A 223,376-nucleotide genomic window follows, 5' to 3' on the forward strand; every position below is an offset into this window, starting at 1 on the left:
ACAGCCTCCATTGGACAACAAACTAGGAGTTCCGACCATCGGATATCGCCCTAATATCCAGTGTTTATGCGGGCTGCGGGGATTATTCAGGGACGACGAAGTAAGGATATGCGGGCCGGGCGGCCCTGGCCGGAAGGGGCGGCGGTTGGCGTTACACTGCCGCGATATGACCGCCAAGTTACCCGTTTCCGACTCTCCCGCTCCCTCCTCCACCCCCGATTCGCCCTGCGTGGCGGTGTGCTCCACCCTGTTCGACGACATCTGCCGCGGATGCGGCCGTACCGCCATGGAAGTCGCCAACTGGGTGCAGATGAGTCCCGAGGAAAAACAGGCGGTGTGGCAGCGGATCCGGGCCCAGGGCTACCCGCGGCGCAAGGGCTGATCGGCGGGCCGGGCCGTGGCGCCCGCATCATGACAGTCTTCGGCCTGTCACATGCCGCAGGCTAAATAGGCGCCATCGCACCGACCCCTACGGCCCATGCGCATCGTCCTCGTCACGGATGCCTGGCATCCGCAAATCAACGGCGTCGTCCATACCTGGACGTACATGCAGAAAACGCTGACCTCCTGGGGCCACGAACTCATCGTCGTCAGCCCGGTCGGCAGCCGCACCATCCCCACCCCGACCGAACCCGACGTGCGGCTGTGCGTGGAACCGCGCCGGCACCTGTTGCGCACCCTGGCGGGCCGCGAGCCGGACACCCTGCACATCGCCACCGAAGGGCCGCTGGGCCTGGCGGCGCGGCGGCTGGCGCGGCAGCGGGGATGGCGCTACACCACTTCCTTCCACACCATGTTCCCGGACTATCTCCAGGCGCGGATGGGCATCCCGGCGAACTGGACCTGGCGCTTCATGCGCTGGTTCCACCGGCCCTCGCAGCGCGTGCTGGTTCCGACTCCCACCGTGCGCGACACGCTGGCGGCCAAGGGCCTGGGCAATCTCCACATCTGGGCGCGCGGCGTGGACACCGAGCGCTTCCGGCCCGAAGCGGGCAACGCGCTGCCCTACCCCGGCCCCATCTTCCTGAGCGTGGGCCGCCTGGCAAGGGAAAAGAACCTGGATGCCTTCCTGTCCCTGGACCTGCCGGGAACCAAGGTGGTCGTGGGCGGCGGCCCGGACGAGGCCAGGCTGCGGCGCAAGTTCCCCGGCGCGGTGTTCCTGGGCATGAAGCCGCACGGCGAACTGGCGCGCTACTACGCCGGCGCCGACGTGTTCGTCTTTCCCAGCCAGACCGATACCTTCGGCCTGGTCATGCTGGAGGCGATCGCCTGCGGCACGCCGGTGGCCGCCTATCGCAGCGAGGCACCGATGGCGGTCGTAAGCGAAGGACGCACCGGCGTCCTGCACGACAACCTGCGCGCGGCCTGCATGGGGGCGCTGGAACTGTCGGGCACCGACATCCGCCAGCACGCGCTGGAGCACAGCTGGACCGCGATCGCCTCGCGTTTGCTGGAGCTGCAGGTGCCCGCCGATCCGAACCGCGAAAAGGCCGACCTGGACTGGTACCCGCAGGGCGCGGTGTAGCGGCCCCGGGCTTCAGGCGCCGGGGGCGCCTTCCCGGAGCGCGATGTCCAGGTCCACCAGCACCGGCGCGTTGCGCGGCAGTTCGCTCACGCCGATGACGGAACGCGGATGGCGTCCGCGCTCGCCGAACAGCGCGACCAGCAGCTCGGACCCTTCATCGGCCAGTTGCGACCACCCGCCGCGTTCGCGGCCGACCTGGAAGAAGTAGTTCACGCGCAGTACCCGCTCGACGTCGGCGAGCGTGCCGCCGGCCAGGTGCTTCACCCATGCCAGGGCATGCAGCACGCACAGCCTGACGGCCTCGCGGCCCGCGGCGGCGTCCACCGATTCGCCCACGACGCCCTGCGCCAGCAGCGTATCCGCCCCGGTCTTGGGTATCTGTCCGGCTACGTGGACGGTATCGCGGTACCGGATCGCCGGCGCGTAGGAGAACAGCGTGGGCGTGGGCGGCGGCAACGCGAGCCCCAGCGCGCGCAGGCGTTCATCGGCGTCAGACATGCGCGGCCTCCTAGCGCTTGGTGGGCTGGAAGCCTACTTCCCGGGCCAGCTTCGCCCAGCGCTGGTTCTCGGCCTCGACGAAGGCGGCGAACTGGGCGGCGGATCCGCCTTTCACCGAGACTCCCTGCTCCTTCAAGGGCGCCGCGACCTCGGGCGACTTGAGCGCGCGGTTGAACGCCGCGTTCAAGGTCTCGACCACCTCGCGCGGCGTTCCCGCGGGCGCCACGATGCCCTGCCAGGAGGTGATGTCCAGCCCTTCCAGGCCGGCTTCCTTGTAGGTCGGGATCTCGGGCGCGATGTCGATGCGCGTGGGCGAGGTCACCGCCAGCGCCTGGATCTTCCCGGCGCGCGCATGCGGCAGCAGCGTGATGACGGGATCGAGCAGCAGGTCGATGTGCCCGCCCAGCAGGTCGTTGATGGCGGGCGCGCTGCCCTTGTAGGGCACGTGCGTCATCCGCGTGCCGGCCCGCGCGTTGAAAAGCTCGCCCGCCAGGTAGGTCGAGCTGGACGCCGAGCCGAAGGTCAGCGCGCCCGGCTTCTGTTTGGCCAGCCGGGTGAATGCGGCCAGGTCGGCGACCGGCAGGCCGGGCTTGGCGGCGATGATGTACGGTTGGTCCGCCAGCATGACGACGGGCGTGAAATCGCGGCTCGCGGAATAAGGCAGGTCCGAGTATTGCAGCTCGTTGATGGACATGACCGGCAGGTTCGCCACCAGCAGCGTATAGCCGTCGGGCGCCGCCCGCGCCACGTGCTCGGCGCCGATGATGCCGCTTGCGCCCGGCTTGTTGTCGACCACCACGGGCTGGCCGATGTCCTGGGCCACCTTCTGGCCCACCGTGCGCGTCACGAGATCGGCCACGCCGCCGGGGGGAAAAGGCACGACCAGGTGGATCATCTTGCCGGGAAAGGACGCCGCGTGGGCGCCCGCGGCACACGACAGCGCCAGGACGGCGGCGGCAACGCGATGCATGGACATGAAAGGTCTCCTTCTTGACGGTTCAGGCCGCGGCGACCGCGACGATTTCTATGTCGCACCCGGGCGAAGCCAGCGCGGCCTGCACCGTGGCGCGGGCCGGGGCCTGGCCGGCGGCGACCCAGGCATCCCAGACTTCGTTCATGGACGCGAACAGCGCCATGTCCCGCAGGAATATCTGGCAGGACAGCAGCCGGGACCGGTTGCTGCCCGAGCCTTCCAGCAGCCCGTCGATCATGGCCAGCACTTCGGCCGTCTGTTCGCGTATGTCGCGCCCGCGTGTCTCCCGGGGCACCTGGCCCGCCAGGTACAGGACGCCGTTGAAGACCGAGATTTCCGACATGCGCTTGCCGGGCCCGACTCTGTGGATGCTCATCACGCCGCCTCCCGCGTCTCGGCCTGCATGGGTCCGAAACCCGCCTCGAAGAAGCGCAGCCAGTTCTCGCCCAGCACCATCGCGGTGTCCCGTTCGGAGAAGCCGACGGCGCGCAGCCCGGCCTCGATCCTGGCCATGTCGCGGCTGTCCCGGAACCAGTCGGGCTGCGGCGGGAACCCCGGCTGCGCGGCCGATCCTTCGCCGTAGTCCATGCGCTTGGTGTAGCGCCCCATCCGCATCCACTGCACGACGGAGTCCGGCTGGTCCTGGCACAGGTCCGAACCTATGCCCAACGACTCCACGCCGGCCAGCTCGGCGGTGCGGGCCACCATCTCGCAGAACGCTTCCAGCCGGCAGGCGGACTTGTCCTTCAGGTGATGGGGATACAGGGAAAAGCCCAGCATGCCGCCGGACGCGGCCAGCGCCTTGATGACCGTATCCGACTTGTTGCGCAGCGCGGGCGCCCAGGCGTGCGGATTGGCGTGGCTGACGACGATGGGACGCCGCGACAGCTCGATCGCCTCCAGCGTCGAACGCTCGCCCGAGTGGCTCATGTCGATCACCAGGCCGACGCGGTTCATCTCGCGTATGACCTCGCGCCCCATGCGCGTGACGCCGCCGTCGTTCGCTTCGTAGCAGCCGCTGGCCAGCAGCGACTGGTTGTTGTAGGTGAGCTGCATGAAGCGCACGCCCAGCGTGTGCAGCACTTCCACCAGCCCGATGTCGTCCTCGATGGGCGAAGGATTCTGGCAGCCGAACACGACCGCCGTGCGCCCCTCCTCGCGTGCCCGGCGCACGTCGTCGGCGCCGCGGGCCAGGACGATGAGCTCGGGGAAAGTCTCGAACCAGCGGTTCCAGCGCTCGATGACCTGCACCATCTCACGGAAGTTCTCGTGATACGCGATGGTGACGTGCACGGCGTCCAGGCCGCCTTCCCGCCATTGGCGGAAGATTTTCTCGGACCAGTTGTTGTATTGCAGCCCGTCGATGCGAAAGGGTTGCGACCTGTCGATGCCCATTCCCGGTTCCAGCTCCTGCGTCATTGGTAGCGGAACTGTAGAGATCCGGATGAAATTCAGTCAAACTAAAAGATATTCAATAAATTCAAATTTTTCTTGAATGAAGATCGACCAACTACGGACTTTCGTGGCGGTGGTGGACACCGGGGCGCTGGTCGAGGCGGGGGACAGGGTGGGCCGCACGCCCGCCGCGGTATCGATGACCCTCAAGCAGATCGAAGCGGAACTGGGCGGAGCCCTGTTCGAAGGAGAGCGCAAGAACCGGCTGACGCCGCTGGGCCGGCACGTGCATCTCCAGGCGCAGCGGGCGCTGCATGCCTTCGATGCCGCGCTGGCCCAGATGCGCGGCTACGCGCAGGGCGGCCAGGGCATCGCCCGGATCGCCGCCGTGCCGTCGGCGGCCACCCGTCTGCTGCCGGCCGCCATTGCCCGCATGCGGGCGACCCGCCCCGGCGTGCGCATCGACCTGCGGGACATCGATTCGGCGGCAGTGATCCAGGCCGTTTCCGCCGGCGTCGTCGACTTCGGCATCGCCACGGCGCCCGCCTCCAATGCCGACCCGGACCTGAAGGCCGAACCGCTGCTGAAGGATCCCTTCGTGCTGGTCTGCCCCGCCGGGCACCGCCTGAACGCGCTGAAACGGCCGGTCCGCTGGCGCGACATCGATCCGGCCGAGTTCATCGCCAACGGCCTGTGTTCGCGCTTTTCCTCGCCCGAACTGTCGCGCCTGGTGGAACAGGCGCCGCTGAACCTGCACAACACCACGTCGCTGCTGACCTTCGTGGCCCAGGGCTTCGGCGTCACGCTGCTGCCGACCATGGCCGTCACCGCCAGCCGGACCGTCCGCCTGCTGCCCCTGGCCGACCAGGGCGCAACCCGCAGCCTCGACCTGATAACGCTGCGCGACGCCAGCCTCAGCCCGGCGTCCCAGGCCATGCTGGACCTGGTCCTGGACTGCAGCCGCACCATGGCCGCCACGATCTGAATCGCGGAATCGGGGCCGCTTGCTCAGATTTGCTCAGATAAAGATGCGATGCCCCCCTTATCCTTGCATTCTTGACTATCGGTCCATAGGCATGGACGGCAGGTCGAGAGAACTGACGTCGAAGGCAGCATTCCATGCAGGTTACCCATCCATCGCCAGCGCAGCCGGCCCTCCCTCTCTCCTTTCCCGCCCCGCCGCCCGCTTACGTCGACATGCCCGGACCCGGCGCCCGGGCCCTGGCGTTCCAGCCTGTCTCGTCGCTGCTGGATGGCACGCGCAACCTCTACCAGAGCGTCACGTCCCGCCTGCTGGCATCGCCCGACGACGACGCGCGGGACGCGCCCGGCCTTGCGCTTGTCCAGGCCGTGATGGCGGTCCTGCGTGACCACCCCTGGATCACGCTGGGCTGCTCCGTCTCGCCGGACATGCTGGCCGACGAGGCCGGCTGGGCCCCCCTGCTGGACGAACTGCGCGCCGACAACCGGCTCGCCCGGCGGCTGGTGATCGAACTGGCCCAGAGCGACGACAGGCTGGAATCGCGGCAAGCCCTCGGCCTTGCCGGCCGGCTGCGCAAACTGGGCTGCCTGCTGGCCATCGACGATTTCGGCGCGGCCGGCGGCACCGTGGACTTCCTGCTCGATGCCCGTCCCGACATCGTCAGGATCGCTCCGGCATACCTGCATCGCGCGCGCCGCCTGCACGGCGTGGGCGGCACCTCCGGCCTGATCCGCCTGTGCCGCCGGCTGGCGCCGGCGGTCGTCATCCAGGGCGTGGACGATCCCGCCGACCTGCTGCGCCTGCCGCGCGAGGCGGGCGTATGGATCCAGGGCGTCCTGGCGGGCCTTCCCGCGCTGCATGCTCCCTGGCTGCGGCCCAGCCCGTGGCGCCTGGCGGCCTGCGCGGGCGAACGTCACTGACCGGACCGCCACCATGACCGCCGCCCCCGCCCGGAACGAACCGGCCGCCCCCGCGGCCAAGGCCCGCCCCGCGCGCAAGACGCCGCGCCGCAGCGCCAAGCGCATCCCCCGCAATGACTTCGCCCTGGCCGTCGCCTCGCCCTCCCTCCCGCCCGCGCGCACCAACAAGCGCGTGCTGGTGGCCGACATGGGCAAGCGGTTCTGCGCCGACGTCTGCGACTTCCTCAGCCAGCAGGGCTGCCATGCGCGCGCCGTGCACGACCGGCGGCACCTCGTCCAGGTCCTGGCCGAATGGCAGCCGACGACGCTGTTCCTGAACGTCTCCCTGCCGAACCTCGATCTGGGAGAACTGACGCCGCTATACCCCCACTTGCCGCGGGACTTCCAGATCGTCCTCCTGCTCGAGCCCGGCGTCCCCTTCACCTTGTCCGTTCCGCCCAAGACGCCATGCCTAGCCCGTCACCTCAAGTCCCCGTGCCTGACGGATCTGCGCCACTTCCTGTGACCCGGCAGGCCACCGGCGGGGCAGGCCACGTCCGGGGCGACCGGCGCCCGCCGGCCGGATTGCGCCGCCTCCTGTCCCGTTTCGTCCGCGACTACGTCCATGGGTTGAAGCGCCACGAGCGCTATCTGATGGACCCCGTCCATGGCCGGTCGCCGTCGCTGCGGCCCGCCGCGCGGCGCTGGCCGGCCGGCAGCGGCCCCCGCTCCATGACCGCTCCCCGGGCCTTTTCCTTCCAGGGCATCGAACGCGTCCTGCCGGATTCGCGCGGCTGGCATCATCAGCCCTGGGGCCAGGACTGGATCGGCCAGCTGCACCGCTTCGACGACCTGAACGCCGCCGACGCCGAGCAGCGACGGGAGTGGCACCGGGCGCTGGTATTGAACTGGGCGGTCGCCAACGGTCCGGGCCGCGGCCCCGGATGGGAAGCGCCCAGCCTGGCGCCCCGCATCGTCAACTGGATCAAATGGGATCTGCGCGGCGGCGGGCTGGCCAGCGAGACCACCCGCCGCAGTCTCGTGGTCCAGGTCCGCTACCTGCGACACTTCTTCTCGCGCCAGTGGCGCGACGGCCCGCGCCCGGATATCGCCAAGGCGCTGATCTTCGCCGGCAGCTATTTCGCCGACGGACGCGAGTCGCGCGCCTGGCTGCGCAAGGGCATGCGGGCCCTGGGCACGCTGGCGCCAACCGACCTGTCCACCGAAGACCTGCGGGACCTGGCGCTGCTGTCCCTGGTCTACCCGGACCTGCATCCGCCGCACGGCCACCGCTGAGCTTTACGCAACCCCGGCGGGCAGCGGCGATGCGTCGGCATGCTCGATCATGGCGGCCAGCAGGAGATCGGTCAGTTCGGCGCGCCGGCTTGCCGCGCCCGGATCGTCCCAAAGATTGCGCAGCTCCAGCGGATCCTTTTCCAGGTCATAGAGTTCGCACAGCGCCCGGTCGTCCGACTGCGTGATCCGCCACTGCCCGGTCAACAGCGTGCGCAGGCGGAAGCGCCGCGGACGTCCGAACTGGAACATGACCGGCTCGTTCTCGACCAGCACGCCCGGCCGCGGCAGCGGGGCGCCGCGCTCCAGCGCCTCGCGCAGGCTCAGGCCCTGCATGCCGTTGTAGGCGGCGATGCCCGCCCGGTCGAGCACGGTCCCGGCGATGTCCAGGGTCCCGGCCGGCGCCTCGCAGACCGTTCCGCGCCGGGTTTCCGGCAGCGCGGGGTCGCTCCAGATGAAAGGCACCCTGACCACGCCCTGATAGTGCATGGGCCCCTTCAGCATCACGCCGTGGTCCCCCATCATGTCGCCGTGATCGCTGGTGAAGATGACGATCGTGTCCTCGCGCATGCCCAGGCGATCCAGCGTCGCCATCACGCGGCCGACCTGCTCGTCGATCAGGCCGATCATGCCGTAGGTCAGGGCCGTGATCTCGCGGCACTCGCGTTCCGAGACGGGGAAGGCGGTATAGCCCTCGCGCGTGCCGCCGCCGCGGCCGTAATCGTGCACGCTCCGCACCAGCGGCGAAGCGCCGGGTGCATGGAACGACGCCGGTAGCGGCACGCCGGCCGGATCGTACATATCCCAGAACCTGCCTGGCGGCGTGAAGGGATGGTGTGGATCGGGAAAAGAACACATCAGGAAAAACGGTGCCTTCGGCCCGGCTTGCGCGGCCAGGGACTCCAGCCAGCCGCAGGCCCGCTCGCCGATGTAGGACGAAGGATAGAGCGATTCCGGCAGGCGCGTGCGCCAGGCCTGGGGCGCCCCGTACCCCTGGGCGGGCAGCGCATGGTCCCGTCCGCGAAGGCTGTCCGGATCCGGATGGCGCCCGGCCAGCCAGCGGGCATAGTCGCCCTGCACCTGGTCGCCGTGCAGCGTGCACAGTTCGACGTGATCGAAGCCGTAGTAGGGCGTGTCGACGCGCCGGCGCCGCCCCGCCTTCCAGTCCGGCGTCCATTCGTTGTCGTAGCCTTCGCCCATGCGCGGCCGCTTGGTGGCGTCGCGCAGGACTTCGGCGGGCGACCGGCGTCCCTCGACGGGACGCCAGGCTCGTTTGTCGGGATGGTCGTAGCCGAAACATTGCAGGTGCGACTTGCCGATCAGCGCGGTGGCATAGCCCGCGTCCCGCAGCAGTTCCACGAAGGTGGTCTGGTCCAGCGACAGGTTGATGCCGTTGTGGACGACACCGTGCACCGACGGCAGGCGCCCCGTCATCAGCGTCGCGCGGTTCGACATGCAGGTCGTGCTGGCGGCGTAGAAACGCTCGGCGCGGACGCCCGTCGAGGCCAGCGCGTCGATGTGGGGCGTGCGCAGCACGGGATTGCCATAGCAGCCCAGGTGGTCGGCCCGGTGCTGGTCGGTGATGAAGATCAGGAAGTTGGGCGCGGACATGGCTCAATCCGCCTGGATCTTGAAGCGTTTGACGATCTCGCCGTAGCGCTCGTAGTCGTCGCGCGTGGCCTTGGCCAGCACGTCGCGGGGTCCGCCCACGACCAGTTCGCCGCGCTGCTTGAAGTGCTCCACGGCATCCGGCTCGCGCAGCGCCGCGTTGATCCGGGCGTTCAGGCGGTCGGCCAGCGCGGGCGCCATCCCCGCCGGGCCGTAGACGCCGAACCAGATGTCCACGAACACGCCCGGGAACCCCTGCTCGGCCATCGTGGGCAGGTCGGGGATCAGCCGGCTGCGGCGCTGGTCCACGACGGCGAGCGGCACCAGCCTCCCGGTCTCGATGTAGGGCTTGGCGCCGCCATAGCCGAGGTAGATGAGCTTGACCTGCCCGCCCAGCGCGTCGTCCAGCGCTGGCCCCACGCCCCGGTAAGGGGAATGCAGCAGCGACAGGCCGGCGGCGCGGTTGAACAGCTCGCCGGCGATGTGCATGGGCGACCCGTTGCCGGAGGTCGCGTAGGCCAGGGGCGGCCCGGTCCGGGCCAGCTCGGCCAGCTCGCGGGCGTTCTTCACGCCCAGGCCGGGATGCGCCAGCAGCAGCATGGGCGTGGAGGAAATCATCGCGATGGGCGTGAAGTCCCGCTGCACGTCGAAGCTGTAGCCCAGGTTCCGGGGCAGGACGTGAGGAGCCATGGCGAAGGTGTTGGCGGTGACCAGCAGGGTGTAGCCGTCGGGTTCGGCGCGGGCGACGATGCCGGTACCTATGCTGCTGCCGCCGCCGGGGCGGTTGCTGACCACCACCGGCTGCCCCCAGGCCTTGCCCAGCTTCTCGCTCAGCAGCCGCGCGATGGGGTCCACCCCGCCCCCGGGCGGAAAGGGCACGACCAGCGTCACCGGCCTGGCGGGAAACCCCTGGGCCAGCGCGGGCCGGGGCAGCAGGCCTCCACCCGCGAGCCAACAGGCGGCCAGCCCGGCCCCGGCGCGCAATCCCGCCCGCCGGCCCGGCCGCATGCCGTCCTTGCGCTTGCCATCCATATTCATCTCCCCGAAGGCGTTCGATGCAGACGCAGTCTAGGGTGGTCGATATTTATCGTGTAGTGGATAATCGCTTGAATCACTTTCAAGCTGCATTTGCAAATATGGACCACTTGCGGCTCATCGTCACGTTCGCCCGGGCGGCGGAAGCGGGCAGCTTCAGCAAGGCGGCCCGCACGCTGGGCGTGACGCCGCAGGCCGTCAGCGCCCAGATCCGGCAGCTCGAGCAGCAGGTGGGCGTGCGCCTGTTCTACCGCACCACCCGCAGCATCAACCTGACCGAGGAAGGCCGGGCCTTCCATGAGCGCTGCCGCGCCGGCATGGAAACCATCCAGGGCGGACTCGACGTCCTGCGCGACCGCACCGAGCAGATGGTGGGCACGGTCAGGCTGGCGCTGCCCTATGCCATCAGCTTTGAACTCGTCGCGCCGCTGATGGGGCGCTTCATGGACCGTTACCCCCAGGTCCGGGTCGACATGCTGACCCTGAACCAGTTGCCGGACGTGGTCGAACACGGGGTGGACGTGGGCATCATCGGCGGCGAGCTTCCCAGCAGCTCGCTGGTCGCCCGCAAGGCCGGAACCTTCAACCACGTGCTGTGCGCCTCGCCGGCCTACCTGGACGAATGGGGCGTGCCGGGCCACGTGGACGACCTGCGCGACCACCGCTGCGTGCTGCTGCGCCATCCGCGCACGGGCCGGCTCTGGCCGTGGACCTTCCAGTCGGGCGGCGACATCGTCACGCTCAATCCCGAGGGCGCCCTGTCGGTGCAGGACGCCGAAAGCCAGCACCGCGCGGTGCTGCACGGCGCGGGCATCGGCCAGATCGCCAGCTACTACGCGGCGCCGCACATTCGCGCGGGCAGGCTGCTCCCCTTGTCCATCGGCTATGTCTCGCGCCAGGTCGACGTCCATCTCTACCTGCCCCAGCGCGACCATATCCCCCTGCGCTGCCGCGCGCTGGCCGACTATCTGCTGGCCGAGCTCAAGCGCAATCCGGACCTGGCCCCCGCGACATTCTGATACCGGATGGCCGCGTCCCGCGCCCCCGCCTGTCATGCCGGCAGCGCGGGAACCCGCTACAATGCTTGCCACCTGAGGAGCGTTGCGACGACCGGCACCACGCCAGGCCGCCAGGCTCAGGTAACGGATCGGCGGCGGCCCCAGGCGGCGCCGGTCCACGGCAACGGCGCTCGCCCCACATCCTGCCCCTTGCAGGCCATGCGGCGAGCCTTCCCGGCTCACGCCGCGGCGTCAAAGGGCAAGCACTTTGGAGTCCCCATGAACGCTGTACCCAACGCCCAGACCCCCGACTACCGCATCGCCGACATCGCACTGGCCAACTGGGGCCGCCGCGAGATCAGCATCGCCGAAACCGAAATGCCCGGCCTGATGGCGATCCGCGAGGAATTCGCCGCCACCCAGCCGCTCAAGGGCGCCCGCATCGCCGGCAGCCTGCACATGACCATCCAGACCGCCGTGCTGATCGAGACGCTCAAGGCCCTCGGCGCCGACGTGCGCTGGGCCTCGTGCAACATCTTCTCGACCCAGGACCACGCCGCCGCGGCCATCGCCGCCTCGGGCACGCCGGTGTTCGCGATCAAGGGCGAGTCGCTGGCCGACTACTGGGAATACACTCACCAGATCTTCGAATGGCCGGCCGGCACCCACGCCAACATGATCCTGGACGACGGCGGCGACGCCACGCTGCTGCTGCACCTGGGCACCCGCGCCGAACAGGACGCCACCGTGCTGGCCAAGCCCGGCAGCGACGAGGAAGTCGCGCTGTTCGACTCGATCCGCAACACCCTCAAGCGCGATCCGAAGTGGTACTCCACCCGTCTCGCCCAGATCAAGGGAGTGACCGAGGAAACCACGACCGGCGTGCACCGTCTCTACCAGATGTCCAAGAAGGGCGAGCTGGCCTTCGCCGCGATCAACGTCAACGACTCGGTCACCAAGTCCAAGTTCGACAACCTGTACGGCTGCCGCGAGTCGCTGGTGGACGGCATCAAGCGCGCCACCGACGTCATGGTCGCGGGCAAGGTCGCGGTGGTGTGCGGCTACGGCGACGTGGGCAAGGGCTGCGCCCAGGCGCTGGCCGCGCTGCGGGCCCAGGTCTGGGTGACGGAAGTCGATCCCATCTGCGCGCTGCAGGCCGCCATGGAAGGCTACAAGGTCGTGACCATGGACTACGCGGCCGACAAGGCCGACATCTTCGTCACGGCCACCGGCAACTACCACGTCATCACGCACGAGCACTTGGTCGCGATGAAGGACGAGGCCATCGTCTGCAACATCGGCCACTTCGACAACGAGATCGACGTCGCCTCGCTCAAGCAATACAAGTGGGAAGAGATCAAGCCGCAGGTCGACCACATCATCCTGCCCTCCGGCAAGCGCATCATCCTGCTGGCGCAGGGCCGGCTGGTGAACCTGGGCTGCGCCACCGGCCATCCCTCGTTCGTGATGTCGTCCTCGTTCGCCAACCAGACCATCGCCCAGATCGAGCTCTGGACCCGCAACGAGAAGTACGCCAAGGGGCAGGTCTACGTGCTGCCCAAGCACCTGGACGAGAAGGTCGCGCGCCTGCACCTGAAGAAGCTGGGCGCGCAGCTCACGCAACTGCGCGCCGACCAGGCCGCCTACATCAACGTACCGGTCGAGGGCCCCTACAAGCCCGAGCACTACCGCTACTGATCGTTCCCCTTCCGGGGCCGCCGCGCCCCGGACGCCCCCTTTTCCCCTTGGCAAGGAGTTCGCGATGACCCTGTTACTCGTCTGGTTGCTCAACGCCGTGGCATTGCTGGTCGTGGCCTATCTGCTGCCCGGCATCACCGTGGCGAGCTTCGGCTCGGCGCTGATCGCGGCGCTGGTGCTGGGCCTGCTCAATTCGCTGGTCAAGCCGGTCCTGGTGCTGCTCACGCTGCCGATCACGGTCGTCACGCTGGGCCTGTTCCTGATCGTGCTGAACGCGCTGCTGTTCTGGTTCGCGGGCTCGATCCTGAAGGGCTTCCAGGTCAACGGATTCTGGTGGGCGGTCATCGGCGCGCTGCTCTACAGTCTGATCTCGGGCCTGTTGTCGGCCATCGTGCCCAACTGACCCTCTTCCTACAGGTTGCCCGCAAGTGAGTTCATCCGTCTTTCCCGACGCGGCGCCGGCTGACGCCGCGCCGGTCTTCAGCCTGGAATTCTTCCCGCCGCGCGACACCCCGGCGCAGGAAAGGCTGGTCCGCACGGCCAAGCAGTTGCAAGGCCTGCATCCCCATTTCGCCAGCGTGACCTTCGGCGCGGGCGGCTCGACCCGCGACGGCACGATGCTGGCGGTATCGATGCTGCAGAAGCTGGGCTACGAGACCGCCCCGCACCTGTCGTGCATAGGTTCGACGCCCGAGAGCCTGCGCGAGATTCTCCATACGTACCGGCAGGCCGGGATCCGGCGGCTGGTGGCCCTGCGCGGGGACATGCCGTCGGGCATGGGCGACATGGGCGAGCTGCGCTATGCGCGGGACCTGGTGGATTTCATCCGCAAGGAAACGGGTGACTGGTTCCATATCGAGGTGGCGGCGTATCCGGAGATGCATCCGCAGGCCCAGGGGCCGGAGGCGGACCTGGACCGGTTCGTGGAGAAGATGCGGGCGGGGGCGAACAGCGCGATCACGCAGTATTTCTTCAATGCGGATGCGTATTTCGATTTCGTGGACCGGGCGACGGCGAAGGGGGTGCTGGCGCCTATCGTGCCGGGGATCATGCCGATCACGAATTACACGCAGCTGGCGCGGTTCTCGGATATGTGCGGGGCGGAGATTCCGCGATGGATACGGTTGCGGCTGGCGTCGTACGGGGATGACCGGGCTTCGATCCGGGCGTTCGGGCACGATGTGGTGGTGGAGCTTTGCCAGACGTTGCTGGATGGGGGGGCGCCGGGGTTGCATTTCTATACGATGAACCAGGCGGATGCTACGCAGGCTGTTTGGGAAGAGTTGGAGCGGTGACGGTCGTTCGAGTTCTTTAGACGGTTGTTTCCGGCCTTGGGGCGCGGGGCGCTGTGAGGCGCAGCGTAGCCGGTCCCGGCTTTGCCGGGACTTCCCGGAGTTGGCGCGGTCGGCGGGGCGGGCGTGAACTCGCGCGGGGACAGTCCCCCGGACTGTCCCTACTGCCGCGCTCAGACATGCACGCCCTTGCTTCCCCGCCGACCGCGCCAACTCCGGCGGCTCCGAATGCGCCTCACAGCGCCCCGCGCCCCAAGGCCGGAAACAACCTGCGGCGTCTTATGGTGTAGCGGGTGTGGCGCCCTGGTCGGTGGTGTGGGGGCCGGGCATGCATCCTTCTTCGGTGATGATGGCGTCGAGCCGCATGTCGTGCGGCTCGGGTACGTGCACGTCGGGGGCCAGGCGGCCGCAGGCGTAGGCGATGCCCAGGGCCAGGGTCGCGTGGCCGCCCTGGCGCAGGGCGGCCAGGGTGCGGTCGTAGTAGCCGCCGCCGTAGCCGATGCGGTCGCCGTCGACGGTGTAGCCCAGGGTCGGGACCAGGACGATGTCGGGGGTGCGGGCCGGGGTGGACCGGGGTTCGGGGATGCCGTAGGCGCCGGGGGCCATCGTGGCATCGGGCGTCCAGGCGCGGAACTCCAGGGGAGCGGCCTTGGTCAAGATGACGGGTAGGGTCAGTTCCAGCCGGTCGTCGCGGGCCCAGGCCTGCAAGGCGGGGCGCAGGTCGGGTTCGTCGCCGATGGGCCAGAATGCCGACAGCACCACGCGCCTGCCGCTCCTTGGGGCGGCGGCCAGGTAGTCGTGTATCCTGCCTTGCAGGAGGCCGACGATGCGGGCGTCGGCCGCGGCGCGTTCGGTGGCGCTCATGGCCGCGCGCAGGGCGCGCAGGCGTGGACGCAGGGCGGCGGCGGTGGCCTCCCTGGGTTTACCCGATGCTATTCTTGCTGCCATGGCCTATTCAGCTCTCCTCAACAGAATTCGCATTACAGCACTTGCCGCCGTGCTGGCAAGCGCCGCCATGGGCAGCGCCTGCGCGCAGGTCTCGGCGCCCGGGTCCGACGACGCCCTGCTGGCGGCGCGGACCGCGGTGCAGACGGGCAACTGGGACATCGTCCGTTCGCTGATCCCGCGCCTGGAAGGCCATGTGCTGGCCGCCTATCCGCAGTACTGGCTGCTGCGGCAACAGCTGAACGATCCGCGCAAGCCGCTGCCCGAATCCGAGCTGAACGACTTCGTGGCCGCCCATCGCGGCACCTACCTGGCCGAGCGGCTGCGCGGCGAATGGCTGCTGGCCGCCGCCAAGCAGGCCGACTACGCCACCGTGCGCACGCTGGCCGACACCACGGTGAACACGCCGCAGGTGGACTGTGCGGTGCTACTGGCCATGCACGCGCGCGGCGAACGGGTCACGGCCCAACTGGCCATGTCCAAGTTCGAACCGGGCGACAGCTGCTGGTCGCTGTACGACCGGCTCCAGGCCGACGGCGTCATGCAGTGGGACGACTTCGCCACGCAGATGCGCAACATGCTGGAGACCAACTCGCTGGCGAATGCCCGGCGCATGGCGCGCTACGTGTTCGATCCGGCCCAGCAGAAGACGCTGAACGGCCTGTTGGACCAGCCCATGATCTGGCTGGTGCGGCAGAACACGCTGCCGCGCGACCGCGCCGGCCGCGAGCTGGTGGTGACCGCGCTGAGCCGCCTGGCGCGCAACGATCTGCAGGTGGGCTACGACTATTTCGAGCGCAGCTGGGCCAGGCAGTTGCCGGCCGACGACGCCAACTGGGTGCGCAACCAGTTCGCGCTGCAGGCCTCGTTCAAGCTCGACCCGGTCGCCGTCGCCTGGTATCGCGCGGGCGAAGGCGGCAGGCTGACCGAATACAACCAGGGCTGGCGCGCGCGCATGGTGCTGCGCCAGCAGCCCGTGGACTGGCGCACGCTGAACCGCTACATCGAGCAAATGCCGCCCGCCATGCGCGAGGACCCCACCTGGATCTACTGGCATTCGCGCGGCCTGGTCGCGCTGGGCGCCGTGCAGGAAGGCCAGGCCGGCTACCGCAGCATCGCCGGGCAATTCAACTTCTACGGCCAGCTGGCCGCCGAGGAACTGGGCATCGCCACCACCATCCCCACGTCCACGGCGCCGATCACCCCGGACGAGCTGGCCAAGGCGCAGTACAACCCGGGCCTGCAACGCGCGGTCGCGCTGTTCCGCCTGGGCTGGCGCACGGAAGCGGTGCGCGAATGGAACTACGCGCTGCGCGGCATGAACGACCGGCAACTGCTGGCCGCCGCCCAGCTCGCGCATCGCGAGAACCTGTACGACCGCGCGGTGAACACCGCCGAGCGCACGCGCGACCAGCACGACTTCAACCTGCGCTTCCTGACGCCCTTCCGCGACCAGTTGGTGGACAAGGTGCGCGAGATCGGCGTGGACGCGACCTGGGTGTATGGCCTGATCCGCCAGGAGTCGCGCTTCGTCATGGACGCCCGCTCCAGCGTGGGCGCCTCCGGCCTGATGCAGCTGATGCCGGCCACCGCCAAGTGGGTGGCGCGCCGCATCGGCATGAGCGACTACGCGCAGCACCGGGTCAACGACATGGACACCAACCTGACCCTGGGCACCAGCTACCTGCGCATCGTGCTGGACGACCTGGGCGGTTCCCCCCTGCTGGCCTCGGCCGGCTACAACGCCGGTCCCCGACGGCCCCATACCTGGCGCGCCACCCTGCCGGGCCCGGTGGAAGGCGCGATCTTCGCCGAGACCATTCCTTTCACCGAGACCCGCGACTACGTCAAGAAGGTGCTGTCCAACGCCACGTACTACGCGGCCCTGTTCACGGGACAGCCGCAATCGCTCAAGGCCCGGCTGGGAACGGTCGTCCCGCAGACGGTGGAGACCACCGCCATACCCTGAGGAAGCGCACGCCATGACCATGATCTACCCTCGCATACTCGTGCTAGGCGGTTCGGGCTTCATCGGCAGCCACCTGGTCGCCCGCCTGGCGGCCCAGGGCCGCAAGCTGCTGGTCCCGACCCGCCGCTACATGAGCGCCCGCCACCTGCTGCCGCTGCCCACGGTGGACATCGCCCTGGCCGACCTGTCCGACGACGCCACGCTGAACCGCCTGGTGCAGGGGCGCGACGCCGTCATCAACCTGGTCGGCACGCTGCACGGCGACCGCGGCACGCCCTACGGCAAGACCTTCCGCAAGCTGCACGTCGAGTTGCCGGAACGCCTGGCCCGGGCCTGCGTGGCGCATGGCGTGACCCGCATGCTGCACATGAGCGCGCTGGGCGCCGATTCCCACGGCGCCAGCATGTACCAGCGCTCCAAGGGCGACGGCGAGGCCGCCGTGCGCCGTGTGTTCGATGCCTGGCCCGAGGGCGCGCTGACCATCTTCCGGCCGTCGGTGGTGTTCGGACCCGATGATCGCTTCCTCAATACCTTCGCCGCGCTGGCGCGCTGCTTCCCGGTGCTGCCGGTGGCGGGCGCATCGGCGCGCCTGCAGCCCATCTACGTGGGCGACCTGACCGAGGCCATGGTCAACGCGCTGGGCGATCACCGTACCTACGGCAAGACCTATGCCGTGGCCGGACCGCAAGCCTATACGCTGCGGGAACTGGTCGAGAAGGCCGCCGCCTGGAGCGGCCATCCCCGCCGCGTGCTGCCGCTGCCCATGGGCCTGGGCAAGCTGCAGGCCGCCGCCATGGAAATGCTGCCCGGCGCGCCGCTGATCACGCGCGACAATCTCGATACCCTGACGCGGGACGCGGTCCTGGACGGGCCGCTGGCGCCGGAACTGGGCATCCATCCCAGCTCGCTGGAGGCGCTGGCGCCCGACTACCTCGGGCAGGGCGAACACACCCGCTTCGACATGTTCCGCATGCGCCATGGCCGACGCTGACCTCGCCCGGCCAGCGCCGGGTCCCGACCCGGCCACCGACGGACTGGCGGTCTTCGTCGTGGGCGGCGCGGTACGCGATGCGCTGCTGGGCCTGCCCGCGGGCGACCGCGACTGGGTGGTGGTGGGCGCCACGCCGGAACAGATGTCGGCCCGCGGCTTCGTACCCGTGGGCGGCGATTTTCCCGTCTTCCTGCATCCCGCCACGCGGGAGGAATACGCGCTGGCCCGCACCGAGCGCAAGTCGGGACGCGGCTACAAGGGCTTCACCTTCCACACCGGCCCCGAGGTCACGCTGGAGGACGATCTGGGCCGGCGCGACCTGACCATCAACGCCATCGCCCAGGCCCCCGATGGCCGCCTGATCGATCCCTACGGCGGCCGGGACGACCTGCGCGCCCGGCGCTTTCGCCACGTCGGCCCGGCCTTCGCCGAAGACCCCGTGCGCATCCTGCGGCTGGCCCGCTTCGCGGCGCGCTTCCACGACTTCGCGGTGGCGCCCGAGACCCTGGAACTGTGCCGCCGCATGGCGGCCGAGGGCGAGGTCGATGCCCTGGTGCCCGAACGTGTCTGGCGCGAGCTGTCGCGCGGCCTGATGCAGGAGCGGCCCTCCCGCATGCTGCAGGTGCTGGCCGACACCGACGCGCTGCCGCGTGTCGCGCCCGGCCTGGCGGTGGACGGCCGACTGCTGGCCGTGCTGGACCAGGCCGCCGATGCGGGGCTGCCGTTGGCCTCGCGCTACGCGCTGCTCTGCTCCGACAGCGCCGACCCGGCCGGATTGGGCAAGCGGCTGCGCGCCTCGAACGACTGCAACGACATGGCGCGCCTGCTGCAACTGGCCCTGGCCGAGCTGCCGCGCGCGGGCCGGGACCCCGAACGCGTGCTGGCCCTGCTGGAACGCGCGGACGCCCTGCGCAAGCCCGAGCGTTTCGAGCAACTGCTGGCGGCCGCGCAACGGCGGATGCCGGTGGACGTGGCGCAATGGACGGCGTGGCGGGACACGGTCAGGGGAGTCGATGCCGGCGCCATCGCCGCCCGGCATGCGGACCGGCCCGGCGGCATCCGCGAGGCCGTGCGGTCCGCCCGGCTGGCCGCCTTAAGCGGCACTTAAGGCAGCGTGGCTAACGTGGCACCGTTGCCACGTGGATGTCCGCCATGTCCCTCGCCCCGCCCCGACGACCCGGCCGCAGACACCGGCCCCGCTCCCCGCGACATCCGCGGCCAGTTGCGCCTGGGCGCCACCTGGCGGCTGCTCAAGCCCTACTGGGTGTCCGACGACCGCAAGGCGGCGCTCGGCCTGCTGGCGCTGGTCGTCGGCCTGAACCTGGCCCTGGTGGCCGCCAACGTCTGGCTGACCAACTGGAACCGCGTCTTCTACAACGCCCTGGAAGCGCGCGACTTCGCCGCGTTCAAGCTGCAACTGGCGCACTTCTGCGCGATCGCGGCGGCATTCATCGTCATCGCCATCATGAAGCAGTTCTACACCATGATGCTGGAGATGCGCTGGCGCACCTGGCTGACCGGCGAATGGCTGCAGCGCTGGACCTCGGGACAGGCCTACTACCGGGTGGAGCAGTCGCACGGCGCCGATAACCCCGACCAGCGCCTGGCCGAAGACCTGCGCACCCTGGCCAGCACCAGCCTGACGCTGTCGCTGGGACTGCTCAACTCGGTGGTGACGCTGCTGTCCTTCGTCACGCTGCTGTGGACCCTATCGGGGCCGCTGGTGTTCGCGCTGGGCGGCCGGACCGTCGCCATACCGGGCTACATGGTGTGGTTCGCCGTGCTGTATGCCGTGGCGGGGTCGTGGCTGACCCACAGGATAGGCAAGCCGCTGATCGGCCTGAGCTTTCGCCAGGAACAGACCGAGGCCGACTTCCGCTACGCGCTGATGCGGCTGCGCGAGAACGCCGAGGGCATCGCGCTGTATGGCGGAGAGCCCGCCGAACGCGCGGGACTGCGCGCATCCTTCGACCATATTCGCGAGAACTGGCGCTGGCTGATGATCTACACGCGCCGGCTGGTGTTCGTGAACTCCGGCTATGGGCAGGTGGCGATCGTCTTTCCGCTGATCGTGGCCGCCCCGCATTATTTCTCCGGCGCCATCACGCTGGGCGTGCTGATGCAGATCGCCTCGGCGTTCGGCCAGGTGCAGGGCGCGCTGTCGTGGTTCGTGGACGGCTATGCCTCGCTGGTGGGCTGGCAGGCCGCCGCCAACCGCCTGCTGGACTTCCAGTCCGCGCTGGGGGCGGCCGAGGCCGAGCACGCGGCGCGCGACGGCCTGCGCGGCATCGCGCTGCTCGAACGGGACCGCACGCCGGCGCCTGGCGCCATCACCGCCGCCGGACTGGTGCTGGCCCTTCCCGGCCGGAACGAGCGGCGGCCGTTGACCGAGCCGTTCTCGATGACCGTGCGGCCGGGCGAACGGTTGCTGGTGACCGGTCCGTCGGGCGCGGGCAAGAGCGTGCTGTTCCGCGCCATGGCGGGCATCTGGCCCTACGGCCGAGGCGCCATCGAACGCCCCGCCGATGCGCGCACCCTGTTCCTGCCACAGCGCAGCTACGTCCCCAGCGGCACGCTTGCCGCCGCGCTGGACTACCCCTCGCCGCCGGGCACCCACGACGACGCCACCCTGGCCGCCCTGCTGCGCGACTGCCGGCTGGAGCGGCTGGCCGGCCAGCTGCAGCGGCGCGACAACTGGGGGATGCGGCTGTCGCCGGGCGAACAACAGCGCCTGGCCTTCGCCCGCGCCATCCTGCAACGGCCCGACTTCCTGTTCCTGGACGAGGCGACCTCGGCGCTGGACGAGGAAACCGAGGCCGCCATGTATGCCCTGCTGGTCGAACGCCTGCCGCGCGCGGCCATCGTCAGCATCGCCCATCGCAGCACGGTCGCGCGCTGGCATGACCGCCATCTGCGCTACCGGCCGGTGCATGCGGCGGGCGAAGAGCCGCGCTACCTGCCGGCGCCCGCGGCGCTGCCGCATCCCGTCTAGGCGGCCGCCGCGTCCCTGGCCTGGACCGCCACCCGTTCGAACGCCGCGCGCAGCACGGCCAGCGCCGGCCTGTCGACATCTGCGCGGCGGCAGACGAAGGCGATCTGGCGACGGGGCCCGCCGCGCCCCAGCGGCAGTTCGCGGAAGCGATAGGCCTTGCGCAGCGGGTCGTAGGGCTGCGGAATGATGGAGACGCCCAGCCCCGCCGAGACCATCGCGATGATGGCGTGGCTGGACAGCAGGTCGATGCGGCTTTTCATGCGCGGATGCAGCCGGCGCACATACTGCGCGGCGATGCGGCCACCGGTGGAAGTCTTGTCGAAACGTATCCAGTCGTGGCCGCGCAGCAGTTGCTCGACCGTGTCGCCGCGCGCCTCGGGCGGAGCCACCAGCACCATGGCCTCGTGCATCAGCGTCTGCCAGTGCAGCCGGCTCGATCCGCCCGACTGCGGCCGCACCAGCACCGCGGCATCGATGGTGCCGTCCCGCAGTTCGCCCAGCAGCCGCTCCGAGCGGCCGCGGGCCAGGTGCACGTCCAGTTCGGGATAGTCCGATTGCAGCACTTTCATCGCCATGGGCAGCAAGGTGGCCTGGATGGAGTCTATGGTTCCCAGCGTGACCTTGCCGGACACCCGGGTCTGGCGCCGCGCGCGCAGGGCCTCCAGCGACTCCAGCGTGCCCTGGACCAGCGCCGCGAGTTCGTGGGCGAACGGCGTCGGACGCGCCTGGCGCGCCGCGCGGTCGAACAGAGGCTGCCCGAAATGCTGCTCCAGGTACTTGATGTGCTGGCTGACCGCGCCGGGAGTCAGGTTCACTTCCTCGGCCGCGGCCGCGAAGGTGCCCCGGCGCAGGACGGCGCAAAGGGTCTGCAGGAATTCCAGTTTCATCAGATTTCCTAAACTGACGCATCACGAAAAATCGCTTTTCGTAGTTTATCGAGTGTCTAGAATCCGTCGGATAACCATGACTGGAGACACCCGTGAAGATCGTCCCGCCCGCCCCTGTCTCGCTCCTTTGCCGTCCCGGCCGCCGCGCCGCCTGCCTGGCCGTGGCACTGGCCTGCTGCGCCGGGCCGGCGCAGGTCCTGGCCCAGGAAGCCTTCCCGTCCCGCCCGATCACGCTGATCGTGCCCAACCCGCCCGGCGGCTCCAATGACGTGTTCGCCCGTGCGATCGGCAAGCGCCTGGGCGATGCGCTGGGCCAGCCGGTGGTGGTGGACAACAAGGCCGGCGCGGGCGGCAGCGTGGGGGCGGGGTTGGCGGCGCGCGCGCAGCCGGACGGCTACACGCTGCTGTTCGTGTCGTCCACCTATACGACCAATGCGGCCATCCAGACCAGCCTGCCGTTCGATGCGGTGCACGCGTTCGCGCCGGTCGCCATGGTGGCCAAGGGGCCGATGATCCTGACGGTGAACAACGAACTGCCGGTCAAGACGCCGCAGGACCTGCTCGCGTTGGCGAAAAACCAGCCCGGCAAGCTGAACTACGCCAGCTCGGGCGTGGGCAGCATCAATCACTTCGCCACCCACCAGTACGCCCAGGTGGCGGGCGTGCAGATGACGCACGTTCCCTACAAGGGCATGGCGCCGGCCATCAACGACCTGATCGGCGGGCATATCCAGGTGCTGATCGCCAGCGGACCGTCCATCCTGCCCACCGTGAAGGCGGGCAAGGTACGCGCGCTGGGCGTGACCAGCGCCACGCCTTCGGCGGTCGCGCCCGGGCTTGCGCCGCTGGCCGCCAACGGCGCGCCGGGCTACGAATCGGGCCTGTGGTGGGGCATCCTGGCTCCCGCCGGCACGCCGGCCTCCGTCGTGGCTCGCCTGAACACCGAGATCAATCGTATCCTGGGCCTGGACGAGATCAAGGACCTGCTGCTGCGCGAAGGCGCCGAGCCCGACCCCAAGACGCCGGACGCATTCGGCGCCCAGTTGCGGGGCGACATCGAGCAATGGCGGCGCGTCGCCCGGCAGGCGAACATCAAGGCGGAGTGATGGCATCGTTGAAACAACGCGGTTACGAGCCCGACGCCGGCGGCCCGCTGTCGGACGTGCGCATCCTGGACCTGTCGCGGCTGGTGGCGGGCAATACGCTCACCCAGGTGCTGGCGGACTTCGGCGCCGACGTGGTCAAGGTGGAAAGCCCGGACGGCGACACGCTGCGCGCCTGGCGCACCCAGGACGTGGACACCAACTGGAAGCTGTACGCGCGCAACAAGAAAAGCCTGGGCCTGGACCTGCGCCAGCCGGCGGCGCGCGAGCTGCTGCTGGAGCTGGCGGAAAAGGCCGCGGTGCTGGTCGAGAGCTTCAAGCCCGGCGTGCTGGAAGCCATGGGCCTCGCACCCGACGTGCTGCTGGCGCGCAATCCGCGCCTGGTCGTGGTGCGCATCTCGGGCTGGGGCCAGACCGGCCCCTATCGCGGCCGCCCCGGCTTCGGCACCCTGGTCGAGGGCATCTCGGGCTTCGCCGCCATGAACGGTTTCGCCGACCGCGAGCCGGTGCTGCCGCCCATGTACCTGGCCGACACGGTGGCCGGGCTGTACGGCGTGGCGGGGCTGCTGATCGCGCTGCGCGAGGTCGAGGTCAACGGCGGGCAAGGGCAGGTGATCGACCTGCCCCTGCTCGACCCGCTGTTCGCGGTGCTGGGCCCGCAGGCCGCCAATTACCGCCTGACCGGACGCATCAAACCGCGCACCGGCAGCCGGTCCACCAATTCCGGTCCGCGCAACGCCTATCGCTGCAATGACGGCCTGTACGTGGGCCTGTCGGCCTCGACCCAGAAGATGGCCGAACGCCTGTTCGTCTCCATCGGCCGGCCCGACCTGGTCGAGGATCCCCGCTACCGTACCAACGCCGACCGCGTGCGCCACGCCGAGGAACTCGACGCCATCATCGGCGCCTTCATCGCACGGCGCACGCAAGCCGAGAACGTCCGCTTCTTCGAAGAGGCGCAGGTCACCATCGGCCCCATCTACGACATCTCGCAGATCGTGGACGATCCGCACTTCGTCGACCGCGAGATCCTGGCCGACTATCCCGATCCCGATATGGGCGCCTTCCCCATGCATCACGTGGTGCCGCGCATGAGCGGCACGCCCGGCGCGATCCGCACACCGGCTCCGGCCATCGGCCAGCACAACCGCGAGGTGCTGGCCGCGCTGGGCGTGGACGACGGGCGCTACCAGGCACTGGTGCGGGACGGCGCCGTGCACCAGGAAAACGAGGACCGTTGACGGTCCCGCCTTCAAGAGACCCGCCATGCGCAGCAAACTCTTCGTTCCCGGCTCCCGCCCCGAACTTTTCGCCAAGGCCCTGGCCGGCGACGCCGATGCGCTGTCCTTCGACCTGGAGGACTCGGTGCAGCCCGATCGCAAGCACGAGGCGCGCGCGGCCGTCGCTGCCTTTCTCGCGTCGTCGGCCGCCGGCACCGGCAAGCGCATGGTCGTGCGCATCAATGCCTGGAATACGCCGCATTTCGGCGCCGACCTGGACGCGGTGGCGCTGCCGGCGCTGGACCTGGTCAACCTGCCCAAGGCCGAATCCCCCCGAGCCATCCAGGCCACGGCGCAGCGGCTGGACGAGATCGAGCGCGCGCGGGGCATTGCCCGGCCGATCGGCATCCTGGTCAACATCGAGACGCCCGAGGCCCTGGCTCGGGCCGCGGAACTCGCCGGCTCCCATCCGCGCGTGGCGGGCCTGCAGGTCGGACTGGGCGACCTGTTCGAAGACCTGGGCGTCGACCGGCGCGACAGCGCCGCCGTGCACCACGTCCTGCTGGCCATACGGCTGGCCGCCGGCCGGGCCGGCGTCTGGGCCTGCGACGGCGCCTATGCCGACATCGCCGACCGCGCGGGCTACCTGGCCGAGGCGCACATGGCCCGGCGGCTGGGCTACGTGAGCAAGAGCTGCATCCACCCCAGCCAGGTGGCGATGGCCAACGAGGCGTTCCGGCCCACGGACGAGGAAGTCCGGCACGCGGCACGGGTACTGCAGGCCGAGCAGGACGCCGCGCGCGCCGGCCTGGGCGCCTTCACGGTGGACGGCCGCATGGTGGACGCGCCCTTCATCCGCCGCGCGCGCGCCATCATGGACACGGCACGCCGCCTGGGCCTGGCGACCGCCTCCTAGGGCCTGTTCACGCTAAAAGGCGCCCGCACGGGCTCTAGAGCGTATGGCTGCGGTCGCCCCGGCCGAAGCCCGACAGCGGCCGGTCCAGGCCGCGGCCCACGGCCAGCACCTTGAACAGCTCGCCCATCTCGGCCGGCGACAGCAGTTTCTGCACCGGCGCCACCGCCTGCGCATAGGCGGCCGCGTCCGCCGGATCCAAGCGCGACAGCAGCTCCATCAACCCGGCGTTCATCAGGAAGCCGGCCTGCGAGGCATAGCCCAGCACCTCCAGCCCGCCCTCGGCCGCCGCCTCGGCCATGGCGGTGAAATCGACGTGGGCGGTGATGTCCTGCACGCCCACGGCGACGAGCGGATCGGCGTGCGCCACGTGCCGCAGGTGGCACATCAGCGTGCCCTCCATGCGCTGCGGGTGGTAGTACTCGGCGCGCGAGAAGCCATAGTCGATCAGCAGCGCCGCGCCCGCCCGCAGCCACGCCCCCATGCCGCGCACGAAGGCCTCGCCCCGCGGGTTGATCTCGGACACGTAGCCCGGCAGCGGCGGCATTCTCGATGAAACGGCCTCGGCCAGGTCGGCCGGCGCGGCGCGGTCCCGCCAGACGAAGCGCGCGTTCTCGTCCAGGGCCACGCCGCGCTCCGCCAGGCCGCCTTCGGTCCAGCGGAACAGCCGCACGGGCATGGCGTCGAGCACCTCGTTGGCCACCACGCAGCCGGTAAAGGCGGCCGGCAGCACATCGAGCCATGCCACACGGTCGCCGTAGGCGGCCAGCCGGGCGCGCTGGCGATCGCGCAGGTCGGCCGAGACCTCCACGATGCGGTAGCGCGCCGCCACGCCCAGTTCGTCCAGCGCCGCCAGCATCCCCGCCGCCAAGGCGCCGGTGCCGGCGCCGAACTCCAATACCTCGATGCCGCCGCAGGCCTCGAGCACCTCGGCCACCTGGCGCGCCAAGGTCTGCGCAAACAGCGGCGTCAGCTCGGGCGCGGTCACGAAATCCCCGGACGGATGCCGTCCCCCTTCGGCCAGCTTGGCGCTGCCGGCGGCGTAGTAGCCCAGGCCGGGCGCATAAAGGGCCTGCTCCATCCATCGATCGAACGGCAGCCAGCCTCCGGCGCCGCGTATCTGCGCGGCAAGATGGTCGGCAACCAGGCGGGAATGGGCGCTGGACGCGGGGTCGAGATCGGGAAGCTTGCTCATGCCGCCATTTTCCCATGACTGCGCGCCGCAACCGGCGGACTGCCTTGCGAATACCCACTTGTAGGGATCCCGCCCCTGCGGCGGCGCTGATAGGCTGATCCGTCCCTCGTACGAACCAGATCCCATGGATAGACGTCATTTCCTGAACACCGCCGCCGCGAGCGGCATGCTGGCTTGGCTGTCCGGCTGCGGCGGCAGCGGCGCCATCGTGGCCGACCAGATCGAGTACCGCTACGGCCTCGACATGCTGCCCCAATCCCCGGCGATCGATCCCGACCTGCTGGCCGCGCCCACGCCGGGCCAGAGCTTCTCGGTATCGGTCATGATCGGCGATGCCCCGCAAGCCGGCGTGCAGGTACAGGTCTACGACGTCCGCGACATCCTGGTGGACAGCGGTACCACCGATGCCGCGGGCACATTCGTGTCCACCGCGGAAGGCCGCAATTTCCTGGTGGCCGTGGCCGACACCGCCCAGGGGCGGCTGTACGGGTTCGAATACAACTTCGGGACGAAGATCCAGCCCGTGATCGACGTCAACCTCCTGCCGACCGTCCTGGCCAGGCTTTACGAGCGCACCCGCCTGTCTCCGGCCGGCATCGATTTCGTGATGAAGAAGTTCTTCGGCGTCGACGCCTGGATCCTGCTGTCGGACCTCGGCCCGACGGGCAGCGCGCTGGACCAGGCCAGGCTCGCGCACCGCGCCCAGGCTTCGGGCCTGGGGCTGCAAGGCTACCTGGACGCGCTCGTCGACGGCATGGCCCAAGGCATCGCCGACGGCTTCGCCACGAACTACGACACGCTGTCCGGCTACGGCGCCCGGCGTTCCGCGCGATCGGCGGCCGGGGCGCCGGACGAATGCGGCGGCACGCCACGGTACGACGACCTCATCGACGAAAACATCCCCGACGAGTTGAAGGAGCTGGTCAACCGCCACTGGACCAAGGCCGCCAAGTGGGCCCTCGGCTTCGCCGTCAAGAAAGGCGCGAGCGCCATCGGCGTGCCCATCATCGGCACCGTGGGCGACCTGATCCTGGAGCAGCTTTTCCCCTCCTCCGACCCCGTCAAGGAAACCCTGGCGGAAATCAAGGCGCAGTTGCGCGACCTGTCCGCCAACATCCAGCAGATCCTGCAACGGCTGGACAAGGCAGAGTTCAATCGCAGCTTCGACGAAGTGCGCAGCGTATTCAACGCCTTCGACGCGATCTCCATCTCGATAAACCGCACCTCCGGCAACTACGAGCGCGGCGCGATTTCGCTGGAAGACTACTCGGCCGACATGCTCAGGCACTGCAACGACCTGGTGGCCCGGGACGCGCAACTGGTCGAAGCCTACAACCGCTTTGTCGGCCTGCGTTCATTCCTCGATGCCGGCGTGCTCACCCGCTGGATGGAGTACATGGGCAAGGGCCGCTATTACTCCGCCCTGGTGCAGAAGCAATACACCGACCTGCTCGATTACTTCCAGCAGTGGAACACCCTGTGCTACGCCTACCTGATCAATGCCCATGAGTCGATCGAGAAGCTCACCGGCAAGAAGGTCAACGCCGCGACCGTGCTGCGGCTGAACCAGTTGCTGGAAGCCTCCGCCATCAACCTGGAAAAGCTGCGCCCTCGGTACCTGGGCAGCCGCCGCCAGCTCATCGATCTGCGTCACGGCCTCACCTGGGTTGGCCGCTGCACGGCCACCGACCAGGTGGATGCCATGATGCCCGCGGCGCAGAGCCAGGCATTCCGGCTGCCCGGCCATCTCGACCTGCCCAGGGAGATGCGCAACACCTACGTCGATCCGTGCTCGCCCGACGACATGCCGCCCGGATGGTCGGCGGCCATCGGCGAAGACCTGATCGCCCGGTTCTCCTGGCGGCTGCCCAGCGCGGCCGAGCTCAACAGCTCGTTCGCCACCGTCATCCGCGAGCGCTACGGCAAGGCATTCAACTTCCAGACTTTCGCCGACGAGTTCAATCTATCCGACAGCACCGGCTTCTGCCGCGTGTCCCAGCCCGCCGTACCCATCGACGCCGTCGTGCTGCGAGACCCCATCGAGGGCGCGGGCCGCCGGCCCGTCGATGGCGGCAGGGGCTTTCAGCTGAGCCTGTACGACCTGGGCAAGCTGGCCTCTTACAAGCGGACGGCCTATGCGCAACCGGACAGCGGCCGGTTGCTGGGCGGCGAATACTATTTCTTCCCCGTGGCCGACATACCGCAGGAAACCCTGGCCAAATACCTTCCCTGGTCCGTCTATCAGGCGGCCGAGGACCTGAACCTGTAAACCACCCGCCTGCTCCCCCGGCCCTGGCCGGGCGGAGAGCGCGGCCAGGCGGCTCCTTGCTAAAATCCCCGTTTTGCCGCCTTTCCGGACCCGACTCGCCATGCGCGAAGCGCGCCCTTCCTCTTCCCGCCCCGTCGTCCTGGTCACCGGCGCCGCCCGCCGCATCGGCCGGGAAATCGCGCTGGCCTTCGCCCGCGCGGGCTGGGACGTGGCCGTGCACTATGCAACCTCGCGCGACGCCGCGCTGGAAACCTGCGATGCCCTGCGCGCCCTGGGCGTCCGCGCCGAGGCCCATGCCTGCGACCTGGCCGACCCGGCCGCCGCCGAAACGCTGGTCCCCGCCGTCCGGACAGGATTCGGACGCGTGGACGCGCTGGTCAACAATGCCTCCACCTTCGAATACGACGACGTCGCCTCGTTCGACACCCGGCTGCTCCAGACCCACCTGCTGCCCAACCTGGTGGCGCCCGTGATCCTGGCGCGCGCGCTGGCCGCCGACGTGGCGCGGCGCGGGCCGGATGCCCGCGGGGCGGTGATCAACCTGCTGGACCAGAAGCTCTGGAACTACAACCCGGACTTCTTCTCGTACACGCTGAGCAAGGCCGCCCTGGAAGCCGCCACGACCATGCTGGCCCAGGCGCTGGCGCCGGCGGTGCGGGTGGTGGGCGTGGCGCCGGGGCTGACCATGATCAGCCACCTGCAGACGCCCCAGCAGTTCGCGCAGACCCATGCGATGTCGCCGCTGGGCCATGCCAGCCACCCCGAGGACATTGCCCAGGCGGTCCTGTTCGCGGCGCAGAACCGCTCGATCACCGGCACGACGCTGCTGGTGGACGGCGGACAGCACCTGGTCGGCTTCGACCGCGACTTCAGCATGATGAACCCGCCGGCGGGCAACGCCGCCGGCCAGACTTGAGTGGAACCATGGGCACACGCCGCATTTTCTTCAACCGCCTGGCCATCGATGCCCAGATCGGCATACTGGACCACGAACGCGGCGCCACCCAGCCCCTGCACGTGGACGCCGAGATCGACCTCGAAGGCGTGGACATGCCGGCCCATGACGGCATCCAGGAAGTGCTGGACTATCGCCGGCTGCGCGAGTGCATCATCGACGAGTGCACGCGCACCCACGTCAACCTGATCGAAACCCTGTGCGACCGGCTGGCCGCGCGGCTGCTGGCCCAGTTCCCCGAGATCCGCGACGTGCGACTGCGCGTCGCCAAGCCCCAGGCCTTCGCCGACTGCGCGGCCGTCGGCATCGAGGTGTCGGCCACCCGGGCCCCCGGGGACGGCGCGCAGCGCCATGGAGCGCCGACATGAACGCCATCGTATCGCCCCTTCCGGATACCGCCGACGCGGGCCGCGCGCGGCTCAAGCAGGAACGCGAGCGCAACAAGCTGGAAAAACGGCTGATGCGCGAGGCCGGCCGCGCCATCGGCGACTTCAACATGATCGAGGCGGGCGACCGCGTGATGGTGTGCCTGTCGGGCGGCAAGGACTCCTACGGCATGCTCGACATCCTGCTCAAGCTGCGCGAGCGGGCACCCATCGACTTCGACATCGTCGCCGTCAACCTCGACCAGAAACAGCCCGGCTTCCCGGACGACGTGCTGCCGCGCTACCTGACCGAACTGGGCGTGCCCTTCCACATCGAGACCCAGGACACCTATTCCATCGTCACCCGCATCATTCCCGAGGGCAAGACGATGTGCTCGCTCTGTTCGCGGCTGCGGCGCGGCATCCTGTACCGCGTCGCCGACGAACTGAAGGCGACCAAGATCGCGCTGGGCCATCACCGCGACGACATACTGGCCACGTTCTTCATGAACATGTTCTACGGCGGACAGTTGAAGAGCATGCCGCCCAAGCTGGTGTCGGACGACGGCCGCCACACGGTGATCCGGCCGCTGGCCTACATCAAGGAAGACGACCTGGTCGCCTACGCGCAATGGAAGGCCTTCCCCATCATCCCGTGCAACCTGTGCGGCTCGCAGGAAAACCTCAAGCGCAAGGAAGCCGGCCGCCTGATCGACGAATGGGAACGGGCCTTCCCCGGGCGGATCGAGAACATCTTCAACGCCCTGTCGCGCGTGACGCCCTCGCACCTGCTCGACCGCGGCCTGTTCGACTTCGCCAACCTCCGGCCGACCGGCGTGCCCGACCCGGAAGGCGACACGGCCTTCGACCACGTCGATCCGCAACCCTCGTCCGCCAGCGCGTGCGGCGACGAGACCGGCGAACCCCTGGCCGAACGCACCGTGCGCTTCTTCCGCGACGGCGCCACGCATTGAACGCCACGCCGGTCCTGGAGGCCCGAGGCGTCGCCCGCCGCTTTCCCAACGGCGTGGACGCCCTGTCGCCGATCGACCTGACCGTGCGCGCGGGCGAGTTCGTGACCTTGCTGGGCCCGTCCGGCTGCGGCAAGACGACCCTGCTGCGCATCTTCGCCGGACTGGATATGCCCACCGCCGGCACCCTGCGGCGGCACGGCGACGTCGACGACCTGTCCTACGTGTTCCAGGATGCCACGCTGATGCCCTGGGCCTCGGTGGCCGCCAACGTGCGGCTGCCGCTGGACCTGGAACGCGGCCCGCGCCGTCTGCCCATGCAAGCGCGGCGCGGCCGGGTGCGCGAGGCGCTGGAACGGGTGGGGCTGGCCGATTTCGACACCGCGCGCCCCAGCGAGCTGTCCGGCGGCATGCGCATGCGCGTGTCCATCGCCCGCGCGCTGGCGACCGAGCCCAGCCTGCTGCTGATGGACGAACCCTTCGGCGCGCTGGACGACATCACCCGCCAGCACCTGGACGATGAACTGCTGGGCCTGGCCGCGCGTCAGAAGCTGACCGTGGTGTTCGTGACCCACAGCATCTTCGAGGCCGTCTACCTGTCGAGCCGCGTCATCGTCCTGTCGCGCCGGCCCGGCCGCATCGTGGCCGACATTCCCATCGAGGCCCCCACCCGCGACGCCGCCTTCCGCGTCTCGCCCGCCTTCGCCATGCAGGCCGCGCGCCTGCAGGCCGCGCTGCTGGAGGGACAGCGATGAACACCTGGCTGCGCCTGGGCGCCCCCGTCGTGGTCGCGGTGATCGTGATCGCGCTGTGGCAGGCCCTGGTGCGCGCGTTCGACGTCCCCGTCTACCTGGTGCCCGCACCGATGGACGTGGCCCAGGCCCTGGTGCGGGACTGGGACCTGCTGTCCGGCTCGCTCTGGGTCACCCTGGAGATCACCGGCCTCGCGCTGCTGGCCGCCACCGTGCTGGGCGTGCTGCTGGCCTTCCTGTTCGTGCAGAGCCGCGTCATCGAAGCCAGCCTCTTCCCCTATGCGGTGCTGCTCCAGGTCACGCCCATCGTGGCGGTCGCGCCGCTCATCATCATCTGGGTCAAGCACACCCTGGTGGCGCTGACCCTGTGCGCCACCATCGTCGCGATCTTCCCCATCATCAGCAACACGGTGCTGGGACTGCGCAGCATCGACCCCGGCCTGCTCGACTTCTTCCGCCTGAAGCGGGCCAGCCGCTGGCAGATCCTGTGGCGGCTGCGCCTGCCCTCGGCCCTGCCGGCCTTCTTCGGCGGCCTGCGCATCGCCTGCGGCCTGGCCCTGATCGGCGCCGTCGTGGCCGAATTCGTCGCCGGCACCGGCGGCTCGCAAACCGGCCTGGCCTACCAGATCCTGCAGGCCGGCTACCAGATCAACATCCCCCGCCTGTTCGCCGCGCTGCTGCTCATCACCGTGGCCGGCGTGGTGCTGTTCGCGGCGATGACGCTGTTGTCGCGCGTCGTGCTGCGGGGCTGGCACGAGATGCGGTAGCGGCCCCATCTGGCGACCCTCGCCCGTCCCCGGTACCATGCAACACCACCGCATTCCTTTACCCGGAGCCCGCCCATGCGTCCCTCCCACGCCCTAATCCCCTCCCTGCTGGCCACCCTGGTCCTGGCCTTACAGGCCCACGCCCAGGCCCCCGCGCCCGCCGACAAGCTCGTCTTCGGCTCGAACTGGTACGCCCAGGCCGAACACGGCGGCTTCTACCAGGCCCTGGCCGAAGGCACGTACAAGAAGCACGGGCTGAACGTCACCATCAAGATGGGCGGCCCGCAGATCAACGTGCTGCAACTGCTGCTGGCCGGCCAGTACGACGTCGCCATGGGCGACGACCTGCAGACCTACAAGGCCGTGGAACAAGGCCTGCCGCTGGTCACGGTGGCCACCACCTTCCAGCAGTCGCCCACCGTCCTGGTTTCCCACCCCGGCCCCAAGACCCTGGGCGACTTGAAGGGCAAGACCCTGTACATCGGCCAGGCCAGCGAAACCACCTACTGGCCCTGGCTCAAGACCAAGTACGGCTTCACCGACGCCCAGAAGAAGCCCTATACCTTCTCGGTCCAGCCCTTCCTGGTGGACAAGAACTCCGCCGTGCAGGGCTACCTGGCGTCCGAGCCCTACACCATCGAGACCCAGGGGGGCTTCAAGCCCACCGTGTTCCTGCTGGGCACCTACGGCTACCCCCCATATGCACAGACCATCGTGGCCACCAAGTCGGGGCTGGATGCGAAGAAGGACGCGATCCGCCGCTTCGTCGAGGCCAGCGCCGAGGGCTGGAAGAGCTACCTGAAGAATCCCGCCCCCGGCAACGCGCTGATCCTGAAGGACAACCCGCAGATGACGAAGGCGCTGCTGGACTACGGCGTCAAGGCGCTGCGCGACGCGCGGCTGGTCGACGGCGGGGACGCCAGGACGCAGGGCCTGCTGACCATGACCGACGCGCGCTGGAAGAAGACCTATGAATTCATGGTGCGCGAGAAGCTCTTGAGTCCCAAGGTCGATTACCGGTCGGCGTTCACGACCGACATCGTCGACCAGGTCCATGTGCTGCCCTGAGCCGCGCGGCGTTCCGGCGCGGACCGGCCATGCATAGCGACGAGCTCGACTGCTTCTACCAGGTCGCCCTGTGCGGCGGCATACGCAAGGCTTCCGAGCGGCTGGACCTCGCGCCCTCGGTCGTGAGCCGGCAGATCGGCCGCCTGGAATCGGAACTGCAGATCAAGCTGTTCGACCGCAACAGCCGCAACATGACCCTGACGCCGGCGGGCCAGGTCTACCTGAACTACGTCGAGAGCCTGCGCCAGAACCGCAAGCTGGTGCTGGAGGAACTGGACGCGCTCAAGGGACTGCGCACGGGGCATGTGAAGCTGCGCACGATAGAGGGCCATGCCGCCGAACTGGCAGCGTCCACGATCGCGACCTTCCGCCGGCAGTACCCCGGCATCACCTTCGAGCTTGCCATGGATGGCAGCGACCAGATCATGGCGGCCATCGAGGCGGGACGGGCCGACATCGGCATCGCCCTGTCGCCGCGCGCGGCCAGCGCGGTCGAATGTGCCGTCCGCCTGCCTGCGCCGCTGTGCGCGGTGGTCTGGCCCGGCCATCCCCTGGCCGGACGGGCCTCGGTATCGATGGCCGAGCTGCTGGCCTATCCGCTGGCGCTGCCGCCGCCGGACACCGGCATCCGGCACCTGCTGGACGCGGTGGCCCGCGTCGAGAAGCTGGAGCTGACGCCAGCCCTGGTCACCAGTTCGATCGCGGCGATGCAGGCCTTCGTGCGCGACCAGGGCGGCGTGGCGATCCTGCTGGGCCTGTCCCTGAGCCGGCAGGGGCCCGGCGCCGAGGTGGTCGGCGTACCCTTGTCCGACCCGCTGCTGGGCCGCACCGCGCTCGAGATCTGCGTGCTGGGCAGGCGCCGGCTGACGCCGGCGGTCAACGCCTACCTGCGCCACCTGCGCGCCCACGTCGAGGGCGGGAACAGGCCCTAATCCAGCGTCACGCCGGCGCGCTTGATGAAGCCGCTCCACTTCTCGGTGTCCTTGCGGACGAACTCGGCCAGCTCCTGCGGCGAGCTGGTCGCCAGTTCCGCGCCCTGCTCGGACAGGCGGCGCATGACTTCCGGCGACTGCAGGCTGGCCACCACGGTATCGTGCAGGACCTTGACCACCGGCTGGGGAATGCCGGCCGGCCCCATCACCGCGTACCACAGCGAAGCATCGAAGCCCTGCAGGCCCGCCTCGGCCAGCGTGGGCAGCTCGGGCAGCACCGCCGAGCGCTTGGGCGTGGTCACCCCGATGGCGCGCAGCGCGCCGCTGCGGATGTGGGGCAGCATGGTGGGCAGGCTCTCGAAGGCCATCTGCACGCGGCCGGCCAGCAGGTCCACCACCGCCGGCGCCGTGCCCTTGTACGGCACGTGCGCGGTCTGCACGCCGGCCAGCTGGTTGAACATCACGCCCGACAGGTGCTGGATGGAACCCGCGCCCACCGACGAGAAGTTCAGCTTGTTCGGGTTGGCCTTGGCGTAGGCGATGAGTTCCTTCAGGTTGTGCGCCGGCACCGAGGGATGGATGACGAGCACGTTGGCCACGGTCGCCACCAGCGTGATGGGCGTGAAGTCCTTGACCGGATCGTAGGTCAGCTTGCTGTAGATGGCCGGGGCCGTCGCATGCGTGGCGGCGCTGGCCAGCGTCAGGGTATAGCCGTCGGGCGCTGCCCGCGCGACCTGGGCGGTGCCGATGGTGCCGGTGGCGCCGGGCCGGTTCTCCACGACCACGGGCTGCCCCAGGCGGCTGGCCAGTTGCTCGGCCAGCGCGCGCGACAGGATGTCGTTGCCGCCGCCCGCGGTCCACGGCGATATCCACTGGATGGGCTTGGCCGGGTAGGCCTGGGCGCTGGCGCCTTGCCAGCCGAGCAGGCCGGCCGCCAGCAGGATGAAAGCGGATAGTTTCCTTGCAGGATTCATGATGGGTTCCTTAGTCAAACAAGCGCCCGCCGCACGAAATCCAGGCGATCCTGTCCGAAGAACAGTTCACCGTCGATGACGAAGCTCGGTACGCCGAATATCCCGTTGGCCAGCGCCTCGCGGGTATGGTCCTCGAACAGGCCGCGGCAGGACGGCCCGCCCCCCTCGGCCACCAGCGCGCGGCCGGGATAGCCGGCCTCGTCGGCGATCCGGACCAGCGTCTCCGGGTCGGAGATGTCCAGGTCGCGTACCCACACCCCGGCCAGGATGGCCTGCGCCAGCGGCCAAACGGGCAGCCCCGCGCGCTCGGCGGCCAGGACGGAACATGCCGCCAGCGACTCGTCCACGGGATGATGCCGCGGCTGGTCGTTGATCGGCATGCCCAGGTGCCGCGCCCAGCGCGTGCGCTCGACGCCGCGGTAGGCCCGGCGCGAGGGATGCAGGCCCGCCAGCGGCGCGCCGCCGGTTTCCCGGAACACGCGCAAGAGGTCGATGGGGCGATAGACGATGCGGGTGTCCGTCTCGGCGGCCAGTTCGTGCAGCCTCGGCCCGGCCAGGTAGACCCAGGGCGACAGCAGCGAGAAATAGAAGGTCAGGGTCTTCACGCGTGGCCTCCATCTTCCGGTTCGCGGGTCAGCAGCACGGCGTCGAGCGCCGCGGCGCCGCGGCCGGCCTCGAACACCCGGAAAGGATTGATGTCGATGGACGCGATGCGGTCGGCGTGCCGGTGCGCGAATACCGACAGGCGCACGATGGCGCGGACCAGCGCGTCCAGGTCGGCGCGGGGCCGGCCGCGCGCGCCGTCCAGCAGCGGAAAGGCCTTGAGCTCGCGCACCATCCGCATCGCGCCCTCCGCGTCGACCGGCGCGATGCGCAGCGATACGTCGTCCAGCAATTCGGCGTAGATGCCTCCCATCCCGACCATCACCACCGGGCCGAACACGGGATCGCGCTGCACGCCCAGGATCATTTCCACGCCGTCGGGCGCCATGGGCGCGAGCAGCATGCCGTCGATGCGCGCCCGCGGCGCGGCCTGTGCGACGCGTTCGCGCATGGCGGCCCAGGCCTCGCGCAGCCCCGCCTCGTCGGCGATATCCAGCGCCACGCCTCCCGCCTCGCTCTTGTGCACGATGTCGGGCGACAGCACCTTGAGCGCCACGGGATAGCCCAGCTCCCACGCGGCCGCGCAGGCCGCGTCCGGATCGGCCACCGTCCGCTCGGGCAGCACGGGAATCCCCACCCTGGCCAGGACTTCCTTGGCCGCATGCTCGTTGGCCGCCTCCAGCGCGGGGAAATGCGGCACGCGCGGCAGGCTGGCCAGGTCGGCCGGCCCGGGGCTGGGACGCGACAGCGCGCGCAGCGCGGACAGCGCCCGGATCGCGCGGGACGCATCCTCGATCATCAGGTACCCGTGCTCGGCCAGTTCGTCCTGCAGCGCCTGCGGCGCCAGCATGGACAACACCAGGGCCGGCTCGGGGAACTCGCGGCGCAGGTCCGCGAAGATCTCGGCCAGCGGCTGCTGCAGCGGCGGCGAATACGGCATCGCGGTCAGGAAGAACACCACCGCCTCGTAGCGCCCCTCGCGCAGCATCGTGCGCAGGAAGCGCCGGAACAGCGCCATGTCGCTCCAGATCTGCGCCGTGCCATCCACCGGATTGCGCACGGCGGCCAGCGGCAGCATGGCGCGCAGTTCATCCTGCGCCGGCTGCGGCAGCGGCGCCATGTCCAGCTTCTCGTGCTCGGCAACGTCGGCCATCAGCACGCCCACGCCCCCCGACACCGTGAACACCCCCACCCGGCCTTCGGTGATGCGCTTGCCGCTGCCCGCGGCGTAGGCAGCATCGAAGAAGGACTCGATGGAATCGGCGCGATGCACGCCGTACTGGCGGAACAGGCTGTCGAAGACGCGATCGTTGCCGGCCAGCGCGCCCGTGTGCGACTGCGCCGCCGCCCGGCCCACGTCCGAGCTGCCCGCCTTGACCATGACCACGCGCTTGCCGCGCTCGCGCGCCAGCGCCAGCGCGTGCACCAGCCGGTCGGGGCTGCGGCAGCCTTCCATGTAGCCCATGATGACGTCGGTCTCGTCGTCGCGCGCGAAGTGGGCCAGGCAGTCGGCCATCTCGACGTCGCACTCGTTGCCAGTGGTCACCCACGCGCCCAGCGGCAGCCCGCGGCGGCGGGCCATCACCAGCGCCTGGCCGCCGAACGCGCCGCTCTGGCTGACCAGCGCGGTGCGGCCCAGGCGCGGCAGTCCCAGGTCCACCATGAAGGCGAAGCTGGCGATCATGCCGATGCGGAAGTTCATCACACCCATGCAGTTCGGGCCGATGATGCGCATGCCGCTCTCGCGCGCCAGCGCCGACAGCCGGGCCTGCATGGCGGCGCCTTCGGGACCGACTTCCGCGAAGCCGGCGCTGAACACCGTCATCGCCTTCACCCCGCGGTCGGCGCAGGCCTGCGCGGCCTCCAGCACCGCCGAGGCCGGCAGCGCCACGACGGCATGGTCCACGCCCCACGGCAGTTCGGCCACGCTGCGCAGGGCCGGCAGCCCCTGCACCTCGCCGCCCCTCGGATTCACCGGCAACAGGGTCCCGCCATAGCCGTGCGCCTTCAGGAACTTGATGGGACGCCCGCCTATCTTCAGCGGATCGGCCGAGGCTCCCAGCACGGCGATCGAGGCCGGGGAGAACAACGGGTCCAGGGAGCCGGCCGCGTGCTCGCGGACGGGGGATTCAATGCGGTCCAGCATGGTGCAGGGGTCCTCCGGACAGGGCGGGAAAGCCACAGTCCTTGACGGCGATGACATCGATGAATTCGGCGCGGGGCGCCAGGCCCTCGGCCAGGCAGGCGCGCGCGGCCTGTGTCCAGGCGGCATAGGGCGGCACGGGCTCGCCCACGGCGCGCAGCCTGCGGGCGATGCGGGCGCGCGTGGCGGCATCGGGCGCATCGGCGGCCTTGGCCAGCGCGCGCTCGGCGAAGAACAGGTGCAGCAGGGCCCGGGCCTGCGGGCCCGCGGCCAGTTGCGCGAAACGCTCGCGCTCGGCCTCGCAACCCCGCTCGAAGGGCAAGGCCGCGGCGGCCAGGATCAGGTCGACGGCCTGCGGGCCGGCCTCGCGGCCGGGAAAAGCCTGCTCGGCCACGTCCAGGTAGCGCGCGCGCAGCGCGTCGGCCTGCGCGCCGTCAGGAACGGCCAGCTCGGCGGTGCGCCGCCACGGCAGGCGGCCCGACGCGATGTCGCTCGCGCGGCGCACGGCGGCGGCCACCGGATCGTCGGCCACCTCGTCCAGCAGCCCCTGGGCCAGCGCGGCCGCGGCGTCCACGCCCCGGGCCCGCGTCACCATGTCCAGGGCGGCCTCCAGGCCCACCAGGCGCGGCAGGCGCTGAGTCCCGCCGGCGCCCGGCACCAGGCCCAGGTTCAGCTCGGGCAGCATCAGCAGCGCGTCGTCGGCGCCGACTCGCGCATGGCAGGCCAGCGACAGCAGCGTGCCGCCGCCTATGCACTTGCCGCGCACCGCGGCCACGACGGGCTTGGGGAAAGTCTCGATGCGCCGCGCCAGGTCGGCCATGCGGACCGTGCCGGACGCATCGGGCCGGCCGACCTCGCGCAGGTCGCCGCCGCCCGAGAACATACGGCCCGTGCCGGCCACGACCACGCCGCGCAGGGCCCGGTCATGCTCGATGCCGGCCAGCGCCTCGGCCAGGGCGGCACGCACGTCCGCTCCGATGGCGTTGACCGGAGGATGATCGATCCACAGGATGGCGATGCCGTCCCGCAGCACGGAAGAAACGAAGGAAGAAGACACGGAACCACCCGGGAAATACCAGGCGCCCATTCTCGCGGGCGCTACCGGGGTGGACAATCACCGTGGGCGGAACAATGCGTTGCTGCGCGAGCAACGCAGCCCGGGGGCTAGGACCGCTCGATCTTCTGCACCACCTGGTCCAGGAAGTCGCCGTCGGCTTCGTTCGACAGCACCCGCACTGGCAGCCAGTCATGCGCGGGCGACAGCCAGACCTCGACCTTCTGGCCATCGTCGTGGTCGCGCTCGCGCTTCAGGTGCACCGCCTCGATGCTGCCCATGGGCGTGGACAGCTTGTCGCGGCCCACCACCCGGAAGCGCCAGTTGTCCGACTGGCTCGAACCGGCGACGCGAAAGGGCACGACCTTGCCGTCGGCGAAGGCGCCGCTGTCGGCGCGGCCGAGCGAGGCCAGTTGCAGCAGCACCGACATGCGGTCCTGCGTGCCGGGCTTGAGCGGTTCCTCGTTGCCGCTGGGCAGGCGCAGGCGGCCCGCGGCGGCGTCGAACTCGGCCGTCTTGACGCGCTTGTTGCGCGTCTCCTGGTAGCGCGCGGGCTGCAGGCCGTCGTCGCCGACCTTGCCGGTGCTTTCCCAGACGAAGCTGAAGAACAGGAAGCTGCCGCGGTTCACCAGCCGGTAGTCGCTGCCGTTGCGCTGCCATTCCAGCGTGCTGTCGACGTTGATCTTGAAGCCCTTGGCGGAGGCGTTCAGCTTGTAGGTCAAGACGGCCGAGGCGGGCGGCGAATAGCGTTCGGCCGCATGCAGCGCGGGCGCGGCGGCGGCCAACGCCAGGGCCGCGCAGGCGCGGGCGAAATGTCGGCGAGAGGGACGAAAGACGAAAGGCATGGCGAGTCCGGGCCGCGTTCGCGCGGCCCTCGATACGGTGATGCCTCTATCGTACTGGACCCGCGCGGCCAGGCTGTTAGCGACTGCTACCGGGCTGCCGCGGCCCCTGTCCGCCTCGTGTTACTGTTCGGCATCTTGTCCCCCCATCGCATTCCTTCCAGGCAGCCATGAAACTCGCTTCCTATCGCGACGGCTCGCGCGACGGCCAATTGATCGTCGTTTCCCGCGACCTGCGCACCGCCCATTTCGCCACCGAGATCGCGCCCACGCTGCAACGCGCGCTGGACGACTGGAATTTCATCGCGCCGCAGCTGCAGGACCTGTACGACGCCTTGAACGCCGGACGCGCCGTGCGGCCGTTCGAATTCTCGGCCGAGCAATGCGCGGCCCCCCTGCCACGGGCCTTCCAGTGGGCCGACGGCTCGGCCTACGTCAATCACGTCGAGCTGGTGCGCAAGGCGCGCAACGCCGAGATGCCCGAGACGTTCTGGACGGACCCGCTGATGTACCAGGGCGGCAGCGACGATTTCCTGGGCCCCACCGACGACATCGTCTGCGGCGCGGAAGCCTTCGGCATCGACTTCGAAGGCGAGGTGGCGGTCATCACCGGCGACGTCGCGATGGGCGCCACGCCCGCCGAGGCGGCGGACGCCATCCGGCTCATCATGCTGGCCAACGACGTCTCGCTGCGCAACCTGATTCCCAACGAACTGGCCAAGGGCTTCGGCTTCTTCCAGAGCAAGCCGGCCACCGCCTTCTCGCCCGTGGCCATCACGCCCGACGAGCTGGGCGCCGCCTGGCGCGACGGCATGGTGCACCTGCCGCTCACGGTGACCTGGAACGGCAAGGTCGTCGGCCGGCCGCATGCGGGCACCGACATGGTGTTCAGCTTCCCGCGCCTGATCTCGCACATCTGCAAGACGCGCAACTGCCGCGCGGGCAGCATCGTGGGCTCGGGCACCATTTCGAACAAGGATGCGTCGGTCGGCTACGCCTGCATCGCCGAGAAGCGGTGCCTGGAAGTCATCGCCGACGGTTCGGCCACCACCGAGTTCATGAAATTCGGCGACACTATACGCATCGAGATGTTCGACGAAACGGGCGCCAGCCTGTTCGGCGCCATCGACCAGGTCGTCGCCGCGCCCGAGCAGCAGTAGCGCCTTTCCCAGCGAGGAAACCGACATGGCCTCCCATACCGCCGGTTCCGGCAACCCTTTCGGCATCCCGGGCCTGCAGCTTCCCGGCAGCGACGGCAACATCGCCAACCCGGTGCTGCAAAGCATGGAAATGCTGCGCCAGGTCTGGGGCAGCCTGGGCGCCTTGCCGCAGACGGCGCCGATCTCGCCCGCTATGGGCCTGGACGACCTGGACCGCCGCATCAACGACCTGCGCGCCGTCGAAAACTGGCTGAACCTGAACCTGACCATGCTGCGCGGAACCATACAGGGCCTGGAAGTGCAGCGCGCCACCATCTCCACCCTGCGCTCGTTCGCGCAGACCGCCAGCGAGGCATACGGCGGGGGCGACGCCGACGCGCCGCCTTCGCCGCTGGAAGTCGCGCTGGGACTGCGGCCCGCGCCGGCCAAACCCGCCGCGAAGCCCGCCGGCCAGGACAAGCCCGACGCGGCCCCGAAGGCCGGGGACCAGGCACAGCAGGCCTCGGCCAAGTCCGCCGAGGCGCCCGCCGCGAATCCGTCCGCCGCGAACCCCTGGTGGAACATGCTGCAGGACCAGTTCAATCGCATGGCGACCGCCGCGGCCGCGTCCATGCCCACGCCTCCCGCTGCCGGAACCAAGGCGGACAAGGGACAGGCCGCCGCCGCGGCCAAACCCGCGGCCAAGCGCACCGGCACGGCGTCCCGGGCCCGCAAGCCCAAGGCCCGGCCATGACCGGGACCGCCCGGCCGAACGCGACAGGCACCCGCCCCGCCACGGGCAGGGCGCCGCGCGGCAACCGCGGGGCGGCGCCATGAGTTCGCAGTTCCCCTGGGCCCACGCCACGCACCCCGACTGGCGCATGTCGGCGTCGCTGTGCCTGGCGCAGATCGAACGGGCCAGCCGGGTCGGCGCGGGCGCCGGCGCGACGCTCGGCTTCCTGTACCTGACCGACCACCACGCCGCCGAGGCCGCCGACATCCTGGCCTTCCTGCGCGAACGCACCGGCGTGACGCACTGGACCGGCGCGATAGGGGTGGGCATCGCGGCCGGCACCGCCGAATACATCGACGAACCCGCCATCGCGCTGATGCTGGCGGATTTCGCTCCCGACGACTTCCAGGTCTTCTCGGGCGCCACCCCGCCGCCCGAGCGGCTGGCGCGCACGCCCGACGGCCGCCGCGCCGCCTGGACCGCGCTGGTCCATGCCGACGCCGCCACGCCCGACCTGGCCGACCTGGTCCATGACATGCGCGGCAAGCTGGCCGGGGCGACCGTCTTCGGCGGTGTCTCCAGCAGCCGCCACCCGCAAACCACCATCGCTGACAGCGTGCTGTCCGGCGGCCTGTCGGGCGTGGTGCTGTCCGAGAATGTCGCCGTCGCCAGCCGGGTCAGCCAGAGCTGCCAGCCCATCGGACCGGTCCATCGCGTTACCGAGTCAGCGGGCCGCCGGCTCAACCGCCTGGACGGCGTGCCCGCGCTGGACGTGCTGCTGCGGGACATGGGCGCGCCGGACATGTTGCAGCGGCGCGCCACGCCGGCCGGCGCCCCGACCATGCCGGCGGCGGTGCAGATGCTGCAAGGCACCTTCGTCGGCATGGGCAGCGGCGACGCCTTCATGCACGGCGATTACCAGGTGCGGCCGCTGATCGGCGTCGATCCGCACGAGCGCGCGCTGGCCCTGGGTTCCGACCTGGACGAGGCCGACCATGTCGTGTTCTGCCGCCGGGACCGGGCGGCCGCGCAGGCCGACCTGATCCGGGCATGCACCTCGCTGCGCGAACAGATCGAGTCCGAGCACGGCGGCATGGAGCGCGTGCGCGGCGCGCTGTACATCTCCTGCCTGGGCCGCACCGGCACCCTGTTCGGCGGCCCGTCGGCCGAGATGCAACTGGTCCAGCAGCAACTGGGCGACCTGCCGCTGATCGGCCTGTATGCCAACGGCGAGATCTTCAAAGACCGGCTATATTGGTATGCGGGCGTACTGGCCGTCTTCCTCTGACGGCGCACCCGCCGGGAGCCGCATCATGAAGCCATCCCACCCCCATCACGCGGCCGCCGCGCCGCATCCGCTGCGCCGTGCCGCCATCGTGCTGGCCACCGCGCTGCTGGCGGCAGCGGCCCTGGCCGCCATGCCCCGCGCCGCCCGGGCCGACACCCCTGCCGCAGCCGCCGGCGCCTGCCCCGCCCTGCTGGACGTGACCTTCCCCAGGCTGCAGGACGAATCGCCGCAGAACCTGTGCCAGTACCGCGGCAAGGTGCTCCTGGTGGTCAACACCGCGAGCTATTGCGGCTATACCTACCAGTACGAAGGACTGGAGCGCGTCTACGCCAAGTACCGCGACCGCGGGCTGGTGGTGCTGGCCTTCCCGTCCAACGACTTCGCCCAGGAGACCGGCTCCAAGGAACAGATCGCCGACCTGTGCTTCAACACCTACGGCGTCAAGTTCCCGATCTTCTCGAAGTCGGTGGTATCGGGCAAGGATGCCAACCCGCTGTTCGCCACGCTGGCCAAGGCGACCGGCCAGCAGCCCAAGTGGAACTTCCACAAATACCTCGTGGGCCGCGACGGCAAGCCCGTGGCCGCCTTCCCCAGCGCGGTCGAGCCCACTGACGCGCGCATGACCCGCGAGATCGAGAAACTGCTGGCGGGCTGACCGCGCCAGACCGCTACGACGCCGCGCCCTGCGCGGCCAGCGCCAGGCAATCCTCCGCCAGCCGGCGCAGCCGCTCGCGCGCCTTGTCGCGCTGGGCCGGCGTGGCCATGTTGAAGAGATCGGCCGTCAACTGCGCGCGCGCCCGTTCACCGTCTTCATGGCGTGCCCGCACCGGCGCCGCGGCCGGCGTCTCCAGGTCCGAGAAGAATGCCCGCAGACGCGAGGCCGTCTGCGGCGGCGACTTGCTGCGGACCGCCTCGTCCACGATACCGACGAATATCCGTTGCCGGTCCTGCCGCAGCGACAGGCGCCAGGCCGCGTCCGCGCCGCGCGCGTCCACCCATTGCTCGAGATGGGCGCGCTGTTCGGGGGACAGCCGCCCCAGCCAGAATTGATAGCGGTCCACCATCTGGTCGATGCGGCGCTTGCGCACGGCGTCCGCATCGGCATCCACATAGTCTTCGCGGAACTCGTCGTTGTTCTCGGCCAGCCGCGCCAGCAGGCGGCGGCGCTGCGCGGGACCGAACTGGACCAGTACCTCGGCGAACTCGTCGGCCACCCGGCCGCCCAGCACCTGCAGGCGGCCCGTCACCTGTTGTTGCAAAGCCAGCAGTTCGGACGCGCTGAGCGGCGCCGGGTCTACCAGCCTGCGCTCGGCCGAGCGCAGAATATCGGCGTAGCGCGGCAATTCCTCGCGCCGGTGCCAGGCCAGCACCCGGTGCAGGCGGTCGCGGGCCGGCTGGCGCAGGCCATCCGACAGGTCGAACCAGTCGTCCATGCGCCAGGCCAAAACCTTGTCCGCGCTGTTGTAGCCCAGCTTCACGCCGCTGCAGGCGGCCACCAGGCCCAGGATGACAACGATCAATACACTTCTGATCATATGTTCGTCTCGAAGCTGCCTTAAACTGCCACGCTTTCACCCATCTCCAACCGGAGTAGTGCTGCAAATGCTCAACATCGTGATCCTGGCCGCCGGCATGGGCAAGCGCATGAAGTCCGACCTGCCCAAGGTGCTCCACGGGCTGGCGGGCCGTCCCATGCTGACCCACGTGCTCGGCGCCGCGCGGGCGCTGGACCCCTCCCGCATCGTCCTGGTGGTCGGCCATGGCGCCGACACGGTCAAGCGCCATTACGAGCAGGACACGGACCTCGGATTCGTTTTACAACAACCCCAGCTGGGCACGGGGCACGCCGTGCAACAAGCGGTACCCGAACTGGCCGGCAGCGACGGCCCCGGCGACGTCACCCTGGTCCTGTACGGCGACGTGCCGCTGGTGAACAGCGACACCCTGAAACGGCTGCTGGACGCCCAGGCCTCGAAGCCCGGCGCCGTGGCCGTGCTGACGGTGGAACTGGACGACGCCACCGGCTATGGCCGCATCGTGCGCAACGGCGCCGGCTCCATCGACCGGGTGGTCGAGCACAAGGACGCCTCGCCCGAGGAACGCGCCATACGCGAAGTCAACACCGGCATCCTGGCCGCGCCCACCGCCGCGCTCAAGCGCTGGCTGGCCGCGCTCAAGAACGACAACGCCCAGGGCGAATACTACCTGACCGACATCATCGCGATGGCGGTGGCCGACGGCGTGCCCGTGCTGTCCGCCGCCCCCGACCACGACTGGGAAACACTGGGCGTGAACAGCCGCGTGCAGCAGGCCGAGCTGGAACGCATCTACCAGCGCGCCCAGGCCGAGCGCCAGCTGGAAGCAGGCGTCACGCTGGCCGACCCGGCCCGCTTCGACGTGCGCGGCAACCTCCGCTGCGGCCGCGACGTCTTCATCGACGTGGGCTGCGTCTTCGAGGGCAACGTCGAACTGGCCGATGGCGTGTCGGTCGGCCCGAATTGCGTGCTGCGCGACGTGCGCGTCGGCGCGGGCACCCGCGTGGCGGCCTTCAGCCACCTGGACGGCGCCACCGTGGGCGCCGACGCCCGCATCGGCCCCTACGCGCGGCTACGCCCCGGCACACAGCTGGGCGACCAGACGCACGTGGGCAACTTCGTCGAGATCAAGAACAGCAGCTTCGACACCGGTTCCAAGGCCAACCACCTCAGCTACGTCGGCGACGCGACCGTGGGCGCGCGGGTGAACATCGGCGCCGGCACCATCACCTGCAACTACGACGGCGTCAACAAGTCGCGCACCGTGATCGAGGACGACGTCTTCATCGGCTCGGATACCCAACTGGTCGCGCCCGTCACGGTGGGCCGTGGCGCCACGCTGGGCGCCGGCACCACGCTGACCAAGGATGCGCCCGCTGACAGGCTCACGCTCTCGCGGGCGCCGCAGGCGACGGTGGAAGGCTGGAAGCGGCCGGTCAAAAAATAAGCCTCAGATCGCCACCCGCGTATCGAACTTGCTCCGGTGCACCGAAAAAAACGTGCGGACGTTGCGCACATTGCCCTGTGCCGTGAATGCCCGGTGCGCCAGCGCGTGATAGGCGGCCATGTCGGGCACCTGCACCACCAGCACGAAGTCCGGCCCCGTCGAGACCCGGTAGCACTGGGTCACGGCGGCCTCGCGCGCCATGGCGGCCTCGAATTCGGCCAGGCGCTCGGCCGCCTGCACGTCCAGCGTGATCTCGACGATGCCGGTCAGGCCGGCGCCCACCTTCTCGGGCGAGACGATGGCCACCTGTTTCTCGATCACCCCCTGCTCGACCAGGCGCCGGACGCGGCGCAGGCAGGTCGGCGCCGACACGTGCACGCGCGCGGCCAGTTCCTGGTTGGTCAGCGTGGCGTCGTTCTGCAAAACCGACAGAATGCGCCGATCGACGTCGTCGAGGTCCACGGTCAGGCTCATGGGCGGACTGAAGTGAAATTTTCAATAACTATTATGGTATTTTTTTAATAAAAATTCTTCCACCCGTGGCGGAGAAATTTTCACAAAAAAATACCTAAAAATAGTAATTACATTTCTTCCCGAAAAGACCAGAATTGCGCCGAACCCGTTCATCAAGGACACCAGCACCATGTGTGGCATCGTCGGCGCCGTCGCCCAACGCGACATCGTTCCCGTTCTGATCGAAGGCCTGAAGCGCCTGGAGTACCGCGGCTATGATTCCTGCGGCGTGGCGGTCCACCTCGAGGGCGAACTGCGGCGTACCCGCAGCACCTCGCGCGTGGCCGAGCTCGAGTCGCTGATCGCCGGGGAAAAGGTGACCGGCTTCACCGGCATCGCCCACACCCGCTGGGCCACCCATGGCGCCCCCGCCACCAACAACGCGCACCCGCACTTCTCGGCCGACCGCAACGGCCGCAGCCGCGTCGCGCTGGTGCACAACGGCATCATCGAGAACTACGAGGAACTGCGCGCCGAACTGCAAGGCTACGGCTACGAGTTCGAAAGCCAGACCGACACCGAGGTCATCGCCCACCTGCTCAACCACCTGTACGACGGCGACCTGTTCGCCGCCATGCAGCAGACGGTCAAGCGCCTGCAGGGTGCCTACGCCATCGCCGCCTTCTGCCGCGACGAACCGCACCGCGTGGTCGGCGCCCGCCACGGCTCGCCGCTCATCGTCGGCCTGGGCGAAAACGAGAACTTCCTGGCTTCCGACGCCCTGGCCCTGACCGGCACCACCAGCAACATCATCTACCTGGAAGACGGCGACGTCGTCGACCTGCAGCTCGCGCGCGTCTGGATCATCGACGAGAACGGCCAGCCGGTCGAGCGTCCGGCCCGCGCCGTGGTCGCGCACACCGCCGCGGCCGACCTCGGCCCCTACCGGCACTACATGCAGAAGGAAATCTTCGAGCAGCCGCGCGCCATCGGCGATACCCTGCAGGACATCGAGACCGTCACGCCCGAGCTGTTCGGCGATACCGCCGCCAGCGTCTTCGACCAGATCGACTCGGTGCTGATCCTGGCTTGCGGCACCAGCTACTACGCCGGCCTGACCGCCAAGTACTGGATCGAAGCCATCGCGCAGGTGCCCGTCGCCGTCGAGATCGCCAGCGAGTACCGCTACCGCACCAGCGTGCCCAATCCGCGCAGCCTGGTCGTCACCATCTCGCAATCGGGCGAGACCGCCGACACCCTGGCCGCGCTCAAGCATGCGCAGCAGCAGGGCATGAAGCACACCCTGACCATCTGCAACGTGGCCACCAGCGCCATGGTGCGCGAATGCACGCTGAACTTCCTGACCCGCGCGGGCGTGGAGATCGGCGTCGCGTCCACCAAGGCCTTCACCACCCAGCTCGTCGGGCTGTTCCTGCTGACGCTGGCGCTGGCCAAGAGCAAGGGCCGCCTGTCCGAGGAACAGGAAGCGGACCACATCCGCTCGCTGCGCCACCTGCCGGTCGCCATCCAGGCCGTGCTGGCCCTGGAGCCGCAGATCATCTCGTGGGCCGAGGAGTTCGTGCGCAAGGAAAACGCGCTGTTCCTGGGCCGCGGCATGCACTATCCGATCGCGCTCGAAGGCGCGCTCAAGCTCAAGGAAATCAGCTACATCCACGCCGAGGCCTATCCCGCCGGCGAGCTCAAGCACGGCCCGCTGGCCCTGGTCACCGACCAGATGCCCGTGATCACCGTGGCGCCGCAGGACGCCCTGCTCAAGAAGCTGCAATCGAACATGCAGGAAGTGCGCGCGCGCGGCGGCCACCTGTACGTGTTCGCCGACGCGGGCAGCAACATCCGCTCGGAAACCGGCGTGCACGTGATCCGCATGCCCGAGCACTACGGCTGGCTCTCGCCCATCCTGCACGTGGTGCCGATGCAATTGCTGGCCTATCACACGGCCTGCGCGCGCGGCACCGACGTGGACAAGCCGCGCAACCTGGCCAAGAGCGTGACGGTGGAGTGATGCCAGTCGGCTCTGGGCGTTGCCGTCAGCGCGGCGCCCAGCACTCCAGCCGTCTCAGTACCTCCCCCTTCGGCAGCCGTTTGCGCGGGTGGTTCCAGATGCGCGAGAGTCCTTCATGGAGCATCGAGGAGTCAACGTTCCCCGACGCCTCCATCTGATCCAGCATCCACAGCAATCCATAGACGATGCAATGGCGTGCTTGGGCCTCTGTCCGTAAGAGTTTATCGCCAGAAACAAGGGCATGGCCCTGGCGTCGCGCACAACTCAGCGCGAAACAGTCCGGCAGGGACAAGCCCGGACGTTGCTTTCGGATCTGCTGCGCGAACTCGACCTCATCCGGACTCAAGGCCACGACCCCCAAGCCCAGCCTGCGCAGCAAGGGGCCATTTTCGGGCTCCAGCTCGCGAACGTAAAGCAGGTCTGGCACCACCATCGTCAAGCCACATGAAAACGCTTGCTCAAGTAGCCCACCCCTCTCCAAGTCGACCAAGACGGATGTGTCAGAAACCAGGATGATCATGGTGGGTCAGGCAGGCTGCCCCATCAATCTACGATCCAACTCACGAACGCTGATGCACAGCAACTCGGCCGCCCGAGCTTCCGATATGGCGCCTTCGGCGACAGCTCGCAAGCATAGGCGCTCCATCCGCTGCGGCACTTCCGCCTTCAGCGCGCCTGGCTCACTGGAAGCTTGGCTATTCCAGCCCAGGTCTTTGATCTGAGCCCACAAGCGCCCATAGACCGCCTTGGTGACGATTTCCAATTGCGCGCATCGCACAACCAGTGATGCGATGCTAACCTTGAACAGCTTCTTTAATTCAACCAGTTCGCCGATGGAAATGGACGTTCGATGCGATCCCAACAGCCGAAGCACCATGTCCTTGGCCATCAGGAAGGCGCCGGCGAACCGATCCGCGGCCTTTTCCTGTTCCGCATCGCTGAGCCCGCTAAAGCGCAACACCAAGTGAGCGAGCTCATGAGCGAGCGTGAATCGCTGCCGCTCCCCATTGTGCCGCTGGTTCACCACGATCACCGGCACATCCTGACTGTCGGGGCGTCGCACGAATGCCTTGGAGCCGGACACGTTCTCCGGCAATTCCAAAGCGATCACTTTGATGCCCTTGTCCTCGAGCAACTCCGACATGAACGGGATGGGGTCAATGCCAAGCTTCCAGAGCCGGCGCAATACCTCGGCCGCCCGCTCGGCGTCCTCGATGCGGCCAATTTGAAATGCTTGATCGTCGGGAGCATCCCAGGGTTGCTCCACACCGGGTAGCAACTCTTCCAGCTCCAGGTACCGCTCGACCTGATCCAACACAGTAGCTTCCACGGCACGCTCCTCCTTGGCGCCTGCATGGGGCGCTTTCCGGAAGTCCACGCCCGTCAGTTCGATTTCGCGCTCGCTCAGCAGGTACTCGGGCGAGACCTGCAGGGCTTTGGCCATCGCCAGCAAGATCGTTGAACTCGGCATCATCTCATCGCGTTCGTACTTGCCGATGGCCTGAGCCGAGACCTGCCGTTGAATAGCGGCTTCCAGTTCGCGCAGCGACAACCCGAGGGCCTCGCGCGCCCTCTTGAGTCGGTTTCCGATCATGATTTCTCCGCGCCATTGTTTACAACTTGACTATTAATATTGTCGTTTGTAAACTCATCTAAGTCAACTTCTCCGAAACGGAGGTTCGTGATGGCCAACCGGAAAAACGTTCATGTCGTCCAGCGCGATAATGGCTGGGGCGCGCTACGCGAAGGCGGGCAACGCGCAACCCAGGTGTTCGACACACAGGCCCAAGCGATCGAAACCGGTCGACAAATGGCGCGCCAAGGCCAGGGCGAACTGCTGATCCACGGCCAGAACGGGCGCATCCGTGCTCGCGACTCTTACGGCAACGACCCCTGCCCGCCGAAGGACAACAAATGATCAAGTTCGATATCAAGATGCCGAGCACGGATGACCTCATGCGAGCGGCAATGGCGGAGATTGAGAAAAACATTACCCAAAGGGCACGGCGAGCGGCGGCGCCCCATGGCGGCGTGACAGTGAAGTTCGAGCGTACGCCAAACGGAACCATTAAGGCCGTTAACTTCCAGGGCTCCGAAGCCGCCATCAAGGCGGCCCAGGCCACCTTCAAGGACTAAAGGAATAGACCCTGCGCTCATTCCTCAATCGAGCTGCAGTTTCGCCCTGGCCGCTATCGCGCCCCATTTGCGGTGGTCCTCGACGCCACGCCGCTCGGCCTCCTGAAAGGGCCGTTGGTGCGGGGTTAAGCCTGGCGGCCGGTTACTCGCGCAAGCACGGCGCGCGCTTCGCCGGCGTTTGCGCCCCGCCAGGCGACGATCTGGTCGGGCCGGATGAGGGCCAGCGGCGCTTCGTACAACGCGCGCAGCGCCGGCGACGCCAAGCGGAGGGGCTTCAGGTCGATGGCCAGCTCCCGCGCGGCGATCTCGAAACCCGTGTGCGGCGCCTCGTCCTCGCCCAGCACCAGCAGCGTCCATTCGCGGTGGAACAGGTCGAACAGCGAACGGCCGTCCTCCAGCCACATGTGCGGTGGCCGGCCGCCGGGACTGGCGGTGGGGACGTACTGGTTGGGTTCGTCCGGCGGCGGCGGCACGCCGTCGCCCACGATGATGGGCGAGCCGTCGTAGCGCCCCCCGAACGTGACGCCGGGAATGTTGAACTCCAGCCGCGCATGCTCGTCCAGGTGGCGCGCGGCCGCCATGCGTTCGGCCTCGCCCTGCGGCGTATCCGCTTCCAGCACGGCCCTGGCCTGGAACAGCCCCACCGAATCGGCGAAGCGCCTGGCAAAGCCGGTATTCCGCTCGGCCAGCGGCCTGCGCTCGGCCTCGTAGCTGTCCAGCAGCGCCGGCGGCGCCTGTCCCTTCAGCACGCTGGCGAGCTTCCACGCCAGGTTCACGGCATCCTCGACCGCCGTGTTGTAGCCCAGGCCGCCGGTGGGCGTAAACAGATGTGCCGCGTCGCCGGCGATGAACGCACGGCCGCGGCGAAAGCGCCGGGCGACCAGCGCGTGCCCGGCCAGCCAGGTGCCCATGGACAGGATCTCCATCGGCACGTCCGCTCCCACGGCTTCGGCGAAGATGCGGCGGGCATCGGCCTCGGTCCAGCTTTCCGGGGTCTCTCCGGGGTGGACCGCGGCATGGAAGGCGAATTCGGCCACGCCGTCCACCGACGCCATGAAGGCGCGCCGCTGGTGGTTGACCGCGACGTACATCCAGGCCTTGGCATGGGGCAGCCTGGACAGGAGTTCGGGCGAGCGCAGGTAGATGGCGAACATCTTGCCGCCCATGAACTCGCGCTGGATGCCCGTCACGCCGCCCCACTCAATGCCCAGTTGTCCCCTGACGAAACTGCGCGCGCCGTCGGCGCCCACCAGGAACCTCGCCTTCACCTCCACGGGGTCGCCGCCCTTCACGGGCTGCACTCGCGCGACGATGCCATCGTCCTCCTCGCGGAATTCCTTCAAGGCCCACCCGTAGCGCAGGTCGATCGACGGCCAGGCCTGGGCATGCCGCCGCAGCGCCGCCTCGACGAATTTCTGCGACACGCGGTGCGGCAGTTCGGCGGCGCTCCAGGAACCCGTCATGGTCTTGATCCGTACTGCGGCCTGGGCGGCCGTGGGCAGCTTGATGCGCGCGAGCTCGTGGCCCGCGTAGCGCGTGAAGTACGCGATGTCCGTGGGATGGTCGGCAGGCAAGCCCAGCGCCCGGATCTCGTGCGCGAAGCCCAGCCGGCGGAAGTGCTCCATGGTTCGCGCCTGGGTGGCGTTGGCCTGCGGATTGAAGGCGGTGCCCGGCTTGGCGTCCACGACCAGGCAGCGCACGCCGCGCGGCCCGAGCTCGTTCGCCAGCATCAGCCCGCACGGCCCGCCCCCGGCGACCAGCACGTCGACGTCGAGCCGGTCCAGGCCCCCGACAGTAGACTGTGCGTCGTCAAGCATCGTATGTTTCCTTTTCCGGGCGGCCCGGTTCGATATTTATTTAGGTTACCAAAGCAAATGGCCCCGCACAATCCGATTCCATCCCGTGAAAACCCTTGATAGCAACGCCTACCACTGGCGTACCCACAATCCCGGCCGCGTGCTCAACAGCGCCTTGCGCCGCTTCGAGCAGCGCGTCATGGACCTGATGACCGAGGCGGGACACGCCGAGACTCGCCGCTGGCACGTGAACCTGACCCGCCACCTGGACCTGGACGGCACGCGCATCACCGACCTGGCCCGGCGCTCGGCCATGACCAACGCGGCAATGAACGAATTGATAGGACAGTGCGAGGAACTGGGCCTGGTGGAACGCGTGGCCGATCCGGCGGACAAGCGGGCCCGCATCGTGCGCTTCACACCCACGGGACTGGCGTGGCTGGATGATTTCGGGCGGGCCGTGGCGGTGGCCCAGGAAGAGATGGTCAGGGAAGTCGGCAGCCGCAACCTGTCGGTCCTGTTGAAGGACCTGGCCGCCTACGCCGGGTCGATCGATTGAAGCGGCGCGGTATTCAGGCGGGAAGGGATTTCACCGCCTCGAATCGCATCAACGTACGCGTGCGCGCCCGCGCGTGGTCCACGACCGGCAGCGGATAGTCCCGCCCCAGCCGCAGGCCGCACGCCTTGGCATCCACCGGCCGCATCGCGGCCGGAAAATGGATGTACCGGTCGGGCACGCGCGCCAGTTCGGGCAGGTAGCGACGGATGAAGCCGCCGTCGGGATCGAACTTCTCGGACTGGGTGACCGGATTGAAGATGCGGAACCACGGCTGCGCGTCGCAGCCCGTGGACGCCGCCCATTGCCAGCCGCCGTTGTTGGCCGCCAGGTCGTAGTCGTTCAGGTGCCGGGCGAAGTGCCGCTCGCCCCGGCGCCAGTCTATGCCCAGGTCCTTGGTCAGGAACGAGGCCGCCACCATGCGCAGGCGATTGTGCATGTAGCCGGTCTGGTGCAACTGGCGCATCGCCGCATCCACCAGCGGGTAGCCCGTGCGGGCCTCGCGCCAGGCCTGCCAGAGCTCGGGCGCGTCGTCCCAGGACAGGCGATCGAAGGCGGGCTTGAAGCAGCCATGCACCACGTGCGGGTGGTGCCACAGGATCATCTGATAGAACTCGCGCCAGACCAGTTCCGACAGCCAGGCCTGCGCCCCCTCGCCGCCATGGCGGCGTGCCAGCGCGGCCAGTTGGCGGATGGACACGGTGCCGAAGCGCAGGTGAGTGGACAGGTACGAGACGCCCTTGCGCGCGGGATAGTCCCGGGTCTCGTGGTAGCGCGCCAGGCGGCGTTCGAAATCCCGCAGCAGCGCGCGGCCGCCCCGCATGCCGGTGGGCAGCGCCAGCTCGGACAGGTTGGTGGGCAGGAAACCCAGCGCCTCCAGCGCGGGCGGATGCTCGCCCGGGGGCTTGGGCGCCAGGCGGGCGGCATGGCGCTCGACCGGATAGGACGCGAGCTGGAAGCCATCCGCCCGCTGCAGCCACGCTCGCCGGTACGGCGTGAACACGCTGTAGGGCTGCCCCTGCTGCGTCAGCAGTTCATCCCTGTCCAGCACCACCTGGTCCTTGTAGTCGCTGAAGGCGATGCCGCAGTCCGCCAGCTCCCGCGCCACCCGCTGGTCGCGCGCAATGGCATCGGGCTCGTAGTCGCGATTGGCCAGGACCTCGCGCACCCCGAGTTCCCGCGCCAGCCGGACGATGCATGCCGCCGCGCCGCCGTGGCGGACGATCAGGCCGCTTCCCGCGGCTCCCGCCTCGCGCGCCAGGCGGTCCAGCGCCTCGTCCAGCTCCACCACACAGGCATGGATGAACGCCACGCGTCGATCCGCGCGGGCGGGCAGGGCATCGAGAATGTCGGTATCGAAGACGAAGGCGCAATGCACCTTCCCGTAGCGGATCAGCGCCTGATGCAGCGCCGCATGGTCGAAGCTGCGCAGGTCGCGCCGGAACCACACCAGGGCGGTCCCGGCCCGCGCGTCACTCGTCATGGACGGTGGCCCGCCTGCGGCGCGGCGCGGCGGCCTGCGCCCGCGCCTCGGTTTCACGCCGGGGCGCGCGGGCGCGCTGGCGCTCCACGCGCTCGGATACGCGGCGCGACAACTCCCGGGTGGATGGAATGCGCAGGCTGCGTTCCTCGGCCTTTTCCTCGTCCTCGGCCAGGTTGGCGATGATGCCCAGCAGCACCTTGCGCGCCACACCTATTTCGTCCGCCGTCAGCCCCCGGATGCCGATGCGGTTGACGTCCTCGGCCAGCGGGATCAGCTTGCGCTCGAGCTCGCGGCCCCGGTCCGTCAGGTACACGTACATGTTCTTCTTGTTGCCCGGCAGGTGCTTGCGCTCGACGTAGCCCAGGGCCTCCATGGCCTTGAGCGCGCTGTAGGTGGTGGGCTCCATCACGCCCGCCTCGTCGCTCAGTTCGCGCTGCGTCAGCCCGTCCTGGACCCACAGGATGCGCAGGAAGGCCCAATGTCCGAACGATACGTGATGCTCGTTCAGTCGCATCTGCAAGGCGCGGACGAAGGCGCGCGTGGCGTCCTTGACGAGGTGGGCCAGGCGGTCGTTGGGCGCCGCGCGCTGCCAATGCTCCAGGATCTTGCGGGTGTCTTCGGCGGAACTCATGGTCTTCCGGGGGGTGTGCTCGCGCAAATGATACCCGTCCGGGGGGCCTCGGAAGGGGCTTGAAAAATACTTAGGGCTTTAATATTATTCTTATAGCTCTAATAAACCAGTGTGCCCGGATGGCTGGGACACGGTTCGCGAGCAGACACGCGCCAGGAACAAGGCGCGACATCCACCCTAGGAGACCTCCATGACCCATTCCGTACACCGCCTCGTCCGAGATGCCGCCACGGCGGCCACCCGCCTGGGCCTGGTCGCGCTGCTGGGCTGTGCTCCGGCGTTGGCCAGCGCCGACGACGCGGCCGACTACCCCTCCCGCCCCGTCCGTTTCGTCGTGCCCTACGCCACCGGCGGCCTGCCCGACACGGTAGCTCGCATCATCGGCCAGCGCCTGACCGAGCACCTGGGCAAGTCCTTCGTGGTCGAGAACAAGCCCGGCGCCAACGGCGTGGTAGCCGCACAGACGCTGATGAACAGCCCGCACGATGGCTATACCTTCCTGGTCACCGACGGCTCGATGATGTCGATCAACCCGTCGCTGTACAAGGATCTCGCCTATCAGCCCAAGCGCGACTTCATGCCGGTCTCGCTGGTGGCGACCTCGCCCCTGTTCATCGCCGCCCGCCCCGACTTTCCGGCCAATACGCTGCAGGAATTCGTCGAGCTGGCCAAGAAAAGCCCCACCGGCATCACCTACGGCTCCTCGGGCGTGGGCAGCAGCCACCACCTGACGATGGAAGCCCTGAAAAGCGCGCTGAACCTGCGGCTGGACCATGTCCCGTTCCGCGGTTCGGGCCAGGCCGTGCCCGCGCTGGTGGGCAAGCAGGTGGACCTGGTGGTGGCCGCCCTGCCTTCGCTGTCGGGGTTCGCGCAAAAGGGGCAGGCCAAGATCCTGGCCACGAATTCGCTCAAGCGCTCGACGCTGGCGCCCGACGTCCCCGCCATCTCCGAGATCGTTCCCGATTTCAATTTCGCCGTCACCGTGGGCGTGCTGGCGCCTACCGGTACGCCCCAGGCCATCGTGCAAAAGCTCAGCGTCGAGATCGCCAAGGTGGTCAAGCAGCCCGAGGTCATCAAGCAATTGCAGGGGCTGGGCATCGAGCCCGTGGGCGGAACGCCGTCCGAGTATGCGCAAGCCATCGACGAGGAAGCCCGCCGCTATGCCGGCCCCATCAAGGCCGCGGGCATCAAGCCGGAAAATTGAAGGAGAAACAGCATGTTGTCGCGTGAAAAGAACGAGCGGCTGTGCCGCGTGGAGGGCGATGCCCCCATGGGCGCGCTGATGCGCCGCCACTGGCTGCCGCTGTGCCTGATCGAGGAAGTGGCCGAGCCGGACGGCGCTCCGGTGCACGCCCGGCTGCTGGGCCTGGACCTGGTCGTGTTCCGCGACACCCAGGGCCGCATCGGCGCGCTGGATGAAAAATGCCCGCACCGGCGGGTCTCGCTGGTCTATGGCCGCAACGAGGAAGGCGGGTTGCGCTGCCTGTACCACGGCTGGAAGATGGACGTGACCGGGCAGGTGCTGGACATGGCGTCCGAGCCCGAGACCAGCCCCATGGCCTCGAAGGTGCGGACCAAGGCCTACCCCACGCGCGAGTGGGGCGGCATGGTATGGGTATTCCTGGGCACGGAGGAAGACGCGCCCGAGTTCGTCCCCCCGCCCTGGGCGCCGACCCGGGACGCCAAGGTCAGCATCGCCAAGGTCATCCTGCCCTGCAACTGGGCGCAGGTCCTGGAAGGCGCGATCGACTCGGCCCACAGCTCCAGCCTGCACTCGTCGGACTTCGTGCCCGCCAAGGTCAGCGGCGCCGAAGCCACCGACAAGAACTGGCTGCGTCCGTCCACCGACAAGGCGCCGCGCCTGCAGGTCGAGCGCACGCCCTACGGTTTCCGCTACGCCGCCATCCGCCGCCCCATCTTCGATGCCGACACGCAGGACTACGTGCGCTCGACCGTGTTCGTCGCGCCGTTCACCGTGCTGGTCCCGCCCAACAATCTGTACAACGTCGCCAACGTGAACGTGCCCATGGACGACACGAACACGGCGTTCTACTTCCTGGCCTGGGGCCATCCCGCCAAGACGCCCGATACCGAGACCTGGCGCAAGTTCCTGCGGACGCAGATCGGCCCCGACGTGGACGAGCGCTACCGGCCCCACCGCAACCACGACAACCGCTTCTGGCAGGACCGCCAGGCGATGAAGGCGGGCAACTTCACCGGCATCACCGGCTTCCCCAACCAGGACATCGCCATGTGGGTGACCATGGGTCCCCTGGCCGACCGGTCCGAGGAAAGGCTGGGCACCAGCGACCTGGCCATCGTGGAGTTCCGGCGCCGGATGCTGGCCGCGCTGGACGAGTTCGCGTCGGGCGAGACGCCCATCGCCCTGGGAGAGAACGCCATCCCCAGGGAAATCTGTTCGTTCCAGGCCATCGTGCCCAAGTCGGTCGACTGGCGCGAATACAAGGTGTCGCACGTATGGGACGACGTACCCGCCCCCCAGCGACTCGACTCCAACTATGAGGTATAGCCCCCCCTACGCGCTTACGCGCGCCCCCCAGGGGGCGGCACTGGCGGACCGGCGGAGCCGGATCCGCTGTGCCCGGGGTTAGGCCACGGATTTTCGGAGGAAGTCTGATGTCGATTGCTCCATTGCGGCTGGGCGTAGCTGGGCTGGGACGCGCCTTTTCGCTGATGCTGCCGACCTTCCTGGGCGATGCGCGCATCGTGCTGGCGGCGGCTTGCGACCCTCGGGAGGCCGCGCGCGGGCAGTTCGCGCGCGACTTCGGCGCGCCGGTGCACGGCGACATCGAAGCGCTGGCGGCCGATCCGTCGCTGGACGCGATCTACGTCGCCAGCCCCCATCAGTTCCACGCCCGCCACGCCGAGATCGCCGCGGGGCATGGCAAGCACGTGCTGGTGGAAAAGCCCATGGCGCTGGCGATGGACGAATGCGACCGCATGATCGCGGCTTGCGAGCGCGCCGGCGTGCATCTGATCGTGGGGCACTGCCACAGCTTCGACACGCCCTACCTGAAGACCCGCGAACTGATCGCCAGCGGCGAGTTCGGCAAAGTGCGCATGATCCATGCGCTGAACTACACCGACTACCTGTACCGTCCGCGCCGGCCGGAGGAACTGGTGACCGCAGAGGGCGGCGGCGCCATCTTCAGCCAGGCCGCGCACCAGGTGGACATCGTGCGGCTGCTGGCCGGTTCGCCGCCCACGCGGCTGCGCGCCGCGGTCGGCAACTGGGATCCGCGCCGCGTCACCGAGGGCGCCTATTCGGCCATGCTGTGGTTCGAATCGGGCGCCTACGCCTCGCTGTCCTACAACGGCTACGCGCATTTCGATTCCGACGAATGGACGGGCTGGATAGGCGAGATGGGCAACCGCAAGTCGCCCGACGACTACGGCGCCGCGCGGCGCAAGCTGGCCGCCGTGGCCTCGCCGGAGGAAGAGGCCCGCGCCAAGGCCGCCGGCACCTATGGCGGATCGGCCTACAAACCGCCGGCCGACGACGACGAGCCCCGGTCCTATCAGCACTTCGGCCCCATCATCGTGTCCTGCGACCAGGCCGACCTGCGGCCGCTGCCCGACGGCATCGCCATCCACGCCGACAACGAGAAACGCTGGGTACCGCTGGAGCGCCCGGCCGTGCCGCGCCATGAAGTGATCGACGAACTGGTGGCCGCCGTGCGGCAAGGGCGGGCTCCCCGGCACGATGGCCGCTGGGCCCGGGCCACGCTGGAGATCTGCCTGGCCATGCTGCAGTCGTCGCGGGACGGCCAGGACGTCCCGCTGGCGCATCAACCGTCCTGGTAGTCGCCGGCCGGACGCTCCAGGAAGTCCCCCACATAGACGAGGTGCTCGAACGGCAGTTCATGCCGGCCGGCCACCTCCACCAGCGTATCGAGTGTCGCGCGCAGCACCTGCTGCCGCGCCTCGCGCCCGGCATGGCAGACGATGGCCACGGGCGTGCCGCCGGGATAGCCGGCGCGCAATTCCTCCACCACCCGGACCAGGTCGGTCCGCATCGTGAACAGCACCAGCGCGCTGCGGCTTTGCGCCAGCACCGACAGGCGGTCGCTGCCTGCATAGCCTTCGTTGGCGTTCTTGCCCAGGCTCAGGATCACCGACTGGCTCGTGGCGCCGCCCGTCACGGCGCAGCCCAGGGCGGCGTTGCCCGCGGCGAAGCTGGAGATGCCAGGCACGACCTCGGGAGCCAGATCGCGGAACGCGTCCAGGTAGCCGATCTGCGGACCGTACAGCGTCGGATCGCCCTGCGTGAGGACCGCCACGATGCCGCCCGCCGCGACGCAGGCGCGAATGGCCTGGCGGCGCGGCGCCTCTTCGGCCTCGACCTCGTCCGGCGAGGCGCGGCGTCTCGCCATGGGCGTGAACAGGCCATGGCCGGCTTCCATGAAGCGCTTGTCCGCCAGTTGTCCGGGATAGCGGGCGGGCGCGTCGGCCTGGCCCAGCACCAGGTCGGCCTCGCGCATGATGCGGTCGGCCCGCAGGGTCAGATGGTCGGGGTCTCCCGTGCCCAGGCTGACGAGATAGAGTTTGCCGGGTTGGGACGGCATCGGTTCCTCCTAGCGGCCGGTCCGCCACATGCCGTCGCGCGCCATCCTGTCCACGATCTCGCCGATCAGGCCGGCGATGGCCGATACGGCCTTGCCGGGCCCCTTGGTCTTGGCGAAGACCAGCGCGACGGTGCGCTGGAACGGCGGGTCGACGATGCGGGCGGCCTGCACCTCGCCCTTGGCGACCTCGGTCCACACCGCGTGCAGCGGCAGCACCGTGTACAGCCGCTCGCGCGCGACCAGCGAGGTCTGGAGCGGCAATGAATCGGCCTCGATCACCGGGGCCAGCGTGATGTGCTCCTGGCGCGCCATGGAATCGAGCGCGGTGCGCAGCCCGTTGGGGGCGCTGGGCAGGATGAAGGGCAGCTCGTGCAAGGTGCGGAAGGACACTTCCTCGTGCGCGGTCAGGCGATCGCCCGCGGGACCGATCAGGTAGCTGTCGACGGTGGCCAGGCACTGCTCGTGCTCGGGCAGCGTGCCACCGTAGCGGTACAGGATGCCGATGTCCACGCGCGCATCGGCCAGCCATTCCTCCACCTGGCCGATGGAGCCTTCCAGTACTTTCAGGCTGACGCCGGGATAGCGGGCCCGCACCTCGGTGAAGAGCTGTCCCACCAGATGGTGGCCGATGGACGGCAGGGTGCCCAGCGTGACGCGGCCGCTGGCGTCGCGCGCCTGCTCGCGGATCTCGTTTTCCAGCTGTTCGGCGTCGGCAAGCAGCGCGCGGACCTGGGGAAAGATGCGCTGCCCCACGTCCGACAGCTCCACGCCCCGTCCGGTGCGCACGAACAGCCGCGTGCCGCACTCGCGCTCGAGCGCGTTCAACTGCCGGCTGAGCAAGGATTGGTTGCTGTTCAGGAACAGGGCCGCGCGCGTCAGGCTGCCCAGTTCGCCGATCGCGAGAAAGGCCCGCCATTTCTGCAGGCTGGCGGTGACGTCCAGTTGGATGCTGGTGGCTTTCGGGTGCTGCATCGCAAGCGGCGCTCGTCCGGGAAAAGAAGACGAGTTTATACCCGCCCGCGCATCGCGGGACGCCCCGCCCCGCCCCGCGCCGGGCTCCTACCGCCCCTTGAACACCGGCGCCCGCTTCTCGCGGAACGCGGCCTGCGCCTCGGCGGCATCCTCGGTGGTGGCGATGATCGCCGTCATGTCCTGCTCGTAGCGATAGCCATCGCGCAGGCTCATGTCCTCGATGGTGTTCAGCGTGTGCTTGCCCATGCGCGTGGAGACGGGGCTCTTGGCGGCGATGACGCCGGCCATCTCCATGGCGGCGGGCAGCAGATCCTCCGGCGCGGTGCAGGCCTCGACGATGCCCAGCCGGTAGAGCTCGGTGGCCGGCACCCGGTACCCCGTCAGCATCATGCGCCGCAGCAGCGAATGGGGAAACAGGCGCATCGCGTGGCGGCATCCGCCCAGCAGGCCCACGTCGACCTCGGGCAGGCCCAGCGTGGCGCGCTCGGAAGCGATCAGCACGTCGGCCGAGGCCACCATGGCCAGCCCCGATCCCAGCGCCGGGCCGTTGATGGCCGCGACCACCGGCTTGGCGCACTCGCGGATGGCATGGAAACACTCGCGGGTGCGGCGCAGGTGCGCGGGCAGGTCGCCCGGCCCCTTGATGACGTCGGCCCGGCCTTTCAAGTCCGCGCCCGCGCAGAACACCTTGCCCGCCCCCGTCAGCACGACCACCCGGACGTCGGGCGTCTCGGATATCCAGTCCAGCGCCGCGGTCAGTTCGTCGTTCAACACACGGGTCAGGGCGTTGACGGGCGGGCTGTCCAGGGTCACCAGGGCGACGTGGCCGTCCACCCGCAGCTGCAATTGCTTGAATTCGTTCATGGAAAAGGTCGTGGTCGTGGGCAGGATACGCAGCGAGTCTAGGCGTGCGCGCCGCCCGCGCAAAGGCGGGCCCGGTCAAGGCTGCTATGCGCCCCGCGCCATAGCGCGCGCGGGCGCCGCGCCCGATAATGCGGCGAAGACGAGAGGAGCCCATGCCCAGAATCGACCTGCCCACGCCCGAAACCATGAGCCCGGAACAACGCCGGGTGCACGACAAAGTCATCGCCGGCAAGCGTGGCCGGCTGCGGGGGCCGCTGCGCGCCGCGCTGTACAACCCCGAGCTGGCCGACCGCTGGTCGGCGATGGGCGAACTGCTGCGCTACGACACCACCCTGCCGCCCCGGCTGTCGGAACTGGCCATTCTGGTCACCGCCCGGGCCTGCAGTTCCCCCTTCGAATGGGCCGCCCACAAGACCGAAGCCGAGAAGGCGGGCGTGGAAGACTGGATCATCGAGGCGCTGCGCGAACAGCGCATCCCCAATGAACTGGCGCCGGACGACGCGCTGGTGGTGCGCTACGCCAGCGAGCTGAACGCCCGCCGGTCGGTGTCCGACGCCACCTATGCCGCCGCGCTGGCCCGCTTCGGCGCGCGCACGGTGGTGGAACTGACCGCGCTGGTCGGCTACTACACCCTGGTGGCGATGACGCTGAACGCGCACGAGATCCCGCTGGAGCCCGGCGTCGTCGCCGCCTTTCCGCTGCCCCAGGACGACCCGGCGGTATGGGGCCAGAGGCAATGAGCGGCGCCAGACAGGCCACGCCCATCACGGGCTGGGATTGCCACAACCACCTGCTCGGCCCCTACGACCGCTTCCCGCTGGCGGCCGAGCGCAGCTATACGCCGCCCGAGGCACTGGTCGCGGACCACTCGGCCATGCTGGCCAGCCAGGGTCTGTCGCATGCGGTACTGGTGCATCCCAGCGCGTACGGGGAAGACTATTCGCTGCTGTTCCACGCGCTGTCGGAGCACGACCATCTGCGCGGCGTCATCGTGGCCCGCCCCGGTACGCCGCTGGAACTCGGCTCGCTGCGCGAACGCGGCGTGCGCGCGCTGCGCTACAGCCATCGCAGCGGCGCGGCCGGGAATTTCGCCGGCAGCGCCTCGATCGACGACTTGCGGCAGATGGCGCGCGCGGTCGCCGATGCCGGCCTGCACGTCGAACTCTGGACCGACTGCCAGGCGCTGCCCGGCATCGCGCCGCTGCTGGCGAGCCTGCCCTGCCCGGTCGTGATCGATCACATGGGCAGCTTCGACGTCGACGCGGGAACGAACGATGCCGGTTTCCAGCAACTGGTCCGGCTGCTGGGCGAAGGCAGGGCCTGGGTCAAGCTGTCGGCCTACCGCAGCTTGCTGAAGACACCGGACCTGGAACCTGGGCGCCCCTTCCATCGCGCGCTGGTCGAGGCCAATCCCGACCAGCTCGTCTGGGGCAGCGACTGGCCCCACATCCGCATCGACCCGTGGCCCGGCACGCGCCGGCTATTCGACACCTTCCTGGCCTGGACCGGCAGCGAGCCGCTGGCGCGCCGGATCCTGGTCGACAACCCGACCCGGCTCTACGCCTAGGGCGCGCCTATCCTTCCAGCACGGGCTCGGTGCGGCGAAAGGACGGCCGCGCCGCGATCTCTCCGTACCAGGCGGCCAGATGGGGCGCCCGTTCGCGCCACTGCAACGCGCCGAAGCGGAAGTCCAGGTAGCCCAGCGCGCAGCCCAGGCCGACATGGCCGATGCCGAATGGCGCCGCCGCCAGCTCGCGCGCCTCGCCTTCCAGCCTTTGCAGCGACGCCTCGGTCTTGATCCGGAAGGCCTCGATGAGCGCGTCCGAGCGCTGCGCGCCGTCGCGGTCGGCCTCGTTGCGCCAGAGGATCAGCACGTCCAGCAGGCCGTCGGCGAAAGCGTGCCAGCGCAGGGTCCGCCATTTCTCACTGCCCTTGGGCGGAAACAGCCTGCCGCCGGCGAGATCGTCCAGGTATTCGCAGATGACCGCCGAATCGAACAGGGCGGTGCCGTCGTCCAGCACCAGTGTCGGAATCTTGCTGAGCGGGTTGTCCCGCATGATCTGCGGATTGGGTCGCAACATGGCCGCGACCGACCGCACCAGCTCTACCCGGTCCTCCAGGCCAAGCTCATGCAGGCAGACCATGACCTTGCGCACATAGGGCGACTTGGGCGACCAGTGCAGCTTCATGTCCGTCCCCATCAGATGGCGCCCGCGGCGCGCAGCGCCTCGATGCCGGCGGCATCGTAGCCCAGTTCGGCCAGGATCTCGGCGCTGTGCTGGCCCAGCGTGGGCGGCGCCGCGAGCCCCGGCAGCGCGGCGTCGGCGAACCGCATGGGGCTGGCGACCTGGGGGACCCGGCCACCGCTGGGATGCTCCACGTGGCGCAACAGGCCGCGCGCGATCGTCTGCGGTTCCTCGAACACCTCGGCCACGGTGTTGATCGGGCCGCAGGGCACGCCTGCGCCATCGAGCAGCGCGAGCAGGCTCGCGCGGTCGCGGCGGGCAAGATCCTCGCGCAGCATGGCCGACAGTCGTTCGATGTTGCGCACGCGCTGGGCGTTGGTGGCATAGCGTTCGTCCGCCGCCCATTCCGCGTGGCCCAGGGCCTCGCACAGCTTGCGGAACTGGCCGTCGTTGCCGACCACCAGGATGATGTCTCCGTCCGCGCAGCGGTAGACGTCCTGCGGCTGGATGTTGGGATGGGCATTGCCGTTGCGCCGGGGCGGCTTGCCGGACACGAGATAGTTCATGGCCTGGTTGGCCAGGGTGGCCACCTGCACGTCGAACATGCCGATGTCGATGTACTCGCCCCTGCCCGTCTCGTTGCGCCGGGCCAGCGCGGCCAGCACGGCCACCGCCGTGTACATGCCGGTCATCAGGTCGACGATGGGCACGCCCACCTTCTGCGGACCGCCGCCCGGGCGGCCGTCGCGTTCGCCGGTCACGCTCATCAGGCCGCCCATCGCCTGTATCAGGAAATCGTAGGCGGGCTGGTCGCGGCGCGGCCCGGTCTGTCCGAAACCGGTGACCGAGCAATAGATCAGCCGGGGATTCAGCGCCCGCAGCGACGCCTCGTCCAGCCCATAGCGCGCCAGCGTGCCGACCTTGTAGTTCTCCAGCAGGATGTCGGCCCGCATGGCCAGTTCACGCACGATGCGCTGGCCCTCGGGCGTGTCCAGCCCCACCGTGATCGACCGCTTGCCGCGATTGACGGCGAGATAGTAGCCGGCCTCCTCGGTATCCTCGCCCCGGCCGTCCTTCAGGAAAGGCGGCCCCCAGGCGCGGGTGTCGTCGCCGCTGCCCGGGCGCTCCACCTTGATGACGTCGGCGCCCAGGTCGGCCAGGGTCTGGCTGGCCCAGGGGGCGGCCAGGATGCGGCTCAGGTCCAGGACTTTGACGTGCGACAACGGGCCCGTCGATCGATGCATACATTCCTCCGCGTGCGCGCCGATGGCCGGACGCGTCTCGTCCCGTCCGCGCCTGTCGCCGCTGTCCGGACTCTAGGGGCACGGCGGAGGCTTGCCTACTGCCTGCGCCGGCAAGACTGCAATGCGTCCATGCGCATAACGTGCGCTATATCCCGGGCGCGCAGGCAGAAATGCCGCGCGGGTACACCGCGCCGGCGGCGCCAACCGGAATAATGGACTGCATTCCACGGACATTCCCCGGAGACACCACCGATGGACGACGCGCACGGCCGGCCCCCGGCCCCCCCTGGCCGCATGAGGATAGGCGTCGCGGGCGCGGGCGCGATAGGCGGCTTCCTGGCCGCGCGCCTGGCCCTGGCGGGCAACGATGTCGGCGTGCTGGCGCGCGGCGCCACGCTGCGTGCGCTGGACGAACACGGCATACGGCTGGAGAGCGGCGGCACGCGGTCGGTCGCGCGCGTGCGTGCCAGCGACGACCCGCAGCGGCTGGGTCCGCAGGACCTGCTGATCCTGGCGGTCAAGTCGCCGTCGCTGCCCGGGCTGGCCGACCGCCTGGGCCCCATGATCGGACCGGACACCCTGGTATTGCCCGCGTTGAACGGCGTCCCGTGGTGGTTCTTCCAGTCGGGCGGCGGTCCCCTGGCCGGCCACCGACTGCGCGCCGTGGACCCGGACGGCCGGCTCGAACGCGCGATCCCCGCCGACCGCATCCTGGGTTTCGTGGTGTTTCCCTCCAGTTCCTGCCCCGAACCCGGCGTGGTCGTGCACGCCTCGGGATCGCGGCTGGTGGTGGGCGAACCGGGCGGCGGCCCCAGCCCGCGCGCGCAACGCGCGGCCGACTGCCTGGCCGGTGCCGGTTTCGACGCCTCGGCCAGCCCCGACATCCGCCGCGTCGTCTGGGAAAAACTGCTGGGCAACGCCTGCTTCAATCCGGTCAGCCTGCTGACGGGCTCGCACACCGATCTCCTGATCGACGACGAACGGGTCAACCGCCTGTTCCAGGCCATGATGCGCGAGCTCCTGGCCATGGGCGACGCGCTGGGCCTGCCGCTGGCCATCGAGCCCCCGGCGCGGCTGGCGGTCACGCGCAAGCTGGGCCACATCAAGACCTCGATGCTGCAGGACGTGGAAGCGGGCCGCGCGGTGGAACTGGACAGCATCCTGGGCGCGGCCGTCGAGATTGCCCAGGAACTGGGCGTGCCCGCGCCGCTGCTCGACACCGTCTACGCGCTGGCGCGGGTGCGCGCCGAACGGCTGGGCCTGTACGCCCCGCCGTTAACGCCCACGCCATAGCAGCTTTGCGCGGCGGCGCCTATCCGGCGGCGAAGCCGGCCAGATACCATGCCCGGACATCGACAAGACAGGCGGCCACGTCCGCCACGGAGGAGACTGCCATGCACGCCAGACGCCTTGCGGCATGCCTGATCGCGAGCTGCACCCTGGGGATCTTCACGGCACCGGCCATGGCGCAAGGCGCCTCGTGGCCCACGCGGCCGATCCGCTTCATCGTGCCCTTCCCGCCCGGTGGCCCCACCGACAACTATGTGCGCACCATCGCCGGCCCCCTGGGCGAAGCGCTCAAGCAGACCATCGTGGTCGAGAACCGCGCGGGCGCCGGCGGCTCGATCGGCACCGCGGCCGTGGCCAAGGCGGCGCCGGACGGCTACACCATGGGCCTGGGCGCCGGCGGCGCGCTGATGGTGATGCCCCACCTGATGAAGGTGCCCTACTCGGTCACGCAGGACCTGGCCTACGTCTCGAGCCTGGCGCAGGTGCCTGCCGTCATCGCGGTCAACGCCAGGTCCGGCATCACCAACATGGCGCAGTTCCTGGAGCGTGCCCGCAGCCATCCCGGCAAGATGAACTACGGCAGCGCGGGCACCGGCACCATGGTCCACCTGGCCGGCGAACGCTTCAAGCGCGCGGCGGGCATCGACATCGTCCACGTCCCCTACGCGGGCGCTGCCCCCGCCATCACCGATCTGCTGGGCGGGCAGGTCGAGTCCATGGTCTCGGACCTGACGCCCATCCTGCCCCACGTACAGGCGGGCACGGTGCGCGTGCTGGCGGTGACCACCGAGAAGCGGACCCCGCTGCTGCCCGACGCGCCGACCCTGGTCGAGCTGGGCTATCCCAAGGTGGTGCAGGCGACCGAGTACGGCGTCATCATGCCGGCCGGCACGCCGCCCGCCATCGTCAACCGCGTCCAGCGCGAACTGGCCACCATCATGGCCACCCCCGAGGTACGCAAGGCCTACGAGCAGATGGGCTCGCTTGCCGTGTCCAGCTCGCCCGAGCAATATCGCAAGAATGTCCTGGGCAGCTATGAGTTCTGGGGCCAGTTCATCAAGGAAACCGGCATTTCGCTGAATTGATCCAAACCACAGGAAACCTTGTCATGCCGACCTCAAGCGGTCAGACCATCGCCCAGAAGATCCTGGCCCGCGCCGCGGGCCGCGAGACCGTGGCGCCGGGCGAGTACGTCAACTGCGTGCCGGACCACGTGGTCACCCAGGAGATGGTCTGGCCCATGCACAAGCGCAACCTGGAGAAGATAGGCGCGACCGCGTTCGCCCGGCCCGAGAAGGCCATCATCGTCATCGACCATACGCCGGCGGCCGCCACCGGCTCGCCGCACGCCGCCACGCACCACATGCTCAGGCAGCTGACGCGCGACTTCGGCGTCGACAATTTCTACGGCCCCAATACCGGGCTGCGCCACCTGGTGCTGGTCGAACGCGGCTTTGCCCGGCCCGGGTCGCTGGTGTTCTCGGACGAAGGCAACATCGCCTCGATCGGCGCGGTGGGCGCGCTGAACATCCCCATGTCCACCGACGTGCTGGCGCCGCTGCTGAACGACCGGCACTGGGTCTGCGTACCGCGCACGGTGCGTATCGAGCTGGTGGGCAGCCTGCCGTTCGGCGTGACCGGGCGCGACCTGGTCCAGGCCATCATCCGCGACCACGAGGAACAGGGAACCTTCCTGCAATGCTGCGTCGAGTATGGCGGACCGGCGCTGGCGGGCCTCAGCCTGGACGACAGGCAGGCCATCCTCGCCTCGACCTTTCACACGGGATCGGACACCGCCATCATGGACGTCGATGCGCGCGCGCTCGACTACGTGGACGAACGCGCAGACGGCCGGCCCTACCAGGTGATGCGCAGCGACCCGGACGCGGACTACGCGGCGGTGCTGACCTACGACCTGTCGCGGCTGACGCCCATGGTGACCGTGCCGCCCACGCAGAGCGGCGCGGTCGACGTCGCGCAGGTGGCGGGCCGGCGCATCGACCAGGCCGCGGTCGGGTCCTGCGCCAACAACCGGCTGGAAGACATGCGGGCGGCGGCCGCCGTGCTGCGCGGCCGCCGGGTCGCGCGGCACGTCACGATGTACATCTCGCCCGGCAGCCAGAACGTCTATGCCGCGGCCGCGCGCGAAGGTTTGCTGGAGGTGTTCGCCGAGGCCGGCGCCACCGTGCTGTCGCCCGGCTGCAATACCTGTTGGGGCTACCTGGGCGTGCTCAGCGGCGAAGACGTCTCCATCACCACCCACCAGTTCAACTACCAGGGCCGCAACGGCAGCACCCAGGCCGCGGTCCACCTCGCCTCGCCCTACACGGTGGCGGCCTCGGCCGTGGCGGGAGAGATCACGGATCCGCGCCCGCTGCTGGCGGGCAGGCTTTGAGGAGCGGCGCGACATGAACGAGACATCCTCCGTGCGCACCCTGCGGGGCCGGGTCTGGAAATTCGGCGACCAAGTCTGCGGCGACGACGGCATCATCGAATTCGCCGCGGTGCGGGACGGCTTCGGCAAGCCGTTCGACCTGGACGCGCTCCGGCAGATGTGCTTTCGCCAGTTGCGGCCGGAGTTCCCGTCGCAAGTCCGGCCGGGCGACATCGTCGTCGGCGGCAAGAACTTCGCGCATCACAACCACGTGGAAGTCAGCGTTGCCATCAAGGCCTCGGGGATCGCGGCGGTCCTGGTGGAGTCCTGCGAATCGGGCTTCATCCGGCGCGCGCTCAGCCAGGGGCTGCCGATACTGCTCGTTCCAGGCATCACGCGGGCCGTGGCCGATGGCGACGTGATCGGCGTCACGCCGGCCACCGGGGCGATCGAACTGGCCGACGGCCGCATCATCCCGTCACCACCGTTTTCGCCGCAGATGGTGCGGATCTGGGAAAGCGGCGGGCTGGTCAACGCGCTGGCGAGCGAGTTCGCGGCGGCGCGCATCTAGGGCCTGTTCCCGCTAAAAGCAGGCCCGCACAGGCCGGGAATGGGCCCTAGGCTGGATTCTTCAGGCGCGGGTCGAACTGCACGGTCCGGCGCAGCGATTCCCGCTCGGCCATGCGGTCGGCCCAGGCCGACAGGCGCGGCCGCGTGGCGCGCCACTGCAGGTCGGCGAAGCGGAAATCCGCATGGCCGACCCCCACCGCCACGCCCAGGTGGCCGATGTCGAATTCGCGGCGATCCAGCTCGTCCACCGTGGCTTCGAGCGCATCCAGCGTGGCCAGGGTCTTGGCGTGGTACGAGGACAGGTGCGCCGGCGACTGGAGCGCCGGGTCGCGGCCGCGTTCGTTGTTCCACAGGATCAGGATGTCGGTCAGTCCGTTGCCCAGCGCGTGCCAGCGCAACGCCTCCAGCCGCTGGTCGAACCCCTGGGGAAACAACCGTCCCTTGCGGCTGTGATGGTCCAGGTATTCGCAGATGACCAGCGAGTCGTACAGGGCCACGCCCTCGTCGTTCACCAGGGTGGGAATCTTGCCCAACGGGTTGTCCCGCTCCACGTCGGCGTTCACGGTGGACAGCGAAACGATGGACAGGCGGGTTTCGATGGACGCGTCCAGTCCGGTCTCGATGGCCGCCGCCATGACCTTGCGCACGTAGGGGGAACGGGTGGACCAATGCAGCTTCATGCGCGCTTTCCGTCGAAACAGTTCGTATGGCGGCCAGTATATCCACCCGGGCATCCGGCCACCCCGCGCAAAGCAGGTGTGACGGCCGGGTGATAGCAGCGGACGGGCGGCGTCGCTATAGTCCGTGGATGCCTAGGAACGCGCGCGCCCGGGCGCGCCACAGGGGAGACAGATGGCCATCAGCTACGACCTCGTGCGATCGGTCAGCGCCCAGCTCTACGAACGCGCGCTGAAGAAAATACCCGAGGACACCAAGGAAGCGCTGCGCGCGGCCGAGCGCGGCGAGCACAACGAGGTGGCGCGCGGCACGCTGCGCATCATGCTGCAAAGCGCCGATGCCGCCGAGGCCCGCCAGCATTTCGTCTGTTCCGACTCCGGCGTGCCGGTGTACTTCGTCGGCATCGGCACCGGCGCCCGGCTGGAAGGCGATATCAAGCGGGCCTTCGCCGACGGCTTCGACGACCTGGTCGCCACCATCCAGCCGCCGCTGCTGGCCCACGTGACCAATCCGCTTACCAACGAGCGTGGCTACAAGGGCAAGGACATGCCCATCGTGACCTTCGACCTGATCGACGGCGCCGACTACGTGGACATCACCTGTTCGCCGAAGGCGCTGGGTTCGGGCCGCTGGGCCGCGCTGGAGATCTTCACCTTCCCCAGCCTGGAGACCATCGAGCGCTACGTGATGGAGGTCATCCTGAAGGCGGGGTCGCAGCACTGCCCGCCGGTGGTGATCGGCGTGGGCATAGGCGGCACCTTCGACTATGCCGCCAAGCTGGCCAAGCAGGCGACGCTGCGGCCCATCGGCACGGTCAATCCCGAGCCCGTGCTGGCTGCGATGGAAGACCGCTTGAAGGAAGCCGCCAACGCGACGGGCTTCGGCCCCATGGGTACCGGCGGCGACAGCACCGCGATGGCCGTGCACGTGGACTATGCCTCGGGCCATGGCTTCACGCCGGTGGCGGTGTGTTTCAACTGCTGGATCAACCGGCGTACCCGCGCCCGCATCCATGATTCGGGCCGCGTGGAGATCATCGAATGACCGGCCGCCATGACGAGGACGCGACATCGTGAGCACCGTACACGAGCTTGAATTGCCACTGGGCGAGGAAGCGGTCCGCGCGCTGCGCGTGGGCGACCAGGTCCGCCTGCACGGCGAGGTCGTGCTGTGCGCGGGCATGACCACGCATGAACGGCTGACCGGGCTGCTCGACCGTGGCGAAGCGCCGCCCATCGATCTGCGCGGCGCCGCGCTGCTGCACCTGGGCAGCTACAGCCGGGAAGCCGATGGCCATTTCGAGGTGCTCTACCTGAATCCCACGACGAGCACGCGCTTCAATGGCTTCATGCCGCGGTTGATACGCGGATTGGGTTTGCGGGTGGTGGGCGGCAAGGGCGGACTGGACGCTGGCAGCGTCGAGGCGATGCGCGCGGAGGGTTGCATCTACCTGTCGTTCCTGGGAGGTGGATGCACGCTTCTATCCGAGGCGATACGCGAGGTGGTAGCGGTGCACTGGAACGACCTGGTTCACCACTACCGGCTGGTGAAGCTGCGGGTGGAGGGGCTGGGCCCCGCCACCGTGGGAATCGACGCCCAGGGCAACAGCCTTTACGGCGACCTGGCGGAGACGGCCAGGGAACGGTTGCCTGAAATACTGGCCCGGCTGGATGAGCGGCGGCGTTCCGCCCGGGGTTGAGCGCTAGGGTTTGGGATTGGGCTCGGGTTCCGCGCCAGGCTGGCGCTGAAGCATGGGCCGGTGGAAGATCTCGCCCAGCGCGGCGTAGAAGGGCCCGCCCAGGCGGGCGATGGGGCGCATGGCGGCGCTGGCGACGCGGCGGCCGTCGTAGATGTCGGGAGACAGGTGGAAGGCGACGACCTGGCCGATGTACAGGGTGTTGTAGCCCTCGCCCAGGGCGATGGCCTGGTCCAGGCGGCATTCCATCTGCACGGGGGTCGAGGCGATGCGGGGCGGCTTGACGTGGTGGCTGGGCAGCAAGGGAATGCCCAGGGCCTCGGGTTCGCTGATCTCGGGCGGGTACTCGGCAGCGCTGGCGTGCATGATCTCCAGGTCGGCCTCGGTCGAGACGTTGACGACGAATTCGCCCGTCTGGACGATGTTGCGCGCAGTGTCCTTCAGGTCGCCGTCCAGCGTGGAGATGTTGACCGCCAGCATGGGCGGGCGGGTGGCGACGTAATTGTAGGAGCTGAACGGGGCGGCATTGACGCGGCCGTTCCCGTCCTGCGTGGTGATCCAGGCCACGGGGCGCGGCACCACGCAGCCGACGACGAGGCGGTAGGCGTCGGCCGGGTCCAGGCCCTGGCCGTCGACGCGTATGAATTCCTTCATGTTCTCCGGTTCCAGTCGCGGCGCGGCGAAGATGCCGCGCCCGCGGGGGTTCATTTCGCCAGCATGTCCAGGGCGCCCAGCAGTTCGGTCATCGCCGTCTTGTCCTTCTGGGCGAAGGCGGTGACTTCGGCCGGCGTCATGTTGTCGATGCTGCCATCCTGCTGCGCCAGGAAGCGCTGGTGTTCCGGCTCGGCGTTGATCGCCGTCAGCGCCGAGCTCAGTTTCTCGATGATAGCCGGGGGCGTGCCGCGCGGCGCCGCCAGCGCATACCAGGTGGAGACTTCGTTCCAGTTCTTGATGCCGGCCTCGGCCATCGTGGGCACGTCGGGCAGCAGCGAAGACCGCTTGGCACCGGTATAGGCGATGGCCTTCAGGCGGCCGTCCTTGACGAAGGGCAGCACGGGCGAGGCGCTCAGCATGCCCAGCTCGACCTGGCCGCCGATCAGGTCCTGCAGGGCCGGGGCGGCGCCCTTGTAGGGAACGTGGGTGATGTCTATGTTGGCGCGCCGGCGCAGCAGTTCGCCGGCCAGGTGGGTCGGGCCGCCGGTGCCGGCCGACGCGAAGTTGAGCTTGCCGGGCTGCTTGCGCGCGCGGTCGAGCAGGTCCTGCATGGTGTTGATGCCGAGCTTGGCGTTGGCCACCAGGACCACGGGCTGGTTGGCGACCAGGCCGACCAGGTCGAAGTCCTTCAGGCCGTCGTAGGTCGCGCGCTCGATCAGCGGACCGACCACCATGCCGGGCGAGGTGCCCATCAGCAGGGTATAGCCGTCGGGCTTGGCGCGCGCCACGTAGCCGGTGCCCACCATGGCCCCGCTGCCGGCCTTGTTCTCGACGACGACGGGCTGGCCCAGGCGGTCCTTGAGCCGGGATGCCAGCTCCCTGGCCAGCGTATCGGCGGGGCCGCCCGGCGCGTAGGGGTTGATCAGGGTGACCGGCCGGGTGGGGTAGTCGGACTGGGCGTGGGCGGCAGGCAGCAGCAGGGCCGTGGCCGCCAGGCCTCCGAGCAGGATGGCGAGTGCGCGTTTCAAGGTCGTCTCCATGGCTTATGGTTGTCCGCCATCCGGCCGCATCCGGCCATGGCGCTGCGACCCACTATAGAAGCGCGCACTTCCCCGTCCCAGGTCCGGGGAAGGCAAAGCTGATATGTACGGCGGCGCAACGGGCGCCGCGCCTACTCCGCCTGGATCCCCGCGTGCCGGATCTGCGCGCCCCATTCCTCGTACTGGGCGCGCACGAAGCGCTGGAAATCGTCTCCGGCCAGGAAGTCGGTCTCCATGCCCATGCCGCGCAGGCGTTCCTTGACCTCTGGCTTGTTCAGCGACAGCTTCAACTGCTCCTGCCACCATTGCACCACCTGGGCGGGAAGCCGCGCCGGCCCGGCCACGCCTATCCAGCCTGTCAGGTCCAGCCCGGACAGGCCCAGCTCGGCGGCGGTCGGAACGTCGGGCAGGATGGTGGAACGCTTGTTGGACACCAGCGCGATGGCGTGCAGGTTGTGCGCGCCGATCTGCGGCAGCACGGCGCCCAGGTCGGAGGAAACGAAATCCACCCGGCCGCCCAGCAGGTCGGTCACGGCCGCGGGCTGGCCCTTGTAGGGCACACTCAGCACCTCCATGCCGGCGGCGCGGCTGAAGGCGGCCGAGGCGACCTGGCCGGTGCCCGACCCGTACCCGGTGGCCAGTGATTTCGGCTTGGCGCGGCCGGCCGCGATCAGGCTCCTGGCGTCCGCGTGCCCGCCCGCGGCGCGGGTCACCACCACCACGTCGAAGCGCACCATGCGGGCCACCTGGGTGAAGTCCGCCAACGCGTCGTGCTTCTGGATGGCCTTGGACAGGAAGGGGCCCGAGGAACTGGTGGCGCTGGAACTGGGCATCATGGTGTAGCCGTCGGGCGCGGCGCGCGCCACCGCGTCCACGCCCAGCGCGCCCAGCGCCCCGGCCCGGTTCTCGACGACGATCACGGCGCCCGTGCGGGCGCGTATGTCGTCGGTCACGATGCGCGACACGTTGTCGATGGAGCTGCCGGCCGGGAAGCCGATCACGAAGCGCACGGTCCTGCCCGCCTCGGGATAGCCCTGGGCATGCGCCAGCATTCCGGCATGCAGGGCGGCGCATGCCAGGCCCAGCGCGATCACCTTCCGCATAGAAGTCTCCTCTTTCCTTGTCGTGGTTGTCGTCAGCGCGGCGTGGACCAGGTCCGGCCGCCCAGCACTTCTTCGGTGTGTTCGCCCAGGCCCGGCGCATGCCGGCGCACGTCGCCCGGGGTCGCGCCGAAATGCACAGGGATGCCGGCCTGGCGCAGGCGGCCTTCGGTGGGGTGTTCGCATTCGCGCCAGAAACCCAGCGCGGCCAGGTGCGGGTCGGCCAGCAGGTCGTCGAAGCTGTGCACAGGCGCGAAGGGAATATCGGCGGTCTCCAGCGCCGCCAGCCATTGCGCGGTGGTGCGCGTGCGCAGGGTGTCCTCGACGTAGCGGTACAGCTCGGGAAAATGCCGGCTGCGGTCGCGGGCGGTGCAATAGCGCGGATCGTCCGCCATGCCCGGGTCGCCGGCCAGCGCGAAAAAGCGCCGCCATTGGGCATCGGTATAGGGGACCACGCTCAGGTAGCCGTCACGCGTCGCGAAGGGCCGGCGATAGTCGTTCAGCAGCCGGGCATAGCCGGCCTCGCCCTCGGCCGGCACGAAACTGCGGCCGGCCAGGTGCTCCGGCGCCAGGAAGGCCACCATGCATTCGAACATGGGCACTTCTATGGACTGCCCGGTGCCGGTGCGTTCACGCGCGTACAGGGCGCAGGCGATGGCGTTGGACACGTACAGCGCGACGGTCTTGTCGGCCACGACCGAGTTGACGTAGCGCGGTGGCTCGGCGCCGCCCGCCCCCTGCAGCCACGCCAGGCCCGATGCCGCCTGGATCGTATCGTCGATGGCCGGCCGGCCCGCGTAGGGGCCGCGCTCGGAATAGCCATAGCAGACGCAATGGATGAGCCTGGGAAAGCGCGGCGCCAGCGTTTCGTGGTCCAGCCCCAGGCGCCGCAGCGCCGGCGCCCGCATGTTGGAGACGAACACGTCGGCCCCGGCGATCAGTTCCAGCAGCGCCTCGAGGCCGCGCGGGGTCTTGGCGTCGAGCACCACGCTGCGCTTGTTGCGGTTCAGGTTCAGGTGGGCATGGCTCATGCCCGCATGGCGTTGGGGCGTGACGTGCCGGAACACATCGCCCGCCGGCGGCTCGACCTTGATCACGTCGGCGCCCATGTCCCCCAGCATCTGGGTCGCCATGGGCCCCATGCCGACGGTGCTCATGTCCAGGATGCGCACCCCGTCCAGCGGACCGGCCATGTTCATTCTCCTCCCAGCAGCCGGCGCGCCAGCCGCAGGTGCGGCCGGTCGATCATCTTGCCGTCCAGGTTCAGCGTGCCCGCGCCGGGATGGGCGTCGAACGCCCGGACCACCGCCCGGGCCCACTGCAACTGGGCTTCGTCGGGTGTCAGCAGCCGGTTGATCGGCTCCACGTGGCGAGGGTGGATGGCCAGCTTGGCGACGAAACCGTCGCGTACCGCCTCGCGCGTTTCATCCGCCAGGATGTCGGGCGCGTCCAGGTCCACGCACACGGTATCCACCGCCCGCACGCCCGCTGCCGCCGCGGCCGCCAGGCACAGGGAACGCGCCAGCCGGAACGGCTCGGTGTAGCGGCCGGCCTCGCGGTTGCCGCGCGCGCCCAGGTTCGCGGCCAGGTCTTCCGCGCCCCAGGACAGCCCCCACAGCCGGGGCGTGGCGCCGGCATAGTCATGCAGGCCGAACAGCGAACGCGCGGTTTCGGTCACGATGGCCAGGACGCGTATGCCGCCCTCGGGCAATCCGGCCATGGCCTCGCAGGCGTCCAGGTAGTGGGCCGCCCGCTCCAGGTCGGCGCGCCGGGCACATTTGGGCAGCACGATGCCGAACGGCCGACCGGGCACGACGGCCGCCAGGTCGGCCAGCGCCTGGCCGCTGTCCAGCGCATTGATGCGCACCCACGCCTGCTTGGCCGCGGGCGCCTGGCCCAGCATGGCGCGCACGGCGTCCCGCGCCACGGCCTTGCGATCGGGCGCGACCGAGTCCTCCAGGTCGAGGATCAGGGCATCGGCGGGACTGGCGGCGGCCTTGTCGAACTTGCGCGGCGCATCGCCCGGAACGAACAGCATCGAGCGGACCATGGCGGTCTCCTCTAGGCCGGAGCCTTGTGCATCAGGGCGGAGCGCTTGCAGCGGGCGACGATGTCGTCGTCCTGGTTCAGCGCGAGGTGCTCGAATTCCACGATGCCGGCGTTCGGGCGCGAACGGCTTTCGCGCACCGACAGCACGCGGGTGCGCACGTGCAGCGTATCGCCGGCGAATACCGGCTTGGGGAAGGCGACCTCGCTCATGCCCAGGTTGGCCACCGTGGTGCCCAGCGTGGTGTCGTTCACCGTCATCCCTATCATCAGCCCCAGCGTGAACAGGCTGTTCACCAGCGGGCGCTTGAATTCCGTCCCGGCCGCGAAGTGCGCATCGATGTGCAGCGGCTGCACGTTCATGGTCAGCGAGCTGAACAGCACGTTGTCCATTTCCGTGACCGTGCGGGTCCAATCGTGGGCGAACTCCTGCCCCGGGGAGAACTGTTCGAAATACAGTCCGGCCATCGTCGTCTCCTGATCATTGTTCTTGTCTATGAAAAAAAGTTTATATACTTGAACATCCATATTCAAGCCTGCCCAGGCGCCGGCGCCGGGAAGTGGCCCCCTCGCATTCATGCCTATAGACTTTTGCCCATGAATACGAACGACGTGAAAAGCGCCAAGCGGGTGCTGACCATCCTGCAATTTTTCGCCCAGACCCGGGCGCCGGCCTCGCTGACGCAGATCTCGGCGGCGCTGGGGTTTCCCAAGTCCAGTTGCCTGGCGCTGCTGGATACCCTGGAAGGGGAAGGCTACGCCCACCAGACGGGCGGCCGCTACTACCTGACGCGCCGCTGGTTCAACGAGGCGCGCGCCATCGCCGAACACGACCAGTTGGCCGCCCGCGTCCGGCCGGTGCTGGAAGAACTGCGCGACAAGCTGCGCGAGACGCTGATCCTGGCCCAGCGCTCGGACAGCCAGGTGCTCTACCTGGACGTGGCCGAACCCGAGCGCATCGTCCGCTTCACCGCCCGCACCGGCGAACTCAAGCCCCTGCACGCCGCCGCCTCGGGGCGCGCGCTGCTGGCCGCGATGGCGCCGGCCGAACGCGAGGCGCTGCTCGCGCGCATGCCGCTGCCGCGCTTCACCGACCAGACGCCAACGACGCGGGACGCGCTACAAAAGATGCTGGAGGAAGGGGACCGGCGGGGCTATCACGTGAACCTGGGCGAGCACCAGGCCGACACGCTGTCGGTGGCCGCCCCGGTGGTGCTGTATGGCACGCCCTATGCACTGACCGTCGGGGCGCCGCTGGAGCGCGCGAAACCGCAGGTGCGGCAGATAGGCGGGATGCTGGTGGAAGCGGCGGCCAGGCTGGCCGCCGAGGTCGGCCGCGCCAACGCGGCGCCGGCCTGACACCGCCTACGCCGCCCCGTTCTCGTCCAGGCGCAGCGAGCGGGCCAGTTCGTTGATCCGGTCCTTGGTCTCTTCGACCAGCGAGCCGATCTCGCTGGCCGACGTGGACGAACGCATGGCGAGCTTGCGCACTTCGTCGGCCACCACCGCGAAACCACGCCCGGCGTCGCCGGCGCGGGCGGCCTCGATGGCCGCGTTCAGCGACAGCAGGTTGGTCTGCGCGGCGATCTCGTTGATGACCGCCACGATCTGGCCGATCTGCTCGCTGGAGGCCAGCACGGAATTCATGGCGCTGTGCGTGGTCTCGCGCTCGGTATGCTCGGCCTGCACGTTCTTCAGGAAGGCGGTGTAGGCGATCTTGCCCTCGAGCCGTATCTTCGACAGCGACAGGAGGCCCCATACGCGCGTGCCGTCCTTGCGCTCGATGGGCACCTCGCGGCTGGTGCCCACGATCTTGTCCTTGCCGGTCTCGCGGTTGGCCTCGACCAGCCGGTCGTGGTCGGCCTGGATGGCATGGGGCACCAGCATCTTGACGTTCCTGCCCAGGACCTCGTCGCGGCCGTAGCCCCACAGGCGTTCGGCCGCGGCGTTGAAGAAAGTGACGTTGTTCTGTTCGTCGATGGTGACCACCGCGTCCAGCGCCTGCTCCAGCGTCTGGTTCATCATCTCGCGCGCGTTGTGCTCGCCCGTGATGTCCTTGACGAAGGCCGTGTAGGTGATGCGGTCGCCCACCTTCACGCGCGACAGCGACAGGCTGGCCCACACCTTGGCGCCGTCCTTGCGCTCGAGCCTCACCTCGCGGCTGGTGCCCACGATCTTGTCCACGCCGGTGCTGCGGTTGGCGTTCACGTAGCCATCGTGGGCGGCCTGGATGGCCTGGGGCACCAGCATCTTGACGTTGCGCCCGATCACCTCCGCGCGGTCATAGCCCCACAGCCGTTCGGCGGCCGAATTGAAGAACGTGACGTTGTTCTCGGCGTCGATCGAGACCACGGCGTCGATGGCCTGCTCCAGCGTCTGGTTGATGACCTCGCGCACTTCTCGCTCGCGCGAGATGTCCTTGACGAAAGCGGTGTACAGGATACGGTCGCCGACCCGGATCTTGGACAGCGACAGCGCGCCCCAGGCCTGGGTGCCGTCCTTGCGCTCGACCTGCACCTCGCGACTGGTGCCCACGATCTTGTCCTTGCCGGTCTCGCGGTTGGCCTGGACCAGCCGGTCGTGGTCGGCCTGGATGCCGCGCGGCACCAGCATCTTGACGTTGCGCCCGATCACCTCCGCGCGGTCATAGCCCCAGAAGCGCTCGGCGGCGGCATTGAAGAAGGTGACGTTGTTCTTCTCGTCGATGGACACCACCGCGTCCAGCGCCTGCTCCAGCGTCTGGTTGATAGTCTCGCGCTCCTCGTGCTGCGCGGTGATGTCGCGCACGAAGGCGGTGTAGGTGATGTGCCGGCCGATGTTCACCCGCGACAGGGACAGGCTGACCCAGACCTTGCGGCCGTCCTTGCGGTCGATCTGCACCTTGCGGCTGGTGCCCACGATCTTGTTCTGTCCGGTCTCGCGGTGGGCGTTGACGTAGCCGTCGTGGGCCGCCTGGATGGCCTGCGGCACCAGCATCTTGACGTTGCGCCCGATCACTTCCGATCGCTCGTAGCCCCATAGCCGCTGCGCCGCGGCGTTGTAGAAGGTCACGTTGTTGTGCTGGTCGATGCTGACCACCGCATCGACGGCCTGTTCCAGCACCTGGGTGGAACGATCCGAACGGAATTCGAATACGCGCGCCAAGCGACTTGCGGTTCCCGACATGCCGACCTCCTATGAATACCAGGATCTCGGCCGCGCCCCGGGGGAATGGATCAGGGACAACCCTGAGTGCGCATAACTTCGGTCATCACGAACCTTTCTCCGCGCCGAAGGCTTCAATCCAGGCGGATGCCGAACTCGGCGACGATCGCACCCGCACGCCTGTAGTCGTCGCGCGTGCGCCGCGTGAAGTCTTCCGCCGAGCCCCCCACCGGCACTTCCCACTGCGCGCGGAATTCCTTCTGCACGTCGGGTTCGGCCAGGATGGCCGCGACCTCGCGATTGAGCCGCGCGACCACCGGCGCGGGCGTACCGGCGGGCGCCAGCATGCCGTACCAGGTCGTCACGTCCAGCCCCTTCACGCCCTGCTCCTCCAGCGTCGGCACCTGCGGCAGCAGCGGGGAACGGGTGGGCTGCACGACGCCCAGCGCCACCATCTTGCCGGCCTGGACATGGGGCCAGAGCGAGCCGGGCACGCCGTAGATCAGGTCGATGTGCCCGCCCAGCAGGTCGGTGATGGCGGGCGCCGTGCCCTTGTAGGGCACATGCGTGATCGACACGCCCGCCGCGCGGTTGAACAGTTCTCCGGCGATGTGCATGGGCGAGCCGCTGCCCGGGCTGCCATAGCTCAGGCCCGGGCGTTTCTTCGCCAGCGCAACCAGCCCCGCCGCGTCGGACACGCCCAGGCCGGGCCGCGCGGCCAGCAGCAGCATGCCCTGCGACAACTGGATGACCGGCGCGAAGGCGCGCACGACGGCTGGCGTACTTGCCTTGGGCAACAGATGGGCGGCCAGGATGTCCTGCTGCATCTCCTGGGCGTAGTCCTGCTTGGCCGCCCACTCCGCGCCTTCGTCCGGCAGGCAGGGGGCGGGCCGCGTCAAGGCATAGCCATAGGTCTGGCATACGCCCTCGCCTTCGGCGCGCATGCCCTTGGGCCGCTCGCCCGCCTGCACGGCGCGGATGCCCGCCCGCAACTGGCGGCGGAACAAGGCGATGCCGGCATCGGCGGCGGTGAGGTTCTCGTTGGCCTGGATCGCCATCCTGCCCTGCGCGACCCAGGCATCCCAGTCGCCCGGGTTGCGGTGCCGTTCCTCGTAGCTGCGCTCGCCCGTCTGGCCGAAGGTGATCGTGGCAAGGTAGTCGGCACGCGCTTTTTCGCTCCATTTGGGCGACAAATGCAGCCATCCCATGTGCATCGCGTTGAAATCGTCGTTGGGCACGATCCAGGTCGACAGGCCCAGGCCATGGCTGGAAGGCAGTTGGCGCCGGTAGCGCAGCTCGATCGCCTGCCGTCTGCCCGGCTCGCCAGCCATGTTCTCGGGAATCGCGTCGCCCAGGCGGATGCCGTCGGGCACGCGGGCGATGTTGGGCAGGATCAGCTCGTTGACGCGGCAGTAGTACAGGTCATGCACGCGCCGCACGCTGGTGGTGATCTGCCCGATGGGCGTCTCGCAGGCCTGGATGACGGGAAGATCGTAGGCGTAGTCGCCGAACTGCTGCACGTCGAACATCGAATGCAGAAAGGTCAGGTGGATGGGATCCTGCGTGTTCTCGCGCAATTGCACCCAATTGCATGGGTTATGCCAGCAGAACGGCAGATATTCTTCCTCGTCGTGGTGCATGAAGTCGTAGTCGGGAAATGGCGGCCGCTGGTCGGGCGGCCCCATGTACGCGAACACCAGGCCGCGGAATTCCCGCACCGGATAGGCGCCGTGGTACATGCGGGACGCCAGCGCACCCGGCACCTTCTCGCCCGGCACCTTCTCGCCCGGCACGTCCAGCAGCGCGCCGTCCACGCCGTAGTGCCAGCCATGGTAGGCGCAGCGCAGCCCGTGGTCCACGATCAGCGCGAACTCCAGCGAAGTGCGGCGATGGCTGCAATGGCGCTCCAGCAGACCGAGTGCGCCGGAGCGGTCGCGGAACACCACCAATTCCTCGCCCAGGATGGTGATGGGCACGGGCAGGTCCTTGATATCGGCGGCCAGCGCCACCGGCTGCCAGAAGCGGCGCAGGTACTCGCCGGCGGGCGTGCCGCGGCCGACCTCGGCCAGTTCACGGTCGGGCGTCGTGGAGGGCCGGCGGTCGTAGCCGCCGTAGGGCCGGGTTGCGTTGCGGACGTCCTGCGCCATGTCGGGCCTCGTCGGAGTGGGAATGCACGCATTGTCCCTAGCGTCCCACGGCGGGGGAAGCCGGCCACGGTCAATACAGCTGTAGGTAAATGCGATGTAATCGAGCGTACAGCGCTAGGTATGGCGATAGAGCCATGGCACACTCGACCTGTTCCGTCCGGCCTCCGGGAGCGCCATGGACCACTACAAGCAGCTCGAATCCTTCGTTTCCGTGGCGCTGCACGGAAGTTTTTCCGCCGCGGCCCGCAGCGAAGGCGTGGCCCCCAACGTCATGCGCGAGCGCATCGACGCGCTGGAGCAGCGCCTGGCGGCCCGGCTGGTGCATCGCAGCCCGCGCGGACTGTCGCTGACAGAAGCCGGCACCGGCTTCCTGGACGCCGCGCGCGCCTTGCTCGCCAACCTTGAGCAGGCCGAGGCGGCGGTCTCGGCCCGCGCCTCTGGCGCGCACGGCCATCTGCGCGTCACCGCGCCGGCGGGCTTCGGGCGCCGCCACATCGCCCCGCTGATCCCATCGCTGGTGGCGCGCCATCCCTCGCTCGACATCACGCTGGACCTGCACGACCACTACGCCAACCTGCCCACCGGCGACTTCGATTGCGCGCTCTTCATCGGCGATCCGCCCGACAGTGGCCAGGTCGCCATCCCGCTGGGCGGAACGCGGCGCGTGGTGGTCGGCAGCCCTGCCTACCTGGACCGCGCCGGCGTACCGGTCCGTCCCGCCGATCTCGCCCGCCACAACTGCCTGTGCTTCCACGGCGAAAGCCAGATGCAGGCCCGGCATTGGCAATTCCGCGTGGACGGGCGCCTGCTGCAACAGCCCGTCTCCGGTAACTTGCGCTGTTCGGACGGCTCGACGCTGCACCAATGGGCGCTGGCCGGCATGGGCCTGGCCTGGCGCGCGCTGTGGGAAGTCGAGGACGACCTGCGGCGTGGCCGGCTGCGCTCGGTGCTGGACGACTACGCGGTCGCGACCGTGGGCATCCATGCCGTGGTGCCCCAACGCCGGCACATGCCCTCGCGCGTGCGGGTGTTCATCGATCACCTGCGACAGACCTACGGCGACCCGGGTTATCCATCGGCGCCGGCGGCGCGGCTGTAGTTCAGGACGGCTGCGCGGCCCGCGCCTTGGCGTAACGGACGAACAAGGCAGGGACCTCGGGCAGGGTCCGGCCCCGCACGCCGACCAGCACCGGTTGCAGCCTGGGCGACTGTCCTGGCACGGCATGGAACTCCAGCACGCCCGCCTCCACTTCCGCCGCGAAGACACTGCGGCCGGCCAGGGTGAAGCAGCCCCCCAGCGCCAGCATCTCGCGCAGGATCTCGGCCGAACCCGCTTCCTGGAAAAGCGGCATCGCGGGGGTGACCCCCGCGTCCTGGAAAAGCAGCCTGACCGATGCTTCGTACAGCGCGCCGCGGCGCACGGAATACAGCGGCAATCCGGCCAGCACCTGCATCAGCGGCCGTCCGCCGGGCCGCACCGTCCCGGTCTTCGCCACCCAGCCCAGTTGCTCATTGAAACGGGCCTGGACCATCATGGTGCCGTCCACCGCGGCACCGGGCAGGAAGGCGCAATCGATGTCCCCTTCGTTCAGACAGGCGCGGATCTCCTCGGTGGTACCCGCACGCACGGTCAGCCGGACGCCCCGGTTCTCGCGGATGAAACCGGACAGCACCCTGGGCACCAGGCTTGCCGTGGCCGTATGGAAGGCGCCTATGCGCAATTCGGGACGGCCTCCGGCGACTTGCTGCACCGAGGCGACGGCGCTTGCCGACAGGCGCAGCAATTCGCGGCAATGCGGCAGCAGTGCCTCGCCCGCGCTGGTCAGGCCGACGCCCCGGTTGTGCCGGCGCAGCAGCGCCACGCCGATGCTGCCCTCCAGTTGGGCGATGCGGTTGGAGACGTTGGACTGCACGGTACCGAGCGACACCGCCGCCGCGGAAATGCTCTGGGCTTGCGCCACGGCCAGGAAGTAGCGGGCGGATTCAATGTCGAGCAGCGGAGCGTTCATCGGTCCAGCATAGCAGGACAACGCCTTTTGATATCCATGAAAAAGATCACTGCCATCTTTGAAGCAGAGATCCATGCCCGCGTGCCGGGTCTATCGTGGCGGCATGGAAAAAAGCTATGACGCAATCGTGATAGGCGCGGGATCCGCCGGCTGCATCGTCGCCCGCCGCCTGTCGGAGGACGGCCGCTGCCGGGTGCTGCTGCTCGAAGCGGGCCCGGACCCCGGTCCGCAGGAAACGCCGGCCATCCGCCACCCCTATCCGCTCTCGGCCTACGACGCGGCGCTGCAATGGCCCGGACTGAAAGGACAGATCGTAGGCGGCGCCGACCGCCGCATGGCCCGCGTCCCGCAGGGCCGGCTCGTGGGCGGCTCGTCGTCCATCAACGCCATGGTGGCGATGCGCGGAATCGCGGCGGACTTCGACGAATGGTGCGAAGCCGGCGCGCACGGCTGGAGCTGGCGCGACGTGGAACCCTACTTCCGCCGGCTCGAATCGGCCGATCCGCGCCAGGACTGCGACGATGCCGCCGCCATCGCCGTCGCGCGGCAGGCGGCATCGCCGCATCGGCGGCTCAGCAACGCCCTGCTCGACACCTGGGAGCAGGCGGGCTATCCGCGTATCGCGGATCCCAACACCGATTTCCGCGACGGCTGCTTCGTCCAGCCGGTCTCGACCGACCGGGGCGGCCGATGCTCCGCGAACCGAGCCTACCTGGGCACGGCCACGCGGGCCCGAGGCAACCTGGACATCCTGGCCGACACCCGCTGCCTGCGGTTGCGGATCGAACAGGGGCGCGTGTGCGGCGTCGAGGCCGAATCGGCGGGCACCCCGCGTCTCTTCCTGGCTCGCCGCGTCTTCCTGTGCGCCGGCGCATTGCAGACCCCCACCCTGCTGCTGCGTTCCGGCATCGGCGATGCCGCCGCGCTCGAAGCGCTGGGCATCCGGACGGTGGCGGATCTGCCCGGCGTCGGCCGCAACCTGCAGAACCATTGCGCCGTGCCCCTGGGCGTCATCCTGAAAGGCGGAAAGGGACTGCCGCCCGGCCTGCCGACGGCGCACGCGGCCCTGCGGCTGTCCTCGGGCGCGCATCGCTCCGGCGGCGACGTCTACCTGTCGGTCTGGGACCGCGCCGCGTGGCATGCCGCGGGCAGCCACGTGGGCGTGCTGAACGTCGTGCTGCACCGCCCCGCATCGAGCGGATCGGTCACCTTGCGCGCCGGCGACTGCCGGGTCGCGCCGGCCATCGATTTCAACATGCTCGATCACCGGTCGGACGTCGAGCGCCTGTCGATGGGCGTGCGCGCCGCGATGGAATTCCTGGAGAGCCCGCGCGTGCGCGCTATCGGCGGCGGCACCGGACTCGTCAAGCTGGGCAAGGCCGCCGCGTGGATGGGCTTTCGCACGTCCGCGACACGCCTGGCCAGCCGCGCCATGAGCGCCGCCGGCGGCCTCTGGCCCGGACTCCTGTCACCCCTGTATGCGCTGGCGGTGAAGCCGCTGCCGGATCCACTGCTGGGCGCCGCCGGTCCACAGGCCATGCAGGCGGCGCTGCGAGCGTCGATCGTGCTCCAGTACCACCATGTCGGCACCTGCGCGATGGGCCCGGCGGCCTCCCGGATGTCGGTGGCGGCGCCCGACGGCCAGGTCCATGGCGTGGCGGGGCTGACGATCGCCGACGCGTCCCTGCTGCCCGCGGTCCCGCGCGCCAACACCAATCTTCCGGTCATGATGGCCGCGGAGAAGATCTCGGCCATGTTCCTGCACCGATGAAAGAAAACACGCGCGCGAAGGGCGCGGACAAGGAGACATCATGTTGACACGACGGACCTTCCTGGGCATCGCCGCCGGCGCCGCCATCACCGTCCGGCCCGCGTTCGGGGAAACCTTTCCCGCGCGGCCGGTCAAGGCCCTGCTGGGCCTGAGCCCCGGCGGCGGCGCGGACCTGCTGGCCCGCATCCTCTTTCGCAGCATGGAGGCAGAACTTCACCAGCCCATCGTGCTGGAGAACCGGCCCGGAGCCGGCACCACGCTGGCGGCGGAGGGCACCGCCCGCGCCGAACCCGACGGCTACACGATGTACGTGGCCACGGGCAGCTATGTCACCAGCGCGGTCCTGCTGCGCGAACGCGGCGCGACGCTGCAGCGTTCGGGCCGGGGCCTGCTGGATGCGCTCGCGCCGGTCAGCCTGATGTTCACCGCGCCCTATTGCATCGCCGCGCGGCGCGGCTCGGGCCTGGACTCTATCCAGGACGTGCTGGCGCAGGCCCGGCGGCGCCCGGGCGAACTCACCTATGCCTCGTCCGGCATGGGCAGCCAGCCCCATTTCGCCGGCGAGCTGTTCCAGTCCGCCACCGGGACCAGGCTCCTGCATGTTCCCTACAAGGGCCTGGGGCCCGCCATCGTGGGCGTGCTGGGCGAACAGGTGCAGTTGGTGTTCTCGGACATGAACTCGGTCTTTCCCCGGCACCGCAGCGGCGAGATGAAGATCCTGGCGGTGACCGGCGATGCCCGGCCCGCCCTGGCGCCCGACATCCCGACGATGAAGGAATCCGGCATCGCCGGCATGGACATCGCCGCCTGGCAAGGCTATCTGGTGCCCGCACGGACGCCGGCCGCGCGCATCGACGTGCTGGCCTCGGCCATCGACCGCAGTCTGCGCGACCCGGCGGTGCGCGACCGCGTGCTCGAGAACGCCGGCGTGCCGGCGGACACGTCGCCGGCGCACTTCCGCGCCTTCCTCGAAAAGGAAACGCGGCTCTATCGCAGGCTCGCGGAATCCGCGGGCATCAAGGCGGATTACTAGCAGCATCAGGCAAGGACAGGGAGAGACAGGTGGTCAAATACGATTTTTCGGGACAGGTGGCCGTCGTGACCGGCGCGGCCAGCGGCGTGGGGCTGCGCATCGCGCAGGACCTGCTGGGCGCCGGCGCGCGAGTGTCGATGTGGGATGCCGGCGCCGAGACCCTGCGGGCGTCGGCCGCCTCCCTGGCCCGGGCCGACGGCATCGATCAGCGCACGGTGGACGTGCGGCGCCACGAGCAGGTGGAACAGGCGGCCCAGGCCGTCCTTGCCCGCTGGGGGCGGATCGACGTGCTGATCAACAATGCGGGGATCATCCGTCCGCCCGGCCCGCTGGCCTCGTCGTCGCTGGCCGACTGGGACGACGTCCTGGCCGTCAACCTGACCGGCACCTTCCACTGCTGCCGGGCCGTGATGCCCATCATGGCGCAGGCGGGATACGGGCGCGTGGTCAACGTCGGCTCGACCTCCGGCAAGGAAGGCAATCCCTACACGCCTTCCTACTCCGCGGCCAAGGCGGGCGTCATCGCGCTGACCAAGAGCCTGGGCAAGGAATTCGCCGCCAGCGGCGTGCTGGTCAACTGCGTCGCGCCCACCGTGCTGAACACGCCCATGACCCGCCGCAACATCGAGATCGCGCCGGAACGCACGCAGCGGCTGCTGGAAAAGATTCCCATGGGCCGCCTCGGCGAAGTGGAAGAACTGGCCGCCATGCTGGCCTGGCTGTCGTCGCGGGCGTGCAGCTTCAGCACGGGCGCGGTCTTCGACCTGTCCGGCGGGCGCGCCACCTATTAGTCCCCCACAGCCGCACTTGATCCGCAAATGAAAAACGCCCGTGAGGGCGTTTTTCATTCAGACCGCAACGAACGTCCATCCAACCCAGGGCACAGCGGCGCCGGGCCGCCCCAAGGCGGGTCCCCGCCCCCTCGGGGGGCTGCCGCGTAGCGGCTGGGGGCTCACCATGCTGGGGCGCGCGTCAGCGCGTAGGGGGGCCCTCTACCCCAGCTTGGCCAAAGCCGCGTTCAGCGTGGCGCTGGGACGCATGGCCTTGCTGGCCAGCTCGGCGCTGGGACGGTAGTAGCCGCCGATGTCGTTCGGCTTGCCTTGCACCGCGCCCAGCTCGGCCACGATCTTGGCTTCGTTGTCGGCCAATTCCTTGGCGACGGGCGCGAACGCGGCCTGCAGTTCCTTGTCCCCGGTCTGGGCGGCCAGGGCCTGGGCCCAGTACAGGGCCAGGTAGAAGTGGCTGCCGCGGTTGTCCAGGCCGCCGACCTTGCGGGCGGGCGACTTGTCCTCGTCCAGGAACTTGCCGGTGGCCTGGTCCAGCGTGGTGGCCAGCACCTTGGCCTTGGCGTTCTTGTACGTGTCGGCCAGGTGTTCGATGGAAGCGGCCAGGGCCAGGAACTCGCCCAGCGAATCCCAGCGCAGGAAGCCTTCTTCCAGGAACTGCTGCACGTGCTTGGGCGCCGAGCCGCCGGCACCGGTCTCGAACAGGCCGCCGCCGGCCATCAGCGGAACGATGGACAGCATCTTGGCGCTGGTGCCCAGTTCCATGATGGGGAACAGGTCGGTCAGGTAGTCGCGCAGCACGTTGCCGGTGACCGAGATGGTGTCCTGGCCCTTGCGGATGCGCTCGACCGACAGCCGGGTGGCCTCGACCGGCGACAGGATGCGGATGTCCAGGCCGCTGGTGTCGTGGTCCTTCAGGTACTTCTCGACCTTGGCGATGATCTGGGCATCGTGGGCGCGGTTCTTGTCCAGCCAGAACACGGCCGGGGCGCCGGTGGCGCGGGCGCGGCTGACGGCCAGCTTGACCCAGTCCTGGATCGGCGCGTCCTTGGTCTGGCACATGCGGAAGATGTCGCCGGCTTCGACCGGCTGCTCCAGCAGCACCTTGCCGGCTTCGTCGACCACGCGCACCGTGCCGTCGGCCGGCAGCTGGAAGGTCTTGTCGTGCGAACCGTATTCCTCGGCGGCCTGGGCCATCAGGCCGACGTTGGGCACGGTGCCCATCGTGACCGGGTCGAACGGGCCGTTCTTCTTGCAGTCCTCGATGACGACCTGGTAGACGTCGGCGTAGCAGCGATCGGGAATCACGGCCTTGGCGTCATGCAACTGGCCGTCCGGGCCCCACATCTTGCCCGACTCGCGGATCATGGCGGGCATCGAGGCGTCGATGATGACGTCGCTGGGCACGTGCAGGTTGGTGATGCCCTTGTCGGAGTTCACCATGGCCAGTTCGGGACGCCTGGCGTATTCGGCCTTGATGTCGGCTTCGATCTCGGCCTGCTTGTCGGCCGGCAGGTCCTTGATCTTGGCGTACAGGTCGCCCAGGCCGTTGTTGGGGTCGAAGCCGACCTGCTTGAGCGCGTCGGCGTGCTTGGCCAGCACATCCTTGAAGAACACGGACACCACCTGGCCGAACAGGATGGGGTCCGAGACCTTCATCATGGTGGCCTTCAGGTGCACCGAGAACAGCACGCCCTGCTTCTTGGCGTCCTCGATCTGGGCTTCGATGAAGCTGGCCAGTTTCTTCTTGCTCATGGTCGAGGCGTCGATGATCTCGCCCGCCTTGACCGCGGTCTTTTCCTTCAGCACCTTGGTCGTGCCGTCCTTGCCCACCAGCTCGATGCGGACGTTGCCGGCGTTCTCGACCACGGCGGACTTCTCGCTGCCGTAGAAGTCGCCGCTTTCCATGTGGGCGACGTGCGACTTCGAGTCGGCGCTCCAGGCGCCCATCTTGTGGGGGTGCTTGCGGGCGTAGTTCTTGACCGACAGCGGCGCGCGGCGATCGGAGTTGCCTTCGCGCAGGACCGGGTTCACGGCGCTGCCCTTGACCTTGTCGTAGCGGGCCTTGACGTCCTTGTCGGTGTCGTTCTTGACCTCGTCCGGATAGTCGGGAAGCTTGTAGCCCTTCTGCTGCAGTTCCTTGATCGCGGCCTTGAGCTGCGGGATCGAGGCGCTGATGTTGGGCAGCTTGATGATGTTGGCTTCCGGCTTGGTCGCCAGCTGGCCGAGGTAGGCCAGGTCGTCCGAGATCTTCTGCGCGTCGGTCAGGTACTCGGGGAACACGGCGATGATGCGGCCGGAAAGGGAGATGTCCCGCGTTTCGACGTCGACGCCGGCGGAACGGGTGAAAGCCTGGACGATGGGCAGCAGCGAGTACGTCGCCAGTGCAGGCGCTTCGTCAGTGAGGGTGTAGATGATCTTCGACGTGGTAGACATTCTTTATTGAATCTCACTCGATTACGGAAGTAGTGGAGATTCTCGGACAACCCCCTGGGACCGGGCATGGCACTGGCGGCCATGCAGGGGACGTCGCGCGGGCGCCCTGACACCCGCGCGCCGGCTTCGATTGCCTGAAGAATCGCGTCCTCGCGAATGCCGTGGCGGCCCGGGCCTCCCGGCCCCGGATCCGCGGCTTTCACAATGCGGAGTGAGATTTTATCACTGCCTGCCTGGTCGGCGCCCCGGGCGGCAACGACGGGAAAGCGGTCCCGTCATGCACATCCGAGCACGACGCGGACCGCCAGCGCTCGGCCACGCCGGACGCGACTCGGCGACAACCGCGCCTTTCCGGCTCGACCGGGCACGGCACTTGCGCAATCGGGTCGCCCGTGGCGGACATGCGTGCCCGCCGCCGTCCATCCACCTTCCAATCGGAGATCTTCATGCGCGCCATCCTGCTCTGGCTCCTGGGCGTTCCCATTCCCATCATCATCCTGCTCGCCCTGTTCTGGCACTAGCGCCAGCGCCGCTTCGCGGTCCACGCCTCCTTCCAACCACAAGAAAAGGCCACCTCATGGAAAACGCTACATCCGCAGGTAATTCTTACGTTTCCAGCCCCACCCTGGCACGCGCGAACGAATCCCCCGCGTCCGCGGTCTCCTGGGCCGCCATCATCGCCGGCGCCGTCATCGCCTCGGCGGTCTCCTTCATGCTGCTCGCCGGCGGCGCGGGACTGGGCTTCGTCTCGATGTCCCCGTGGTCCGGCGAAGGGGCCTCGGCCACCGCGCTGGGCATAGGCGCCATCGTCTGGATGATCCTGACCCACATCATCGCGTACGGCCTGGGCGGCTACCTGGCCGGACGGCTGCGCACGAAATGGGTCGGCATCCACACCGACGAGACCTACTTCCGCGACACCGCGCACGGCTTCCTGGTGTGGGCGCTGAGCGCCGTCGTCAGCGCCATCGTGCTCGGTTCAGCGCTGATGTCCGCCGCGGCCGGCACGGCGAAGGCCGGCGCCACCATCGCCGCGGGCACCGGCGCCGCAGCCACGGCCGCCGCCGGGCAGGCGATGCAGACGGACCAGGGCGGCATGCCGACCGGCTACGTGGCCGACCTGCTGCTGCGGAGCGAACAGCCCAACCCGGCCGGGGACCCCGGCGCGGTGCGGGCCGAGGTCGGCCGCATCGTCGCCGCCAGCGTGGCCCGCGGGGAGCTGAGCGCCGAGGACCGCGGCTACCTGGCGCGGGTCGTCTCGGCGCAGACCGGCGCCGACCAGGCCACGGCCGAGAAGCGGGTGGACGACGTCGTCACGCGTGCCCGGCAGGCGGCCCAGCAGGCCGAGCAGACCGCGCGGCAGGCGGCGGACACGGCCCGCAAGGCGGCCGCTGCGTTCGCCCTGTGGGCCTTCGCGGCCATGCTGATCGGCGCCTTCGTGGCAAGCTGGATGGCCACCGTGGGAGGCCGGAGCCGCGACGACATCGTCTAGCGGAACGGGCCGGGCCGGCCGCGGACGTCGATTTGCGCGACAATTGCGGCATCGACCACACGCGGCGCCCGCCGGCCCGCCCCAGCCCCTTCCCCCCGCAATGACAGCGCCGCGCAGCGACACTCCCTTCAGCCTCAAGCAGATCGCCGTCCCGGCATTCGGTCCATCAGTCCTCTACGGCGTCGGCAACGGCGCCATCCTCCCGATCATCGCGCTCAGCGCCCGCGAGCTCGGCGCCTCGGTGGCCCTGGCCGGATTGATCGTGTCCCTGATGGGCATAGGTTCGCTGGTCAGTAACATCCCGGCCGCCATGATCACGTCCCGCCACGGGGAACGCCGGTCCATGGCGGGCGCGGCCGCGTTCAGCGTGCTGGCGCTGCTGCTATGCATCTTCGCCACGCATGCCTGGATGCTGGCCGTGGGGGTCTTCCTGGTGGGCATGGCGGCGTCGGTCTTCATGCTGGCCCGCCAGACCTACCTGATCGATGCCGTGCCCTCCTACATGCGGGCGCGGGCACTCTCCACACTGGGCGGCACCAACCGGATAGGCGTCTTCATCGGCCCTTTCGCCGGCGCGGCCATGATTCACTTCGTGGGCATCAACGGTGCCTACTGGGTGGCCGCGGTGGCGATCTCGGGCGCCGGGCTGATCGCTCACCTCGCCCCCGAGATGGGCGGCCAGCTCCATGCCGATCCCGCGCGCGCCAAGCCGCGCGTCCAGGACATCGCGCGCGACCATGCCAAGGTGTTCCTGACCCTGGGCCTGGGCATCCTGCTGGTCAGCGCCCTGCGCTCGTCGCGCCAGGTCGTGATCCCGCTGTGGGCCGACCACCTGGGGCTCGCGCCGACCGCCGCCTCGATCATCTACGGGCTGGTCGCCGCCATCGACATGTCGGTGTTCTATCCGGCCGGCACGATCATGGACCGGCACGGCCGCCTGTGGGTGGCGCTGCCCTCCGTGCTGCTGATGGGCGGCGCGCTGATGGCCACCTCGCTGACGACCGGCGTCGTGTCCTTCCTGATCGTGTCGCTGATCCTGGGCTTCGGCAACGGCATCAGTTCGGGCATCGTCATGACACTGGGGGCCGACTCCTCGCCCGCCCATGGACGCACGGAGTTCCTGGGCATCTGGCGCCTGATCGCCGACGTGGGCAACAGCCTCGGACCGGTCATCCTGTCGGCCATCACGGCCGTGGCGTCGCTGACCATAGGGGTGGCATCGGTAGGCACGCTGGGGCTCGCAGCGGCGGCCGTCCTTTGGCGGTGGCTGCCGAAGAGGTCCCCCCCTACGCGCTGACGCGCGCCCCCCAGGGGGCGATGCGGGTGGACCGGCGGAGCCGGATCCACCGCATCCTGGGTCTAGTACTCGATTCTTGGGTTGTGGCACCGGTGCTATCGCTGGCTGCCGGCGACAGCACCGGTGCTACAACCCAAGACAGTTTCCCCAGACCCAGGAAACCGCGGATCTGGCTTTGCAGTCCGCCGGTTTCGCCCCCTCGAGGGGCCCGCGCAAGCGGGTAGGGGGTGGGCTTCCCCGACCGGCGGAGTCGGATCCTGGGTCTGCTCTTCGTTACTCGGGTTTTACGCCGGCTTCGGCGATGACTTCTTCCCAACGCTTCTTTTCGCTGCGGATGAAGTCGCGCGCCTGGGCGTGGGACTTGATCATCGGATAGGTGCCCAGTTCCGTCAGGCGGGCGACGAAGGGGCCCTGGCGCAGCGCCGCGTTGACGTCGGCGCTGGTCCGGTCGATCACGGCCTGGGGCGTGCCCTTGGGGGCGAACATGGCGAACCAGCCGGAAGCGACGGTGCCGGGTACGGCGTCCTTGGCCAGGGGAATGCCTTCCAGGCCGGGCAGCGCTTCGTCGGCCGTGACGGCGATGGCCTGGATGCGGCCGCTGCGCACCAACGGAAGCAGCGGCGCGGTGCCGTCGACGTACAGCGGGATGTCGCCCTTGATCAGCGCCTGGATGGCCTGCGTCGTACCGCTGAAACCGATCTGCCGGAACCGGGCATGGGCGTACTGGCCCATCATCTCGGAGGTCAGGTGGGGAACGGATCCGCGGCGGGGGCTGCCGATGACCACGTCGTCGGGCCTGGCGCGGGCGGCGGCCAGGATCTCGGCCACGCTCTTGTACGGCGCCTGGGCATTGGCGACGAACAGCATCGGCGTATAGGCGATGGTGGCCACCGTCTCGGCATCGCGTTCGATGTCGAAGCGGGCTTCCTTGTACATGACCGGCGTGGTCACGGCCGCCGCGGCATGAAAGAGCCCCAGCGTATAGCCGTCGGGCGCGGCCTGGGCCAGTTCCTGCATGGCGGCGATGCCGTTGCCGGCGGGGCGGTTCTCCACCACCACCTGCTGGCCCCAGGCCGCGGTCAGCCGTTCGGCCACCAGCCGCGCGATGATGTCGGGGGCGCTGCCGGCGATGGACGGCACCACCATCTTCACCATGCGGGCCGGATAGGTCTCGGCGGCAAGCGCCGGCACCGCGGCCAGGATGCCCGCCAGCGCGGCGGCGCAGGCCAGTTTGCGATCCATGTCGTGTCTCCTCCGGTACGCGCGGGCAGGCTGGGCGCCACCCGCTCCTCGACCATATTTGATATGCATTCAATTAATGTACGAATAATTGATTGAGTATCAAATAATGGTTTGTACGGAGGCAGGACGCGCGCCGCGCCATGGCGATCCTATCCCTGGCGCGGGCGCCGGGTAGAGGAAGCGCCCGCGCGCCAGGCGGCGATGCCGTCCAGCGTGATGCGCAGCCCTTCGTCGAAAGCCGTGGCCGAACTCAGGCGAGCGAACGAGCGGCTGATGGCGCGCGCGGCGGGGTAGGGATCCGCCGACTCCAGCCGCGCCCGGATGAAATCCTCGTGGTAGGCCGGCATCTGCCGCGAAGCCTCGGCCATGCTGGCGCCCACCAGGTACTGGGCGATCAGGTGGTAGGCCAGCGCCACCTGGTCGTTCGTGAAGCCGCCCTGCATGATGGCCGAGGCCATATGGTTGAAGAACACCATGCCGTAGTCGGTCTCGTCCGGCTCGACGTCCTGGAACAGGCGGTAGCGGTTGTGCGAGGCCACGTACATGCTGGCACCCGGATTGGCGATGGCCACCGCGAAGCTCAGCCGCGCGATGGTCTCGACGTCCGAGCGCCAGTCGCCAGTCAGCGCGGGCAGCTTCTCGACCCGCTGGCGGTAATAGTCGTTCAGGACGCCCGACACCAGCTTGTCGCGTCCGCCCATGTAGTAGTGGATGAGGCCCGGCGCGACGCCGAAATCGCGCGCCAGCTGCACCATCGAGATCTGGTCCAGCGGCATGCTCTTGGCCAGTTCTATCGCGCGCTGGAGTATGGCCCAGCGGCTCAGCATGGGCTCGGCGGTGATCGGCGATTCGACCTTGGGAGGCCGGCCGCGGCGGCGGGGAACGGGGGCCTGGGCGGCGGCCTTCTTGGGGGCGGGCATGGCGGGCGGGGCGGGTGGAGACGGCTCTATCGTAGAAAATTATTGCCAGGGCGGCAATTTCCGCGTCCGTCGCGCCCGCTATCCGGCCAGCGCCGCCACCCCGGCCTCCTCCATCTCGCGGACCAGTTCCGGATACTGGAGCTTCAGGCGGTCGCGATCGACCCGCCCCGTGCGGGTCATGAAGCGGTAGACGAATTCGTGCGGCGAGTCGATCCGCATCCATTCGCGCACGCGCTCGTACCAGGTGTAGGACGCTTCCGAGGCGCGGATGAGCCGCTGCTTGGCGGGCTTGCGCGACGCCACGTACAGCGCCAGCGCACCGCCGACGTCGTCCGGGCGCTGGCGCAGTGCCTCGGCCAGCGCGACGGCGTCCTCCATCGCGATGCGGGTGCCCGAACCGATGGAGAAATGCGCGCTGGCCAGCGCATCGCCCAGCAGCACGCGGTTGCCCGCATGCCAGGATCGATTGCGCACCACCGGAAACTGGCGCCAGCTGGAATGGTTGGACACCAGCCCATGCCCGCCCAGCTCCGGCGCGAACACCTGTTCGAACAGGGCTTGCCGCCCCTGCGCGTCCATCGCCTCCATGCCGAACTCGACCCAGGTCCGGTCGTCGCACTCGGCCACGAAAGTACTCATGGCCGCCGAGTACGGGTAGTAGTGCGCGACGAAGCAGCCGCCCCGCCATTCGCGGAACACCAGTGCCGGCGTCTCGAAGGCCTTGTCGACGCCATACCAGGCGAAGTGGTTGGTCAGCCGGCCGTGCGTCGTGCCGAAGGCGGCTTCGTCGGCCGCGCGCAGCGTCGAATTCACGCCGTCCGCGCCCACCACCAGGTCGGCGTCCAGCGCATGGACGTCGGCCAGCCGGTGCTCGTGGCGTACGTCCACGTCCAGGCGGCGGGCATGGTCCTGCAGGATGCGCAGCAGGTCGATGCGCGGAATCGCGCCGCCGCCCGCCCCCGGCCGGCGCACGACGATGGGCCGCTCGCGCATGACGATGGTCTGGCGGTCGTTGAAGCGCATGGCGCCCATCAGGTCCTCGACCACCTCGGGCGCGGCCTCGCGCAGCGAGGCCAGGCCGGTGTCGGCCAGCACCACGCCGAAGCCGAAGGTCGCGCCGGCCGGGTTCTGCTCGAGCACCGCGATGCGCGCATGCGGCAGGCGCTGCTTGAGCAGGATGGACAGGAACAGCCCCGACGGGCCTCCACCGACGATGATGACCTTCATGGCGACTCCGGGTCGATGGCGAGGGTGTCCATGTCGAACGCGGCGATGCGGCCCGCCAGGCCGCCCGTCAGCGCGCCGTACCAGACGGCGGGCTTGAAGCCCAGCTCCTTGCGCCGGAACCGCAGGCCGGGCGTGCCATCGATGCGGGCGTAGCCGGCCGCGCCCCGGCCCACCGCATAGCCTCGGGCGCGCGCATCGTCCAGCAGCGGGGCGAACTCGGGCACGTCCAGCACGTACACCGACGCCACGCCGGCCGGCCGGTCCACGTCGTCCAGCGCCGCCGCCTTGCGCCGCCACACGGGCTCGATGCCGTCCAGGCGCTCGCCCTGCCCCGCCTCTAGCGCCATCGCGGCCTCCAGCGTACGGGCGGCATCGTCCGCATCGGCCTGGCCGAAGGGCCGCAACTGGGTGGTGATCTCGATGGGGTAGCCGTTGGGATCGTTGAAGTAGATGGACTCGATCACCTCGTGGCGGATCTGGTAGCGCAGCGGGATGCCCGCGGCTTCCACGCGCGCGCGCCACCGCAGCAGCTCGGCCTCGTCCGGCACCCGCCACGCGGTGTGCGTCGCGCGTTCCTGGTAATGGTCGCTCACGCGCAGCTTGTCCGGACGCTGCGTGCCGATGTAGTAGAAGAACGCGATGGTGCTGCCATTGCCGCTATCGAAGAAGAAGTGCAGGAAGTCGGCATGGTCGTCCGACCCCCAGCCGCGCGCGGAGATCGCGTGCACCAGCGGCAGGCCGAGCTGGTCGCGGTAGAAGCGCACCGTCTCGGACAGTTTCCAGGTGGGGCGGGCGGTATGGTGCACGCCGTGCAATCGCAGAGGGGAAAGCGCTTCGGTAGTCATGTCGGAAGTTCCTCGTTGCTGGGCGCGGCCTGCGCCAGGATGGCGGCGATCCGTTCCCGCAGGATCTGCTTGCTGAGCTTGCCGGAGGCCGAGAGCGGGAAATCCGCCAGGACCTCGATGCGTTCGGGCCACTTGAACTTGGCCAGCCCCTCGCCATGCAGGAAGCGGCCCAGTTCCTCGACGTCCGGCGCGTGCGCCGACGGCCGGAGCGTGGCGAACAGGCAGGCCTTTTCGCCGTAGACGGGATCGGGCATGCCGACCAGCGCGCAGTTCAGGATGGCGGGATGGCGGCTGACGACGCCTTCGACTTCCTCGGCGTTGATCTTCTCGCCGCCCCGGTCGATCACGTCCTTGATGCGGCCCTGGAAGAAGTAGTAGCGCCGCCCGTCCTCGATCCGGCTGGACATCAGGTCGCCCGAACGGTAATGGCCGTCCGCCGTGAAGCGGTGCGCATCCTCGGCGGCGGACTTGTAGTAGCCCTGGATGGTGTACGGGCCGCGGAACAGCGCTTCGCCGATCTCGCCGTCGGCCACAGGCTCTTCCGTGCCGGGGCGCACGATCTTCACTTCGTCGTGCTCGGATACCGGCCGGCCCACCGAACCGTCGTTCAGATGGGGCGGATCGTCTTCGCGCGTGAACATGATCACGCCTTCGGTCATGCCGAAGATGTGCCGTGCCGGCGATCCCGTCAGCCGCGCCATGCCGCCCGCGTTCTTCGAGGTGATGAAACGCCGGCGCGCCTTCTCGCGCTCGTCCGCCAGGGCCAGTTCTGGCGCGATGCGCGTCAGGATGGGACCCGGCGCGCCGAACCACGTGGGGCGATGGTCCCGGACCAGCGCACGCAGCGTTTCCTCGCCCAGGTCGGGGGCCACCGTGATCGCGCCGCCGCACAGCAGGAAGGGGCCGAAGCAGCAGCCCATGTTGAGGTTGTGCATGTACGGCGTGGGGAAGAACAGCACGTCGTCGCGGGTGTAGCCGTTGCAGGCGGCGACGGCCCGCATGTTGTACACGTATTCGCTCTGGAAGCGGGGGATGATCTTGGGCACGCCGGTCGTGCCGCCGGACAGCTGGAATACCGCGACCTGCCATGGGTCGTGTTCGATGTCCGCCAGCATCGCCCTGGCGCGCTCCCAGGGCATGGCATCGATCAGTTGGCGCAGCCCGTGCGCGCCGGCGCGCGGCTCGCCCCGCGCCTGCACGATGTGGCGCAGCGTGGGCACGGCTTCCTGGATCTCGCGCGCGAAGGCCACGTCGTCGAACCGGGCGTCGTCGCCCTGGACGAGATGCAGGCGGGCATCGGCCAGCTTCGCCAGGTAGCTCACTTCCAGTTTGCGGAAGGCCTGCAGGGCACAGATGGGAATCAGGCCGGCCTTCAGGCAGGCCAGGAAGGCCACCAGCAATTCGGCGCAATTGCCGCTCTGCAGCAGCACGCGGTCATGGCGGGCCAGCCCCAGCGCCAGCATGGCGGCGCCCAGCCGGTCGCTGTCGCGGTCCAGGTCGCGGTAGCTCATCCTTAGCCGCGGCCCGACCAGCGCCAACCGGTCGGCATGCAGCGCGAGCGAGCGCGCGAACGCGCCAGCCAGCGTCTCGCCGCCCAGCAGTCCCAGCCGCGCGTAGCGGCGCAGGCGATCGGCATCGGGATATCGCACGCCCTCGAGCCGGACCCTTGGTTCCACGTTCATCATGTCTGCGTCCATGTCATGCTTGAGCTGGGGCCTAGGCCATTTTTTCGCGCAGCCATTCGCCGACCGCGCGCCCGGCGATACGCTGGCCGGGCTCCTCGCCCGGGGCCAGCGCCAGGCCATGGTGATTGCCGCGCACGCGCACGTGGCGCTTGTCGGCCGCCCCGATCTGCTCGTGGATCTTCCGTATGTCGGCCGGAAAGGTGCACTGGTCGCCGGTGTACTCCACCAGCAGCGTGGGCTGGGTGATGGCGCCCGCGGTCTTCTCCAGCGAAGCGTTGGACGACAGTCCCGACCAGGTGGACAGCCACGACTCGGGCGTGACCACCCGGGCGAATCCCACGCTGCCCCAGTTCGAGACCAGCGGATTCCTGCCCCACAACGATCCGGTCCTGCGGTCCGACGGATCGATGGAAATATCCCACGAGCGCAGGTCCGCGTCGGTGCGCCACACCTGGAAGACGGGCGCGTGCGCCGCGATCCGCTGCTCGGCCATCGACGCCCCGCCCGCCTTGACCTTCGCCCTGGCCTCGGCCTTGCGCCGCAGCATCTGCCGCGCGCGGGCATCGATGCGGGCGACGCGCTCGGCCTGGGCGGCACGGTAACGCTGGACGAATGCGGGATCGTAGGACGCGGCGCCCGTCTCGGCATCGTAGCCGTTGTCCCGCGAGAAGGGATCCAGCGCGGGATCGGTCTCCAGGGGATCGTCCTCCGACACCACGGAAGGATCGATGCCCGCCATCAGCAGCCTTCCCTGCCCGGGATGCGGGGACAGCAGGATCATGCCGTCGGCGCGCGGCATCTCCAGCTCGGCCAGGGCGGTGGGCCGCCCTCCCGGGGTGCGGGCGATGCGCTGCCCGGCCGGCAGCGACGACTGCTGGTTGTACAGCGTGTACAGGCCGGCGCCGCCCGAGTTGCCCAAGAGCACGATGTTCTCGTAGCCCAGCGAACGCAGGTGCGCCATGCCGGCCGCCACGTCGAACAAGGCCACCTCATGCTCGAGCCGCAGGTCGTTGCCGATGGAACGCGATCCCTGCACCCAGCAGGCGCAGCCGGCGTCCAGCACATGAGGCACCATATAGTGCGTCACCGCCATTTCCCGCGGATGCATCAGCGACACGACCGTCTTGCCCGACTCGGCCGTGGTGAACAGGAAACCCAGCGTGCGCTGGCCGTCGGCCGTGCCCAACGCATAGGGCACCACCTGGTAAGGCCGGCTCATCAGCCGTGGGTCCCACGACGCGCCTCTCATGCCGGCCGTGACGACCGGCTTGTCGGTAGTGGCCAAGGCAGTCTCCTCGAATTAAATATCACCCTATCAATTAAATTATGCTTTATTTGACATCATGTCAATTATTTCCATCGCATGGCGATTCACCTTGTTACAGGCCCCATGATGGAGCGTGTATAGACTCGTTGTTCGAGCACCACGAGGTGATGCCTTGAGCTTCTCAGCCATGGACTTGGCCCGACTCCAGGCCGAGGAAAAAGAGCCCGGGACGGGCGAGGCGGCAATGGGGTTCGGAAGCGATACGGACATCAGCTTCCGTATGTTCGTCAATGCCATCGAAGACTATGCGATCTTCATGCTGTCCCCCGACGGACGGGTGAGGACCTGGAACGCCGGCGCGGCCAAGATCAAGGGTTATGAAGCCGACGAGATCCTGGGCAAGCACTTTTCGGTCTTCTATACCGCCGAGGCCGTGGCGCGGGGCTGGCCGCGCTACGAGCTGGAAGAAGCCGCCCTGCATGGCCGCTTCGAGGACGAGGGCTGGCGCGTACGCAAGGACGGCTCGACCTTCTGGGCCAATGTCGTCATTACCGCGCTGCGGGACGAGTCCGGCACCCTCAAGGGCTACGTCAAGATCACCCGGGACCTGAGCGAACGCCGCCGCCAGACCGAGGCGCTGCGGCAGAGCGAGGAACGGTTCAGGCTGCTGCTCGAAGGCGTGGAAGGCTACGCGATCTACATGCTCGACACCGAAGGCATGATCACGAGCTGGAACACCGGCGCCACGCAGATCACCGGCTACCGGCGGGACGAAGTCATCGGCCGGCACTTCTCCATGTTCCATCCCGCCGACGACGCGTCCCCCGAGGGCCCCGACCGGGTGCTGCGCATCGCCCAGGCCGAGGGCCGCTATGAAGAGGAAGGCTGGCGCCAGCGCAAGGACGCCTCGTTGTTCTGGGCGAACGTGACCACTACCGCCGTCTACGACGAGGCCAACCAGTTGCGGGGCTACGCCAAGATCATGCGCGACATGAGCGAGCGCAAGCGCCTGGAGGAACTGGAGCTGGCCAACCGGCGCATGAGCGAGTTCCTGGCCACTCTAGGCCATGAGCTGCGCAACCCGCTCGCCCCGGTGCGCAACGCCATCGGCATCCTGCAGAAGGACCTGGACATCGACCCCACCGTGGCCCGCTGCCGCGACATGATCGATCGCCAGATCACGCACCTGTCCCGGCTGGTCGACGACCTGCTGGACATCGGCCGCCTCACCTCCGGCAAGATCGAGCTGCGCCTGGCGCCGGTGGACATGCGCACCATTATCGAACGCAGCATCGAATCGTCGCGTTTCCACACCGATGCCCGCGAACAGCGGATCGACGTGGACCTTCCCGCCGAGCCGCTGACAGTGAAGGGCGACATGACGCGGCTGGTGCAGGTGCTGCACAACCTGCTGCACAACGCCTCCAAGTTCTCGCCCCCGGGCACGGCCATCACCATACGCGCCTCCCGGCAAGGCCGGTCGGCGCTGATCGAGGTGGCCGACCAGGGCCGCGGCATGCCGGAACAGGCCCTGGATGCGGTCTTCCAGTTGTTCGTACAGGAAGACCGCGAGACCAACCCCACCGACAGCGGACTGGGCATAGGGTTGACGCTGTGCCGGTCGCTGGTACGCATGCACGGCGGCGCCATTTCCGCGTCCAGCCCCGGGCCCGGCCTCGGCAGCACGTTCACGGTCCGCCTGCCCCTGGACGAGCCGGCGCCGCCCGCGCGGGCCATGGCCACCAGCTCGCGCCGGACGTCGACCGCCAGGCGCATCCTGGTGCTGGACGACAACCGTGACTCGGCGGACAGCCTGGCCATGCTGCTGGAGATCAACGGCCACCAGGCGCGTCCGCTGTACACGGCGGAAGCCGCGCTGCGCATGGCGCCCAGCTTCCAGCCGCACATCGTCTTCATCGACCTGGCCATGCCCACCATGGACGGCTTCGCGGCGCTGCGGGCCCTGAAGGCCATCCCGCAACTGGCGCACACCGTCTTCATCGCCATGACCGGCTATGGGCAGGAAGAAGACAGGCAGCGCACGGCGCGAGCCGGCTTCGACATGCACCTGGTCAAGCCGCTGGACGTCTCTCAACTCGGACCCATTGTCGACGGGGTCGAGCCTGCCGTACCATCCGACGCTCCACCCAGTGCACCCGACGATGCAGGAACTTGCGATGAACGATGAACTTGTCTTCTACACCCACCCGATGTCCCGCGGCCGCATCGCGCGCTGGATGCTCGAAGAGGTCGGCCAGCCCTACCGTACCGAGGTGCTGGATTTCGCCACGACCATGAAGGGTCCGGAGTACCTGGCCATCAACCCCATGGGCAAGGTGCCCGCCATCCGCCACGGCGACACCGTGGTCACCGAATCCGCGGCGATCTGCGCCTACCTGGCCGATGCCTTCCCGCAGGCGCAGCTCGCCCCGCCCCCGCACAGCCCGCTGCGCGGCGCCTACTACCGCTGGCTGTTCTTCTGTGCCGGCCCCGTGGAAGCGGCGGTCACCAACCAGGCACTGGGCATCAGCGTGCCGGAAGACCGGCGGCGCATGGTGGGCTACGGCTCGCTGGCCGAGGTGCTGGACGTGCTGGAGACGGCCGTGGCCGGCGAAGGCTACGTGGCGGGCGACGGTTTCACCGCGGCCGACGTCTACGTGGGCTCGCAGCTGGCCTGGGGCATGATGTTCGGCACGATAGAGAAGCGGCCGGCCTACCAGCGCTACGTGCAGCGCCTGACCAGCCGCCCCGCGGCGGTCCGCGCCCAGCGGATCGACGACGAGCTGGGCGCGGCCATCCAGGCCGGCAAGGCCGGCTGACGGCAGCTAGCGCGCCACGTGCAGGAAATGCCGGTGGCGCTCGTACTGATCCAGGATGTCGCCGATCACGGCGTCGCGGCTCCACCCCATGATGTCGTAGTCCTGGCCGCCCTCGCGCAGGTGGACCTCGGCCCGGAAGTACTTGCGCCCTTCTTCGTCGCGCACCTCGGCGGCGGTCAGGCCGGGGCGCACGAAGGACTCCGGCCGCACGGCGTAGGAAAAATCCAGGGCCTCCTGGTGCACCACCTCCAGCGCCACCTCGCCTTCCTCGCCGTCGCGCACCCGCGCCTCGTAGCCCAGCTTCTGCAACTCCTCGACCACCGCCTCCATGGCCGGCCGCACCACGTCCGACAGGAAACGCAGCACATGGGCGCGGCGCGGCATCATGACCATGTTGCGCAGCCGCGATTCCCACGGCTCGCCGCCACCCGCCGGCCGTGAAAGCGCCAGCGACTGATGGTGGATGCGGCGCTTGGTGGCATCGAGCTTCAAGGCCTTGAACAACCCCCATACCGAGGCCAGCAGCACGATGGAGAACGGCAGCGCGCTGGCGATGGTCGCGGTCTGCAGCGCCTGCAACCCGTCGGCCAGCAGCAGCGCCACGGCCACCACGCCGGTCAGCACCGACCAGAAGATGCGCTGCCACACCGGCGTGGACTCGGCGCCGCCCGAGGCCAGCAGGTCCACCACCAGGGCCCCCGAATCGGCCGAGGTCACGAAGAACACGACCACCATCGCGATGGCCAGCATGGAGATCGCGTGGCCCCAGGGATAGTGTTCGAGGAAGGCGAAGAGCGCCAGCGAACTGTCCGCCTTGACGGTGTCGGCCAGGCTGTCCAGGTGTTCGAACAGCACGAGATGGATGGCCGAGCCGCCGAACACCGTCATCCACAGGAAGGTGAAGCCGGTGGGCACCAGCAGCACGCCCATCACGAATTCGCGTATGGTCCTGCCGCGCGAGATGCGGGCGATGAACAGGCCCACGAACGGCGACCAGGCGATCCACCAGCCCCAGTAGAACAGCGTCCAGCCGCCTATCCAGTCCGTGGGGCGGTAGGCGTACAGGTTGAAGGTCTTGGCGACGATGTCCGACAGATAGGCGCCGGTGTTCTGCAGGAAGCTCTGGAACAGGAAGATGGTCGGTCCGACGGCCAGCACGAACAGCAGCAGGATCACGGCCAGGTACAGGTTGAGCTCGGACAGGATGCGGATGCCGCGATCCAGCCCGCTGGCCACCGACAGGGTGGCCAGGCCGCATGCGATGGCGATCAGGATGATCTGGGTGGCCGTGCCGATGGGCGTGCCGAACAGATGGTGCAGGCCGCTGTTGATCTGCGCCACCCCCAGCCCGAGCGAGGTCGCGACGCCGAACACGGTGCTGATGATGGCGAAAATGTCCACCGCGTTGCCCAGCGGACCGTGGATGCGGTCGCCGATGAAGGGGTACAGCGCGGACCGCAGCGTAAGCGGCAGGTTGTGGCGGTAGCTGAAATAGGCCAGGACCAGCGCCACCACCGCGTACAGCGACCAGGCATGCAGTCCCCAGTGGAAGAAGGTGATCTTCATGGCCTCGCGGGCCGCCGCCACCGTGCCCGCCTCGCCCACCGGCGGCGCCACCAGGTGCATGACGGGCTCGGCCACGCCGAAGAACATCAGGCCTATGCCCATGCCGGCCGAGAACAGCATCGCGAACCAGGTGAAGTTCCGGTAGTCGGGTTCGCTGTGGTCGGGACCGAGCTTGATGTTGCCGTAGCGGCTCACGGCCATGAACACGACCGACAGCAGGATGATGGCCACCGCCAGGATGTAGAACCAGCTCGCGTTGGTCAGTATCCACCGCTGTATCGTGTCGAAGACGTCCCCGACGATGCGCGGGGCGGAGACGGCGCAGACCACCAGCGCCAGGATGAAAGCGGCCGCGGTGAAGAACACTGGGCGATCTATCGTTGTTTTCATGAGGACTCCCCGTTGAACATGCATGCGCGCGCCAGGAACGCGCGCGGCGGGTATCGCCTGCCCCGCATTTTTTCACCCCTGGCCCCTTCCAGGCAAACGCCGTGCGTTAACCAGTTAACCGACAGCCCCGCGGTCCCCCCGCAGAATGGCGTCATTCAAGGTGGAGACTTGCGATGACTATCCTGCGTACCGCACTGGCCGCGCTGCTGGCCCTGGCCGCGACGCCCCCGGCCGCGGCGGCCGATTTCCCGGCCCACCCCATCAATCTGATCGTTCCTTTCGCCGCGGGCGGCACCACCGACCTGCTGGCCCGCACCGTGGCCGGCGGCATGAGCCGGCAACTGGGCCAGGCGGTGGTCGTCATCAACCGCCCGGGCGCCGGCACGGTGGTGGCCGCGCAATCGGTGGCCAAGGCGCCGGCCGACGGCTATACGCTGCTGGTTGCCAGTAACGCCACCCTGGCGATCAATCCCCTGCTGATGAAGGACGTGGGCTACTCGCCCACCGACTCCTTCGACCACGTCTCGCTGCTGGGCACCGTGCCCAACGTGGTGGTCGCCCGCCCCGATGCCCCGTGGACCACCCTGGTCCAGGCGCTGGACCAGGCGCGCGAGCGCCCCAAGGGCCTGGCCTATGGCTCCATGGGCGCCGGCACCTCGAACCACATCGGCATGGAGCTGGTAGGCCTGCAACGGTCGGCCACCCTGCTGCACGTGCCCTACAAGGGCAGCGCGCCGGCGCTGGTGGACCTGATGGGCGGCAACGTCGACGTGGTGGTGGACACGCTGGCCGCCACGCTGCCGCAGGTGCGCACCGGCAAGCTCAAGGCCCTTGCCATCCTGAGCGCCAAACGATCGCCGCTAACGCCCGAGATCGGCACCGCGCAGGAACAGGGTGCGGGCGAGGTCGACCTGTATTCGTGGTTCGGCATCGTCGCGCCCGCCGGCACGCCGGCTCCGGTAGTCGAGCGCCTGAACGCCGCCGTGCGCGCAGCGCTGGCCGACCCCGGCGTCGCGGCGACCCTGAAGCAGGCCGCCATCGAGCCCGCGGGCTCGACGCCGGCCCGGTTCGCCGAGTTCGCCGCGCGCCAGCGCGAGCTGTATGCCCGTATCATCGAACGCACCCGGATCACGCTCAACTGACGCCCGCCATGCACCCCTACGTCTCGTTCATCAATCCCGACCGCCTGCCCGCCCCGAACGGCTTCACCCACGTCGCCATCGCCCCGGTGGACCGGCTGATCGTCGTCTCGGGCCAGGTGGCCTACGCGCCCGACGGCAGCATCGTCGGCAAGGGCGACCTGGCCGCCCAGACCCGGCAGGTGTTCGAGAACCTGGCGACGGCGCTCGAGGCCGCCGGTTCGGCGCTGGCCTATGCGGTCAAGCTCAACTACTTCGTGCGCGACCTGACCGAGGAAGCGGTGGCGACCATACGGCGCGTGCGCGCACCGTACCTGGACGCGGACCGGCCGCCGGCCAGCACGCTGGTGGGCGTGGCCGCGCTGGCCAAACCCGACCTGCTGCTGGAGGTCGAGTGCCTGGCGCTGCTGCCGCCTCAGTACCCGTCCGAATAAAGCCGGGCCAGCCTGGCCACGTCGGGCACGCGCAGCCCGCCGCGCCTGCGCAGCACCAGGCCCGCGCGCTCCAGGGCTGCCAGCCGCAGGCTGGCCCAGGTGCGGCTGATGCCTGCCATCTTGGCCAGGTCCGCGCGCGTCACGCCCGCTATCTCGGCGCCATGCCCGTCGTAGCCGGGATCGGCCAGCGCCAGATCATGCAGGATGCGCGCCAGTTTCGCCGTGGCCGAATCCAGTACCCTGGGGCCGGCTCGCGCGATGCTGTGGGTCGCCAGCATGGCGGCCACGCGCGCCACGTTGATGGCGAAAACAGGCACGGCTTCCATCAGCGCAAGCAGGTCTGCCCGCTCCATGGCCAGCAACGACGCCGGCTCCAGCGCCTCGCACGAGATCGCGCGGGGCTGGTCCAGCAGCGTGCTCAGCAGCCCCAGGGTCTGCCCGGACGTCCAGACGGCGGTCGTGAACTCCTCGCCCGACGGCGCCAAATGATAGGTGCGCAACCGGCCCGCCCGTATCACCCACAGGCGCGGGCTGGGATCCCCCTGCGCGAACAGGCCCTGGCCGCGCGCCAGTTCGCGTGCCGTCATGCGGTCGAGCACGGCCCGCGCCTGCGTATCGGACAGGCGCTCGAACAACAGCGAGAAGGCGGTATGGGGCAATGCCATGGCGCATTCTTCTTGCCGCCCGCGGAAAAATCAACCGCACCCGGTTCCCCGGGGATTCATTACACTGGCCGCGTAGCAGCACCCTGTCCTGTCGACCCATCGCGGAAACCACGATGCTTCAAACGTACGCGGAACGCTTGCTTGCCAATACCCTGGAAGACCTGGTCCGGCGCGGCACGCTGGATGTCACCCTGCCCGACGGCCGCCGCCTGGCCTTCGGCGACGGCACCTTGCCGCGCGCCGCCATCCGCTTCACCGACACCCGCGCCGTGCTGGCGCTGCTGATGGACCCCGACCTGCGCTTGGGCGAGCTGTTCATGGACCAGCGGCTGGTGGTCGACGAAGGCAGCATCTACGACGTGCTGGAACTGCTGCTGCGCGATGCCGACGCGGTGCGGCCCGGCGTCATGGTGCGCGTGCTGGACGCGATGCGCATGTCGATACGGCGCTTCCTGCAGAACAACCGCCCGGGCCGCGCGCGCGCCAACGTCGCCCACCACTACGACCTGGACGACCGCCTGTACTCGCTGTTCCTGGACGAGCAGCGGCAGTATTCCTGCGCCTATTTCGAGCACCCCGGGCAAGACCTGGAATCGGCCCAGCGGGCCAAGCAGCGCCACATCGCGGCCAAGCTGCTGGTCGAGCCCGGCCACCGCGTGCTCGACATCGGCTGCGGCTGGGGCGGCCTGACGCGCTACCTGGTCGAGGTCGCCGGCGCCGGGCACGCCACCGGCATCACGCTGTCCGAGGAACAACTGAAGGGCGCGCGCGAACTGGCCGCCCGCACCGCCCATCCCCAGGCCTACGACTACCGCCTGGAGGACTACCGCGCGACGCCCGGCCGCTTCGACCGTGTCGTGTCGGTGGGCATGTTCGAGCACGTGGGCGTGGGCTATCACGACGCCTTCTTCCGCAAATGCCACGAACTGCTGACGGACGACGGCGTGATGCTGTTGCATTTCATCGGCAACTCCGACGTCCCGGACTTCAACAATCCGTGGATAGAGAAGTACATCTTTCCCGGCGGCCACATCCCGTCGCTGTCGGAATTCACGCCCGCCATCGAACGCTCGGGCCTGGTCGTCACCGACATCGAGGTGCTGCGCCTGCACTACGCCAGCACGCTGCGCATCTGGCGCGAGCGCTTCCTGGCGCGCCGGGCCGAGGCCGTGGCGCTGTACGACGAACGCTTCGCCCGCATGTGGGAGTACTACCTGTCGATGTCGGAGACGGCGTTCCGCTACCAGGACATCGCCATCTTCCAGGTGCAACTGGCCAGGCGCCAGGAAAGCGTGCCGCTGACGCGGGACTACGTGGGCGAGCGGGAAGCCCGGCTGCGGGAAGCCGAGGCGCGCGCGGTCCTGCCGGGCCTCACGCCTTCAGGAACATGAAGACGCTCATCGACACGCCCACCAGCACCACGACGGCCCGCATCACGACGGCGGGCACGCGGCGCGCCAGCCGTGCGCCCGCGAATCCGCCCATCGTCGCGCCCACGGCCATCACGCCCGCCTCGCGCCATTCCACGAGCCCGCCGGCCACGTAGACCACGACGGCCACCACGGTCAGCACGCCGGACAGCAGGTTCTTGAGCCCATTGAGGGCGCTGAAATCGCCGCGCTTGGACATCCCGAGCAAAGCCAGCAGCATGATGCCCACGCCGCCGTTGAAGTAGCCGCCATAGAGGCTGACGGCAAAGAGGCCCGCCGCGGCCGCCCTGGGAGACAACATCCGCCCGCGCGCCGCCCTCAGCATGATGGGCGCGCACAGGAACAGGGCGGTGGCGAACAGCAGCAGCCAGGGCGCCACGTTCCGGAAGACGGCACCCGAGGTCCACAGCAACAGCAGCGCCCCCGCGCTCCCGCCCGCCAGCGCGATGCCCGACAGGCCCGCGAGCGAGCCGGATTCCGACCGCGCGATGTCGCGCCGCAGCGCCCAGGCGCCGGTCACATAGCCGGGCAGCAGCGCCAGCGTGCCGGTGGCGTTGGCAACCGCCGCGGGCATGCCCACGGAGACCAGGGCCGGGAGCGTGAGGAAGCTTCCCCCGCCCGCCGCGGCGTTGAGCATGCCCGCGCCGAAGGCGGCCGCCAACAGCAGCAGTTCCGACATGTATCCCCCCGGATCACCTGAGGCGCAGGCTGCGCAGCGGCGCGACGGCGCGCATGTCCACGCGCGGGTCGCGGCCGCTCGCCACGTCGGCGATGATGCGTCCGGTCAGCGCGGCCAGCGTCACGCCCAGATGGCCATGGCCGTAGGCCAGCAGGACGTGGGGCGCGGCCGGGGCCGTCCCCAGGATGGGACGGCTGTCGGGCACGGAAGGGCGCGGCCCCACCCATTTCGATACCGGTTCGGCATCCACTCCCTGGACGAAGCGTTCGAGTCCGTCGAACACCGGCGCCGCGCGCACGTGATCGGCCGGAGCATCGGCGTGCGTGAATTCCGCGACGCTCGCCATCCGGATGCCCGCCGCCATGGGCGTCAGCGCGACCTTGCGTTCCACCATCAGCACCGGCATGCGCAGCGGACTGCTGCCCGGCGCCAGCATGACGTGATAGCCGCGCTCGGCCACCAGCGGAATGTCCACGCCCAGCCCCCGCGCCAGCCGGTGGGACCAGGCGCCGGCGGCCAGCACCACGCGGTCGGCGCGCAGGCGCCCGTCCCGGGTCAGCACGCCACCGGCATCGATGCCGGTGGCCTGGGCGCGCACGATGCGCCCGCCCAGCGCCTCGACCCGGGCGGCCAGGCGCCGGGCCAGCATCAGTGTATCGGTGACGTATCCCATTCCCGGTATCGACATCGCGCCGCCGATGCGATCGGTCAGCGCGGGCTCCATGGCCCGCGCCTCGTCCACGTCGAGCGGCGTGCACGCGACCCCCAGGCTGCGCCGCAGCTCGTAGGCCCCCTGTGCCGCGCGCAGCGCCGCCTGCGACCCGAACACGTGCAGGGCGCCGGACCGGCGCACCAGGTCGTTGCCGCCGATGTCGTCCAGCACGGGCTGCCAGGCCTCCCAGGCCTGCGCCAGCATCGCGGCCGTGGCATGGGTCCCGACGCGCGCGCGCTCGGCGGTGCCCTGGGCGATGAAGCGTGCGAACCACGGGAGATGCCGGGCGGCATAGCCGGGCCGCACGATCAGCGGGCCCCGGGGATCGCGCAGCATCCGGACCGTCTGCCCCAGTATGCCGGGCGTGGCCTGCGGGAAGATGGAAGCGATGGCGATGTGGGCGGCGTTGCCGAAGCTCGCGCCCTCGCCCACGCCGCCGCGATCGATGACCGTCACGTCGTATCCGTCGCGCTGCAGGGCATGGGCGCAAGCCAGGCCCACCAGCCCCGCGCCCAGCACCACGATCGAACCGCGTACCGATGCGCTCATGCGCCGCCTCCGGGCGCCGGTTCGTTGCGTAAGCCGCCCAGGCTGTCCGCGCGCAGCGCGCGCCACAGCACGCCCGCGGCCAGCACCGTGGCGCCGCGCAGATGGCCCTGGTCCACCAGCGCCCTCGTATCGGCGGGCGTCAGCAGCAGGCGCAGCGCGCTGTCGGGTTCGTCGAAGCCGGCGATCAGGCGCAGCGCGGGAATGCCCCAGGCGGCGAAGTTCGCGTGGTCGCTATTGGACATGAGCGGCAGATGGACGCCCAGGTCGCCTCCGGCCAGCGACGCCCCCGACCGGGCGAACCCGCCCAGCCGTTCGAAGCCCGACGTCAGCGCGGTCAGGCGCGGCGATCCCGCCAGCGAGTCGAGATTGACGTTGAGCGCCATCGCCGCGCGCCGCGCTTGCGGCAGCGCCGCCAGCCACTCGCGCGAGCCGTTCAGCGCCCATTCCTCGGCGCTGAACAGGCACACGGTCAGGCCCCGGCGCATGACGTGCATCCGCGGCGCGAACGCCCGGGCCAGCGCCATGGCCGCCGCCACGCCGGTCGCATTGTCCAGGGCGCTCTCGGCCAGGGGATGGCCGTCGATGTGGGCGGACAGCACCACGCGCTCGTCCGGGTGAGCGGCCTGCCCGGCCGGCAGGTCGAGCACCAGCGTGTCGGTACGCGCCTGCGGCAGGTCTTCGCCGCCGATGCACAGGCGGACGCGCGCCCCGGGCTGCCGCAGCGCCAGCCCGGCCTCGGCCGAGATGCCCATGGCCGGGATGCCCGGCCCGCCCCCGCGTCCCGAGGATCCCGACACCGGGCCTATTCCGGCCTCGGGCTGCACGACCAGTAGCGCGGCGGCGCCCGCCTGCTGCGCCGCGGCCAGCTTGACCCGGCGATGGACCGTCCGGGTGGAAAAGGGGTATTCGTGCTGCACCATCACCGCGTGCCCGCGCACCGCGTCGCCCGCGGCGGTGATCATGTCGGGCGTTCCGCGTCCCAGGTCCAGCACGGGCAGTTCGATGCCCTCTTCCGGCGTAAACGCCGTCCCCAGCAGCGGCACGGCCTCCAGTTGCCGGCCATCGGGCAGGCGCGTCAGCACCGCATGGTCGCACCGCCACCCGGCGTAAGGCGTGGACTCGCGCGCGACCGTTCCGAAAACGCTCAATTGCTGTTCGCACCAATCCTGCGCGGCGCGTTCGCTGGCGGTACCCGCCATGCGTCCGCCATGCCGGCACAGGGCCTGGAAATCGGTCCACAACTCCTCGTCCCGCCGAAGGCGCGCGGCGACCTCGTCGAAGGCCGCCTGTTCGGCTGCCTGCGCGCCGATGTCGTCGCGCGTCATGCCAGGTGCTCGCCAAGGAAGTTCAGCGTACGCTGCTGTGCCAGGGCCGCCGATTCCGCGTGGTAGAGGTCGCGCTGATCGCAGTTGAAGCCATGCCCCGTGGCATAGAAATGCACGGCCACCTCGGGCGCGGCCCGGCCCGGCTCCATCATTTTTTCCTTGGACACCAGGTGATCGCGCTCGCCCCAATGCAGCATCATGGGGATGCGCGGCGTCGGCTCGATCACCGTTGGAATGGCGTTGCCGTAGTACGAGACCGCGCACGCGAATCCCGTGCCGCGCCCCGCCGTCACCCATGCCGCGGTGCCGCCCCAGCAGAAGCCGACGATGCCCACCTTGCCCGCCTGGGCCGCGAACGCGCCGGCGGCCTCGATGTCCTTGACCGCATCGTTCCAGTCGATCAGCTTCATCAGGGCCTGCCCCTTGCGGACGTCGTCGTCGCCGTAGCCCAGGTCCAGCCCGGGCTCCACCCGGTCGAAGACACTGGGCGCGATCGCGAGATAACCCCATCCGGCATAGCGGTCGGCCACGCTGCGTATGTGGCTGTTCACGCCGAAGATCTCGGGCAGGATGACGACGCCGGCGCGGGGCGTGCCCGCCGGCCGGGCCACGTAGCCGTCGAATTCGAAACCGTCCGCCGCGGTCAGGCGCATCCGTTCACCACTCATCTTGTATCCTCCTTGTTCTCACGAACACCTGTTGGTGCCGTCCATCAATCCACTTTGATACCGGCCCGCGTGGCCACGTCGCGCCAAGCGGCGAATTCCTTGCTCATCAGGCCGGCGAAGGCCGCCGCGTCGCGCGTCGACGGCGAGATGCCCAGCGCCGCGAAGCGTTCCACGATGGCGGGATCGCGCATGGCCGCCGTCACCGCCTTCGCGATACGGGCCGAGATGTCGGCGGGCAGCCCCGCCGGCGCGATCAGGCCCCACCAGTTCAGGACGTGCACGCCCTGCACCCCGAGGCGGTCGAAGGTGGGAATCTCGGGAAAATCCTTCAACGGCTCGGGCGAGGCGACGGCCAGCGGCCGCAGGCGGCCGCTCTTGACCAGCGGCATGCCGGAAGCGGTGCTGGTGAAGATGGCATCGACCTGCCCGGCGATCGTCTCGTTCATGGCGGGTCCCGATCCACGATACGGCACGCTCACCAGCGTGGTCTTGGTGCGCAGCTGCAGCAGTTCGGCCGCCAGGTGGCCCAGCGAGCCGGGGCCGGCGTTGGCGATGTTCACGGGGCGATCGTGCGCCTGCTTGAGGAACAACGGCAGGTCGGCCGCGCCCGAGGCCGGCACGAACAGCACCAGCGGCGCGGAGCCCACCTGGGCGATGGTGGAGAAATCCTTGGCCACGTCGTAGCCGGGCGACGTCTGGCGCACCGCGGCGTTGAGCACCAGCGCCACGTCGGCCAGCATGATCGTGTAGCCGTCCGGGGCGGATCGCGCCAGCTGCGTGGCGGCGATTGCCGTGTTGGCGCCGGCGCGGTTGATGACGACGACCGATACGCCCAGCTGCTTCTGGAGTTGCGGGGCCAGCGCCCGGACGACGATGTCCGAGGCGCCGCCGGGCGCGTAGGGCACGACGAACTCGATGGGCCTGGAGGGATAGGAATCGGCCAGGGCGGGGGCGGCAGCCACGGCGCCAGCCGCGCCCGCGATGCAAAGACGGAGAATGGAAAGGACGCGCATGTCACGGACGCCTGGAAGAATGAGAGGCGCCACATTAAGTTCCGCTCCAGGGAGGGTCAAACGAAAACTTCGGGACCCTCATTCCGCCATGGAATACCCCAAATCCAGATGCTTCTGTATGCGCATCTGCGTCGCTTCGGCTTCGGGCAGCATCCAGTCCAGGAACCGGTCCCGGGCGGCGCCATGCCCGGCGCCGGTGGGCAGCACGGCGTGATAGGCGTATCGCGTCCGCACGCATTCGCCCAGAGGCCGCACCAGGCGGCCGCTTTCGAGCTGGTCCAGTACCAGGAACAGCGGGCATATCGCCACGCCCAGCCCGGCCACCACCGCCGGGATCAGCACCGAGAACCCTTCGAACAGCAGGCCGGTGCCGGCGCGAGGCGTCCAGGCGGGCGCCGCCGCCGCGCTCCATTCCCTCCAGTCATAGCCCCGCTGCGCGCGGTGCAGCGCGGGCAGTGCCTGGACCTGCCGCAGCGTGGCGCGCGTGTCCCCCAGCAGATCGGGGCTGGCCACCAGCGCCATTTCGCGCCCCAGCAGGCGGATCGCCCGGGCATCGGGCCATCGTCCGGCGCCGACCCGGACCTCGACGTCGAAGCGCTCGGTCACCGGCGAGAAATCCGGCAGGCGCGGGCGGACCGCCAGGCGCGTGCCGGGCGCACGCTCGCGGAATCCCGGCAGGCGGGGAATGAGCCAGTACGACGCGAAGGCCGGGGACGCGGATATCTCCACCGCGGTGGCGGGCGCCTTTTCCCCGGCTACCTCCTGCGCGATCGCCCTGCCCTCCTGCAGCATGGCCAGCGCATCGCCGGCGTGCGCAAGATAGGCGTGGCCGGCGGGCGTCAGCGCCAGCAGCTTTCCCGAACGCACGAACAGCCGGCAGCCCAGTTGCTCTTCCAGCGCCTGAACCTGCTTGCTGACGGCGCTCTGGGTCAGGCACAGCGTATCGGCCGCGCGGGTGAAGCTGTTGCAGCGGGCGACTTCGATGAACGCGCGCAGGACCGGTATGGAAGGAATGTTCATGGTGTAGGACGCGAGCCGGAAAGCCGCCCCGGGGCCGTCGAACGCAGCCGCGGCGCCGCATAACATTTGCTTATCGATCGCGCCGAGAATTCGATTATGCCCCCGGACGCGAGACGACTCAGAATGGCTCCAGTCTAATCCAGAGCCATCCGGGAGCCTCCGATGCCCGACATCATCGGCGAGTACGTCGACCGCCTCGTCACGGTCGAGATGCGCAACCGCGCAATGAACCACAACATCATCGGCCCGATCTACGACCGGGCGCGCGCCGAAGGCGGCGGACGGCCGATCAGCGCGCGCGCCGCGCAGGCGCTGTTCGACCGCGTGCGGCCCGGCGACCGCGTCCTGATCGTGACCGGCGCCGGCTACGCGCCCGAGGCGCCCAACGGCGAGAGCGACGGCCCGCCCGGCGCGGCGGCCCTCGCCCATGCACTGTTCTGGGGCTTGCAGGCGGTGCCGGTGTTCGTGACCGAACCCTGCCACGCCCCACCGGTCGTGGCCAGCAGCCAGGCCGCGGGCATCATGGTGCGCGACTACGCGCTGTGCCGCGACCGCCGGATGGGCGCGGCGCTGTCCACCTCGCCCGAACGGCAGGACGAAGTACCGGACTGGGCCGCGGCGCTGCTGGACGACTGCCAGCCCCGGGCCATCGTGTCGATCGAACGCCTGGGGCCCAACGAGCACGGGCTGATCCACTATTCCACGGGCGTGCGGCCGCAGGAGTGCGTCGACCTCTCGCCGCTCTTCATGCAGGCCGCGCGGCGCGGGATCCTGTCCATCGGCATCGGCGACAACGGCAACGAGATCGGCTTTGGCCGGATCTTCGACTTCATGAAGTCCTTCCACCCCTACGGCCGGCGTTGCCAGTACGAAGGGGGAGTGGGCGTGCCCACCACGGTCGCCACCGACATCTTCCTGCCGGCCTCGATCTCCAACTGGGGCGCCTACGGCCTCTGCGCCATGCTGGCCTTCCTGTGCCGCCGGCTCGACGTCCTGCATACGCCGGCCATCGAACGCGACGTCCTGCGCGCCTGCCTGGACGCGGGTGGCTGGGAGATGCGCTATTGCACCTCGCGCTTCATCGTCGACGGCACCGAGGGCGAGAGCTCGATGGCGATCATCCAGCTTCTGCGCGACATGGTGCGCGTCAACATCGCGCCGCCCGACCGCGGGCTGTCCCACGGCACGCTCGACCGCTAGATTTCCCTACTTCGGAGAACCGACATGTCCGCTTCGTTCAGGCGCATCGCCGCCTGCCTTTCCCTCGCGCTGGGCGCGCTCGGCCCCGCCCACGCCCAGTCGCCCGCGGCCTCCTCCGGCCGGCCGCTGCGCATCGTCGTTCCCTACGCCTCGGGCGGCCTGGCCGACATCACGGCGCGGCTGTTGTCCGAGCACCTGGCCGCGCGGCTGCACCAGCCCGTGGTGGTGGAAAACAAGCCGGGCGCCAACGGCGCCATCGGCACCGCCCAGGTCGCCAAGGCCGCGCCCGACGGCAACACGCTGGTGTACGTCGTCAGCTCGCACGTCTTCGGCCGCGCCCTCATCCCCGACCTGCCGTTCGATCCCATCAAGGATTTCGCGCCCGTCACGCTGGCGACGCGCACCGCGATGGTGCTGGTGGCCTCGCCCTCGCTGCCGGTGAACAACGTGCCGGAACTGGTGGCCTACGTGCGCGCCCGGCCGAACCAGCTCGCCTTCGCCTCGGCCGGCAACGGCAGCAACGTCCACGTCTTCGGCCAGTGGTTCGCCGACCTGGCCGGGCTCAAGATGACCCACGTTCCCTACAAGGGCAGCGCGGCGGCGCACATGGACCTCATCGCGGGCCGCACGCAGATCGTGTTCGATACGCTGGGCGCGGTGCAGCCGCACGTGGCCGCGGGCAACCTCAAGATCCTGGCCGCCGGCGCCGAACGGCTCCCGAAGTATCCGGACATCCCCACGGTGGCCGAGGCCGGCTATCCCGGATTCCGCGCGGAGTCCTGGGGCGCCGTGCTGGCGCCCGCCGGCACCCCTGCCGCCCGCATCGACCAGCTCAATCGCGAGATCGTCGCGGCACTGAACCTGCCGGAGGTCCGCAAGCGCCTCGAGGACGCCGGCGCGCAGGTGGTCGGCAGCACGCCCGCCGAACTGGGCCAGACCCTGGTGGCCGAGGAGAAGAAATACGGAGATCTGATCCGCCGCATGGGGATACGGCTCGAATGACCCGGAAACCAGAAGGAGCATGTCCATGAAGGCCGTTTCCCTGTACGCGCCCTATGGCTGGAAGGCGAAGATCGGCCTGATCGTCCCATCCACCAACACCATCAACGAACCCGAGTTCTGGCGCATGGCGCCCGAGGGCGTGGGAGTGTTCACGGCCCGGGCCATGCTGCTGGGCAGCATGACCCAGGAATCCTACGTCGCCATGGCCGAAGCGACCCGGACGGCTGCGGACCAGCTGGCCACGGCCGAGGTCGACATCGTCGCCTACGGCTGCACCTCCGGGTCGTTCATGTGCCCCATGTCCGAGATCGTGGCGGACATACGCCAGCGGGCAGGCGCGCCGGCGCTGGCCGCCTCGGGGGCCGTGGTCGCCGCGCTGCGGGCGCTGGGCGTGCGCAACGTGGCCGTGGCCACGCCCTACGTGGAATTCGTCAACCGGCGCGAGCGGGAATTCCTGGAGGAGTACGGCTTCCGCGTGGCCTCGCTGCACGGCCTGGAACTGGGAGAGACGCAGGAGGAACGCCGCGGCATCGGCCGGGTCCCTCCCGAGGCCCTCTACCGGCTGGCCCGCCTGGCCGACCGCCCCGAGGCGGACGCCGTGTTCATTTCCTGCACCAACCTGGCTTCGCTGGGCGTGGTGGCGGCCCTGGAACGCGACCTGGGCAAGCCCGTCATCACCAGCAACCAGGCCTGCTTCTGGGCATGCCTGCGGCGCCTGGGGCTGAACGATGCGATCGGGGGCCATGGAAGGCTGCTCGAATCGTGCCTCGCGCCTATCGACGATTCGGCCTTCGAAGTATGATCGGCGCGTCCGAGCATCGATAACCGCATCGCCACCTTGGCACGCCCGCTGAACTTCCGCCAGCTCGAAGCATTCCGCGCCGTCATGCTGACCGGCAGCATGACGGCCGCCGGCCACGCGATGTCCATTTCGCAGCCCGCGGTCTCGCGGCTGATCCACGATCTCGAGCACGAGCTCAGGCTGGTGCTGTTCCAGCGCCAGGGCATACAGATCATTGCGACCGAAGCGGCGGTCCGGCTGTACAGCGAGGTGGAACGGCACTTCTCGGGCGCCGACCGGATCCGCGAGGCCGCGCGCGCGATCCGGCTGTCGACGGCCGGCTATCTGCACGTGGGGACGATGCCGAACCTCGCCTCGCATTGCCTGCCCGAGGCCATCGGCCTGCTGCTGCGGCACCACCCCGACGTCGTCGTTTCCGTCCATCCCGACAGCTCGATCAACCTCGTTTCCATGCTGCTCCACGCGCAGCTGGACATCGTGTTCGGCACGCTGCCGCCCGATCCGAGCGGACTGGAACACGACCCCTTTCCCTCGACCCAGGCGGTCTGCGTCATGCCTGCCGCCCATCCTCTCGCGCGCAAGAAACGGGTCACGGTCAACGATCTCGACGGCCAGGACTTCGTCGCGCTGGGCCAGGCGAGCCGCCAGCGCATCCAGCTCAACAATGCGATGCTGGCGGCCGGGGTACGGCCCAACATCCGCGTCGAGACCATGCACTCGTCCTCGGTGATCGGCTATGTGAGCCGCGGGATAGGGATCGCGGTCATCGATCCCATCGCCGTCATCGGCCACCACACGCCCAAGGTCGCCATCCGCCCCTTCACCCCTACGATATCGCTGGACTTCTCGGCCGTTTACCGCCGCAACGTGCCCCGGCCGGATGCCGCCGCCGCGCTTACCCGGGCGCTCGGGCAGGTGGTGCAGGAGAAGCTGGGGCAACTGGGCGCCGGGATCCCTGCGCGCCGCCCGCCGCGTGACGGGCAAGGATTAAAATGACGGCCCCCTCCCTAGATAGTCCCAGTCCAGATCATGTCCGAAGGCTTCACCACCCGCATCCTGCATAGCGACCGCCGCGGCTCGGTCGAGCATGGCGCCCTGCACAAACCCATGCACACCGCCTCCGCCTTCGGCTATGGCGACGCGCAAACCCTGGTCGACGTGTTCCAGGGCCGCAATCCGGGATACTCGTACGGCCGCCAGGGCAACCCCACCACCGCCGCGCTCGAGGCCAAGATCACCGAGATGGAGGACGGCATCGGCACCGTCTCCTTCTCGACCGGCATGGCCGCCATCGCCGCGGTGCTGACCACTCTGCTGCGCGAAGGCGACCACGTGGTCTCCAGCGGCTTCCTGTTCGGCAATACCAACAGCCTGTTCGCGACGATGAAGGGGCTGGGCGTGGAAATCGACTTCGTCGATGCCACCGACGCCGCCAACGTCGAGCGGGCGCTGCGCCCCAACACCCGCCTGGTGTTCGTCGAGACCATCGCCAATCCCCGCACGCAGGTGGCCGCGCTGGCCGAGATCGGCGTGCTGTGCAAGGCCCGCGGCGTGCTGTACGTGGTCGACAACACCATGACCTCGCCCTACCTGTTCCGTCCCAAGGCGGTCCAGGCCGACCTGAGCATCAACTCGCTCACCAAGTACATCTGCGGCCACGGCAACGCGCTGGGCGGCGCGGTCACGGACACCGGGCTGTTCGACTGGACCGCCTATCCCAACATCAGCCCGTCGTACCGCAACACCAAGCCGGCCATGCAGGGCCTGCAGCAGATCAAGAAGAAGGGCCTGCGCGACATGGGCGCCACCCTGGGTTCGGAGGCCGCCCACCGCATCGCGGCCGGCGCCGAGACCCTCAGCCTGCGCATGGAGCGCGCCTGCTCGACCGCCGCCGCGCTGGCCGCGCAACTGGCCGCCCATCCCAAGGTCAAGCGCGTCTATCACCCCAGCCTGCCCGACCACCCGCAGCACGAGCGCGCGCGCGCCCTCTTCAAGCGCGGCGGCGCCTTGCTGGCCTTCGAGCTGCTGGACGGAATCGATCCGGTGCATTTCCAGAACCAGTTGCGCGTGGTCATCTCGGCCACCCACCTGGGCGACAACCGCACGCTGGCCATCCCGGTGGCACAGACCATCTATTGGGAAATGGGCCCCGAGCGGCGGCGGGAGATGGACATCGCCGATTCGCTGATACGCGTTTCGGTCGGCATCGAGGATCCCGAGGACCTGCTGGGCGACTTCGCCCAGGCCTGCGACGCCGTCTAGGGCCTGGTCCCGCTAAAAGGAGGCTCGCCGGGAACGGGCCGCTGGCCCGCGGCGTCTTCGTTCACGCCGCGTATCGCCGCGATCAGCGTCGCGGCCCGGTAGGGCTTGGTCACGTGGGCCTGGAAACCGCTTGCGAGCGCCCGCCTGCGGTCATCCTCGCGCGCCAGGGCGGTCACCGCCACCGCGCGCAAGGCCGCGCCGTCCAGGCCCATGCCCTTGCGCACCGACTCGATCAACTGATAGCCATCCATGCCCGGCATGCCTATGTCGGCCACCAGCGCGGAATAGAAACCGGCCCCGCGCTCGGCCAGTTCCTCGAGCGCGGCGTAGGCCGAGGTCACGCCCGTGACCTCGGCGCCGTACTCGCGCAGCAGGTGGGTCAGGTACTCCAGCATGTCCGGCTGGTCCTCCACGGCCAGGATGAGCTGGCCCGCCAGGCTGTCGGCATGCAGCAGGTCCCCCTTCTCGCCCTGGATGTCGCCGGTCTCGGAAGCGATGAGCGGCGACCGGTACACGGGCAGGCTGACCGTGAAGCAGGCGCCGCGGTTCATGCCCTCGCTCTCGGCCCACACTTCGCCGCCGTGCATTTCCACCAGCTGCTTGACGATGGACAGGCCCAGCCCCAGGCCGCCGTAGCGCCGCGAGGTCGAACCGTCGGCCTGGCGGAAGCGGTCGAACAGGTGGGGCAGGAAATCGGGCTCGATGCCCACGCCGCTGTCGGCCACCGAGATCTCGAACCGCGTATCGGTACGGCGAGCCGCGATGCTGATCCGGCCGTTGGGCGGCGTGAACTTGATCGCGTTGGACAGCAGGTTCCAAAAGATTTGTTGCAATCGCGCGGGGTCCGCCAGGACCAGGCAAACCTCGAAGCTGTGCTGGAATTCCAGCCGTATCCCCTTGCTCTGCATGGACGGCTCGCTGGACTGCACGACCCGCGCAACCTGCTCGAAGCCATCCAGGGGTTCCAGGTCGAGCTTGATCTTGCCCAGGAAGATCGCGCTCATGTCGAGCATGTCGGAAATCAGCGTGGCCTGGGTGCGGGCGCTTTGCAATATGGTCGAGAGGCCCTTGCGCAATTGCTCGTTGTCGGGCGCCCGCTTGAGCAGCAGCTGGCTCCAGCCGATGATGACCGACAGCGGCGTGCGCAGTTCGTGCGACAGCGTGGCCAGGAATTCGTCCTTCATGCGGGTGGCGGCCTCGGCGTCGTGCCGGGCGGCGCGCTCGGCCTCCAGCAACTGCTCGCGCTGTGCTTCCATGACGTAGCGCTCGGTGATGTCGCTGAACAGCACGGCGACGGTCGCCTCGTCGGGTTCCCCCAGGCGGAACGCATAGACGTCGAACCAGCGCTCCAGCGTTTCGGCATGATGTTCGAAGCGCGCCGGCTGGCCGGTCAGCGCGACGTCGCCATAGATCTGGTACCAGTGTTCCTCGTGGTCGGGAGACAGCTCCCGCATGCGCTTGCCCAGCGCATGGCGCAGGCCGGTGTGGGCCTCGAAGGCGGGATTGATCTCAAGGAAGCGATAATCGACCGGCTTGCCGTTGTCGAAGATCATCTGCAGGACGCAGAATCCCTGGTCGATGGATTCGAACAATTGCCGGTAGCGGTCCTCGCTGCGCCGCAAGGCGTCAGCGGCGGCCTGGTCGTCCAGGCGGCGCTGGCCCCGGAACCTGTAGGACGCGATATCCCACGGCTGCATACGCGTCGTTGCTCCCATCCGCTGGTTGGCCATCGATGGCGAAGTGTACCCGTGCGCGCGTGGCCTCCTCGGGGAGCATGTGTTTCAAGGCATGACCCTTGTGAGTCCGGCGCGGCCCGGCGGCCGGGCCGCGCCGGGGATGCTAGCATCCCGCCCATCGGGCCTCGCCCCGCCCTGCGCCATCCGCCGTGAACGCTCCCACCGATACCCATTCCGTCACCCTCGATCCGCAGCAATGGACCTTCGCCGCCGGCGAGGACGAGAGCCTGTTCCAGGCCGCGCGGCGCGCCGGGATACGGCTGCCCACCATCTGCCGCAACGGCACCTGCCGGACCTGTTTTTCGCGCATGGAAAGCGGCAGCGTCCGCTATCTGGTCGAATGGCCGGGCCTGAGCGCGCAGGAAAAGCAGGAAGGCTTCATCCTGCCCTGCGTGGCGGTGGCCACCTCGCCCATCGTCATGGTGAACCCGCACGCCGAGAAGACCGCCGACGCGGCGGGCTGACGCCCACGCCCGTATCCATGAACAGCTCGGCCAGGGTCTGGCGCAGCCAGGCGTGGCCGGGATCGCGGTGGAAGCGCGCGTGCCAGTACTGATTGACCGCATAGCGCTCGATCGGAATGGGGGGCGCGTGCACGCGCAGCCCTTCCTGCCGCGCCACGATCCCGCCCAGGAGGCTCGGCACCGTGGCGACGAAGTCGGTCTGCGCGATGATTGCCGCCAGGCCCAGGTAGCTGGGCAGCCGCAGCACCACCTGCCGCTCCAGCCCGGCACGGCGGATGGCCTGCTCCACGATCAACTGGCTGGTGGTCGAGGGCGAGACGTCGACGTGGCCTTCGCGGGCGAAATCGGCACGCGTGAAGGTGCGGCCGATGCGCGGATGGCGCGGTCCCGCCACGCACACGAAGTCCTGCTCGAACAGCCGCTGGCGGTAGAAGCCGGCATCCAGCTGCGGCATGAAGCCTATGGACAGGTCGGCTTCGCCGCTTTCCATGCGCGCCGGGGTGTCGGGCCCGATACGGAAGATCTCGATGCGCACGGCGGGCGCCACGTCGCGCAGGCGGTTGACGATGCGCGGCAGCAGCACGATGTGGCTGATGTCCGTCATGCACAGGCGGAAGACGCGATCGGAGGCCGCCGGCAGGAAGACGGCAGGCTCGAGCAGCGCCTGCATCGCGGCCAGCGCGGCGGCCACGCGGCCTTCGAGTTCCAGCGCGCGCGCCGTGGGCTCCATGCCCGAGGTGGTGCGCACGAACAGCGGATCGTCGAACAGTTCGCGCAGTTTCGCCAGGAAAAAACTCATCGTCGACTGGCTCATGCCCATGCGCTCGGCAGCGGCCGAGACGCTGCCGGTGCGGCGGATCTCGTCGAACACGCGCAGCAGCTTCGTATCGATATTCTCCAATTTTCTTATTGATCCATATCGATAAATTCGATCCAGCGTATCGATACCGCTCCATGGAGTCAAGCGCACCCGCTTACTAACATGGCGCCAGATTTCACGCGAGGAGACACCATGAGTACCGGAACCCAAGCGACCGCCATCGTGGTGGGCGGCGGCATAGGCGGCCTGGCCGCCGCGCTGGCCCTGGCCAGGGAAGGCGTGTCGGTCGAACTGCTGGAGCAGAGCCCGACCATAGGCGAGATCGGCGCCGGCATCCAGCTCGGCCCCAACGCCTTCGCCGCGCTGGACGCGCTGGGCGTGGGCGAGGCCGCGCGGCGCCGCGCAGTCTTCACCGAGCGCCTGATCATGATGGACGCGGTCGACGCCACCGAGGTCGGCGGCTTCGACGTGGGCGAGGCATTCCGCGCGCGCTTCGGCAATCCCTACGCCGTCATCCACCGCGCCGACATCCATCTGTCGATCCTGGAAGCGGTACAGACCCATCCGCTGATCCGCTTCAAGACCTCCACCCGCGTGCAGGCCCTGGAACTGGGCGACGGCCAGGCCACGGTGGTGGACGACCAGGGCGGCCGCCACACGGCCGACGCGGTGGTGGGCGCCGACGGCGTGAAGTCGGTGATACGCGACACGCTGATCGGCGACGAGGCCCGGGTGACCGGCCACGTGGTCTACCGCGCCGTGGTGGACGAGGCCGACATGCCCGACGACCTCAAGATCAACGCCCCGGTGGTGTGGGCCGGCCCGAACTGCCACCTGGTGCACTATCCGCTGCGCAACGGACACCAGTACAACCTGGTGGTCACCTTCCACAGCCGCGAGCCCGAGGTCTGGGGCGTGCGCGAGGGCAGCAAGGAGGAAGTGCTGTCCTACTTCGAGGGCATCCATCCCCGTCCGCACCAGATGCTGCACCGTCCCACGTCCTGGAAGCGCTGGGCCACCGCCGACCGCGACCCGCAGCCGCGCTGGGGCCTGGGCCGCGCCACGGTGCTGGGCGACGCCGCCCATCCCATGACCCAGTACCTGGCACAGGGCGCCTGCATGGCACTGGAAGATGCCGCCACGCTGGGCGCGGCGGTGCGCCATGCCCGCGGCGACCTGGAAGCGGCGTTCCGGCTGTACGAGAACTCCCGCATCACCCGCACCGCGCGCGTGGTGCTGTCCACCCGCGCCATGGGCACGCTCTACCACGCCAAGGGCGTCGAGCGCCTGGTGCGCAACTCGCTGTGGGTGGGCCGCACCCAGGATCAGTACTACGACGCGATGCAGTGGCTGTACGGCTGGCGCGTGGAGACCTGCCTGAAACCCTTGGTGTAACCGACCGGCCGCCGATACATCAAATAATACTAATTCGCGTTATCATTCCCGGAATTTCAACATTCCGGGAATCGCGGCCTCTCCACAGGCGCGACCTTAGCCTCATGTTGCGCAAATTCGGAGTCCTGCTGCACCGCTGGTTGGGCCTGGGCGTCGCGGCCTTCCTGTTCATCGCCGGGCTGACCGGCGCCTTCATCTCGTGGGACCACGAGCTCGACGCGTGGCTGAACCCGCAGCTGTTCGAGCCCGCCACGCAGGGCGAGCCGCTGCCGGTCGAGACCCTGATCGCCAGGCTGGAAGCCGAGGATCCGCGCCTGATGGTCACCTTCAGCCCGCTGGAGGTCGAGCCCGGCCACGCCCTGCTGGTCTCCGTCACCGGCCGCATCGACCCGGCCACCGGCAAGGCCTTCCCGCTGGACTTCAACCAGGTCGCGCTGGATCCGGTCACCGGCGACGTCCAGGGCCGGCGCGAATGGGGTGCGATCTCGCTCAGCCGCGAGAACCTGCTGCCTTTCCTGTACAAGCTGCACTACACCATGCACCTGCCCGACGTGAAGGGCGTGGAACTGGGTATGTGGTTCATGGGGCTGGTCAGCATCGCCTGGTTCCTGGACTGCTTCGTCGCGCTCTACCTGTCCTTCCCCTCGTGGCGCGCCTGGCGCAAATCGTTCGCGTTCCGCGTCGGCAAGGGCGGCTACGCGCTCAATTTCGACGTGCATCGCTCCGGCGGCGTCTGGCTGTGGGCGCTGCTGCTCCTGCTGGCGGTGACCTCGATCTCGCTCAACCTGGGCAACGAGGTCGTGCGTCCGGTGGTCAACCAGATCTCGCCGCTGACGCCCACGCCGTTCGAGACCCGCCCCCTGCGCCCGCTGGACCAGCCCATCATGCCGACGCTGACCCGGACGCGGATCGTCGAGCTGGGCAGGGCCGAGGCCGGCCGCCTGGGCATCGCCGAACCGGCCGGCGCCGTGTTCTACGGCGCGCTGCAAGGCATCTATGGCGTAGGTTTCTACGAACCCGGCAACGACCACGGCGACGGCGGGCTCGGCAACAGCTGGCTCTACTTCGACGAAAAGAACGGAGCGCTGCTGGGCAAGCACATCCCGGGCACCGGCAGCGCCGGGGACGTGTTCATGCAGGCCCAGTTCCCGCTGCATTCCGGCCGCATTCTGGGCATTCCCGGACGCATCTTCGTGTCGCTGCTGGGACTGTCGGTGGCCATCCTGAGCGTGACGGGCGTCGTGATCTGGGCGAAGAAACGCAAGGGCCGGATGGCCTCGGCCAGGGCGGCGCAGGCCCGCATGCGGCCCGCCGCGGCTACGAACTTGCCTGGCCTGTCTTGACGGCCACAGGGTAGGGTCGCCGGCGGCGAAGCCCGCCACCGATGGCGGGAAAGGCGATGGACAGGACGGCCGCATCCAGGGTGACGTCCACGCCTATCACCAGCGTCGCGTCCAGCACATCCAGCAGCCGCAGCATGCGCGCCCGTTCCTTGGCGAACGAGGCGCGGACCCGCGTCGGCCCCCAGGGCTGGAGCTCGTCCAGCGAGACCGGCACGGAGGTGTGGCCGCTGGCGCCGTTGCCATGGCCGACCCGCAACTGCACGCGATCCAGGTCCAGCCGCGCGCCGACCACGATGCGCCGGTTAATGCCGGGACGGCTGGCGATGCAGGCGATGGCGGAGTCGATCAGCGCGCAGACATGGTCGGCGGAGCCGGCCACCAGCAGCGGATGGTCGGGTACATCGGCCTCCACGTACCGGACGTTGCCGTCCGGCGAGAGGTCGTAGTCCTCCACGGCTGACTGGATCACGCGCCCCAGGTCGCACAGCAGCCCCGCCGCGCGGCGCTCGGACAGCTCGCCGGTAAGTTCGGTCATGGAAGTGCTCGCAGAGACAAGCTTGGGGCGAGTCTACGGAAGAGCGATCCATCCCACTGCAAACAATGTGCAACACACTGGCCGGCGCAGCCACGCCGGCCAAGGTTTTTACCGCTAGTAGGCGCTAGCCTTCGAAAGCAGGTCCAGCGATTCCGCGTCCAGTGCCAGCGTGGCGGCAGCCTGCAGCGAATCGAGCTGGGCGGCCGAGGTGGCGCTGGCGATGGGCGCCGTGACCGCGGGCTGGTGCAGCAGCCAGGCCAGCGCCACGGCCGCCGGGGTCGAGCCATGCCGCTGGGCCACCTGGTCCAGGGCCTCCAGGATGCGCAGGCCGCGCTCGTTCAGGTACGTGCCCACCCGGCTGCCGCGCGCCTTGCCTTCGAGGTCGGCGGCGGTGCGATACTTGCCGCTCAGGAAACCGCTGGCCAGCGCGTAATAGTTGATGACGGCCACCTGATTGCGCAGCGCCACCGGCGCCAGTTCCGTCTCGAACGCCTGGCGCTCGATCAGGTTGTACTCGGGCTGCAGCGTGGCATAGGCGGCAAAACCGTTGGCACGGCTCACGTCCAGGGCCTCCTGGAAGCGGGCGGCGGTGTAGTTGGACGCACCGATCGCGCGGACCTTGCCGGCCTTCACCAGCCGGTCGAAGGCCGCCAGGCTTTCCTCCAGCGGCGTCGCCGCATCGTCGTCATGGGCCTGGTACAGATCGATGTAGTCGGTCCGCAGGCGGCGCAGCGAACCTTCCACCGCCTTTTCTATGTACGCGGCCGACAGCCCGCCCGGATTGTCCAGCGCGGGCTTGCCCACCTTGGTGGCCAGGATCACGCGATCGCGCTTGCCGCTGCGCTTGAACCAGTTGCCGATGATGGTTTCCGATTCGCCGCCCTGGTTGCCGGGTACCCAGCGCGAATAGGCGTCGGCGGTATCGATGAAGTTCATGCCCCGGTCGGCCAGCGCATCCAGGATGCCGAACGACGCGGCCTCGTCCAGGGTCCAGCCGAATACGTTGCCGCCGAAGGCAATGGGGAATACCTGCAGGCCGGTGGTGCCGAGCGGTCGATAGGTCATGGCTGCCTCGTGCGGAAGGGAAACGGAATCGAAAATAGTAGGAGATTCCGGCCTCCCGACCAAATAGCCGCCACGCATGAGCTAGTTCACGCGCCGCCCGCCTGCGTGGTGCGTTCCTTGATCAGTTGATGCCGCCTTTCCATTTCCTGCCGCAGCTCGCGCCGCAGCAGCGCCGCCTCGCAGCGCTGGCGCTCTTCCTCGTCCTGCGGTTCGAGCGGGGGCACCGGTACCGGCACGCCGTCGTCGCCCACCGCGACCATCGTGAAATAGCAGCTGTTGGCGTGGCGCACGGTCTTGCTGCGGATATCTTCCGTCACCACCTTGATGCCGATCTCCATGGACGTGCGCCCGGTGTAGTTGACCGCCGCGTAGAAGGTGACCAGTTCGCCCACGTGGATGGGCTGGCGGAACACGACCTGATCGACCGACAGCGTGACCACGTAGCGCCCGGCGTAGCGGCTGGCGCAGGCATAGGCGACCTGGTCGAGATACTTGAGGATGGTGCCGCCATGGACGTTGCCCGAGAAATTCGCCATGTCGGGCGTCATCAGGATCGTCATGGAAAGCTTGTGCTGGGAATCGTTCATGGCGAACCTTCTGCGCGAATATGAAGCAGCGCCATTGTAGCCAGCGCGGACGCGGCCCGCGCGGCGGCGTTAACATGGACCTCCGCCATCATCCGCCTCCGGGAGACGTCATCATGCCCAGCCCCACCCTCGCCCTCCTGCATCCCGGCGCCATGGGCGCGGCCATCGGCGCCTGCCTGGTCTCCACCGGCCACCGCGTGCTCTGGTGTTCCGCCGGGCGCAGCGCCGCCACGGCCGCGCGGGCGCGCCAGGCCGGTCTGGAAGACGCAGGCTCCCTGGCCGACGCCCTGCGCGCCGCCGACATCGCCATCTCGGTCTGCCCGCCGGACAACGCGCTCGACCTGGCGCGCGAGGTCGCGCGGCACCGGTACGGCGGCGTCTTCGTCGACGCCAACGCGGTCTCGCCGGCCACCCTCCGGCAGATCGAGGAAGCCGTGCGCGCCGGCGGCGCGCGCTTCGTGGACGGCGGCATCATCGGCCAGCCGCCGCGCGCGGCCGGCAGCACCCGTCTCTACCTGGCCGGCGACGGCGCTTCGGACATCGCTGCGCTGTTCGAAGGCAGCGCGCTCGAAGCCATCGCGCTGGACTCCCCCGCCGGCAGCGCTTCGGCGCTGAAGATCTGCTATGCCGCCTGGAGCAAGGGCGCCACCGCGCTGCTGGCCGGCATACGCGCGCTGGCCCGCCACGAAGGCGTCGAGCCGGCCCTGCTGGCCGAATGGCAGCGGTCCAGCCCGCAGACCCCGGCACGGTCGGAAGAGGTCGCGCAGAAGGCCGAGAAGGCCTGGCGCTGGGTGGGCGAGATGGAGGAAATCGCGTCCACTTTCCATGCCTCCGGGCTGCCTTCGGGCTTTCACCTCGCGGCCGCGGACATCTTCCGGCGGCTGGACGTCTACAAGGATGCGCCCCGGCCGCCCGCCATGGACGAGGCGCTGGACCGGCTGCGGCGCTGACCCGCCGGCTTCAGACCAGGCCGAAGGACTTGGCGCGCAGCGCCGCCTCGGCGCGCGAGGCAATGTTGAGCTTCTCGTAGATGTGCTTGACGTGGTCGCCCACGGTATGGCGCGAGATGCCCAGCGCGGTGGCGATCTCGCCCAGCCGCAGGCCACGCGCCAGCAGCACCAGCACTTCGTTCTCCCGGGCCGACAGCGGGCTGATGACCGTGGACGGCCTCAAGCGGAAATGATCCAGCAGCCGGCGCGCGATGGCGGGCGACAGCGGCGGCTGGCCCTGGGCGATGCCGGTCAGCATGGCCGCGAGCTGGGCCGGCGGATGTTCCTTCAGCACATAGCCCTGCGCGCCGGCCTGCAAGGCGGCGAACAGCTTGCTGTCCTCGCCCGTGATGCTGGACACCACCACGGTGCAGCGCGGATGCCGCAGCGTCAGGGTGGCGATGAGTTCCGTGCCATCGCCGTCGGGCAGTCCCAGGTCCACCAGGGCCAGGTCCGGCACCCGCTCGGCGATGGCCGCGCCCGCCTGCGCCAGGTCCTGGCCGCAGCGCACGCGCGCTTCCGGAAAGGCCAGCGCCACGGCCTCGCTCAGCATGGCCGCCGCTTCCGGCAGGTCTTCGACGATCAGGATGTCGTTCATGCCCGCACCTCCGCCGGCGCCGCCGGCTCCACGGACGCCACGGCTGAATTCCCGGGCCCCAGCGGCAGGCAGATCCTCAGGATACAGCCGTCCTCGCCGCGTTCGAGCCCGACCACCCCCTGGTACTCGGCCAGGCGCCGCCGCATGCCGGCCAGGCCCAGGCCGATGCTGGCCGGCCCCGCAACGGGCGCGCTGCGGCCGGAGCCGCGCATGCCATCGTCCACCATGACGATGTCCAGCCGGCCGTTGCCCGCTCGCACCTCCACCTCGATACGGGTGGGACCGCCATGCTTGAGCGCGTTGGACAGGCCCTCGCGCAGGGCGCGTTCCAGGGTGGCCTTCATCCGGGCCGGCAGGGCCGACTGCATGTCGGGCAGCGGCATGGCCGGCACGAACTCGTTCCAGACGAAATCCACGCCCGCCGCGTCGCAGCGGGTGGCCATCTCGGCGCGCCAATCGGCCAGTGCATCGGCCAGCGGCTGGCTGTGGCCCTCCAGGGCCGACAGCGTGGTGCGCAGGTCGCTCATCGCCGCGCGCGCGACATCGGCCGCCACGCCGTCGCCCGCGCGCGACGCCTGGTGGATCAGCATCAGCAGCCGCGCGCCGATGTCGTCGTGCATGTCCTGCGCGATGCGATGGCGTTCTTCGCGCACGCCCCGCTCGTAGGAATCGCGCCCCTCGCCCGCCTTCTGCACCAGGCTGGACAGCGATGCCGCCAGCTCGACGTCGTGCGGCGCGAACAGCCTGCGGCCGCGATCGGCCAGGCGCAGCACCCGCGCCTCCAGGCCGCCGCAGGACGGCACCCACAGCGCCTGCCCCGACTCCAGCAGGGTGGCCGAACGGGGGTCCTCGGCCTCGGCATGCGCAAGGCGGCGAATGTCCAGCGGATCGAACAACTGCCCGAGCAGCGCGTCCCACCGGCGCTCCTGTTCCCCTCGCGAGGGCGAGAAGGCAATGCGGATCAGCTCGGGGAAAGTGGAGTCGACCCGCGCGCCCCGGGCGCCGGTCAGCCGGCGCCACAGCCACTGTCGGAACGGGAAGTACAGCCAGCCGCACAGCAGCAGCGACACGCCCATCGAGAACGCCGGGTTCCAGCGCAGCCAGACGATCAGCGCCGCGTCCATCAGCACCACCGCCAGCGCCCCGGCCAGCCACAGCAGGATCCGGTAGGCCCAGCGGTCCAGGTCGAACAGCCGGTACCGGCGCAGGCCGAACGCGAGCCCGACGTAGATGATCAGGAAGTAGCCGAAGGCGTAGCCCTGGGAGATGGGCGGAAAGAAGCCCAGCACCTTGGATCCCGTCGTCGAGAAGACGAACAGGCCGCTGCCCACCAGCATGGACAGTGCCAGCCAGCGCAGCGCGGCCCGATCCAGCGGACGGCCCCGGCTCATTCTCCATTGCACGCCGGCCAGCGCGATCGCGCCCAGCATCTCGGACATGATGCCCATGCGGGTCCAGTTCTGGCTGGGCAGCCACTGCATCGTGTCGGCCAGCCACCAGGCCCCGTACACCACGGGCAGCGCCCACAGCGCCCCCACCGGCACCAGCCGCCTCGGATAACACAGGAACACCGCCAGCAGCGCGCACCCGAACATGAAGGCGCCGGCGTGGTTGGCGGCGGACAGCGCGTGGAACAGTTCCCCGCCCAGCGCCAGTTCGCGGCTGCTATAGACCGCCGCGGGCACCGCGAAGGCGGGGAAGGCCAGGCCGGTCAGCGCGAACATGCCCGCGCCCAGGTCCGTCGGCCGCAAGGCCCAGACCCAGCATGCGATCAGGCACCCGGCGAAGCTGACGACGAGCTGGAACCAGAACGTCGCCGGCAGCGATCCCAGCGGCCGGGTCGCGGGCGTCCAGACCTCGGCCGCGCGCGAACCATCGACCCGTGTCCACTCGGCCCGCACGGGCCCGTCCAGCAGCGCGCGGAATTTTGCCTGCCGGTCGAAGAACCTGTTCATGCGCGCGTATTCGTCGAAGAAGTCGGGCTCTTCGATCAGGTCGTCGGGCTCCACGTCCAGGCCGGTGCGCTCTCCGGGACGCGAAAGCGCCAGGCGCGACGCGCCTTCCTCCAGGCCATGGGCGGGGCCGCCGGACAGTCCGCGCGCGCGCACGCTGCCGGCTTCGTCGACAGTGAATGCGATGCCCAGCCAGGGCGTCTGCAACGCCCCCCAGGTGGCCGCCGCGGCGGCGGCCGCGCACAGCGCCAGCACCGCCAGCAGGATGCGGGCAGGCACGGCCAGGAACGAATTGATGGGCATGTCGGGATTCCAGCGGCAATCGGGACGCGAACGGGGGCGGCACGCTGATGATGAAGAAAGACCCCGGCCAGTACAAGCCATTCGTCGCCTGCCGGCAACCCCGTGTTCGCGGGATTGCCCGCCCCGCTCCACATGGGAAGAATCGCCGGACACCACCCGACCGGCCGCGAACGCGGCAGGTCTCATCCACGCCACGAAGGTATTCCATGATGAAGCTACCGTTCTTCCCGCCACGCATTGCGCGCCTTGCCGCGTGCGCCTGTCTCGCACTTGCCCTGGGCGCCTGCGGCGGCGACGGCGGCTCGTCGGGCGGCGCGAGTCCGCCGGCACCGAAGACGGACACGCTGTCGGGCACGGCGGCCACCGGCGCCGCCGTGGCCAACGCCACCGTCACCGTCGTGAACGCGGCGGGCGCCACCGCCACCGGCAAGAGCGGCGCCGATGGCCGCTACAGCATCACCATCGAATCGGCGCCGCCCTACCTGCTCAAGGTCTCGACCGGATCGGGATCGGTGCTGTACTCGTTCGCGGCGGCCGCGGGCACGGCCAACATCACGCCGCTGACCACGCTGGCGCTGCATGATGCCGGCGGCAGGAAACCGCTGGCCGCGCTGTTCGAGGGTTGGAAGACCACTCGCCTCGCAGGCGACGCGATCACAGCCGCTGCCAAGCGTGTGAACGCCAACTTCGCCGCGCTCTACACCGCCAAGGGCGTGGATCCCAAGACCTTCGATTTCTTCAGCCGCGGCTTCGCCGCCGACGGCAAGGGCTTCGATGCGGTGCTGGACGGCGTATCGATTTCGCTCAGTTGCTCCACCACGTCCTGCTCGGAAACGATCAAGGTCGGCGAAAGCGTCACCACCTATGATTTCTCGATCAGCGTGGCCGGCATCTCGTTCAGCGGCGGCGGCACGAGCAGCACCATCCCGGCCGGCTCGAAGTGGGAACTGACCGTGCGGGGCTCGGCCAACGGCGTGCCTTTCGAGCAGACCATCGGCAACATCGAATTCGGCGCCGTGCCGGCCTCGGCCGACGGTGCCCAACAGGTGGTGCAGCAGTACGGCGGCGTCTCGGGCGGCGTGTCCGGCCCCGGGGTCAGCCTGAGCTACAGCTACAGCGACCTGTCGACCAGCTACGAGGGCTGCGGAGGCTGCGGCGTCGGCAGCACCATCGTGCTCAAGAGCAAGGGCTCGGTGTCGGTCTCGGGCACCGCAAACGGCATCACGATCCCGCCCACCACGACCCGGTTCGACTACACCTATACCTACAGGCGCACCAGTTGATCCCGGTCCCGGCGGGAGCCGGGCAGGCCCAGCCCCAGGTGATCCCTGAAGGTCGGGCCTTCGTAGTCCAGGCGGAACAGGCCGCGCCGCTGCAGCACCGGCACGACCAGTTCCGCGAATGCCTCGACGGCCCCTGGCACGTAGGCGGGAAAGATGTTGAAGCCGTCCGCCGCCCGCTGGTCGAACCAGGCCTGGATGAAATCGGCGACCTCCTCGGGGTTGCCCACCACGATGGCGCCCATGGCCCCCGCCGTATCGATCAGGTCGCGATAGGAAATACGCGCCGCACCCGTCAGCGACCGGCGGGTGCGGCGGGCGGTCTCGTCGATCAGCCTGCGCCCCGCCTCGGACGCCTGCCCGTACAGCGCGGGTTCCACCACGGCGCCGGGGTCGTTGCCGCGCACGTCCACGCCCAGGGTCTCGGACAGCGCGCTCAGGTTGCGCCGGCGGCCGCGCCCCAGCCCGCCCTTGCGGACCTCGCCCGCCGCCTCTTCCGGGTCCAGCGGCAGGAAGGCGTTCAACCTGTCGTAGATCGCCACGGCTTCTTCGGTGGTGGGCGCGACTATGGGCGTGAGGCCCGGCAGGATGGCGATTTCGTCTTCGCCGCGTCCGTAGCGGGCGGCGCGCTGCTTGATGTCGGCGTAGTAGGCCTGGGCCGACGGAATGTCGGGCTGGCCGGCGAAGATGACGTCGGCCTCGCGCGCGCCCAGTTCGCGCGACCGGTCCGAGGTGCCCGCGTGCAGGATGACCGCATGGCGCTGCGGCAGCCGCGGCACGTCCAGCGGGCCGGCGATGCGGAAGTGCCGTCCGTCGTGATCCAGCGGGACGCCCGCCGGCGCCTCGACCGACGGTGCGCCGTCCCACAATGCCTTCACCACGTCGACGAACTCGTCGGCCCAGTCATAGCGCTTGCCCGTTTCCCAATGCTCGGTACGGCTGAAGTTGGCGGCGGCGATGTCATCGGCACCGGTCACGATGTTCCAGGATGCACGGCCCGCGCTGACGTGATCGAGCGATCCCATCAGGCGCGCCACGGAATAGGGGTCGTAGTAGGTGGGGTTGGCGGTGACCACGATGCCGATGCGCGACGTGGCGGCAGCCAGGCTGGCGGCCGTCGTGAACGGCTCCAGCCGCGACATCTGCGCGGGGTTGGTGCGTTGCAGCCGGGGATCCGTGGCCAGGCGGTCGCCCAGGAACAGGAAGTCGAACCGGGCCCGCTCCGCCACTTGCGTCACGTGCTGCAGGAACTCGATGTCGAACGCCGCATCCTCCTTGGAGCCGGGCAGCCGCCAGCCGGCGGCGTGGGTGCCGGTGGCCCAGAACATCAGGCCCAGGTGCAAACGGCGAGGGGGTTGGCTCATGGCGGTCATCCGTTGACGGGTTGCGGGGAAACGTGGCGATTGGCGGGACGGGCCAGGCCCAGGCGTCCGCGCAGCGTGAGCGCGGCGCCTTCGGCGGGCGGGGCGGTCGCGCCGCGCCGAACCAGCCCCGGCACCACCAGTTCGGCGAAACGCGGCCATTGGCCAGGCTCGGGCGCCGGCGCCACCGCGAATCCGTCGGCCACCCGCCGCGCCACCCATGCCTGCAAGGTGGCGGCGATCTCGCCCGGCGTGCCGATCAGCGTGACCGCATCGGCACGCGAAGGCGCGCGGGCGCGCAGCCGCTGCGCTTCGTCCGGCGTGTCGGCCACCCAGGGCACGATGGGCGCGAGCACCCGCGGCGGATTCGCGGCGCGGCCTTCGCGCACGGCCAGTGCGCGCAAGGCTTCGGCCGCCTCGCGCACGCCGGCTTCGTCCCCGGCCGCCACCACCACGATGTCGGCCTCGGCCGCCGCCCAGGGGCGCGAGGCGGCCGAGCGTTCGACATGCACCAGGGGCAACTGGCCCTGCGGCGGCCGCGCGACGTTCAGCGGTCCCTGGACCTGGAAATGCTCGCCCCGGTGCGCAATGGCGTGGATCTTGGCGCCGTCCACGAAACGGCCGCTGGCCTTGTCGCGCAGGAAAGCGTCGTCCTCCCAGCTGTCCCACAGCGCGCGCACCACGTGCAGGAACTCCCTGGCATGCCGCCCGGGATCCGCCGGCGCGGCGCGATCGCGCACGCCGAAGTTGACCGCCGCCGCGCGCGCGGGATCGTGCACCAGGTTGAGCGCCGCCCGCCCATGGGTGATGTGGTCCAGCGAAGCGGTCAGGCGGGCCAGGTTGAACGGTTCGTAGTAGGCGGCGTCGGCCGTCACGGCCAGGCCCAGGTGGCGGGTGCGCGTCGCGATGAAGGAAGCCGCCGTGAACGGGTCGAGGCGCACGCGCGGCGCGGCGCCTTCGACGCGCGGTTCGTCATCGAGCACCAGCAGGTCGAACCCGGCGCGCTCGACTTCCAGCGCCAGGCTGGTCAGCAGCGAGCCGGCGAACGCCGTCTCGATCGAGGGCTCGGCGCGGCGATGCAGATACGCCAGCAGCGGGCCGCCGGCACGCGGAAGGGATACGGATGTGGAAGACATGTGGAACCCCAGGTGAAGAGTCAGCGCGCCGAGGCCAGCGCGCGCAGCGGAGCCCGGGCCGGCGAGGCGCCTGTGTCGATCGCATGCAGGGCGTCGTAGATCGACGCCTCGAGCTTGAGCAGCGGCAGGTCGCCGCGCCGGCGCGGCCGCGGAACGGCCACGCGGAAGGTGTCGTGGATATGGCCCGGCCGGGGCGACAGCAGCACGATGCGGTCGGCCAGGAACACCGCCTCGCCCACGTCGTGCGTGACGAACACCACCGTGCGCCGGTGCGCCTGCCAGATGCGCACCAGGTCTTCCTGCAGCCGGATGCGCGTGATGTGGTCCACCGCGCCGAAGGGCTCGTCCATCAGCAGCACGCTGGGCTCGTTGGCCAGCGCGCGGGCGATGCCGGCCCGCTGGCGCATGCCGCCCGACAACTGGTGCGGGTACTTGTCGCCGAATCCCGCCAGCCCCACCAGCTCCAGATAGGCCTTGGCGGTCTGGCGCCGCAGCGCCTTGTCGCGTCCCCGGATCTCCAGGCCCAGCTGGACGTTGCGCGCCACCGTGCGCCAGGGCAGCAGCGAGGCGTCCTGGAACACCACCCCCACCGAGGGGAACGGCCCGGCGATGGGCCGGCCGTCGAACAGGGCCTGCCCGGCGGTGGGGCGCTGCAGGCCGGCCAGGATCTCCAGCAGCGTGCTCTTGCCGCAACCGCTGGGGCCCAGCAGCACCACGAACTCCCCTTCATCGATATCGAGGTCGATATCGGCCAGCGCATGCACGGGCTTCGCGCCCCCATAGACCTGGCTCAGCTTGCGGATCGAGAAAATGGACACCGGGCGACTCCTTGCGATCAGCCTTTCAGCGCCGCCGATCTATCGGGGTACTGGAACGGCTTGACGTATTCCCGCGGCACGAAGCGCAGGTCGATGTACTTCTTCGCGTCATACGGCGCCTTCTGGTTCTGCTGCTCGATCTCGATGCGCTGCGTATCCTGGATGGCGACCGGATCGACGTCGGGATTGTTGTCCCAGACGTCGTCCTCCTGCCTGAGCGCCAGTTCGACCGCGCGGGGATTGAGCTTGAGCCGCGCCTGCAGCCACGGCAGGTACTCCGGGTAGTTCGCCTTGGCGTAGGTGTAGGACTTGAAATAGGCCCGCAGCCCGCGGCGCAGCAGGTCGGGATCGTTCGCGATCAGCCGGTCGCCCGCGATCAGCACGCCGGTGTGATAAGTGGGCAGGTAGTCCCAGCCCCGGGCCAGCGTGCGGCTGGTCTTCTCCAGCTCGCCCAGCGCGGCAAAGGGCTGGTGGATGATGGTCGCGTCCACCTGGCCGGAGATCAGCGTGCCGTAGGCCTGCTGGGTCGAGCCATTGCCGAACAGCGTCACGTCGCGCCGGGGATCGAGGCCGTTGCGGACCAGGATCGTGCGCAGCACCGTATCCAGGTTCGAACCCGCATGGGCATTGCCCACGGTCTTGCCCTTCAGGCCGGCGATGCTCTGGATGCCGGGCCGGGCGATCAGGAAGTACGGTCCCTTGCTGCGAAAGCCCGACGATACGATCTTGATCGGCGCGCCCAGCGCCGCGGCGCGCAGGTAGACGCTGGTCGGCCCGAACGCGAACGACAGCTCGCCGGTCGCGACGCCGGTCACCGCATCCTGTACGTCCACGAACTCCACCTCCAGGCCCTCTTCGCGGAAGAATCCTTTCTCCACGCCAAAGGCGATGGGCTGCTGGGTGTAGCTGTTGGTGGCCACGAGCTTGAGCTTCTTCGTCGCGGCGCCCTGCGCGGACGACAATCCGGGAACGGAGGCGGAAAGGGCCGCCAGGGCGGCAAGGCGCGACAGCGTGTCGCGTCGGTTCTTGTTCATGATGGAATCCACAGGAAAGCGAAGCGGGGAAATGACGAACGGTCAGGCATGCTTCCACCGGAGCAGCACGCGCCTCTCCAGTTGCTCGACCGCGAAGATGATGAGCAGCGCGAACACTGTGATGGTGGCGACCAGCGCGAACACGGCGGCGGTGTCGTAGACACCGGTGGCCCGGTTCAGCAGGTTGCCGATGCCCGCCTTCGAGGCCACGATCTCGGCCAGCAGCGCGGCCACCACGCACATCACCGCCTCCACCCGTACCGCCGCCATGATCGAAGGGATGGCCGACGGCAGCACCACCTTGAAGATGCGCTGCGCCTGCGTCGCGCCCAGCACCCGGGCGACTTTCAGGTGGTTCTCCTGCACCTGCCGGATGCCCGCGATCGTGTTGAACACGAAGATGAAATAGCCGAACAGGAAGACGATGAAGACCTTGTGCGCATAGCCTATGCCCAGGTACAACGTCAGCAGCGGAATGATCGCGACCTTGGGGACGGCCATCAGCGCGACCAGGAACGGATTGAGGAACCGGTGCACCGCCGGCAGCAGGCCCATCACCACGCCGGTCGAGACGCCGGCCACGAACGCGATGGCCACGCCCAGCAGCGCCTCGGACAAGGTCACCAGCAGATGGCGCAGCAGGCCGTCCTGCATCACCAGGCGGGGAAAGGCCTCCAGGACCTGCGTGGGCGATGCCAGATAGATGGGCTTGACCGCGCCGCTGTCCACCAGGAACTGGATGGACAGCAGGATGGCCGCCAGCAGCAGCACCTGTCCGGCGACGATCAGCAGCGCGGCGGGCACGCGTCTGCGCGGCCGGGACTCGCGGTCCGCGAGAGGAAGCGCGGGTACGGCATGGAGATGCGATGGAATGCTGGACATGACGGCACGGCGGAGGGACATCGGAGGACCACTCTATGCCGCTGCCGGCCGGTGCCGAAGGAATTTGTCCGCATATGCAATGCCACAAATCGCATTTCCCGCGCGCCGCGCCGATTGCTAGATTGCCCGCTTCGGCACGCTTCGTCTTCGGAACCATTCATGCGCTACATCGATCTGGGCACCACCGGCCTGCGCGTCTCGCGGCTGGCATTCGGCGCCTCCAGCTACGGCTCCCGGGACTGGATGCCCTGGGCCTTGTCCGAGGACGACGCCCAGCCCCACTACCGCGCGGCGTTCGAACATGGCTTCAACCTGTTCGACACCGCCGAGTCCTATTCCAGCGGCCTGAGCGAGGAAATCCTGGGCCGCGCCATCAAACGCTACGGCACGGGCCGCGACAAGGTCGTCATCGCCACCAAGGCCGGCCTGGCCAGGGGCGACGGCGTCAACCACGGTCTGTCGCGCAAGCGCATCCGCCACGCCATCGACGACAGCCTGCAGCGCCTGGGCACCGACTACATCGACCTCTACCAGATCCACCGGCTCGATCCCCACACGCCGCTGGAGGAGGTGATGCTGGCGCTGGACGACGTGGTGCGCGCCGGCAAGGCGCTGTACATCGGCGCCAGCAGCATGCACGCGTGGCAGTTCGCGACCTTGCAGCAATTGGCCGGACGCGACGGGCTGACGCGGTTCTCGACCATGCAGAACAAGTACAACCTGCTGTACCGGGAAGAAGAGCGCGAGACCCTGCCGCTGTGCCTGCACCAGAACGTGGCGGTGCTGCCCTACAGCCCCCTGGCGCGCGGCCTGCTGGCGGGCAGCCGCAGGCAGGACACCGAACGTTCGCGCGTCGTCCGCGACTTCGTCCGCCCGGAGGACGAGAGCATCGTGGACCGCGTCATCCAGGTCGCCGCCGAGCGCGACGTCAAGCCGGCACAGATCGCGTTGGCCTGGCTGCTGCACAATCCGGCGGTCACCGCTCCCATCGTCGGCGCCACGCGCGCCGCCCACCTGGACGATGCCGTGGCCGCGCTGGACATCGTACTCAGCGCCGAGGAACTGGAACGGCTGGAAGCGCCGTACGTGCCGCAGCAGGTGCAACTGGACCGGAACGTGGCACCCGTGCCCGGCCAGACCGCGTCGCCCGATTTGCTGCGACTGTTCCGCCGCTAGCTGTTCCGGCGGCGGCGCGTGGCACGCCACTTGCTGCGGAACGCGCTTTCAGGAGACCTCCCATGAAAGATCGTCCGTCCGACACGACCGCCAAGCCCCCCACTGTCATACGCGAACGGCCGGCCGATCCCAACTGGCTGGGCGTCGGCTCCGAGGAACGGCCGCGCGAGCCGGTCGAGCCGCAGACCGGCTCGGAACCCGCCGACGTCGGCCGGAAGATGCCGGGGGAGGTCCCGTCCGCACTGGGCAAGCCGCCGTCGCGTCGGGGTCGCGATCCCGACCTGGCCTGAAGCCTCGTCAGTCTTCCTCGTCTTTCCCGCTGCGCCGCTCGTTGCCCGCCGCGCCGTCGCTGCGCACCTCCACGTCGGCCCCCTGCTGGCCGCGCTGCGCCGGCGTGAAATCGTCGGATCCGGGCAGCGTCCCGGTCCTGGCCTCTCTACCGGCTTGCGCGGTCCCCTGGTCGAACTCGGTCGTCGCCCCTTCGGGACCGGGCGGATGATCCACGTCCGGACGCGGGGCGTCGTCGGAGGAAACATGTTTCGGGCGCGGCGCGCCGGCATTGGGGTCGGGAGGGGTTTTCATGGTCGGCTCCTGTCGAGTTGCCGTGCCAGGCAGCAGCTTTCGTGCCCGGACGGCAGCGCAGGATCCGCCCCCGCCCGCTCAATCGAGAGAGATCGCATTGCGTGCGATGATTGGCCGCCAGCGGTCCAGTTCCCGCGCGATGTAGTCGCGGAACGCAGCCGGCCCGAGATGGGCCGGTTCCATGCCCTGCGCACGGTAGTAGTCGACAACCTTGGGATCGCGCAGTGCGACAGCTACGGCCGCATGGATGGCCTGCAATACGGCGGGCGGCGTAGTGGCGGGCGCCGCGAGGCCGAACCAGCCTATGGGGTCGAAGTCGACGCCCTGCTCCTTCAGCGTGGCGACCTGCGGCAGCATGGGGGTTCGACGGGGCCCCACGACCGCGACGGCGTCGATCTTGCCAGACTTGATGAAAGGCGCCACGGCGAGCGGCGGCAGCACGGCCATCTGCACGTCGTTGGCGATCAGGGCGGAGACGATCTGCGGCGAGCCGGCATAGGGTGCATGCGGAACATCGCCACCGCTCAGCGCAACCAGGTAGGCCATCGCCAAGTGACCCAGCGTGCCGTTGCCTGGCGACGCATACGCCATCCTGCGCGAAGGGTCGCGCATCGCTGCCAGCAGATCCGCGGCGCGTCCGGCATGCATCGCCGCACTGGCCACCAGCACGGTAGGCGTCTCGGCCACCATCGCCACCGGCGCCAGGTCGCGCAGCGGGTCATAGGGCATCTTCTTGTACAACAGCGCGTTGGTGGCCAGGGGCCCGGCCGGTGCCAGCACGAGCGTGTATCCATCGGGCTCGGCGCGGGCCACTGCACCCGCGCCTATCATGCCTGCCGCTCCGGCCCGGTTCTCGACCACGACCACGTGGCCCGAGACCTTCTGCACGTTCTCGAAGATCAATCTGGCCAGCGTATCCGGCACCGAACCCGGACCGTAGGGCACGATGACGCGGACATTCTTCTGCGGCCACGCCTGCGCCTCCGCGAAGCTGCTGCTCATCGCGCAGAGCGCGGCCACGAGGGCGATTGCAATTTTCATGTTGTCTCCTTCCTGTCGATGGCATGCCGTAGGCGCTCAGGTCTCGGACCGCAGCGATGACCATTCCTGCGCGGTACGGCCAAGGTTGCCAAAGCGGGCAAACGCCCATCGCATGATCTGGCTTTCCCCTTGCCATGGCGGACTGTCGCCCAGATGCAGCCAGAGGCGGTAAAGAAAGCGCCGCTGCGCGGGATCGGGATCGTCCTCGTAGGCAGTCCTGCCATGCACCACGGTGAAGTTGTTCAGCAGTTGGACGTCGCCCGGTTCGAACGCCATGTGTAGCGCCATGTCCGGACGCCTGACTACCGAGTCGAAGCAATCGAGCGCGGCCCGCTCCGCGTCCTCGAGCGGGGTACCGAGCTTGGCCGCCGCGCCTTCTATATAGGACCTGGCATAGCGGCAGCTGACCCGCGCGCCGTGCCGGACGAAGACGGGGATACGCGGCGAGGCAGGCGCCTCTTGCGGCCATTGCTCGCCCTTGCGATCGTAGGGAAACCCTCGCTCCAGCACCTCCATGTGCTCCGGATGATCGGCAAGCAGCGCGTTGTAGACCGCCGGTGTGCTAACGATGGTGCTGGCACCTCCCGACATGGCCTTGTTGACGCACAGCAGCGCGACGACGTCGGTGGGGTCGCAGTGATAGTTCAGGTCGGCGCGGCTCTGGTATCCCCGGGCGTTGCTGCGATGGGCCTCGGCCGAATAGTCGAACCGCACGCCCTTGTCGGTGACGGGGCACAACAGGTCGCCGTCGGCGTTCTGGGTCAATCCGGTACCCAGCAACGCGCCCAGCATCCAGAATGCCAACCCGGCCTTGTCTCCCAGTTCACGCACCGGCACGCCGCGCAGCAGCACGAATCCGCGGGTGCCGAGCTCCCGCTTCACCTCGCGCATCAGCATGGCAAGCGGAACCAGATGACGGGCCGCCCACTCGGGCGTCGCGCGCGCCAGGTCCTGGCCGTCGAATTCCCGAGCCGCTCGCGCCAGGCAGCCGGCCTGCTCGTCGCTCAAGCGATGCAGCCAGGATCGATCGTGCTCGAAATCCGCCGCCTTCCAGACCGCGGGCCCTTCCGCGGGAGCTCGGCAAGCCGCCGCAAGCGTGTCAGTCATGTCGTTTCACCGAAGCATCCAATGGAGCCGCAGTGTCCCATCGCCGCCAGGGCTGAGTAAATTGAATTGATGGCGGTTAGTATTAACCAAAGGTTAATCGGGGAATCCACGTGAATCTGCGCCAGATAGAAGTGTTCCGGGCCATCATGCAAACCGGGTCGGTCAAGGGCGCGGCCGAACTCCTGCACGTTTCTCCACCCGCAGTCAGCAAGTTGTTGGCCACGGCGGAACGCCGCTCGGGATTGCGCCTGTTCGAACGCGCGAAGGGACGACTCATCGCCACACCGGAGGCCACTCAGCTATACGAGCAGGTCGACCGCATGTGGGCAGGCGTCGAGCGCATCCGCGTGATGACCGAGGAACTGCGCAACCCCACGGCGGGATCGCTGCGCCTTGCCATCTCGCCCAGCCTGGGCGCGACAGTGGTGCCCCAAGCCGCCACGCAGGTATCGGAAAGCACTCCACACGCGAGGCTGCACGTCGACCTGCTCATTCCCCACCTGCTAGTGCAGGCGCTGGTGGACGGCGCCGCGGACCTGGGTCTGTCGCTCAGCCCGCAGGATCATCCCAGCCTCCAGATCCTCGGTCGCTACCCCTGCGGGCTGGTCTGCGTCATGCCTGCGGGCCACGCACTGGCGCGCAAGGAAACGGTACATGCCTCGGACCTGCGGGATCATCGCGTCATCTCCTTTCCGCAAGCGCTACTGTATGGCGTCACGCCGCAAGATCTGTACGGGCGCTACGCCGCGCAGATCCAGACCGGCATCGAGGTGCGCTCAGGGCAGACCGCCTGCTGGTTCAGCCTGGCGGGCGGCGGCGTCGCCATCGTCGATGCCACCGCGGTAGCGGGAGCCGCCTTTCCCGGCCTGGTGGTGCGCCCCTACCAATGCCGAGCCCGGCTCGAACTGCGCCTGCTGCGCCATCGGCATCGCCCCCTGTCCAAGCTGGCCGAGGCCTTCTGCGCCACCTTCGACCAGACGTGGAACCGCCTGCTGGGAGGTCGTTCCCGCTCATCTGTAGCAAAATAGCGCCCATGCGGCCGCGTGCCGCGCTTCTCGAATACCCGGATTTCCCCATGCCCGTCATCACCTGCATCGAAGACCTGCGTCAGCTCGCCAGGAAGCGCGTCCCGCGCGCCTTCTACGACTATGCCGACAGCGGCTCGTACACCGAGTGCACCTATCGCGCCAACGCCGACGACCTGGCGGCCATCAAGCTGCGCCAGCGCGTGGCGGTCAACGTCGACAACCGCTCCACCCGCAGCACCCTGCTCGGCCAGGAGGTCAGCATGCCGGTGGCGATCGCGCCGACCGGCCTGGCGGGCATGCAATGGGCCGACGGCGAGATCCTGGGCGCCCAGGCCGCCGAGCAGTTCGGCATCCCCTTCACGCTGTCCACGATGAGCATCTGCTCGATCGAGGACGTGGCCGCGGCCACCACCAAGCCCTTCTGGTTCCAGCTGTACGTGATGCGCGACCGCGAGTTCATCGCCGACCTGATCCAGCGCGCCAAGGCGGCCCGGTGCTCGGCCCTGGTGCTGACCCTGGACCTGCAGATCCTGGGCCAGCGCCACAAGGACCTGAAGAACGGCATGACCGTGCCGCTGCGCCCCACGCTGGCCAACCTGCTGGACCTGGCGAGCAAGCCCGCCTGGGCATTGCGCATGCTGGGCGCCCGGCGCCGGACATTCGGCAACCTGGCCGGCCACGTCAAGGACGCCGACGGCATCAACAGCCTGGCCCGCTGGACCGCCCGCCAGTTCGATCCCACGCTGTCCTGGAAGGACGTGGAGTGGATCAAGCAGCAGTGGGGCGGCAAGCTGATCATGAAGGGCATCCTCGACCCCGAGGATGCCCGCATCGCCGCTTCGTGCGGCGCGGACGCCATCGTGGTCAGCAACCATGGAGGCCGCCAGCTCGACGGCGCGCAGTCCTCCATCGCCGCCCTGCCCGCCATCGTCGAGGCGGTGGGCGACAGGACCGAGGTCCTGTTCGACGGCGGCGTGCGCAGCGGACAGGACGTGCTCAAGGCATTGGCCCTGGGCGCGCGCGGCGCGATGATAGGCCGCGCCTTCCTGTACGGGCTGGGCGCCATGGGCCGGCCCGGCGTCGATGCCGCGCTCGGCATCATCCAGCGCGAACTGGACGTCAGCATGGCCTTGACCGGCACGCGCACCATCGCCGAGATCGGCCCCGACATCCTGATCCGCCCCTGACGAGAACCCAACCCCACCCACCCGTCCTGGAGAATCCCATGAAGGTCCTGTTGCCCGGCCTGGCGGCCGCCCTGCTCCTGGTGTCCGGCTGCGCCACCACCGAGGAAACCAATTCGGCCATACGGGCACGCTGGATCGGCCAGTCCACCGACGCCTTCTTTTCGCAGTACGGCCCGCCGCAGCGTTCGTACAAGCTGGGCGACGGCAGTTCCGTCTACAACTGGCGCGGCGGCGAGAAAAGCATCCAGCACGCCGCGCAGTACCGCGACGTGCCGCGCGACAAGGACTCCAAGAAGACCGACCGCGTGATGGTGTCGCCGGCCCGCACCGAAGAGCTGTTCTGCGAGCTGCAGATCAATGCCAATGCCGCCGGCAGCATCACCGCCATCCAGACCACGCGTGAATCCTCCGGCGCCGGGTTCAGCTTCTCGCGCTGCGCCGAGATATTCGACAAGCGCTGATCCGGGCGGCGGCCGTCACAGCACGGGCGCGAACAGCCGCGCCACGTGCATGACCACGCGCGGCAGCAGGGGCACGGTCTCCCACTCGCCCGGCCCCACTTCCTTGGCCAACGCGAAGTCGGCCAGCAGCATGGCCTGCGCCTGGGCCGCGAATTCGGGACTGACGGTCAGCACGCTCAGCTCGAAATTGAGCCGGAACGAGCGGTTGTCCAGGTTGGCGCTGCCCACCGCGACCGTGTCGTCGTCGATCAGCATCACCTTCTGGTGCAGGAACCCCGGCTGGTATCGATAGATCCGCACGCCCGCGCGCACCGCTTCGTAGGTGTGGAACAGCGAAGCCTGGTAGACCGTGAAATGGTCGGGCCGGCAGGGCAACAGCACCCGCACGTCCACCCCGCGCAGCACCGCCAGCCGGAGCGCCGACTGCACGGCCGAATCTGGCACGAAATACGGCGAGGTCAGCCAGATGCGCCGCCGCGCCGCCTGGATGGCCTGCGTCATGAACAGCGAACCGGTCTCCTGGTGGTCGGCTGGACCGCTGGCGATGGCCAGGCAGGTCATGTCGCCCGGGGCTTCCTCCGGCATGGCCAGCTCGGGCAGGGTCTGCGTGACCCAATACCAGTCTTCGCTGAACGTGCGCTGGATCTGCGCCACGATGGGACCGGCCAGGCGGATGTGGGTGTCCCGCCACGGCGACAGGCGCGGATTGCCGCCCAGATAGTCCTCGCCCACGTTGTGGCCGCCGACGAAGGCCACCTGCCCGTCAACCACGACGATCTTGCGATGGTTGCGGAAATTCAGCTGGAAGCGGTTGCTGACCCGGCGCACCGAGAACGCATGGATCTGCACGCCACCCGCCCGCAGGGACTCGACGTAGCGGCGCGCCAGCGCGTGGCTGCCGATGCCGTCGTACAGGAAATGGACCTTGACCCCGGCCGCGGCGCGCGCCAGCAGGCGCCGGTGCAGTTCGCGCCCCAGCGAGTCGTCGCGCACGATGAAGAACTGCACGAGGACGTAGCGCCGTGCCTGGTCGATGGCCTCGAAAATCGCATCGAAGGTTTCCCGGCCGTTCTCCAGCAGGCCGACCTGGTTGCCGGCCAGGAAGCGGCGGCCCATCAGCCGGTCCAGCGCCAGGAAGCGCCGCAGCGCCGGCTCCGTCGCGGCGTCGCGGCGCGCGGCCACGGTAAGCTGCGACTGGTTGACGTCGGCCTCGGTACGCGCGCGCGCCCGCGCGCTGTTGAACCGGTGTTCGTCCACGTAGCCGGCAAAGCGGCTGCGGCCCAGGAACAGATAAGGAATCAGCGTCAGGTAGGGAACGGAGACCAGCGCCACGGCCCAGGCCACCGCGCCCTGCGAGGTGCGGGTATTCATGATCGCGTGGCACGCTGCGATGATGCCCAGCACATGGAGGGTGGCGACCTCCAGACCGATCGACAGCAGACTTTCCGCCATGTTGGCGACCTCCCGGTATCAGTCGTCGCGGTTCGGATCGAGACCGGGGAACAGCACTTCGGTGAAGCCGAACTTCGAGAAATCCTCGATGCGCGACGGGTACAGGCGTCCAATCAGGTGGTCGCATTCATGCTGCACCACCCGGGCGTGAAAACCGTCTGCCACGCGCTCGATGGGAACCCCGGCGGGGTCGATGCCGGTGTAGCGGATGGAGACGTGGCGCGGCACCGCCCCGCGCAGGCCCGGTACCGACAGGCAGCCTTCCCAGCCCTCTTCCTTCTCGTCCGACAGGGGCGTGATGACGGGATTGATGAGTATGGTGCGCGGCACCGCCGGCGCGTCGGGATAGCGCTCGCTGCTGTCGAAGCCGAAGATCACCACCTGCAGGTCGACGCCGATCTGCGGCGCGGCCAGCCCCACGCCGCCCGCGGCCTCCATCGTATCGAACATGTCCTGGATCAGCGCGTCGAGCGCCTGGGTACCGGTCTCCCGAACCGGCTTGGCGACGCGCAGCAGGCGTTCGTCGCCCATCTTCAATATTTCGCGGATCATGGAACTGCCCTGGAACGGTCCTGCCGGGCCCTTTGCCCGGGGGGTGCCTATCCGGATTGTGCCAGATCGGCACCGCCGCGAGGCCGATGGCGTCCCACGCAGGTGCCGCAGGGATGACTGCGGCACTTGCCCGCGGGTGCCGCTACTTCAATTCCTGTCCAAGCACGCCCTGCGCCGACGGCCGGGTGCTGACGCGCTCGTGCCATTGCGCCAGCAGCGGCGTGGCCGGGCGCTCGATGGGCAGCAGGAACCAGCGGTCGATGGCGCAGCCGACGGCGATGTCGCCGATGGTGAAGCGGTCGCCCGCCAGGTACTGGCGGCCGTCGGCCAGGAACTTCTCCAGCAGCAGGATCAGCTTGTTGCCGCGCGCCACGGACTCGGCGATGGCCTGGTGGTTGCGCTTGTCTTCCGGCGTGCGGATCAGGCCGATGAAGGCCGGCCCCATGGCGGGCCCGAACTCGGTGGCCTGCCAGTCCAGCCAGCGATCGCTCAGGCCGCGCTCGCGCGGGTCGGTCGGCCACAGCGTGCCGGCGCCGTACTGGGCAGCCAGGTAGCGCACGATGGAGTTCGATTCCCACAGAATGTAGCCGTTGTCATCCAGCGTGGGGATCTTGCCGTTGGGATTCAGCGCCAGGTACTCGGGCTTGTCCAGCCCGCCATAGGGGCCGCCCACGTCGATGCGCTCGAACTGCAGGCCCAGCTCGCGCGCGGCCCACACCGCCTTGGCAACATTGATGGAAGTCAGGCGGCCCCAGATGGTCATCATGGTGGAAATCTCCGTGTACGGGTGCAAGGAATGGAATAAAGGGTGCTATGCCCGCGGGTCCGGATCCGCCGCCGGGCGCAAGGCCGCCTCGGCAACGGCGTCCAGCACGCCGGGCAGCTCCGACAACACCGGCAATGACGCGAACCGCACCGCGGGATGCGCCGCGCGCGCTTCGTCCAGAAGACGCGCCAGGTCTCGCGTCACGTGCGCGCCCGCCGCCCAGAATACCGGCAGGACGGCGATCTCGGCCACCCCCTGGCTCGCCAGGACGGCGATGGCCTCGGGCAGGGTGGGCGGCATCAATTCCAGGAACGCGATCTCGACCGGCGTGCCGGGATCGCGCCCGCGCAGCACGCGGGCCAGTTCCGCCATGGGACGCGCCCATTGCGGATCCCGCGACCCGTGCGCGAACAGGACGATGCCTCGGCGCGGCGTCATGCGGACGCCCCCAGGCGCGCCGCGGCATCGAGGATGGCGTCGCGCTGGGCCGCGATCGCGGCCGGCAGCGGTTCGCGCCCCTGCTGGATGGCGCGCACCCAGGCCGCCGTCGGGGCGGCCTCGCGCGCGGGCAGGGCCGGCAGCCCGGCCTCGGCGCGTTCCGCGCCCTCGACCGCGGTGGCCTCGACGCCGTCCAGCCAGCGCGCGATGCGCTGGGGGCGACGGGTGCTGGCGACCGCCTCGCCTTCGGTGGCGCGCATCAGCAGCGCCGCCTCGCGCCGCAGCGCGAAAAGCTCGGCCAGCATGGCGCCGAATTCGGGATGGGTGTAGGCGGACAGCAGCAGGCTGGGGCCTTGCACCGGCCGCAGCAGCTTGGCCAGCGTATGCGCGACGTTGCGCACGCCCAGGATGCGGCGCAGGCCCACGACCCGGGCCAGGCCAGGACTGGCGACGGCCAGCGGCAGATAGGCCAGCCCCCGGTCGCGCAGCGCCCGCGCGGCGGCGTCGGCATCGGACGAGGCCTCGATGCCGAGTTGTTCCAGGATATCGATGGTGGGCACGCGCGCGGCGTTCGAACCCGCGCCCGCCCGGGCCGGATCGGAGGCCTGCCCGTGCAGCAGCACCGGCAGGCCGGCCTGCGCCACGGTCCAGGCCAGCAGCGGCACGAGGTTGGGCGCGTGGCGCGAACCGTTATAGGTGGGCAGGACCACCACGGGCCGCCCGGCGGGGGCCTCGACGCGCGTCATCCGCGCCTGCGCCGCATCCAGGAAGCCGGCCACCTCGGACACGGACTCGCCCTTCATGCGCAGGGCCAGCAGCACCGCGCCCAGCTCCAGCTCGGACACCCGGCCATCCAGGATGGCGCCCATCAATTCGCCGGCCTGATCGCGCGCCAGTGCGCGCGAGCCGTCCTTGCCGCGGCCGATCTCGCGTATCAGCGGTGCGCAGGCATAGGGTTCGGTCATGGGCGCTCCATTACACGCGCTTCATCAAGTCGTTGATGCGCTCGGCGGCGCGGGACAACAGCGGCAGCAGTTCGTCCTGCATCTGCCGCGCCGTCACCAGGTGCGCCTGGCCGCTCAGGTTCAGGGCCGCCACCGTGCGGCCGCTGCGATCGCGGATGGGCGCGGCGATGGCGACCAGCCCCGTTTCCAGTTCCCGGTCCACCAGCGACCAGCCCTGCTCGCGCACCTTCAGGATGGCGGCCTTGAGCTGCGCCGGATCGGTCACCGTCAACGGCGTATGGGCCCGCAGGTCGGACCTGGCCAGCGCGGCGTCGATCTCGGCGTCGGCCAGGCCGGCCAGCAGCACGCGCCCCATGGCCGAGCAGTAGGCGGGCAGGCGGCTGCCTATCCCGAGGTTGATGGACATGATGCGCCCGGTCGGAATGCGCAGCACGTAGACGATGTCGGTCCCGTCCAGCACGGTGGCCGAGCAGGACTGGTGCGCCTCGTTGGTCAGTTGCTCCATGATGGGCTCGGCCAGGTCCCAGAACGGCATGGAGGTCAGGTAGGCGAAGCCCAGCTCAAGGATGCGGGGCGTGAGCCGGAACTGCCGGCCTTCCGCGGCCACGTAGCCCAGCTGCACCAGCGTCAGCAGGATGCGGCGCGCGCCCGCCCGCGTCAACCCGGCGGCCTCGGCCACCTCGGTCAGGGTCATGGCGGGCCGTTCGGCGTTGAAGGCCCGGATGACGGCCAGTCCGCGCGCGAAGGACTGCACGTAGGCATCGCTGGGCTTGACCGCGTCGCTTTTGGCGCCCGCGGACGCGCGGGCAGTCCCCGGGCTGCCCGCGTCGATGCCGGCCGGCTTGCCGCCGGCCGAAGGGTGTTGCGTCATGCAGCCCTGGCGATCAGATCAGTTCGAAAGCCATGGCCGTGGCTTCGCCCCCGCCTATGCACAGCGAGGCCACGCCGCGCCTGGCCTTGCGCTGGCGCATCGCCCCCAGCAGGGTGGCGATCAGCCGCGCGCCGCTGGCGCCGATGGGGTGGCCCAGGGCGGTGGCGCCGCCATGCACGTTGACCTTCTCGTGCGGCAGCTTGTGCTCGGCCATCGCGGCCATGGTCACCACGGCAAAGGCTTCGTTGATCTCGTACAGGTCGACGTCGCCCGGCTTCCAGCCGGTCTTGGCGAACAGCGTGGCCAGCGCGCCCACCGGCGCGGTGGTGAACCATTGCGGCTCCTGCGAATGCTGCGCGTGGGCGACCACGCGGGCCAGCGGCGTGACGCCCAGCTTTTCGGCGGTGGAAGCGCGCATCAGGACCAGGGCGGCGGCGCCGTCCGAGATCGACGAGGAGTTGGCGGCGGTAACGGTGCCGTCCTTCTTGAACGCCGGCTTGAGGGTGGGGATCTTCTCGGGCATGGCCTTGTAGGGGGCCTCGTCGCGCGCGATGATCTTCTCGCCCTTGCGGTCGGCCACGGTGACCGGCGCGATTTCCCATTCGAAGCTGCCGTCCTCGCTGGCGGCCTTGGCGCGGCGCAGCGACTCCAGCGAATAGGCGTCCTGCTGCTCGCGGGTGAAGCTGTACTTGGCGGCGCAGTCCTCGGCGAACACGCCCATGGCGCGGCCCTTGTCATAGGCGTCTTCCAGGCCGTCCATCGCCATGTGGTCGTACATGGTGGCGTGGCCGTAGCGATAGCCTTGCCGCGCCTTGGGCAGCAGGTAGGGGGCATTGCTCATGCTTTCCATGCCGCCCGCCAGCGCGACCTGGACGCTGCCGGCCAGCAGCAGGTCGTGCGCCAGCATCGTGGCCTTCATGCCCGACCCGCAGATCTTGTTGATGGTGGAACAACTGGTGCCGAGCGGCAGGCCCGCGCCCAGCGCGGCCTGGCGGGCCGGAGCCTGGCCCTGGCCGGCTTGCAGCACGTTGCCCATCAGCACTTCCTGTATCTGTTCGGGTTTCAGGCCCGAACGCTCGATCGCCGCCTTGATGGCGATTGCGCCCAACTGGTTGGCGGAAAGCCCTGAAAGCTCGCCCAACATGGCGCCCATGGGGGTACGGGCGGCCGATACGATAACAACGGGATCCGACATCTTCGACTCCTGACTCTGAAAAGCGGCGGGCGCCACGGGCAAGGGCGGCGGCTGCGTTCCGGGAATGCATCCGCCGGCACCTAGGTACACTAGCTGTAATTTACCAACAAGTGGCCTGCCCATTTTAGACCTGCCCAAGCAGCGCCGCACGAACCGGCCAGGCCCCCCCGATCCGTCATGAATCCTCTCGAACACGAACTGAAGTACCCGCTGGGCGACACCCTGCCCGCGGCCGGCACGGCCATCGAGGTCGCGCCCGGCATCCGCTGGATCCGCATGCCCCTTCCCTTCGCGCTGGATCACATCAACCTGTGGCTGCTGCGCGATCGCTTCGAGGGACGGGATGGCTGGACCATCGTCGACTGCGGCATCGCCCGCGACGAGGTCAAGGCGCTCTGGGAACAGGTCTTCGCCACCCAGCTCGACGGGCTGCCCGTGGTGCGGGTCATCGTCACCCACATGCACCCCGACCACATCGGCCTGGCCCACTGGCTGACCGAGAAATGGGGCGTTCCGCTGCAGATGAGCGCCACCGACTTCCTGACCGCCCACCTGTTCGTCGAAGGCCAGGCCATCTCGGGCGGCGAACGCATGGCGGCGCACTTCGCCCGCAACGGCATGACCGACCAGGCCTCGCTGGACGGCGTGCGCGCCCGCACCCGCTACTACCCGCAACTGGTGCCGCGGGTCCCCGCCCATTTCAACCGCATCATGGACCGCGACGTGCTGCGCATCGGCGGCCACGAGTGGCATGCCATCGCCGGCTACGGGCACGCGCCCGAGCACATCTCGCTGTATTGCAAGGAACTGAACATCGTCATTTCCGGCGACATGGTGCTGCCGCGCATCTCCACCAACGTCAGCGTCACGGACATCGACCCCGAAAGCAATCCGCTGCAGCTCTACCTGGATTCGCTTGGCGGCTATGCCCACGTGCCGGCGGACGCGCTGGTGCTGCCCTCGCATGGCCGGCCCTTCGTCGGCATCCATACCCGCATCGCGCAGCAGCACGCCCACCACGCCGACCACCTGGCGCGCGTCAAGGAGGCCTGTACCGGCAAGGCCGCCTCGGCCTACGACATCGTGCCCGTGCTGTTCAAGCGCAAGCTGGACCTGCACCAGATGACCTTCGCGCTGGGCGAGGCCATCGCCCACCTGCACATGCTGTATTACCAGGGCGCGGTCGCCCGCGAGATCGGCGCCGACGACATCGTCCGCTACCGGGTCCCCGCCTGACCTTCCGCGCGGCCCCCGGCCGCGCGCATTCCACTGCTATGCTTGGCGCCCCGGCCGCCGCCGCGCGGGGCGGCTTCCCTGGGCCTGTCGACGCAGGAGTCCGAGATGAAGAACGTCTACAAGTATTTTTTCCGTGGCCTGATCACCATCCTGCCGCTGGCGTTGACGCTGTACCTGCTGTATGTGTGCGTGGCATGGATGGAAGCCCTCGCGCTGGCGGTGCTCCACCCCTTCGTCGGCAGCTTCTACTTTCCCGGCATGGGCCTGATCCTGGGCATGCTGGGCATCGTCGCGGTCGGGATGCTGGTGTCCAAGCACCGGGTGCGCCGCATGCTTTCTTACGTGGAATGGCCGTTCACCAGCATCCCGGTGGTCAAAAGCATCTATTCCTCGCTCAAGAGCTTCGCCGACTACTTCACCCCCAGCACCAGCCAGGGCGGGCAGCAGGTCGTCATCCTGCGCATGCCGGGCCAGGAGATCGAACTGGTGGGACTGGTCACCCGGCGCAGCACGGCCGGCCTGCCCGAGGGCTTCCTGCCCGGCGAACGGGTGGCCGTGTACCTGCCCATGGGATACATGATCGGCGGCTACACGGTGTTCGTGCCCCTTTCGTGGGTCACGCCCATCGACATGACGGTGGAAGAGGCGATGCGCTCGTCGCTGATCGCCTGGATGGCGCGCACGCCGCAGGCGGCGCCCGCCCCCTCGCAAGAATGACGGGATCGGGCGGCAAACCTCGCGGGGAATCCGCCGCCCCTCCCATCCCTCAAGGTGCCGTGCAGTAGCGGCGCGTCACCGCCGCAGGCGCCGGCTCGGTGCTGGACCACGCTCCGATACGGTTGACGGTAACCCGGCAGCTTGCGTCCACGGTCAGCTTGAACACGGTCCACCACCGGGTCGAACCGGCGACTTCCCCTGAAGTCGGACCGAATACCGACAGCGAACCCTTGTTGTTCAGTTCCACCCGCACCGGCGATCCGGTCATGCCTGGCTCATAGGTACCCGAGTAGTTGTAGAGCGCGTAGGTGTAGGTTCCCACCATCAGCTTGCGGATGGTGACGACCTCGGGGCCGAAGCCGGTGGTGTCGTCCACGTCCAGGTTGACGAAAGGATCGGTCCCCAGGCTGCCCTTGTTGGAGAAGTAGATCTCGGTGCCATCCGGCGTGAACAGGTGCGAATCCACGTCCGCGGGCTTGGCGCCCCAGGTCAGCTTGATACTGATGGCATCGGTCAGCGTCGTCAGCGACAGGCATTCGGTCAGGGTGGTGTCCGTGGCGAACGGCCCCACCGACACGGTATTGGACAGCTTGACGCCCTGTTGCGCGAACAGTGTTGCCTTGCCGCCCTTCTTCATCGCGATGCGGAACTTGCCCTGGGCATCGGTGCGTATCGACGACGAGCTGGAGTAATCGATGCCGTCCGAAGTCACCAGGATGTTCGCCAGCGACGATGCGCCCGCGTCATCGGCCACGCAGCCGTTCACGTAGACCGTGTTCATCAACTGATCGGCATTCCAGTACGTGAAGTGGCTGACGGTGCCCTCGTAGTATTGATCGGCGCCCGAACCCGCCAACGCGGCCGAGCCTTCCTGCTTCCAGAAGCCGGTCGCCTCGTCGAAGTAGAACAGCGGGATCGTGGCGGGGTTGCTGGCGCTGCGGGTGGCGACCGGAATGCGGATGGTCGCGGTCTTGCCGGGCGCCAGGTTCAGGCGCTCGCCCGCGGTGTTCTGCAGGGTCACGTTGATCGCGCCCCAGCTTTCCATGACACCGGTGCCACCGCCCGCGGTCGCGACCAGGTACTGGCCGGGCATGGCGTTGACGTTCAGGGCCGGGTTCACCGCGCTCAGCGCGACCGAGACCGGGCCCGTGGCGGGCGAACCGTCGGGGCGGACCAGGCCGTTGGCGGGCAGCGAGACGGAGGCCGGGGTGTTGGGCGCGGTCACGGTGATGGCCGTGGCGGCGTCGCCGCCGCCCGTCACGTCCACCGGCTGCAGTTCGACGGTGGCGATGTCGGTGGTCTGGTTGGCAACCACGGCGGCGGTGGGCAGGCCCTCGCCATAGCCGGTGGCGTTGACGCGGATCACTGTGCGGCTCGCGGGTGCGACGCCGGCCAGTTCGAACTCGCCCTGGGCATTGGACGTGGCGCTGGCCGAGCCGTTGCTGAGGCGGGCGTTCTGGATGGCCTCGCCGGTCTGGCCGTTGATGACCTTTCCCTTTACCTTGCCGGTCACCGTGACCGGCGGCTCGGGGTTGGTAGGCGGTTCAGGATCGGTCGGCTGCGGACTGGACGACGAGCCGTCGCCGCCGCCGCACGCGGCCAGCACCAGCGAGGCGCCAAGGGCCGCCAGCAGGGCCGGCAGCCGGGACTTGCCGACGCGCGCGCGGCCACCCGCCGGGCTCTCGCCCAGCGTAGCATCGTGTTTCATGATTTCCCCTGTTTGGAATCCGCCTGGCCTGACGGTCGGTCAGGCCAGTTTTTGTTGTAAGCGTTTACTAGCGGCGGAAGTCTACAGAGGGAATGTGAGATGTACTCACTACGTTAACAATACATACATCTCTTGCAAATACTCAGATTTGCGGAGAAACGGAGCCCTCTACGACGACTGGTTGCTTGCGAACTTTGGGGCAGGTGCTGCGCAAGCCATCAATATGTTCCTCAAGCCCGGCAGGGATTGGCCTCCACATTGGATCGAGCACGAAATCAATACCCTCCCGGCGCGCCTGCTTTGCAGCGGGAACGAAGTCTGCATCCCCTGCGATGAGGACGATTTGGTCCACCTGCCGCTTGAACACCAATGATGAGACGTCTACGCCTATTCTCATATCGACTCCCTTTTGACGGGTGTCGAGCATGACGTCATCCTCCGTCAGCTCTTCGAACTTGAGCCGGGCGTTCAGCAGATCCCTGACCTTGGCTGGCTTGATCGCCCACTGAACATCGGAAGAAAGATGTCCTAGCCTCAGGGCAGTCTTGCGATGCTTCTTGAGGGTGTCATGCAACTCCAACCGGAACTTGGCTTCTCGGGATTTCCCGAAATCGATAGCTTGTTTCGTGATGGGGTTGTGCACTCCGCGGCACGCTTGGCGTGAAACCCGTTATGAGGTTCGATGGAACGAAAACGTTTTATGAAATAGCCTCCATCGACCAATATCGCGGTCGGCATTTTTTTGTCCCCCCCAAGACGCAAAAACGCCCATGGGATCGGCGCGTCCTGCATGGAGGGGACGGCTTACTGCCATGGGCGACATGCAACAAGTCTACTTGTTGACCGAAGGGGGGGTCAATTACGCATTCGGACTTCGCTGCCCCATCACCGGCTCCACGGCAGCGGCGCCGCGTTCATCCCCCAGTAGTAGCTCTTCTGGTTGGTGTATTCCAGGATGCCCAGCCGGCCCTTTTCCCGTCCCGTGCCGCTCATCTTCACGCCGCCGAACGGCGTGCTAACCGAGAACAGCTTGTAGGTGTTGATCCAGACGGTGCCCGTCTGCAGCGCGGCGCCGATGCGCCAGGCGGTCTTGTAATCGTTCGTCCAGATGCCCGAGGCCAGGCCGAACACGCTGTCGTTGCACTGGGCGATCAGGTCGGCCTCGTCGGTCCACGGCAGCAGCGCCAGCACCGGGCCGAAGATTTCCTCCTGGCACATGCGGGCCTGGTTGGGCAGGCCTTCGATCACGGTGGGCAGGTAGTAGCTGCCGCGGTCGTAGCCGGCGCCCGTGGGCCGCTGGCCGCCGGCCAGCACCTTGCCGCCCTCGTCCACGCCCAGTTGCACGTAGCGCTCCACCGACTCGCGGTGGGCCTGGCTGACCAGCGGTCCCATCTGGGTCCGCTCGCTGGCCGGATCGCCCACGCGCAGCGCCCGCACGCCCGCCAGCAGGCGTTCCTTGAAGGCTTCGTACACGCTGGCATGCACGAAGGCGCGCGAGCCCGCGATGCACGATTCGCCCGACGAACTGAAGATGCCGTACAGCACGCCGGCCACGGCGTGGTCCAGGTCGGCGTCGGCGCAGACGATGGTGGGCGACTTGCCGCCCAGCTCCAGCGACGTCGGCATCAGGCGCTCGGCCGCCAGCCGGGCGATGCCCAGGCCCACGGTGGTGCCGCCGGTGAAGGCGATGCGGCGGATCAGCGGATGGCGCACCAGCGCGTCGCCGACCACCGAACCCTTGCCGGGCACCACGCTCAGGATGCCGTCCGGCACGCCTGCCTGCTGCGCGATGCGGGCCAGTTCGATGGCCATGCGCGGCGTGATTTCGGCCGGCTTGAACACGACCGCGCAGCCGGCCGCCAGGGCGGGCGCCAGCTTCTGCGCCTCGCTGGCGATGGGCGAGTTCCACGGGGTGATGGCGCCCACCACGCCCAGCGGCTCGTGCACGCTCATGCTGACGTAGTCGCCGCGCGACGGGGTAATGGTGTCTTCCATCGTCTCGCAGGCCGCGGCGAAGAACTGGAAGGTGCCCGCCGCGCTGGCCACCAGCGCGCGCGTCTCGTTGATGGGCTTGCCGTTGTCCAGGCGCTGGAGCTGCGCCAGTTCCTCGGCCCGGGCGCGGATGCCGGCGGCGATGCGGGTCAGGATGGCGCCGCGCTCGTGCGGCTTCAGGCCCGCCCAATCGGGGCGCAGGCGCGCGGCCTCGGCGGCGCGCACGGCCTGGTCCACGTCGTCGGCGGTGGCCGCGTGCAGCGTGGCGACCTGGCTGCCGTCGGCGGGGTATTCGGTCACGTACCGGGGGCCCGAGGCATCGCGCCAGGAGCCGGCGATCAGGGTCTGGATATGTTCGGTCATGTCAGTCTTCCATGAAAGGCAAGCGTGGCGGCGGGCTAGAAGGCCTGGGTATAGATCGCGAGCGCGTCGTCGCGGGTCAGGTCGCGGGGGTTGTTCATCAGCAGGCGGTCCACGGTCATCGCCGCTTCGGCCAGGGCCGGCAGGTCGGACTCGCCCACGCCCACCTCGCGCAACCGCTGCGGGATGGGCGATGCCGCCACGTGGGCCTGCATGGCCGCGATGAAGGCAAGCGCCGCCTCGGCATCGGCCGCGTCGCGCAGGCCGGGGTCCAGCGCGCGCGCCAGTTCGGCATACGCGCCTTCGGCCACGGGCAGGTTGAAGCGCAGGATGGGGACCATGACCAGCGAGTTGGCCAGTCCGTGCGGCACGTGGAAGTGGCTGCCCAGCGGATGGGCCAGCGCATGGATGGCGGCCACCGGGGCGTTGGCGAAGGCCATGCCGGCCAGCAGCGAGCCAAGCAGCATGGCTTCCCGGTTGTCCAGGTCGCCGCCCTGCCGGACGGCGCCGTCCAGGTGGCCGTGCAGCAGTTGCAGCGCGCGCACGGCCAGCATGTCCGACATGGGATTCTTCTTGTGCCGGGTCGTGTAGGCCTCGATGGCGTGGACCATGGCGTCGATGCCGGTCATCGCGGTGGGCCCGGGCGGCAGCGCCGCCGTCAGCGCGGCATCCAGCACCGCCACGTCGGGGAACAGCAGGGAGCTGATCACGCCGCGCTTCTGGTGGTCGGGCGTGGACACCACCGACGTGGGCGTGACTTCGGACCCGGTGCCCGCGGTGGTCGGCACCTGGATCAGCGGCAGGCGCGGCCCGCGGGCGCGCTGCGGGCCATAGATGTCGGCCAGCGGCTGCGGGTTGGCGGCCAGCAGGGCCACCAGCTTGGCGGTGTCGAGCGAACTGCCGCCGCCCAGGCCGATCACGCAGTCGGCGCGGTCGTCGCGGGCGGCCTGCGCCGCCTCCAGCACCACGTGCTCGGGCGGGTCCGCCTGGACGCGGTCGTATACGGTCACGTGCACGCCGGCGGCGCGCAGAGCGGCGGCGGGCGCATCGATCAGCCCGGCCGCGACCAGTCCGGGATCGGTGACGAGGAACGCGCGGCGCTGGTCGCCGGCCTGGAGGATCCGGGCCAGCCGGAGGGCGGCCCCGCGCTCGCAGACGATGCGAGGCGTGGTTTCGAAATGGAAGCTGGGCATGGACATCGGCTCCGTCCGGGCCGCGCGGGGCGGCCGGGGTGAGCACGGCCCTCACCCCATGCGCGGTGATGCGGAAAGCAGGAAAAAAGGACGGCCGGCGCGCGGCGCGCCGGCCAGGACGCGGATCAGTACGCCGAGATCTTGGTCTTGGCGATCAGGTCGCCGAAGTTCTTGTACTCGGTGCGCAACGCGTTGCCGAGTTCCTCGGGCGTGGTGGCCACGCTCTCGAAGCCCATGGCCTGGATGCGCTCGACCGAGTCGGGCTTCTTCAGGCTCTTGTTGATCTCGGCGTTCAGGCGCTTGATCACGTCGGCCGGCGTGCCGGCCGGGGCGAACACGCCGTGCCAGCCGCTGACCTTCTCCAGCTCGGGCAGGCCGGCTTCGCGGAAGGTCGGCACGTCGGGCAGGGCCGAGGCGCGCTTGGGTCCGATCACCGCCAGGGCCTTGAGCTTGCCCGACTTGACGTGGACGGCGCTGCCCGAATCGAAGGTGAAGTCCACCTGGCCCGCCAGCAGGTCCTGGATGGAAGGCGCCAGGCCCTTGTAGGGCACGTGGGTCGCGTCGGTGTGGGTTTCCAGGTTCAGCAGCGCGCCGGCCACGTGCGGGAACGAGCCGTTGCCGGTGGATGAATAGTTCAGCTTGCCGGGGTTGGCCTTCATCTTCTCGACCAGGCCCTTGACGTCCGAGACGCCCACCTTGGGATTGACCAGCAGCGCCATGTTCAGGCCCGCCGTCATCGCCACCGGGGCGAAATCCTTGATCGGGTCGAACGGCACGTTCTGCATCACGTACGGGCCCAGCGCCAGCGTGCTCGAGGCCAGCATCAGCAAGGTGTAGCCGTCCGCGGGCGCGCGGCGCACGTAGTCGGCGGCGATGTTGCCATTCGCGCCCGGCCGGTTCTCGACCACGAACTGCTTGCCCATCGATTCGCCCAGGTCCTTGGCGACCATGCGCGCGATCGCGTCGATGGTGCCGCCGGCCGGCACGGACACCACGATGGTCACGGGCTTGGACGGGAAGGTATCGGCCATCGCGGCCACGGGAACCAGGGCCGACACGACCACGAGGGAAAACAGCTTGCGCATCATCACATCGATCTCGTAAAGGGTGGGACAGCGGCGGCCGGACCGCCCGGTGCGGCGTCTGCGGCTCGTCCATGCGAAAAATTGTAGGCAGCCAGGCTGTGTGACAATGGCATTTCTGGTTAACCAGAGGTTAACGATTCGCCACACGCCCGTTGCCGGGTCCATGCCAGGTTCCGCCATGTCACGCCTGCTGAACAGCCGCCATTTCCAGATCTTCGCCACGCTCATGCGCAGCCGCGGCATGAGCGAAGCCGCCCTGCGGCTGGGTATTTCCAAGGCGGCGGTCAGCAAGACCCTGCGGCTGATGGAGCGGGAAACCGGCGTCGCGCTATTCACGCTGGCGCACGGGCGGCTCGAGCCCACGGCCGCGGCGCGCCGCCTGCTGCCGCGCGCCGAACAGGCGGCCAAGCACCTGGAATGGGCGCTGGACGAGGCCTACGCGCTGGACCAGGGGTCGGTGCGCACCGTCGTCGTCGCGGCCCACGCGCCGCCGCTGATCGCCATCCTGCCCAGCGCCATCCAGCGCTTCAAGGAAAGCCATCCCGACGTCAACGTGCACCTGCGCGTGGAAGGCCCGCCCAAGGTGCTGGAGTCGGTGGCCCACCACGAGGTGGACCTGGGCGTGACCAACCCGCCGGCGCCCAACACGGCCAGCAGCGTCGACCTGTGCCAGCGCCACACCATATCGGAGGACCTGCTGGTGGCGGCGCTGCATCGGCGCCATCCGCTGGTGGCCAAGTCCGTGGTGCGCCCGGAAGACCTGGTCGGCGCCACCGTCATCGCCCTGCCCGAGGAGTCGCCCACTTCCATCCTGGTGCGCGCCACCTTGCAGGAAGCGGGCGTCAGCATACCCAAGACCATCTTCGCCAGCACGTCCATGGGCGTGTGCGCGCTGGTGCAGCAGGACGTGGGCATCGGCCTGATCAATCCCATGCTGCTGTCCACCGGCATCTTTCCCGACGTCGTGACCCGGCCGTTCCGGCCTCGCATCGAGCTGTGGACCGAAATCTACTATTCGTCCATCCGGCCGCTCAGCCCCGAGGCCCGGGCGCTGGCCACCTATATCGAGGAAGCGGCCTCGGCGCTGCGCGGGCACGCGCCGCTGGGCAAGCCCGCGCCGGGCTGAAAGGCCGCCCTCAACCGCAGCGTATCGCCGTCACGACCTCGCGGCGGTTGACCTCGACGTTCACCCGGAACGGATTGAATTCCATGGTGATGGCCTGCCCGGGGCGCAGCACGCGCGCGCTGCCGGCGCCCGAGGCCTTGCGGGCTTCCTCGACCAGCACCGAGCTGAGCTGCTGGCCGACCAGGGTCTGGGCCGCGTCGGCCTGGCATTGTCCCTGCGGCGCTTGCGCCGCGGGCTGGGTATCGGCGACGGGCACGGGGGCGGCGCAGCCGGCGGCGAAGGCCAGCGTGGCAAGGGCTAAGGCGCTCCGGATCATGGGTTCTCCTTGTGGGCGTTCATCGATAGAACAGCGTGGGCGGCATCCCGAAATGCCGGCGGAACATCGCTGCGAAGGCGCTCTGGCTCTGGTAGCCGTGGTCGAGCGCGACGTCGACCACTTTATCACCCCGGGCCAGGCGCTCCAGCGCGGCCAGCAGGCGCACCTGCTGGCGCCAGTAGCCGAAGCGCATGCCCGTCTGCTGCTGGAACAGCCGGTGCAGCGTGCGGGCCGACATGCCCGCGCCGCCGGCCCAGGCATCGACCGTGCGGCCGTCGTCCGGCGCCGCGATCAGCCGCTCGCACACCGCGCGCAGGCGCGGGTCCGACGGCAGCGGCAGATGCAGCGGCAGCACCGGCAGCGCCCGCAGCTCGTGCAACAGCAACTGCCTCAGGCAACCGGCGCGCGACGCCGGCCCCCCGCCCGGCGGCAGGTCGATGGCGGCCAGGATCAGCTCGCGCAGCAGCGGCGGAATGGCCAGCACGCAACTGCCCTGCGGCAACTGCGCGCCGGCGTCGGCCGCGACGAACACGGTCCGCATCTTCACGTCGCCGCTCATGCGCACCTGGTGCGCGATCCCGGCTTCCAGCCACACGCCGCGCGTGGGCGGCACGACCCAGCGGCCGCCCTGGGCGTCGATGCACATCACGCCTTCGATGGCGTAGAGCAGCTGGCTGTAGGCATGGCTGTGCGGAGCGATCATGTGGCCGTGCGGATAATCCGCGGCGATGGCGGTGACGGGCACCCCGGCCAGGGCCGTATCCCGCAAATGCGCATCGACATCCATGATCTGTCACTTTTAAGATAACTTTCTTCATATTAGCGTGAGACAGCCGACCAGCAAGCGCGGAGCATAGGGGTCCACTCTTTCCGGAGCCCTTTCGATGTCCCCCGCCGCGTATCTCTTCCCCTTCCTGGCCATCGTCTTCTGGGCCGGCAACGTGATCGTGTCCAAGATGGCGGCCTCGGCCATCTCGCCCACCGCCATCACGTTCTACCGGCTGGTGCTGGCCATCGCGCTGCTGAGTCCCTTCCTCGCGCGCCCCATCTGGCGCAACCGCGACGCGATCCGGCGCCACTGGTGGCAACTGGCCATAGGCGGCCTGTTGTCCATGGCCCTGTTCCAGGCCCTGTCCTACCGCGCCGCCGAAAGCACCACGGCCACCAACATGGCCATCGTCACCGCGCTGATCCCGCTGCTGACGGCGATCCTGAGCGCCGCCCTGCTGGGCGAGCCCGTCACCGTGGGCATGGCGGCCGGCGGCCTGCTGTCGTTCGGTGGCATCCTGTACCTGGTCGGCCACGGCGACATCGGCGCGGTACTGGCCCAGGGCGCCCACCTGGGCGACGTGCTGATGCTGTTCGCCGCGCTGGCCTATTCCCTGTACGGCGTGCTGCTCAAGCGCTGGCGCATGGCCATTCCCGCCTGGCAATCGACTTACATGCAGGCGGCCTTCGCGCTGGTGTTCATGTTCCCGCTGTTCCTGGCCCTGCCCGCCGGCACCGCCACGCTGGACGCCAGGACCGTGCCGCTGATCGCCTACGCCGGCATCTTCTCGTCCATCATCCTGACCTTCTTCTGGATACAGGGCGTCAAGCTGCTGGGCCCCAACCGCTGCGCGATCTTCATCAACCTGCTCCCGGTGCTGACCGCGGGCCTGGCCATCGCCCTGCTGGACGAACCCATGCGCGCCTACCACGTGATCGGCGGCGGCATCAGCCTGGCCGGCGTGCTGATCGCGCAGACCGTGCAGCGCCCGCTGTTCGCGGCGCGGGCATCGCTGGCGCGGTAACGCCCCCGCGCTGTCGGGTCAGGTCTCGCCGTCCGGCGCCCGCACCAGCCGCAGCAACGTGATTTCCGACGGCACGCCGAAGCGCATGGGAGGCCCCCAGTAGCCCGTGCCGCGGTTCACGTACACCCACATGCCGTCCTGGCGATGCAGTCCCGTCACGAACGGCTGTTGCAGCGGCACGAAGAAATTCCAGGGCAGGAACTGCCCGCCGTGCGTATGGCCCGACAACTGGAGATCGAAGCCCGCCTGGGCGGCCAGGGCGGCGCTGCGCGGCTGGTGAGCCAGCACCACGCGGGCGCCGGCACCGGCCGGCGCGCCGTCCATCGCGCGTTGCGGATCGCTGCGATGCGCCGGGTCGAACTGGTGGGCGCTGTAGTCGGTAATGCCGGCCACCACCAGTTCCTGGCCCGCGTGCCGCAGCACCGCGTGTTCGTTCAGCAGCACCCGCATGCCCATCCCGCGCAGGGCGTCGATCCACGCGTGCGCGCCCGAGTAGTACTCGTGGTTGCCGGTCACGAAGAAGGTTCCGTGGCGCGAGGCCAGTTCCGCCAGGGGCCGCGCGTGGGGCGCGAGGTCGGCCACACTGCCGTCGACCAGGTCGCCGGTGATTGCCACCATGTCCGGCCGCAGCCGGTTGACCGCGTCGACGATGCGCCGCACGTAGGGCGCGCGAATGGTGGGGCCGACGTGGATGTCGCTGATCTGCGCAATGGTGAATCCTTCCAGCTCGGCGGGCAGCGCCCGCAGCGGGATGTCGATCCGGACCACGCGCGCCACGCGGCGGGCGCCGACGAAGCCAGCCACCGACATCAGCAGCGAAGCCGCCACCACGAACAGGGCCGACGGTACCGCCAGCGCGGCGTGTCCGTCACCGGTCCCGAACCACGCCATGGCGGAAGCGCCAGCCAGCACGAGATCTCGCAGCAGCGTCAGCACGAACAGCGACGAGAACAGGCCCATGCACAGCAGCCCCAGCCAGATCGCGCCCAGCAGCAGGGGCCCGGCCGAGCGCCGCCGCGCGAGCATGCTGGTTGGGATCAGGATGGCGGACGCCGCCAGCACGGCCGCCAGCGCCGGAGCCAGGCCCGGCACCACGCCCAGGTCGGGCACGAGGCGCAGCCCGACATAGGCATGCACCAGGCCGATCAGGCCAAAGAAGTAGAACCTGTGCAGGGCGCGCCGCTGGCTCACTGGTGGCTCTCCTGTCGCTGCGCGACATCCTTGCTAGGACGAGGCGGCACGCCCGCGTGTCACGCCGCCGTTCCGCGCCGCGCCGGCGAGGCGAAACGGTACACGGCCAGCGTGCTGCGCCAGCCCGGCAGCCACGAGATTTCGCGGGCGTCGGCGAAGGTCGCGCGGGCCAGGATGCGCAGTCCGAGCTTGGCGGCCAGCGCCTCGAAGTCCTTCAGCGTGCACAGGTGGATGTTGGGCGTGTTGTACCACTGGTAGGGCATCTGCCCGGTCACGGGCATGTGTCCGCGCAGGATGGACAGGCCGTGGGTCCAGTGGCCGAAATTGGGGAAGGAGACGATGCCCTCGCTTCCCACGCGCGCCATCTCGAGCAGGATGCGCTCGGTGTTGTGCACGGCTTGCAGCGTCTGCGACAGCACCACCGTATCGAAGCGGCCGTCCTCGAACAGCGCCAGTCCGTCCTCCAGGTTCTGCTGGATGACGTTGACGCCCTTGCGCGCGCATTCGATCACGTGCTGGTCGCTGATCTCGACGCCGACGATGCTGGCCTGTTGCGCATCGCGCAGGTGGACCAGCAGCGTGCCGTCGCCGCAGCCCAGGTCCAGCACGCGCGAGCCATCGGCGATCCAGCCGGCGATGCGGGCCAGGTCGGGACGCAGGGGGGCGGCGTTGCGGTTCATCGCGCGCCTCCCGCCGCACCCAGGCCCAGCTGGCGGGCCACGCGGTCGAAATATCCCCGCACCACCGCGTGGTAGCGGACATCGTCCAGCAGGAAGGCATCGTGGCCGTGCGGCGCCTCGATCTCGGCGTAGGTGACCGGACGGCCGTTGCGCAGCAGCGCCTGCACGATCTCGCGCGAACACGAGGGGGGGAAACGCCAGTCCGTCGTGAACGACGTCAGCAGGAACTCCGCCTGCGCCGGCGCGAGCGACCGCGCCAGGTCGCCGCCGGCCTGCTTGGCCGGATCGAAATAATCCAGCGCCCGCGTGATCAGCAGATAGGTATTGGCATCGAAGTACTTCGAGAACTTCTCGCCCTGGTAGCGCAGGTAGGACTCCACCTCGAATTCCACGTCGTAGCCATAGCGGAACGCGCCGTCGGCCCCGGGCGAACGCTGCGCCCGCCCGAATTTCTCGGCCATGTCGTCGCCCGACAGATAGGTGATGTGGCCGATCATGCGCGCCACCGACAGGCCGTTGCGCGGCACCGTGCCATGGGCATAGAAGTCGCCGCCGTGGAACTCGGGGTCGGTGATGATGGCGCGCCGCGCCACTTCGTTGAACGCGATGTTCTGCGCCGACAGCCGCGGCGTGCTAGCGATGACCACGCAATGCGCCACGCGCTCTGGATAGGTGATGGCCCAGCTGAGCGCCTGCATGCCGCCCAGCGACCCGCCCATGACCGCGGCGAAGCGGGCGATGCCCAGCCTGTCGGCCACGCGCGCCTGCGCATGGACCCAGTCTTCGACCGTGACCACGGGGAACGAGGCGCCGTACGGGCGGCCGGTGCGGGGATCGATGCTGGCGGGCCCGGTGGATCCGAAGCAGGACCCCAGGTTGTTGATCCCGATCACGAAGAAGCGATCGGTGTCCAGCGGCTTGCCCGGCCCCACCATGTTGTCCCACCAGCCGACGTCGGACGGATCGTCCGCCGAGACGCCGGCCACGTGGTGCGAGGCGTTCAGCGCATGACAGACCAGCACCGCGTTGGAGCGGTCGGCGTTCAGGCGGCCGTAGGTCTCGATCATCAGCGAATACGGGCCGAAGGCCGTGCCGCTGGCCAGTTGCAGCGGCTCGTCGAACGTCATGGCCTGCGCCTGGACGACGCCGACGGAATCGGGACCGATGGGAGGAGATGCGGGAGTGTCGAGAAAGGCGGTCAACGCCTCTTCGAGATGCGAATCGGAAGACACGATGGACGGAGCTCTTTAGCTGGATTTATCAGGCGCCCGCAAGCGGACCAGGCAAATCGGCGCCAATGAAAAGTACGGGAATTGTAGCACCGGGCCATGGACGGGCGCCCTCCCGCGGGAACACCCGTCGCTTGCCCGGCGCCGCGCGCCAGGGCGTCACCCCGCCCTGGTCGACCCTTGCGCGGTCTTCAATAGCCCGGCCCACAGCCGCTGCTCGGCCTGCGCGGTGCGCGCCAGGTCGGCGGGCGGCCCGGGACGAGCCGTCAGGCCCACGGCCGCCAGTTCCCCTTTGACGTCGTCGCGGGCAAGCAGGGATTGCAGCAAGGCGTTGTAGCGCTGCACGATCGGCGCCGCCATGCCCTTGGGCCCCCACAGCGCGTACCAGGGATCGACGTCGTAGCCGGCCACGCCCTGCTCGTCCAGCGTGGGCAGGTCCATATAGGGCTGCTGCCGCTGCCGGCGTGTGCCGCCCAACACCTTGATGCGCCCGCTCGCGGCATGGTTCATCGCCACCTGTACCGGCAGGAACATCACCTCCACCTGCCCCGACAGCACGTCGGTGGTCGCGCCCGCCGAACCCTTGTAGGGAATGTGCTGGAGCTGGATGCCCGTCTTCGCCATCAGCAGTTCCATGCACAGGTGATGGTGGGTGCCCAGTCCAGGCGACGCGTAGCGCAGCGCGCCCGGACGGGCCTTGGCGTAGGCCACCAGTTGCGCCACGTCGGCGACCGGCAGCGCCTGGTTCACCACCAGCGCGAAATTGCCGGAACCCACCAGCCCGACGGGCGTGAAATCCGCCAGGACATCGAACGGCAGCTTGTCGTAGAAATAAGGCAGTGTCAGGGTGGTCGACACATTGCTCATCAAGGTATGGCCATCCGGCGGCGCCTTGGCCACCGCCTCCATGCCTATCATGCCCGAGGCGCCCACCCGGTTCTCGACCACGAAGGCGACACCAAGCTCGCGGTTCATGCGCGGAGCCAGGATGCGCGCCACCGAGTCGGGCGTGGTACCCGGCGTCTGCGGCACCAGGATACGCACCAGCCTGTCGTCAAGCTGGCCTGGCTGGCCCGCGCCCGCGCGGCCCAGCCAGGCGGCACCGGCCACGGCCAGCACCCGGCCGAGCGCCGCGCGCCTGCCGGGGCGAACCGGCAGGTCGCCGGCCGCGTCGCATGGGGATTCGATGTTCGTGTCTTTCATGTCTCCTCCTTATGTCCGGGCCTGCGCCCGGTTCGATGCGTGGGTTTGCATTTATCATCTACCGCTGCGGCGAAGCGCTTTCCTGCGCGCCGCCCTCCCGTAACGATTGCCCCGATCCGCCATGCCCGCCGACCCGCCCGCCACCAGCCTGGAAAAAATGCTGTCCATCCTCGACCTGATCGAGGACAGCGACGCCGGACAGAGCTACGACGATCTCTCCGACAAACTGGGGCTCGCGCGCTCGACGCTGTACCGCTACCTAAAGGTGCTGACGGAAGCCGGCCTGCTGACCTCCTTGCCGGACGTGGGCTACACGCTGGGGCCAAGGATTTCCGAACTCGACTACAAGATGCGGATGCGCGACCCGCTGATCATCGCCAGCCGCCCGATCATGATCGAGCTGGTCAAGGCCGTGCCGGGCATCGCCCTGCTATGCCGCAGGTACCGGGACAAGGTCCTGTGCGTGCACCAGGAATCGAATACCGACGCCTTCAACAGCAGCTACGAACGCGGCTACGCGCGGCCCCTGCTGCGCGGATCGGCCTCCCGCATCATCCTTGCCTACACCCCGGCGCGAACCGTCGGCCGGCTTTATGAAGCCGATCCGGCCGCGTTCGCCCAGGCCGGCCTGGGCGACTCGCTCGAAGCCGTCAAGGCCACTCTGGCCGCCATCCGCCAACGCGGCTGGGACTCCACCAGCGGACAGGTCACCCATGGCGTCACCGGCGTTGCCGCGCCCATCCTGGATAGCCGCGGCAGCGTCGTGGGCAGCCTGAGCGTCACCATAGGCAAGGCCCGCCTGGACGAACGGGAAACCGCCGCCGCGGCCGACCGCATCGCGTTCTGCGCCGGCATCGTCAGCAAGACCATCGCCAGCGATACGCCGCGCGCCCGCGACCAAGCCCTGCGCACCGCACACGCGCGGACGCCGCCCGACCCGATGCGCGAGGACGACTGACACCGCCGGCTCACCAGGCCGCGGGTTCGATCGCCCCCAGGTTGGGCAGGTTGGTGGGCTTGGGCCCGTTCCAGATGTCCGTGGTGCGATAGCTCTTGTCCAACTGGCGCGGCTGCCGCGGCCCCGTTTCCGGAAACTCCTCCATTCCCAGCGTGAACTCGACGGTGAAGCCGTCCGGATCCGCGAAATACTGGAAGACGCTGCCCGAGGCCTTGTGCCGGCCAGGCGAAGGCGCCACGATGGCGCCTTCATCCAGCAAGCGGTTGCGCCCCGCCATCAGATCGTCGAGACTGTCCACCGAATACGCCGAATGGAAGAACGCCGGCGCCTTGCCCTGCTGGATGGCGAACGAGTGGTGGAAAGGATTCGGGAAGCAACGCATGAACGCGAAGTACGGGTCGCCGTCGTCTTCATGACGGAAATCCGATACCCGGAAGTTCATCACTTCGATATAGAAACGCAGGCTCTGCGCAAAATCGGGCACGCGAATCACCGCGTGGCTCAGGCGCAGCAGCTTCATGGGGTGCGGCGTGAAGGCCTCGGTCCGCTGGCGCATGCCTGCCAGCAGGTCCAGGGTGATGCCATTGGGATCCACCAGCCGGATGCCTTCTTCCACGCGCAGGTCGGCGCACTCGCCGGCGCCCAGGCGCCGATGCCGCACGCCGGCCCGTTCCAGCACCTCGCGCGCCACCGGCACTTGCGCCGCCGACTCCAGCTCGAAGGCGATGCGCTTGAGGCTGGGCTGCGCCGCCGCATGCAGCGACAGGTTGTAGTGGTCGGCATCGCAGGACAGGAATGCGGTATCGGCGGTACGCTCGACCAGGTCCAGGCCGACCATGTCACGGTAAAAGGCCGCCGAACGGTCCAGGTCCGACACGTTCAACGCCAGATGGCTCAGTTTCTTGAATCTCAGCACGATTCACCTCGTCACGTTCACGGTTCCAGGCGCAGGAACGCATGGTCCACGTCCACCTCGCGCACCATGCCTTGCGCCACGGCGGCTTCGCAGAAGACGCGCAGCGCCGGCTCGCTGTGCTTCCAGCCGTACTCGTTCCAGTGCTCGCCCAGCGCGGCGCGGGTACGGTCCTGCTCCAGGTCGCCCAGCGGCAGGAACTGCGCCGCCTCGTGCGCCACTTCCTGCGCGGCGTGATGCAGCGCCCGCGTGTACAACTCGACCAGCGCCCCGGCCAGCCCGGGCCGCTCGCGCAGCAGCGCGGCGCGCACCGCGATCACGTGCGTCACCGGCACCACCCCGGTCTGCCGCGCCAGCGCCAGGGCTTCCCCCGCCGGATCGGGCGACAAGTAGCGCAATCCCGTCATGTCCAGCGGCCGGCGCGCGAAGATGAAGCAATCGGCGTCGCCCGAACGCAGCACGTCGGCCGGCCCGCGGCCCTTGAGCGACCAGTCGATTTGCACGCCCTCGGGATAGGACATGCCTGCCAGTCGGTCATCGGCCAGCGGACACCACACCACCCCGGCCGTATCCACGCCGTGCATGCCCAGGTACCAGCGGTGCCACAGGGCGGCGGTCAGCCAGTACTGCGGCACCGCGACGCGCCTGCCGGCCAGCGACTTGTGGCCGGACAGCTCCGAGCCCTCGCGGCAGAAGGCGTACTGCGACACCAGCTTGCGCGCGAAGACGGGCAGCCCCACCAGCGAGTCGTCCCGCTCGCGGGCCTTGACGAAGGTCGCCAACGACATCTCCGCCACGTCCAGTTCGCCGCGCAGCGCCTTCATCGTGCATTCGTCTATGGTGCGCGTCGCGCTGACGCGGTAAGCCAGGCCCGGCACGTCGATCAGCCCGGACAGCAGCGGCTGGGTATGAAAGGACGGCGTGGCGCCGATATGGACCGCTGCCGGTTGTGCCATGTTCGTCATGGGTATGTCTTCCTCCTGTTGATCGCTTTACGCGCGCGCCGCTTCGACCCGCCCGCGCCAGTATTCCCAGGCGCGGGCGAATCCCTCGCCCGGCAGCCCGTCGCGCAGCCGCGCGCATATCTTGTCGACCTCGCCTTCGGTCAGGAAGGTGATCGGCCCCAGGTGGCTTGCCTGCAACTGCAGATTGGCGTTCACCTCCAGGTAGACGGCGGTATAGACCGCTTCCTTGATCGAGCCGCCCACCACCGTGCAGCCATGCCCGCGCATCAGTGCGCTACGGTTCCGCGCCAGCACGGTGGCCAGGTCCCGGCCCATCTCCATGTCGCTGACCAGCAGCGTGGTGTCGCCGAACCTGTCCTGGGCATCCCAGGTCGGAATGTCGAAACCGATGGTCGCGCAGCTATGCACCACGGGACGCAGGGGCGCGCCGGTCACGGCGAAGGGCACCACGCTGCGGCTGTGGTTGTGCACCACCGACTGCACGTCGGGACGAGCTTCGTAGATCGCGCCGTGTATGAAGCGCTCGAGGTAGGGCTTGCGGCCGCGCGCATCGACGGGCTCGCCCTGGAGGGTGAACTCCATGATGTCGGCCAGCTCGACCCGCTCGGGCGGACGCGCGCGCGACAAGAAGTAGCGGTCCGGATCGTCGGGGTGGCGCACGCTGATGTGCCCGAACGCATCGACCACGCCTTCCGACGCGAGTATGTGGTTGGCCGTGACCAGCTCTTCCAGCAGTGCTTGCGGCATCGCCATTCGGACTTCCTTGCTAGAGAATGAAACTGACGGATCCCAGCGAGCCGAGCTCGTGGGCATCGATCACGATGCGCCGCTGCCTGATCTTCAGGCCGTCGGCGGTGATGCGCAGCTGATAGGTCAGCCCGCCGACGTACTCGCGTATGCGTTCGTGCCGGCGGTAGCGGTGGCAGATGAAGTTGGCGGCCACGGTGGCCAGGTCGCCCTCCTGCCCCAGCACGCGCACGTTGCTGATGCTGCGGCGCAGGCGCGACCTGGGCGCCTCGGCATGGCAGTTCGGATCCAGCACGCGTATGACGCGCTGGCGGATGCGCTCGGCATCGTCCGCGATGATGAACAGCGTATTGCGCGGATCGCCGTCCGGCTTGTCGTTGGGCGGAATGAGATAGGTGGCGTCCGGGGTCAACAGTTCCAGCCATTCCTTGAGCCGCCACTCGTCAAGCAACGCCGCCTCGAAGTACAGGAAATCCTCGGCCTCGGCCCGGGTCAGGCGGCCGGCTGCGCTCTGTTGCATCACGCGTTCTCCTGCATCATGCGGTTCCAATGGCGCCAGAAAGTGCGCAGGTGGTGTTCATCGCTGTTGAGCTGCTCCGACTCGGGCTTGCCCATGCCTCGCGACATCTCCGACCATTCATCGCTGCGCCAGTTGGCCATGCCCTGCTGCACCAGCTCCAACGCCTCCACGTCATCGGGCGTGGCGAATCCGCCCGGACCGTAGAACGTCAGGAAAGCGTCCAGGCGGCGGGCCCGGGCCGACTCGTCCTCTTCGACCGGCCCCAGCGCCCAGGCCGTCACCTCCATGCGCTCCGGGCCGTCGGGGAAGAAGGTGCGGATGGTGACCGACGAACCGTCGTTGATGACCAGGTTGGGGAAGATGACCAGGTTGCGATTGGTGTTGGCCACGCGCTCGGCGCGCTCCGGGCCCAGCCGCTCCACCAGTTCCTGGCGGATGGCGTCGATCTCGTCGCGTGCCGCCTCGCCGTACAGCGGTATCCAGTGCGCCACCGGACGGCCGCGGAAATTGACGTTGTCGGTGGTGAAGTGGCCATTGCCCAGGCTGATGGCATAACCCTTGGTCGGCAAGACCTGGCCGGCTTCGCGCGGGGGCCGCTCGATGGTCACGCCCGAATTCGCCATGAAATTCAGCCAGGTCGAGTGCGTGGTCGGCAGGTGGTAGTCGTCCACGCTGTTCTCGACCATCAGCTTCCAGTTGGCCGCCACCGCGTATTCCTGCGTGCCGGAGATCACCTGCATGGTGCCCGACGGCGACTGGTCCACCACCAGGTCGATGTACTCGGTGGCCCGGCCCAGGTAGGCCTGCAGGGCAGGCGCGTCGGGATCCAGGCACATGAACCAGAAATCGCGGTATTGCTCGAAGCGCGGCGGCCGTTTCAGGCCATATTCGTTGCGGTCGAACGAGCCTGTGTAGGCGTCCTCGCCGGGAATGCGCGCCAGGCTGCCATCCAGGCCGTAGCTCCAGCCGTGGTAGACGCAGAAAAACCGCCGGGCGTTGCCCTCGCGCTTGGTGGCCACCACCGCCCCGCGATGCCGGCAGGTATTGAAGAAGCAGCCGATGGCGCCTTCCGCGTCGCGGGCAAAGATGACCGGCCTGCCCGCGACCTTGCGCGTCACGAAGTCGCCCGGCTTGGCGAGTTCGGACCCATGGCCGACATAGATCCAGCACTTGGCGAAGACCTTGTCCATTTCCTCGGCCAGCACGGCCGGCGACACATGCACGGCCCGATGCAGCAAGAAGCGCTGGTTCACGGGATCGTCAATGATGTAGCTCATCTTTATTCCAACCATTAGGGACGACATTTAACTCATCGTTAAATCTATAATCCCATATATTGGGAATAAAAATCCAGCATCTTGTGGATTTCCCTAGGAAAAATCCGTTTACCAAGCGTTATTTATGAGAAATCATTAGGATTAGAATCCCGCTATTTGGGCTTATCTGAATAACAAATATCCCATATTAAGGGACTTTTAATCCACGAGGAGATAGTGATGCCTGCAATCGCCCCCCTGCTGCCGAAACGGCAAGCTCTCGCCTGGCTGGCCGCCGCATGCACGGCCGTGGCCGGTTCCGGACCGGCCTCGGCCGGCGAAACGGATGGCGCCTATCCCGAGCGCACCGTCACCCTGGTCGTACCCTTCACGCCCGGCACCAGCGCCGACATCATCGCCCGCGTCATCGGCCCCAGGCTGGCCGAACGCTGGAAGGTCGCGGTAGTCACCGAAAACCGCCCGGGCGCGGGCGGCAATATCGGAGCGGAGCTGGTGGCGCGCGCCGCACCCGATGGCTACACCCTGCTCATGACGGCTACCGCCTTCGGCACCACGCCGGTCATCAACAGGCACACGCCGTTCGACCCCATCAAGTCTTTCCGCCCGATCGGCCTGGCCGCGACCAGCGCCATGGCCCTGGTCGCCCCGGGCAAGTTGCCGGCGCAGTCGGTGCAAGACCTGATCCAGCTCGCGCGCGCCCAGCCCGGCAAACTCAACTACGCCTCCCCCGGCACCGGCACCGCGCAGCACCTGGCCATGGAACTCCTCAAGCAGAGCGCCCAGCTGGACATGGTCCACATCCCCTACAAGGGCACGGCAGGCGCCCTCACGGACATCATGGGCGGGCACGCCCAGGCCATGGTGACGAGCCTGGGCGCGGCCACGCCTTTCCTGCAGAGCGGGCAATTGAAGGCGCTGGCCGTGATGAGCAAGAACCGGGTGCCGGAACTGCCCGGTACCTCCACGGTGGTGGAACAGGGACACCCGGAATTGGTGGTGGACACCTGGTATGGACTACTGGCGCCCGCCAATACGCCAGATGCGATCATCGGCAAGTGGAACAAGGACCTGAACGCGCTGCTGCGCGATCCGGACGTCATTGCCAGCCTCAAGAACCAGGGCCTGGTGGCAACGGGCGGCACCCCGCAGGAACTGGGAGCGCTGATCCAGAGCGAACTCGCGCGCTGGGCCAAGGTCGTGGCCGCGGCAAAGATCGCCGCGGATTGAAGGCGCCCGGCGGGAACGCTCCGGCCTTACAACAGGCCCTGCAGGATGGCCTGGGCCACGGCCGCCTGCTTGTTGTTGACCTGGAGCTTGGCAAAGGCATTGCCCAGGTGGAAGTTCACGGTCCGTTCGCTCACGCCCAAGATCTGGGCGGTCTCGCCACCGGTCTTGCCCATCGAGGCCCAATGCAGGCACTCCTGCTCGCGCGCGGAAAGCCGGATGGGAAGCGCGGGCTGATCCTGGTCCGGCAGGCGCAGATACGCATCCACCAGCAACGAAGCGGCGTGATGGCACAGGTCGGCCAATTGCGCATGCGTCTCGAGCCGGCTCGCCGCCGCGGGGGAATCGAACAGCAGCGCCAGGCAGGCTACCGTATCGCCGGGATGCAGGCCCTCGGCCACCAGGAACAGCGCGCCGTGCGCACCCAGGCGCCGCAACTCGTCGTGGGCGGATGAAGTTTCGCCGTCGTCCAGCGCGCGCCAGACCATGCGCACCTGACCGGATCGCCAGCCGGACGGCGCGACCAGCGGCGGAAGCTCCGGTCGGAAGCCTTCCCACCAACCCGGCGCATCCTCATACCGCAGCCGCAACACATTGCCGTCGCTGGTGCACTGGACGATGCACAGCGCGTAATGGGCGGCGCCAAGTTCCCAGGAAAACTCGCGGACGACCTTGCCGATGGCGGCGGGACAGGAGGCTTCAATCAACGGGCGCAGTGCCCGCAACGCGCGGGTACTGGGTCTCATGCTCTTCGATGCTGCGTGCTGCGCAATGCCAAAGATGAAGGGACGGGCTTCGTCATTTCACCAGAATGTCATTTTTGTAACATTCTATGACGAACTCACTGGTTTGTGAATAACTTTCTGAATGCGAAAGTGTCCGGAGAGGCGCGTCCTTATTGGTTCAGCAAAGACAGGTCCATTTCCGACGCGCGATTCAGGACCGCGGCGACCTTGGTCCGCAGCGCATTCGAATGGGCATGCAGGATCTCGCGCTTGACGTCCAGCAACTGCTGCGGATGCATCGAGAACTGCGTCAGGCCCAGGCCCAGCAACAGCCGCGTCAACTCGGTATCGCCCGCCATTTCGCCGCACACCGATACCGACTTGCCGGCGCGCGACCCCGCGTTGATGGTGTTGGCCACCAGGCGCAGCACCGCGGGATGCAGCGAGTCGTACAGCCCGGCCACGTCGGGATCCGCCCGGTCGATGGCCAGCGTGTACTGGATCAGGTCATTGGTGCCGATGGACAGGAAGTCGAAGGCCTCGACGAAAGGCTCGATGGCGATCGCCACCGCCGGGATCTCGACCATCGCGCCCACCTGGATGTTCTGGCCATAGGCCTGGCCGCGGACGTCGAGCTCCTGCCTGGCCGCCGCGATGGCGGCATAGGAAGCGCGCGCCTCGCGCAGGTGGGCCACCATGGGGATCAGTATCCGCACCGGGCCATGGGCCGAGGCGCGAAGAATGGCGCGCAGCTGCGTGGCGAACAGTTCGGGATGGGCCAGGCAGTAGCGGATCGCGCGCAGGCCCAGCGCCGGGTTGGTGGCCACGGTGGCCTCGCCGTCCAGCGTCTTGTCGGCGCCGATGTCCAGGGTGCGGATGGTGACGGGGCGCCCCGCCATCGTGCGCACCACCGAGGCATAGGCCTCGTACTGCTCGTCCTCGCCGGGCAGGCCGTCGCGCCCCATGAACAGGAATTCGCTGCGGAACAGGCCGATGCCCTCGGCCCCCGCGTCCAACGCCGCCTGCGCCTCTTCGGGCAGTTCGATGTTGGCCAGCATGGACACGACCACGCCGTCCAGCGTGATGGCCGGCACGTCGCGCAGCGTCGCCAGCGTGGCCCGCTCGCGCGCATAGTCGGCCTGGCGGGCACGGTACTCGGCCACGACGCGCGGCGGCGGGTTGACCAGCAGCACGCCGGCCTCGCCATCGACGATGACCATGTCGCCGTCGCGCAGCAGCGTGCGCGCCACGCCCAGCGCCACCACGGCGGGCACGCCCATGCTGCGGGCGACGATGGCCGTGTGCGAGGTCGCGCCGCCCAGGTCGGTGGTGAAGGCCGCGAAGCGCGCGCCGCGCAGCTTGAGCATGTCGGCGGGGGCGATGTCGTGCGCGACGACGATCAGCGGATCGCCATGGTCGTCGATGGCCGAGCCCTTCAAGCCGCGCGGCCGCCCGTTCGCCTCGGCCAGCGCGTGCAGGATGCGCTCGATCACCTGGCGCACGTCGCCGCCCCGCTCGCGCATGTACTCGTCGTCCATCTGCGCGAACTGTTCGGCCAGGGCCTGGCCCTGCGCGGTCAGCGCCCACTCGGCGTTGTAGTGGCGGGAACGGATGATCTCCAGCGGCTCGAGCGAGATCATCGCGTCGGCCAGGATCATGCTGTGCACCTGGAGGATGGCCCCCAGTTCGCGGGGCACGTCGGGGGGGAGATGGTCGGCCAGCTGGGCCAGCTCGTCGGAAGCGGCGCGAATGGCGGCGGCCAGGCGCGCGCACTCGGCCTCCACTTCCTCTTCATCGATACGATAGTGCGATACCTCTAGAGCGGCCGCGCCGATGACCACGGCGCGGCCGATGGCATAGCCGCGCGACACCCCCAGTCCGTGCAAGGCCAGCATCGAGGTCTCCATAGGCTACTCGGCCTCGCCGAACTTCTGCTCGAACAGCGCCCGGATCTGGTCCAGGGCCTCCTGGGCGTCCTCGCCCTCGGCATCGACGGTCACCTTGGTGCCGATGCCGGCCGCCAGCATCATGACGCCCATGATGCTCTTGGCATTGACGCGGCGCGTGCCGCGCGCGATGTGGATCTCGCTACGGAACCGGCTGGCGAGCTGCGTGAGCTTGGCGGATGCCCGCGCATGCAGGCCCAGCTTGTTGATAACGGCGATGTCGATGCTCGGCATGGTCAATGGTCTTCAGGTTCGCCGTCGACGCGCAAGACGCCTTGCGTGCCGCCGGCCAGGGCGCGCTGCGCCAGATCATCAAGGGAAAGGTGGCGGTAGGGCAAGGTGCGCAGCAACATCGGTATGTTGACGCCCGCCAGCACGGTGGTGGGCGTTCCCAGCCGCGACGCCTCGCGCGCCGCCCGGTCGGTCTGGTTGGCGGGCGTGGCGCCCACCACGTCGGTCAGCACCAGCACGCCTTCGCCGGCCGCCGCGGATTCGATGCGCTCGAGCACCGCGCGGAACATCTGGTCGGGATCCTCGTCGTTGCCGGCATCGTAGGCCAGCACGCCCGACAACTCGCCGAAGATGTGCGATGCGCAGGAAAGGAGCGACGAAGCCAGCGGTTCGTGCGCGACGATGACGACGCCGGTCATGCCGATCTCGCTTCCGGCTTCGCGGCGACGGCGTCCTCGAGGGCCCGCGCGAACATCGCGCCGACGTCGAAGCCGGTCTGCTCGGTGATTTCACAGAACGTGGTGGGGCTGGTCACGTTGATCTCGGTGACGTAGTCGCCGATCACGTCCAGGCCCACCAGCAGCAGCCCCCGCGCGGCGAGCTTCGGCCCCAGCTCGCGGGCGATGGCCAGGTCGCGCCCGGACAGCGGCTGCGCCACGCCCCGGCCGCCGGCGGCCAGGTTGCCGCGGGTCTCGCCCGCCTGCGGAATGCGCGCCAGGCAATACGGCACGGGCTCGCCGCCGATCAGCAGCACCCGCTTGTCGCCCTGCAGGATCTCGGGAATGTAGCGCTGCGCCATGATGCTGCGCTGGCCGTTGTCGGTCAGCGTCTCGAGGATGGCGTTCAGGTTCGCCTCCCGCGGCGCCAGCCGGAAGATCCCGGTGCCGCCCATGCCGTCCAGCGGCTTGACGATGACGTCGTGGTATTCGTTGTGGAAGGCCCGCAGGCGCGCCATGTCGCGCGTCACCAGCGTCGGCACCGTCAGGTGCGGGAACTCGGCGATCGCCAGCTTCTCGGGGTGGTTGCGGATCGCGGCGCCGGAATTGAACACGCGCGCGCCCTGGGCCTCGGCCCGCTCCAGCAGGTGGGTGGAATACACGTATTCCATGTCGAACGGCGGGTCTTTGCGCATCAACACCGCGTCGAAGGCGGTCAGCGGCTGGTCGCCCTCGGGGCCTTCCTTCCACCAGGCATGCTCGTGCAGGTCGGCGTCCGGAACCAGCTCGACGGGCCGGGAAGCGGTGCGCACCGCGCCGTCGATGACGTAGAGATCGCCCTGCATCGCCACGCTCAGCCGGTGGCCGCGGGCCACGAGGGCCCGCATCATCGCCACGGAGGTGTCCTTGTAGGCCTTTAGCGCGGGAAGCGGGTCAACAATGAAAAGTACGTGCATGATGGCCTTGAATGCCCGCCGGACGCGGGCGCGGAAAGGAATACTGATTCTAGCAAGCCGGCGCGGGCGCCGCCGAACCGTCCGCGTACCGGAAGGGCGCGGGCTGGCGCGAGCGGTCGTACACCGGCCGCCCCGCCACGTAGGTGGCGCGGACGGCGCGGTCGTCGCCCAGCGTCATCAGCACGAACAGCCGCTCCATCAGGTCGGCGCAATAGCGCATCCGGAAATCCATCAGGGGCGTGGACTTCAGGTCCAGCACCACCAGGTCGGCCTCGTAGCCCGGCTCGATCGCTCCCAGGCGGTCGTCCAGATAAAGCGCATGCGCGCCACCCCGAGTCGCCAGGTAGAACGCATGGGCGGCGGTCAGCCGCGTCTGGTTCAGGGCCGCCACCTTGTAAGCCTCGTTCAGCGTCTGCAACTGCGAGAAGGCCGTGCCGCCGCCTATGTCCGTGCCCAGCCCCACCCGCACCGGCCGGTCGGCCCGCTTGGCGTCGAACACCCGGAACAGCCCGCTGCCCAGGAACAGGTTGGACGTCGGACAGTGCGACAGCGCCGCCCCGGCCCGGTGGCAGGCGCACAACTCGTCTTCCGAGACGTGCACCGCGTGCGCGAAGATCGCGCGCGGCCCCGCCAGCCCGACCCGGCGGTAGACCTCGAAATAATCGCAGCAGTCCGGGAACAGCTCCGCGATCCAGCCCACCTCGCCCAGGTTCTCGCTCAGATGGGTCTGCATGTAGGTCCCGGGATGCTCGCGCCACAGGCGAGCGGCCGATTCCAGCTGCGCCTGGGACGAGGTCGCCGCGAAGCGCGGGGTGATGCAATACAGCTGCCGCCCCTTGCCGTGCCACTTGCGGATCAGGTTCCGGGAGTCCTCGTACCCGCTTTGCACCGTATCCCGCAGCGCCTCCGGCGCGTTGCGGTCCATCAGCACCTTGCCGGCGATCATGCGCGTGTCGAAGCGCTGCGAGGCCTGGAAGAACGCGTCCACCGACCCCGGATGCACCGTGCAGTACACCGCCGCCGTCGTCGTGCCCGCCCGCAGCAGCTCGCGCAGGAACAGTTCGCTGACCATCCCGGCGTGCGCCGGGTCGGCGAACTGCTGCTCGGTCACGAAGGTGTACTTGTTCAGCCACTCCAGCAGCTGCTCGCCGAAGGCGCCGATCATCTGGGTCTGCGGGTAATGGATGTGGGTGTCGACGAAGCCCGGCAAGATCAGGGCGTCCGGATAGTGCGCCACCGGCATGGAGCCTTCGACCGAGGCGCGCAGCCGGTCGTAGGGGCCGGCTTCCGCGATCCGGCCGTCCTCGATCACTACCAGCGCATCGGGCAGGTGGGTGTACGAGGCGTGCGGATCCGACAGGAAAGGATCGGCATGGAAACTCAGCGTGGCGCCGCGCAGGGCGTGACGGCCGGGGCCGAAGCGGGAGTCGGGGGCGTCAGGGCCCGGGCGGGAGCGGGTCATAGGCATCCTCGGGTTCGTCGGCGGGCAGGTCCTCGGACGTCGGCGCGGCGGGCCGCTCGCCTATCTGCTGCCGCCACATCGCATAATAAAGTCCCTTGCCTTCCAGCAGCCGCGCGTGGCTGCCCTGCTCCACGATACGCCCTTTTTCCAGCACGAAGATGGTGTCGGCCTGCATCACGGTCGACAGCCGGTGCGCGATCAGGATCGTGATCTGCGTGCGGCGCGCGCAGATGCGCCGCACCGTCTCGTTGATCTGTTCCTCGGTCAGCGAATCCAGCGCCGAGGTCGCCTCGTCGAAGATCAGGAGCCGGGGCTGGCGGATCAGCGCGCGGGCGATCGACAGGCGCTGCTTCTCGCCGCCCGACAGCTTCATCCCCATCTCGCCTATGGTCGTATCCAGCCCGTCCGGCGACTTCGTCAACAGATAGGCGCAGGACGCCTGTTCCATCGCCGTCACCATTTCCTCGTCGGTGGCGTCGGGCTTGACCAGGCGCAGGTTCTCGCGGATCGTGCCCGCGAACATGTGCGCCTCTTGCGTCACGAATCCGATCTGCCGCCGGACGCGGTTGAAGCGCAGCGCCGTCGTGGGCTGGCCGTTGTACGACACCGTCCCGCTGGCCGGCGGATACAGCCCCACCAACAGCTTCACCAGGGTCGACTTGCCCGAACCCGACGGCCCCACGAACGCGATCGTGTCACCCAGTTCCGCGTCGAACGACACGTCTTCCAGCGCGTAGTCCGGCGCCCCCTTGTGGCGAAAACAGACCTGCTCGAAACGCACGTCCCGCACCGGGCCCACGTCCACCGCGCCGGGTGGCCGCCGTTCCACCGGCTTCTTCATCAGCGCGCCGAAGTTCAGCAGCGAGGCATCCACCTCGCGATAGGCCAGGATGATGTTGCCCAGCTCCTGCAGCGGCGCGAAGATCGCTACCGAGATGAACTGCATCGCGATCAGTTCGCCCGGGCTCAGCACCTCGCGGAAAATCAGCCACAGCAGCGCGAACAGGATGGACAGCCGCAACAGGCTCAGCGTCATGCCCTGCAGGAAGGACAGCACCCGTATCCGCTTGACCTTCTCCATCTCCAGCGCGAAGATCGCCGCCGTCTGCGCCTGCAGGCGGCGGATCTCCGGATAGGTCAGCCCCAGGCTCTTGATCAGCTCCACGTTGCGCAACGACTCGGTGATGAAGCCCGAATTGCGGTTGGTCTCGCGCACGATGGAACGCTGCTGCGTCTTGATCTCGCGGCTGAGCAGGCCGGTCAGCCCGCCCAGCAGCAGCACCCCGACCAGGAACACCGGCACCAGCAGCCAGTTCTTCGTGACCGAATACCAGGTCAGGAAACCCACTCCCACCACCGCCGCGAACACCGTGTTGATAAAGGTGTTGATGAAACGCTCGCTGTCCGCCCGGACCTTCTGCAGCAGGGACAGCACCTCGCCGCTGCGCAGGTCCTCGAACTCCTGGAAGCGCAGGCGCAGCACCTGCCGCAGGCCGTCGTTGAAGAGATGCGTGCCCAGCTTCTGCACCACCAGCCGGGTCGTGTACTCCTGCAAGGCGCGGGCCAGGCGCGACAGGATGGCGATCCCCACCGCCAGGCCCAGCAGTCCCAGCACGCCCGTGACCAGCTCGTGCTCGGTCTTGCCGGCGCGATTGATCGCGTACTCGTCGATGATGCGGCCGAAGATGATGGGGTCGACCAGGGCCAGTACCTGGGAGACGCCCGCCAGCAGCAGCGCGACGAAGGCCAGGGAGCGGTGGGGCTTGAGGTAGGTCCACAGGAGGCGCATGGAGATCCTTGGGACGATGTATCGCCCCAGAGGATACCTCCAGGGTTGCGGGTGGACCAGGCACCCTTGGCCGATAATGATGCGCGAGGCAGCCGGATCGCCTTCGATACAGACCACGAGGCCGCCCACGGCCCGCTCCAGAGAGACACACATGCTGCTTCAGGACAAGACCGCCATCGTCTACGCCGCCGACGTCGCGGCCAAGGCCGGACGCATCGACGTCAGCCTGAACGCTGCCAGCATCCGCGGCGACCTGCAGGGCACTCCACTGCTGGACATGGCCATGGCCGATTTCATGGCGCCCGTGGAGACGGGCGTGCGGGCCAATTTCCTGACGATGCGCGGCGCGGCCCGGCACATGGTGCGGCAGGGGCACGGCGTCATCCTGGCGCTTTCGGCGACGTCCGCCGGCCTGTCCGGCCGGGATCGGGTCTACCACCGGACCGGCGGGTTCGCCGTCGCGTGCACGGCCATCGAGGCAATGGCCCGGACCTTCGCGGGGGAACTGGGGCGGCACGGCGTGCGCGTCGTCTGCCTGCGCTCGGACGCGCTGCCGGAGACCTGGCCGCCGGAAGCCGAGGCCGAGCTGCGCGAGATCCGGGACTACATGAATGCAGGAACGGCGCTGGGGCGCCTGCCGCGGATCGCCGAGGTGGCGGATGCGGCGGCCTTCGCGGCCTCCGACCGCGCGGGCGCGATGACGGGCGCCATCGTCAACCTGACCTGCGGATCCATCATGGACGCGGACTGAGACCGCCGTCAGCCCCGCTCGGCCGCCGCGATGTCCCGCCCGCCACACACGAACAGGTTCTGCCCCGTGACATAGGACGTCTCGTCCCGCAGGAAGAACATGGCCGCATTGGCCACGTCCTCGGGCTGCGCTACCCGTCCCATGGGAATCGAGGCCTCCAGCGCCAGGGCCCGCTCCGAGCCGGCGGGGTGGTAGACCCGTAGCATGGGCGTATCCACCGGCCCGGGGCTGACGACGTTGACATTGATGCCGTGCGGCGCCAGTTCAACCGCCAAGGCCCTGGCCATGCCCAGGATGCCGGACTTCACCGCGCCGTAGAGCGAGCTGCGCACGCGCCCCAGGCTGACCCGGCTGCCCAGCAGCACGATGTGCCCATGTCGCCGGGCTTTCATGGACGGGACCACGAGGCCGATGCATTGCATGGCGGCGCGCAGGTGGAGGTGCACGATGCGGTCGAAGCCTTCGGCGTCGAAAGCCTCGACTGGCGCCATGTGCGGTATTCCCGCGCAATGCACGAAGCCGGTCACGCGGTGCTCGCGCAAGATGGCCTCGCACACCTCCCGCGTGGCCACGGCGTCGGTCAGGTCGACGATCCGGTCCATGGCACCGAGCGGCACCGCGGGCGGCCGGTCGGACAGGTTGACCACCCGTCCGCCCTCTGCCAGCACACGCCGGGCAAGAGCCGCTCCTATCCCGCCACTGGCCCCGGTTATCACCGTCACGCCGTCATTGGGCGGCGCGGCCATCCCGGCCCTCCCGGGTCGAATCCACGGCGGCAGGCCCGGGCAGTCCGAACACTCGCACCGCGTTCTCGCCCAGCGTCTTGCGAAAGCTCGTATCCGACAAGGGAAGTTGCATGTACGCGTCCAGGCAGGCGTCGATCTCCCGCACCGGATATCCTGACCCGTACATCATCTGGTCCTGCAGGAACCCGTTGGCCGCCTGGACCAGCAGGTCTCCCCCAGGCATGAAGAGGTAGGCATCGGCCGATACGTATACGTTCTCGTGGCGATAGGCCACGCCCAGCAGCTCGGCGAAAAAGGGCCAGCAGGCGTGCCCGGCAACGATGGACAGGTTGGGAAAGTCCCGCGCCACCCCCTGGATGTACCGCGGGTGAGTATCCTCGATCTCCGGCCCCGCGAACGGTCCGGACATCAGCACCACCGGCACCTTGCGGTCATCGCACAACTCGTACAGCGGATAAAGGCGCCGGTCGTCCCAGTGCGTGGCGAGCGCGCTGCGCGTGGGCGCGATATGGATGCCGCGCAGGCCCAGGTCGTCGATGGCCCGGCGGGTTTCCTCCAGGGGGTCGCCGAAGTCCCCGCCCACGTCGATGCCCGCGACGCCCGACAGGCGGTCGGGATGGGCATGCACCACTTCGGCGATATGGTCGTTGGATACGTCGCTGCGCGGCGATCCGCCCGCGGCCGGCACCACCCGATGCACGCACAGCATCCGGTCCACGCCGGCGCGATCCGCCTCCTGGAAAAACAGTTCCACCGACGCATTCAGGTAGGACGGCGGGATGGTCTTCATTCCCAGGTGGCCACCGAAGAACTTCAAGTGATCCGGCGTGAAATAGGTCAGGATCTCCTTGGTAGGCGGGCGGGCTCGCAGGTCCACGACATGGTATCCGTCTCGCATGATTCTCCACTCCCCTCAAGTATCGGTTCGCGCTAGTCGGCCGTGATCGAGGCCGACTGGATCAGTTTGCCCCATTTGTCCGTTTCGCTGGCGATGAACGCGGCCAGCGCCTCGCCCGTCACCGATCTGGGCTCCACCGCCAATTGCCGCATCCGCTCGCGCATGTCGTCGGACTCCATGATCTTTCTGAGCGTCGCGCGCAGCTTGTCCAATACATCGGCTGGCGTGTGCGCCGGCGCCATGATGACGTTCCACGAGCTGGCGGCATACTCGGGAAAGCCCACCTCGGCCAGCGTCGGCACGTCCGGCAGCAGCGGCGAGCGCTTGTCGCCGGCCAGCGCGAGGATCTTCAGCATGCCGGACTTGTGCATCGTCATCGCCGTGGGCAGCACGTCCACGCAGAACTCCGCCTCGCCCGCCGCGATCGCCGCCAACGCGGGGCCCGCGCCCTTATAGGGCACGTGTACCGTGTCGAGCTTGTACGTGCGCACGAACAGCTCCGAGGCCAGGTGGCTGGGCGACCCCACGCCGGACGATGCATAGTTCACTTTGCCCGGATGCTTGCGTAGGTAGTCGACCAGCGCGGGGGCGGAGTCCGGCTCGAACTTGGGCGAACGCAGCAGCACCATCTGGGTGCTCGAGATCTGGATGACGGGAACGAAGTCGCGCTGCACGTCGTAAGGCAGTTTCTTGTACAGCGAGGGATTGATGGCCAGCGCGGCGCTGGACAGCAGCAATGTGTAGCCATCGGGCCTGGCGCGTGCGGCCTGCTCGGTGCCCACGACGCTGCCAGCGCCCCCCTTGTTCTCCACCACCACGGGCTGGCCCAGCTCGGCCGTCAACCGCGGCGCGATGATGCGGGCGAGCACGTCGTTCAGTCCGCCCACCGCGAACGGCACCACCATCTTGATGGGGCGATCGGGATAGCCGGCGGCGCATGCCGTGCCGCCTCCCAACAGCGAGACGAGGATCGTCGCGCAAAGACTCGACTGCCGGTTCATGCTGCCTCCTTGTGATCAGGTGACGAGGGCGTATCCGGAAATTGAAGCGGATTATAGGAATGGGGTCGCGGCGGCCCATTACCGTTTCGTCGCCGCATTTACGATGGCGTCCGATTAATTGCGCAGGCGATCCACGCCGGCGTCGCCGGCGCAAAAAATGAGATCAATGCGTAAATGGGAGGACAGTGGGATAACTACAAAGAATGAAGCCCCTCCTACACTCGCCGATGCCTTTTTCAACCATCAGGAGTCCCCATGCATCGTCGTCCGCCCCTCGTCCTGAAACAGGCTGCACTCCTCGCCCTGGCCTTCGGAGCCCATGCCCCCCTGCTTGCCGCCGAGGCCTTTCCCACGCGGCCCATCACGCTGACCGTGCCTTATGCGCCAGGCGGCGCGGGCGACATCCTCGGACGCTCGGTCGCCAAGGAACTGGCGGGCATCGCAGGCAAACCCGTGGTGGTCGAAAACAAACCCGGTGCGGGGGGCAACATCGGCGCCGAGCTCGTCGCGCGCGCCCAGGACAAGGACGGCCATACCCTGCTGCTCGGCGCCACGAGCCTGGCCAGCAACCCCAGCCTGATGCGCAGCATGCCCGTGGACCCGCTAAAGGACCTGGTCGCCATCAGCGGCGTGGCTTCGCTGCAGAACGTCATAGCGGTCAATCCGTCTTCCCGGCTGCGCAACGTGAGCGAGCTCGTCGCAGAGGCCAAGAAACATCCTGGCAAGCTGACCTTCGGCACCGCCGGCATCGGTACCTCCAGTCACCTGTCGGTCGAACTGTTCAAGGGCGAAGTCGGCGTGGACCTCCTTCACGTGCCGTACAAGAGCGGAGGACCGGCGATGGCCGACGTGATGGCGGGCAATCTCGACCTGGTGTTCGAATTGATGCCGGCGGTGGTGGGACACGTCCGCAGCGGCAAACTGCGCGGCATCGCCGTCACCGGGTCGGCGCGGTCCGAAGCGCTGCCCGATCTTCCCACCGTGGCGGAATCGGGCTATCCCAAGTATTCATTCGTCTCGTGGTTCGGCATCTTCGGCCCTTCCGGCATGGATTCCAGACGCGTGGCGCAACTCAACGAAATGATGGCCAAGGCCCTGGCGTCCGGCGAATTCAAGTCCCGGCTCGAGCAACTCGGAGCGGAAGGCATGTCGGGCTCTCCCGCCCAGTTCGACAGGTTCTTCCAGGGCGAAGTCGCCAAGTGGAAGCGTGTCGTGGCCGAGCAAGGACTTCCCTTGATGAACTGAAGAAGAAGGCGTGCCGTCCTTGATGGACGGCACGCCTTGGCGCTACTGCCAGGCAATACCCGTGAACTTGAGTTGCGACAACTCCTCGATGGCATAGCGCACGCCTTCCCTACCGGTGCCGCTCAGTTTCATGCCGCCGAAGGGGTACATGTCCAGGCGGAAGCGACTGGCCTCGTTCACCCACAACGCCCCCACCTCGAAAGACTCGGCGAACCGGAACGCCTGGCTCAGACTGCGGGTAAACACCGCCCCCTGGAGACCGAAGGGAGAATCATTGGCCAGTTCCAGTGCATGGTTGGCATCGCTGGCCCGGATCAGCACGGCCACAGGCCCGAAGACTTCCTCGTGCCATAGCCGCGCCGACGGTGAAAGCTCCTCGATGATGACCGGAGACAGGACCAGCCCCTCGCGGCGGGGCGCGAGCCGATAGCGTGCGCCCAGCGAGATCGCATCGTCGCACAGGGCCATGATGCGATCGGCCGACGCCTCGGACACCAGCGGGCCGACGTCCGTCCGCTCGTCGTCGGCGGGCCCGACCCGCATCCGTCCGGCAGCGGCGGCGAAACGTTCCGCGAACTCGTCGTAGATCCGCGCCTCGACGATGATCCGCTGCGCCGATATGCACTGTTGCCCGCTGGCCTCGAACGCCGCCGTGGCGATCTTGGCGACGGCCGACTCCAGGTCCGCGTCGGCCAGTACGACATTGGCGGCGCTCGACCCCAGTTCCGACACGAATCGGCGCACGCCCGTCGCCCTGGCCAGTGCTTCCCCGGCCTGCACCCCGCCCGTGAACGACACGACGCCGACGTCGGGATGGCCCGCCAGGGCCAGCGCCGTCGCCTTGTCGCCCGCCAGCACGTTCATCATGCCCGGAGGCAGGCCCGCCTCGACCGCCGCGGCAGCCAGGTGCAGGGCCGTGCGCAGCGACGCCGGAGCGGGCTTGGCCACGCACGCGTTGCCCGCCGCCAGCGCGGGGGCCAGTTTCTGCACGAGCAGGTTCACCGGCGCATTGAACGGCGTGATCGCACCCACGACCCCATAGGGGAAGCGGCGGGTGTAGCCGATGCGCCCCACGCCGGCGGGCACGGCATCCAGGGGCAGGACTTCGCCCCCCAGATGTGACAGCTCCGACATGCATGCTTCGACGAATTGCAGGCCCCGCGCCACCTCCCCGCGCGCCACGCGTATCGGCTTGCCGACGTCCTCGCTGATGAGGCGCGCCAAGGCCGCGGCCTCCCGGGACAGGGCGTCCTTCAGGCATTGCAGGTGCCGCAGGCGCACGGTCGACGGCGCAGGGCGCTGCGCCTGGAACGCGCGCCGCGCGCTGTCAACCGCCTGCGCCACGATGCCTTCGTCCGCCTCGGCAATGGCCAGCATGCCGCCGCTGCCGGCCTGGCGCCACGGCATGCGCGCCACGCCCGGCGCCACCCGGGCGCCGTCGATGAACGAGGCCTGTACCTCTCCAGCCAGCGTGTCCTTCATCGTCCGCCTCCCTGCTCGGCGCGCAGATGCCGGATGTTCATGTTCGCCAGGAACCCGATCAGCGGATGCAGCCCCATCTCGGCGAACTTGAGCTGGTCCATGTCCAGCAAGGCTCCGCGATGCGCCTCGCTGAGTTCGAAGCGGGCGACGTAGGCCCGCGGATCCGCGACGAAGGCACGCTGGTTGGCCTGATCGTAGGCCAGGCCATGCAGGGCGCGCGTCAGCTCCGCCAACTCGGGAGCGATGCGCGGATAGTGCGGGCGAGGAGCCGGCCGGGGCGGAGAAAAGAATCCCACCGAGGCATAGTTGTGGTGCCAGCTCGGATCCATCTGCACCACGTCGGGAACGCGCTCGCCCAGCGCTCCCGCGGCCACCGCCCAGCAGCGCAGCTCGATGTTGCCGGTATCGTCCAGCTTCGACTCGGCGTATCCGATCAGCGACTTCAGATTGCCGGTTCGCAGGGTGTCCAGTACCCGGTTGTCGAACTCCAGGTCGGGCTGGCTGTAGCGGTCCGTTCCAGGAAAATGCGACATGCCGCCGCTGGCGACGACGACCGTGCGCAAGCCAAGGCGGCGCACGGCGTTGGCCAACGCCACGCCGAAGGCATAGCATCGCTCAGTGGTCGGTTGCGGCGGCAGATAGGCGTTCACGTAGACCGGCAGTACGGGCGCGGATACCCCCAGGTGCGTCAACGGAATGCCGAGCGCATAGTCGATCTCGGCACTGCTGGTGAAGGCGGGATCGAAGCCCGACCGGTACAGGTCCTCGACGATCGCGAAGGAAATGTCGCTGGGCACCTGGTAGCGAAACCCCCGGCCCGCGAACTCGCCCCTGGCCACGCCACCCACGTGCAGCGTGAACGGCGGCGCGCACTGGTGGAAGAATTGCTGCGCATGGTCGTTGGCAATCATGATCCACAGCTCCGGCTCCAGCGCCTGCAGCCGCTCCCCGATCGATGCAGCCACGTCCCGAACGCGCTGGACGGTGTTCTTGTCCTCGGTATCGGGCAAGGTAAAGAACTGCGGGGCATGCGGCAGCATGGCGCCACCGACGATCAGATCCTGGGTCATTCCGTCTCTCCTTTCTTGGCAATGTGTCCTTGGGTGCCAGGGAGTGTAGGAACGCGGGCCTGGGCGGCCATTACGCCTGCGTCTGCCGATTTATGAATTCATCCGATTTTGTCTGGCCAGCCGATGGCGTTCGCCGGGGCCTTGGATATACTGTCCGCACACACGCAACATCGCCGTCTCATCGCCTTCGGGGCGAAGGAAGTGCCACGTGTCCAGAGTCCTAGCCGTTACCCATGGCCATATCGGCCGGGCCTGCCTGCTCGACAAGGTGCGTCCCGCAGGCCCGCATGCGCATCCCGTCCACCATGCCATGATCGAACTGGACGGCCCCTGCCATGAATACCAGGTTGGAGAAACGTCGGCGATGCTGGCCCCCCGCCACGCCGTCCTCGTCAATAGCCACGAACTGCACGCCAACCTCTCCGTCGGCCAGGGCAAGAGCACGATCCTGATGCTGTATTTCTCGCCCCTGTGGATCGAGGAACAGTTTCCCGGCCTGCCCTCTTATGTGCGTTTTTTTCGGCACAGCAGCGTTCAACTGGGAACACGCGCGGTCGAGCTCGCCCAGCGTCTGGCCAGGCACATGCTCGAGGCGGTCGAGCTCAACGCCCCCGAAGTCCAGGCCTTGTTCGGCGAGCTCGCCGAGCATCTTTGCCATCAGCACGGCCCCACCTATCCGAATCGCGAACGGCCTGCCCGCAGCAACGACTATCGCATCCGGCGGGCGATCTCGTTGATGCAGGAACACCTGGAAGAACCGCTGCCCACCCAGGAGATCGCCGCGCGGGTAGGCCTGTCCCGCTCCCGCTTCTTCGAACTGTTCACTGCCTGCACGGGCCTGTCGCCCAAGCACTATGTCAATATGCTGCGGCTGCATGCCGCGGTGGAGTATCTGGCCGACGACGCGGGTCCCATCGCCGAGCTGTCGCAGCGCTGCGGCTTTGGCGCGCAAAGCCATTTCTCGAAGTTCTTCGTCGACCAGCAGGGCTTCACTCCCCGGGACTACCGCCGCGCAGCGGTACCGGCCCTGCCCCGGCAGTGCGAGCACGCCGACGCCCGGCTCTGAGGCAAACGCGCCGGAAGCCGCCAGGGACTTCCGGCTTTCGCCACATCCTAATGCTTGGCCACGCCCAGCAATCCGTCCAGCGTCGCGCCATCGGCCAGCAAGGCCTGCGCGGAGCTGGCGTGCACCACGCTGCCGCGTTCCAGCACGATGGCGGAGTCGGTAATGCTGAGCGCCTTGCGGGCGTTCTGCTCGACCAGGATCACCGACATCCCCTCGTCGCGGATGATCCGCTGCAGGGCGCTCATCAGTTCCTGCACGATGATGGGCGCGAGCCCTTCCAGCGGCTCGTCCAGCAGCAGCACGCGCGGGTTCAGCATCAGCGCGCGGCCGATGGCCAGCATCTGCTGCTCGCCGCCCGAGAGCTGGTTGCCCATGTTGGCCTTGCGTTCCTGCAGGCGCGGGAACATCTCGTAGATGCGCTTGAGGTTCCACGGTCCGGGCACGGCCACGGCGGTCAGGTTTTCCTCGACGGTCAGCGACTTGAAGATGTTGCGCTCCTGCGGCACCCAGCCGATGCCCGCCAGCGCACGCTGGTCCGGACGCAGCCCGGTGATGTCCCGGCCCCCCAGGTGCAGGCGGCCGGCGAAGCGCCGCGTGTGACCGACGATGGTATTGATCAGCGTGGTCTTGCCGGTGCCGTTGCGGCCCAGCAAGGCCAGCGCCTGGCCTTCGCCCAGGCTCAGGTCTATGCCCATCAGGACCTTGGCTTCGCCGTAGCCGGCGACGATGCCTTCCAGCTTGAGCAGCTCAGTCATGGTAGCCCTCCACCACTTCTTCGCCCAGGTACACCGCCTTCACGCGCGGGTCGCGGGCGATCTCGGCATTGGTGCCTTCGACGAACAAGCCGCCGTTGACCAGTACCGAGATGCGGTTGGCGAAGGAAAATACCAGGTCCATGTCGTGTTCGATCAGCAGGATGGTCACGTCCTCGGGCAGGGCGCCGACCGTGTTGAGGATCTCGCGGCGCTCGCCGTCGGGCACGCCGGCCACGGGTTCGTCCAGCAGCAGCACGCGCGGCTTGGCGGCCAGCGCCAGCGCGATCTCCAGCAGGCGCTGCTTGCCGTAGGGCAGCACCGCCGTCTTGCGGTCTTTCACGTCGAGCAGGTTGCACTGCTCCATCAGGGCCGCGCACTCGTCCATGATCTCGCCGCGCTTGCCCAGCGGGCGCAGGCAGCGCCAGCCCTTGCCTTCGCGTTCGGAGATGGCCACCGCCAGCGATTCCGCGGGCGTCATTTCGGCGAACAGCTGGTTGATCTGGAAGGTGCGTACCAGGCCGCGGCGTGCGCGCGCGTGCACCGGCAGGCGCGTGACGTCTTCGCCTTCCAGCTCGATACGGCCGGAAGTGGCGGACAACACGCCGGTCAGCAGGTTGATCAGCGTGGTCTTGCCCGCGCCGTTGGGGCCGATCAGCGCCTGGCGAGCGCCGCGCTCGACCTTGATCGACACGTCGTTGGTGGCGACCAGCCCGCCGAAGCGCTTGGTCAGGTTGAAGGTCTGCAGTACGGTGGTCATTGCTTGCCTCCATGGCCACGGCGGAACCAGGTCCAGGGACGCACCAGCTTCTCGTGGCCGACGACCACGATGACGACCAGCAGCAGGCCGATCCAGAATTGCCAGTATTGAGGCGTGATGCCCGACAGCCAGTCCTGCATGAACTTGAAGATGACCGCGCCGATGATGCCGCCGTACAGGTAGCCGGCGCCACCGATCACCAGCATCAGCATCACGTCGGCCGACCGGTGGAAGGCCAGCACGTCCAGCGAGGCGAAGCCGGTGGTCTGCGCCAGCAGCGCGCCGGCCACGCCCGCATAGGCAGCCGCCAGCGTGTAGACGGCGGCGCGGCGGCGGTTCACGGCCACGCCCATGGCCGCGGCGCGCAGCGGATTCTGGCGCACCACCTGCAGCGACATGCCGAACGGCGAATGCACGATGGCCCGGGCGATGAAGAACAATATCGCCACCACGATGATCGAGTAGGTATAGGCAGTGCGGCCGAACAGGTCGAACTCGAAGGTGCCGAACAGGGGCACCATGGTCACCCCCGTCAGGCCGTCCGCGCCGCCCGTCAGCCACCCCATCTTGTTCGCGATTTCGTACAGGATCAACGCGACCCCCAGCGTCACCATCAGGCGGGTCAGGTCGGAGCCTCGCATCACCAGCACGCTGGTCACCAGCCCGAGCAGCGCGCTCACGGCTGCCGAAACGGCCAGCCCCAGAATGGGATCGATGCCGAAGTATTTGGCCAGCAACGCCGCGCAATAGGCGCCCAGGCCGAAGAAGGCGGCATGGCCCAGCGACACGATGCCGGCGTAGCCGAGGATCAGGTCGAGCGAAACCGCGAACAAGGCCAGGATCGCCAGTTCGTTGAGCAGCAGGAAACCTCTGGGCAATACGAAGGCGGCGCCGATAGCGGCCACCCAGAAGACGATTTCGAACCACCGGATGCGGGACCAGCGCGCGCCCACGGCGCGCAGCGAATCGGAGGCGATCGTGGTTTCCATTACTTGCTCCCCGCCCGGGCGAACAGGCCTTGCGGGCGCCACATCAGCATGATGATCATGACGCAATAGATGATGAATGCCCCCACGGTAGGGATATAGTACTTGCCGGCGACGTCGGCCACGCCCAGCAGCAGCGAAGCCAGCAACGGCCCGATGAGGGAAGACGTGCCGCCCACCGCCACCACGATCAGAAAATAAATCATGTACTTGATCGGGAAGGTCGGATCCATGCCGAGCAGGTCGGCGCCCAATGCGCCGCCAAGGCCGGCCAGGCCGGAACCGAAGGCGAAGGTCGACAGGAACACCAGGTTGATATTGATGCCCAGCCCGCTCGCGGCGCGCGGGTCATCCACCGCCGCCCGCAGGCGGCTGCCGAACCGGGTCTTGCTCAGGATCAGTTGCAGCCCGATCACCAGCGCCACGCAGATCACGATCACGAACAGCCGGTAGTGCCCGATGCCGACGCCGGCGATCACGGAACGGCCGTTCAGCCACTCCGGCAGATGCAGCAGCTGCTGCTGCGATCCCATGAAGTAATCGACCGTGGCCATGGCCATGAAGGTCAGCCCGATCGAGAACAATACCTGGTTCAGGTGCGACTGCCCGTACACCCGCTTGTACAGCGTGCGCTCCAGGACCGCTCCCAGCACCGCCGACACGACGAAGGCCAGCGGCAGGCAAAGCAGGAAAGGCACATCCAGGCGCTGCATGGCCAGCACGGTCACATAACCGCCCACCATCGCGAACGCCCCGTGCGCCAGATTGATGAAGTTCATCAACCCCAGCGTCACGGCCAACCCGCAGGCCAGCACGAAGAGCAGCATGCCGTAGGCAATGCCGTCGAACAGAATAGTCAGCATGAAGCCACCGCAATTTCAAACCGTGGTCAAGACACAGCGACACCCAAGGCCCGCATGGCGTCACCAAAGAACGCCACCCCCGGCCAGCCCGGTAGTACTCCAGGGCACAGCGGATCCGGCTTTGCCGGTCCGCCAGTGCCCCCCGCGGGGCCCGGCGCCGGGCCGCCCCAAGGCGGGCCCCGGCCCCTTTGGGGCGGCCGCGCGGCGGCCGGGGGTTCACTATGCCGGGGCGCATCAGCGCATAGGGGTTACTTCACCTTTGCGGGGTCTTTGACGGCTTCGATCTTGTCGAAGGGGACGTTATAGAGACCGCCGTTCACGCGCTCCACTTTGGTGATGTAGACGTTCTGCACCATCTCGCGCGTCTGCGGATCCAGCATGACCGGTCCGCGCGGGCTGTCCCACTTCTGGCCCTTCATGGCGGCCAGCAGCTTATCGCCGTTGGTGTCGCCCTTGGTGGCTTCGATCGCCTGGTAGATCAGGTGCATGCCGTCATAGCCGCCGACGCTGTGGAAGTTCGGACGCATGCCCTTGTTGGCCTTGGCGATCCCGGCCACGTACGACTTGTTGGCCGGGTTGTCCAGCGCGGCGGAATAGTGCATGGACGTCACCACGCCCAGCGCCGCATTGCCCATGTCGTTCAACAGATCGTCGTCGACCACGTCGCCGGTGCCGATCATCTTGATGCCGGCCTTGGCCAGGCCGCGCTCGGCGAATTGCTTCATGACCACCGAACCCATGCCCGACGGAACGAACACGAACACGGCGTCCGGCTTGGCATCGCTCACGCGCTGCAGGAAGGGCGCGAAATCGGGGTTGTTCACCGGCACGCGCAATTCCTGCGTTACTTCGCCGCCGTTGGCGGAAAAGACCTTCTTGAACGAATTCTGGGCATCGATGCCGGGGCCATAATCCGCGACCAGGGTCACGACCTTCTTGATGCCGTTCTTGGGCGCCCACTGGGCGATTCCCAGGGTGGCCTGCGGCAGCGTAAAGCCGGAACGCACGACGTAGGGCGACTGTTCGGTAATCATCGCGGTCGCGGCGGCCATCACGACCATGGGAATCTTGGCGCGGGTGGCGATGGGCGTGGTCGACAGCGCCAGCGGCGTCAGGCCGAAGCCCGCCAGCACGGCGACCCGGTCGTTGACCACCAGCTCCTGCGCCAGGCGCTTGGTGGTGTCGGCGACGTTGGCGTCGTCCTTGACGATCAGCTCGATCTTCTTGCCGGCTACGGTGACGCCATGCTCGGCCATGTACAGGCGCACCGCCGCTTCGATCTGGCGGCCGGTGGAGGCGAACGGACCCGTCATGGGAAGGATCAGGCCGATCTTGACCACGTCCTGCGCATGGACAGGCATGGCGCCGGCGCCGGCCAGCATCAGTGCCGCGGCGACCTTGAGCAGGCTGCGTTTGTTGTTCATGATGTCTCCTTGCTAAATCACCAGAAATGACGTCGTTGAAAACCAGCGGCCACTCCATCGCGGCCCCTGAAAAGCGGCATAGCGTATCAGGTTGCAATCATCGGAAAACGGCAAAAACGGCTGTCCCCGGGTAATCCGCAAGCACGGGAAGTTATCGCGGTACGCGCCGGCGTATCAGGCGCGCGCCCGGGATCTGTTCGAAAGCATGCTGATTGCGCAAGACCGCCTGCATGTTGCGGAAAGCGATGCGCGCATGTTCGCGCATGATCGCTTCGGCGCGCGCCCCTTCGCGGTTCTCGATCGCGGCCAGCACCATCCAATGCTGGTCCTGCGCGACGATCAGGCTCAGCCAGGCTTCTTCATCGTCCGCCTGCGCATGCAGAAACCCATTGGGGGAAGCGAAGGGCAGATTGGTGGCGCGCGCGATCTGGCGTTCCAGCACGGCACTGCCGGGCAGATAGTGCAGCATCTGATGGAAGCGGCGATTCAATTCGATATAGCGCGACAAATCGGCCACGCCCTTGTCGCGCCGCGTGAGCGCCTTGTCGATATCGGCGAGGCAGTCGCGCATCGCGTCGAGGTCGGTTGCCGACACGCCGCGCTCGGCCGCCATGCGCGCGGCCAAACCTTCCATGGTGCCGCGCACCTCGATGGAATCGCGGATCTCCACTTCGGTGAAAGCCTTGACCGCATAGCCGCCGGAGGGAATCAGCTCCAGCAACCCTTCATCTTCCAGCCGCGCCATCGCGGCGCGGATGGGCGTGCGCGAAATGCCCAGCCGGTCGGCCACGCTGGGCTCGGACAAGCGGGCACCGGGAGTCAGCTCGCCGGAAAGTATCAGTTCACGCAGCCCGAGTTCCGCGGCGGTCGTCTGCGCCCCGCCCGACCGGACCTTGCCCTCGGGCCGCCCCGCAACCGCAACACGCTCGTTCATCGCCGCCCTCTGCCCAATACGCGGCAGGACGGCCGCGAACAGGACATCCGGCTACGCGGGGCGCCGCCGGCGCCGAAGAAACACCAGGGGGAAATCATCGTCTCCATGGACAGCCGTGACTGTTTTATTGGATACAGACTGTATACAGAGACATCGGGGAAGAACAAGAACTTTGTAGTCCCCCTAGGGAAAACTCGGGGCACCGCGATGACACACGTTAAAGTTGTCCATCTTTTGTTCGATCATGCGCACGGCGTGCACGACCTGGTCGGGTCCGTATCCTGGTCATGCCCACTGGCCGCCGCTACGAGGACCAGCGCAGATCGATTCCTCGAGCATGAACACTGGTCAACACGATCCAGAAACGAAATCCGGCCCGAGGCCGAAGCATCAGGCGCGGAAGACCTCGTCCAAGCCAGGGGCGTCGAGCACGTTCAGCGCCCATGTTTCCAGTTCGGCCGCTTTGGCAGTGCGGATGCGCTGCACGATGCTCGTGTCCACCGGGCCGAAACGCCGCTGGATCTGACGCAGCAGCAGGTCGGCCTGCCCTTCCACGCGTCCCTCCGAACGACCTGCCTGCAAGCCTTGTTCCAATCCCTGCTGCATCCCTTTCTTGATGCCCCACTTCTCGGCCGTAGAAACAAACGCCATTTTCTTTTCCTCCGACAAGTTCGCCACCGCCTGCAAGAATTCAGGCTCCATATCCTCGGGCAAGGCAATCAGCCAATCGATCAACCGGTAGATCCGGCCCGCCAGGACCCGATCGTAGCCGTAAAGCCGCAGCTTCCGGACCAGCGCGAGCTTGGGGCCCAGCCGCGTGCGCTTGTCCCGGTGCCGGTTGGCCTGCAGCTGTGCCATGATGATAACGGCAAAGGGGTTCGTGGGGGCCAGGGTTTCCAGTACTTCCCAGCGGTCCCGCCACCCTTCCAATTCTACGACGGGGAAGGTGAAGTGGACTCCCTGGCCCAGGTATTCGTCGGTATGGACCAGACGGTCGCCCACCCCCCGGCCTTCGAGCAGCATGCCCAGGCTGTACAGCGGCGGCGGCAGTTCGGCGCCGTGCCGGCGCATCTCGCTGACTTGAATCCGATGGCGGTATTCCGCCATCCGCCAGGCGAATACCCGCCGGGCCTTGACGCCCGGCGCACGCCGTTCGACTTCCACGTGGATCAGCAGCCAGGCATCGGCGCCGGAACTCAGCCGCAGCCGCGCCAGCTTGTCCACGAAGCGCCGGCCCCGCTTGCCCTGCGGAACGAGGGCTTGCAGCTCTTTGTCCAGGAACTGCGCCGGCACCGTCCCGTCGATCCGCGCATGCAGGTCGGGCGCGAGCAGGGCCAGGGCCGGCAGCAGATACAGGTCGAGGGCTTCTTTCCAGGGACTGTCGTGGTCGTCCACGACGGCCGCTGGCGGATCACTTGCACGATCGTTCTCAGCGGCGGCGTAAGGTGGGTCGTCGGGCATGAAAGGCGGCGTCCGAATGCGGAAGGCGCCATTCTGGGCAGGCTTCGCCAGCGCCGCCAGACCGGGAACTACGCACGGCTCGATGTGCCTCGCACGTTCCCTGGCCTAACAAGCCCGCATCCCACCACCACTCGTTGTCCCAATTGCCATAGTTGTTCCAGCCAACTACCGCAACATCTTCAAGACAATCCGTATGCGAGAACGATTGCCTCGTTCACCATGCCGACGCGCTGGTGGTTTCTAGCGGGCAGGATCCGCGCCCCATGACCAGGGCATTCGGGACGGCACCCTGCCGCCCCAAGGCGGGCCCACCCCTCTCGGGGGGTGGAGCCACCCTTCCAGGCGCGCGCATCAGCGCGCAGGCGGCCTACGAATGATAGGCACTTTCCCCATGAGTCGTGATGTCCAGGCCTTCGCGCTCTTCCTCTTCGGGCACGCGCAGTCCGAGCAAGGCATCGGCGATCTTGTAGGCGATCAGGGAGACGATGGTGGTCCAGACGATGGTGATGACCACGGCTTCGATCTGCACCCACAGCTGTCCCATGATGGTCACGCCGTCCACGCCTGGGCCGCCCAGGACCTTGGCATTGAAGATGCCGGTCAGCAACGCGCCGACGATGCCGCCCACGCCATGGACGCCGAACACGTCGAGCGAGTCGTCCGCCTTGAGCATGCGCTTCAGGCCATTGACGCCCCAGACGCAGATCACGCCGGCGGCAATACCGATGACCAGGGCGCCGACGGGACCGACCACGCCCGCCGCCGGGGTCACGCCCACCAGGCCGGCCACCGCGCCGGAGGCGCCGCCGAGCATGGAGGGACGGCCCTTGACGGCCCATTCCGTGAAGACCCACGCCAGAACGGCGCCAGCGGTGGCGATCAAGGTGTTCATGAAGGCCAGCGCGGCGACGTTGCCGGCGGTCAGGGCCGAGCCGGCGTTGAAGCCGAACCAGCCCACCCACAGCAGCGAAGCGCCGATCATGGTCATCGGCAGGCTATGGGGCGACAGCGCTTCCTTGCCGAAGCCGATGCGCTTGCCGATCACGTAGGCGCCGACCAGTCCGGCCACGCCGGCATTGATGTGCACCACCGTGCCGCCGGCGAAGTCCAGCGCGCCGCGGGCGAACAGGAAGCCCTGGGTTTCGCCGCCGAACCACACCATGTGGGCGATGGGAACGTAGGCGAAAGTGAACCACAGCACCATGAACAGCAGCACGGCCGAGAAACGGGCGCGTTCGGCGAAAGCGCCGACGATCAGCGCGCACGTGATGCCGGCGAACGTAGCCTGGAAGGCGGCGAAGCTCATCTCGGGCACGGTGCCGGACAGCGGGAACGCCCCGGTTTCGGCATCGAACAGGCCTTTGAGGAACAGGCGATCGAGACCACCGAAGAAAGCATTGCCATCGGTGAAAGCCAGCGAGTAGCCGTAGATGAACCACAGGACCACGATCAACGAGAATACGACCAGGACCTGCATCAACACCGATAGCATGTTCTTGCTACGGACCAGGCCGCCATAGAACAGGGCCAGGCCGGGAACGACCATCAGCAGGACGAGGATGGTGGACGTGCTCAGCCAGGCGACGTCAGCGCCCACCAGTGCCGGAGCTTCCTCCGCCAGCGCCGGACCGGCAAACAAAGCCAGCACCAGCGCCAGTCCCGCCCCGAGTGCCTTGAATAAAGAAGAATGCATTGTTTTCATTTTTGAATCGTCCTATCAGAGGGCGTCCTTGCCGGTTTCGCCGGTACGAATACGGATGACCTGTTCCAGCGGGAAGACGAAAACCTTGCCATCGCCGATCTTGCCGGTGCGCGCCGAGTTTTCGATGGCTTCGATGGCGCTGTCGACCAGGTCGTCCTCCAGCGCGATCTCCACCTTGACCTTGGGCAGGAAGTCGACCACGTATTCGGCGCCGCGATAGAGTTCAGTATGGCCTTTCTGTCGGCCGAAGCCTTTGATTTCGGTAACGGTAATGCCCTGGACCCCGATGCCGGAGAGGGCTTCGCGTACCTCGTCAAGCTTGAACGGCTTGATGATTGCAGTGATGAGTTTCATGACGAACCCCATATGTTGACGAATCGAAATGGCTGACCGGTGGACCGGTGGACGGCGCGAAGCCGTCTCCGGGGTCAGAACGCTTTGCTCAGGCCCAGCACGGCGCCGAAGCGGCCGGCATTCTTGCCCTTGTTGGTAATAATCCAGTCCTTCTTGCTGGTCGTCACCAGCGACAGGCCCAGCAGCCAGCCGTCCAGGTCCTTGGTCACGCCGGCCTTGTAGTCGACGTAGTGGTCCAGGCCGGTGGCGTCGTTCTTCAGCTTCTGGTAGCCGACGTGCGCATTGGCGCCCCAGCCGTTGCCCAGATCGAAAGCGGCCCCCAGGTCCAGGTAGTAGTTGTTCTTGCTATCCGGCGCGCCGAAGAAATCGGTCATGCCGTGCGAATACTTCAAGGTGAAGGGCCCCCAGCCCACGGCGCCGTACAGCTCGAAATTATCGATGGTGCTGCCGTTCAGCTTGGAACCCGGGTAGTAGTAGTACAGGCCGCCCACGTCGAAGTTGAAGTCTTCATACGAGAACTTGTAGCCGCCGTAGAAATCCATTTCGAGATTGCCACCGCTGAACAGGTCGCTATCGACATTGGAGTTCCAGTTGCCCAGGTAGAGGCCGGACTTGTGGGCGAAATCGAAACCGCCCTGGAAAGCCGGCTTGAGATTGGTCTGGCTGAAACCGCGGAACCGGTAGTCGCTGAACAGGCCCGCGTTGCCCGTAAAGGTGTAGTCGGGTTCGGGATCGGCCGCGACAGCGGCCGACGTTGCACACAAGGCCAGAGCAGTTGCAAGCAAGGTCTTCTTCATGATGGGTTCCGTTAAACGGGTTGATCTGCCATCCAGTGCGTGGGTGGCGCAGCTGGCGAAAACAAACGTCCGGGTCCGACGCTGTTACTGAGCATTTCCCGTGCCAACTTGCTTTCCCCATGGAATGCACCAATCCAGGACCCCTGTCGAACCGATTTGGTGCACGTTGGATACGACGAGGAAAAGCTCGCACCAATAGGCGGCGCATACGCTTTTGCTGCAGCCGGACTACACTAGAAACCGGCAGCCCGTATTTGAGGAAACAGAACATGATCAACCGCAACGACTGGTTCGAAGACCTGCAAAAGAACATCTCCGACCTGATCGCCCGCAGCCCGGCGGCCGACATCGAACGCAACGTCAAGGGTTTCCTGGGCCAGACCTTCACCCGGCTCGACCTGATCACGCGCGAGGAATTCGATATCCAGGCCGAACTGCTGGCGCGCACGCGCGCGAAGGTGGATGCGCTGGAAGCGCAGGTACAGGCGTTGGAGGCGCGGGTGATCGCGCTAGAGAATCGATCGTCGCAAAGTTGATGGGAATGCCCCGTTGCGGGGCATTCCCATCATGAACAAAGCGCGGTGCAGGAGAAGCGCCCAGACTAGCGGTTACGACACCGGCCGCCGGCGCATTCGCGATATGGCCGGCGCACCGGCCATCTGACTCTTCGGCAGAACGCGCGGGGCCGCAGATCTGGTTTGCTTCAGGTAAACACGCTCAGGAATTTATCATTGAGCTTGCGGTCGTGATAGAAAATCCCCGTGCCGAGCTGGTCATCCGTCCAGGTAATTACCGGACGATCCGGGTACCAGGTATACCCGCCCGCGAACACCTCGTTGCGGTTGCCGCTGGGATCGAAGAAATACACCGTCTCGCCCCGTGTGATGCCGTGCCGCGTCGGCCCGATGTCCAGCGACACCCGCCGCTTGGAAATGATGTCCGCCGCCTTGAGCACCTCGCCCCAGTTGTCCAGCAGGAACGAGACGTGGTGCAGCTTGTTCTTGACCGGCTGGCGGATGAAGGCCACGTCGTGCGCCTTGTTCGAGCAGCTCAGGAACACGCCTATCATCAGCTTGCCGCCATCGGCCACCACCTTTTCTGAAAGGCCGAAGCCCAGCACGTCGGTGAACAGCTGGTACGTGCCGTCCAGGTCGTCCCCGTACAGCAGACAGTGATCGAAGGAGCGGGGCGCCATGCCCTTCAGGCCGTCGGGCCAAGGGTCCGGGTTCTCGTAGCCGGTGGCGCACCCGGTCACTTCGCGATGGGCATACAGTTCCATCACGTGCCCCGTCGGAATGGTGAAGCGAAAGCGCTTGCCGGTCTTGGGATGCTCGCCGGCCTCGATCCAGCCCATCCCGGTGGCCAGGCCGCTGGCCTGCACGTCGGCCGACAGCTTCTCCAGCGTCGCCTCCGAATCGACCTTCCAGCCCATGTAGTCCATGCCCGACTCGTCGGCCTCGCGCAGCACCACGCTGTGGTGATCGGACTCGTCCCAGCCCTTCAGAAACACGCGCGGGCTGCCGTCGGCAGCGGTGTCGCGCGCCATCTCCTGCAAACCTATCGTATCCACGTAGTGCTTTACCGCCGGCTCCAGTTCGAGCACGCGTATGCTGACGTGCCCGGGCCTCAGTACCCCAGTGATTGCCATATGTGTCTCCTTTTCACACACGATATTCGTTGGAGGACGGCGATCGGTCCTCGCACGTCTCTCCGTCCAAATCTTCTTCGGCCTGCTGTGCCAAGCGCCGGGTCGCCGCTCCCACCGCTTCGAGCACGACGTCGCTCCGCGGATAGGTCCTGCATGCGAGCGCGATCCGACGCGCCTGCTCCTCCTCGCTGACACAGGCCCGGCTCATCTTGCCGGCTCGGTATTCCCCCGACCGAACATGCACTTTGCAGATGCCGCAACCACCGCCACGACACCCAATCGGAATGCCCTTCCGTCCGAGCGCCTCCATGCCCGCCAGCAAGGTCTGGTCTTCCCGGCAGGGATACGATTCGCCGCAATTGGCGATATGAACCTCATGCTGCTTCACCAGGTCTTGTGGCACCAGGCGCTCCGTCCCTCGATCAATGAACAGGAATTCTGTTCTTGTACACCCTTTGGACCCGCTGATAGAAGCTCCACCGGCGCATCGCAAGGCGCGCCCGCCAGCACTGTGGCTGCCACAAAGAAAGGGCGACGGGATGCGGACGGAGCTTGCTTGGCAGCTCCCTAAATTCCATTCGAGTCATGCGGAGCCGTTCGCCCATGTTCCGGATGCCGTCCGGCTCGTTCCTCTGCAGCTGCTCATTGCGTTCCCGGCTAAGATGACGATGAAAATGACGGCCTTCAATAGATTGCCTGCCTACGTGACAAAATCCGGTTCCCCTTCCAGTTCATCCATCGGCCTGGGCACCGCCGCCCGCGACCTCTACCGCGCCCTCTGGCGCCACGCGGCCGGCGTCCGGGCCTACCTGCTCGGCGCCGCCGGCCTGCTGTCGGCCGCGCAACTGCTCCGGCTCACCATGCCCTGGCTGGCGTCCCACGCCATCAACGCCCTGCAGCAAGGGGACATGGCTACCGCCGGCCGCTGGATCGTCTACCTCGTCGGCGTCTACCTGCTGTCCTGGCTGCTGCACGGCCCGGGCCGGGTGCTGGAACGCAACGTGGGCGTCCGGGTGCGCGAGCGGCTGGCCGACCAGCTTTATGGCCGCATCGCCGCGGCGCCGCTGGCCTGGCGCGACGGCAGGCATTCGGGTGAACTCCAGCACCGCGTCATGCAATCCAGCCGCGCGCTGTCGGATTTCGCCCAGAACCAGTTCGGCTACCTGCAAAGCGCTTTCAATTTCGTCGGGCCGCTCGTGGCGCTGGCACTGCTGTCGCGTACCAGCGGCGCCATCGCGATCACCGGCTACGTCATCATCGCGCTGATCATCCTGCGCTTCGATCGCGCGCTGATGCAGCTGGCCCGCGCCGAGAACGACGCGGAACGCCGCTACGCCGCCGCGCTGCTCGACTTCGTCGGCAACGCCGGCACCGTGATCGGCCTGCGGCTGCAAGCCGCCTCGCGCAAGGTGCTCGGCCGCCGCATGGAAGCGGTGATGGCGCCGCTGCGCCGCGCGGTCCTGGTCACCGAAGGCAAATGGTTCACCGTGGACATACTCGGCATGGGACTCACCTGGATTCTGGTGGTGGTCTATGTGCTGCAATCGCGCCAGCCCGGCCAGGCGGTGATGCTGGGCACGGTCTTCATGATCTATCAGTACGCCCAGCAGGCGGCCACCGTGGTCGGCGCCATGGCCACGAACTTCCAGAGCTTCGCCCGCATGCACACGGACTACGGCAGCGCCGAGCCGATCTGGGAGGCCCCCGGCGATCCCGACGCGACGGTTCCCGCCGTCGTGCCCGATGCGCCCTGGCAAACGCTGGAGCTGCGCGGCGCCGTCTGGCAATACGCCGACGACGCGCGCGGAGGGCTGCATGGCATCGACCTGCAACTGCGGCGCGGCGCGCGCGTGGCGCTCATCGGTCCCAGCGGCGGCGGCAAGAGCACCCTGCTGCGCCTGCTCGCCGGCCTCTACGCGCCGCAGCAGGGCGAGCTATTGCGAGACGGCGCGGCGGTTGCCTGGACCGAACTGCGCACCCTTGCCACGCTGATTCCCCAGGAAGCCGAAGTATTCGAAGCCAGTGTGGAGGAAAACCTCACCTTCGGCGAACCCGCCGCCCTGGCGGCGGTGCAGTCCGCCGTGCACGCGGGCGTGTTCGACGAGGTATTGCAGCGGCTTCCCGACGGCCTGGCCAGCGCCCTCAATGAACGCGGCGGCAACCTCTCCGGCGGCCAGCGGCAGCGCCTGGCGTTGTCCCGGGGCGCCCTGGCGGCGCAGGGCAGTTCCTTGCTGCTGCTCGACGAACCGACCAGCGCGCTCGACCCGCAGTCCGAGGGCCGGGTATTCGACCGCATGGTCGCGGCCTTCCCCTCGGCCTGCATCGTGGCGTCGGTGCATCGGCCCGGTTTGCTCGAACGTTTCGACACCATTGTGGTGATGGAGGCCGGCAAAGTGATTGACGCCGGGCCGCGGGAAGAGGTGCTGGCAAGGCGATCTCGCTGACCCGTTCCAGGCCCCCCGCTGGCGCGGCGTGGGCTGGAAACGGTTGCGTTCGTTCGCCGCAAGAGAAAAAGCGGGCGGCGGCTCGGCTCCATGTGTTTTAACAGGCCTGCGCCGCCGGCTCCGCGCCAAGCTGACCGACGCTAAGCCGCGCGCTGCAGTGCGTCGAACCGCTCGCCCGCCCGCCGATACTCTCGCTCCAATCTGTCGACCAGGTCCGCCACGTCCGGCGCGTCCTCTATCACCCCCAGCCCCTGCCCCGCGGCCCACACGTCCAGCCAGCGCTTTTTCGCGAAAGGCGTGTTGCTGTCGTAATGCCTGGCGCTGCTGGCCGCCAGCGTGCCGGGATCGATACCGTTGGCCGTAAGCGACGGCTTGAGCCAGCTTGCCGGGGTGCCGGTGATGCCGCTGCTGACGATCAGATGTTCGGTATCGCACTCGACCACCATCTGCTTGTAGGCGTCCGGCGCACGGCTTTCGCGGGTCGCCAGGAAACGGGTGCCCATGTAGACCAGATCGGCTCCGGCGGCGATCGCGCCGGCCGCGCCCCAGCCGTCGGCGATGCCGCCGCCGACGGCAATGATGCCGTCGAAGAACTGCCGCACCGCGCTGATGAATGCGAACGGCGACAGGCTGCCGGTGTGGCCGCCGGCCCCGGCGCTGACGCACGCCAGTCCGTCGGCGCCGGCGGCGACCGCCTTGCGGGCCAGCCGCAAGTCGATCACGTCGGCCAGCACGATGCCGCCGTAGCCGTGCACGACATCAATGGCCGGCCGCGGACTGCCCAGCGCGGTGATGACGATGGGCGGCTTGTAGCGGGCGACCAGCGCCAGGTCCTCCGGCAGCCTGGAGTTGGAAGAATGCGTGACCAGGTTCGCCGCCCAAGGGCCGATCCGGGCGCCCGGATCGGCGGCGCGCGCCGCTTCCAGGCCTTCGGTAATGGTGCGCATCCACTGGTCCAGCACGTCGATGGGACGCGCATTGGGAGTGGGGAACGCGCCCACGATGCCGGCCTTGCAGGCGGCCAGCACGAGTTCGGGGCCGGACAGCAGGAACATGGGTGCCGAGACGATGGGCAGACGCAGGGAACGCAACAGTTCACGAGACATGAGATGGCACTTCTTCCGTAGTGGGCAGGCGCACGCACCGTCCTGCGGCCAGCCGTTGTATGTCGCGCTCGGCCAGGCCGGCCTCGCGCAGGATATCGCCGCCGTGCTGCCCGATGGCCGGGACGGCTGGCGCCTGGTCTCGCGCCGACCAGGCGGGCGCCCCGGGCAGGCGCACCAGCGGGCACTCGCCCACGCCCGCCACGTCCACCGTCTCCACCAGCCCCGCGGACTGCATCTGTTCCGAGGCCATGAATTGACCGACCCCGCGCACCACGCTGGCCATGACGCCGCGTTCGTTCAACAGGGCCTCCCATTCATCGGCGGTGCGCGCGGACAAGCTCAGGGAGATCTCGCGGTCCAGCTCGGCCGAGCAGCGGTTGCGCGCCTCCTGCGTGGCGAAGCGTTCGTCCACGCTCAGGTCGGGGCGGCCGATGGCCTCGCAAAAGCGCTGGAATTCCGCGGGCTTGCGGGCCGCCAGCATCAGCACGCCGGCGCGCGTGGGGTATTCGCCCGTCGGCGCCGCGAAATAGACCTGCCCGGCTTCGCCGCCGCCCGTGCCGGCGGCGATCAACCGCGGCGCGAGAAAGGCCGCCATCGCCCCCATCAGCGAAATGTCCAGGCGCGCGCCGGCGCCATGCCGCAGCTTGCCGATCAGGGCGCCGCTGATGGCCTGGTGCGTGTAGAGTCCGGTGATCTGGTCGGCCAGCACGACGTTGCGCGTGCGCTGGGGCCGGCCCGCCGCATCGGCGTTCAGGGTCATCCAGCCGCAGAATGCCTGCATGATCTGGTCCACCACGCCGCGCCGGCTCAGCGGTCCTTCCTGGCCGAACCCCGAGACCGAGGCATAGATCAGGCCGGGACGGCCGGCGCGCAGCTTGGCATCGTCCAGGCCCAGCCGCGCGGCAACGCCGGGTCGGAAACTCTCGATCACGATGTCGCATCCGGCGGCGATGCGGCGCGCCGTTTCGGGGCCTTCCGGATGCTTGAGATCGAGCGCGATGCTGCGCTTGCCGAGATTGACCGTGATGGAGGCCGCCGTATGTCCGCGGTATTGATTGCGGCCCGAACGTATCCAGTCGCCCTCGAACGGTTCGACCTTGATCACGTCGGCCCCTTGCGCGGCCAGCAGCATGGTGCAGTAGGGGGCGGCCACTCCCTGGCTCAGGTCGAACACCCTCAGCCCCTGCAAGGGAAGCGGCGTCACGACGCGCCCCCATCCGCGATCCACCGCGCCAGAACCTTGGCCAGCGCGGCGGGCTGCTCCATCGGCAGCAGGTGGCCGGCCCCGGCCAGGGTTTCCAGCCGGCTGCCCGGCACGGCAGCGGCCAGGCGCTCCAGGATTGCCGGCGCCACGACCTTGTCGTGCGTGGTGGTTACGAGCAGGGTCGGTCGGCTGCCGTCCAGCAGCGCGGTGCGGTCCGGCCTGGCGATGCAGGCCGAGCAATGCGCGACATAGCGTGGCGCGCCGTAGGCCTGCACGATGGCCCGGCGGCGCCCCAGCAATTCGGGGCGCGCCAGACTGTCCGGATGGAAGGGGGCCGTGGATGCCGCGGCCGTTTCCACGTAGTTGCCCTGGCGGGCGCCGGCGATGGCCTCGTGCCGCTTGGCGACCTGGGCCGGCGTATCGGCCGCCGGCCCCGAGCAGATCAAGGCAATGCCCTGGACCCGCTCGGGCGCCCGCTCGAGCATGGCCATCGCGACATAGCCGCCGAACGAAAAACCTCCCAGCCAGAAACGCTCGGGCGCCTCGCGCAGCACGTGATCGGCCAGTTCCTCGACGGTCTCCAGCGCGGGCAGGTCCACACCATGCCCGCGGATGCCATCCGGCAAGGCCGCCGTCACTTCATCGAATACCGCTGCCGTATTGTTCAGTCCCGGCAGCAGGACCAGATCGGCCGGCATCATGCCCGAACCTGCGCATCGCGGTGCCCGCCGGCCACGCACTCGGCCAGAAAGGGCAGCAGCGCGGCATTGAAGGCATCGGGCTGCTCGGCAAAGGCATAGTGGCCGGCGCCTTCGATGCAGACGAAGCGCGCGCCCGGGATGACGGCGGTAAGTTCGCGCATGCCCTCGGGCCGGCCGACCTTGTCCTGCGCGCCGGCGATCAGCAGCGCCGGGACGCTGACCTCCCGCATCGTCTGCAGCCCGTCGTAGTTCACGATGGCTTCGATGGCCGCGCAGAAGGTATCGGCCGACATCGACAGGGCGACCTCGCGCACCAGGTCCACCAGGGGCCCGGCCGAACCAGGCGCGAACATCGAACGCACCACGGACTCGGCGGCCGTGCGGAAAGGCACGCCGCGCTTGAGCGGGGCGATGCGCTCTTCCAGGAAGGTGACCTTATCCTGCGCCGACTTGCGGGCGAACGAGCCCAGCGTCGCGGAAACCACCAGCCCATGCACCCGGTCGCCCGCAAGACGCGTGACCAGCGGCGCCGTGATGCCGCCCATGCTGTGGCCCATCACGACGTTGCGCCGGCCGCCCGTGTGTTCGATCAGCCTGGCCGCGGCCTCCGCCAGATATTCGATCGACAGCCCCTCGGCAGGCAGCGGGCTCAGGCCGTAGCCCGGGGCGTCCCAGGCGACGACGCGGTAGCCGGCCTGCACCAGCGTGGCGGTCAGGGGCCGGAAATAGTCCTTGCAGCCATAGGCGCCGTGCAGCAGAAATACGGTGGTGTCGGAATCGCCGCTGACGGCGTAGTCGGGTAGTCGTTTGATCATCGAAGCGCTCGTTGGTGGAGTCGGTACGCTTCGCACTCTAGGCAGCCGCCGGACCGGGGAAAATGGCCTTGCAAGCCGAGTTCCGCAATCCGGATCGCAATGGCGAGTGACGCCCTATCCAAGGTAAGGTCCGGCGGCGCGCATGGCTTGTCCTATGGCGGCCACCGTCTCCACCAGGCGCGGCCCCAGAACCTGGACCAGGCGCACCTCGGGCAACTGGATGCGAGGCCCCACGCAGGCAAAGGAAAAGATGCCCTTCGGCCCCAGCACCATGGGCACGCCCACGCCGCAGATCAACCCGCCCCGGCCGCGCTGGGACACCACGAAACCCCGCTCGCGATAGCTCTTGTGCGCCCGTTCGACCACGCCGCGCACGTCTTCCCAGTTGTCCGGATGCGCCTCGCGCAGCGCATGCAGCATATGCACACGCTCGCGCACGGGCGCGGCGACCAGATACGCCAGCCCGATGGACGTGCGTTCGATGGGCACGACCGAACCGGCGTCGGTATTGATCGTCAGCTCGTTGCGAGGAGGATGGATCACCTCCAGGAAAACCAGCCCCGTGCGGTCGCGCGCGCCCAGGATCACGGCAATGTCCTGTTCGTCCGCCAGGCGCTGCATATGAGGGCGGGCCGTGCGCAGCAGGCCTATGTGGCGCTGCACGCTGGCGCCCAGCCCCAGCACCCGGGCGCCCATCGAATATTTGCGGCTCTGTTCGTCCAGGCGCAGATAGCCCAGCGATGCCAATGTGCCGGTCATGCGCGAAACGGTGGTCTTGGGCAGGCCGGTAATCACGACCAGCTCCTGGTTGCCCAGGGGACGGCCGACCTCGAAAGCAGCCAGGATCTCGAGCCCCTTGGCCAGCGAGGTCATGAAATCGCCGCGCCGGCCCTCGACATTGGCCGTCCGGGTATTGCCAGAAGATGATTTCCGCATATCGGGAATGATGGACATGAAAGTTCCTCCTGCACAACGCGCGCGCATTCGCGCGCGGCACCGAAGCATGCCAGATCCGCATTCCGGAATGGTGCCGGGTAGCTTGTCGTCAACCCGCCTGCTCATAACCAAGAATCCCGATCCGCGAACATCAGGCCGGCAATCTGGCCGGACCGAACAAAGGAGACTCCCTCATGCTACGTACAGCCATACTACTGGCCGCGCTCACCCTGGCCAGCACCGGCCCGGCGCGAGCGGACTGGCCGACCCGGCCGATCACCATCGTCGTTCCCTATGCCCCGGGCGGGTTGACCGATGCGGTGGCGCGCACCGTCGCCGATAACGCCGCGCGCGAACTCGGCCAGCCCGTGGTCGTCGAAAACAAGCCCGGCGCGGGCGGCAAGATCGGCATGGACTATCTGCGGCGAGCGCCCAAGGACGGCTACACCGTAGGGCTGGCCGTACCCGCCACCATGGTCACCCTGCCCTTGACCGATCCCGGCTACGGCATCGAACCGCTGAAGGATTTCGCGCCGGTCACCGTTGCCGTCGATACCTTCATGGTGCTGGTGGCCAGCAAAAAGATCCTGCCCTCGGGCGGACTGAAGGAATTCATCGCCCTGGCCAAGAGCCGGCCAGGCCAGTTGAACTACGGCACGCCCGGCGCGGGCACCAGCTTCCATTTCAACAACGTCTATTTCGCCAACCTGGCCGGCATCCAGACCGTGCACGTGCCCTACAAGGGGGAAAGCGGGGCGCTGGCCGACCTGGCCGGCGGCCAGATCGACTACATGCTGGCCGGCCAGGGCGCCAAGACCTTCGTCGACAGCGGCAAAGTGCGCGCGCTGGCGGTCGCGGCCAAAAAACGGGTCGAATCGTATCCCGACGTGCCCACCTTCAAGGAGGCCGGCATGGATTTCTCCACCGATGGCTGGGCGGGATTCATTGCCCCGGCGGGCATCCCCCCGGCGGTGCTGGAACGGCTGAACGCCGCCTTGGTCAAGGCGATCCAGTCGCCGTCCGCCCGCGCGTCTTTCGCGGCCATGGGGTACGAGCCGGTGGGCAGCACGCCCGAGTATTTCCGCAACATCGTCCAGGAAGCGTCCAAGCGCTACGGCGCGATGGTAGAGAGCGGCCAGGTGAAGCTTGCGAAATGACGCGACCCGTTCCGCCTGCCAGGCCGAGCGGGCGGGCCGAACCATGCGCGCGGCCGGCAACGGCATGAACGACGGCAGGAAAACACGCATCGATTCCAGCAATTGAAACCCGCGTGCTGCATGCGGCCGCCGATGGCGGCAACATGCGAGGATTTCGTGACGAGGTCCTCCCCCATGTCAGCATCCGCCTTTTCGAGTTCCAAGCCTGCCCCGCCATCGCAACTGCCTCTTGCCGGAGTGAAGATCTGCGATCTGTCGCAGGGCGTGGCAGGCCCCTACTGCGGGCTGCTGCTGGCCCAGCAGGGCGCGGAAGTCGTCAAGATCGAACCGCCGGGAGGCGATTGGCTGCAGCATCTGGGCGTCCAGGCGCATGGGCAAGGGCCCCATTACTGGTATCTCAACCGCGGCAAGCAGCGCCGCACCCTGGACCTGCGCTCGAGCGACGGGCGGCAAGCGGCGATCGAACTGGCGATGCAAAGCGACGTGCTGCTCGCCAGCTTCCGCCCGGGCGTGCTCGAACGCATGGGCCTGGGCGCGCAGGCCATGCTGGCTGCCCGTCCGGAGCTGGTCCACTGCACCATTTCCGGCTTCGGCACGACGGGGCCCATGGCTTCCCGCCCCGCAGTGGACGGCGTGATACAGGCCTTGGGAGGATGGATGACGATCAACCGGACGGCCCAGGGCCATCCCCGGCCGCTGGCCTATTTCCCCATCGACATGCTGGCCGGCATGTATGCGTTCCAGACCGTGCTGGCCGCGCTGATCCGCCGCTGGCGAAGCGGCTCGGGGTCGGCGCACGATGTGGGATTGCTCCATGCCGCCGCCGCGTTTCTGGGGCCCCGCCTGTTCGAGCATGCATGCGAACAGGGCCGCCCGCGCGACCTGTTCAGTTCGCCGAACGGCGCCTATCGCACGCGCGACGGCTGGTACATGGTGGCCGTGACGACGCAAGCCCAGTTCGAACAGGTATGCGAGGCCTTGTCGTGTCCCGAGATCGCGCGGGATCCCCGATTCGCCAGCCGCCAGCTGCGCATAGACCATCGCGCCGCGCTGGATGAGCTGGTCGCGGCGCGGATGACGCTGCTGGATTCGGCCGAATGCGACCGCGCGTTCGCCGCCGCCGGCGCCATGGGCGCGCCGGTGCTGGATCTGCAAGGCGTCCTGGATCATCCCCAGCTGGCGGCAATAGGAGGATTCGAGCACCTGGACACGGCATGGGGCAAAGGCCTGCCGGTGGCCACCACGCCCGGCGCCGACATCATTTCCTGAAGGCCGGCGCTATTTACGCAAAGCGGGAGCGGTGTTGTTCAGCAAACCCTGGAGTTTCGCCGCCTCCTGGCACAGCACGTGCAGGGCTTCGCCCTGATGCGACGGCGCCATGCGGGCCGACACCGACGTCACGCTCAGGGCCAGCATGGGAACGCCCACCCGGTCCAGCACCGGCACGCCCACGCCCGTCACGCCCGGGATGGCGAAGTCGGCAATCCGGGAATGGCCGGCTCCCCTGGCCTCTTCGACCAGCCGGCGCAAGCGCCGCTCATCGAGCCCGCCGTACATGGACAGACGCACCGAGTTCCGGGCGATGACAGCCTCGCGCTCGTCCTGCGGCAGCCAGCTCAGCAAGGCCAGCCCGCCCGCGCCTATCCCCAGGGGTTGCCGGTGGCCCACCTCGACCGAAAACACCTTGATCGGATAGTTGCCAGTCTGGCGATCGAGGCAGAACGAATCCGGGCCGCTCCTGACGACCAGGAAAACGGTATCGCCGGTCTCTTGCGCGATGCGTGATACGTAGGGCTGGCACATCTCCCTCAGATGAAAGTGCGCGGAGGCGGACAACCCCAGCTCGTAGGCGAACTGGCCAAGGAAATACCGCTTGTCGGGCGAGCGCATCAGCAACCCGCAATTGACCAGTTCTTTCAACAGCCGATACACGGTGGGCTTGCTCAGCTCGCCGATCTCGACGATGTCGTTGAGCCGCATGCCTTCCCGGCGGCTGCTCGACACCAGCCGCAGTAGCTCCATGGCACGGGCCACGGTCTGGGATGCCGGGGCTTCTGTTCGCATTTTTTCTCTTTATTTCAATATTCAAAACAAGATTGGATTATTTCCCGAGTTTTTTATCATAATCCGGAACATCAAGACGATAAACCTGGAGACGGCATGAACGACGTATACATCGTCGGCGCCGGCATGACACAGCTCGGCAAGCAGCCGCAGCTGTCAGTCAAGCAACTGACGAAGATCGCGGTCGACGCCGCCTTGGCGGATGCCGGCTGCACGCTCGCCGACGTCCAATCGGCCTGGTTCTCGAACACGCGGCAAGGAGTGCTGGAAGGCCAGTACGGAATCCGCGGCCAGTGCGCGCTGCGCGCCCTGGGCCTGCAGGGCGCTCCCATCATCAATTGCGACAATGCATGCGCCAGTTCCTCGACCGGCGTCAATCAGGCCTGGGCAGCCCTGCGCGCCGGCGTCTGCGACGTCGCCCTGGTCGTGGGGGCCGAGAAAATGTTCTTCCCGGAAAAGCGCGAGCGTATGTTCGAGGCGTTCTGGGGCGGCATGGACAGAGAACTCGCGCACGGACAGCTGGAGCGGCTGCAAGCCTTGTCGGCCGGACTCGCCACGCCGCCGGACACGCAAGCGGAGCAGCGCAGCATCTTCATGGACAGTTATGCCGCCATGGCGCGGCACTACATGGTCCTGTACGGCGCCACCCAGCGCCAGCTGGCGCTGGTGGCGGCCAAGAACCACTGGCATTCGCAGTTCAACCCGCTGGCCCAATACCGCACGCCGCTCGACGCCGACCAGGTGCTGGCGACGCCGCTGATCAGCTGGCCCCTGACGCGCGCCATGTGCGCGCCCATCAGTGACGGCGCGGGTGCCTTGGTCCTGTGCAGCGAATCAGCCCTCGGCAGGTTCGGCCGCGGCCGCGCCGTCCGTATCCGGGCAACGGCGCTGGCAAGCGGCGTCGAACGCGCACCGGATGATTTCGACCACCACGTCGGGCGGCTGGCGGCCCTCGAGGCGTATAAACAGGCTGGCGTGGCCCCCGGCGATATCGACGTGGCGGAAGTTCACGACGCGTCGGCCTTTGCCGAGATCCGGCACGTGGAAAACCTGGGCCTGTGCGAAATCGGTGCCGGCGCGAGGCTGGCCGAGAGCGGCGCGACCACGCTGGGCGGCCGCATCCCGGTCAATACTTCCGGCGGACTCGTTTCCAAGGGCCACCCCATTGCCGCCACCGGCATCATCCAGCTGCATGAACTGATCACCCAGTTGCGGGGCGAGGCCGGATCGCGGCAAGTGGCCGACGCCCGGCTGGCCGCCGCGGAAAACGGCGGCGGCTTCTATGACGGCGAGGAGGCCGTGGCCGCCGTAACGATTCTGGAGAAAGCATGAACGTCCCCTCGCGCCTGGGCGACCTCATCCTAGCGGCGCTGCGGCGCTGGCCCGACCGGCTGGCGCTGGTGGACGAGACCCACCGCCTGAGCTATGGCGAACTGGAGCAACGCATCGCCACGGCTTTAGGCATCTTCGGCAGGCTGGGACTGCGTCCCGGCGATACCGTTGCGCAGTTGTCCGGCAACCGGAACGAGATGTTCTGCATCATGGCAGCGGCCTACATCGGCGGCTTTCGTTCGGTGACCCTGCATCCGGTGGCGGGCGCGAACGACCATGCCGCCATCCTCGACGACTGCCGTCCCGCCCTCGTGGTCGGCGAATCCCCCTATGCGGAGCGCCTCGCGTGGCTGAAGGAACGCTGCGTCCGCGTCGGACACTGGCGCTCGCACGATACGGGGGACGGCCTCCCGCCGTTCTGGCAAGAAGCCCATGCGGCCGAGCCGGCTGCCCAGGTGCGCGGCGAACCCGAGGACATCATCCGGCTGGCCTATACCGGCGGCACCACCGGCAAGCCCAAAGGCGTCATGCTGAGCAACCGGGCGATGGCGGCCAACGCGCGGCTATGGCTGGAAGGACTGGAATGGCCGGACGGCGTGCGCTGCCTGTGCTCGGCGCCGATCTCGCACGGCGCTGGATCGCTCATCTATCCGACGCTGGCGCGCGGCGGCACGGTCTATCTGCAACGGGGCTTTTCGGCCGAACGCTGGCTGGCCACCGTCCAGGCCGAAGGCATCAACACGACCTTCATCGTTCCGACCATGATCTACGCGCTGCTGGATCATCCGGCCACGCGCGGCGCCGACCTGTCCAGCCTGCGCGCGCTGGTCTACGGCGCCGCGCCGATCTCGCCGCCCCGGATACGCGAAGCCCTGTCGGTGTTCGGCCCGGTGCTGGTCCAGACCTACGGCCAGACCGAGGCGCCCAACACCATCCTGATCCTCGACCAGGCCGCGCATGCCGCGGCCGACGAAGCACGGCTGGCCTCCGCCGGGCGGCCGTTCCCCGGCCTGGATGTGCGGCTGCTCGACGATCTGAACCAGCCGGCGGCGGCGGGCCAGATCGGCGAAATCTGCGTGCGCGGCCCCTTGCTGATGAGCGGCTACCACAACGCCGCCGACGAAACCGCGGCAACCCTGCGCGACGGCTGGCTGCATACCGGCGACCTTGCCCGGCAGGACGACGACGGCTATTTCTATCTGGTCGATCGCCGCAAGGATCTGATCATTTCGGGCGGCTTCAACATCTATCCCAGGGAAATCGAGGACGTGCTCGCCACCCATCCGGAAGTCCATGCCTCGGCGGTCATCGGGATCCCCGACGCCAAATGGGGCGAGGCCGTCAAGGCCATCGTCGTGCGGCGCGGCGAGCGCATCCAGCCCCAGGAACTGATCGACTACATACGCGCCCGCAAAGGCTCCGTACACGCCCCCAAGTCCGTCGACTTCGTCGACGCGCTGCCCCTGACCGGGCTGGGCAAACCCGACAAGCGCGCATTGCGCCAACGCTACTGGCATCAACAAGACCGGGAGATAGCATGACGTCCGCAGCCACGGCCGATCCGGCCTCGCTCTACGAAAAACACCGAAGCCTGCTGGAAGCCGCGCGCCAGGCGTGCGCGGCACGCAGCTATTGGAGCCCGTATCCCGACATGCCGGGCAAATATCCCGATGCGGACCGGGCGCGGGAGGCCGGGCTGGCCGCCTTCACCAGCCATCATGGCGCCCGCTTCGCGCTTGCCCAGGCAGGCGTGGCGGGCAGCTTCGCCGCCTCGGCGCAGGAGGTTTCTCCGTACACCCGGGCCGCGCTCGGCACAGTGTACGAATGGGCCCCGGCCGATGCGCTGTTCGACGCGGCCGAGGCCGCCATGCCCGCCTGGGCCGCGGCATCGCCCGAGGCCAGGCTGGGCGTGCTGATGGAGGTGCTCGATACCCTGTACCGCGAGCACCTGTTCGAGCTGACCTACGCAGTCATGCATACGACCGGCCAGAGCTTCAACATGGCCTATGCCGGATCGGGCGTGAACGCGCTCGACCGGGGCATCGAAGCCCTGGTCTACGCCGGCCAGGCCATGGAAAACGTCCCGCGCGCCGCGCGCTGGGAACGCGACTTCGGCAAGACCCGCGTGCGCCTGGACAAACGCTATCGGATCACCCCGCGCGGCATAGCCGTCTGCTTCACCTGCGCCAGCTTCCCCACCTGGAACGCATGGCCCTCGATGATGGCCAGCCTGGCCACGGGCAACCCGGTCATCGTCAAGCCGCATCCCGCGACGGTGCTCCCCATGGCGATCTCGGTGCGCGTGTTCCGCCAGGTGCTGGCCGCCGCCGGCTTCGATCCCAACCTGGTCTGCATGGTCCTGGACACCCCGGAAGCGCCGGCCGGCAAAACACTGGTCAAGCATCCCAAGACCGCCATCGTCGACTTCACCGGGGGCGTGCGCTTCGGCCGCTGGGTAGAGCAGAACGCCTGGCCCGCCATCAGTTTCACCGAAACCGCGGGCTGCAATACCGTGGTGCTGGAATCCGCGGCGGACCTGGACGCGGCCTTGCGCAGCCTGGCGACCACGCTGTGCCTGTTCAGCGCCCAGATGTGCACCAGCCCGCAGAACATCTACGTGCCGCGCCGTGGCGTCGAAACGCCGGCCGGCCTGGTCTCGTTCGACGAGATCGCGCGGCGCCTGGCGGCCGCTGTGCGGGAACTGACCGAAGATCCCAAGAAGGCCTCGATGATCCTGGCTGCCATCCAGTCCGACGCCACGCTGGCATCGATGGACAAGCTGGCTCAGGACGGCGCGGCCGGCGGCGAGATACTGCTCCGGCCGGCGCCCTACGCGCATCCGGAATACCCTTCCGCCCGCACCAGCACCCCGCTGATGATCAAGGTCGACAAGAAACAGCGCGCACTGTACGCCGAGGAACGCTTCGGGCCCATCAGTTTCGTCGTCGCCTGCGATGACGCCGAAGACGCCTTGCGCCAGGCAACCGCCGACGTCCGCGCCGAAGGCGGCCTGACCGCTTTTCTCTACTCCACCGATGAACGCTACGTCGCCCGCGCCGAAGACGCCTACGCCCGGGCGGGCGCGCAACTCACCATCAACCAGACGGGGCCGATGCCGCTCAATTTCGCGGCGGCATACAGCGACTACCACGTCACGGGCCTGAACCCCGCGGGCAACGCCAGCCTCACGGACCTGGCCTTCGTTGCCGGCCGCTTCCGCATCACGCAATCCAGGCGTCCCGCGGCTTGAAATAAAAGGAGACACTCATGGGAATCGACGACATTCCAGCCCTGTCCGGCGGCTTCGAACCTGTCGACCAGGAACTGCATGAACCGCTGCTGGACGTGGAAGGAGAAATCCCCCGCGACCTGACCGGCATCTACGTCCGCAACGGCCCGAACAGGCGGTTCGCCTCCACCGGCCGCTACCATTGGTTCGACGGCGACGGCATGCTGCACGCCGTGCGCTTCGAAGGCGGCCGCGCCACTTACCAGAACCGCTGGGTCATGACCGACGGGCTGCGGGAAGAAATGCAGGCCGGCGCCGCGATCTGGCGCGGCATCAAGGATCCTCCGTTGGCCGAGCGGCCCGACATGCCCATCAAGAACACCTCGAATACCGACGTGAAGTACTTCGCCGGTTCGCTGGTTTCGATGTGGTACCTGGGCGGATCGGTATACCAGGTGCGGCCCGACGATCTCTCCACCCTGGGCAAGCTCGAGTTCGATCCGCGTCTCAAGGCGCTGCCCATCTCCGCCCATTCCAAGGTGGACGAGCGCACCGGCGACTTCCTGTTCTTCGCCTACGGCAAGAAGGCGCCCTATATGCACTACGGCGTCATGGACCGCAACATGCGCCTGCAGACGCTGATTCCGGTGGAGCTTCCCGGCCCGCGCCTGCCGCACGACATGGCGATCACGCCGAACTACACCATCCTGCACGACCTACCGCTGTTCTATGACATGGACGCGCTGGCCGCCGGGCGCCACAAGCTGAAGTTCTACGAACATCTGCCTTCGCGCTTTGCCGTGGTGCCTCGCCATGGAACCCCGGACCAGATCCGCTGGTTCGAAGCCGCGCCCACCTACATGTACCACGTCTCCAACGCCTGGGAAGAAGACGATGGTCAAGGCGGCACGGAAATCGTCATGACGGGCACGCCGTTCCGGCTGCCGCGCGATTGGCGCGGCAACATCGAGGCCGAGCGCTTCCCGAAGATGCTGGCCAACCTCGAACACGACTTCGTCTTCCATGAATGGCGCTTCAACCTGCGCACGGGCCAGACCCGCGAGCGCGTCATCGACGATATCGTCAACCAGGAGTTCCCGGTCATCAATTCGTGGATGCAGGGCTACAAGACCCGGTACTCCTGGAACGTGCTCATGGGCCGCTGCAATCGCGCGGAAGACCCGCGCTTTTGCGGACTCGTCCGCTATGACCTGGAGCGCGACGTCTGCACGACCTACCACGAGGGCGTGGGCAAGTGGTTCAGCGAAGCGCCCTTCGCGCCGCGCGACAACAGCCGCGCCGAAGACGATGGATACCTGGTGGGCTATCTGTGGGATGGCGACAAGCAGGCGTCTTTCGTCGTCATTTTCGACGCGGCCGACATCGCCCAGGGCCCCGTCGCGCGCATCCGTCTTCCGCAGCGCGTGCCCAATGGCTTCCATGCCACCTGGGTCAGCGGCGAACGCCTGCGCCGCGGCTACTAGGAAGGAACGCGCCATGAAGCTGGCATCCGAAGACCGTATCCGCCTGTACACCGATGCGGGCTGGTGGGGCGAAACCACGCTGTGGCAATTGTTCCAGCGCCAGCTGGCCGGCCGCGCCGACCAGCTGGCGGTGGCCGACGCCTGCAACCGCGAGGATTTCATGCCGGGCGCGCCGCAGCGCCTTTCCTGGAAGGAACTGGCGGACCGCGTGGACCGCGCCTGCCTGATGCTGCTGCGCTCCGGTTTCGCGCGGGACGACATCGTGGTCGTCCAGTTGCCCAACTGCGTGGAGCAGTTCGCCTTGTACCTGGCTTGCGCGCGCCTGGGCATCATCGTGTCGCCCGTTCCGGCCCAGTACCGCGAACACGAACTGGCGCAGATCCTGGACCTGACCGCCGCGCGCGGCGCGATCTGCTGCGCGCGCATCGGCCGCGTCTCCAAGCCGCATGACGGCGACGCCATGTTCCGCAACCTGCGCGCCTCTCATCCCGCCCTCCAGGCCATACTGGCGGTGGGCGACACGCTTCTTGGCGAAACGGTCTCGCTGGATGCCTGGCTGGCCCGCCCCTGCTCCGACGCCGACCGCCAGGAAATCGCCGTCGCCGAGGCTGCCGCCGGAATCGGCGCCAACGACATCTTCACCATCTGCTGGACCTCCGGCACCGAAGCCTTCCCCAAGGGGGTGCCGCGCAGCCACAACGAATGGCGAACGACGGGCACGTCCATCATCGAGTCGGCCGAGCTGACGCCGGGCATGCGCCTGCTCAACCCTTTTCCGCTGGTCAACATGGCGGGCATTTCGACCGCCTTCATCAGCTGGCTGGAGCTGGGCGCCTCGGTCATCCAGCATCACCCTTTCTCGCTCGACGTATTCCTGCGCCAGCTGCGCGAGGAAAACGTGGACTACACGGTGGCTGCGCCGGCGATTCTGAACACCCTCCTGCAGAACGAGCACATGCTCGAAGGCATCTCCTTCTCCCGGCTCAAGCGTATCGGCTCCGGTTCGGCGCCGCTTTCGGAGTGGATGGTGAAATCGTTCGCCGAACGCCACGGCGTGCAGATCGTGAACTACTACGGCTCGAACGAAGGCGCCGCCCTGTCCGGCAGCCACGTCGATATTCCCGACCCGGCATTGCGCGCGCAGTTCTTTCCGCGGGCTGGCGTGCCGGGATACGAGTGGCACGTCAGCACGTCCAGGAAGATCCGGACCAGGCTGGTGGACCCGGATAGCGGGCAAGAAATATCCGAGCCAGGGCGGCCCGGCGAACTCAGGGTCAGCGGCCCGACGATTTTCAGCGGCTATTTCAACTCGCCCGACATGACGGCCCGCGCCTTCGACACCGACGGCTACTACCGGACGGGCGACCTGTTCGAGATCGCCGGCGACCGCTCCCAGTACTACCGCTTCGTGGGGCGCTCGAAAGACCTGATCATACGGGGCGGCATGAATATCTCCGCCGAGGAAGTGGAAAGCCTGCTGCTGTGCTATCCGGGGGTCATGGAAGCCGCCGTGGTGGGCATTCCCGACGATGTGCTGGGCGAACGGCTGTGCGCCTGCGTGGTAGAAGAGCCGGGTGCTGCGCTCGACCTGCCCGCCATCAATGAATTCCTGCACGGCCAGAAACGGGTGGCGGTCTACAAACTGCCCGAGCATCTGCTGCGCTTCGAGGCCCTGCCGCGCAACCCCGTGGGCAAACTGCTCAAGCGCGAGCTTCGATCGGCCGCGCGCGCCATGCTGACCTGCGAGGAGACACAGCCATGAGCCGGCCTCTGATGGTGCTCATTCCGGGCATGCTCAATACCGCCGCCGTCTGGGACGGCGTGCGCGCGTGCCTGGGCGACGGAGCCGATGTCTGCATACCCGACGTAGCCGGCTCGCCTTCCGTATCCGACATGGCGCAGTCCGCCTGGGCGGCGATCGGGGAGCAAGGCACGGATCGCCCCCTGCTGCTTTGCGGGTTTTCCATGGGCGGCTACGTCGCGTTGGAGTTGCTCCGGCGGTTCGACCCCGAACCCGCCGGCCTGGTCCTGCTGGCCACCTCGGCGCGCGGCGAAACCGAAGAAGGCGCGGCCGCCAGGCTAAAAGCCATCGCCGCGATGGAAAAAGACTACGGCCGCTTCGTCGGCAACGTTGCGGATTTCAGCACCAGCCCCGCGCATCCCCGGCGCGAACAGGTCAAGAGCCGGCTCGCGGACATGGCGCAAGAACTGGGTATCCAGGCAGCCATCCAGCAGACGCGTGCGGTAAGGGAACGCCGGGACGCCCGCGACCTGCTGCCGCAGGTGCGCTGCCCAGCATTGGTCGCCTGCGGCCGCGACGACCGCGTCACGCCCATGCCGCTATCGGAGGAAATGGCCGGACTGCTGCCCCGCGCCCGGTTGCGCGGAATAGAAACCGCCGGCCATCTCGTCCCCCTCGAACAACCGGCGGCCGTCGCCGGCCTGTTGACCGAGGCACTACAGGGGTGGTGAAGCCCCGCTTTCGACACAACGACATCCCAGGAGACATCATGAACCGCTCGGCTTTGCTCCGCTGTGGCCTTCTGATCGCGTTGGCCCCGCATTGCGCCGCTTACGCGCAAGACCCATTCACCATCGACCGCCCCGTGCGTCTCATCGTGCCGTTCGCCGCGGGCAATACCCTGGATTCCAGCGCGCGCGTCGTCGCCGAGGCTTTTCTGCGCATTACCGGACAGCCCCTGATCGTCGACAACAAGCCCGGAGGCGCCGGCTCCATCGCCGCGCATCTGGGCGCGAGCGCGGCGCCGGACGGCTATACCGTGCTGATGGCCAGCAGCGGCATGCTGGCCATCAATCCGCACGCCTTCTCGCGCCTGAACTATGACCCCGTCAACGATTTCAAGGCAGTCACCGGATTCGTGGGTTCGCCCATGGTCATGGCGGTCAACAAGAACGTTCCGGCCGACAATCTGCAAGGCTTCATCGACTGGACGCTGAAAAACCCAGGCAAGGTCTCGTACGCCTCGTTCACCGCGGGCAACCCTTCGCATTTCGCCGGCATGATCCTCAACAAGCGAACGGGCATGGACATGGCCCACGTCCCATACAACGGCACGAGCCCGGCCGTCCAGAACCTGATCGGAGAACAGATCCAGGCGGCGTTCGTCAACTCGCTGGCGGTCGCTCCCTACCTGGCGGAAGGGCGAGTCAAGATCCTCGCCACGACCAGCCCCAAACGCCGCCCCAACCTGCCCAACGTCCCGACCTTCACCGAGCTGGGGTATCCCGAGCTGGAGATTCTTCTGTGGACGACGCTGATGGTTCCCTGCAATACCCCTGAGGCGCCGGTCCGGGCCTTGCATGCGGCGTTCGTCAAGGCGCTGGCCGACAAAGAGGTCGAGTCCAAGCTCAACAACATGGATTTCGTGACCATGCCTTCCACTCCCGAAGAAACCACCCGGTTCATCGCCTCGGAATCGGCGCGATGGAAAGAAGCCGTGCGGCTCTCCGGCTTCAAGGCAACCGAGTAACCCTGGACAAAGAATCGCCATGCCCGATCACGCTTCTCCGCTCTCCCGTCTGCGCCTGCCTGTTTTCGCCGCGCCGATGTTTCTCATTTCCGGTCCCGACATGGTGCTGGCCGCATGCAAGGCCGGAATCGTCGGCGCGTTTCCCACCCCCAATGCGCGGCCGATCGAGCAATTGGACGCCTGGATGAAACAGATCACCGAGGGCCTGGCCCGCGCGGCCGACCAGCAGGATCCTTCCACGCTGGGGCCCTGGTGCGCCAATCTCGTCACCCATTCATCCAATACCCGTCTGCCGGACGATCTCAAGCTGATCGCCCGCTACCGCCCGCCGGTGGTCGTTACCGCGCTCGGCAGCCCGCGGCCCGCCGTCGACATCGTGCATGACTACGGCGGCCTCGTCTTTGCCGACGTCATCAACCTGACGCTGGCGCGCAAGGCGGTCGCGGCCGGGGCCGATGGCCTGGCCTGCGTATCCGCCGGCGCGGGCGGCCACACCGGCTTCCTGTCGCCCTTCGCATTCGTCAGCGCCATACGCGAATTCTTCGACGGCCCGATCATCGTCGGCGGAGGCATCAGCGATGGCTGGGGCGTTGCCGGCGCCATCGCGTGCGGAGCGGATTACGTCTACATGGGCACGCGCTTCATCCCGGTCGAGGAAAGCATGGCCCCACCCAAGTACAAACAGATGGTGGTCGACGCCACGGTGGACGATCTGCTGGTCAGCGCCGGCGTGACCGGAACACCGGCAAGCTGGCTCAAGCCTTCGCTGCTGGAAAACGGCTACGACCCGGAGAACATGTCGGCCCCGCCCACCCGCCGCTACGACAGCGGCGAATCGCTGGCGGCCAAACGCTGGAAGAGCGTCTGGGCGGCGGGACAAGGAGTGGGCGCGATACGGGCCGTCGAACCGTTGGCCGTCGTGGTCGATCGCCTTGCCGAGGAATACCGGCAGGCGCGGGAACGATTCGCCGCCAAAGGTCCGAGCCGGTAGCAACCGCGATCAGGGTCAGGCCGGTCAACGCCGGCATGTCCCACTCCACGCCCGCATTGGCGGTCATGCGCCGCCCGCCCACGGAGGGCGAGCAGGCGATCGCGCTGTGCAGCCGCAGCGTCGCCAGGATGTTGCGGCCGGTCTGGTACAGCACCGCGATAAGCCACGCCATCCAATACGGCGGATGATGCGCCACGCGCAACTCGAACAGACGCCAGACAGGCGGCGACGACTCGCCCTGCTGGCTCACCCCCGGATCCGCCCCCACAGATAGGCCAGGGCGGCGACGACCGCTACCGACGTGATGGGATGCTGGCGGATGATGTCTTTGGCGCACAGCAGCGCATTCTCCACCGCATCGTTGCCGTTGTCCAGCGCGTCCGAGGCCGCGTCCTTGGCGCGATGCGCGGCCCTGGACACCTTATCGGCGGTCGTCTTGGCCGCTTTTTCCACGGCTTCCGCGCCGTCCTCCAGGACGTCTTTGGCTTTTTCCATGTTGCGTTCCGTTGCCATGTCTGGCTCCTGTAGTTGAGGTTCTCTCGCAGTATCCCCGCCAATTCCGGAACAAGCGGAAACGGGGTGCAACAGGTCGTGGCGCGGTTTGCCGAATCAACCCCTCCGACGCCCGGCTGCACCCAGCAGCCCCAACGCGAGCAACAACTCCCAGCCAAGCGGGCCACCGCCACCGCCGGACGAACCACCGCCATTGCCATCGTTGGCCCCGCCATCTCCGCCCGACCCGGTATCGTCCGCCTCGACCGTGACCACGGCCTCGGCCACGGTCGATTCGCCGGTCGGTCCGGCGCATTGCAGGGTATAGGTGTAGGTCCCCGCCGTCGCGATCGCGGGCAGCGTTTCTTCGCCTTGCGCGCCCTTGTCGCCGCTCCAGTCGCCGCCTGCCGTGCACGCGCTGGCCTGTTCGCTGGTCCACGACAAGGTGGGCGCCTGGCCTGTCTTCAGGCTCGACGAGGCCGCCGCGAAGCGGGTGATGACGACTTCGGGCACGTCGATGCCGACGCGGTAGACGCCGCCGTTATCGGCCAACCCGCCCTGGGTCGCGCCGAACAGCCACTGCTTGCCGGCCTCGACCGGACCCGCGGCCAGGCCGACGGGGATCGAGCCGTCGGCGTCCGCATCGAAGTAGTGCAGGAATTCGATCCGGTCGTCGCTGCGGTCGGCGGCCGTGCCGACGGCCACGCGGAACAGGCTGCCGTAGCCGCCGGCGCGATTGCCGGTGGCGTTGAGCCGGGTGCCGTCGGACATGGTCGTGCCGTAGATGTTGCCATCGAGGGCCCGCACCAGGTCGCCCATGGGAGAAATGCCGGCATCGTCCTCCAGGGGTTCGGAGATCACGTTCGACGCAAAGGCATGGACCACCGCGAAACTGGCGTCGGGATCGGATTTCCGCAGGCGCCACAGCATCGAGGGGCCGGTTCCGTACAGCCAATCGCCGTCTTCCACCAGCGCGGTGTGCGCGCCGTCGGTGGCGCTGGACGGCAGGCCGACGTCACTCTTGAACACGTGCAGCACCTCGATGTCGTCTTCGGCCAGTTGTGTCTTGGCCAGCGCGGCTTTGCCTATGCGCACCAGGAAGCCGTTGACCTTCTCGGTGCCGGTCACGAGGTCGGGATAGAAGGTCGCGTCGTTGTTCGCCGACAGCGACGAGACGATATAAAGCGCCCCGTCGCTCTTGCTGTAGGCCAAGACCTGAGGCACGCCGCCTTTGCGGAAGCTCCAGCTGGTCTTCAGCTTGTCGGTAAAGTCGCAGAAGTTGACGACGCCC

General features: G+C 68.5%; 215 protein-coding genes and 2 riboswitches (1 of these 217 running past the window's edge). Of the genes, 94 read left to right on the forward strand and 121 right to left on the reverse strand.

What is annotated here, in order from left to right; all coding sequences use genetic code 11:
- Positions 1-166: 166 nt before the first annotated feature.
- A complete protein-coding gene (locus ABD104_RS09750) occupies positions 167-382 on the forward strand; it encodes a DUF1289 domain-containing protein (RefSeq protein ID WP_087838702.1) in 216 nt (71 codons plus the stop codon).
- A 96-nt stretch (positions 383-478) separates the two neighbouring features.
- On the forward strand, positions 479-1,525 hold the full coding sequence (locus ABD104_RS09755; protein ID WP_343927441.1) for a glycosyltransferase family 4 protein: 1,047 nt from the start codon (positions 479-481) through the stop codon (positions 1,523-1,525).
- Positions 1,526-1,537: 12 nt separating this feature from the next.
- Here ABD104_RS09755 and ABD104_RS09760 read toward each other — a convergent pair whose 3' ends face one another.
- From ABD104_RS09760 to ABD104_RS09775, 4 genes are read right to left on the reverse strand one after another with little or no spacing between them, the layout of a single operon-like run.
- Positions 1,538-2,023: a RidA family protein gene (locus ABD104_RS09760; protein ID WP_087838704.1), complete on the reverse strand. Its 486-nt coding sequence runs from the start codon at positions 2,021-2,023 to the stop codon at positions 1,538-1,540.
- 10 nt (positions 2,024-2,033) lie between these two features.
- Positions 2,034-2,999 carry a Bug family tripartite tricarboxylate transporter substrate binding protein gene (locus ABD104_RS09765; RefSeq protein ID WP_343927442.1) on the reverse strand — a complete coding sequence of 322 codons (966 nt, stop codon included), beginning with the start codon at positions 2,997-2,999 and terminating at the stop codon, positions 2,034-2,036.
- Between the two features lie 22 nt (positions 3,000-3,021).
- On the reverse strand, positions 3,022-3,372 hold the full coding sequence (locus tag ABD104_RS09770) for a RidA family protein (RefSeq protein WP_087838706.1): 351 nt from the start codon (positions 3,370-3,372) through the stop codon (positions 3,022-3,024).
- Positions 3,372-4,391 carry a membrane dipeptidase gene (locus tag ABD104_RS09775; protein ID WP_176400719.1) on the reverse strand — a complete coding sequence of 340 codons (1,020 nt, stop codon included), beginning with the start codon at positions 4,389-4,391 and terminating at the stop codon, positions 3,372-3,374. The genes ABD104_RS09770 and ABD104_RS09775 overlap by 1 nt, the downstream gene beginning before the upstream one ends.
- A gap of 100 nt (positions 4,392-4,491) precedes the next feature.
- Here ABD104_RS09775 and ABD104_RS09780 point away from each other — a divergent pair, with 100 nt between their 5' ends.
- The 4 genes from ABD104_RS09780 to ABD104_RS09795 all read left to right on the forward strand — a co-directional run bounded on the left by ABD104_RS09780 (position 4,492) and on the right by ABD104_RS09795 (position 7,568).
- Positions 4,492-5,376, forward strand: a complete 885-nt coding sequence (locus ABD104_RS09780; protein ID WP_087838707.1) for a LysR family transcriptional regulator — start codon at positions 4,492-4,494, stop codon at positions 5,374-5,376.
- Positions 5,377-5,588: 212 nt separating this feature from the next.
- On the forward strand, positions 5,589-6,293 hold the full coding sequence (locus tag ABD104_RS09785) for an EAL domain-containing protein (protein WP_165404393.1): 705 nt from the start codon (positions 5,589-5,591) through the stop codon (positions 6,291-6,293).
- 13 nt (positions 6,294-6,306) lie between these two features.
- Entirely contained in the window at positions 6,307-6,798 is a 492-nt protein-coding gene (locus ABD104_RS09790) for a hypothetical protein (RefSeq protein ID WP_343927443.1), read from the forward strand.
- Entirely contained in the window at positions 6,795-7,568 is a 774-nt protein-coding gene (locus tag ABD104_RS09795; RefSeq protein ID WP_087838710.1) for a hypothetical protein, read from the forward strand. Before ABD104_RS09790 ends, ABD104_RS09795 begins: the two co-directional genes overlap by 4 nt.
- Before the next feature lie 3 nt (positions 7,569-7,571).
- Here ABD104_RS09795 and ABD104_RS09800 read toward each other — a convergent pair whose 3' ends face one another.
- Together ABD104_RS09800 and ABD104_RS09805 are read right to left on the reverse strand one after the other, a co-directional pair.
- Positions 7,572-9,176 carry a sulfatase-like hydrolase/transferase gene (locus ABD104_RS09800; protein ID WP_343927444.1) on the reverse strand — a complete coding sequence of 535 codons (1,605 nt, stop codon included), beginning with the start codon at positions 9,174-9,176 and terminating at the stop codon, positions 7,572-7,574.
- 3 nt (positions 9,177-9,179) lie between these two features.
- Positions 9,180-10,205 (reverse strand): Bug family tripartite tricarboxylate transporter substrate binding protein, encoded by a 1,026-nt coding sequence (locus ABD104_RS09805; RefSeq protein ID WP_343927445.1) that lies wholly within the window; start codon positions 10,203-10,205, stop codon positions 9,180-9,182.
- Between the two features lie 104 nt (positions 10,206-10,309).
- Here ABD104_RS09805 and ABD104_RS09810 point away from each other — a divergent pair, with 104 nt between their 5' ends.
- From ABD104_RS09810 to metF, 4 genes are all read left to right on the forward strand, one after another.
- Positions 10,310-11,227, forward strand: a complete 918-nt coding sequence (locus tag ABD104_RS09810; protein WP_165963126.1) for a LysR family transcriptional regulator — start codon at positions 10,310-10,312, stop codon at positions 11,225-11,227.
- Positions 11,228-11,295: 68 nt separating this feature from the next.
- A riboswitch (S-adenosyl-L-homocysteine riboswitch) is annotated at positions 11,296-11,406 on the forward strand.
- Positions 11,407-11,485: 79 nt separating this feature from the next.
- Positions 11,486-12,904, forward strand: a complete 1,419-nt coding sequence (gene ahcY / locus ABD104_RS09815; protein ID WP_087838713.1) for an adenosylhomocysteinase — start codon at positions 11,486-11,488, stop codon at positions 12,902-12,904.
- 64 nt (positions 12,905-12,968) lie between these two features.
- Positions 12,969-13,307 (forward strand): phage holin family protein, encoded by a 339-nt coding sequence (locus ABD104_RS09820; protein WP_087838715.1) that lies wholly within the window; start codon positions 12,969-12,971, stop codon positions 13,305-13,307.
- Positions 13,308-13,332: 25 nt separating this feature from the next.
- Positions 13,333-14,199 carry a methylenetetrahydrofolate reductase [NAD(P)H] gene (gene metF, locus ABD104_RS09825; protein WP_087838716.1) on the forward strand — a complete coding sequence of 289 codons (867 nt, stop codon included), beginning with the start codon at positions 13,333-13,335 and terminating at the stop codon, positions 14,197-14,199.
- A gap of 276 nt (positions 14,200-14,475) precedes the next feature.
- Here the strand turns inward: metF and ABD104_RS09830 are convergent, their stop codons facing one another.
- Positions 14,476-15,144, reverse strand: coding sequence for a 5-formyltetrahydrofolate cyclo-ligase (locus ABD104_RS09830; protein WP_343927446.1), 669 nt, complete (start codon positions 15,142-15,144; stop codon positions 14,476-14,478).
- Between the two features lie 49 nt (positions 15,145-15,193).
- Here ABD104_RS09830 and ABD104_RS09835 point away from each other — a divergent pair, with 49 nt between their 5' ends.
- The 4 genes from ABD104_RS09835 to ABD104_RS09850 all read left to right on the forward strand — a co-directional run bounded on the left by ABD104_RS09835 (position 15,194) and on the right by ABD104_RS09850 (position 21,093).
- Positions 15,194-17,110 carry a lytic transglycosylase domain-containing protein gene (locus tag ABD104_RS09835; protein ID WP_343927447.1) on the forward strand — a complete coding sequence of 639 codons (1,917 nt, stop codon included), beginning with the start codon at positions 15,194-15,196 and terminating at the stop codon, positions 17,108-17,110.
- Positions 17,111-17,123: 13 nt separating this feature from the next.
- On the forward strand, positions 17,124-18,101 hold the full coding sequence (locus ABD104_RS09840; protein ID WP_338616633.1) for a complex I NDUFA9 subunit family protein: 978 nt from the start codon (positions 17,124-17,126) through the stop codon (positions 18,099-18,101).
- A complete protein-coding gene (locus tag ABD104_RS09845; protein ID WP_087838721.1) occupies positions 18,088-19,209 on the forward strand; it encodes a tRNA nucleotidyltransferase/poly(A) polymerase-related protein in 1,122 nt (373 codons plus the stop codon). The genes ABD104_RS09840 and ABD104_RS09845 overlap by 14 nt, the downstream gene beginning before the upstream one ends.
- A 102-nt stretch (positions 19,210-19,311) precedes the next feature.
- Complete coding sequence (locus ABD104_RS09850; RefSeq protein ID WP_343927521.1) at positions 19,312-21,093, forward strand: ABC transporter ATP-binding protein/permease; 1,782 nt, start codon at positions 19,312-19,314, stop codon at positions 21,091-21,093.
- Here ABD104_RS09850 and ABD104_RS09855 read toward each other — a convergent pair.
- Positions 21,090-21,980, reverse strand: a complete 891-nt coding sequence (locus tag ABD104_RS09855) for a LysR family transcriptional regulator (protein WP_087838723.1) — start codon at positions 21,978-21,980, stop codon at positions 21,090-21,092. The two genes, ABD104_RS09850 and ABD104_RS09855, sit on opposite strands and share 4 nt — an antisense overlap.
- Before the next feature lie 98 nt (positions 21,981-22,078).
- On the opposite strand from ABD104_RS09855, the gene ABD104_RS09860 reads away from it, so the two are divergent.
- The 3 genes from ABD104_RS09860 to ABD104_RS09870 are packed head-to-tail and all read left to right on the forward strand — an operon-like array spanning position 22,079 to position 25,219.
- Positions 22,079-23,086: a tripartite tricarboxylate transporter substrate binding protein gene (locus tag ABD104_RS09860; RefSeq protein ID WP_420494820.1), complete on the forward strand. Its 1,008-nt coding sequence runs from the start codon at positions 22,079-22,081 to the stop codon at positions 23,084-23,086.
- Positions 23,086-24,324: a CaiB/BaiF CoA transferase family protein gene (locus tag ABD104_RS09865; RefSeq protein ID WP_343927448.1), complete on the forward strand. Its 1,239-nt coding sequence runs from the start codon at positions 23,086-23,088 to the stop codon at positions 24,322-24,324. The genes ABD104_RS09860 and ABD104_RS09865 overlap by 1 nt, the downstream gene beginning before the upstream one ends.
- 25 nt (positions 24,325-24,349) lie before the next feature.
- Positions 24,350-25,219 (forward strand): HpcH/HpaI aldolase/citrate lyase family protein, encoded by an 870-nt coding sequence (locus ABD104_RS09870; RefSeq protein ID WP_087838725.1) that lies wholly within the window; start codon positions 24,350-24,352, stop codon positions 25,217-25,219.
- Positions 25,220-25,253: 34 nt separating this feature from the next.
- On the opposite strand, the gene ABD104_RS09875 is transcribed toward ABD104_RS09870, so the two are convergent.
- The gene (locus tag ABD104_RS09875; RefSeq protein ID WP_132979553.1) at positions 25,254-26,411 is read right to left on the reverse strand and encodes a class I SAM-dependent methyltransferase; all 1,158 of its coding nucleotides are present in this window, start codon (positions 26,409-26,411) and stop codon (positions 25,254-25,256) included.
- A gap of 124 nt (positions 26,412-26,535) precedes the next feature.
- On the opposite strand from ABD104_RS09875, the gene ABD104_RS09880 reads away from it, so the two are divergent.
- The 8 genes from ABD104_RS09880 to ABD104_RS09915 all read left to right on the forward strand — a co-directional run bounded on the left by ABD104_RS09880 (position 26,536) and on the right by ABD104_RS09915 (position 34,490).
- Positions 26,536-28,680 carry a hypothetical protein gene (locus tag ABD104_RS09880; protein WP_132979552.1) on the forward strand — a complete coding sequence of 715 codons (2,145 nt, stop codon included), beginning with the start codon at positions 26,536-26,538 and terminating at the stop codon, positions 28,678-28,680.
- A gap of 100 nt (positions 28,681-28,780) precedes the next feature.
- Positions 28,781-29,596 (forward strand): SDR family oxidoreductase, encoded by an 816-nt coding sequence (locus ABD104_RS09885; RefSeq protein WP_132979551.1) that lies wholly within the window; start codon positions 28,781-28,783, stop codon positions 29,594-29,596.
- 8 nt (positions 29,597-29,604) lie between these two features.
- Entirely contained in the window at positions 29,605-30,003 is a 399-nt protein-coding gene (folB, locus tag ABD104_RS09890; protein ID WP_087838732.1) for a dihydroneopterin aldolase, read from the forward strand.
- On the forward strand, positions 30,000-30,974 hold the full coding sequence (ttcA, locus tag ABD104_RS09895) for a tRNA 2-thiocytidine(32) synthetase TtcA (protein ID WP_087838733.1): 975 nt from the start codon (positions 30,000-30,002) through the stop codon (positions 30,972-30,974). The genes folB and ttcA overlap by 4 nt, the downstream gene beginning before the upstream one ends.
- Positions 30,971-31,726, forward strand: coding sequence for an ABC transporter ATP-binding protein (locus tag ABD104_RS09900; protein WP_279815733.1), 756 nt, complete (start codon positions 30,971-30,973; stop codon positions 31,724-31,726). The genes ttcA and ABD104_RS09900 overlap by 4 nt, the downstream gene beginning before the upstream one ends.
- Positions 31,723-32,490, forward strand: a complete 768-nt coding sequence (locus ABD104_RS09905) for an ABC transporter permease (protein WP_343927449.1) — start codon at positions 31,723-31,725, stop codon at positions 32,488-32,490. Before ABD104_RS09900 ends, ABD104_RS09905 begins: the two co-directional genes overlap by 4 nt.
- Positions 32,491-32,565: 75 nt before the next feature.
- Positions 32,566-33,558 (forward strand): ABC transporter substrate-binding protein, encoded by a 993-nt coding sequence (locus tag ABD104_RS09910; protein ID WP_132979548.1) that lies wholly within the window; start codon positions 32,566-32,568, stop codon positions 33,556-33,558.
- A gap of 29 nt (positions 33,559-33,587) precedes the next feature.
- On the forward strand, positions 33,588-34,490 hold the full coding sequence (locus tag ABD104_RS09915) for a LysR substrate-binding domain-containing protein (RefSeq protein ID WP_279815730.1): 903 nt from the start codon (positions 33,588-33,590) through the stop codon (positions 34,488-34,490).
- Here ABD104_RS09915 and ABD104_RS09920 read toward each other — a convergent pair.
- From ABD104_RS09920 to ABD104_RS09940, 5 genes are all read right to left on the reverse strand, one after another.
- Entirely contained in the window at positions 34,487-35,464 is a 978-nt protein-coding gene (locus ABD104_RS09920; protein WP_087838739.1) for a Bug family tripartite tricarboxylate transporter substrate binding protein, read from the reverse strand. The two genes, ABD104_RS09915 and ABD104_RS09920, sit on opposite strands and share 4 nt — an antisense overlap.
- Before the next feature lie 14 nt (positions 35,465-35,478).
- Positions 35,479-36,069: a 2-hydroxychromene-2-carboxylate isomerase gene (locus tag ABD104_RS09925; RefSeq protein ID WP_165963124.1), complete on the reverse strand. Its 591-nt coding sequence runs from the start codon at positions 36,067-36,069 to the stop codon at positions 35,479-35,481.
- Positions 36,066-38,213 (reverse strand): acetate--CoA ligase family protein, encoded by a 2,148-nt coding sequence (locus ABD104_RS09930; RefSeq protein ID WP_343927450.1) that lies wholly within the window; start codon positions 38,211-38,213, stop codon positions 36,066-36,068. Before ABD104_RS09930 ends, ABD104_RS09925 begins: the two co-directional genes overlap by 4 nt.
- Positions 38,197-39,267, reverse strand: coding sequence for an enoyl-CoA hydratase/isomerase family protein (locus ABD104_RS09935; protein ID WP_165963123.1), 1,071 nt, complete (start codon positions 39,265-39,267; stop codon positions 38,197-38,199). Before ABD104_RS09935 ends, ABD104_RS09930 begins: the two co-directional genes overlap by 17 nt.
- 107 nt (positions 39,268-39,374) lie before the next feature.
- The gene (locus ABD104_RS09940) at positions 39,375-40,109 is read right to left on the reverse strand and encodes a DUF3108 domain-containing protein (protein ID WP_343927451.1); all 735 of its coding nucleotides are present in this window, start codon (positions 40,107-40,109) and stop codon (positions 39,375-39,377) included.
- Positions 40,110-40,276: 167 nt separating this feature from the next.
- Between ABD104_RS09940 and ABD104_RS09945 the strand changes: the two genes are divergently transcribed.
- The 4 genes from ABD104_RS09945 to ABD104_RS09960 all read left to right on the forward strand — a co-directional run bounded on the left by ABD104_RS09945 (position 40,277) and on the right by ABD104_RS09960 (position 43,921).
- On the forward strand, positions 40,277-41,266 hold the full coding sequence (locus ABD104_RS09945) for a fumarylacetoacetate hydrolase family protein (RefSeq protein ID WP_087837994.1): 990 nt from the start codon (positions 40,277-40,279) through the stop codon (positions 41,264-41,266).
- A 25-nt stretch (positions 41,267-41,291) separates the two neighbouring features.
- Positions 41,292-41,999, forward strand: coding sequence for a PhaM family polyhydroxyalkanoate granule multifunctional regulatory protein (locus tag ABD104_RS09950; RefSeq protein WP_087837995.1), 708 nt, complete (start codon positions 41,292-41,294; stop codon positions 41,997-41,999).
- A 79-nt stretch (positions 42,000-42,078) separates the two neighbouring features.
- Complete coding sequence (locus ABD104_RS09955; protein ID WP_279815717.1) at positions 42,079-43,266, forward strand: FIST signal transduction protein; 1,188 nt, start codon at positions 42,079-42,081, stop codon at positions 43,264-43,266.
- A 25-nt stretch (positions 43,267-43,291) separates the two neighbouring features.
- Positions 43,292-43,921, forward strand: a complete 630-nt coding sequence (locus tag ABD104_RS09960) for a glutathione peroxidase (RefSeq protein ID WP_087837997.1) — start codon at positions 43,292-43,294, stop codon at positions 43,919-43,921.
- Between the two features lie 13 nt (positions 43,922-43,934).
- Here the strand turns inward: ABD104_RS09960 and ABD104_RS09965 are convergent, their stop codons facing one another.
- On the reverse strand, positions 43,935-44,801 hold the full coding sequence (locus ABD104_RS09965; RefSeq protein ID WP_132979544.1) for a DUF6279 family lipoprotein: 867 nt from the start codon (positions 44,799-44,801) through the stop codon (positions 43,935-43,937).
- A gap of 67 nt (positions 44,802-44,868) precedes the next feature.
- Between ABD104_RS09965 and glmU the strand changes: the two genes are divergently transcribed.
- Positions 44,869-46,248 carry a bifunctional UDP-N-acetylglucosamine diphosphorylase/glucosamine-1-phosphate N-acetyltransferase GlmU gene (gene glmU / locus ABD104_RS09970; RefSeq protein WP_087837999.1) on the forward strand — a complete coding sequence of 460 codons (1,380 nt, stop codon included), beginning with the start codon at positions 44,869-44,871 and terminating at the stop codon, positions 46,246-46,248.
- A 3-nt stretch (positions 46,249-46,251) separates the two neighbouring features.
- Here glmU and ABD104_RS09975 read toward each other — a convergent pair whose 3' ends face one another.
- Positions 46,252-46,722 (reverse strand): Lrp/AsnC family transcriptional regulator, encoded by a 471-nt coding sequence (locus tag ABD104_RS09975; RefSeq protein ID WP_343927452.1) that lies wholly within the window; start codon positions 46,720-46,722, stop codon positions 46,252-46,254.
- 169 nt (positions 46,723-46,891) lie between these two features.
- On the opposite strand from ABD104_RS09975, the gene glmS reads away from it, so the two are divergent.
- Positions 46,892-48,724, forward strand: coding sequence for a glutamine--fructose-6-phosphate transaminase (isomerizing) (glmS, locus tag ABD104_RS09980; RefSeq protein WP_279815712.1), 1,833 nt, complete (start codon positions 46,892-46,894; stop codon positions 48,722-48,724).
- Positions 48,725-48,749: 25 nt separating this feature from the next.
- Here glmS and ABD104_RS09985 read toward each other — a convergent pair whose 3' ends face one another.
- Entirely contained in the window at positions 48,750-49,244 is a 495-nt protein-coding gene (locus tag ABD104_RS09985; RefSeq protein ID WP_087838002.1) for a PIN domain-containing protein, read from the reverse strand.
- A 6-nt stretch (positions 49,245-49,250) separates the two neighbouring features.
- Entirely contained in the window at positions 49,251-50,318 is a 1,068-nt protein-coding gene (locus tag ABD104_RS09990; protein WP_087838003.1) for a helix-turn-helix domain-containing protein, read from the reverse strand.
- Between the two features lie 90 nt (positions 50,319-50,408).
- Between ABD104_RS09990 and ABD104_RS09995 the strand changes: the two genes are divergently transcribed.
- Together ABD104_RS09995 and ABD104_RS10000 are read left to right on the forward strand one after the other, a co-directional pair.
- Positions 50,409-50,642, forward strand: coding sequence for a DUF2188 domain-containing protein (locus tag ABD104_RS09995; protein WP_279815709.1), 234 nt, complete (start codon positions 50,409-50,411; stop codon positions 50,640-50,642).
- Positions 50,639-50,860, forward strand: a complete 222-nt coding sequence (locus ABD104_RS10000; protein ID WP_087838004.1) for a hypothetical protein — start codon at positions 50,639-50,641, stop codon at positions 50,858-50,860. Before ABD104_RS09995 ends, ABD104_RS10000 begins: the two co-directional genes overlap by 4 nt.
- Positions 50,861-50,985: 125 nt before the next feature.
- On the opposite strand, the gene ABD104_RS10005 is transcribed toward ABD104_RS10000, so the two are convergent.
- The gene (locus ABD104_RS10005; protein ID WP_087838005.1) at positions 50,986-52,677 is read right to left on the reverse strand and encodes an FAD-dependent oxidoreductase; all 1,692 of its coding nucleotides are present in this window, start codon (positions 52,675-52,677) and stop codon (positions 50,986-50,988) included.
- An 85-nt stretch (positions 52,678-52,762) separates the two neighbouring features.
- Here ABD104_RS10005 and ABD104_RS10010 point away from each other — a divergent pair, with 85 nt between their 5' ends.
- Positions 52,763-53,215, forward strand: a complete 453-nt coding sequence (locus ABD104_RS10010; RefSeq protein ID WP_343927453.1) for a MarR family winged helix-turn-helix transcriptional regulator — start codon at positions 52,763-52,765, stop codon at positions 53,213-53,215.
- A gap of 13 nt (positions 53,216-53,228) precedes the next feature.
- Here ABD104_RS10010 and ABD104_RS10015 read toward each other — a convergent pair whose 3' ends face one another.
- Together ABD104_RS10015 and ABD104_RS10020 are read right to left on the reverse strand one after the other, a co-directional pair.
- Positions 53,229-54,695: a cryptochrome/photolyase family protein gene (locus tag ABD104_RS10015; protein WP_132979543.1), complete on the reverse strand. Its 1,467-nt coding sequence runs from the start codon at positions 54,693-54,695 to the stop codon at positions 53,229-53,231.
- Positions 54,685-55,326 carry a MarR family winged helix-turn-helix transcriptional regulator gene (locus tag ABD104_RS10020; protein WP_087838016.1) on the reverse strand — a complete coding sequence of 214 codons (642 nt, stop codon included), beginning with the start codon at positions 55,324-55,326 and terminating at the stop codon, positions 54,685-54,687. Before ABD104_RS10020 ends, ABD104_RS10015 begins: the two co-directional genes overlap by 11 nt.
- Positions 55,327-55,516: 190 nt before the next feature.
- Here ABD104_RS10020 and ABD104_RS10025 point away from each other — a divergent pair, with 190 nt between their 5' ends.
- The 3 genes from ABD104_RS10025 to ABD104_RS10035 all read left to right on the forward strand — a co-directional run bounded on the left by ABD104_RS10025 (position 55,517) and on the right by ABD104_RS10035 (position 59,151).
- On the forward strand, positions 55,517-56,530 hold the full coding sequence (locus tag ABD104_RS10025) for a Bug family tripartite tricarboxylate transporter substrate binding protein (protein WP_087838017.1): 1,014 nt from the start codon (positions 55,517-55,519) through the stop codon (positions 56,528-56,530).
- A 12-nt stretch (positions 56,531-56,542) separates the two neighbouring features.
- A complete protein-coding gene (locus tag ABD104_RS10030) occupies positions 56,543-57,856 on the forward strand; it encodes a Rieske 2Fe-2S domain-containing protein (protein ID WP_087838018.1) in 1,314 nt (437 codons plus the stop codon).
- 107 nt (positions 57,857-57,963) lie between these two features.
- A complete protein-coding gene (locus tag ABD104_RS10035; RefSeq protein ID WP_087838019.1) occupies positions 57,964-59,151 on the forward strand; it encodes a Gfo/Idh/MocA family protein in 1,188 nt (395 codons plus the stop codon).
- On the opposite strand, the gene ABD104_RS10040 is transcribed toward ABD104_RS10035, so the two are convergent.
- The 3 genes from ABD104_RS10040 to ABD104_RS10050 all read right to left on the reverse strand — a co-directional run bounded on the left by ABD104_RS10040 (position 59,136) and on the right by ABD104_RS10050 (position 61,748).
- Positions 59,136-59,912 carry an SAM-dependent methyltransferase gene (locus ABD104_RS10040; protein WP_087838020.1) on the reverse strand — a complete coding sequence of 259 codons (777 nt, stop codon included), beginning with the start codon at positions 59,910-59,912 and terminating at the stop codon, positions 59,136-59,138. The genes ABD104_RS10035 and ABD104_RS10040 overlap by 16 nt on opposite strands.
- A 9-nt stretch (positions 59,913-59,921) precedes the next feature.
- A complete protein-coding gene (locus ABD104_RS10045; protein WP_132979541.1) occupies positions 59,922-60,884 on the reverse strand; it encodes a LysR family transcriptional regulator in 963 nt (320 codons plus the stop codon).
- Positions 60,885-60,971: 87 nt separating this feature from the next.
- The gene (locus ABD104_RS10050; protein ID WP_087838022.1) at positions 60,972-61,748 is read right to left on the reverse strand and encodes an enoyl-CoA hydratase/isomerase family protein; all 777 of its coding nucleotides are present in this window, start codon (positions 61,746-61,748) and stop codon (positions 60,972-60,974) included.
- 152 nt (positions 61,749-61,900) lie between these two features.
- Here ABD104_RS10050 and ABD104_RS10055 point away from each other — a divergent pair, with 152 nt between their 5' ends.
- The gene (locus ABD104_RS10055; protein WP_087838023.1) at positions 61,901-62,488 is read left to right on the forward strand and encodes a carboxymuconolactone decarboxylase family protein; all 588 of its coding nucleotides are present in this window, start codon (positions 61,901-61,903) and stop codon (positions 62,486-62,488) included.
- Positions 62,485-63,315, forward strand: a complete 831-nt coding sequence (locus ABD104_RS10060) for an amidohydrolase family protein (protein ID WP_087838024.1) — start codon at positions 62,485-62,487, stop codon at positions 63,313-63,315. Before ABD104_RS10055 ends, ABD104_RS10060 begins: the two co-directional genes overlap by 4 nt.
- A gap of 7 nt (positions 63,316-63,322) precedes the next feature.
- Here ABD104_RS10060 and ABD104_RS10065 read toward each other — a convergent pair whose 3' ends face one another.
- Both ABD104_RS10065 and ABD104_RS10070 read right to left on the reverse strand, forming a co-directional pair.
- The gene (locus ABD104_RS10065) at positions 63,323-63,937 is read right to left on the reverse strand and encodes a glutathione S-transferase family protein (RefSeq protein WP_087838148.1); all 615 of its coding nucleotides are present in this window, start codon (positions 63,935-63,937) and stop codon (positions 63,323-63,325) included.
- 11 nt (positions 63,938-63,948) lie between these two features.
- The gene (locus ABD104_RS10070; protein ID WP_087838025.1) at positions 63,949-65,178 is read right to left on the reverse strand and encodes a CaiB/BaiF CoA transferase family protein; all 1,230 of its coding nucleotides are present in this window, start codon (positions 65,176-65,178) and stop codon (positions 63,949-63,951) included.
- Positions 65,179-65,430: 252 nt separating this feature from the next.
- Here ABD104_RS10070 and ABD104_RS10075 point away from each other — a divergent pair, with 252 nt between their 5' ends.
- The 4 genes from ABD104_RS10075 (at position 65,431) to ABD104_RS10090 (ending at position 69,413) form a co-directional block, all read left to right on the forward strand.
- Positions 65,431-66,471, forward strand: coding sequence for a ketopantoate reductase family protein (locus ABD104_RS10075; protein WP_338616672.1), 1,041 nt, complete (start codon positions 65,431-65,433; stop codon positions 66,469-66,471).
- Positions 66,472-66,572: 101 nt separating this feature from the next.
- Positions 66,573-67,553, forward strand: a complete 981-nt coding sequence (locus tag ABD104_RS10080; RefSeq protein ID WP_132979538.1) for a Bug family tripartite tricarboxylate transporter substrate binding protein — start codon at positions 66,573-66,575, stop codon at positions 67,551-67,553.
- Positions 67,554-67,576: 23 nt separating this feature from the next.
- Positions 67,577-68,863 carry a 3-isopropylmalate dehydratase large subunit gene (locus ABD104_RS10085; RefSeq protein WP_279815688.1) on the forward strand — a complete coding sequence of 429 codons (1,287 nt, stop codon included), beginning with the start codon at positions 67,577-67,579 and terminating at the stop codon, positions 68,861-68,863.
- Between the two features lie 13 nt (positions 68,864-68,876).
- Positions 68,877-69,413 carry a 3-isopropylmalate dehydratase small subunit gene (locus ABD104_RS10090; protein WP_087838028.1) on the forward strand — a complete coding sequence of 179 codons (537 nt, stop codon included), beginning with the start codon at positions 68,877-68,879 and terminating at the stop codon, positions 69,411-69,413.
- Between the two features lie 46 nt (positions 69,414-69,459).
- On the opposite strand, the gene ABD104_RS10095 is transcribed toward ABD104_RS10090, so the two are convergent.
- Positions 69,460-70,092, reverse strand: coding sequence for a glutathione S-transferase family protein (locus ABD104_RS10095; protein ID WP_279815686.1), 633 nt, complete (start codon positions 70,090-70,092; stop codon positions 69,460-69,462).
- Between the two features lie 172 nt (positions 70,093-70,264).
- On the opposite strand from ABD104_RS10095, the gene ABD104_RS10100 reads away from it, so the two are divergent.
- Positions 70,265-71,134 (forward strand): fumarate hydratase, encoded by an 870-nt coding sequence (locus tag ABD104_RS10100; protein WP_087838030.1) that lies wholly within the window; start codon positions 70,265-70,267, stop codon positions 71,132-71,134.
- 28 nt (positions 71,135-71,162) lie between these two features.
- Positions 71,163-71,789, forward strand: a complete 627-nt coding sequence (locus ABD104_RS10105; protein ID WP_207958620.1) for a fumarate hydratase C-terminal domain-containing protein — start codon at positions 71,163-71,165, stop codon at positions 71,787-71,789.
- Positions 71,790-71,792: 3 nt separating this feature from the next.
- Here ABD104_RS10105 and ABD104_RS10110 read toward each other — a convergent pair whose 3' ends face one another.
- The 6 genes from ABD104_RS10110 to ABD104_RS10135 form a co-directional block, all read right to left on the reverse strand.
- Positions 71,793-72,440, reverse strand: coding sequence for a flavin reductase family protein (locus ABD104_RS10110; protein ID WP_165963121.1), 648 nt, complete (start codon positions 72,438-72,440; stop codon positions 71,793-71,795).
- A gap of 50 nt (positions 72,441-72,490) precedes the next feature.
- The gene (locus tag ABD104_RS10115; protein WP_243724479.1) at positions 72,491-73,468 is read right to left on the reverse strand and encodes a tripartite tricarboxylate transporter substrate binding protein; all 978 of its coding nucleotides are present in this window, start codon (positions 73,466-73,468) and stop codon (positions 72,491-72,493) included.
- Positions 73,469-73,611: 143 nt separating this feature from the next.
- Positions 73,612-74,583 (reverse strand): Bug family tripartite tricarboxylate transporter substrate binding protein, encoded by a 972-nt coding sequence (locus ABD104_RS10120; protein ID WP_343927454.1) that lies wholly within the window; start codon positions 74,581-74,583, stop codon positions 73,612-73,614.
- A gap of 32 nt (positions 74,584-74,615) precedes the next feature.
- Entirely contained in the window at positions 74,616-75,773 is a 1,158-nt protein-coding gene (locus ABD104_RS10125; protein WP_087838035.1) for a CaiB/BaiF CoA transferase family protein, read from the reverse strand.
- Between the two features lie 2 nt (positions 75,774-75,775).
- Positions 75,776-76,630, reverse strand: coding sequence for an HpcH/HpaI aldolase/citrate lyase family protein (locus ABD104_RS10130; protein WP_343927455.1), 855 nt, complete (start codon positions 76,628-76,630; stop codon positions 75,776-75,778).
- 11 nt (positions 76,631-76,641) lie between these two features.
- Positions 76,642-77,154, reverse strand: coding sequence for a MaoC family dehydratase (locus ABD104_RS10135; protein ID WP_343927456.1), 513 nt, complete (start codon positions 77,152-77,154; stop codon positions 76,642-76,644).
- A 69-nt stretch (positions 77,155-77,223) separates the two neighbouring features.
- On the opposite strand from ABD104_RS10135, the gene ABD104_RS10140 reads away from it, so the two are divergent.
- Positions 77,224-77,985 (forward strand): IclR family transcriptional regulator, encoded by a 762-nt coding sequence (locus ABD104_RS10140; RefSeq protein ID WP_087838038.1) that lies wholly within the window; start codon positions 77,224-77,226, stop codon positions 77,983-77,985.
- A gap of 6 nt (positions 77,986-77,991) precedes the next feature.
- Here ABD104_RS10140 and ABD104_RS10145 read toward each other — a convergent pair whose 3' ends face one another.
- Both ABD104_RS10145 and ABD104_RS10150 read right to left on the reverse strand, forming a co-directional pair.
- Entirely contained in the window at positions 77,992-79,791 is a 1,800-nt protein-coding gene (locus ABD104_RS10145; RefSeq protein WP_338616688.1) for a PAS domain S-box protein, read from the reverse strand.
- Positions 79,792-79,904: 113 nt separating this feature from the next.
- Entirely contained in the window at positions 79,905-81,917 is a 2,013-nt protein-coding gene (locus tag ABD104_RS10150) for a tripartite tricarboxylate transporter substrate-binding protein (protein ID WP_343927457.1), read from the reverse strand.
- A 175-nt stretch (positions 81,918-82,092) separates the two neighbouring features.
- On the opposite strand from ABD104_RS10150, the gene ABD104_RS10155 reads away from it, so the two are divergent.
- Positions 82,093-83,016, forward strand: coding sequence for a LysR family transcriptional regulator (locus ABD104_RS10155; protein WP_279815666.1), 924 nt, complete (start codon positions 82,093-82,095; stop codon positions 83,014-83,016).
- Between the two features lies 1 nt (position 83,017).
- Here the strand turns inward: ABD104_RS10155 and ABD104_RS10160 are convergent, their stop codons facing one another.
- Positions 83,018-83,926 (reverse strand): LysR family transcriptional regulator, encoded by a 909-nt coding sequence (locus ABD104_RS10160; protein WP_165404399.1) that lies wholly within the window; start codon positions 83,924-83,926, stop codon positions 83,018-83,020.
- A 73-nt stretch (positions 83,927-83,999) separates the two neighbouring features.
- Here ABD104_RS10160 and ABD104_RS10165 point away from each other — a divergent pair, with 73 nt between their 5' ends.
- Genes ABD104_RS10165 through ABD104_RS10175 form a run of 3 tightly spaced genes read left to right on the forward strand, consistent with a single transcriptional unit; the run spans position 84,000 to position 87,521 of the window.
- Complete coding sequence (locus tag ABD104_RS10165) at positions 84,000-85,697, forward strand: GMC family oxidoreductase (RefSeq protein WP_279815663.1); 1,698 nt, start codon at positions 84,000-84,002, stop codon at positions 85,695-85,697.
- Between the two features lie 40 nt (positions 85,698-85,737).
- Positions 85,738-86,730 carry a Bug family tripartite tricarboxylate transporter substrate binding protein gene (locus ABD104_RS10170; protein ID WP_279815662.1) on the forward strand — a complete coding sequence of 331 codons (993 nt, stop codon included), beginning with the start codon at positions 85,738-85,740 and terminating at the stop codon, positions 86,728-86,730.
- Positions 86,731-86,759: 29 nt separating this feature from the next.
- A complete protein-coding gene (locus tag ABD104_RS10175) occupies positions 86,760-87,521 on the forward strand; it encodes an SDR family NAD(P)-dependent oxidoreductase (RefSeq protein WP_343927458.1) in 762 nt (253 codons plus the stop codon).
- Positions 87,522-87,722: 201 nt separating this feature from the next.
- On the opposite strand, the gene ABD104_RS10180 is transcribed toward ABD104_RS10175, so the two are convergent.
- On the reverse strand, positions 87,723-89,951 hold the full coding sequence (locus ABD104_RS10180) for an NADP-dependent isocitrate dehydrogenase (protein ID WP_343927459.1): 2,229 nt from the start codon (positions 89,949-89,951) through the stop codon (positions 87,723-87,725).
- Between the two features lie 577 nt (positions 89,952-90,528).
- On the opposite strand from ABD104_RS10180, the gene ABD104_RS10185 reads away from it, so the two are divergent.
- A complete protein-coding gene (locus tag ABD104_RS10185; protein WP_176400683.1) occupies positions 90,529-91,443 on the forward strand; it encodes a hypothetical protein in 915 nt (304 codons plus the stop codon).
- A gap of 100 nt (positions 91,444-91,543) precedes the next feature.
- On the forward strand, positions 91,544-92,740 hold the full coding sequence (locus ABD104_RS10190; protein ID WP_343927460.1) for an MFS transporter: 1,197 nt from the start codon (positions 91,544-91,546) through the stop codon (positions 92,738-92,740).
- 273 nt (positions 92,741-93,013) lie between these two features.
- Here the strand turns inward: ABD104_RS10190 and ABD104_RS10195 are convergent, their stop codons facing one another.
- From ABD104_RS10195 to ABD104_RS10220, 6 genes are all read right to left on the reverse strand, one after another.
- Entirely contained in the window at positions 93,014-93,982 is a 969-nt protein-coding gene (locus ABD104_RS10195) for a Bug family tripartite tricarboxylate transporter substrate binding protein (protein ID WP_338616700.1), read from the reverse strand.
- A gap of 149 nt (positions 93,983-94,131) precedes the next feature.
- The gene (locus ABD104_RS10200; RefSeq protein WP_087838045.1) at positions 94,132-94,902 is read right to left on the reverse strand and encodes a TetR/AcrR family transcriptional regulator; all 771 of its coding nucleotides are present in this window, start codon (positions 94,900-94,902) and stop codon (positions 94,132-94,134) included.
- A 78-nt stretch (positions 94,903-94,980) separates the two neighbouring features.
- Positions 94,981-96,129 carry an FAD-dependent monooxygenase gene (locus tag ABD104_RS10205; protein ID WP_087838046.1) on the reverse strand — a complete coding sequence of 383 codons (1,149 nt, stop codon included), beginning with the start codon at positions 96,127-96,129 and terminating at the stop codon, positions 94,981-94,983.
- Positions 96,126-96,974, reverse strand: a complete 849-nt coding sequence (locus tag ABD104_RS10210; RefSeq protein WP_132979531.1) for a VOC family protein — start codon at positions 96,972-96,974, stop codon at positions 96,126-96,128. The genes ABD104_RS10205 and ABD104_RS10210 overlap by 4 nt, the downstream gene beginning before the upstream one ends.
- Positions 96,971-98,659, reverse strand: a complete 1,689-nt coding sequence (locus ABD104_RS10215) for an AMP-binding protein (protein WP_132979656.1) — start codon at positions 98,657-98,659, stop codon at positions 96,971-96,973. The genes ABD104_RS10210 and ABD104_RS10215 overlap by 4 nt, the downstream gene beginning before the upstream one ends.
- A 31-nt stretch (positions 98,660-98,690) precedes the next feature.
- Entirely contained in the window at positions 98,691-99,878 is a 1,188-nt protein-coding gene (locus tag ABD104_RS10220; RefSeq protein WP_132979655.1) for an alpha/beta hydrolase family protein, read from the reverse strand.
- 292 nt (positions 99,879-100,170) lie between these two features.
- Between ABD104_RS10220 and ABD104_RS10225 the strand changes: the two genes are divergently transcribed.
- Both ABD104_RS10225 and ABD104_RS10230 read left to right on the forward strand, forming a co-directional pair.
- On the forward strand, positions 100,171-102,114 hold the full coding sequence (locus ABD104_RS10225; protein ID WP_425543327.1) for a PAS domain-containing hybrid sensor histidine kinase/response regulator: 1,944 nt from the start codon (positions 100,171-100,173) through the stop codon (positions 102,112-102,114).
- Positions 102,104-102,745, forward strand: a complete 642-nt coding sequence (locus ABD104_RS10230; protein ID WP_132979530.1) for a glutathione S-transferase family protein — start codon at positions 102,104-102,106, stop codon at positions 102,743-102,745. The genes ABD104_RS10225 and ABD104_RS10230 overlap by 11 nt, the downstream gene beginning before the upstream one ends.
- Before the next feature lie 6 nt (positions 102,746-102,751).
- On the opposite strand, the gene ABD104_RS10235 is transcribed toward ABD104_RS10230, so the two are convergent.
- Complete coding sequence (locus ABD104_RS10235) at positions 102,752-104,701, reverse strand: BCCT family transporter (protein WP_087838051.1); 1,950 nt, start codon at positions 104,699-104,701, stop codon at positions 102,752-102,754.
- A gap of 173 nt (positions 104,702-104,874) precedes the next feature.
- Between ABD104_RS10235 and ABD104_RS10240 the strand changes: the two genes are divergently transcribed.
- Together ABD104_RS10240 and ABD104_RS10245 are read left to right on the forward strand one after the other, a co-directional pair.
- Entirely contained in the window at positions 104,875-105,843 is a 969-nt protein-coding gene (locus ABD104_RS10240) for a Bug family tripartite tricarboxylate transporter substrate binding protein (RefSeq protein WP_343927462.1), read from the forward strand.
- An 8-nt stretch (positions 105,844-105,851) separates the two neighbouring features.
- Entirely contained in the window at positions 105,852-106,274 is a 423-nt protein-coding gene (locus ABD104_RS10245; protein WP_087838053.1) for a RidA family protein, read from the forward strand.
- On the opposite strand, the gene ABD104_RS10250 is transcribed toward ABD104_RS10245, so the two are convergent.
- Positions 106,256-106,939, reverse strand: a complete 684-nt coding sequence (locus ABD104_RS10250; protein ID WP_087838054.1) for a Crp/Fnr family transcriptional regulator — start codon at positions 106,937-106,939, stop codon at positions 106,256-106,258. The two genes, ABD104_RS10245 and ABD104_RS10250, sit on opposite strands and share 19 nt — an antisense overlap.
- A gap of 113 nt (positions 106,940-107,052) precedes the next feature.
- Here ABD104_RS10250 and ABD104_RS10255 point away from each other — a divergent pair, with 113 nt between their 5' ends.
- The gene (locus tag ABD104_RS10255; RefSeq protein WP_279817946.1) at positions 107,053-108,330 is read left to right on the forward strand and encodes an SAM-dependent methyltransferase; all 1,278 of its coding nucleotides are present in this window, start codon (positions 107,053-107,055) and stop codon (positions 108,328-108,330) included.
- Here the strand turns inward: ABD104_RS10255 and ABD104_RS10260 are convergent.
- From ABD104_RS10260 to ABD104_RS10285, 6 genes are all read right to left on the reverse strand, one after another.
- A complete protein-coding gene (locus ABD104_RS10260; protein WP_343927463.1) occupies positions 108,311-109,048 on the reverse strand; it encodes a sulfite exporter TauE/SafE family protein in 738 nt (245 codons plus the stop codon). The two genes, ABD104_RS10255 and ABD104_RS10260, sit on opposite strands and share 20 nt — an antisense overlap.
- Before the next feature lie 13 nt (positions 109,049-109,061).
- Entirely contained in the window at positions 109,062-110,309 is a 1,248-nt protein-coding gene (locus ABD104_RS10265; RefSeq protein ID WP_343927464.1) for an NAD(P)/FAD-dependent oxidoreductase, read from the reverse strand.
- Positions 110,306-111,634, reverse strand: a complete 1,329-nt coding sequence (locus tag ABD104_RS10270) for a M28 family metallopeptidase (protein ID WP_132979526.1) — start codon at positions 111,632-111,634, stop codon at positions 110,306-110,308. Before ABD104_RS10270 ends, ABD104_RS10265 begins: the two co-directional genes overlap by 4 nt.
- On the reverse strand, positions 111,631-112,302 hold the full coding sequence (locus ABD104_RS10275) for a dienelactone hydrolase family protein (RefSeq protein ID WP_279817943.1): 672 nt from the start codon (positions 112,300-112,302) through the stop codon (positions 111,631-111,633). The genes ABD104_RS10270 and ABD104_RS10275 overlap by 4 nt, the downstream gene beginning before the upstream one ends.
- A 44-nt stretch (positions 112,303-112,346) precedes the next feature.
- Positions 112,347-113,315: a Bug family tripartite tricarboxylate transporter substrate binding protein gene (locus ABD104_RS10280; protein ID WP_279817941.1), complete on the reverse strand. Its 969-nt coding sequence runs from the start codon at positions 113,313-113,315 to the stop codon at positions 112,347-112,349.
- Between the two features lie 78 nt (positions 113,316-113,393).
- A complete protein-coding gene (locus ABD104_RS10285) occupies positions 113,394-114,335 on the reverse strand; it encodes a LysR substrate-binding domain-containing protein (RefSeq protein WP_176400684.1) in 942 nt (313 codons plus the stop codon).
- 162 nt (positions 114,336-114,497) lie between these two features.
- Between ABD104_RS10285 and ABD104_RS10290 the strand changes: the two genes are divergently transcribed.
- From ABD104_RS10290 to ABD104_RS10310, 5 genes are read left to right on the forward strand one after another with little or no spacing between them, the layout of a single operon-like run.
- A complete protein-coding gene (locus ABD104_RS10290) occupies positions 114,498-115,535 on the forward strand; it encodes a glutamate cyclase domain-containing protein (RefSeq protein ID WP_343927465.1) in 1,038 nt (345 codons plus the stop codon).
- 24 nt (positions 115,536-115,559) lie between these two features.
- Positions 115,560-116,537 (forward strand): Bug family tripartite tricarboxylate transporter substrate binding protein, encoded by a 978-nt coding sequence (locus tag ABD104_RS10295; RefSeq protein WP_087838063.1) that lies wholly within the window; start codon positions 115,560-115,562, stop codon positions 116,535-116,537.
- Between the two features lie 25 nt (positions 116,538-116,562).
- Positions 116,563-117,339 carry a maleate cis-trans isomerase family protein gene (locus tag ABD104_RS10300; RefSeq protein WP_243724476.1) on the forward strand — a complete coding sequence of 259 codons (777 nt, stop codon included), beginning with the start codon at positions 116,563-116,565 and terminating at the stop codon, positions 117,337-117,339.
- Between the two features lie 36 nt (positions 117,340-117,375).
- Positions 117,376-118,335, forward strand: a complete 960-nt coding sequence (locus ABD104_RS10305) for a LysR family transcriptional regulator (protein WP_279817936.1) — start codon at positions 117,376-117,378, stop codon at positions 118,333-118,335.
- A 33-nt stretch (positions 118,336-118,368) separates the two neighbouring features.
- Positions 118,369-119,601, forward strand: coding sequence for a cystathionine gamma-synthase family protein (locus ABD104_RS10310; protein WP_087838066.1), 1,233 nt, complete (start codon positions 118,369-118,371; stop codon positions 119,599-119,601).
- On the opposite strand, the gene ABD104_RS10315 is transcribed toward ABD104_RS10310, so the two are convergent.
- Positions 119,598-121,298 carry a hybrid sensor histidine kinase/response regulator gene (locus ABD104_RS10315; protein ID WP_087838067.1) on the reverse strand — a complete coding sequence of 567 codons (1,701 nt, stop codon included), beginning with the start codon at positions 121,296-121,298 and terminating at the stop codon, positions 119,598-119,600. The genes ABD104_RS10310 and ABD104_RS10315 overlap by 4 nt on opposite strands.
- Positions 121,299-121,486: 188 nt before the next feature.
- Between ABD104_RS10315 and ABD104_RS10320 the strand changes: the two genes are divergently transcribed.
- The gene (locus tag ABD104_RS10320; protein WP_087838068.1) at positions 121,487-121,801 is read left to right on the forward strand and encodes a 2Fe-2S iron-sulfur cluster-binding protein; all 315 of its coding nucleotides are present in this window, start codon (positions 121,487-121,489) and stop codon (positions 121,799-121,801) included.
- Here the strand turns inward: ABD104_RS10320 and ABD104_RS10325 are convergent.
- Positions 121,755-122,702: a LysR family transcriptional regulator gene (locus tag ABD104_RS10325; protein ID WP_087838069.1), complete on the reverse strand. Its 948-nt coding sequence runs from the start codon at positions 122,700-122,702 to the stop codon at positions 121,755-121,757. The genes ABD104_RS10320 and ABD104_RS10325 overlap by 47 nt on opposite strands.
- 111 nt (positions 122,703-122,813) lie before the next feature.
- On the opposite strand from ABD104_RS10325, the gene ABD104_RS10330 reads away from it, so the two are divergent.
- Both ABD104_RS10330 and ABD104_RS10335 read left to right on the forward strand, forming a co-directional pair.
- Positions 122,814-124,016: a 3-hydroxybenzoate 6-monooxygenase gene (locus ABD104_RS10330; RefSeq protein ID WP_343927466.1), complete on the forward strand. Its 1,203-nt coding sequence runs from the start codon at positions 122,814-122,816 to the stop codon at positions 124,014-124,016.
- 107 nt (positions 124,017-124,123) lie between these two features.
- Positions 124,124-125,359, forward strand: coding sequence for a PepSY-associated TM helix domain-containing protein (locus tag ABD104_RS10335; RefSeq protein WP_130357884.1), 1,236 nt, complete (start codon positions 124,124-124,126; stop codon positions 125,357-125,359).
- Here ABD104_RS10335 and ABD104_RS10340 read toward each other — a convergent pair.
- The 3 genes from ABD104_RS10340 to ABD104_RS10350 form a co-directional block, all read right to left on the reverse strand.
- The gene (locus tag ABD104_RS10340) at positions 125,334-125,894 is read right to left on the reverse strand and encodes a hypothetical protein (protein ID WP_343927467.1); all 561 of its coding nucleotides are present in this window, start codon (positions 125,892-125,894) and stop codon (positions 125,334-125,336) included. The genes ABD104_RS10335 and ABD104_RS10340 overlap by 26 nt on opposite strands.
- Before the next feature lie 114 nt (positions 125,895-126,008).
- Positions 126,009-126,959: an aldo/keto reductase gene (locus ABD104_RS10345; protein WP_343927468.1), complete on the reverse strand. Its 951-nt coding sequence runs from the start codon at positions 126,957-126,959 to the stop codon at positions 126,009-126,011.
- Between the two features lie 86 nt (positions 126,960-127,045).
- A complete protein-coding gene (locus ABD104_RS10350; RefSeq protein ID WP_087838073.1) occupies positions 127,046-127,546 on the reverse strand; it encodes an acyl-CoA thioesterase in 501 nt (166 codons plus the stop codon).
- 113 nt (positions 127,547-127,659) lie between these two features.
- Here ABD104_RS10350 and ABD104_RS10355 point away from each other — a divergent pair, with 113 nt between their 5' ends.
- On the forward strand, positions 127,660-128,496 hold the full coding sequence (locus ABD104_RS10355; protein WP_176400685.1) for an NAD(P)-dependent oxidoreductase: 837 nt from the start codon (positions 127,660-127,662) through the stop codon (positions 128,494-128,496).
- A 10-nt stretch (positions 128,497-128,506) separates the two neighbouring features.
- Here ABD104_RS10355 and ABD104_RS10360 read toward each other — a convergent pair whose 3' ends face one another.
- Complete coding sequence (locus ABD104_RS10360) at positions 128,507-129,133, reverse strand: response regulator (RefSeq protein ID WP_087838075.1); 627 nt, start codon at positions 129,131-129,133, stop codon at positions 128,507-128,509.
- On the reverse strand, positions 129,130-131,388 hold the full coding sequence (locus ABD104_RS10365) for a sensor histidine kinase (protein WP_343927469.1): 2,259 nt from the start codon (positions 131,386-131,388) through the stop codon (positions 129,130-129,132). The genes ABD104_RS10360 and ABD104_RS10365 overlap by 4 nt, the downstream gene beginning before the upstream one ends.
- A 206-nt stretch (positions 131,389-131,594) precedes the next feature.
- Between ABD104_RS10365 and ABD104_RS10370 the strand changes: the two genes are divergently transcribed.
- A complete protein-coding gene (locus tag ABD104_RS10370; RefSeq protein ID WP_087838077.1) occupies positions 131,595-132,671 on the forward strand; it encodes an Ig-like domain-containing protein in 1,077 nt (358 codons plus the stop codon).
- Here the strand turns inward: ABD104_RS10370 and ABD104_RS10375 are convergent.
- Genes ABD104_RS10375 through ABD104_RS10395 form a run of 5 tightly spaced genes read right to left on the reverse strand, consistent with a single transcriptional unit; the run spans position 132,653 to position 137,899 of the window.
- Complete coding sequence (locus tag ABD104_RS10375) at positions 132,653-134,032, reverse strand: NtaA/DmoA family FMN-dependent monooxygenase (protein ID WP_279817927.1); 1,380 nt, start codon at positions 134,030-134,032, stop codon at positions 132,653-132,655. The two genes, ABD104_RS10370 and ABD104_RS10375, sit on opposite strands and share 19 nt — an antisense overlap.
- A gap of 5 nt (positions 134,033-134,037) precedes the next feature.
- Positions 134,038-135,165, reverse strand: a complete 1,128-nt coding sequence (locus ABD104_RS10380; protein WP_279817925.1) for an LLM class flavin-dependent oxidoreductase — start codon at positions 135,163-135,165, stop codon at positions 134,038-134,040.
- 20 nt (positions 135,166-135,185) lie between these two features.
- A complete protein-coding gene (locus ABD104_RS10385) occupies positions 135,186-135,983 on the reverse strand; it encodes an ABC transporter ATP-binding protein (RefSeq protein ID WP_338616741.1) in 798 nt (265 codons plus the stop codon).
- A gap of 17 nt (positions 135,984-136,000) precedes the next feature.
- The gene (locus ABD104_RS10390; protein ID WP_338616742.1) at positions 136,001-137,017 is read right to left on the reverse strand and encodes an ABC transporter substrate-binding protein; all 1,017 of its coding nucleotides are present in this window, start codon (positions 137,015-137,017) and stop codon (positions 136,001-136,003) included.
- A 42-nt stretch (positions 137,018-137,059) separates the two neighbouring features.
- Positions 137,060-137,899, reverse strand: a complete 840-nt coding sequence (locus tag ABD104_RS10395) for an ABC transporter permease (RefSeq protein ID WP_338616744.1) — start codon at positions 137,897-137,899, stop codon at positions 137,060-137,062.
- 159 nt (positions 137,900-138,058) lie between these two features.
- On the opposite strand from ABD104_RS10395, the gene ABD104_RS10400 reads away from it, so the two are divergent.
- Both ABD104_RS10400 and ABD104_RS10405 read left to right on the forward strand, forming a co-directional pair.
- A complete protein-coding gene (locus ABD104_RS10400; protein WP_338616745.1) occupies positions 138,059-139,075 on the forward strand; it encodes an aldo/keto reductase in 1,017 nt (338 codons plus the stop codon).
- Positions 139,076-139,137: 62 nt separating this feature from the next.
- Positions 139,138-139,365, forward strand: a complete 228-nt coding sequence (locus ABD104_RS10405) for a hypothetical protein (protein ID WP_338616746.1) — start codon at positions 139,138-139,140, stop codon at positions 139,363-139,365.
- Between the two features lie 7 nt (positions 139,366-139,372).
- Here the strand turns inward: ABD104_RS10405 and ABD104_RS10410 are convergent, their stop codons facing one another.
- The 3 genes from ABD104_RS10410 to ABD104_RS10420 form a co-directional block, all read right to left on the reverse strand.
- Positions 139,373-139,657 carry a hypothetical protein gene (locus tag ABD104_RS10410; protein ID WP_279817914.1) on the reverse strand — a complete coding sequence of 95 codons (285 nt, stop codon included), beginning with the start codon at positions 139,655-139,657 and terminating at the stop codon, positions 139,373-139,375.
- A gap of 78 nt (positions 139,658-139,735) precedes the next feature.
- Positions 139,736-140,698, reverse strand: a complete 963-nt coding sequence (locus ABD104_RS10415; RefSeq protein ID WP_279817913.1) for a Bug family tripartite tricarboxylate transporter substrate binding protein — start codon at positions 140,696-140,698, stop codon at positions 139,736-139,738.
- A gap of 36 nt (positions 140,699-140,734) precedes the next feature.
- Positions 140,735-141,805, reverse strand: a complete 1,071-nt coding sequence (locus ABD104_RS10420) for a TauD/TfdA family dioxygenase (protein WP_279817912.1) — start codon at positions 141,803-141,805, stop codon at positions 140,735-140,737.
- Between the two features lie 110 nt (positions 141,806-141,915).
- On the opposite strand from ABD104_RS10420, the gene ABD104_RS10425 reads away from it, so the two are divergent.
- From ABD104_RS10425 to ABD104_RS10435, 3 genes are read left to right on the forward strand one after another with little or no spacing between them, the layout of a single operon-like run.
- On the forward strand, positions 141,916-142,833 hold the full coding sequence (locus ABD104_RS10425; RefSeq protein WP_279817910.1) for a LysR family transcriptional regulator: 918 nt from the start codon (positions 141,916-141,918) through the stop codon (positions 142,831-142,833).
- Positions 142,834-142,880: 47 nt separating this feature from the next.
- Complete coding sequence (locus tag ABD104_RS10430) at positions 142,881-144,020, forward strand: alpha-hydroxy acid oxidase (RefSeq protein ID WP_087838153.1); 1,140 nt, start codon at positions 142,881-142,883, stop codon at positions 144,018-144,020.
- Positions 144,021-144,058: 38 nt separating this feature from the next.
- Positions 144,059-144,481 (forward strand): hypothetical protein, encoded by a 423-nt coding sequence (locus tag ABD104_RS10435; RefSeq protein ID WP_338616751.1) that lies wholly within the window; start codon positions 144,059-144,061, stop codon positions 144,479-144,481.
- 15 nt (positions 144,482-144,496) lie between these two features.
- Here the strand turns inward: ABD104_RS10435 and cls are convergent, their stop codons facing one another.
- From cls to ABD104_RS10470, 7 genes are all read right to left on the reverse strand, one after another.
- On the reverse strand, positions 144,497-145,933 hold the full coding sequence (gene cls / locus ABD104_RS10440) for a cardiolipin synthase (RefSeq protein ID WP_132979508.1): 1,437 nt from the start codon (positions 145,931-145,933) through the stop codon (positions 144,497-144,499).
- 18 nt (positions 145,934-145,951) lie between these two features.
- Positions 145,952-146,485 carry a peptide deformylase gene (gene def, locus ABD104_RS10445; RefSeq protein WP_132979507.1) on the reverse strand — a complete coding sequence of 178 codons (534 nt, stop codon included), beginning with the start codon at positions 146,483-146,485 and terminating at the stop codon, positions 145,952-145,954.
- 142 nt (positions 146,486-146,627) lie between these two features.
- A complete protein-coding gene (locus ABD104_RS10450) occupies positions 146,628-147,251 on the reverse strand; it encodes a glutathione S-transferase family protein (protein WP_087838090.1) in 624 nt (207 codons plus the stop codon).
- A 45-nt stretch (positions 147,252-147,296) separates the two neighbouring features.
- Positions 147,297-147,689, reverse strand: coding sequence for a sirohydrochlorin chelatase (locus ABD104_RS10455; RefSeq protein ID WP_087838091.1), 393 nt, complete (start codon positions 147,687-147,689; stop codon positions 147,297-147,299).
- On the reverse strand, positions 147,686-148,654 hold the full coding sequence (ybiB, locus tag ABD104_RS10460) for a DNA-binding protein YbiB (protein ID WP_343927470.1): 969 nt from the start codon (positions 148,652-148,654) through the stop codon (positions 147,686-147,688). Before ybiB ends, ABD104_RS10455 begins: the two co-directional genes overlap by 4 nt.
- A 10-nt stretch (positions 148,655-148,664) precedes the next feature.
- A complete protein-coding gene (locus ABD104_RS10465; RefSeq protein WP_279817901.1) occupies positions 148,665-149,525 on the reverse strand; it encodes an IclR family transcriptional regulator in 861 nt (286 codons plus the stop codon).
- A gap of 13 nt (positions 149,526-149,538) precedes the next feature.
- Positions 149,539-150,720, reverse strand: a complete 1,182-nt coding sequence (locus ABD104_RS10470; RefSeq protein ID WP_279817899.1) for an acetyl-CoA C-acetyltransferase — start codon at positions 150,718-150,720, stop codon at positions 149,539-149,541.
- A 177-nt stretch (positions 150,721-150,897) separates the two neighbouring features.
- Between ABD104_RS10470 and ABD104_RS10475 the strand changes: the two genes are divergently transcribed.
- Complete coding sequence (locus ABD104_RS10475) at positions 150,898-151,956, forward strand: MBL fold metallo-hydrolase (RefSeq protein WP_087838095.1); 1,059 nt, start codon at positions 150,898-150,900, stop codon at positions 151,954-151,956.
- 105 nt (positions 151,957-152,061) lie between these two features.
- On the forward strand, positions 152,062-152,673 hold the full coding sequence (locus ABD104_RS10480; protein ID WP_343927471.1) for a DUF502 domain-containing protein: 612 nt from the start codon (positions 152,062-152,064) through the stop codon (positions 152,671-152,673).
- Between the two features lie 49 nt (positions 152,674-152,722).
- On the opposite strand, the gene ABD104_RS10485 is transcribed toward ABD104_RS10480, so the two are convergent.
- The 5 genes from ABD104_RS10485 to ABD104_RS10505 form a co-directional block, all read right to left on the reverse strand.
- The gene (locus tag ABD104_RS10485) at positions 152,723-154,381 is read right to left on the reverse strand and encodes a carboxypeptidase regulatory-like domain-containing protein (RefSeq protein ID WP_343927472.1); all 1,659 of its coding nucleotides are present in this window, start codon (positions 154,379-154,381) and stop codon (positions 152,723-152,725) included.
- 142 nt (positions 154,382-154,523) lie between these two features.
- Positions 154,524-155,024, reverse strand: a complete 501-nt coding sequence (locus ABD104_RS10490) for an NYN domain-containing protein (protein WP_338616760.1) — start codon at positions 155,022-155,024, stop codon at positions 154,524-154,526.
- A gap of 242 nt (positions 155,025-155,266) precedes the next feature.
- A complete protein-coding gene (locus ABD104_RS10495; RefSeq protein ID WP_343927473.1) occupies positions 155,267-156,736 on the reverse strand; it encodes an aldehyde dehydrogenase in 1,470 nt (489 codons plus the stop codon).
- Positions 156,737-156,771: 35 nt separating this feature from the next.
- Complete coding sequence (locus tag ABD104_RS10500; RefSeq protein WP_279817894.1) at positions 156,772-157,926, reverse strand: iron-containing alcohol dehydrogenase; 1,155 nt, start codon at positions 157,924-157,926, stop codon at positions 156,772-156,774.
- 125 nt (positions 157,927-158,051) lie between these two features.
- Positions 158,052-159,014, reverse strand: coding sequence for a Bug family tripartite tricarboxylate transporter substrate binding protein (locus tag ABD104_RS10505; protein ID WP_343927474.1), 963 nt, complete (start codon positions 159,012-159,014; stop codon positions 158,052-158,054).
- A 175-nt stretch (positions 159,015-159,189) separates the two neighbouring features.
- Here ABD104_RS10505 and ABD104_RS10510 point away from each other — a divergent pair, with 175 nt between their 5' ends.
- The gene (locus ABD104_RS10510) at positions 159,190-160,137 is read left to right on the forward strand and encodes a LysR family transcriptional regulator (protein WP_165963115.1); all 948 of its coding nucleotides are present in this window, start codon (positions 159,190-159,192) and stop codon (positions 160,135-160,137) included.
- A 10-nt stretch (positions 160,138-160,147) separates the two neighbouring features.
- Here the strand turns inward: ABD104_RS10510 and ABD104_RS10515 are convergent, their stop codons facing one another.
- Together ABD104_RS10515 and ABD104_RS10520 are read right to left on the reverse strand one after the other, a co-directional pair.
- Entirely contained in the window at positions 160,148-160,453 is a 306-nt protein-coding gene (locus tag ABD104_RS10515) for an I78 family peptidase inhibitor (RefSeq protein ID WP_279817892.1), read from the reverse strand.
- Between the two features lie 19 nt (positions 160,454-160,472).
- The gene (locus tag ABD104_RS10520) at positions 160,473-161,240 is read right to left on the reverse strand and encodes an AraC family transcriptional regulator (protein WP_343927475.1); all 768 of its coding nucleotides are present in this window, start codon (positions 161,238-161,240) and stop codon (positions 160,473-160,475) included.
- Between the two features lie 97 nt (positions 161,241-161,337).
- Here ABD104_RS10520 and ABD104_RS10525 point away from each other — a divergent pair, with 97 nt between their 5' ends.
- A complete protein-coding gene (locus tag ABD104_RS10525) occupies positions 161,338-162,246 on the forward strand; it encodes a DMT family transporter (RefSeq protein WP_132979500.1) in 909 nt (302 codons plus the stop codon).
- A gap of 18 nt (positions 162,247-162,264) precedes the next feature.
- Here ABD104_RS10525 and ABD104_RS10530 read toward each other — a convergent pair whose 3' ends face one another.
- From ABD104_RS10530 to ABD104_RS10545, 4 genes are all read right to left on the reverse strand, one after another.
- Positions 162,265-163,437 (reverse strand): metallophosphoesterase, encoded by a 1,173-nt coding sequence (locus tag ABD104_RS10530; protein ID WP_279817888.1) that lies wholly within the window; start codon positions 163,435-163,437, stop codon positions 162,265-162,267.
- 59 nt (positions 163,438-163,496) lie between these two features.
- Entirely contained in the window at positions 163,497-164,117 is a 621-nt protein-coding gene (gene metW / locus ABD104_RS10535) for a methionine biosynthesis protein MetW (protein ID WP_279817886.1), read from the reverse strand.
- Positions 164,114-165,283 (reverse strand): homoserine O-succinyltransferase MetX, encoded by a 1,170-nt coding sequence (gene metX, locus ABD104_RS10540; protein ID WP_243724496.1) that lies wholly within the window; start codon positions 165,281-165,283, stop codon positions 164,114-164,116. Before metX ends, metW begins: the two co-directional genes overlap by 4 nt.
- A 60-nt stretch (positions 165,284-165,343) precedes the next feature.
- Positions 165,344-165,422: riboswitch (SAM riboswitch) on the reverse strand.
- A gap of 83 nt (positions 165,423-165,505) precedes the next feature.
- Positions 165,506-166,549, reverse strand: coding sequence for a Bug family tripartite tricarboxylate transporter substrate binding protein (locus tag ABD104_RS10545; RefSeq protein WP_343927476.1), 1,044 nt, complete (start codon positions 166,547-166,549; stop codon positions 165,506-165,508).
- A 121-nt stretch (positions 166,550-166,670) separates the two neighbouring features.
- On the opposite strand from ABD104_RS10545, the gene ABD104_RS10550 reads away from it, so the two are divergent.
- Entirely contained in the window at positions 166,671-167,507 is an 837-nt protein-coding gene (locus ABD104_RS10550) for an IclR family transcriptional regulator (protein WP_087838105.1), read from the forward strand.
- A gap of 10 nt (positions 167,508-167,517) precedes the next feature.
- Here ABD104_RS10550 and ABD104_RS10555 read toward each other — a convergent pair whose 3' ends face one another.
- Genes ABD104_RS10555 through ABD104_RS10575 form a run of 5 tightly spaced genes read right to left on the reverse strand, consistent with a single transcriptional unit; the run spans position 167,518 to position 171,929 of the window.
- Positions 167,518-168,423, reverse strand: coding sequence for a VOC family protein (locus ABD104_RS10555; RefSeq protein ID WP_343927477.1), 906 nt, complete (start codon positions 168,421-168,423; stop codon positions 167,518-167,520).
- A 17-nt stretch (positions 168,424-168,440) separates the two neighbouring features.
- A complete protein-coding gene (locus ABD104_RS10560; protein ID WP_338616769.1) occupies positions 168,441-169,385 on the reverse strand; it encodes a substrate-binding domain-containing protein in 945 nt (314 codons plus the stop codon).
- A 27-nt stretch (positions 169,386-169,412) separates the two neighbouring features.
- On the reverse strand, positions 169,413-170,138 hold the full coding sequence (locus tag ABD104_RS10565; protein ID WP_338616771.1) for a class II aldolase/adducin family protein: 726 nt from the start codon (positions 170,136-170,138) through the stop codon (positions 169,413-169,415).
- A gap of 13 nt (positions 170,139-170,151) precedes the next feature.
- Entirely contained in the window at positions 170,152-170,652 is a 501-nt protein-coding gene (locus ABD104_RS10570; RefSeq protein WP_087838109.1) for an aromatic-ring-hydroxylating dioxygenase subunit beta, read from the reverse strand.
- Positions 170,652-171,929 carry an aromatic ring-hydroxylating oxygenase subunit alpha gene (locus ABD104_RS10575; protein ID WP_343927478.1) on the reverse strand — a complete coding sequence of 426 codons (1,278 nt, stop codon included), beginning with the start codon at positions 171,927-171,929 and terminating at the stop codon, positions 170,652-170,654. The genes ABD104_RS10570 and ABD104_RS10575 overlap by 1 nt, the downstream gene beginning before the upstream one ends.
- A gap of 219 nt (positions 171,930-172,148) precedes the next feature.
- On the opposite strand from ABD104_RS10575, the gene ABD104_RS10580 reads away from it, so the two are divergent.
- Positions 172,149-173,156 carry a Bug family tripartite tricarboxylate transporter substrate binding protein gene (locus ABD104_RS10580; RefSeq protein ID WP_087838111.1) on the forward strand — a complete coding sequence of 336 codons (1,008 nt, stop codon included), beginning with the start codon at positions 172,149-172,151 and terminating at the stop codon, positions 173,154-173,156.
- 26 nt (positions 173,157-173,182) lie between these two features.
- On the opposite strand, the gene ABD104_RS10585 is transcribed toward ABD104_RS10580, so the two are convergent.
- The 7 genes from ABD104_RS10585 to ABD104_RS10615 all read right to left on the reverse strand — a co-directional run bounded on the left by ABD104_RS10585 (position 173,183) and on the right by ABD104_RS10615 (position 180,699).
- A complete protein-coding gene (locus tag ABD104_RS10585) occupies positions 173,183-173,899 on the reverse strand; it encodes a helix-turn-helix transcriptional regulator (RefSeq protein WP_338616778.1) in 717 nt (238 codons plus the stop codon).
- A gap of 149 nt (positions 173,900-174,048) precedes the next feature.
- A complete protein-coding gene (ptsP, locus tag ABD104_RS10590) occupies positions 174,049-175,785 on the reverse strand; it encodes a phosphoenolpyruvate--protein phosphotransferase (RefSeq protein ID WP_279817872.1) in 1,737 nt (578 codons plus the stop codon).
- 3 nt (positions 175,786-175,788) lie between these two features.
- Positions 175,789-176,058 carry an HPr family phosphocarrier protein gene (locus ABD104_RS10595; protein ID WP_087838112.1) on the reverse strand — a complete coding sequence of 90 codons (270 nt, stop codon included), beginning with the start codon at positions 176,056-176,058 and terminating at the stop codon, positions 175,789-175,791.
- A gap of 2 nt (positions 176,059-176,060) precedes the next feature.
- Entirely contained in the window at positions 176,061-176,474 is a 414-nt protein-coding gene (locus ABD104_RS10600) for a PTS sugar transporter subunit IIA (RefSeq protein WP_087838113.1), read from the reverse strand.
- Positions 176,471-177,448, reverse strand: coding sequence for a glutathione synthase (gene gshB / locus ABD104_RS10605; RefSeq protein ID WP_132979495.1), 978 nt, complete (start codon positions 177,446-177,448; stop codon positions 176,471-176,473). The genes ABD104_RS10600 and gshB overlap by 4 nt, the downstream gene beginning before the upstream one ends.
- Positions 177,449-177,497: 49 nt before the next feature.
- The gene (guaD, locus tag ABD104_RS10610; protein WP_343927479.1) at positions 177,498-178,910 is read right to left on the reverse strand and encodes a guanine deaminase; all 1,413 of its coding nucleotides are present in this window, start codon (positions 178,908-178,910) and stop codon (positions 177,498-177,500) included.
- Positions 178,885-180,699: an ABC transporter ATP-binding protein gene (locus tag ABD104_RS10615; protein ID WP_343927480.1), complete on the reverse strand. Its 1,815-nt coding sequence runs from the start codon at positions 180,697-180,699 to the stop codon at positions 178,885-178,887. The genes guaD and ABD104_RS10615 overlap by 26 nt, the downstream gene beginning before the upstream one ends.
- Positions 180,700-180,850: 151 nt before the next feature.
- Between ABD104_RS10615 and ABD104_RS10620 the strand changes: the two genes are divergently transcribed.
- A complete protein-coding gene (locus ABD104_RS10620) occupies positions 180,851-181,450 on the forward strand; it encodes an SDR family oxidoreductase (RefSeq protein WP_279817865.1) in 600 nt (199 codons plus the stop codon).
- 8 nt (positions 181,451-181,458) lie between these two features.
- On the opposite strand, the gene ABD104_RS10625 is transcribed toward ABD104_RS10620, so the two are convergent.
- From ABD104_RS10625 to ABD104_RS10635, 3 genes are read right to left on the reverse strand one after another with little or no spacing between them, the layout of a single operon-like run.
- Positions 181,459-182,196 carry an SDR family NAD(P)-dependent oxidoreductase gene (locus ABD104_RS10625; RefSeq protein ID WP_087838118.1) on the reverse strand — a complete coding sequence of 246 codons (738 nt, stop codon included), beginning with the start codon at positions 182,194-182,196 and terminating at the stop codon, positions 181,459-181,461.
- On the reverse strand, positions 182,177-183,094 hold the full coding sequence (locus tag ABD104_RS10630; protein WP_087838119.1) for an amidohydrolase family protein: 918 nt from the start codon (positions 183,092-183,094) through the stop codon (positions 182,177-182,179). Before ABD104_RS10630 ends, ABD104_RS10625 begins: the two co-directional genes overlap by 20 nt.
- A 32-nt stretch (positions 183,095-183,126) precedes the next feature.
- Positions 183,127-184,095 (reverse strand): Bug family tripartite tricarboxylate transporter substrate binding protein, encoded by a 969-nt coding sequence (locus tag ABD104_RS10635; RefSeq protein ID WP_132979491.1) that lies wholly within the window; start codon positions 184,093-184,095, stop codon positions 183,127-183,129.
- A 255-nt stretch (positions 184,096-184,350) separates the two neighbouring features.
- Between ABD104_RS10635 and ABD104_RS10640 the strand changes: the two genes are divergently transcribed.
- Positions 184,351-185,340: a Bug family tripartite tricarboxylate transporter substrate binding protein gene (locus ABD104_RS10640; RefSeq protein ID WP_343927481.1), complete on the forward strand. Its 990-nt coding sequence runs from the start codon at positions 184,351-184,353 to the stop codon at positions 185,338-185,340.
- A 42-nt stretch (positions 185,341-185,382) separates the two neighbouring features.
- Here the strand turns inward: ABD104_RS10640 and ABD104_RS10645 are convergent, their stop codons facing one another.
- Together ABD104_RS10645 and ABD104_RS10650 are read right to left on the reverse strand one after the other, a co-directional pair.
- Entirely contained in the window at positions 185,383-186,822 is a 1,440-nt protein-coding gene (locus tag ABD104_RS10645) for an aldehyde dehydrogenase family protein (RefSeq protein WP_279817859.1), read from the reverse strand.
- Positions 186,819-187,892 (reverse strand): DODA-type extradiol aromatic ring-opening family dioxygenase, encoded by a 1,074-nt coding sequence (locus ABD104_RS10650; protein ID WP_087838123.1) that lies wholly within the window; start codon positions 187,890-187,892, stop codon positions 186,819-186,821. The genes ABD104_RS10645 and ABD104_RS10650 overlap by 4 nt, the downstream gene beginning before the upstream one ends.
- A 208-nt stretch (positions 187,893-188,100) precedes the next feature.
- On the opposite strand from ABD104_RS10650, the gene ABD104_RS10655 reads away from it, so the two are divergent.
- Positions 188,101-188,958 (forward strand): helix-turn-helix domain-containing protein, encoded by an 858-nt coding sequence (locus tag ABD104_RS10655; RefSeq protein ID WP_132979489.1) that lies wholly within the window; start codon positions 188,101-188,103, stop codon positions 188,956-188,958.
- A gap of 47 nt (positions 188,959-189,005) precedes the next feature.
- Here ABD104_RS10655 and ABD104_RS10660 read toward each other — a convergent pair whose 3' ends face one another.
- From ABD104_RS10660 to ABD104_RS10705, 10 genes are all read right to left on the reverse strand, one after another.
- Complete coding sequence (locus tag ABD104_RS10660) at positions 189,006-189,713, reverse strand: ABC transporter ATP-binding protein (protein WP_087838125.1); 708 nt, start codon at positions 189,711-189,713, stop codon at positions 189,006-189,008.
- Complete coding sequence (locus ABD104_RS10665) at positions 189,706-190,470, reverse strand: ABC transporter ATP-binding protein (RefSeq protein WP_087838126.1); 765 nt, start codon at positions 190,468-190,470, stop codon at positions 189,706-189,708. Before ABD104_RS10665 ends, ABD104_RS10660 begins: the two co-directional genes overlap by 8 nt.
- A complete protein-coding gene (locus tag ABD104_RS10670; RefSeq protein ID WP_343927482.1) occupies positions 190,467-191,459 on the reverse strand; it encodes a branched-chain amino acid ABC transporter permease in 993 nt (330 codons plus the stop codon). The genes ABD104_RS10665 and ABD104_RS10670 overlap by 4 nt, the downstream gene beginning before the upstream one ends.
- Positions 191,459-192,319, reverse strand: coding sequence for a branched-chain amino acid ABC transporter permease (locus ABD104_RS10675; protein ID WP_343927483.1), 861 nt, complete (start codon positions 192,317-192,319; stop codon positions 191,459-191,461). Before ABD104_RS10675 ends, ABD104_RS10670 begins: the two co-directional genes overlap by 1 nt.
- A 248-nt stretch (positions 192,320-192,567) precedes the next feature.
- Complete coding sequence (locus tag ABD104_RS10680) at positions 192,568-193,743, reverse strand: ABC transporter substrate-binding protein (RefSeq protein ID WP_343927484.1); 1,176 nt, start codon at positions 193,741-193,743, stop codon at positions 192,568-192,570.
- A 151-nt stretch (positions 193,744-193,894) separates the two neighbouring features.
- The gene (locus tag ABD104_RS10685; RefSeq protein WP_343927485.1) at positions 193,895-194,677 is read right to left on the reverse strand and encodes a GntR family transcriptional regulator; all 783 of its coding nucleotides are present in this window, start codon (positions 194,675-194,677) and stop codon (positions 193,895-193,897) included.
- 390 nt (positions 194,678-195,067) lie between these two features.
- The gene (locus tag ABD104_RS10690; RefSeq protein ID WP_343927486.1) at positions 195,068-196,138 is read right to left on the reverse strand and encodes a DUF4351 domain-containing protein; all 1,071 of its coding nucleotides are present in this window, start codon (positions 196,136-196,138) and stop codon (positions 195,068-195,070) included.
- A 367-nt stretch (positions 196,139-196,505) separates the two neighbouring features.
- Entirely contained in the window at positions 196,506-197,831 is a 1,326-nt protein-coding gene (gene amt, locus ABD104_RS10695; RefSeq protein ID WP_425543328.1) for an ammonium transporter, read from the reverse strand.
- Between the two features lie 24 nt (positions 197,832-197,855).
- Positions 197,856-198,194 (reverse strand): P-II family nitrogen regulator, encoded by a 339-nt coding sequence (gene glnK, locus ABD104_RS10700; RefSeq protein ID WP_343927487.1) that lies wholly within the window; start codon positions 198,192-198,194, stop codon positions 197,856-197,858.
- Between the two features lie 74 nt (positions 198,195-198,268).
- A complete protein-coding gene (locus ABD104_RS10705; protein ID WP_343927488.1) occupies positions 198,269-198,991 on the reverse strand; it encodes a TorF family putative porin in 723 nt (240 codons plus the stop codon).
- Between the two features lie 269 nt (positions 198,992-199,260).
- On the opposite strand from ABD104_RS10705, the gene ABD104_RS10710 reads away from it, so the two are divergent.
- Positions 199,261-199,527, forward strand: a complete 267-nt coding sequence (locus tag ABD104_RS10710; RefSeq protein WP_343927489.1) for an accessory factor UbiK family protein — start codon at positions 199,261-199,263, stop codon at positions 199,525-199,527.
- Positions 199,528-199,694: 167 nt separating this feature from the next.
- Here the strand turns inward: ABD104_RS10710 and ABD104_RS10715 are convergent, their stop codons facing one another.
- Together ABD104_RS10715 and ABD104_RS10720 are read right to left on the reverse strand one after the other, a co-directional pair.
- Positions 199,695-200,639: a catechol 2,3-dioxygenase gene (locus ABD104_RS10715; protein WP_343927490.1), complete on the reverse strand. Its 945-nt coding sequence runs from the start codon at positions 200,637-200,639 to the stop codon at positions 199,695-199,697.
- 13 nt (positions 200,640-200,652) lie between these two features.
- Positions 200,653-201,042, reverse strand: coding sequence for a 2Fe-2S iron-sulfur cluster binding domain-containing protein (locus ABD104_RS10720; RefSeq protein ID WP_343927491.1), 390 nt, complete (start codon positions 201,040-201,042; stop codon positions 200,653-200,655).
- A 271-nt stretch (positions 201,043-201,313) separates the two neighbouring features.
- Between ABD104_RS10720 and ABD104_RS10725 the strand changes: the two genes are divergently transcribed.
- Entirely contained in the window at positions 201,314-203,083 is a 1,770-nt protein-coding gene (locus ABD104_RS10725) for an ABC transporter ATP-binding protein (RefSeq protein WP_343927492.1), read from the forward strand.
- A 140-nt stretch (positions 203,084-203,223) separates the two neighbouring features.
- Here ABD104_RS10725 and ABD104_RS10730 read toward each other — a convergent pair whose 3' ends face one another.
- The 5 genes from ABD104_RS10730 to ABD104_RS10750 all read right to left on the reverse strand — a co-directional run bounded on the left by ABD104_RS10730 (position 203,224) and on the right by ABD104_RS10750 (position 207,863).
- Complete coding sequence (locus tag ABD104_RS10730; protein WP_343927493.1) at positions 203,224-204,189, reverse strand: NAD(P)H-dependent flavin oxidoreductase; 966 nt, start codon at positions 204,187-204,189, stop codon at positions 203,224-203,226.
- Positions 204,179-205,393: a CaiB/BaiF CoA transferase family protein gene (locus ABD104_RS10735; protein ID WP_343927494.1), complete on the reverse strand. Its 1,215-nt coding sequence runs from the start codon at positions 205,391-205,393 to the stop codon at positions 204,179-204,181. The genes ABD104_RS10730 and ABD104_RS10735 overlap by 11 nt, the downstream gene beginning before the upstream one ends.
- Entirely contained in the window at positions 205,390-206,094 is a 705-nt protein-coding gene (locus tag ABD104_RS10740; RefSeq protein WP_343927495.1) for an alpha/beta fold hydrolase, read from the reverse strand. The genes ABD104_RS10735 and ABD104_RS10740 overlap by 4 nt, the downstream gene beginning before the upstream one ends.
- Positions 206,091-206,909 (reverse strand): alpha/beta fold hydrolase, encoded by an 819-nt coding sequence (locus tag ABD104_RS10745; protein ID WP_343927496.1) that lies wholly within the window; start codon positions 206,907-206,909, stop codon positions 206,091-206,093. Before ABD104_RS10745 ends, ABD104_RS10740 begins: the two co-directional genes overlap by 4 nt.
- A gap of 114 nt (positions 206,910-207,023) precedes the next feature.
- Complete coding sequence (locus tag ABD104_RS10750) at positions 207,024-207,863, reverse strand: IclR family transcriptional regulator (RefSeq protein ID WP_343927497.1); 840 nt, start codon at positions 207,861-207,863, stop codon at positions 207,024-207,026.
- A 176-nt stretch (positions 207,864-208,039) separates the two neighbouring features.
- Here ABD104_RS10750 and ABD104_RS10755 point away from each other — a divergent pair, with 176 nt between their 5' ends.
- Positions 208,040-209,002, forward strand: coding sequence for a Bug family tripartite tricarboxylate transporter substrate binding protein (locus ABD104_RS10755; protein ID WP_343927498.1), 963 nt, complete (start codon positions 208,040-208,042; stop codon positions 209,000-209,002).
- Positions 209,003-209,176: 174 nt separating this feature from the next.
- Positions 209,177-210,271 (forward strand): CaiB/BaiF CoA transferase family protein, encoded by a 1,095-nt coding sequence (locus ABD104_RS10760; protein ID WP_343927499.1) that lies wholly within the window; start codon positions 209,177-209,179, stop codon positions 210,269-210,271.
- 9 nt (positions 210,272-210,280) lie between these two features.
- Here ABD104_RS10760 and ABD104_RS10765 read toward each other — a convergent pair whose 3' ends face one another.
- Positions 210,281-211,066: an IclR family transcriptional regulator gene (locus ABD104_RS10765; protein WP_343927500.1), complete on the reverse strand. Its 786-nt coding sequence runs from the start codon at positions 211,064-211,066 to the stop codon at positions 210,281-210,283.
- Between the two features lie 96 nt (positions 211,067-211,162).
- On the opposite strand from ABD104_RS10765, the gene ABD104_RS10770 reads away from it, so the two are divergent.
- From ABD104_RS10770 to ABD104_RS10810, 9 genes are read left to right on the forward strand one after another with little or no spacing between them, the layout of a single operon-like run.
- Positions 211,163-212,398 carry a thiolase family protein gene (locus tag ABD104_RS10770; RefSeq protein ID WP_343927501.1) on the forward strand — a complete coding sequence of 412 codons (1,236 nt, stop codon included), beginning with the start codon at positions 211,163-211,165 and terminating at the stop codon, positions 212,396-212,398.
- Complete coding sequence (locus tag ABD104_RS10775; protein ID WP_343927502.1) at positions 212,395-213,939, forward strand: AMP-binding protein; 1,545 nt, start codon at positions 212,395-212,397, stop codon at positions 213,937-213,939. Before ABD104_RS10770 ends, ABD104_RS10775 begins: the two co-directional genes overlap by 4 nt.
- Positions 213,936-215,648 (forward strand): phenylacetic acid degradation protein PaaN, encoded by a 1,713-nt coding sequence (paaN, locus tag ABD104_RS10780; RefSeq protein ID WP_343927503.1) that lies wholly within the window; start codon positions 213,936-213,938, stop codon positions 215,646-215,648. The genes ABD104_RS10775 and paaN overlap by 4 nt, the downstream gene beginning before the upstream one ends.
- A gap of 17 nt (positions 215,649-215,665) precedes the next feature.
- On the forward strand, positions 215,666-217,111 hold the full coding sequence (locus tag ABD104_RS10785; RefSeq protein WP_343927504.1) for a carotenoid oxygenase family protein: 1,446 nt from the start codon (positions 215,666-215,668) through the stop codon (positions 217,109-217,111).
- A gap of 13 nt (positions 217,112-217,124) precedes the next feature.
- A complete protein-coding gene (locus tag ABD104_RS10790) occupies positions 217,125-218,873 on the forward strand; it encodes a class I adenylate-forming enzyme family protein (RefSeq protein WP_343927505.1) in 1,749 nt (582 codons plus the stop codon).
- Positions 218,870-219,583: an alpha/beta fold hydrolase gene (locus ABD104_RS10795; RefSeq protein WP_343927506.1), complete on the forward strand. Its 714-nt coding sequence runs from the start codon at positions 218,870-218,872 to the stop codon at positions 219,581-219,583. Before ABD104_RS10790 ends, ABD104_RS10795 begins: the two co-directional genes overlap by 4 nt.
- Positions 219,584-219,621: 38 nt before the next feature.
- The gene (locus ABD104_RS10800) at positions 219,622-220,602 is read left to right on the forward strand and encodes a Bug family tripartite tricarboxylate transporter substrate binding protein (protein ID WP_343927507.1); all 981 of its coding nucleotides are present in this window, start codon (positions 219,622-219,624) and stop codon (positions 220,600-220,602) included.
- Between the two features lie 19 nt (positions 220,603-220,621).
- The gene (locus ABD104_RS10805) at positions 220,622-221,593 is read left to right on the forward strand and encodes an NAD(P)H-dependent flavin oxidoreductase (RefSeq protein WP_343927508.1); all 972 of its coding nucleotides are present in this window, start codon (positions 220,622-220,624) and stop codon (positions 221,591-221,593) included.
- A 35-nt stretch (positions 221,594-221,628) separates the two neighbouring features.
- Complete coding sequence (locus ABD104_RS10810; RefSeq protein WP_343927509.1) at positions 221,629-221,781, forward strand: hypothetical protein; 153 nt, start codon at positions 221,629-221,631, stop codon at positions 221,779-221,781.
- A gap of 58 nt (positions 221,782-221,839) precedes the next feature.
- Here ABD104_RS10810 and ABD104_RS10815 read toward each other — a convergent pair whose 3' ends face one another.
- Positions 221,840-222,106 carry a hypothetical protein gene (locus ABD104_RS10815; protein ID WP_343927510.1) on the reverse strand — a complete coding sequence of 89 codons (267 nt, stop codon included), beginning with the start codon at positions 222,104-222,106 and terminating at the stop codon, positions 221,840-221,842.
- Between the two features lie 96 nt (positions 222,107-222,202).
- A protein-coding gene (locus ABD104_RS10820; RefSeq protein WP_343927511.1) for a hypothetical protein crosses the window boundary here: on the reverse strand, positions 222,203-223,376 show its 3' portion. Its footprint extends 650 nt past the window's final position; only the last 1,174 of its 1,824 coding nucleotides appear in the window; the start codon falls outside the window, past its right edge; its stop codon occupies positions 222,203-222,205.

The organism is Pigmentiphaga daeguensis, from assembly GCF_039523035.1.
Taxonomy (GTDB): domain Bacteria; phylum Pseudomonadota; class Gammaproteobacteria; order Burkholderiales; family Burkholderiaceae_B; genus Pigmentiphaga; species Pigmentiphaga daeguensis.

Bases quoted from the DNA above. Each gene is read 5' to 3' on its own strand.
- ABD104_RS10685 (WP_343927485.1), bottom strand. From the start codon at position 194,677: ATGAACGAGCGTGTTGCGGTTGCGGGGCGGCCCGAGGGCAAGGTCCGG.
- ABD104_RS10565 (WP_338616771.1), bottom strand. From the start codon at position 170,138: ATGGCGATGCCGCAAGCACTGCTGGAAGAGCTGGTCACGGCCAACCAC.
- ABD104_RS10025 (WP_087838017.1), top strand. From the start codon at position 55,517: ATGACCCATTCCGTACACCGCCTCGTCCGAGATGCCGCCACGGCGGCC.
- ABD104_RS10160 (WP_165404399.1), bottom strand. From the start codon at position 83,926: ATGAACGCTCCGCTGCTCGACATTGAATCCGCCCGCTACTTCCTGGCC.
- ABD104_RS09810 (WP_165963126.1), top strand. From the start codon at position 10,310: ATGGACCACTTGCGGCTCATCGTCACGTTCGCCCGGGCGGCGGAAGCG.
- ABD104_RS10350 (WP_087838073.1), bottom strand. From the start codon at position 127,546: ATGAACGATTCCCAGCACAAGCTTTCCATGACGATCCTGATGACGCCC.
- ABD104_RS10255 (WP_279817946.1), top strand. From the start codon at position 107,053: ATGCTTCAAACGTACGCGGAACGCTTGCTTGCCAATACCCTGGAAGAC.
- ABD104_RS09995 (WP_279815709.1), top strand. From the start codon at position 50,409: ATGGCCAACCGGAAAAACGTTCATGTCGTCCAGCGCGATAATGGCTGG.
- ABD104_RS10060 (WP_087838024.1), top strand. From the start codon at position 62,485: ATGAGCGGCGCCAGACAGGCCACGCCCATCACGGGCTGGGATTGCCAC.
- ABD104_RS10240 (WP_343927462.1), top strand. From the start codon at position 104,875: ATGACTATCCTGCGTACCGCACTGGCCGCGCTGCTGGCCCTGGCCGCG.
- ABD104_RS10085 (WP_279815688.1), top strand. From the start codon at position 67,577: ATGCCGACCTCAAGCGGTCAGACCATCGCCCAGAAGATCCTGGCCCGC.
- ABD104_RS10775 (WP_343927502.1), top strand. From the start codon at position 212,395: ATGAACGTCCCCTCGCGCCTGGGCGACCTCATCCTAGCGGCGCTGCGG.
- ABD104_RS10310 (WP_087838066.1), top strand. From the start codon at position 118,369: ATGTCCGAAGGCTTCACCACCCGCATCCTGCATAGCGACCGCCGCGGC.
- ABD104_RS10410 (WP_279817914.1), bottom strand. From the start codon at position 139,657: ATGAAAACCCCTCCCGACCCCAATGCCGGCGCGCCGCGCCCGAAACAT.
- ABD104_RS10680 (WP_343927484.1), bottom strand. From the start codon at position 193,743: ATGAACAACAAACGCAGCCTGCTCAAGGTCGCCGCGGCACTGATGCTG.
- ABD104_RS10055 (WP_087838023.1), top strand. From the start codon at position 61,901: ATGCCCAGAATCGACCTGCCCACGCCCGAAACCATGAGCCCGGAACAA.
- ABD104_RS10225 (WP_425543327.1), top strand. From the start codon at position 100,171: ATGGGGTTCGGAAGCGATACGGACATCAGCTTCCGTATGTTCGTCAAT.
- ABD104_RS09870 (WP_087838725.1), top strand. From the start codon at position 24,350: ATGCGCAGCAAACTCTTCGTTCCCGGCTCCCGCCCCGAACTTTTCGCC.
- ABD104_RS10675 (WP_343927483.1), bottom strand. From the start codon at position 192,319: ATGCTGACTATTCTGTTCGACGGCATTGCCTACGGCATGCTGCTCTTC.
- ABD104_RS10285 (WP_176400684.1), bottom strand. From the start codon at position 114,335: ATGAACATTCCTTCCATACCGGTCCTGCGCGCGTTCATCGAAGTCGCC.
- ABD104_RS10200 (WP_087838045.1), bottom strand. From the start codon at position 94,902: ATGCCCGCCCCCAAGAAGGCCGCCGCCCAGGCCCCCGTTCCCCGCCGC.
- ABD104_RS10375 (WP_279817927.1), bottom strand. From the start codon at position 134,032: ATGAGCCAACCCCCTCGCCGTTTGCACCTGGGCCTGATGTTCTGGGCC.
- ABD104_RS10040 (WP_087838020.1), bottom strand. From the start codon at position 59,912: ATGCCGTCCCAACCCGGCAAACTCTATCTCGTCAGCCTGGGCACGGGA.
- ABD104_RS09940 (WP_343927451.1), bottom strand. From the start codon at position 40,109: ATGCCTTTCGTCTTTCGTCCCTCTCGCCGACATTTCGCCCGCGCCTGC.
- glmU (WP_087837999.1), top strand. From the start codon at position 44,869: ATGCTCAACATCGTGATCCTGGCCGCCGGCATGGGCAAGCGCATGAAG.
- ABD104_RS10640 (WP_343927481.1), top strand. From the start codon at position 184,351: ATGCATCGTCGTCCGCCCCTCGTCCTGAAACAGGCTGCACTCCTCGCC.
- ABD104_RS10545 (WP_343927476.1), bottom strand. From the start codon at position 166,549: ATGAAAGACACGAACATCGAATCCCCATGCGACGCGGCCGGCGACCTG.
- ABD104_RS10560 (WP_338616769.1), bottom strand. From the start codon at position 169,385: ATGACGAACATGGCACAACCGGCAGCGGTCCATATCGGCGCCACGCCG.
- ABD104_RS10525 (WP_132979500.1), top strand. From the start codon at position 161,338: ATGTCCCCCGCCGCGTATCTCTTCCCCTTCCTGGCCATCGTCTTCTGG.
- ABD104_RS10575 (WP_343927478.1), bottom strand. From the start codon at position 171,929: ATGAGCTACATCATTGACGATCCCGTGAACCAGCGCTTCTTGCTGCAT.
- ABD104_RS10710 (WP_343927489.1), top strand. From the start codon at position 199,261: ATGATCAACCGCAACGACTGGTTCGAAGACCTGCAAAAGAACATCTCC.
- ABD104_RS09960 (WP_087837997.1), top strand. From the start codon at position 43,292: ATGAAGCCATCCCACCCCCATCACGCGGCCGCCGCGCCGCATCCGCTG.
- ABD104_RS10315 (WP_087838067.1), bottom strand. From the start codon at position 121,298: ATGCAGCCGTGGGATATCGCGTCCTACAGGTTCCGGGGCCAGCGCCGC.
- ABD104_RS10260 (WP_343927463.1), bottom strand. From the start codon at position 109,048: ATGTCGGAACTGCTGCTGTTGGCGGCCGCCTTCGGCGCGGGCATGCTC.
- ABD104_RS10625 (WP_087838118.1), bottom strand. From the start codon at position 182,196: ATGGCCGCGCCGCCCAATGACGGCGTGACGGTGATAACCGGGGCCAGT.
- ABD104_RS10355 (WP_176400685.1), top strand. From the start codon at position 127,660: ATGCCCAGCCCCACCCTCGCCCTCCTGCATCCCGGCGCCATGGGCGCG.
- ABD104_RS09950 (WP_087837995.1), top strand. From the start codon at position 41,292: ATGGCCTCCCATACCGCCGGTTCCGGCAACCCTTTCGGCATCCCGGGC.
- ABD104_RS10030 (WP_087838018.1), top strand. From the start codon at position 56,543: ATGTTGTCGCGTGAAAAGAACGAGCGGCTGTGCCGCGTGGAGGGCGAT.
- ahcY (WP_087838713.1), top strand. From the start codon at position 11,486: ATGAACGCTGTACCCAACGCCCAGACCCCCGACTACCGCATCGCCGAC.
- ABD104_RS10615 (WP_343927480.1), bottom strand. From the start codon at position 180,699: ATGCGCCTCCTGTGGACCTACCTCAAGCCCCACCGCTCCCTGGCCTTC.
- ABD104_RS10230 (WP_132979530.1), top strand. From the start codon at position 102,104: ATGAACGATGAACTTGTCTTCTACACCCACCCGATGTCCCGCGGCCGC.
- ABD104_RS10450 (WP_087838090.1), bottom strand. From the start codon at position 147,251: ATGATGACCATCTGGGGCCGCCTGACTTCCATCAATGTTGCCAAGGCG.
- ABD104_RS10180 (WP_343927459.1), bottom strand. From the start codon at position 89,951: ATGTCTACCACGTCGAAGATCATCTACACCCTCACTGACGAAGCGCCT.
- ABD104_RS09910 (WP_132979548.1), top strand. From the start codon at position 32,566: ATGCGTCCCTCCCACGCCCTAATCCCCTCCCTGCTGGCCACCCTGGTC.
- ABD104_RS10400 (WP_338616745.1), top strand. From the start codon at position 138,059: ATGCGCTACATCGATCTGGGCACCACCGGCCTGCGCGTCTCGCGGCTG.
- ABD104_RS10290 (WP_343927465.1), top strand. From the start codon at position 114,498: ATGCCCGACATCATCGGCGAGTACGTCGACCGCCTCGTCACGGTCGAG.
- ABD104_RS10810 (WP_343927509.1), top strand. From the start codon at position 221,629: ATGTCCCACTCCACGCCCGCATTGGCGGTCATGCGCCGCCCGCCCACG.
- ABD104_RS09965 (WP_132979544.1), bottom strand. From the start codon at position 44,801: ATGATCAGAAGTGTATTGATCGTTGTCATCCTGGGCCTGGTGGCCGCC.
- ABD104_RS10495 (WP_343927473.1), bottom strand. From the start codon at position 156,736: ATGACCGAACATATCCAGACCCTGATCGCCGGCTCCTGGCGCGATGCC.
- ABD104_RS10340 (WP_343927467.1), bottom strand. From the start codon at position 125,894: ATGACCGAACTTACCGGCGAGCTGTCCGAGCGCCGCGCGGCGGGGCTG.
- ABD104_RS10235 (WP_087838051.1), bottom strand. From the start codon at position 104,701: ATGAAAACAACGATAGATCGCCCAGTGTTCTTCACCGCGGCCGCTTTC.
- ABD104_RS10620 (WP_279817865.1), top strand. From the start codon at position 180,851: ATGCTGCTTCAGGACAAGACCGCCATCGTCTACGCCGCCGACGTCGCG.
- glmS (WP_279815712.1), top strand. From the start codon at position 46,892: ATGTGTGGCATCGTCGGCGCCGTCGCCCAACGCGACATCGTTCCCGTT.
- ABD104_RS10300 (WP_243724476.1), top strand. From the start codon at position 116,563: ATGAAGGCCGTTTCCCTGTACGCGCCCTATGGCTGGAAGGCGAAGATC.
- ABD104_RS10730 (WP_343927493.1), bottom strand. From the start codon at position 204,189: ATGTCTCGTGAACTGTTGCGTTCCCTGCGTCTGCCCATCGTCTCGGCA.
- guaD (WP_343927479.1), bottom strand. From the start codon at position 178,910: ATGACCCGCTCCCGCCCGGGCCCTGACGCCCCCGACTCCCGCTTCGGC.
- ABD104_RS10050 (WP_087838022.1), bottom strand. From the start codon at position 61,748: ATGAACGAATTCAAGCAATTGCAGCTGCGGGTGGACGGCCACGTCGCC.
- ABD104_RS10570 (WP_087838109.1), bottom strand. From the start codon at position 170,652: ATGCAACAGAGCGCAGCCGGCCGCCTGACCCGGGCCGAGGCCGAGGAT.
- ABD104_RS10585 (WP_338616778.1), bottom strand. From the start codon at position 173,899: ATGAGACCCAGTACCCGCGCGTTGCGGGCACTGCGCCCGTTGATTGAA.
- ABD104_RS09845 (WP_087838721.1), top strand. From the start codon at position 18,088: ATGGCCGACGCTGACCTCGCCCGGCCAGCGCCGGGTCCCGACCCGGCC.
- ABD104_RS09760 (WP_087838704.1), bottom strand. From the start codon at position 2,023: ATGTCTGACGCCGATGAACGCCTGCGCGCGCTGGGGCTCGCGTTGCCG.
- ABD104_RS10420 (WP_279817912.1), bottom strand. From the start codon at position 141,805: ATGACTGACACGCTTGCGGCGGCTTGCCGAGCTCCCGCGGAAGGGCCC.
- ABD104_RS09955 (WP_279815717.1), top strand. From the start codon at position 42,079: ATGAGTTCGCAGTTCCCCTGGGCCCACGCCACGCACCCCGACTGGCGC.
- ABD104_RS10715 (WP_343927490.1), bottom strand. From the start codon at position 200,639: ATGGCAATCACTGGGGTACTGAGGCCCGGGCACGTCAGCATACGCGTG.
- ABD104_RS10805 (WP_343927508.1), top strand. From the start codon at position 220,622: ATGCCCGATCACGCTTCTCCGCTCTCCCGTCTGCGCCTGCCTGTTTTC.
- ABD104_RS10475 (WP_087838095.1), top strand. From the start codon at position 150,898: ATGAATCCTCTCGAACACGAACTGAAGTACCCGCTGGGCGACACCCTG.
- ABD104_RS09800 (WP_343927444.1), bottom strand. From the start codon at position 9,176: ATGTCCGCGCCCAACTTCCTGATCTTCATCACCGACCAGCACCGGGCC.
- ABD104_RS10095 (WP_279815686.1), bottom strand. From the start codon at position 70,092: ATGAAGCTGCATTGGTCCACCCGTTCCCCCTACGTGCGCAAGGTCATG.
- ABD104_RS10580 (WP_087838111.1), top strand. From the start codon at position 172,149: ATGCCTGCAATCGCCCCCCTGCTGCCGAAACGGCAAGCTCTCGCCTGG.
- ABD104_RS10635 (WP_132979491.1), bottom strand. From the start codon at position 184,095: ATGAACCGGCAGTCGAGTCTTTGCGCGACGATCCTCGTCTCGCTGTTG.
- ABD104_RS09765 (WP_343927442.1), bottom strand. From the start codon at position 2,999: ATGTCCATGCATCGCGTTGCCGCCGCCGTCCTGGCGCTGTCGTGTGCC.
- ABD104_RS10480 (WP_343927471.1), top strand. From the start codon at position 152,062: ATGAAGAACGTCTACAAGTATTTTTTCCGTGGCCTGATCACCATCCTG.
- ABD104_RS10690 (WP_343927486.1), bottom strand. From the start codon at position 196,138: ATGCCCGACGACCCACCTTACGCCGCCGCTGAGAACGATCGTGCAAGT.
- ybiB (WP_343927470.1), bottom strand. From the start codon at position 148,654: ATGACCGAACCCTATGCCTGCGCACCGCTGATACGCGAGATCGGCCGC.
- ABD104_RS10645 (WP_279817859.1), bottom strand. From the start codon at position 186,822: ATGAAGGACACGCTGGCTGGAGAGGTACAGGCCTCGTTCATCGACGGC.
- ABD104_RS10070 (WP_087838025.1), bottom strand. From the start codon at position 65,178: ATGCATCGATCGACGGGCCCGTTGTCGCACGTCAAAGTCCTGGACCTG.
- ABD104_RS10075 (WP_338616672.1), top strand. From the start codon at position 65,431: ATGGACGACGCGCACGGCCGGCCCCCGGCCCCCCCTGGCCGCATGAGG.
- ABD104_RS10705 (WP_343927488.1), bottom strand. From the start codon at position 198,991: ATGAAGAAGACCTTGCTTGCAACTGCTCTGGCCTTGTGTGCAACGTCG.
- ABD104_RS09785 (WP_165404393.1), top strand. From the start codon at position 5,589: ATGCCCGGACCCGGCGCCCGGGCCCTGGCGTTCCAGCCTGTCTCGTCG.
- ttcA (WP_087838733.1), top strand. From the start codon at position 30,000: ATGAACGCCATCGTATCGCCCCTTCCGGATACCGCCGACGCGGGCCGC.
- ABD104_RS10065 (WP_087838148.1), bottom strand. From the start codon at position 63,937: ATGAAGCTGCACTGGTCGCCCAAGTCGCCCTATGTGCGCAAGGTCATG.
- ABD104_RS10650 (WP_087838123.1), bottom strand. From the start codon at position 187,892: ATGACCCAGGATCTGATCGTCGGTGGCGCCATGCTGCCGCATGCCCCG.
- amt (WP_425543328.1), bottom strand. From the start codon at position 197,831: ATGCATTCTTCTTTATTCAAGGCACTCGGGGCGGGACTGGCGCTGGTG.
- ABD104_RS09790 (WP_343927443.1), top strand. From the start codon at position 6,307: ATGACCGCCGCCCCCGCCCGGAACGAACCGGCCGCCCCCGCGGCCAAG.
- ABD104_RS10295 (WP_087838063.1), top strand. From the start codon at position 115,560: ATGTCCGCTTCGTTCAGGCGCATCGCCGCCTGCCTTTCCCTCGCGCTG.
- ABD104_RS10170 (WP_279815662.1), top strand. From the start codon at position 85,738: ATGTTGACACGACGGACCTTCCTGGGCATCGCCGCCGGCGCCGCCATC.
- cls (WP_132979508.1), bottom strand. From the start codon at position 145,933: ATGGCGGAAAGTCTGCTGTCGATCGGTCTGGAGGTCGCCACCCTCCAT.
- ABD104_RS10485 (WP_343927472.1), bottom strand. From the start codon at position 154,381: ATGAAACACGATGCTACGCTGGGCGAGAGCCCGGCGGGTGGCCGCGCG.
- ABD104_RS10395 (WP_338616744.1), bottom strand. From the start codon at position 137,899: ATGTCCAGCATTCCATCGCATCTCCATGCCGTACCCGCGCTTCCTCTC.
- ABD104_RS10405 (WP_338616746.1), top strand. From the start codon at position 139,138: ATGAAAGATCGTCCGTCCGACACGACCGCCAAGCCCCCCACTGTCATA.
- ABD104_RS10045 (WP_132979541.1), bottom strand. From the start codon at position 60,884: ATGCAGCACCCGAAAGCCACCAGCATCCAACTGGACGTCACCGCCAGC.
- ABD104_RS10520 (WP_343927475.1), bottom strand. From the start codon at position 161,240: ATGGATGTCGATGCGCATTTGCGGGATACGGCCCTGGCCGGGGTGCCC.
- ABD104_RS10150 (WP_343927457.1), bottom strand. From the start codon at position 81,917: ATGGCGCAGGACGTCCGCAACGCAACCCGGCCCTACGGCGGCTACGAC.
- ABD104_RS10515 (WP_279817892.1), bottom strand. From the start codon at position 160,453: ATGATCCGGAGCGCCTTAGCCCTTGCCACGCTGGCCTTCGCCGCCGGC.
- ABD104_RS09885 (WP_132979551.1), top strand. From the start codon at position 28,781: ATGCGCGAAGCGCGCCCTTCCTCTTCCCGCCCCGTCGTCCTGGTCACC.
- ABD104_RS10215 (WP_132979656.1), bottom strand. From the start codon at position 98,659: ATGATGAACGTGGAACCAAGGGTCCGGCTCGAGGGCGTGCGATATCCC.
- paaN (WP_343927503.1), top strand. From the start codon at position 213,936: ATGACGTCCGCAGCCACGGCCGATCCGGCCTCGCTCTACGAAAAACAC.
- ABD104_RS10365 (WP_343927469.1), bottom strand. From the start codon at position 131,388: ATGCCCATCAATTCGTTCCTGGCCGTGCCTGCCCGCATCCTGCTGGCG.
- ABD104_RS09915 (WP_279815730.1), top strand. From the start codon at position 33,588: ATGCATAGCGACGAGCTCGACTGCTTCTACCAGGTCGCCCTGTGCGGC.
- ABD104_RS10000 (WP_087838004.1), top strand. From the start codon at position 50,639: ATGATCAAGTTCGATATCAAGATGCCGAGCACGGATGACCTCATGCGA.
- ABD104_RS10135 (WP_343927456.1), bottom strand. From the start codon at position 77,154: ATGGATGTTCAAGTATATAAACTTTTTTTCATAGACAAGAACAATGAT.
- ABD104_RS09880 (WP_132979552.1), top strand. From the start codon at position 26,536: ATGGATAGACGTCATTTCCTGAACACCGCCGCCGCGAGCGGCATGCTG.
- ABD104_RS10750 (WP_343927497.1), bottom strand. From the start codon at position 207,863: ATGTCCATCATTCCCGATATGCGGAAATCATCTTCTGGCAATACCCGG.
- ABD104_RS10505 (WP_343927474.1), bottom strand. From the start codon at position 159,014: ATGATGCGCAAGCTGTTTTCCCTCGTGGTCGTGTCGGCCCTGGTTCCC.
- ABD104_RS10345 (WP_343927468.1), bottom strand. From the start codon at position 126,959: ATGACCTATCGACCGCTCGGCACCACCGGCCTGCAGGTATTCCCCATT.
- ABD104_RS10245 (WP_087838053.1), top strand. From the start codon at position 105,852: ATGCACCCCTACGTCTCGTTCATCAATCCCGACCGCCTGCCCGCCCCG.
- ABD104_RS10110 (WP_165963121.1), bottom strand. From the start codon at position 72,440: ATGAAGGAATTCATACGCGTCGACGGCCAGGGCCTGGACCCGGCCGAC.
- glnK (WP_343927487.1), bottom strand. From the start codon at position 198,194: ATGAAACTCATCACTGCAATCATCAAGCCGTTCAAGCTTGACGAGGTA.
- ABD104_RS10270 (WP_132979526.1), bottom strand. From the start codon at position 111,634: ATGACGCGCGACGACATCGGCGCGCAGGCAGCCGAACAGGCGGCCTTC.
- ABD104_RS10280 (WP_279817941.1), bottom strand. From the start codon at position 113,315: ATGCGCGTCCTTTCCATTCTCCGTCTTTGCATCGCGGGCGCGGCTGGC.
- ABD104_RS10250 (WP_087838054.1), bottom strand. From the start codon at position 106,939: ATGGCATTGCCCCATACCGCCTTCTCGCTGTTGTTCGAGCGCCTGTCC.
- ABD104_RS10745 (WP_343927496.1), bottom strand. From the start codon at position 206,909: ATGATCAAACGACTACCCGACTACGCCGTCAGCGGCGATTCCGACACC.
- ABD104_RS10080 (WP_132979538.1), top strand. From the start codon at position 66,573: ATGCACGCCAGACGCCTTGCGGCATGCCTGATCGCGAGCTGCACCCTG.
- ABD104_RS09875 (WP_132979553.1), bottom strand. From the start codon at position 26,411: ATGAGCAAGCTTCCCGATCTCGACCCCGCGTCCAGCGCCCATTCCCGC.
- ABD104_RS10205 (WP_087838046.1), bottom strand. From the start codon at position 96,129: ATGAAGGTCATCATCGTCGGTGGAGGCCCGTCGGGGCTGTTCCTGTCC.
- ABD104_RS10370 (WP_087838077.1), top strand. From the start codon at position 131,595: ATGATGAAGCTACCGTTCTTCCCGCCACGCATTGCGCGCCTTGCCGCG.
- ABD104_RS09840 (WP_338616633.1), top strand. From the start codon at position 17,124: ATGACCATGATCTACCCTCGCATACTCGTGCTAGGCGGTTCGGGCTTC.
- ABD104_RS09805 (WP_343927445.1), bottom strand. From the start codon at position 10,205: ATGGATGGCAAGCGCAAGGACGGCATGCGGCCGGGCCGGCGGGCGGGA.
- ABD104_RS10630 (WP_087838119.1), bottom strand. From the start codon at position 183,094: ATGCGAGACGGATACCATGTCGTGGACCTGCGAGCCCGCCCGCCTACC.
- ABD104_RS10415 (WP_279817913.1), bottom strand. From the start codon at position 140,698: ATGAAAATTGCAATCGCCCTCGTGGCCGCGCTCTGCGCGATGAGCAGC.
- ABD104_RS10210 (WP_132979531.1), bottom strand. From the start codon at position 96,974: ATGACTACCGAAGCGCTTTCCCCTCTGCGATTGCACGGCGTGCACCAT.
- metW (WP_279817886.1), bottom strand. From the start codon at position 164,117: ATGAACCGCAACGCCGCCCCCCTGCGTCCCGACCTGGCCCGCATCGCC.
- ABD104_RS10330 (WP_343927466.1), top strand. From the start codon at position 122,814: ATGAGTACCGGAACCCAAGCGACCGCCATCGTGGTGGGCGGCGGCATA.
- ABD104_RS10120 (WP_343927454.1), bottom strand. From the start codon at position 74,583: ATGCGGAAGGTGATCGCGCTGGGCCTGGCATGCGCCGCCCTGCATGCC.
- ABD104_RS10785 (WP_343927504.1), top strand. From the start codon at position 215,666: ATGGGAATCGACGACATTCCAGCCCTGTCCGGCGGCTTCGAACCTGTC.
- ABD104_RS10465 (WP_279817901.1), bottom strand. From the start codon at position 149,525: ATGACGCAACACCCTTCGGCCGGCGGCAAGCCGGCCGGCATCGACGCG.
- ABD104_RS09865 (WP_343927448.1), top strand. From the start codon at position 23,086: ATGGCATCGTTGAAACAACGCGGTTACGAGCCCGACGCCGGCGGCCCG.
- ABD104_RS09855 (WP_087838723.1), bottom strand. From the start codon at position 21,980: ATGAAACTGGAATTCCTGCAGACCCTTTGCGCCGTCCTGCGCCGGGGC.
- ABD104_RS10790 (WP_343927505.1), top strand. From the start codon at position 217,125: ATGAAGCTGGCATCCGAAGACCGTATCCGCCTGTACACCGATGCGGGC.
- ABD104_RS09755 (WP_343927441.1), top strand. From the start codon at position 479: ATGCGCATCGTCCTCGTCACGGATGCCTGGCATCCGCAAATCAACGGC.
- ABD104_RS09770 (WP_087838706.1), bottom strand. From the start codon at position 3,372: ATGAGCATCCACAGAGTCGGGCCCGGCAAGCGCATGTCGGAAATCTCG.
- ABD104_RS10550 (WP_087838105.1), top strand. From the start codon at position 166,671: ATGCCCGCCGACCCGCCCGCCACCAGCCTGGAAAAAATGCTGTCCATC.
- ABD104_RS10510 (WP_165963115.1), top strand. From the start codon at position 159,190: ATGTCACGCCTGCTGAACAGCCGCCATTTCCAGATCTTCGCCACGCTC.
- ABD104_RS10435 (WP_338616751.1), top strand. From the start codon at position 144,059: ATGAAGGTCCTGTTGCCCGGCCTGGCGGCCGCCCTGCTCCTGGTGTCC.
- ABD104_RS10360 (WP_087838075.1), bottom strand. From the start codon at position 129,133: ATGAACGACATCCTGATCGTCGAAGACCTGCCGGAAGCGGCGGCCATG.
- ABD104_RS10220 (WP_132979655.1), bottom strand. From the start codon at position 99,878: ATGAGCCGGCCTTACCAGGTGGTGCCCTATGCGTTGGGCACGGCCGAC.
- ABD104_RS10015 (WP_132979543.1), bottom strand. From the start codon at position 54,695: ATGACGAGTGACGCGCGGGCCGGGACCGCCCTGGTGTGGTTCCGGCGC.
- ABD104_RS10815 (WP_343927510.1), bottom strand. From the start codon at position 222,106: ATGGCAACGGAACGCAACATGGAAAAAGCCAAAGACGTCCTGGAGGAC.
- ABD104_RS09945 (WP_087837994.1), top strand. From the start codon at position 40,277: ATGAAACTCGCTTCCTATCGCGACGGCTCGCGCGACGGCCAATTGATC.
- ABD104_RS10140 (WP_087838038.1), top strand. From the start codon at position 77,224: ATGAATACGAACGACGTGAAAAGCGCCAAGCGGGTGCTGACCATCCTG.
- ABD104_RS09985 (WP_087838002.1), bottom strand. From the start codon at position 49,244: ATGATCATCCTGGTTTCTGACACATCCGTCTTGGTCGACTTGGAGAGG.
- ABD104_RS09975 (WP_343927452.1), bottom strand. From the start codon at position 46,722: ATGAGCCTGACCGTGGACCTCGACGACGTCGATCGGCGCATTCTGTCG.
- ABD104_RS10265 (WP_343927464.1), bottom strand. From the start codon at position 110,309: ATGAGCGCATCGGTACGCGGTTCGATCGTGGTGCTGGGCGCGGGGCTG.
- ABD104_RS10130 (WP_343927455.1), bottom strand. From the start codon at position 76,630: ATGGTCCGCTCGATGCTGTTCGTTCCGGGCGATGCGCCGCGCAAGTTC.
- ABD104_RS10430 (WP_087838153.1), top strand. From the start codon at position 142,881: ATGCCCGTCATCACCTGCATCGAAGACCTGCGTCAGCTCGCCAGGAAG.
- ABD104_RS09780 (WP_087838707.1), top strand. From the start codon at position 4,492: ATGAAGATCGACCAACTACGGACTTTCGTGGCGGTGGTGGACACCGGG.
- ABD104_RS10190 (WP_343927460.1), top strand. From the start codon at position 91,544: ATGACAGCGCCGCGCAGCGACACTCCCTTCAGCCTCAAGCAGATCGCC.
- ABD104_RS10125 (WP_087838035.1), bottom strand. From the start codon at position 75,773: ATGGCCGGTCCGCTGGACGGGGTGCGCATCCTGGACATGAGCACCGTC.
- ABD104_RS09990 (WP_087838003.1), bottom strand. From the start codon at position 50,318: ATGATCGGAAACCGACTCAAGAGGGCGCGCGAGGCCCTCGGGTTGTCG.
- ABD104_RS09905 (WP_343927449.1), top strand. From the start codon at position 31,723: ATGAACACCTGGCTGCGCCTGGGCGCCCCCGTCGTGGTCGCGGTGATC.
- ABD104_RS10380 (WP_279817925.1), bottom strand. From the start codon at position 135,165: ATGTCTTCCACATCCGTATCCCTTCCGCGTGCCGGCGGCCCGCTGCTG.
- ABD104_RS10770 (WP_343927501.1), top strand. From the start codon at position 211,163: ATGAACGACGTATACATCGTCGGCGCCGGCATGACACAGCTCGGCAAG.
- ABD104_RS10145 (WP_338616688.1), bottom strand. From the start codon at position 79,791: ATGTCGGGAACCGCAAGTCGCTTGGCGCGCGTATTCGAATTCCGTTCG.
- ABD104_RS10005 (WP_087838005.1), bottom strand. From the start codon at position 52,677: ATGCTTGACGACGCACAGTCTACTGTCGGGGGCCTGGACCGGCTCGAC.
- gshB (WP_132979495.1), bottom strand. From the start codon at position 177,448: ATGCACGTACTTTTCATTGTTGACCCGCTTCCCGCGCTAAAGGCCTAC.
- ABD104_RS10155 (WP_279815666.1), top strand. From the start codon at position 82,093: ATGGACCACTACAAGCAGCTCGAATCCTTCGTTTCCGTGGCGCTGCAC.
- ABD104_RS09930 (WP_343927450.1), bottom strand. From the start codon at position 38,213: ATGCTGGACCGCATTGAATCCCCCGTCCGCGAGCACGCGGCCGGCTCC.
- ABD104_RS10275 (WP_279817943.1), bottom strand. From the start codon at position 112,302: ATGAGTGGTGAACGGATGCGCCTGACCGCGGCGGACGGTTTCGAATTC.
- ABD104_RS10390 (WP_338616742.1), bottom strand. From the start codon at position 137,017: ATGAACAAGAACCGACGCGACACGCTGTCGCGCCTTGCCGCCCTGGCG.
- ABD104_RS10035 (WP_087838019.1), top strand. From the start codon at position 57,964: ATGTCGATTGCTCCATTGCGGCTGGGCGTAGCTGGGCTGGGACGCGCC.
- ABD104_RS10670 (WP_343927482.1), bottom strand. From the start codon at position 191,459: ATGGAAACCACGATCGCCTCCGATTCGCTGCGCGCCGTGGGCGCGCGC.
- ABD104_RS10760 (WP_343927499.1), top strand. From the start codon at position 209,177: ATGTCAGCATCCGCCTTTTCGAGTTCCAAGCCTGCCCCGCCATCGCAA.
- ABD104_RS09775 (WP_176400719.1), bottom strand. From the start codon at position 4,391: ATGGGCATCGACAGGTCGCAACCCTTTCGCATCGACGGGCTGCAATAC.
- ptsP (WP_279817872.1), bottom strand. From the start codon at position 175,785: ATGGAGACCTCGATGCTGGCCTTGCACGGACTGGGGGTGTCGCGCGGC.
- ABD104_RS10600 (WP_087838113.1), bottom strand. From the start codon at position 176,474: ATGACCGGCGTCGTCATCGTCGCGCACGAACCGCTGGCTTCGTCGCTC.
- ABD104_RS10725 (WP_343927492.1), top strand. From the start codon at position 201,314: ATGACGGCCTTCAATAGATTGCCTGCCTACGTGACAAAATCCGGTTCC.
- ABD104_RS09820 (WP_087838715.1), top strand. From the start codon at position 12,969: ATGACCCTGTTACTCGTCTGGTTGCTCAACGCCGTGGCATTGCTGGTC.
- ABD104_RS10455 (WP_087838091.1), bottom strand. From the start codon at position 147,689: ATGACGCCGCGCCGAGGCATCGTCCTGTTCGCGCACGGGTCGCGGGAT.
- ABD104_RS10740 (WP_343927495.1), bottom strand. From the start codon at position 206,094: ATGATGCCGGCCGATCTGGTCCTGCTGCCGGGACTGAACAATACGGCA.
- ABD104_RS10185 (WP_176400683.1), top strand. From the start codon at position 90,529: ATGGAAAACGCTACATCCGCAGGTAATTCTTACGTTTCCAGCCCCACC.
- folB (WP_087838732.1), top strand. From the start codon at position 29,605: ATGGGCACACGCCGCATTTTCTTCAACCGCCTGGCCATCGATGCCCAG.
- def (WP_132979507.1), bottom strand. From the start codon at position 146,485: ATGATCCGCGAAATATTGAAGATGGGCGACGAACGCCTGCTGCGCGTC.
- ABD104_RS10755 (WP_343927498.1), top strand. From the start codon at position 208,040: ATGCTACGTACAGCCATACTACTGGCCGCGCTCACCCTGGCCAGCACC.
- ABD104_RS10595 (WP_087838112.1), bottom strand. From the start codon at position 176,058: ATGCCGAGCATCGACATCGCCGTTATCAACAAGCTGGGCCTGCATGCG.
- ABD104_RS10470 (WP_279817899.1), bottom strand. From the start codon at position 150,720: ATGTCGGATCCCGTTGTTATCGTATCGGCCGCCCGTACCCCCATGGGC.
- ABD104_RS10165 (WP_279815663.1), top strand. From the start codon at position 84,000: ATGCCCGCGTGCCGGGTCTATCGTGGCGGCATGGAAAAAAGCTATGAC.
- ABD104_RS10500 (WP_279817894.1), bottom strand. From the start codon at position 157,926: ATGCCCAGCTTCCATTTCGAAACCACGCCTCGCATCGTCTGCGAGCGC.
- ABD104_RS10195 (WP_338616700.1), bottom strand. From the start codon at position 93,982: ATGGATCGCAAACTGGCCTGCGCCGCCGCGCTGGCGGGCATCCTGGCC.
- ABD104_RS10665 (WP_087838126.1), bottom strand. From the start codon at position 190,470: ATGACCACCGTACTGCAGACCTTCAACCTGACCAAGCGCTTCGGCGGG.
- ABD104_RS09920 (WP_087838739.1), bottom strand. From the start codon at position 35,464: ATGAATCCTGCAAGGAAACTATCCGCTTTCATCCTGCTGGCGGCCGGC.
- ABD104_RS10090 (WP_087838028.1), top strand. From the start codon at position 68,877: ATGAACGAGACATCCTCCGTGCGCACCCTGCGGGGCCGGGTCTGGAAA.
- ABD104_RS10660 (WP_087838125.1), bottom strand. From the start codon at position 189,713: ATGACTGAGCTGCTCAAGCTGGAAGGCATCGTCGCCGGCTACGGCGAA.
- ABD104_RS09830 (WP_343927446.1), bottom strand. From the start codon at position 15,144: ATGGCAGCAAGAATAGCATCGGGTAAACCCAGGGAGGCCACCGCCGCC.
- ABD104_RS10100 (WP_087838030.1), top strand. From the start codon at position 70,265: ATGGCCATCAGCTACGACCTCGTGCGATCGGTCAGCGCCCAGCTCTAC.
- ABD104_RS10800 (WP_343927507.1), top strand. From the start codon at position 219,622: ATGAACCGCTCGGCTTTGCTCCGCTGTGGCCTTCTGATCGCGTTGGCC.
- ABD104_RS10765 (WP_343927500.1), bottom strand. From the start codon at position 211,066: ATGCGAACAGAAGCCCCGGCATCCCAGACCGTGGCCCGTGCCATGGAG.
- ABD104_RS10795 (WP_343927506.1), top strand. From the start codon at position 218,870: ATGAGCCGGCCTCTGATGGTGCTCATTCCGGGCATGCTCAATACCGCC.
- ABD104_RS09750 (WP_087838702.1), top strand. From the start codon at position 167: ATGACCGCCAAGTTACCCGTTTCCGACTCTCCCGCTCCCTCCTCCACC.
- ABD104_RS10020 (WP_087838016.1), bottom strand. From the start codon at position 55,326: ATGAGTTCCGCCGAAGACACCCGCAAGATCCTGGAGCATTGGCAGCGC.